The organism is Stappia taiwanensis (assembly GCF_014635285.1).
GTDB classification, from domain to species: domain Bacteria; phylum Pseudomonadota; class Alphaproteobacteria; order Rhizobiales; family Stappiaceae; genus Stappia; species Stappia taiwanensis.
On the sequence record NZ_BMCR01000003.1, the window covers coordinates 506,556 to 734,882 of the forward strand.

Sequence of the window (228,327 nt, forward strand, 5' to 3'; positions counted from 1 at the left end):
CCCCGGCCAGCTCCTCCGGCGGTGACCACCAGGAGCCGTCGGCAAGGGCAAGGTCGGCCGGCGCCGTGGCCCGCCAGACCGCCAGTTCCAGATGGAAATGGGTGAAGGTGTGGCGAACGTCCGCCGGCATCCGCTGCCAGTCGAGATCGAAAGGGGCCAATGTCAGATCGTCGGTGACCGCGTCTTCAGTGAAGGGCGTGGTCGGCGGCTCGCTCATGCCGCCAAGCAGCCCCTTTGGCGGGCGGCGGCGCAGCAGCACGGCGTCATCTCCTTCGCGCAGGAGCACGAAGGCCATGCCGCGCCGGGTCGGCTTGGCAACCTTCGGCGCCTTGCGCGGTAGGGTTTCCGCGATCCCGAGGCGCTGGCCCGCGCAGGCGCTGGTCCAGGGGCAGAGCGCACAGGCCGGCTTGCGCGGGCTGCACAGGCTGGCGCCCAGATCCATCATCGCCTGGGCGAAATCGCCGGGACGATCCTCCGGCACCAGATCCTCGGTGTGGGCGCGGATATCGGGCTTGGACGCGGGCAGGGGCGTTTCGATGGCATGAAGGCGGCTGATCACCCGCTCCACATTGCCGTCGACGACAGCCGCTGGCCGGTCGAAGGCGATGGCGGCAATCGCCGCGGCGGTGTAGGGGCCAATGCCCGGCAGGGCGCGCAAGTCTGCTTCATCGGCGGGAAACTGGCCCTGATGCTCGGCCGCGACCCTTTCCGCGCAGGCTTTCAGGTTGCGCGCCCGTGAATAATAGCCAAGCCCGGCCCAGGCCTTCATCACCTCCGCCTCATCGGCGGCGGCCAGCGCCTTCACTGTCGGCCAGCGGTCGAGGAAAGCTTCGAAATAGGGTTTGACCGCCTGCACCGTGGTCTGTTGCAGCATGATTTCCGACAGCCAGACGCGATAGGGATCGGGCCGAATGCCCGCCCGCTTGTCTGCGGGCGAGACCCGCCAGGGCAGGCTGCGGGCGTGGCGATCATACCAGGCAAGAAGATCGGTGGGGCTGGCTTGAACTGTCATGGCGACAGGATCGGTCAAGGCGGCGCGAATGCAAGAGCGCGCAGTGTTCGGCGGCAGCGTTTTCCCGCGCCTTTCCCGCAAGGGGCATACGCCAGCGGTGGCAAATGGGGACAAGGGCTTGCACAGGCGGGCTGCTGTCGCGAAAACACCGCAATTGCGGCCTCAAAAAAAGACATGAGTGATTCGCTGCGAACAGGACGGAAACAGGAGCGTTCGGGCATGGCTAATGTTGGTGGCCGTCAGCGCGGCCCACGGCGGGTGACCCGGGCCAGACCGCTGGGCGATCTGATCGGCGCCTCGCTGGAGCGGGCCTGCCTCAAGCGGGGGTTCGCCGCCGCCGATCTGGTGGCCGACTGGCCGGATATCGTCGGCGAGCGCTATGCGGGACGGGTGCAGCCGATCCGGCTCGACTGGCCGCGCGGCGCCGATACGCCGGACGCCGAGCCCAAACCGGCGACGCTGGTGGTGCAGACCGATGGGGCGACCGCCCTGCTTCTGACCCATGACATGCCGCAGGTGATCGAGCGCATCAACGGCTTCTTCGGTTGGGCCGCCATTGGCCGCATCCGGATCCTGCAACGGCCGGTGACGCCGCCGCGCTCGCATGCCCCGCCAAAGCTGCGGGCGCTGACCGAGGCGGAAGAGGGTCGGCTCGCTGATCGGCTCGAGCCGCTGAAGGGGTCCCGCCTCGGAGACGCTCTGGAAAAGCTCGGCCGGGCGGTGATTGCCCGCTCCAGTCAAGGATAACCGGGCGGGCAGGGGCCGCGTGGTCCGCCATCCCCCATTGCCGCCACATTTTCCCTGTCCGGTTGACGGGCTTGTCAAAGGCGATAAACACCACAAATGAAGATCAACGGCCACATTCTATGGGGAACCCGCACGTGACTTTGGATCGCAGACAATTCGTCACCCGCACCGGCATCGGCGCGCTTGCCATCGGGCTTGGCGCCTTCCCGCTGTCGGCGCTGGCTGAGACCGTGGATATGGCCGAGCTGATGAAGCCCGGCGCGCTGCCGGAAAATGCGCTGGGCGCCGAGGATGCACCGGTGACGGTGGTGGAATATGCCTCGATGACCTGCGGTCATTGCGCCAACTTCCACAAGGACGCCTTTCCGCATCTGAAGAAGGAATACATCGACACGGGCAAGGTGCGGTACGTCTTCCGCGAATTCCCGCTCGATCCGGTTGCGGCCGCTGCGTTCATGCTCGCCCGCTGCGCGCCGGAGGGGAAGTATTTCGATGTGGTCGATCTTCTGTTCGAGGATCAGCGCGCTTGGGCCTTCACCGACAATCCCTATAATTCGCTGCTGAACTTCGCCAAGCAGATCGGTTTCACGCAGGAAAGCTTCGACGCTTGCCTGAAGGACCAGACCCTGCTCGACGGGATCAACGGCATCAAGGATCGTGCTGCGCAGGAATTTGGCGTATCCTCCACGCCAACCTTCTTCTTCAACGGGAAGAAGGAGAGTGGGGCGCAGAGCATTGAGCAGTTGGACACGGCTATCGGCAAGCTTCTCTGAGATGACGAGGGCGCGCGGCATGACGGCTGTGCCGCGCGCTTTTCTGCGCCATGGGGCGGCGTGGCGGCGATGAAATTCACCAAGCTTCGCATTCTGGGCTTCAAGTCCTTCGTCGAGCCGATGGAGTTCATCATCGCCGATGGGCTGACCGGCGTGGTCGGCCCGAACGGCTGCGGCAAGTCGAACCTTGTCGAGGCGCTGCGCTGGGTGATGGGGGAAAACTCCTACAAGAACATGCGTGCGTCCGGCATGGACGACGTGATTTTTTCCGGCAGCCTCAACCGTCCGGCGCGCAACACCGCCGAGGTAACGCTGTTCCTCGACAACAGTGACCGCACGGCGCCGACCGGGTTCAACGATACCGACCTTCTGGAGGTGACCCGGCGGATCGAGCGCGAATCCGGCTCCAACTACAAGATCAATGCCCGCGATGTGCGCGCCCGCGACGTGCAGCTTCTGTTCGCCGACGCGTCCACTGGCGCCCGTTCGCCCGCGCTGGTGCGCCAGGGCCAGATCGGCGAGCTGATCGCCGCCAAGCCGACCTCTCGCCGGCAGATCCTGGAAGAGGCGGCGGGCATTTCCGGCCTGCATTCGCGCCGGCACGAGGCCGAACTGCGCCTGCGGGCGGCGGAACAGAATCTCGACCGTCTGGAAGACGTGCTGGTGCAGATCGAGGGCCAGCTCGATGGCTTGAAGCGTCAGGCCCGGCAGGCAAGCCGGTTCCGCAATCTGTCGGCGGAAATCCGCGCCGCCGAGGCGACCCTCTATTACCTGCGCTGGCTCGACTGCCGCGACCAGCTCGCCGCCGCCGAACAGGAGCATGCCGCCGCCGAGGCCGAGGTTGCCGAGGCAACGGCGGCCCAGGCCGAGACCGCGAAGGCCCAGGCGATTGCCGCCTACAAGGTGCCCGAGGCCCGCGATGGTGCGGCCAAGGCCGGGGCGGCGCTGCAGCGCCTGCTGATCGCCCGCAATGGGCTGGACGGCGAGGAGCGGCGCGCCCGCGAGCGGCTGTCGGAACTGTCCGCGCGGTTGCAGCAGCTTCAGCAGGACATTGGCCGCGAGGAAGCCCTGATCGCGGAAAACGGCGAGCAGCTTGCCGCGCTGGCGGAAGAGGAGGAAGAGCTGCGCGCCGAGGCGCTGGCCGATGAGGAACAGGCCGCACTGGCTGGCGAGAAGGTCGAGGCGGCGGAAGCGGTGCTTGCCACTGCCGAGGAGCGGCTTGAGGCTCTGACCGGGGAGCAGGCGGGCACCGCCGCACGGCGTCGCCAGTTCACCCAGGCGGTGCAGGATGCGCGCGCCCGCGCCGAGCGCATCGGCCAGCAGCATGACGCCGCCGCCGCGCAGATCGCCGCGCTGGGGGATCAGCTCTCCGCTGCCGGCGATCTGGAAACCCTGCAGGCCGGGCTGGAGGCGGCCGAGGAGGAGCTTGAAGTCGGCGAGGAGGCAGCCACGCTGGCCGAGGAGACGGTCGAGACCGCCCGTGCCCGGCTGGAGGCGGCGCGCGGACCGCTTGCCGAGGCCGAGGGGCTGGTCTCCCGGCTGGACACCGAAGCGCGCATGCTGACCGAGATCATCGAGGCGGGCGGCTCTGGTGACTGGACGGCGGTGGTCGACGAGATGAGCGTGGCGCCGGGGTACGAGACCGCGCTCGGCGCGGCGCTGGGCGAGGATCTGGATGCGCCGGTGGGCGGCGAGGCGCCGATGCGCTGGAGCGTCACGCCCGGCGACGGCGCGGCGGATCCTCCCTTGCCGGCTGGCGCCATCCCCCTTGCCGGGGAGGTGACGGCGCCGGCGGCCCTGTCGCGCCGGTTGGCGCAGATCGGCGTTGTCGATGCGGCGGATGGTGCGCGCCTGCAAGGCGAGCTGAAACCGGGTCAACGGCTTGTCAGCCGGGACGGGGCGATCTGGCGCTGGGATGGGTTCACCGTCTCCGCCGATGCGCCGAGCGCGGCGGCGCAGCGGCTGGAGCGCAAGAACCGGCTGGCGGTGGTCGAGGAGGAGCGGATCGCCGCCGCCGATGCGCTGGACGAGGTCCGGCGCATGTTCGCCGAGGCGGGTGAGGCTGTGCGGCGGGCCGGCGAGGACGAGCAGGCGGCGCGCCAAAGGCTGCGCGATCTGCGAATGCGGGTCGAGACCGGGCGGCAGGAGGTTGCTCGGGTCGAGCGGGCGATTTCCGAAACTCTTGCGCGCAAGTCCGGGCTGGAAGACACGCTGGCGCGGCTTGCCCAGGATCGGGAGGAGGCCGAAGAGGCGGTTGCCGAGGCGCAGGCCCTGCTGGAGGAACTGGCCGATGACGACGGGCTGGAGCGCCGCGTCGATCTCGCCCGGGCCGAAGCGGCGGAGGCACGCGCGGCGGTCTCGCGCGAGCGTGCGGCGGTCGATGGCTTTGCCCGCGAGCAGCAGATGCGCCAGCGCCGGCTCGATGCCATTGCCCGCGAACGGGCCAGTTGGGTGCAGCGGGCCTCCGGCGCCGAACAGCAGATCGCAGTGTTGCGCGAGCGCATGGAAACGGCGGCCGAGGAGCGGGAGGCCCTGCTGCTGGCGCCTGATGACATCGATGCACGCCGGCGCGACTTGCTGGACGGGATCGCCAAGGCGGAAGAGGCACGCAAGACCGCCGACGATGCTCTGCTTGCGGCGGAAGCGGCGCAGCGCGAGGCCGATGCGGCGGCCCATGCGGCCCTGTCCCGCTTTTCCCAGGTGCGCGAGCGCAAGATTCGCGCCGAGGAACGCGTTGAGGCGGCCCGTGGCCGCAAGAGCGAAACCGAAGAGCGAATCGATGAGGTGCTGGAGGTGGCGGTGTCCGCGCTGCCGGAACTCGCCGGCCTCAAGGAAGGAGCGCCCCTGCCGCAGGCCGAACCGGTGGAGCGCCGGGTGGAGCGGCTGAAGGCGGAGCGCGAGCGGCTGGGCGGCGTCAACCTCAGGGCGGAGGAGGAGCTGGCGGAAATCGACAGCCAGCGCAGTACGTTGACCAGCGAGCGCGACGATCTGATCGAGGCGATCCGCCGCCTGCGCACGGCGATTTCCAACATCAACCGGGAGGCGCGCGAACGCCTGCTCGCCGCCTTCGACACGGTCAACAGCCAGTTCCAGCGCCTGTTCACCCATTTGTTCGGCGGCGGCACCGCCGAGCTGCAACTGGTCGATGCGGAAGACCCGCTCGATGCCGGGCTGGAGATCATCGCCCGGCCGCCGGGCAAGAAGCCGCAGACCATGACGCTATTGTCCGGCGGCGAGCAGGCGCTGACCGCCATGGCACTGATCTTTGCCGTGTTCCTGACCAATCCGGCGCCGATTTGCGTGTTGGATGAGGTGGATGCGCCGCTCGACGATGCCAATGTGGAGCGCTATTGCGATCTCTTGGACGAGATGGCGCGCAGCACGGAAACCCGCTTCGTGGTGATCACCCATAACCCAATCACCATGGCCCGGATGAAGCGGCTGTTCGGTGTGACCATGGCCGAACGCGGCGTGTCGCAGCTCGTCTCCGTCGATCTGGATACCGCGGAACGCTTCCTGGAGGCGGGTTAGGCTTCCGTGCATTGCGGCAACAGCTCGCGCCCAAAACCGTCGGGCGGTTTGTCAGACTGTTGATGGCGATGGATAAATTAATAAAAACAGACACTTGCCTTGTTTCGCTGTGTCCTTGACAGGGCAGGGGGTGCCGACTATGGTGCGCCCGGCTTTCAGGGGTTTGCGTGAAGCGATCCAGCAAGCGTCGATCGCGCGGGGATAAGAACGATATGCCTCCTAGCGACGATGATTCGGGGCGCAAGAGCGACAAGCCGGTGGAAGCTGAACTGTCCGAGCGGATGGACCGGCTGGTGCGTGCGCTTGAAGAAAAGAATCCGAAGCCGGATGAGCCGGGGCCGGATGCCTCTTCGAGCGGTGCGCATGGCTATGTTCAGGCCATGAAGCTGTCGACGGAATTCGTCGCTGGCATTCTGGTCGGAGCGGCCATCGGTTGGGTGATCGACAGCGGCTTCGGAACGGGTCCCTGGGGCTTGATCGTGTTCCTGCTGTTGGGTTTCCTTGCGGGCGTGCTGAATGTCCTTCGGTCTGCCGGTCTTGTGGCGGAGCCGTTCGACAAGTCGCGCGACGGATAGTTTTGAACCATTTCACGGCGCTTTTCGCGCCTCCACGCGACCGCTAAAGAGGGGCTGACCCGGTGGCGAACGACCCGATCCATCAGTTCCAGATCACCAAGATCGTGCCGATCGAAATGGGTGGCCTCGATCTTTCCTTCACGAATTCGGCCCTGTTCATGGTCGCGACCACCGCCGTGGTGTCGCTTTTCCTGATCATGTCGACCAGCGGCCGTGGTCTCGTGCCGACGCGCTGGCAGTCGATGGCCGAGATGAGCTACGAATTCGTGGCCAGTACCTTGCGAAGTTCGGCGGGCAACGAGGGAATGCGGTTCTTCCCGCTTGTCTTCTCGCTGTTCATGTTCGTGCTGATCGCCAACCTGATCGGCATGTTCCCGTATTTCTTCACCGTGACCAGTCATCTGATCGTGACCTTCGCCCTGGCGATGCTGGTGATCGGCACGGTCGTGCTCTACGGCTTCGCCAAGCACGGCATGAGTTTTCTCAAGCTGTTCGTGCCCGACGGTGTTCCGGGTGCGCTGGTTCCGCTGGTGACGCTGATCGAGGTGATTTCCTTCCTCTCGCGTCCGGTGAGCCTCTCCGTCCGTCTGTTCGCCAACATGTTGGCCGGTCATATCACCCTGAAGGTGTTCGCTGGCTTCGTGGTGTCGCTCATCGCCGCCGACGGGCTCGGCGTGATGGGGCCGATCACGGCGATCCTGCCGCTGGTCATGGCGGTTGCCCTGACGGGTCTGGAGTTTCTGGTGGCCTTCCTTCAGGCCTATGTTTTCACGGTTTTGACCTGCATGTACCTCAACGATGCGCTGCATCCGAGCCACTAAGGGTCATTTGGGTTCGGCTTCGCAATAAAGCGAGGCTGACAACGTCGCTGCAATCTCTACTCAAGGAGCAAGTGTCATGGAAGCTGAAGCAGCAAAGTACATCGGTGCCGGTATCGCCTGTCTCGGCATGGGCGGCGCCGCCGTCGGTCTCGGCAGCATTTTCGGCAACTACCTCTCGGGCGCCCTGCGCAACCCGTCCGCTGCCGATGGCCAGTTCGGCCGCCTGATCTTCGGCTTCGCCGTGACCGAGGCGCTCGGCATTTTCTCGCTTCTCGTCGCTCTTCTCCTGCTCTTCGCCGTCTGATTTCGTAGACGGCGTCAGCGACGCGGATTCCGACCGGGCGGACCTCCTCCGCCCGGTCATCGCATCGCGACGACGGCGATGCCGAAACCGGAGCGTCATTGGAGACCATCATGGCCACGACAAGCGCTGAAACCCATACCGGAACGGAAGTTCCCGCCGACGCGCACAGCACTGGCACCTTTCCTCCGTTCGACGGTGGAACCTTTGCCTCGCAGATCCTGTGGTTGGCGATTACCTTCGGCCTTCTCTACTGGATCATGAGCAAGGTCGCCCTGCCGCGCATCAGCGGAATTCTCGAGGATCGCCGCGACCGGATCGCCGGCGATCTGGCGGAAGCCAACCGGCTGAAGCAGGAAAGCGATGCCGCCATTGCCGCTTACGAGCAGGCACTGGCCGAAGCACGCGGCAATGCACACAAGATTGCCCATGACACGCGGGCCAAGCTGAAGTCCGATGTCGAGGCGCGCCGTACCGCGGCCGAAGCCGGTCTGGCTGACAAGCTGTCGGATGCGGAAAAGCACATCGCGGAGCTCAAGACCACGGCGCTTGCCAATGTGGGTGAGATCGCGACCGACACGACGACTGCACTGGTCGAGACCCTGATCGGCAAGGCGCCGACCAAGGCGGAGCTGACCAAGGCCGTCGACTCGGCAATGAAGTGAGGATAGGCTGATGGATGCGACAGCATGGAGCCTGATCGGGCTCGTTCTCTTTCTCGGCCTTATCGCTTACATGAAGGTGCCGGCGATGATCACCGGGGCGCTGGACAAGCGCGCCGATGGCATTCGCCAGGAGCTCGATGACGCCCGCAAGCTGCGCGAGGAAGCCCAGTCGCTGCTCGCCGACTATCAGCGCAAGCGTCAGGAAGCCGAAGTCGAAGCCGAGGGCATCATCGCCGAAGCCAAGCTCGAAGCCGAGCGGCTGACGGTCGAGGCCAATGAGGCGCTCGAAGAGATGATCGCCCGCCGCACGGCCGCTGCCGAACGCAAGATCGAGCAGGCCGAAGGCCAGGCGGTCGCCGAGGTGCGTGCCCGGGCTGCGGAGATCGCGGTCACCGCGGCAACCGACATCCTTGGCAAGAAGGTGGCTGGAAAGGTCAGCGACGAGCTTCTCACCAAGAGCATCGGCGAGGTCAAGGATCGGCTAAACTGATCCGGAACTTGGTCCATTGCATGTGAAAGACGGCTCCGCTTAGGCGGGGCCGTTTTTTATGGCCGGTGGCGGAGGGTCGATATCGGATTTTGCGGGCCCGGGTTTCGCTGGCTATTCGGGGCCCATGATGACGATCCGAAAATCATGCCCGGCCGACGGGCCGCGCGTTGTCGAAATCTGGTGCCGCTCCGTCGATGCCACACACGGCTTTCTGTCCCCGCAGGATCGACGGGACATTGAACGCGAGGTGCGTGGCTTCCTGCCTGATGCGCCGCTGGACCTTGCCATTGATGGTGACGATAGGCCGGTGGGCTTCATGCTGCTCGACGGCGGCCACATGGAGGCCTTGTTCATTGACCCCGACCATCGCGGTAGGGGCGTCGGCCGTCAGCTCGTCGCGGAGGCGCTGAAGCGCGAACCGGACCTTTCGACCGATGTGAACGAGCAGAACCTTCAAGCGGTCGGCTTCTATCGGCGCATGGGATTCGAGCCCGTGGGGCGGTCGGCGCGGGATGGGCAGGGGCGGCCGTATCCGCTGATCCATCTTCGCCATACCGGTTCCTCCTGAAGCGGCTTCCAGGAAAGATCAGCTCAGGCGCAGAGGTTCCGCCGAAGGAGGCGGATGCAGGGCGCTACTCCGGATCGAGGCCGAGGACGGCGCGGATCGGCCGGAAGCTGCGCCGGTGCAACGGACAGGCGCCGAGTTTTTCAAGCGCGGCTGCATGGGCGGCGGTGCCATAGCCCTTGTGTCGGGCAAAACCATAGCCGGGCCAGAGCGCATCCATTCGGGTCATCAGGCGGTCCCGGGTCACCTTGGCGACGATGGAGGCAGCGGCGACGCAGAGCAGGCGGCCATCGCCTTTGATCGCTGGCTGACCGGGGAAGGAGAGGTTCGGCGGCACATCGCGGCCATCGATGAGACAGGCGTCGGGCGCGCGCGGCAGGGCTTTTGCCGCCCGGGTCATGGCGCCAAGGGTGGCGGCGCGGATGTTGAGCCGGTCGATGCTTTCCGGGCTGGCAAAGGCGATGGCGACCTCGGCGGTTTCCAGGATCGCCTCGAACGCCCGCACCCGTCCGGCCTCGTTCAGAGTTTTGGAGTCGCGAATGCCCTCGGGCAGGTTCTCATAATCGAGGATCACCGCGGCGACCGTTACCGGCCCCGCCCAGGGGCCGCGCCCGGCTTCGTCAATGCCGGCCAGTCTGCCATCGAAGGATCGAGCGATCCGCGCTTCGGCCACCGGGTCGATCGCGCCGGGAAGCTCAAGGGCCAGCGCCGGGCGGAGCTGAAAGTCATTTGCCATGGCCTATGGTTCGCCTTCGCCGGCTCGGCCTGCAAGGGGGGCGCATCGGCAATCCCCGCTTTTCCGGCGAGTGCCGGTTCTGTCAGATCATCCGCCGCGAACGCGGTGCCTCAGAACAGCGCCAATTGCACGCCGCCGCTGCGCGGCGGTGAGAACAGGTCGGTGCGCAGCGGCTGCCGCCGCCGATTGAGGCCGAGGCGCTTGCTGGCGAGCGAAAAGCGCTTGGCCAGTTGCTCCGCATAGGGGCCTTCGCCGCGCATCCGCTTGTTCCATTGGGCGTCGTAGTCCTTGCCGCCGCGCATGGAGCGGATCAGGTTCATCACATGGCGGTAGCTGTCCGGCCGGTGCCGCAACAGCCAGTCGCGAAACAGCGGGCTGACCTCGATCGGCAGCCGCAGCAGGATATAGCCGGCGGCGCTCGCGCCCGCTTCCTGACCCGCTTCCAGAATGCGTTCCATCTCCGCATCGGTCAGGGCCGGGATCACCGGCGCCACCATCACGGCGGTGGGGATGCCCGCGTCGCTGAGGCCCCGCAGCGCATCGAGGCGCCGGCCGGGGGTGGCGGCGCGCGGCTCCAGCGTGCGTGCCAGCTTGCGGTCGAGGGTGGTGACCGACAGGGCCACCTTGACCAACCCGCGTTCGGCCATGGGCGCGAGCAGGTCGAGGTCGCGCAGGATCAGCGCCGATTTGGTGACGATGCCGACCGGATGATTGCAGCGCGACAGCACCTCCAGGATGCCGCGCATCACCTGATGTTGCCGTTCGATCGGCTGATACGGATCGGTGTTGGTGCCGATGGCGATGGAGCGCGGTTGGTAGCCGGGCTTGCCGAGTTCCCGTTCCAGAAGCTCCGGCGCGTTCGGCTTGACCGTCAGCCGGGTTTCGAAATCGAGCCCCGGCGACAGGCCGACATAGGCATGGCTCGGGCGGGCAAAGCAATAGACGCAGCCATGTTCGCAGCCGCGATAGGGATTGACCGAGCGGTCGAAGGAAATATCCGGCGAGGCGTTGCGGGTGATGATGCTGCGCGCCCGCTCCTCCTGCACCTCGGTCTTCAGGTCGGGCAGGGTGTCGAGCGTGCCCCAGCCGTCATCGAAGGCGTCCTGGCTCTCGCGCTCGAAACGGCCGGCCATGTTGAGACCGGCGCCCCGTCCCTTGCCGCGCGGGCTGTCGCCGGGCGCGGGAGGGGGCGGCTGATTCGGGAGCTGGATATCGGCGATGGGCATGACCGGCCCTTGTGTCCTGTTGCGGTTCGAAAATGGAACATAACAGGAACATAGAGGCCGGGGAAGGGACTTCGACAGCGCGTGGTCGGCGCCGCGCGCAAGAGGCGGGAGAGGGGCGGTCTACCCGGCGCTGCGGCGCAAGGTGTCGCTCGGCCGCTCGCCATAGCGCTCGCGATAGGCGCTGGCGGCGCGTCCCAGATGGGTGAAGCCGGCGGCGTGGATCAGATCGGTGATGCTCTGGCCTTGGCCGCCAGCGGTCAGCCGCTCGCGCAACAGGGTGAGACGCCGTTCCTGAACGGCTTCGGTCAGGGTCTGGCTACGGTGGGTCTTGAAGGCGATCTGCAGCGCGCGCAGCGAGCAGCCACAGTGGCGGGCGAGGTCGGCGTAGTCGATGGTGCCGTCCAGATGCGCGTCGATGAAGGCGAGGGCCCGACTCACCCGGCTGGGCGTGGCGCTGCCGCCGGCCGGTAGATCGAACAGGGCGGCGCGGATGTTGCTTCCATGCCCCCAGATCAGGGCGCTGCAGATGCTGTCGGCCACCTGCTGCAACAAGGCCGGATGGTGGGCCGCCGGGCTTTCCGCCATCCGCGCCAGATGGCCGATCTGCGCGGCGATGATTCGCCCCGGATCCTGGTCGAGGCGCAGCAGCGGATCGAACACGATCTCCTCCACCGGCGTGTCGAGAAAGGTTGCCATCATGCGTTCCAGATGGCTCCGCTCCAGCATGAGGATCAACTGGCCGCAGGAGCGATGCCAGCGCATCACCGAGGGGCGGGTCGGGGAGAGCACGGAGGCGGCGCGCGCCGGCACGGTATCGCTGACGGCGGTGCCGCAACGGATCTCGGCGCCGCCGCGCATCGGCACCTGGATCAGGTAGAAGCGTTCAAGGCACCCCGGATCGATCTCCACATCGCCGCCATAGGCGACATAGTTGATGGAGCCGCCGGCGAAGCGCAGGCTGTTGTGGGTGGCGAAGAAGGCGGCGCCGCGATCCAGCGGGCTGAGCCGGTGGGCGCAGAAGATGCGCCCGACCTGTTCCGCAGCTCTGGAAACGTCCTGCGTCGCGACCTTCACATGGCTGGCAAGCGGTTGCCCTGCATCCATGATTGGCTGTGACCTGTTCAAGCGCTCTGGAAGCCGGTCCTTGGATGGCCGGTCTGTTGCGGCGACGCTACCACGATCGCCGGGGCGCGTCATGCTGCAGCGCAAGGAGGACTGTTTGCGCTGCGCAATGCCGGAAATCACGGGATTTTTGTAACCAATCTTCGTTTAGCGGCTACCGGCTTCGCCAGGTGGATAGACGCGGGCGCTGGGGAGGCGTTTGCTTGAAACATCAAATATCGCTCCGGAATGACCCGCGCCGACAAGGCGGACACCGGAGTGCCAGAGGAACAAGGGGGCGCCCAAAGCGTCCCCAGGAGGGAGACAGACACGATGAAGACATCCATCCCCAACATGGTTCAGGTCAACACCGATCCGGGCATCACCCGCGCCGGAACCGGCATTGACGAGGTCGAGTGGAGCATTCTCGGCCACACCTACTGGCTGAAGTCGGAAGGGGAGAGCTGCTTTGCCTTTGAGACGCTGGACCCGCCGGGCACCTTCGTGCCGCCGCATATCCATCCGACCCAGGATGAATTCATCTATGTGCTGGAAGGGCGGTTCGACCTTTATCTCGACGGCCAGCATCATCAGGCGCATGCGGGCGACATGGTGCGCATGCCGATGGGCATTCCGCATGGCTACTACAATCTGACCGACAAGCCCTGCCGCGCCATCTTCTGGGTCAGCCCGGCCCGGCGCCTGCGCGAGCTGTTCGACAATCTGCACAATCTCGGCGATCCGGAAGAGGTGGTGCGCCAGTCGGCCATGCGCGAGGTGCAGTTCCTGCGTCCGGAAGAGATGGCGTTCGACCCGCTCACGCTGAAGGGCTGACACCGAGCCAGCAAAGGGCGTGATCGCCAGGCGCCTGCCGCCGCCGGGATGCCGGCGGCGAAGGCCCCCGTGTGTCCATGCCCTGAAAGCCCCATCTGCCACGGGGGGCGTGTTGCAGCCGCGGCCAGAAAGCCGGCGCGGCGCTCCTCGTGAGAAACCGTGGAACAAACACATGGTCAAGCGCAAGAAGGTCTGCGTCATCGGCGCCGGCGTGAGCGGACTTGCGTCCGCGCATGCCTTCAACAGCCGGGGACATGAGGTCACCGTTCTGGAACGCAGCCACGATCTGGGCGGCGTCTGGGAACCCTCCCGCTCCTATCCCGGGATCAAGACACAGAGCCCGAAGGATCTCTATCGCTACGTCGGCAAGGCGATGCCGGCGGATTACCCCGAATGGCCCTCCGGCCGTCAGGTCTATGAGTATCTGCGGGACTATGCGGCGGAAAACGGGTTGATGCCGCTGATCCGCTTCTCCCATAAGGTGACGGGCATGGAGCGCCGGCCCGATGGCGGCTGGCGGCTGACGGTGGAAGCCGAAGATGGCGCGGCGCAGGTGATGGAGTTCGATTTCGTCGTTGTCGCCAGCGGCACCTTCAGCGACAAGAATGAGGTCACCCATCCGGGCCGGGACGCCTTCGAGCAAGCCGGCGGGAAGGTGATGCACTCCTGCGAATACACCGATCCGTCGGTGGTGCGCGGACGCAAGGTCGTGGTGCTCGGCTTTTCGAAATCCGCCACCGATGTTGCCGTCAACGCAGTGCGGGAAGGGGCCAGCGAGGTCTCCATCGTCTATCTGGAGCCGGTCTGGCGCATCCCCTACAAGTTCGGTGGTCTCGTCAACTTCAAGCGCATCCTCTATTGCCGTGCCTCCGAAAGCATGTTCCCGGGCTGGAGCATGACCGCGCTCGGCCGGCTCGGCCACGCGCTGGCCAAGCCCTTGATCTGGGCCAACTGGCGCGGACTTGAGGCACTGCTGACCGCGCAGTTCGGGCTGAAGAAACTGGGGATGCGGCCAAAGACGAAGATCGAGGACACGATCTCCTGCGGCCTGTCGATCGCCACCGAAGGGTTCTTCGACTTCCTCAAGCAGGGGCGGATCAAGGCCTATCAGGGCACTTTCGATCACTATGAGGGCAACTCGGTGGTGTTGACTGGCGGCCAGACGCTTGAGGCGGATGTGGTGGTGCAGGCGGTCGGCTGGAAGCTGGGGATTCCCTTCCTGCCCGAAGAGGTGAGCCAGCGGTTGATCGACGACGATGGCCAGTACCGTCTCTACCGTCTGATCGTCAATCCGGACCTGCCGGACCTTGGCTTCGTTGGCTTCAATTCAAGCTTCGCCACCGTGCTGACCAGCAACATGGCGGCGGAATGGTTGGTGCGCTATGTGGATGGCCAATTGGCCAATCAGCCGTCGCCGGAACGGATGCACCAGTGGATTGACGCCCATCTTGCGTGGCGCCGCACCCGGCGCCCGGCGGCCAAGGTCTATGGCGGGCTTTGTTCCGCGCCCTATCACTTCCGCCATCTCGATGAACTGGTCAGGGACATGGGCGCCAGCAAGACGTCGCAGGCCAATCCGCTGGCGGAGGTGTTCACCCCGCCCAATGCCGATGCCTTCGGCAAATACCTGCAAACGGTGCCGAGCTATCAGGTCGGTTGAGGCGATCCGTTGCCCCGCCCGGGAAAGCCTTCCGGGCGGGGCGATGCTTTGCCTAGAGGGCGAACTGATAGGTCGCCGGCATCCAGCGGTAGCCCTCGCCGGTCGGCTCCAGGAAGCCGAGGGCGGGGAAGGGCATGTGGTAGCCGGTGATCGGAAGTTTGTCGTTGGCGATCATGTCGAACAGCCGCTTGCGGGTCGCCGCCGCCTTGTCCTTGTCCATGTCATAGCGCACGTGCCAGTCCGGCCGCTGGATCGACACCACGAAATGATTGGCGACATCGCCCCAGATCAGCAGCCGCTTGCCGCCGCTCTCGATATGGAAGGACATGTGTCCGGGGGTGTGGCCGGCGGTGTCGAGGCCAAGAATGCCCGGCACCACCTCCGTCTCGTCGCCGATGAAGGTCATCTTCTCCGCCAGCGGCACAACATTGGAGCGCACCAGCCTGGCTACCCGCTCGGTCGGTCCGCTGAGCCGGTCCTCGGCGCTCCAGAACTCGTATTCCGCCTGTCCGGTCACGTAGCGCGCGTTCGGATAGGTCGGCGCACCGCCGGTCATCAGCCCGCCGATATGATCGGGATGCATGTGGGTGATGACCACCAGATCGACCTGTTCGGGACTGTAGCCGGCCGCGGCAAGCTGGGCCGGCAGGGTGCCGTTGTCGCCGCCAAGGCCGGTGTCGAACAACACCAGTTCGCGCCCCGTATTGACCAGTACCGGGGTGAAGCCATTGACCATGCGGCTCGCTGGCAGATGGTTGGCGGCCAGAAGCTCCGCCACCGTCTCCGGCTGCTGATCCGTGCCGAAGATCGGATGCGGCCCATCCATCGCCCGGGCTGCATCGAGCAGGGTGGTGACCTCGAAGTCGCCGAGCTTGAAGCGGTTGAACCGGGGGGCGGCGGCGCCGAGCATCGGCGCTTCGGCCTTCGCCTGTGGGGCCATCGACACCAGGGCCGGCGCGGCGAGGCCAAGACCGGCGGCGCCGGCCAAGAGGCGGCGGCGTGACAGGGATGCTGTGCTCATTGCGTGTTCCTCCCTTGCGAGCGTCGCGAACACTGACGCTTGGTCATTTAAGGCCCCACGGCAGGTGGGACAGCGCGGATCACATAGCCGTGATGGCCGCCATCGCGACGATGCTGTGCGGGCTCAGGCCTCGCGCAGCTTGCCGCGTTTCAGATGTTCATCGAGGCGCGGCAGGATCTCGACGAAATTGCAGGGCATGTGCCGGTAGTCGAGCTGCCACTTGAGGATGCCGTCCCAGGCATCCTTGCAGGCGCCCGGCGAGCCGGGCAGCACGAACAGATAGGTGGCATTGGCCACCCCGCCGGTGGCGCGTGACTGGATGGTCGAGGTGCCGATCTTGTCATAGGAGATCCGGTGGAAGACCTCTGAGAACCCGTCCATGCGTTTTTCGAACAGCGGCTCGATCGCTTCCGGCGTGACATCCCGGCCGGTGAAGCCAGTGCCGCCGGTGGTGATGATCACATCGACATCCGGCGCCGCGATCCAGCGCTGGACCACCTGACGGATCGCCTCCACATCGTCGGTGGCAATCGTCCGATCCGCCAGATGGTGTCCCGCTTCCTGCAACCGTTTGGCCAGCGTGTCGCCGGAGCGGTCATCTTCCAGCACTCTTGTATCGGAGACGGTGAGCACGGCGATGCGCAGCGGGATGAACGGGCGGCTGTCATCAAGGCGATGCATGGTGTGGTGTTTCCTCTTGGACGGGCGGGAGCCTCCGCCGGTAAGCTTGTCACAATCTAGGCGTCCGGCGATGGTTCCGCCAGTATCGGCGTATCGGACCAAACAGCGCGGCCTTGCGAGAGGGGATGATGGACTGGACGGCGGCAGTCGATGGCTATTGCGAGCGGGTTGCGCCGGGCTTCTGGCAGGAACCGGTGAATGCGGTGACCAATGCGGCGTTTCTGATCGCGGCAACTCTGGCGCTGCGGTCCTGGCGGCGCTCTGGCGGAGACGACCGCGCCGGCCTTGCCCTGATCCTGATCGTCTTTGCCGTCGGCATCGGCTCGTTTCTGTTCCACACCTTCGCCAATCGTTGGTCGGGGCTGGCGGATGTGTTGCCGATCATGCTGTTCATCCAGCTCGCCTTTTACCTGGCGCTGCGCCGGGTGCTGGGTTTGGGCGTTGCCGCTGCGCTGCTGCTTGCGCTGGCCTTTCTGGTGGTCTCATCGCTCGTGGGGCCGTGGCTGGCGCGCAGCGTCGGCTCGAGCGGTGCCTATCTGCCGGCGGGGCTCGCCATTGTCGGCATTGCCGCGCTGGCTCCGCCCGGCCGACACGGGCAGCGCCGGGCGCTGTTTGTCACCGGCTTGCTGTTTTTCGTTTCCCTTGCCTTCCGGGCCGGTGATATGCCTGTCTGTCCGGCTTTCCCTATCGGAACGCATTTCGTATGGCATTGCCTGAATGCCGTGGTCCTGTACCGTCTGATTCGCGTGTTGAGCGATGCGCGGGGCGGGATGCAGGGCGCGGCAGCGTGAGGGGGCCGGTGTTCGTTCACCGCGCAATGGCTCTCTTCGCGCATTCCTTGCCACCTGCCAATCCCAACGGACCGTCATGACCGATAAGCCGACCGCCCCCAAGACCATCAGCGAACTCGATGAGGCGGCGCTCTTCTATCACCGCTACCCCCATCCGGGAAAATTGACGATCCAGGCGACCAAGCCGCTGGGCAACCAGCGCGATCTGGCGCTTGCCTATTCGCCGGGGGTGGCGGCACCCTGCCTGGAGATCGCCCGCGATCCGGCACTGGCCGCTGACTACACCGCCCGGTCCAATCTGGTCGGCGTGATTTCCAACGGCACGGCGGTGCTGGGGCTCGGCGCGATCGGTTCGCTCGCCTCCAAGCCGGTGATGGAAGGCAAGGCGGTCCTGTTCAAGAAATTCGCCGGCATCGACGTGTTCGATATCGAGGTGGACGAACTCAAGGTCGAACCCTTCGTCGATGCGGTGGCGGCGCTGGAGCCGACCTTCGGCGGCATCAACCTTGAGGATATCAAGGCGCCGGAATGCTTCATGATCGAGCGCGCCCTGCGCGAGCGGATGAACATTCCGGTGTTCCATGACGACCAGCACGGCACGGCCATCATCGTCGCCGCCGCGGTCAAGAACGCGCTGGAATTCGCCGGCAAGGACATTGCCAAGGTCAAGATCGTCGCCTCCGGCGCCGGCGCGGCCGCGCTCGCCTGCCTCAACCTCTTGTGTTCGCTCGGCGCGCGCCGGGAAAACATCTGGGTGACCGACATCGAAGGGGTGGTCTATGCGGGCCGCGAGGCCCTGATGGACGAATGGAAGGCGGTGTTCGCCCAGGACACCGACAAGCGCACCCTGGGCGAGGTGATCCCGGACGCGGATGTGTTCCTCGGCGTGTCGGCCGGCGGCGTGCTGAAGCCGGAGATGGTGGCCAAGATGGCCGAGCGGCCGCTGATCCTGGCGCTCGCCAATCCCAATCCGGAAATCATGCCGGAAGATGCGCTTGCCGTGCGTGACGACGTGATGATGTGCACGGGCCGGTCCGACTATCCGAACCAGGTCAACAACGTCCTGTGCTTCCCCTATATCTTCCGCGGGGCGCTGGATGTCGGGGCGACGACCATCAACGAGGAGATGAAGCTCGCCGCCGTCGCCGCCATTGCCGAGCTGGCGCGGGAAGAGCCGTCCGAGGTGGTCGCCCGCGCCTATGGCGGGGTCAGCGAGACCTTCGGCGCAAAGTATCTCATTCCCTCGCCCTTCGACCAGCGGCTGATCCTGCGGATCGCACCGGCGGTGGCGCGCGCGGCGATGGAGACCGGCGTTGCCCAGCGGCCGATTGAGGATTTCGAGGCCTATCACGACCGGCTCAACCGGTTCGTCTTCCGCTCCGGTCTGGTCATGAAGCCGGTGATCGCCGCCGCGCGCGGCGCCTCCACCCGGATCATCTACTCCAATGGCGAGGATGAGCGGGTGCTGCGTGCCGCCCAGGTGCTGATCGAGGACAAGCTGGCGCACCCGATCCTGATCGGCCGCCCCTCGGTGATCGAAACGCGCAGCGCGCGCTTCGGCCTGAAGATCCGTCCGGGCGTCGATTTCGAATGCATCAACCCGGAAGACGATCCGCGCTACCGCGAATATGTGGAGACGTTGCTGGAGCTGGTCGGGCGGCGCGGCGTGACGCCGGAGGCGGCGCGCACCATGATCCGCACCAACACCACGGTGATCGGCGCGATTGCCCTGCATCGGGGCGAGGCGGATGCGCTGATCTGCGGTCTCGATGGCCGCTATTCCAAGCATCTGGCCGATGTGCGCTCGATCATCGGCACGGCCAAGGGCGTGCAGGACTTCTCAGCCCTGTCGCTCTTGATCAACACGGGCGGGGCCACCTTCTTCACCGATACCTATGTGACCGAAAACCCGAGTGCGCGGGAAATCGCCGAGACGACCATGCTGGCGGCGGAGGAGATCCGCCGCTTCGGCATCACTCCGCGTGCGGCGCTGCTGTCGGCCTCCAACTTCGGCTCGCGCGACATGGACTCGGCCTCCAAGATGCGCGAAGCGCTGGCGATCCTCGACGAGATCGCGCCGGATCTGGAAGTCGATGGCGAGATGCATGGCGACAGTGCCCTGTCGCTGGCCATGCGCAACCGGGTGATGCCGAACTCGCGGCTGACCGGCGAGGCCAACCTTCTGGTCTTCCCGTCGCTGGACGCGGCCAATATCGCGCTTAACCTGGTGAAGGTGATGACCGACAGCCTGCATGTGGGGCCGATCCTTCTGGGCACGGCCAAGCCGGTGCACGTGCTGACCCCGTCGGTGACCTCGCGCGGTGTTGTCAACATGTCGGCCTTCGCTTCGGTGGAGGCCAAGACCCGCAAGGCGGCGGAAGGCTGACGGGGCGCGGCACGCTTCGCCGCCCACCCGAATGAATGGAAAAAACGCCGGAGCGGTTCGCCGCTCCGGCGTTTTTACGTTTCCGAGCTCTTGAAATCGGTGCCAGATTACCGAAGATCAGGGCGCTCGCGGCGGTCTTATGCCGCATTGTCCTATATTCAGAATCTGTGAAGTTACCCGTTCCACCAGCAGAAAAGGTCCTGCGACATGTCACTCCATATTGGCGATATCGCACCGAACTTCACGATCGAGACCACCAAGGGAACGATCGACTTTCACGACTGGATCGGTGACTCTTGGGTGTTCTTCTTCAGCCATCCTGCGGATTTCACGCCGGTCTGCACGACCGAAATGGGCCGTACGTCGCAATTGGCTGGGCCGTTCGCCGCGCGCAACACCAAGCCGCTTGGCCTGTCTACCGACACGGTCGCGGAACATGTCAAATGGATCGCGGATGTCAACGACACCCAGAACACCGATCTGCAGTTCCCGATTGTCGCCGATGCCGACCTCAAGGTGTCGCGGCTCTATGACATGCTCCACCCGGATGAGAGCGAGACCCAGGCGGTCCGGTCGGTGTTCATCATCGACCCGAACAAGAAGATCCGTCTGACGATGACCTATCCGATGAACGTGGGTCGCAACTTCGATGAGATCCTGCGGGTGATCGATGCCTTGCAGCTTGCCGACAAGAACAGCGTGGCGACGCCGGCGGACTGGCGCCCGGGCGATCGGGTGATCATCCCGCCGTCCATCACCAACGAGGACGCGAAGACGAAATTCACGCAAGGCTGGGATGAAGTTCGCCCCTACCTGCGCTTTACCGACGTGGCGTGACCAACGCCGTCTGACCGCGTTTGATACCCGCCTTCCCGGGGCGACCGAGGGTCGATCCGGGGAGGCGTTGTCGCCGTGCCAGCGGGCAAGTCCTTCCGCTGGCAGGCGGTTCGCGCTTGCCGCCTGGGCGGAAATGCCCGCACGATGCGAGGGCGGGGGTGCTTTGCCGGCTTTTCGACAAGTGCCTTGAGATTTGTCATGAAATCTTCGCGAGCCTGATACACTCTGGGCGTGTGCGTGCGGTTTGCGCGCCGATGTTCGGGTGAGAAGTCATGTCCCATTTGCTTGTTGTCTATGCCACCACCGAGGGGCATACCCGCAAGATCGCCGCGCGGGTGGCGGAGTGCGTACGCGCGGCCGGACACAGCGTGACCCTGGTCGATGCGGGCGCGGCGGAGCGGCTTGAGCTGGGGCCGTTCGATGGGGCGATCCTGGCGGCCTCATTGCATGTGGGGCAGCACCAGCGCGAGATCCGGGATTTCATTCACAAGCAGCGCTGTCGCCTGGAGGCGGTGCCGACGGCCTTCATTTCCGTCAGCCTGTCCGGTGGCTCGTTGCTGGCCGAGGATCGGCGGAACGCACAAGGCGCGCTTGAGGCGATGTTCGAGGAACTGGACTGGCAGGCAACCGCGGCGCATCTGGCCGGCGGTGCGGTGCAGGACGGGCGAATGGGCTTCTTCAAGCGCTGGATCATTCACCGGATCCTGCGCCGCAAGGGCGTGGAGATGGACCCGTCCGGCTATATGGAATTCACCGATTGGCCGGCGCTTGACCGGTTCGTCGGGCGGTTTCTTCACGACAATCTGCATCAGGCGCGCGAAGGCGCCTGATGCGAAAGCCCATGGCGGGCGACGTCACCCCTTACATGTTCGGGTAGTTCGGCCCGCCCGCGCCTTCCGGCACCGTCCAGGTGATGTTTTCGTTCGGGTCCTTGATGTCGCAGGTCTTGCAGTGGACGCAGTTCTGCGCGTTGATCTGGAAGCGGGGCGCATCCTCGCCCTCTTCGATCCATTCGTAGACGCCAGCCGGGCAGTAGCGGTTCGACGGACCGGCATAGACGCCTTGCTCGGAGCTCTTCTGCAGGGCCATATCCGCCACCTTGAGGTGGATCGGCTGATCCTCCTCATGGTTGGTGTTCGACAGGAACACCGAGGACAGCTTGTCGAAGGAGACTTCGTTGTCGGGCTTGGGGTAGGCGATCGGCGTATGCTTCGCCGCCGGCTCCAGGCACTCCGAGTCCTTCTTGCCATGTTTCAGCGTGCCGAACAGCGAGAAGCCGAACAACTCGTTGGTCCACATGTCGAAACCGCCGATGCCGATTCCGAGCAGGGTGCCGAAACGGCTCCACAGCGGCTTGACGTTGCGCACCGGCTTCAGGTCGGCGCCGATGGCGCTTTCCCGCCAGGCGGTGTCGAATTCGGTCAGCTCCGCATTGTCGCGGCCGGCGGCAAGGGCATCCATCACCTGCTCGGCGGCCAGCTTGCCGGAGAGAATCGCGTTGTGCGAGCCCTTGATGCGCGGCAGGTTGACCAGGCCAGCCGAGCAGCCGATCAGCAGGCCGCCGGGGAAGGAGAGCTTGGGCACCGACTGGTAGCCGCCCTCGGTGATCGCCCGCGCGCCATAGGAGATGCGCTTGCCGCCCTCGAACGTATCGCGGATCGCCGGATGGGTCTTGAACCGCTGGAACTCGTCGAACGGCGACAGATACGGGTTCTTGTAGCCAAGGTGGACGACGAAGCCGACGGCGACCTGGTTGTCTTCAAGGTGGTAGAGGAACGAACCGCCGCCGGTGCGGTTGTCGAGCGGCCAGCCGAAGGAGTGCTGCACCAGGCCGGGCCGGTGCTTGGCCGGGTCGATTTGCCACAGCTCCTTGAGGCCGATGCCGAACTTCGGCACATCGCATTCGGCGTCCAGCTCGAAGCGCTTGATTAGCTCCTTGGCGAGCGAGCCGCGCACGCCTTCGCCGATCAGCACGTATTTACCGCGCAGCTCCATGCCGCGGGTGTAGTTGGCATTCGGCTTGCCGTCGCGGCCGACACCCATGTCGCCGGTGGCGACACCGACCACCTTGCCCGCGTCATCGTACAGCACCTCGGCGGCGGCGAAACCGGGGTAGATCTCGACGCCGAGCGCCTCGGCCTTTTCCGCGAGCCAGCGGCAGACATTGCCGAGGGAAACGATGTAATTGCCGTGGTTGTTCATCAGCCGGGGCATGATGAAATTGGGCAGGCGGATCGAGCCGGCCGGGCCGAGCAGCAGGAAATGGTCCGCCGTCACCTCGGTCTTGAAGGGCGTGTCCGCCTCCTCGCGCCAGTCCGGCAGCAGCGCATCGATGCCAACGGGATCGACCACCGCGCCAGAGAGAATATGCGCGCCGACTTCCGAGCCCTTCTCCAGGACCACGACGGAAAGCTCCTCGCCCTTTTCCTCGGCGATCTGCTTCAGCCGAATGGCCGCCGACAGGCCGGCAGGTCCCGCGCCGACGATCACGACGTCGAAGTCCATGCTCTCGCGCTCCGGAAGCGCGTCCGCCTCGCTCATAGTGTTTTCCCCCGCATCGCTTTCGTGCCCGAAAGATGTTCTGAAACCGGTCATTGGATATGCGCCGATCCGGCAGGGCCAGCGCATGGGATGCCGGACGCACGCTGCTTTCTGTTTAGTGCACTGCGAAAGCGGCTGCAATGGTGCTTCCGGATCCTGTTGTATATTACGTTTACGTAAACGTTATGCGCAAGAGCCGTCTGTGAGATCCCTGCCGACATGATTGCCACGGGCGGGCGGATGCGGCAAAACGGGGCATGGCGTCAGGCACCCCCAAAGATCCGATTGCAGAGGACGGGCACACGGCAGCCGCATCGGCCGATCGCCGTGCGCTGGCGGCGCTGCTCGATTTCTATCTCGCGGCCGGGGTCGATACCGGCATCGAGGAGCTGGCCTATGATGCCTTCACCGCCTCCGAGCCGGCGGCGGCCGCCGCTGCCGCGTCCGCGTCTTCCCTGCCGCAGATGGCGGAATCGCCCTCCGCCGCATCCATGCCGGCACCCGCTGCGGGGCGCGCGCCGCTGCCGGGGTACGAGTCGCAGCCCGCCCCCCGCCCACCGGTTGCCGGCACCCACCAGGCGGTGCTTCCGGACGATGAGGCCATCGTCGCGGCCCGGGATGCGGCGCGCTCTGCGGCAAGCCTTGAGGAGCTGAAGGCGGTCCTTGCCCGCTTCGAGGCCTGCAATCTGCGCCTGACGGCGAAGTCCCTGGTGTTTGCCGATGGCAATCCCGATGCCGATGTCATGTTCATCGGCGAGGCGCCGGGCCGGGAAGAGGATCGGCAGGGCGTGCCCTTTGTCGGCCGCTCCGGCCAGTTGCTCGACCGGATGCTGGCGGCCATCGGTCTTGACCGCTCCAGCGCCTACATCACCAACGTGGTGCCCTGGCGCCCGCCGGGCAACCGCACGCCGAGCCCGCAGGAAACCGAGATCTGCAAACCCTTCATCCTGCGCCAGATCGAGCTGGTCGCGCCGAAGGTGCTGGTGTTCCTGGGCGGCGCCTCGGCCAAGGCGCTGACCGGGGCGCCGGAGGGCATCTTGCGCTTGCGTGGCAAGTGGCTGGACATGCCGCTCGGCGCAGGCCGGATCCGGGCGATGGCGACCTTGCATCCGGCCTATCTGCTGCGCACGCCGGCGCAGAAGCGCTATGCTTGGCGGGACTTCCTGGAAATCCGTGCGGCGCTGGACGCGGCCGGGGCCGTGCCCACGGACGGGGCGTCCGAGTAGGCGCAGGCGGAGAAGCGGTCTTCTGGAACCGGCCTGCTCTTCAATGGGCGAGGGGAAGGCTTATATTTGCGCGAGGTGGGGGAGGGGGCTCCTTCCCTGAACGCCTGGTTGATGTGAGAGGATCCAACGTGCTTGACGGTGTTCGCAAATACCTGCCCGGAAAACTGGGGGAGGTCCCCACGGTCATTCCCGTGGTGCGTCTTCAGGGTGCCATTGGCGTTTCCTCCTCGCCGTTTTCCTCCACCTTGTCGCTGGCCAATGTGGCTCGGCCGCTGGACAAGGCGTTTTCCATGCCCGGCCCGGCGGTTGCGCTGATCGTCAATTCGCCCGGCGGCTCGCCGGTGCAATCGCGGCTGATCCACAACCGCATTCGCTCGCTGGCCAAGCAGCATGACAAGGAAGTCCTCGTCTTCGTCGAGGACGTGGCCGCGTCCGGCGGCTACATGATCGCGGTGGCCGGTGATGAGATCATCGCCGATGCCTCGTCGATTGTCGGGTCCATCGGCGTGGTCTATGCCGGGTTCGGTTTCACCGGCGCGCTGGACAAGCTGGGGATCGAACGACGGCTGCACACCGCCGGCGAGAACAAGGCGCTGCTCGATCCGTTCAGCCCGGAGCGGGACGAGGACGTGCGCCACCTCAAGGCGATCCAGCAGGAGGTGCATGACGACTTCATCGACCTGGTGAAGGCCCGTCGCGGCGATGTGCTCAGCGAGGCGCCGGATCTGTTCTCCGGCCTGTTCTGGACCGGAACCGCCGGCCGCGATCTCGGGCTTGTCGACAGTCTCGGCGATCTGCGCTCCGTGCTGCGCGCCCGGTTCGGCGAAGAGGTGAAGACCCGGCTGGTGACCGCGCCGCGTTCCCTGCTGGGCCGGCGCCAGGGGGTGGGGGTTGCCGCCGCGCTGGGCGAGCTTCTGACCGGGCGCGATCAGGGCGCGGGGCTTGCCGAGGAGGTGATTTCCGCACTGGAGAACCGGGCGCTCTGGGCCCGGTTCGGTCTGTAGGTCAGGCCACCGGTGATTTTGCGTCCCCGGTGAAGGGGGCAGGCAAGGCAGGGGAGACAAGAAGATGGTCAATGCCTTTGGCATCGCGGCGCTGGCGCTTGGCGGCTATGCGCTGGTGCGCGCTGTACGCCGCGAAATGACCCGGGTGGAACGCAAGGTCTCCGAGGCCGCGCGGAAAGACACCGATGGCGCCCCGCCCAAGGCGCTGGTGCGCGACCCGGAGACCGGCCGCTATCGGCCGGAGGAATAGCGGGCGCCTCGCGTCCGTTTCCGTTATTCCGCCGGGACGCCGGCCAGCCGGGCTACCGGTTCCTCGCGGATCGGCCAATGCACCAGCGCGGCGAAGATGCTGAGGGCGATGCCGATATACCAGATCGCGTCGTAGGAGCCGGTCTGGTCATAGAGCCGCCCGCCCAGCCAGACGCCGAGAAACGCGCCGATCTGGTGCGAGAAGAAGACGAAGCCGAACAGCGTCGCCATGTAGCGCGGGCCGAACATCACCGCCACCAGTCCGGACGTGGGCGGCACGGTGGACAGCCACAAAAAGCCCATGGCGCCGGCGAACATCAACACGCTCAGCGGCGTCGGCGGCACCAGCAGGAACAGGCCGATGGCCACCGCCCGCCCCAGATAGATCAGGGCGAGGAAGATCGGCTTGGAGAAACGTCCGCCGATATAGCCCGATGCCAGCGCGCCGAACACGTTGCAAAAGCCGATCAGCGCAATGGCGCTGGCGCCCCATACCGGGTCGAGGCCGAGATCGACGATATAGGGCGGCAGGTGCACGGTGATGAAGGCGACATGAAAGCCGCAGACGAAGAAGCCGAAGGTCAGGAGCACGAAGCCACGCGTGCCGAAGGCTTCCCGGAGCGCTTCGATCAGGCTCTGGTCGTGCGCGCCCGGTGTCGCCGGACCAGCGTCGGGCTTGCCGCGCAGCGCAATGGCAAGGAAGGGCACGAGCAGCATTAGCCCGGACATGATCAATAGCGCGTTCTGCCAGCCGAAGCCGTCCAGCAGCCCCTGGCCGAGCGGCGCGAACAGGAACTGGCCGAAGGAGCCTGAGGCCGTACCGACGCCGAAGGCAAGCGAGCGCTGCGCCGGGGTGACCGTGCGGCCAAAGGCAGCGAGCACCAGCGAGAACGAGGAAAAAGCAACGCCGGTGCCGATCATTACGCCTGCGGAGAGATGCAGCACCAGCGGCGTTTCCGCCTGCACCGTCAGCACCAGACCAGCCGCGTAGAGCACGCCGCCGAAGGCGAGGGTGCGCGCGGTGCCGTAGCGGTCGGCGACCATGCCGGCGATCGGCTGGGCCGCGCCCCAGAGAAGGTTCTGGATCGCCAGGGCCAGCGCGAAGGTCTCGCGCGACCAGCCCTGGTCGCTGGTGATGGGGCCGAGAAACAGCCCGAGCGCGGAACGCGGGCCGAAGGTCAGCATGGAGATCAGACAGCCGCAGATGATGATCAGCGGAATGTTGGGGCCGTCCCTGAAACGGGCGGGCAGGGGCGTGGGCATGTGGCGGGTCCGTCGTGCGGCGGCGCTGGGCCGAGAGGAAGTGTTATCGGGACTATGCCGCGCTTTGCGAGCTGAAAATAATGAAACATGTTTATTCCAGATATTCGCATCTAGCATGAAACGGGCGTCCGATGAACATGATCGCCGCCAGCGCCGAGGCCGACCGCCTGATGGTCATCGAGGTGCCGGATTTCCGTGCCAGACTGTCCGTCTGGCTGCTTTTTGGCGGCGCGCGGGGCTCGCTGGCCTATGCCTTTTCTGCCCTGGAAATGCCCGCCCGTACCGGTTTCGATGATGAAACGGACGTTTGATCAATGAGTTGCGGTGTTTGTGACGGTTTCAAAAAGAAACCGTTTGGCAAGATCACGCCGCGCACTTATATATACCCCGAATGAGCATAACCACCGGCGCGAGCCGCCTTTTTTAAACCTCTGGTTATGCTCAAATTGAGCACAATGCATCCGGCGGCGGAAGCATTGCGGATGCAGGGGGATCGGAGCGGGAGGCCCGTCCGGTCGCCATCAGTCAGGGAGGTCGCCATGACCACCACCATCCTGTCCACCAGCTTCCAGGCTGGATCCTCCGAGCGCGGCGCGACGGCGCTGGACCGCTATGGTCCGGTGACGCGGCCCGATCTTGCCTACACGCCGGAGGTCGCGGCCGAGACCGCCCCCATCTACGAGAAGGTCAAGGACTTCATCCCGGAGATCGAGTGGCCGCTCCTGGCGCCGTTGATCCATGCGATCAACAAGCTGAAGCGCGAGCGCAACGCGGTCGTCCTGGCGCATAACTACATGACGCCGGAGATCTTTCACGGGGTCGCCGACATCGTGGGCGACAGCCTGCAGCTGGCCAAGGAGGCCGCCCGCACCGACGCTGAAGTGATCGTCCAGTGCGGCGTTCACTTCATGGCCGAGACGGCGAAGATCCTCAGCCCGGAAAAGACCGTGCTCATTCCCGACAGCAAGGCGGGTTGTTCGCTGGCCGAATCGATCACCGCCGAGGATGTGCGCGGCCTGCGCGAGAAGCATCCGGGCGTGCCGATCGTCACCTATGTCAACACCTCGGCGGCGGTGAAGGCGGAATGCGACATCTGCTGCACCTCCTCCAACGCGGTGCAGGTGGTGGAGAGCCTCAACGCCCCGCGCGTGCTGCTGATCCCCGACCAGTATCTCGCCGCCAACGTGGCGCGTCAGACCGACGTGGAGGTTCTCACCTGGGCCGGCGCCTGCGAGGTGCATGAGCGCTTCACCGCCGAGGAGCTGCGCGAGTATCGCGAGATCGAACCGGCGGTGAAGATCATCGCCCATCCCGAATGCCCGCCGGAGGTGGTCGACGAGGCGGATTTCTCCGGCTCGACCGCCGGCATGATCGACTGGGTGAAGACCAACCTGCCGGAGAAGGTCATGCTCGTGACCGAATGCTCCATGGCCGACAACATCGCCTCGGAGACCCCCGGCGTCGATTATGTCCGGCCCTGCAATCTCTGCCCGCACATGAAGCGGATCACCCTGTCGAAGATCCTCGATGCGCTGGTGGAGATGAAGGAAGAGGTCACCGTCGATCCCGAGGTCGCCGACCGTGCGCGTCAGGCCGTCGAACGGATGATTCATCTGAAAAGCTGACGGACGCCGCCGGCGCCCGTATCATGACGCCCCTGCCTTGCCCGCCCGGGCCGCTTTCCCGCGGTCCGGGCTTTTCGACCGTTTCGCGGCCAACCTCCTCACGACCGCCGGTCCTTTTTCCGGAACCGCATTCATGTCCGCATCCGCAACCAGCCACATCGACGACGTTGTTATTCTCGGCGGAGGCCTGACCGGTCTCTTCTGCGCGCTCAAGCTGGCGCCGCGTCCCGTCACCATTCTCTCCGCCTCGCCGATCGGTGAGGGGGCGTCTTCCTCCTGGGCGCAAGGTGGCATCGCCGCCGCCGTGTCCGATGAGGACAGCGCCGCCGCCCATGCGGAAGATACGCTGGCCGTCGGCGGCGGTCTTTGCGAGGAAAAGATCGTCCGGCTGATGACCGAGGAAGCCGGCGAGCGGGTGCGCGATCTGCTTGGCTATGGCGTGCCGTTCGACATGGATCTGGAGGGGCGCCTGCAGCTCTCCCGCGAGGCGGCCCATTCGGCCAACCGGATTGTCCGGGTGCGCGGCGACATGGCCGGCCGGGCGATCATGAATGCGCTGGTGGCCGCCGTGCGCCAGACCCCCTCCATTCGCGTGGTGGAAGGCTATCTCGGCGAGGAACTGCTGCACGAGGGGCGGCTCGTGACCGGCGTGCTCGCCCGCCGGCGCGGCGATCACGAACGGCTTGCCTTTCCCGCCCATGCGGTGGTGCTGGCCTCCGGTGGCATCGGTCATCTGTTCGCGGTGACCACCAACCCGCCGGAAGCCAATGGCCAGGGCGTTGCCATGGCGGCGCGCGCCGGCGCGGTGATCGCCGATGCGGAGTTCGTTCAGTTCCACCCGACCGCGCTGAATGTCGGGCGTGATCCTGCGCCGCTCGCCTCCGAGGCGCTGCGCGGCGAGGGCGCGGTGCTGGTGAACGGCGCCGGCGAGCGCTTCATGGAAGCGGTCGATCCGCTGAAGGAACTGGCGCCGCGCGACGTGGTGGCCCGGGCAGTGTTCGCCGAGATCGAGGCGGGGCGGGGGGCGTTCCTCGACTGCCGCGAGGCGATTGGTGCGGCATTTGCCGAGAAGTTCCCGACGGTTCATGCCGCCTGCCTCAGCGCCGGCATCGACCCGGTGCGCGAACCGATCCCGGTGGCGCCGGCTGAGCACTATCACATGGGCGGCATCCTGACCGATGCCAATGGCCGCAGCTCGCTCGACAATCTCTGGGCCGCCGGCGAGGTCGCCTCCAGCGGTGCCCATGGCGCCAACCGGTTGGCGTCGAACTCGCTGCTGGAAACCGTGGTGTTCGCCGCGCGCATCGCCGAGGACATTCAGGGGCAGATGCCCAATCCGCGCACGGCCCACTGGCCGGCCCTCAACGAGGACATTCAGGAAGCCACCCGCCGCAACGAGGTGGAGCGCAGCGCCATCACCGTGCTGCGCGAGACCATGGCCGCGCATGTGGGCGTGCAGCGCGATGAGGAAGGGCTGACCCGCGCCCTGGCGATCGTCACCGCGCTGGAGGCCCAGTGTCGCCGCCGGTCGATCCTCAACATGATGACCACCGCCAAGATCGTGGCCGGGGCCGCGCTGCTCCGGCGTGAAAGCCGGGGTGGGCACTGGCGCCGGGATTACCGTGGGACCGATCCGGCTCAGGCGCGCCGCTCCTTTCTCCGGTTCTCCGATGTCGAGGCATTGGCGAGGGAAGCGACCGAAAGCGCCATCGGACAGGCGGCGATTGCCGAAAAGGTGAAGCTATGAGCGGACGCGAGACCCTGCCGGATCTTCCGGCGCTGATGATCGAGGAAACGGTCAAGGCCGCGCTGCTGGAAGACTGGGGCCGGACCGGCGATATCACCGCGCAGGCGACCTTGCCGCGCTCTGCCCGCGCCGATGCGGTCATCGCCGCCCGGGTGCCCGGGCGGATCGCCGGCATTGACTGTGCGCTCACCGCCTTCCGCCTCTCCGCCCCGGAGATTCGCGCCGAAGCCCTGTGCCGGGATGGCGATCTCGTCGCCCCGGGGGACAAGGTGATGCGGATCGAGGGGCCGGCGCGGGCCGTGCTTGCCGCCGAGCGGGTTGCGCTGAACTTCCTGGGGCATCTGTCCGGTGTGGCCAGCGCCACGCATCTGTTTGCCGAGAAGGTCGCGCATACCAAAGCGCGCATCGTCTGCACCCGCAAGACCACGCCGGGCCTGCGCGCCCTGGAGAAATACGCGGTGCGCTGCGGCGGCGGTGCCAACCACCGCTTCGGTCTCGATGATGCGATCCTGATCAAGGACAACCACATTGCCGTCGTCGGCAGTGTCGCCGAGGCGGTGGCCGCTGCCCGGCGCTTCGCCGGTCATCTGGTCAAGGTGGAGGTCGAGGTCGACACGCTGGAGCAGTTGCGCGAGGCGCTGGACGCCGGGCCGGATGTGGTGATGCTCGACAACATGCCGCCGGCGCGCCTGCGCGAAGCGGTGGCAATCGCGAACGGCCGGGTGCTGTTGGAAGCTTCCGGCGGGGTCAATCTGGAAACGGTGGCCGGCATCGCCGAAACCGGCGTCGATCTCATCTCCGTCGGCTGGATCACTCATTCGGCGCCGGTGATGGATCTGGGGCTCGATATCGCACTGCGCGGCTGAGCCGGCTTACCCGGTCGCGTCCGGCGCGGTGCCCTTGAAGAAACGGCGCGCCTCCTCCTCGAACACCCGGGTGACCCAGGTGCCGGGCAGCCGTGCCGGCCGGGCGAGCGCGACCCGGTGCGGCGGGATGGGGTCTTCCAGCCGCAGATGGGCGACCTTTCCGCCGTCATAGGTGGTGCGATAGGGCAGTTCCGTCGCCAGCAGGCCGACGCCGAGCCGGCTTGCCACCATCGAGCGCAGCATCTCGATGGAATTGGTCTCCATGCCGATGCGCGCACTCAGCCCGCGCGCCTGAATGATCGACAGGAAGAAGTTCCGGCTTTGCGGCAGGTTGACGAGGATCAGCGGATCCTCAAGCACCCGGGCGAGCGAAACGCTGGTCTCTCCGGAGAGCGGATGATCGCCGGCCACCAGCGCATAGGGCCGCGCCTCATGCAGCGGCGTCATCTCCACATCTCCGCCAAGACCGAAGTCGTAGACGATGGCAAGGTCGATGCGTCCGGTCTCCAGCCAGGCGTGCAGGGTTTCCAGATCCGCCTCGTGCAGGCGCAGCCGGGCATTGGGTACGCGCGCCCGGAACCGGTCGATCAGGGCCGGCACATAGCGCGGCCCCAGGGTGGAAAACACCCCCAGATCCAGCATCGGCGGCAGCGGCGCCTCCTTGCCGGCGGAGGCGAGGATTGCCCGCGTCTGCGCACGCAGGCTGCGGAACTCGGCCAGTTTCTGACGCCCGAAACCGGTGAGCGCCATGCCCTGACCGGTGGCGCGCAGGAACAGCGGCTGGCCGAGGGTCTCCTCCAGCCGGGCCACCGCGAGGGACACCGAGGGCTGGGAGACGTTGACAAGGCGGGCGGCGGCAGCGGTGCTGCCGGTTTCGGCGACGGCGATGAAGTAGTCGACCTGCCGAAAGCTCAAGGGGATAGTTTCCATCTATCTCTTATATGAAAAGATTGTATTTCTTTCTATATCCGCCGCCCGCCTAGGGTGCTGCCTCACTTTTGTGTCTGCACCCTGGGCTCGCCGCCACGTGAGCCAGGCAAGAGGATGGCGGAAATGGAAACGGAAAAGGTGGCGCGGCCGCTCGACGGCGTGCGGGTGCTCGATTTCACCCGGGTTCTGGCCGGACCCTATTGCACGGCGATGCTGGCCGATCTCGGCGCCGATGTGATCAAGATCGAAAGCCCCGGCGGTGACGATTACCGTCATGTCGGGCCGTTCCGCGAGGAGGAAAGCCTGCTGTTTCAAGCGGTTAATCGCGGCAAGCGGTCGATTGCGCTGGATCTGAAGGACCCGGCGGCGGTGCAAAAGGTGCGGGAGCTGGTCAAGTCCGCCGATCTTCTGGTGGAGAATTTCCGGCCCGGAGTGATGGCAAGGCTCGGCCTCGGCCCGGAGGCGCTTCAGGCGGAAAACCCTGGGCTGGTCTACCTCAGCGTGTCCGGTTTCGGGCAGAGCGGGCCGAATGTCGCCCGCCCCGCCTATGACATCATCGTTCAGGCGATGTCCGGCCTGATGCATCTCAGCGGCGAGCCGGACGGAGCGCCGACAATGGTCGGCGAGGCGGTGGCCGATGTGGCCGGCGGCGTGTTCGCCGCCTTCGGGGCGATGGTCGCCCTGTTCGAGCGTCAGCGCACCGGTCGGGGGCGCCATGTGGATGTGGCCCTGTTCGATTCCCTCCTGGCGATGATGCCGACGGCGGCGACCCGCGTCCTGATGGCCGGCGAGGATCCCATGCGCACCGGCAACCGCCATGCCCTGTCGGCCCCCTTTGGCACCTACCGGGCCTCGGACGGACATTTCGCCGTGGCGGTGCTGAACGACCGTCTGTTCCAGGCGTTCTGCCGGGCGATCGGCGAGGAGGCGCTGGCCGCCGATCCGCGCTTTGCCAGCGATGTGCTGCGCCGTCAGAACGAGCCGGCCCTGGCCACCCATATCGAGAGCTGGTCGGCGGGGCTGACCGCGGCGGAGGCGGTCGAGCGGCTTGCCGAGGCCGGCATTCCGGCCGCGCCCATTGAGACTGCCGCGGACGCCTGGCGCTCGCCGCAGGCCTCGGCGCGCGGCCTTGCCAGCATCGTCGATCATCCGCTGTTCGGGGCGCTGTCGGTCCCCGAGCAGCCGGTGCATTTCTCCGGCGCGCCCCGGGGCGGCCGGCGGCCCGCGCCGGCCCTCAATCAGCATGAAACCGAAATCCTTGCCGGACTGACCGAAGGAGCCAGCCAATGACCCCGACATTCCGTGATGACGAAGCGATGATCATCGACCAGATCGCCCGCTTCGCCGAAAAGACGCTGGCGCCGCAGGCCGCGCGGATCGACGAGGAGGGGCAGTTCGCCACCATCCATCTCGATGCGCTGGCGGAAATGGGCATTCTGGGCATGAACCTGCCGGAGGAATACGGTGGGGTGGGGCTTTCCGGCCCAGCGCTCTACCGGGCGGTGGAGCTGATCGCCGGTGCCTGCGGGTCCACCGCCTCCATGCTGACCGCGCATTTTCTGGCAACCGATTCCCTGCTTCTGGGCGGCGACGAAGCGCTGAAGAAGCGCTATCTGCCGGCGGCGGCCGAACGGCGGATGCTCGGTGCCTTCGCACTGACGGAACCGGAAGCGGGCTCGAACCCGGCGGACATGCGCAGCCACGCGGTGGCCGAGGACGGGGGCTATCGGCTGAAGGGCTCCAAGTGCTTCATCTCCAATGCCGGCGCGGCCGATTTTCTGGTGGTCTATGCCAAGACCGACCGGAGCGCCGGCGCGCGCGGGGTCAGCGCCTTCGTGGTCGAGCCGAAGACGACCGAGGGCATCGAGATCGGCCCCAATGAAAAGACCATGGGCTTGCGCGGCGGCCATGTTTTCAGCCTGTCTCTCGACTGCCATGTGCCGGCGGAAAATCTCCTGGGTGCGGAGGGCACCGGCTTCCGCACTGCGATGAAGGTGCTCGACAACGGCCGGATCGAGGTGGCGGCGCAGGCGACCGGCATCGCCGAGGCTGCCCTTGAGGCCGCCGTTGCCTATGCCAAGGAACGCAAGGTCGGCGGCCATGCCATCGCCGATTTCCAGGGGCTGCAGTGGATGCTCGCCGATATGGCGACCGATCTGGCGGCGGCGCGGGCACTCGCCTATCAGGCGGCGGAAAAGCGCGGCACCGGTCAGCGTTATTCGCGCGAATCCGCCTTCGCCAAACTCTACGCCAGCGAGGCCGCCTGGCGGATTGCCGACCGGGCGCTGCAGATCCACGGCGGCTACGGCTACACCTGCGACTTCCCGCTGGAGCGCTATCTGCGCGATCTGCGTATCTTCCGCATCTACGAGGGCTCCTCGGAGATCCAGCGCACCATCATCGCTCGTGATTTGCTGAGTTGATATCGTTGTCCGGGCCGAGGTGGCAGACGGAAACCCCGTCCTGTGTTGCCTTGGCCCGGCTCTTGAGCACCGCGATATGCGTGCTCAGGGTGTCGGGATCATTGACCCGCACCCGCCGGGGAAGGAACAGCACCGCGATCGAGCAGGACAGCAGCGGATAGCGCTGCGGCTGACCTTTCCGGTCTCTGGCCAGGATGAAGCCCTGGCGCCGGTGGCTTGCCTCATGCAGACTTTCCGCCTCATGCCGGAAGTCCCGGCGCAGCCCCCGCATGACTTCCTCCAACTCCTCAATGGGGATACCTGCGAGGCCGAGAAAGAAATCATCGCCGCCGACATGGCCGATGAAGGCTGAGAGGTTCTGAAGCTTGCGCCGGGAGATCTCCGCAAACAGCATCAGGGCGCGGTCGCCGAGGCGAAAGCCGTAGGTGTCGTTGAAGGGCTTGAAATTGTCGAAATCGACGTAACAGAAGGCCCGATCGACGTCAGATTGTCGCGCTGCCTTGCCGATATGGTCGAAGATTGCCGCATTGCCCGGCAGCTTGGTCAGCGGGTTCTGGTCCTGTGCGTTCCGCAACCTTGCTTCGTTGGAAAGCTTCAGGAGAGCATTGGTCGGCAGATAGCCCGCATAGCGACCGCTCCGCGTGATCACGATGCCCTCGGAGCGGGCCGAGCTGCTGATCTCCACGAGGGTTTCCAGCGGGGTGTGGATGTCCGCCACGGCGCAGTGGCGGATGAAGCGCCGCAGATGATTGTCGATGGTGGGATTGAGCAGCAGGTCGCGCCCGTAGGACGTATAAAGCAGGCTCTTGAGATCGGGTTCCAGTATGAGGCCGGCCGGGTGATCGAGAGGATCGAGCACCGGCAACACGGTCTGTCGGGCGTTCGTGCGGAAGATTTCCAAGGCTCTGGAGATGCTGGCCCCGGTGCGGATCGAGGGCAGAACCTCCATCTCCTGCATCAGGAAATCCGGATCCGCGCCAGGGGCTTCGCCATGGCGAAGAGCGGCGGCACCAATGGTGTCATAGCACCGGCGCAGGGTCTGAAGATCAAGCGTGGGCTCTGCAATCAGCGCCCCTTGCACCAGATCGCAGCCCATCTCGCGGCAGGCCCGCAGATCCGCTTCCGTTTCGACATTTTGCGCAAGCACCCGCCCGCCGAGCGCATGGGCCAGATCGACCAGACTGGCGGCGAACCGCATCCGGCGCGCATCCCCATGTAGACCCGCGAAGAAGCTGCGGCCCAGCTTGAGCAGGCGCGGTCCCTGTTCGTAGAGCGTCTGCAGTGGCGTGCCGATCGACTCCAAGCCGTCATGGGCATGGGAAAAGCCAAAGCCGCGCGCCGTCATCACGAAACGATCGATTCTGTCCTGCCGGATCAGCCCGTTCGCCGCTGGAGGTTCGAGACAGATCGCTTCTGGCGCCAGTTTGTGCTTGGCCGCCAGGTTCCGGGTTTCCTTCAAAAGAGCGCCGTCAAGATCGAGGATATGCCTGCTGACCGGCAACAGAAGCAGGAGGGAGCGTGCCTCCGCGATCCGGGCGAAACGGGCGATGGCCCTGGCCCGCAGCAGGGTCACGAACTCCGTGAGGCAACCGGTCTCGACGGCGAATTCGTGGGCGAGGTGGGGCGCCTCGAAGCCGAGTTTTTCCGCCCCGCGCAAATGCGCGCCCAGCCCCTGAACCTCGCCGGTGTGGCTGTCAACAAAGGGCTGCAAGGCAATGTCGAGATGCGCGCGCGCATTGGCCAGAAACAGATGGCTGTTCCGGTGCGAGCGCCAGGCTTGCGTCAGACTGTCGATGTCATGGTTCATCTGCGGGGCTCCGCGGCCGCTCGCCGGCCGGCGCGCGCGACCCACATGCCCGGGCTGGGCACGGTCGAACGTCGTGAGCCAATGCTTAGCTGGGGAATTTTACGGCAGTGTTACGCCTATACGCAAAAACGCGGAGGTCGCCGATGGCAATTGGGCAGGAGCTGATGAGCACAGGGCTCGTTGCCATCCACTGCCTCATGCGTAGCGGAAGCAATGGACGGAAAGTGATTGCCGGGCTCAAGCAGGAACTGAGGGCGGCAGGGCCGTGACCGCCTTCGACCGAGCACGCGGTAGGCGGACGGCAATGCCGTCAGCTCCAGCCGCCGCCCTTGGTCTTGTAGAAGATGTGCTGGCCGATCTTTTGCAGCCGGGTCATGTAGCGGGCCCAACGCGGCTTGACGTAGGTCGCATGGTAATGGGTTGAGGCGCCGACCTTCTTCAGATACCGCTGGCCGGAGACGGTCTCCCGCGCCACCTTCTGCGCCACCTTCCAGCGCTCGCGATCGTTGATGCGGTCGCGGATGCCATCGCAGGCGAAGGAGAACTGGCAGCGATTGCGCTTCGTGCGGTTCTGGTAGACGACCTTGCAAATGGTCGGCGGATAGGCGGGGTTCTTCACCCGGTTGAGGACCACCTGGGCGACGGCCACCTGACCGTTGAGCGGTTCGCCGCGCGCCTCGAAATAGACCGCCTCGGCAAGGCAGCGCTGTTCCTTCGCGGCGAGCACGCTGGCCGGCAGCGGGCGTTTGGCCCACCAGAACGGGTCGCTGTCGCTATTGGCTTCAAGCGCCGCCTCTTCCTCGGCTGAGAGCGGCAACGTGCTGCCGCCAAGCAGCGCCTCAAACGGCGCGCGGATGTTTTCCGTCCCCGCGGGCGCATAGGCGGACGCAAGCGAAACGCTGGTGGCGGCCACATTGCGGGCAATGGCCAGCCGGGTCAGGTCGAGCGGGCTTCTGTCCGTCTGCGTGGCGGCAAGGGCCGTGCCGGTGGTTGGCGCGGATTGAATGAAGGCGACGCGCGGGTTCTGGACAGCCCGGTTCTCGCCGATCAGGCTGGCCATCTGGTAGACGGCGCCGGCGGCAACCCCAACCATCTGTCGGTCCGGCGCCATCGACACATAGCGGTCGCCCTTGGCGGCGCGGTTGACCCTGGTCTTGTCCGGCAGTGTCCCGGGGGCCGCTTCCTTGACGTAGCTTTCCAGCCCGCGCACCACCGCCGGATCGGATCCGGGCATGGCGTTGGTGACGGCATAATCGGGCGCGTCATCCTGGCGCGGGCGGGAGGCATCGGCAAGCACAAGGGTCGGCGCCAAGCTGGAGGCATGCGGGGCGGCCTCGATCGCCGACATCCAGCGCGGGGCATTGGCGCGGTTCGCCTCCATCAGCGCGGCGATGTCCTGCTCGGCCACCGGCAGGGTTGCCAGGAGATAGAAGGCGGGCGCCGAGGCGGCGAGCACACCGATGGCGCGGCCGCGTTTGCGGCTTCGCGGGGAAGCTGATTGCACCGTGCCAAACATACGCGGCAACTCCGGTCCTGGGCGATACGCGGTGACGGCGGGCGGCAAAGGCCCGCCAGACGTGTCAGTGCCTATCCTCCGCTCTTAACCTTGAGAGAGGGTTAACCGGGCCGGAAGTCGGCGGAAACAGGGAGATGGACCCGCCCCGTTCCGGTGAAGGCGAGGCAAAGAGGGTTAATGACTGTGCTAAAAATTTGCACAACCGTTTGCGGCGTCGAATGTTTTCAGATGTTGCCAGCGGCGGGGTCAGAAGGCGCAGGAGGCTTCGAACCGGCATTCGCGCCCGCCGGTCGGGTGGCGCAGGGTGAGGCTTTCGGCATGCAACTGCAAACGCGGAGCAGCGTTCTGCGCCTCCGGCCCGGCATAGAGCCGGTCGCCGAGGATCGGATGGCCGAGGCTGAGCATATGCACCCGCAATTGATGCGAGCGGCCGGTGAGCGGGAACAGGCGCAGGCGCGTCGTGCCATTTTCGCGGGCGAGCACCTGCCAGCGGGTCAGCGCCGGCTTGCCCCGTTCCGGATCGACCATCTGGCGCGGCCGGTTCGGCCAGTCGCAGATGAGCGGCAGGTCGACCTCGCCTTCGTCCGCGGCCACCTCGCCCCAGACCCGGGCGATATAGGTTTTGGAGAGTTTGCGTCGTTCGAACTGCAATCCCAGATGCCGCTGCGCGGGCGGGTTCATCGCCATCACGACCACGCCGGAGGTGTCCATGTCGAGCCGATGCACCAGCCGCACGTCCGGAAGCCGTGCCCGCGCCCGGGTCTCAAGACAATCAGCCAGTTCCGGCGCTTTGCCGGGCACGGTCAGTAAGCCGCTCGGCTTGTCGAAAACGACCAGATCGGCATCCTGATGCAGGATCGTCAGGAAGGGTTCGGACGGCGGTGCGTAGACCAGGGGAGGGAGGGCGGCGGACGACATGCCGTCCCTTTACCGCGTCGGCCCGCCCGCGCGCAATGCACCAGGTGCTTCCACCCCGCGCGGAGAGGGTATTCTGCTTTCCCGCGCGATCAGCGGGTCTCGCCGGCGGGAAAGATCATGCAGGTTTCCACGCCATGGGCGATCAGTTTGCCGTTTTCATCGACGAGCCGGGCCTCGGAGGTGGCCATGCGCCGGCCCCGGTGCAGCACCGTGCCGTCGCAGATGACACGGCCGCTGGTTTCGAACAGCGGGCGCACGTTGTTCACCTTGAATTCTATGGTGGTGTAGCCCTCGCCGGGCTGCAAGGTGGTGTGAACCGCGCAGCCAAGCGCGGAATCCAGGATCGTGGCGATCCAGCCCCCATGCACCATGCCCATCGGATTGTAATGGGCAAAGCCCGGCTTGCCCTCGAAGCGGGCGCTGCCCTCATCGACCGTGGTCAGGATGAAATTCATGGTCTGGCAGATCGGCGGCGCGGGGAAGCGGCCATCGAGCATCGCCTGGAGCATGGCAAGGCCGGTCATGGTCGCGGTTTCGGCCCGGTCGGCCAGTCCGAAAGTCCGCTCCTGAAAGTCCATCTGTCCTGCTCCCGATTGATACGTGTATCAGCACATAATCACGAGCTGACGTATAAGGCAATGGCCTGGCGAAGCGGGCAATACTGTGAGGGTGTCCTCACAATAAGTGCTGATGCACGGAAATTGCGGCCGTGCTAGCATGCGTCATGAGCAACGATCTCCTGTGTTCCTGTCACCGGCTGCGCCGCGCCGGGCGCGCGGTAACCCGTCTATACGAACGCGCGCTGGATGGCAGCGGCGTGACCATCTCGCAATTCGCCGTGCTGGCGGCGCTGGGCGAGGGGCACGCGCGCAGCGTGTCGGAACTGGCGCGGCTTCTGGGCAGCGATCGCACCACCATGACCCGGACGCTGGAGCGCCTGCTCGCCGCCGGTCTCTTGCGGGAGGACCCCGGGGAGGATCAGCGCGAGCACCGGGTCATGCTGACCGATGCGGGACGGACGGCCTTTGCCGACGCGGTTGTCTGCTGGCGCCGGGCGGAAGGCACGCTCAACCGGGCGATGGGGCCGGAGCGGCTTGCCCTGTTGTGGCAATTGCTGGAGGAGGCGGAAACGGCGACGCGAAGTTTCGATCCGTCCCGCGCGGCGCGCAAGGCGCGAGAAGCGCGGTAGATGTGGGCTGTTGCCGGGTTACCGGCCGCCGACCCGCAGGCCGAGCGCCGGGCGCTCCTTCAGCACCTCCCGCCGGAAGCGGAACAGCGCCGCCGGGCGGCCACCGGTCTGGGTCGAGGTTTCTCCCGTCGGTTCGACCAGTTCGGCCTTGTCCACCAGACGGCGGAAGTTCTGCTTGTGCACATGGCGTCCGGAAATTGCCTCGACGCAGCGCTGCAGGTCGGTCAGCGTGAAGGTGCGCGGCATCAGCTCGAACACCACCGGGCGGTATTTCAGCTTGGCACGCAGGCGCGAGATGGCGGTGGCCAGGATCCGCCGGTGGTCGTAGAGCATCGCCTGGCCGAGCGGCGGCAGGCAGGCGCGTTCCAGCGCGGCCGGGCGGCCGTCGCGCCGCGCCTCAGCAAGAAGGCCGGCCTCGAACAGCAGTTCGAACCGGTCGAGCACCTTTTCCTCGTCCCAGATCCCGTCCTGAATGTCGAAGGCCTGATGCATCCGGTCTTCGCGGCTTTGCGCGCGCGGGGGGCTGCCCGCCGGCACCGGCGCGGCCACCCAGCGCTCCAGCGCCGGCAGGATGTGCTCGGTGACGATGCCCGGGCAGCCGGAGCGCCAGTCCTCCCAGGGGAAGAAATCGTACCAGGATCGCCAGGTGGCGTTCTCGCGCGCCAGCGCCTCTTCCGACTCGCTGGTTTGCCGCGCCAGCGCCAGATAGCCGACCGAGACCACATGGGGGCCTTCGTCGCTGTGGATGTGATGCCGGCCCCGGTCGCCGAAGGTGTAGAGCTGCTCCACATAGCCAAGGGTGAGTGCGGTCTGTTCCTCCACCCATTCGCGCAGGCCGATCTCGAAGGTGCGATGGCGCTCCGGGTCGAACGGGCCGAAGGGCAGGGAGGGTGCCTGCTGGGCAATCGGCGTCGCCACGGTCAGCACCAGCGGCTGGGGGTCATCGACCGCGACGATCACCGCGTTGAGGCCAATCTCGATCATCGGTCGGTCAGCGCTCCACCCCGGCCACGGGGGCAGGGTCCAGCGGCACGGTGAACGGGGTTCCCTGGAAGGCGTCCGCGCCCCGGCCAATCGCCCTTATGCCGTCGATCATCCGGCCGTCCCGGTCGAGCAGCCGGTCGGCGATCGCCACCAGCCGGGCATTCGGCGTCGCCGAGGCGGAGGCCAAACGCAGCGCCGTTGCCAGTCCGGCTTCGCAGGCGTCGGGCCGGAGGGCGCAGGCGGTGATGTAGGCGGCCGCCGTGGAGCGGCTGATGCCGGCAAAGCAATGGATCACCATCGGCGTGGCCCCGTCCCAGTCGCCGACGAAGTCGAGCAACCGGCGCACATGCTCTTCGCCTGGCGGGGTCATGCCCTCGGCCGGGGTGGTGATGTCATGAAAGGACAGAAACAGATGGTCGTCTTCAGCGATTTCCGGCGGTCGCGGCACCACCGTTCCGGCGCTGATCAGGGTCACCAGCCGGCGGGCGCCGGTAACCCGCACCGTTTCCGGCAGATGCGCGAGGGAGCAGACGGTGATCATGGCGTGGTCTCCGTATCGGCGATGCTGTCGCAAGGTAGCAGGTCTGCTGCTTGGCGTCTGGTGTCAGGCGTTCGGGATCCGCTGCGCTCGTTCGTTTTCTACCGTCGCGGTGTCTGGGTCGCGCGCGCCTGTTCGATCTCGGCGAAGCGGGCCAGAAAACGCGCCTGGGCCTCTGCCGCGGGCAGCGGGTTGAGGCCGAGCCTCGGCGCGCCTTGCGGCCCGGCGTCGAAGCCGCGCGGCCGGCCGAACAGGCGCCCAGCCTCCCGGTCATCGAACCCGGCCAGCTCGACCGCCTCGAAATAGGCGGAAATCATGTCGGCGCGCTTGGCCAGCGTCTTGACCGTCTTCGGCGTTTCCGCCGGCAGGCCGAAGCGCAGGTGAATGGCACCCTGAAGCCGCGCCTCGATCTCCTTGTAGCTGCCGCCCATCACCGTCTTGAAGGGCGAGATCATGTCGCCGATCACATATTCGGGGGCGTCATGCAAAAGCACCGCCTGGCACCAGTGCGGCGGCAGGTCCGGTTTCAGCCGCCGGGCCAGCTCCTCCACCAGCAGCGAATGCTCGGCCACCGAAAAGGCGTTGTCGCCGATGGTCTGTCCGTTCCAGCGCGCCACGCGGGCGAGCCCGTGGGCAATGTCCTCGACCTCGATGTCGAGCGGCGAGGGATCGAGCAGGTTGAGACGGCGGCCGGAGAGCATCCGTTGCCAGGCGCGGGGTTCGGTTGATTTCATGGAGCCCGTTCGTGTCATCGCGTCGGTGGGAAGCGTGGCCGGTCGCGGCCGCCTGTGTCAATCGTCGGCGGCCGCCGTCTCCGGCCAGGTGAACCGGGCAAACTCTGGCAGGGCGAACCGGAGCGCAATGCCGTCTGCGGCAACCGTCGTGCCCGCGCTCTTGGCAGCTGCCACCCGGTCGAGACGGACAAGGGCGAGCCCTTGCGCGCCATCGACGGAGCCAAGCGTGCCCACCGGCTTGCCCGCCGCCTCGATGGCGCTGCCGGTAGCGGGCAGCGCGCTGTCCGAGGTGACCTTGACGATACGCCGGCGGGCGGTGCCGCGATGCTGCATCCGGCTCACCACCTCCTGGCCGATGAAACAGCCCTTGTCGAAGGCAACGCCGCCCAGATCGTCCATGTCCACGTCATGCGGGAAGGCATCGCCATAGGCAAAGTCGAACGGCGCTTCGGGAACGCCAAGGGCGATCCGGTGCCGGTGGTAGGCGGCGGCATCCGCGGTTGTCTTGGCGGGGGGGGAGCCATCGCCGGACGCGGGCACCACGGCCCGCTGTCCGAGCGCGGCAAGCCGGGGGTCGATTGCATGGGCCAGGGCAGTCTCCAGCGCTGCGACCGCGCCGTCCCAAAGGGCCAAAACCGCCGTTTCCGCGCTGATATCGGTGATTTCCACCTTGCTCCGCAGCCGGTAGAAGGTCAGCCGCTTGACCAGATCGCCGGCGGCGGCGCGCGGCAGGTCGAGCAGATAGTCCTCGCCTTGGCGGAAAATGAGGAAGTCGAACAGGATCTTGCCCTGGGGCGTCAGCAGGGCGCCCGCTCCAGCGCCGTTCTCCTCGACCCGGTCGAGATCGCAGGTCAGGAGATTTTGCAGGAACCCACGCGCCTCTGGCCCGCCGATCCGCACCACGCCCCGGTCTTCCAGATGCGCGATCTTGCCCATGCCCATGCGTTCCCTCCGTCCGTGTCGGTCCGTCGTTTCAAGGCTGTAAGCGACATAGGCCGGATCGGCGGGAGCAACAAGGGGGCGAACAGGGTTATCCGCCGGTCCGGCGCGAGGGGCCGTTGTTTCAGGCGGGACCAAGAAAAGGCGATGCCGGGCGGTGACTGGGAGCAAGCTCGCTCATCCGCGCCCGAGGCGGGATCGGCTTGATGGTGAAAAGGCGGGGAACCCGCTGGGTGTCGGCGTCGCTGGCCAGTGCCATCAGCGCCTCGATCTGGTCGCCAACCCGGCGGTGGGTCTCGGTCTCGATGCGGATCCGCCGCCAGACATGCCTCTGGATGACAAGGTCCAGGCAGGCCTTCAACTCCACGATCAGGAACTCGAGATCGAGGGTCGGCAGGCTGAGATAGCTTCGCAGTTCATCGAAGATGGTCCTGAGCACCGCCGCATAGGCCATCTGTTCGGCGGCCGGGCGCAGCTCGTTGATGTCGAGGCACTGGATCTGCGCTTCTTCCCGGGCGGTTTCGATGAAGGCGGCGATTTCCGCCGCCGTGGCGGTGATGGTGCCATCCTCCATCGATAGCTGGCGCATCAAGAGGGCAGCTTCGAAAATATCCAGAATGCGCCGGGACAGCAGATGCACAAGCTCGCGCAGGGCCTGTTCCTGCGCCGGATGACACTCCACGAAGTTCATCTCGATGATGTCGAAAAGACCCGCTTCGAAGGCCTCGCCGACCTTGCGCAGGCAGGGCGTGTGCTCCAGCAGCGCGTTAACCGCCGGAAGGGCGTCGGCCTCGATCGGGCAGTCGCTCATGCGGATGTCGTCGATGTCGGTGAACAGATCCGGGACCGGCAGATCCCTGATGGCTTGGCTGGTGAGCACGGCGATCTCCATCGCGGAACGGGTGGTCGCGTTTTGCAAGGTCTGGTTGTTCGGGTTTCGGGCCGGGAGGGGCCGATGCAGAAAAGCATTCCGAATCGCGCCCTGAGTCGCAACGGGGAATTGCAATCCGAAAGGCAAGTTTTTTCTTCTCAGCCTGTTGAGCCTTTGTGGATGAGCGTTCGCGCGGGAGCTGTCGGCCCGCATTCGCACCGCCCGGCCTGTGATGGCGATCACTGCGATGTGAACGCCGGCGCGGCATCTAACGATGCGGGCTAACCAGAGATTCACCGGTCGCCGCTAGGGTTTCCCGGACCGTCGGCGCGTACCGAGTAGGATGGGTGTGAACATGATCGGATTGCTTTCGAACGGCGCGCATCTTCCGCGCGGCAAGGCTGCCCTCGGAGTGGCCGCCGCGATGACGATGTGGACCGTGCTGCTCGCCCACGCGCCGGCACAGGCCCGCGATGCCGGCCAGTTGACGCCGGTGGCCGGTCAGAGCGCGCCGGTGATCGCGCCCGACGATCCGTTGCAGGTGATCGTATCGCTGAAGGAGCAGCGTCTCGACGTCTACCGGGGTACGAGGCTGATGGAGAGCTCGCGCATTTCCTCCGGCAAACGCGGTCACGGCACCCCCACCGGCGTGTTCAGCATCCTGGAAAAGCGCCGCCGGCATTTCTCCAACATCTACGACAATGCCCCCATGCCCTACATGCAGCGCCTGACCTGGTCGGGCATCGCCCTGCATCAGGGGCGGGTGCCGAATTATCCGGCCTCCCATGGCTGTGTCCGCCTGCCCGGAAAATTCGCCAAGCGGCTGTTTTCGCTGACCGAACGCGGCGCGCATGTGGTGGTCACCCGTGAGTTGACACAGCCGGTGCCGATTTCCCATCCGATCCTGCCGCAACCGGCGGTGCGCGCGACCGAGGTTGCCAGCCTGGATGAGACGGTGGGGACGACCGGAGGGTTGCGCGGCGCGCTCGACGCGGGCAAGCCGGCCGCAGTCGCCGCGCTGGTGGTTGAGACGGAACGAGCCGCCGAGGAGCCGCGTGTTCCCTTGCGTATTCTGATCACCCGGACCGATGCCCGCGAGCGCCTGCGCGACATGCAGCGGCAGCTCCACCGGCTTGGCTATGCGCCGGGGCCGATCGACGGGGTGATGGGCCGCCGCACTCGCGAAGCTCTGCGCCTGTTCCAGGAAGGGGCCGACCTGCCGGTGACCGGCGAGCCGACCGATGTGGTGCTGCGCGCGCTCTATGCCGAGGCGGGCGAGCCCGGGCCGGCAACCGGCAAGCTCTACGTTCGGCGCAAGTTTCGCGAGCTTTACTCGGCCAATGTGGTTCTGAAGGACCCGGATGCGCCGACCGGCACCCATATCTTCACCGCGCTGGGGCCGGATGCATCGGCGAAGGAGGGGGCCGCGCCCATGCGCTGGATGCAGGTGACGGCGGCGGAAACGCCGGGCGTGAGCGTTGCAACCGTGCTCGACCGAATCGAACTCTCCGACGAGACCCGCGCCTTCCTGGGGGCCCGGCTGGTGCCCGGAACCTCGCTGATCGTTACCGACCGGCCGTTTCGCCTGCATTCCGGTCTCGGGACGGATTTCGTCGTCACCACGCGGCAGTAGCCGGGCTTTGCCCAGAATGTCGTTCCTGCTCATGGGCATGTCGGCAATTGACATGCGCCATGGCAAGAAAGCAGGTTGTCTTTCTAGGGGCCAGACTCACAAATGAGGTTGGCATGGCATGGGAAATGGCAAAGCCTTCGCGAGGAAGAGCGTGCGGAGCGGGTTGGTTGCCCGGTCAAACGCGCTGACGACGCGAGAGTGAAGCCATTTCCATGTCCTGAAGGATTTGACCGGATTGCACCTGCTCATGCGTCGCGAAAGTCTTGAAAATGAACCACATTTCCTGCGCTTCCGCTCCTTGATCAGAAGCAATCCGTCTCAAACCATTTCGAGCTCATTTATGAGCCTGGACCCTAGGGTGCCACGAGGCAACCGGTTCTGGTTGGTTCGATCATCCCCAAAGGAGGCAGCACAGTGTTCAAGACGATTCTGATTCCCGTCGACCTTGCCCATGTGGATGGAATGCAGCGGTCGATAAAGCTCGCGGCAGATTTTGCACGGCTTTATGACGCCTCGCTTACCCTTGTGGGCGTTACGGCGGGAACGCCGGGTCCAATGGCGCATTCCCCCGAGGAATACAGGGAGAAGCTCGAAGCTTTCGCTGGCGAGCAGTCCATCAACTTTGCCCTGCCGATCAAGGCAAAGGCGATGCTGGCTCATGATCCGGCAGTGGATCTCGATGACCGCATCCGCGCGGCGGCCGAGGAAATCGGCGCGGATCTGATCGTCATGGCCTCGCATGTTCCCGGGTTTGCCGAGCACCTCTTCGCCTCGCGCGCCGGCTATCTGGCCGCCCATAGCAGCCTGTCCGTCTTCGTGGTGCGATAACCGGCGGCGGTGCCGGCGTCAGTCGCCGGCGACGAAATAGTGCATGGTGCCATCCGGGCCGATGCCGACCCGGTAGAACAGCCAGGTGCCGGTCGCTTCCATCTCCGCCAAATCGCCGGCGGTGACGATCCGGTACATCTCTACGGTCTGCTCACGGCTCAGGCGGTCGAGCGGGAAGCGGGCGAAATACGGCCAGATGTACATTTCTTGCGCCGTGCCCTTGTCGACATGCACATAGCCGGCTTCCAGGATCTCGGTCAGGATCGCGAGCGTCTCAAGGCCCTCGCCATCGCCGGAGGCCGCCTTCAGCGTCTCGACCGGGTCTGCCATCTCGCCGAAGGTCAGGGTCGGCATCAACTCGTTGCCTTCCAGTACCATGCGCAGCCGCTCAAGATCGCCAGAATAGGCGGCCTCCAGCAGTTGCGCGCGCATCCGTGCCACCGGCTTGGGAAGACCCGCTTCGCCGTAGTGGACCTCAGGTATGGGCAGGGGTGCGGCGGCGGGGTCCTCCCCGGTGGCCGCGTCAGTGGGCGCGTCCTGCTCGGGCGCGAGGGGCTCCGCCCCCTGAAGCGCATCGGCGGGAATGGGGCCGCCGGTATCTTCCGGTGGCGAAAGCTGGATGCGCTCGGTGGTGACCGGGGTCGCAGCCTGGGCGATCATCGAGCCGGTGAGGGCGGTCGCGAGGACAAGGGAAGACGCCAGAAGGTGAGGAGACATTCAGCAGGTTCCCGAGTTGAGTGGGGAGCGCCAGAAGGCGATACGGTGGCCAGGGTGCGCGCGCAAAGGCCGGATCGCGGACGCAAGGCGACCGCACACTAGATCAATGAACGGTGCAGTGAAAGCGCTTGTCGCGCGCATTGATCGGGCGAGAGGGGTGGAAGCAGGCGGTGGATGGTTGAGCGGGACCGCGAATTTGGGCTATGGCAAGCGCGGCGTCTCGGCGGTGGTTCACCCATCGAGGAAACGCGGGGCAAAGGGTGAGGAACAGAGCGATATGACATCAGGAAGCGAGTGAGTTTGTTCGATCCGTTTTTCTTCCTGATCGGCGGGGCCATCGGCGTCGCCACCAGCGCGCCCGTCGGGCCGGTCAACATCGCGGCAATCCAGCGGGCGCTGCGCTACGGTTTCCTGCCCGGGGTGCTGGCGGGGCTCGGGGCGGTGCTGGCCGACGGCCTTTATGCCAGCTTCGCCGCCTTCGGCATTACCTCCGTTTCCGACTTCGTCGCCCGGCATAGTGCGCTCATCCAGACCGCAGGCGGCCTGTTGGTGATCCTGTTCGGTGTCCAGGTGCTGGTTGCGCGGCCGCATATGGAGGCGGAAAACGGTGGTGCGAGCGGGCTGTTGTCCGGGCTGGCCGCCGGCTTTGCCATCACCGTCACCAACCCTGGCGTGGTGCTCGGTTTTCTGGCGATCTTCGGCAGTCTGGGGAAATGGGCACCGGCCCCGGGGGACTATGCGGCGGCGGCCGCGATGGTCGTGGGGGTCGTTGTCGGTGCGTTGCTCTGGTGGGTGTTCCTGGCCGCCACCGTGTCCAGCCTGCGGGCGCGGTTGACCGACGAATGGCTCGCCTGGATCAACCGGACTTCCGGTGGGCTGCTGATCCTGTTCGGTCTTGGGCTGTTCATCCACCTCTTTCTGGAAACAGCCTGACGGGGCGGTGACGGACGCGGGCGGGCCGCCCGTGGGCGGCGCCCGGCGCCCGGCACGGGATCAGTGCAGCGGGCGGTGCAGGGTGTAGTCGCCGCGCCGGACCCGCTCGGGAAACTCCTCCGCAAGGGCGGCCACAGCCTCTTCGCCAAAGCTGGCGACCAGATCGGCAAAGGCGGTGAACAGCGCCGCATGGGAAACCGCTGCCGGGTCGATGCCATCGGCGATGGCTTCGGCGAAGGCCTCATCGATATAGCCGAGCGCCATTTGGCGGATGTCCTGGTCGGAGACCATCTGCTCGTCGTGGTCGATGTCGTTGAGTTCGGTATCTCGCATCGCGATGCCGCCTTCGGTCCGGTGTTGGGGCCGTTCTGGCCCGTGAGTCGTGTCTGACCTAGGCGTAGCACGGGCCGGCGAGTCGCCAAACGGATCGTAAACGAAACCTTAATTTCCCCCGGGAATTCTAACCAATATGGTTAACAGGCCACAGTCCGGAGGTGGGAAGGGGCACAAGGCTCAGCGATTGTAGCGGGTGGTGACCGTGCGCACGAGCGCGCTGCCTTCCTCGATATAGCGGGCGAGGGCCACTTCTGCGGCCGGTGTGCAGCGGCGATAGACGGAGGAAAAACCGCGATAGCCCTGGTTGAAGCGCTCGATGAACCGCCGCTCGCGGTTCGTGTCCCGGGTTTCCGCATCGAGTAGGGCGCGCATCTGGTCGCGCCACAGGGTGCCGTCGGTGGCGCCGCAGAGCGGACGCAGATAGTGCAGGGCGCCGAGGATTTCCGAAAGACGCATCAGGTCCGCTTCATAGGGCGGGTCTTCCGCCGCCGGTTGGGCGCTGACTGATGGGGCAAGAACGAGCGGCGCAAGCACGAGCGCGGCGGCCAGGGACGCGGTGAGAAGGCGCAAGGGCGCGAAGGGGCGAGAACTGCGCGGCATGGGGCGAAGATGCGTCGGTTGGCGCGGCAAGGCAAGGGGCGGGGCGGCTTGTGCCCGGATGATGTGGCGGTCGCCGGAACCGCTGTCGCCGATCAGCGGGGCATCAGCCACCGGATGCGTGCGGCGGTGCCCGGCGTCATCGGCAAACGTTCCAGGGCGTCGAGGCTGATCCAGCGGGCATCGGCGGCATCGTCGCCGGCCAGAAGCCGCCCCGTCGGCTGCCACGCGCGAAACACGGCAATCACGAAATGAAGGCCGGCAAGCGAGGACCCCGCCTCGTTCTGCACGGGCGGCGGCAAGAGTTCGACCAGATCGGCGGGCGCGGTTTCAAGGGTCGCGGACAGCCCGGTTTCCTCGCGCAGCTCGCGCAAGGCGGCATCGGCGAGCGATTCGCCGAAATCGACACTGCCGCCGGGCAGGCTCCAGTGGCCGTGATAGGGCGGCTTGCCGCGCTGGACGAGCACGACCCGGTTCTGGTCATGGCACAGCACGCTGACGCCAAGCTGAGGGCGAAGGATCATGGAACCCGACAAATCATGCCGTGCGCTTCGGGGCAAGCGATCAGGCGAACAGGGCGTCAATCGCGTCCTGCGCTTCCGTATCCTCGGTGCCATCGGGGATTGCCTCGCCGTGAATGATGGCGCTGGCGCTGGCGATCAGCGGCCGCACCTCTTCCACGGTCTCATGCGCCACCTGCTCGGCGATCAGGCGCACGTCCTCCGCCGATCGCAACCGACCCTGCTTCTCGCACACGGCGGTATCGAGGGTGGCGACCACATCGCGCAAGGCGCGGCGCACCGGCACCGGCGCGGCGCGAAACGCCTCGATGGCCAGATGCTTCTCGGCGAAGTTGGAGGCCTCGAAATGCGCTTCATAGCTGAGCGGCTGCCATTCCAGCACATCCTCGGCACATTCGGGCATGTCCGGCAGCATTTCCAGGAGCATCACCACTTCGTTGAAGTGGTTGAGGTAGTCGGTGGCAAGGCCGGTGCGAGGGTTGATATTGGCGGCGGTGAGACGCTCCGCCGTCAACATGCCTTCTCCCAATGTGGAACACGCCTGATCCATTGCCATGCCTCTTGGAATTTCCATCCCTGTCAGTTTAGCTGAGGTACGGTTTCGAATTGGCTAACCGGATGTCAAAACGGGGAAATCCGTTGCGGCAACCTGTGGTGTGGCTGCGGAGTGGGTGCAATGTGTGGACGCTATAGCCTGACGGCGACGCCGGAAGAGGTGCGGGCATTCTTCGAGTTTGTCGAGAAGCCGTGGTTTCCGCCGCGCTACAACATCGCGCCGACCCAGCCGATTGCCACCGTGCGCTTCGCCCATGGGGCGCGGCATTTCGCGCTGGTGCGCTGGGGGCTGGTTCCCGGCTGGGTCAAGGATCCGGCCAGTTTCTCGCTGCTCTTGAACGCCCGGGCGGAAACGGCGGCGGAAAAGCCCTCCTTTCGGGCGGCCATGCGCCATCGCCGCTGCCTGATACCGGCCAGCGGCTTTTACGAATGGCACCGGCCGGATGCAGGGCCGAAGCAGCCCTACTGGATTCGCCCGAAGGCGGGCGGGATGGTCGCCTTTGCCGGGCTTTACGAGGAGTGGTGCGACCCGGACGGCGGCGAGATCGAGACCGGCGCGATCCTGACGGTTTCCTCAAACGCATCCATTGCGCCGATCCATCACCGGATGCCGGCGGTGATCGCCAAAGAGGATTTCGCAAGCTGGCTCGATGTGGGCGGTGTCTCGGTACGCGAGGCGCAGGCGCTGTTGAAGCCGGCACCGGAGAGCCTGTTCGAGGCGGTGCCGGTCGCCACCCGGATCAACAGCGCCCGCGATGACGATCCGGGGCTGCAAGAGGCGGTTGACCCGGTGGTGGCGACGCCGGAGGAAAAGCCGCGCGAGACGGGCGGCAAAAAAGGAAAGGGCGCGGCCAGGTCTCCCGCCGCGCCCTCTTCGCAACTCGATTTGTTCTGATAGGCGGAACGCGCTCCCGCCCGGATCAGCCGGCGATCTTCGAGAAATCCGCCACCGTGCGGGTCGCCTCGCGGATTTCGGCAAGCAGCCGCAGCCGGTTAAGGCGCAGCTCCGGGTCATCGGCATTGACCAGAATATCGTCGAAGAACCGGTCGACCGGGCCGCGCAAACCGGCCAGCGCCGTCATCGCCCCGGCGAAATCCTCCTGGCCGAGCGCTTCGCGCATCGCCGCCCGGGCCGTGTCGATGGCCGCCGCCAGGGCGATTTCCGCCGGTTCGACCAGATGGTCGGCATGGGGCGCGCCCTCGATGGCCGCGCCGTCCTTCTTTTCTTCCGCGCGCAGGATGTTGGCCGCGCGCTTGGTGCCGGCCAGAAGGTTGGCGCCATCGTCGGTGGCGAGGAAGGCGCCCAGCGCCTCGACCCGGCGGACGATCATGAGAAGGTCGTCCTGACCGCCGAGCGCGAACACCGCGTCGATCAGGTCATGGCGCGCGCCCTCGTCCTTCAGATGCACCTTCAGCCGGTCGGCGAAGAAGGCGAGAAGATCGGCGTAGAGCGCATCGGCTTGCGGGGTGCCCGGTTCGCCGGCGGCCGAAAGGTGCGGGGTCGTGGCCGTCCGCAGCCAATCGGTGAGTTTGAGCCGCAGGGCGTTCTCAAGAACGATGCGGATCACGCCAAGAGCGGCGCGGCGCAGGGCGTAAGGGTCCTTGGAGCCGGTCGGCTTCTCGTCGATGGCCCAGAACCCGGTGAGGAGATCGAGCTTGTCGGCAAGCGCAACCGCGATGGCGACCGGATCGGTGGGCACAGCATCGGAGGGGCCCTGCGGCTTGTAATGGTCCTCGATGGCAATGGCGACGGAGGCATCCTCACCCTGCATCTGCGCATAGGTGCGGCCGATCTGGCCCTGTAGTTCGGGGAATTCATAGACCATCTGCGTCGGCAGATCCGCCTTGGCCAGATGCGCCGCGCGCACGGCCTTGTCCGGATCGGCGCCAACCAGCGGCGCCAGCTCCCGGGAAAGCGCCTCAAGCCGCTTCACCCGCGCGCCCTGCGTGCCGAGCTTTTCGTGGAAGACGACGCTGTCGAGCTTCGGCAGGCGGCTTTCCAGCGGTGCCTTCAGGTCCGTGTCCCAGAAGAAGCGGGCATCGGAAAGCCGCGCCCGGATCACCTTCTCGTTGCCGGCGATGACGGTCTTGCCGCCATCCGCAGCCTCGATGTTGGAGACGGCGACGAAGCGGTTGGAGAGCTTGCCGGTCGCCGGATCGCGCAAGACGAAGCATTTCTGGTTGGCGCGGATGGTCAGGCGGATCACTTCGTCCGGCAGCTCAAGGAACGCTTCCTCGAAGCTGCCGACCAGCACCACCGGCCATTCGACGAGACCGGCGACCTCTTCCAACAGCCCCTCGTCCTCGACCAGTTCCAGCCCCAGCGCCATGGCCCGGTTGCGGGCGTCATGGGCGATGATGTCCTTGCGCCGGTCGGCATCGAGCACGACCTTGGCCTTGTCCAGCTTGTCGGCGTAATCCTCCAGCCGGCGCACCTCGAAGGCGTCCGGGGCAAGGAAGCGGTGGCCGCGTGTCACGTTGCCGGAACGGATGCCGTCGACCTCGAAGGGCACGACCTCCGGCTCCTCGGTCTCCGGACCGAAGGTCGCGACGATGGAATGCAGCGGGCGCACATAGCGCATGGTGCCTGTGCCCCAGCGCATGGACTTCGGCCAGGGGAAGTTGCGGATGATCTCCGGCATCGCCTCGGCGATGATCTCCTCGCTCGGCCGTCCGGGGCGCTCGATCACGGCGACGTAGAAGTCGCCCTTCTTCGGGTCGGAGGCGACCTCCGCCTGATCGAGGCTCTCCAGTCCGGCACCGCGCAGGAAGCCGGCGACCGCCTTTTCCGGCGCGCCGACGCGCGGTCCCTTGCGCTCTTCCCGGGTCGGATTCGATCCGGCGGGAAGGCCTGCCACATGCAGCGCCAGCCGGCGCGGGGTGGAGAATGCCTTGGCGCCCTCATAGGTGAGGCCGGCCTCCACGAGGGCATCGGTGACATGCGACTTCAGGACTTCCGCCGCGCGGCGTTGCATCCGGGCGGGAATTTCCTCGCTGAACAGCTCCAGGAGAAGATCAGGCATCGGGGGCGTCTCGAACGGTTGGGTGAGGGACGCGCGGGCGGGCGCGGCGGATCACGGATGGCGCATCCGGCACGGCAACGGCAATCGCCGCTTCGGATGCTGTCCCGCGTCCGTTACCAAGGCGGGGGGGAAAAGTCACCCCCGCTTGGGGCCGCCCGGGCTCAAAGGGTGAGAAAAAGCCGCAGGATGATCGCGTTCGCCAGATCGGTGAAGAAGGCCGCGACCAGCGGCAGAATCAGGAAGGCGCGCGGGGCGGCGCCGAAATGCTTGGTGACCGCGGTCATGTTGGCAATCGCCGTTGGCGTTGCACCAAGGGCAAAGCCGGCATATCCGGCGCTGAGCACCGCCGCCTCATAGTCCCGCCCCATCAGCGGAAACACCACGAACAGGATAAAAAGGGCGGCAATCGCCACCTGCGCGGCGAGGGTCACCAGCATCGGCCCGGCGAGCCCGGCGATGGTCCAGAGCTGCAGGCTCATCAGCGACATGGACAGGAAGATGCCGAGCGCCAGATCCGAGACGACGGCAAGCGAGCGGCTGCGCGCTGGCCAGCTCAGGGTGGGGAAGATCTCTGGGACCGTGTTGGACAGCAGGATGCCGCTGAACAGGCAGACCACGAACAGCGGCAGGTCGAGCCCAGCCGCGGCCAGGGCCTCCTGAAGCACGGCACCCAGCGCAATGGCAAGGTTGAGCACCAGGATGGTGCCCATCAGCCCGGTGTGGGTCACGGCGGCGTAGGATTGTTCGTCCCGCTCAAGGCCGATGGTCGGCACCTGATGGACCTCGTCCCCTGGGACGGCACCTTTCCTGTCGATCAGGTAACTGGCGATCGGTCCGCCGAGCAGGCTGGCGGTGATCAGGCCGAGCGTGGCGGTCGCAGCGCCCAGCTCGATTGCGCCGGTCACACCGTAGCCGTCGGTCAGGGTGGGACCCCAGGCGATGGCGGTGCCATGACCGCCGATCAGCGAGACCGTCCCGCCAATCAGGCCAGAGGCAATCGGTTGCCCGAACGCTGCGGCGGCGGTCACCGCGACGATGTTTTGCAGCACCATGTAGCCAATGGTCAGCCCCAGCAGGATCACCAGCGGCAGGCCGCCTTTGACAAGGTCGCCGAGACGGGCGTTGAGGCCGATCGAGGTGAAGAAGTAGAGCAGCAGGAAATCCCGCGCGGCGAGCGAGAAGGTGATCTCGCCAAGCCCGGAAAGATGGGCAACAAGCACCGCGCTGGCGACCAGCATGCCCCCGGAGACCGGTTCGGGGATGTTGTAGCGGTTGAGGACCGGAATGGTTCGATTGAGGTGGATGCCGAGGAAATAGACGATGATGGCAAGGTTGAAGCTGGCAAAATCGCCGATGGTGATGGTGTCGCCGCTCATCCGTGCCCGTGCCTTTCCGGTTTCAGCCGTCGCTCACGCGATGTCGCGCCGCCGCTTCGACGTCGCGTGAGCACCGATGATCCTACACTACCAGCCGCCGCCGCCGCCGCCACCTCCGCCGCCGCCGGAAAAGCCGCCGCCGGAAGATCCCGAGCTGGAGGATTTCGGCGTGGGCAGTGAGGAGGAGAAGGAGCCGGACATGTCGCCGAGCGTGTTGCCCAGGGTTCCAGCAATGTCGCTGCTGTCGAAATTGCTCCCGCTATAGAAGCGGGGGCTGTAGTGCGCGACCTGTGCGGCGCCGGCTGCCGAGGCCAGCCAGGTCTGGAAGGCCGTCGCCCAGGGCTTTTCCACCCCGAGCGCCACCGCGTAAGGCAGCAGGGTTTCGAAATGCGACGGGCTCATGCTCGGCGCGCCGGTCATGTTGAGTCGGTCCTTTTCCGCCACGTTGAGATACATCTTCAGCCCCTCGATCTCATCGAGCACCTTGCGGCCGAGCGCCGTCGGCGCCCCGAGCAACCAGCCGAACATCAGATTGACGGCGATCAGCGCGACAGCGATCAGTGGCAGGATCGGGATCTCGCCGTCTTGCTGCAAGAGTATCCCCGCGCCGATCAGATTGCCGGCGCTGAAGAGGGTAAAGATGAGGAGCGCGAGGACAATGCGCGTCACGATCCCCCGCGCGCGCCTGGCTGCCCGACCGATGTTGATGGCAACCATCACAACCACGACACTGCTCATGATCGCCGGCACAAGCACCGAGATCTGGTCATAGCTGAGCCGACCAAAGGCGAGCAGGGCAAAGATGGTGCCGACACTGAGCGCGATGCCGGGGATCAGGTAGAGCCGGTTCTTCTTGAAATAGCGCTGCCGGGTCTCGCCCTCGATGGCGCTGCGGAAGGAGGTGCCGAGCTTCTGGACCGCCTTGCCGTTCGCCTTGTTGAGCGTCAGCGCGTCTTCGCGCGCATCCAGCCATTTGGCGATGGCCGCTTCGCCGTGTGGGAGGTCCTTGGTGGTACCCCAGGGCGCCGCAGGGCGTTGCAGGGTGAGGTCGCCGGCAAGGTTGTCCAGATGCAGCCGGCCCTTGACCGCAAGGCTGAGGCAGGCGGCGGACAGCGCGCCCCAGCCGCCATCGCCGAAGCCCTTGTTGGCGATGTAGTTGGTGAGGGCCGGCGACAGCCCCGCGGGAGGCTCGAAGCGGGGGAAGATCACGCCGGCGGGCGGATCCCGCCCGACGGTCCACCAGGCCCAGAGGTAGTAGCCCAGCACCAGCAGGATGCCGAAACCGCCGAGGATCTGTGCCCGGTAATCGAGGAAGAAATACCCCAGCTTCTGATCGGTGCCCGGCCGGGCGATGCTGCCGGCCGGCAGGGTGACCACGACACTGATCCCTTCGCCAGGGCCAAGGGGCTGGGTGGTGGTGAAGAGCACGCTGCGTCCGCCGTCTTCCTCTCGGGCGGAGAACGCCTTGCCGGTATCGCCATAGGCGCCGGTGTAGCCGTCCGTTTCCAGCGCCGAGGTTCCCTCGGGCAGGATGATCCGCGCCGCCGCCCGGTCGATGGGGAAGGCCCATTCGTTGCCGGTGGCGTTCCAGTAGATCTCGTCATGCGTGTCGAAGAACCGGACAAGCCGGGTCAGCTTGTAGACGATGCGGTAGGTATGTTCCCCCCGGGAAAGAAGCGTATTTTCATTGCCGATGTAGATCCGCACGCCGTCGCCGCCGTGGTTGACTGAGGAGCCATCGGGGACGCCGTCCCGCTCAACGGAAACCAGCTCGAACCCGGCCTTGTGCCGGCGCCCGTCGCCGCCTTCGAAGGTTAGGGGCAGGTCGCGGAAGATGCCACGCCGGATCTGATTGCCCTCGGCGCGAACCTTGATCGCCTCGGTGACGGTGAAGGTACCGTCGGCGGCAACGTCAACGGTGGAGCTGAAGGATAGAATGCGCTCGTCGGCCTGGGCCAGCAGCGTCGACAGTACCAGCAGAACGCCTGCGACCAGAAGCGTGGCGAGGGGAACGGTAGGGCGGAGAGAAGCAGAGATGAAAGGCATGATCGGTCAGAAGTCGACCTTGGGAACGGCGCGTTCGCGGGCGTCCTCGATCTCGAAATAGTCCTCGTGCGAGAAGCCGAACCGGCTGGCGACCAGATTGGAGGGGAAGCTCTCGACCATGACATTCAGGGCGCGCACGGCGCCATTGTAGTAGCGGCGGGCCATTTGCAGGGCCTCTTCCACCTTGTCGAGGGAGGCGTGCAGGTCGCGAAAGCCATCGTTGGCCTTCAGGTCCGGATAGGCCTCGGCGACAGCGAACAGGCGTCCGAGCGCCTGGGACAGCATCCCTTCCGCCTGCGCTCGTCCGGCAACGTCGTCGCGCGGCAGATCGGCGGCGCGCGCCCGCATCTCGGTCACCTCGTCCAGGGCGGCGCGCTCATGAGCGGCGTAGCCCTTCACCGTCTCGACCAGATTGGGAATGAGGTCGGCGCGGCGCTTCAACTGGACGTCGATGCCGCTCCAGCCCTCGCGCACCATCTGCCGTTTCCGGACCAGACCATTATACAGCGTAATGAGATAGAGGCCGATCAGGACGATCAGCCCGAGCACGATCCAGGTGGTCATGCGGATATTCCTCCGGAGGTGAAGCTGCCGCACCCTAGTGCGTGCGGCTGCCCTTGTCACCGGAGGGGGACGATCAGCCCACGGAATACCCGACGCCGCCGGCTTCGGTCTCCAGAAAGGCCGCGCCGCAGGCCTTGGCCAGCTCGCGCACCCGCAGGATGTAGCTCTGCCGCTCGGTGACCGAGATCACCCCGCGCGCGTCCAGCAGGTTGAACGCATGGCTGGCCTTGATGCACTGGTCATAGGCCGGCAGCACCATCTGGTGCACCTTGGCGCCGGCCGCGTCGCGGGCCTTGGCGCCGGCCTCCAGCAGCCGCTGGCATTCCTCTTCCGCATCCTTGAAGTGGCGGAACAGCATGTCCGTGTCGGCATGCTCGAAATTGTGCCGGGAATACTCCTGCTCGGCCTGAAGGAACACATCGCCATAGGAGATGCGCTCATCGCCCTCACGGCCGTTGTAGTTCAGGTCGTAGACGTTATCGACGCCCTGAATGTACATGGCCAGTCGCTCCAGGCCATAGGTCAGCTCGCCGGAGACCGGCGCGCATTCGAACCCGGCCACCTGCTGGAAATAGGTGAACTGCGACACTTCCATGCCATCGCACCAGCATTCCCAGCCAAGGCCCCAGGCGCCGAGCGTCGGGCTTTCCCAGTCGTCCTCGACGAAGCGCACGTCATGCAGCGCCGGATCGAGGCCGATGGCGTAAAGGCTCTGCAGGTAGAGGTCCTGCAGGTTCGCCGGCGACGGCTTCATGATCACCTGGAACTGGTAGTAGTGCTGCAGCCGGTTCGGGTTCTCGCCATAGCGACCGTCCGTCGGCCGGCGCGAGGGCTGCACATAGGCCGCCTTCCACGGGCGCGGGCCGAGCGAGCGCAGGGTGGTCGCGGGATGAAAGGTGCCGGCGCCGACTTCCATGTCATACGGCTGCAGCACGGCGCAGCCCTGATCCGCCCAGAAGCGCTGCAGGGTGAGGATCAGTCCCTGAAAGGAGTTTTCGGGGCGCATGTGCGGGGCGACCGCTTCGCTTGCCATGATGTGGTGTCCTTGCCGCTGCCGGAATCTGCCGGTCCCGGAAAGGGCCGGGCCGTCGCTGCCGTCTGGTGCCACTATCGCCCCGCCCCGTCAAGACGGGCAGGCGGGGAAACGCCCGTGCCGGGATAGCTCATCTGGCGAGGGCGGGACGGACCGCCCCCATGTAGGGAAAAGGCTCCGGCCTGTGCTGAGCATCACATCCTGAAATCTTCCCTAGGGGCAGTATGAAGTCACAGGGCGAGCCGACGCCAGAAACCGGCCCCTGATCACGGAGCGAGAAGATCTGAACGGGTGGTCCGTTCAGCAAGGATCCGGAGGGAAGCGACATGACCGACCTGCGCCGACTGACATTTTTGAGCCTCGTCACCGTTTCGATGGCGATTGCCGGAAGCCAGGCCATGGCCCAGAGCAGCACGAGCGGCGGAAACGGCGGCGGCGGAACGGCCTCGGCCGGGACGGATCAGGGAGCATCCGTCGATGGCAGCAGCGGCGGCGGACGTCGCGGCTGGGGACCGAAAAGCAGCGTTGCCGGTCCGATCCTCTGTGCCACGCCGAGCTGCATGGCCGCTGCCGCAGCGGTCACCCATGTCCCGGGCAAGCCGCGTCGGCCCGTGCGCCCCCGTCCGGTGCGGCTGAAGAAGGAGGAGGGATGCAGCAAGATCCGCTACGTCTATCCCAACGGCACGGTGATCATCCAGTCCGACTGCCCGCGCCCGGTGCTCGGCACCCATCAGTGACCGGGCCATTTATGAAACGTCCGAGAACGGGGGCGCCAGCTGCGCTCCCGTTTCCGTTTGCTGGTGGCGTCCGCGAGCTCGTGCGGATCAGGCCGCCGGCGTGTTCTGGCCCTGCGCCGCCTCGTGATCACGCACATGGGGGCTGAGCGACGCCTGCCGTTCCCGCACCGCCTGGACGATAATCTGGAAGGCGGAGGACAGGAACAGGCCGGCCATCAGCCCGGCCACGATCAGGTCCGGCCAACCGGTGCCCGTGCCCCAGACCCCGAGGGCCGCCGCCATCACGGCGATGTTGCCGATGGCGTCATTGCGCGAACACAGCCAGACCGAGCGCACATTGGCGTCCCCGTCCTTGTAGCGCATCAAAAGTCCGACACTGGCAAGGTTCGCCGCCAGCGCCATGACGCCGATCACCCCCATGACCTCGGCTTGCGGAACGCCCAGCACCAGCACCTGATAGAGCGTCGAGCCGAACACCCAGAGCCCCATCAGGAGCAGGCTGAGGCCCTTGGCGAGCGCCGCCGTGGTACGCACCCTGATTGAGGCGCCGATCACCGCCAGCGAAATACCGTAGGTCAGCGCATCGCCGAAGAAATCGAGCGCGTCGGCCTGCAGCGCCTGCGACTTGGCCATGTGACCGGCCACCATCTCCACCGCGAACATGCCGGCGTTGAGGGCGATGACGATCCACAGCCGGCGTTTGTAATCGGCCGATAGCCCTTCGAATGTCCCGTGATCGTGTCCGCAGCACGCACCCATTCCTGTCTCCTTGCAAATCCGTGTCTTGTTTGCTGTTGAGAGGAGCCTAAATGCTCTAGTAACTATAGGTTCAAGAGGAAAATTCGCGATGTTGACGATTGGCGAGCTGGCGCGGGCGACCGGGGTGAAGGTACCGACCATCCGCTATTATGAGAAGCTCGGGCTGATCGCCGAGCCAACCCGCAGCGAGGGCAATCAGCGGCGCTATGCCGGTCCGGCCCGCGAGCGCCTGTCCTTCATTCGCCATGCGCGCGATCTCGGGCTGTCGCTCGATGCGATTCGCGAGCTGCTGCATTTGAGCGAAAACCCGGACATGCCCTGCGCCGAGGCGCATGTGATCGCCGGGGCGCATCTTGCCGCCACAAGGGCGCGCATTGCCCAGTTGCAGCGGTTGGAGGCGGAGCTGGCGCGCATCACCTCGGGCTGCGACACCAGCACCATCGGCGATTGCCATGTCATTCACGCGCTTGCCGATCACGGCCTGTGCGGCGGCGACCACTGACCGGGCGCAGACGCCTTGCCGTGGGACCCGCGCCGGAACTGAGCCGATCCGGCGCGGGGCGTTTCTATGCGGAAGCCTTAAAGAACCCGGCCCGGGCTGAGGATGCCGTTCGGGTCGAAGGCCTGCTTGATCCGGCGCATCATCTCCAGTTCCACCGGCGATTTGACTTCGGCCAGAAGGTCCCGCTTCAGCCGGCCGATGCCGTGTTCTGCGGAAATCGAGCCGCCGTAACGCTGGACGATGTCATGCACCACCTTGTTCATGTCATCCCAGCCGGCAATGAAGGCGGCCTTGTCGGCGCCGACCGGCTGGCTGACGTTGAAGTGGATGTTGCCATCGCCCATGTGGCCGAAGGGCACCGGGCGGCAGCCGGGAACCTTGGCTTCCACCGCCGCGATCGCCTCGGCGAGGAACGCCGGGACGCTGGCCACCGGCACGGACACATCGTGCTTGATCGAGCCGCCTTCTTCCCTCTGCACTTCCGACAGCCCATGGCGCAGCCGCCAGAAGTCGGCGGCCTGGGCACCTGATTCGGCAAGTGCCGCGTCTTCCACCAGTCCCGCCTCGAAGGCTTCGCCGAGGATCGCTTCCATCAGGGCGCGGGTCGGCGCCTGTTCGTCGCCGCTTTCGGTGCCGGACGACAGTTCGACCAGGGCATACCAGGGGGAGGGGGCCTGCAGCGGATCGCGGGTGCCGTCCAGATGGCGCAGGGTGAACTCCAGTCCGACGCGCGGCATCAGTTCAAAGCCCGTCAGCATCGCTCCGGCGCGCCCGCGTGCGGTTGAGAACAGCTCCAGCGCCGCTTCGGGCGAACTGAGTCCCACGAACGCCACATCCCGCTCCCGGGGAAGGGGGAACAACTTGAGCACGGCGGCGGTGATCACCCCCAAAGTGCCCTCCGAACCGATAAATATTTGTTTCAGATCGTAACCGGTATTGTCCTTCCGAAGGCTGCGCAGACCCTCCATGATCGACCCGTCGGGGAGCACCACCTCAAGGCCGAGAACCAGCTCGCGGGTGTTGCCATAGGCAAGCACGGCGGTGCCGCCGGCATTGGTGGCGATGTTGCCGCCGATCTGGCAGGAGCCCTGGGAGCCGAGGGTGAGGGGGAACATCCGGTCCGCCGCTTCGGCGGCGTCATGGATCGCCTGCAGGGTGCAGCCGGCCTCCACCGTCATCGAAAAACCGGCGGCGTCGATCTCGCGCACCTTGTTCATCCGCGACAGGCTAATCACGATTTCCGTAGCGGAATCATCGGGAATTTGCCCGCCGACCAGCCCGGTGTTGCCGCCCTGGGGCACGATCTTGAGGCCATGAGCGTTGGCATGCGCCAGGATCTGCGACACCTCTTCCCGGCTGCCTGGACGCAGGACGACCGGTGTTTTGCCGACGTAAAGGTCGCGCCATTCGCGCAAGTACGGGGCCATGTCCGCCGGATCGCGCAGGGCATTGCGTTCGCCGACGATTTCGATGAGGCGGGAAAGAGAAGCGGGATCGGACATGATGAGCGTCGAGACCTGTTCGGTTGATAGCGGGAACGGCGAAGACGATTATCACATTTCTGCGCCCCGTCGACGCCCTCGCACCGCACGTCAACGGCTTGAAGGTGACTTGGGGCTGTGCCATAGGAACGCGGCTCGCTGTGCCGACGGGATGCGGCGGGCGCGGTCGCGGATGCAGCTTGCAACGAGCACGCGGCCGCCGGAGTTTGCGTGCAGGAGACAAGGCATGGCGATGACACAGGGACTGATGGCTGGAAAGCGCGGGCTGATCATGGGCGTCGCGAACAATCGGTCCATCGCTTGGGGGATTGCCAAGGCACTCGCCGACTCGGGGGCGGAGATCGCGCTGACCTATCAGGGCGATGCGCTGCGCAAGCGGGTCGAGCCTCTGGCCGCCGATCTCGGCGCCATTGTCGTCGGCCATTGCGATGTGACCGACCCGCAGTCGATCGACGCGGTGTTTAAGACCCTGGAGCAAACCTGGGGAAAAATCGACTTTCTGGTCCATGCGATCGCCTTCTCCGACAAGGACGAACTGACCGGGCGCTACGTCGATACGACGGCGGAAAACTTCAGCCAGACGATGCAGATCTCCTGCTACTCGTTCACGGCGGTCGCCCAGCGGGCGGAAAAGCTGATGACCGATGGCGGCTCGATGCTGACGCTGACCTACTACGGCGCCGAGAAGGTGATGCCCCATTACAACGTCATGGGCGTTGCCAAGGCCGCGCTTGAGGCAAGCGTGCGCTATCTCGCCGCCGACCTTGGCAAGAACAAGATCCGCGTCAATGCGGTGTCGGCCGGCCCGATCAAGACGCTGGCGGCGTCCGGCATTGGCGACTTCCGCTATATCCTGAAGTGGAACGAGCACAACACGCCGCTGCGGCGCACCGTCACCATCGAGGAAGTCGGCGATGCGGCGTTGTTCCTCCTGTCCGATCTCGGGCGCGGGGTGACTGGCGAGATCCAGCATGTGGACAGCGGCTACCATGTGGTCGGCATGAAGGCGGTGGATGCGCCGGATATTTCCGTCGTCAAGGACTGAGCCCCTTCGCCGGTTTCGTTGAAAGGCCCGCTTGCGCGGGCCTTAAGCTTCCGACAAAGGGCAAGGACGTCTCTCGTGCCATCCCGGGCAAGCCTTGGGCGACCCGGGAACGGAGAGCCAGAAGACGGGCATTTCCAATAGATGGAGCCGAAAGGCCGTGCCTCGCCGATCCCGGATCTTCGCTTGCGCTTGCGTCCGGGAGGACGCCCCTCAGGGGGCTTTGTCATCGCACTCAGGCCCGCTTGCGCGGGCCTTTCCGCGTGGCGCGCCAGCGCCCGTGAGCGGACTTGCCGCCGACCGTATCAAGGATACCTGAAAAGCTATGAGCGAACAGGCGAACGGCGCCACCCGGCTGAAGCCGCCCTTCATGGCGTTCATCCGGCATGGCCAGACCGACTGGAACGCCGAAGGGCGTATGCAGGGTCAGCAGGATATTCCCATCAACGACATCGGCCGCTCCCAGGCGCAGCGCAACGGCGAGGCGCTGCGCGCCTATCTGGAGGCGAGCGGACGGGACCATTCCGAACTGGAGTTCTTTGCGTCCCCCCTGTCGCGCACGGTGGAGACCATGCGTATCGTCTGCCGCGCCCTGGAGCGGGACGAGGATGCGTTCGGACGCGATGACCGCTTGCGGGAAATTACCTTCGGCGCCTGGGAAGGCTTCACCATCCCGGAACTGGCCGCGAAGGCACCGGAGCTGACCGCGGCGCGCAAGGCTGACAAATGGGGCTTCGTACCGCCGGAAGGGGAGAGCTACCGGATGCTCATGACCCGGGTCGAGGCCTGGCTCGTGACGCTTGACCGCCCGAGCGTGGTGGTCTCTCACGGTGGTGTGATGCGGGTGCTGCGCGGCTGCCTGCTCGGGGTGCCGAAGCCTGAGATTCCGTCTCTCGACACGCCGCAGGACAAGGTCCTGATCTGGGATGGGGCCGACCTGTCCTTTATCTGACGAAACGGTCGGCCGCCGTCCGGGCCGTGGTGTGCTACTGCTGGATCTGGACGTCCGACAAGGTCTTGCCGTTGTCGTCTTCCTCGAAGAACACAAGCACGGCCATGCCCGGCTTGAGATCGTCGATGTAGAAGTCGACCGGGATCGAATAGCTGTTGCCGTCGGACAGGGTCAGCTTGGCCTCGTCCGCATTGATGTCGACGATGGTTGCCTCGACCTCCCCGGCGATCGCTGCGCTCAGCGCGGCGCCCAGGATTGCCGTTGCGGCAGCGAGCAGTCTGATGGATCGTCTCATTCTCGTCTCCGTTGACGCCGCCCAGTGCAAGGCGGCGATGGATCGAACCGGAAGGCCGCGCGCGCGTCAAGCCGGTCTCGGCCCGTTTGCCTCGGCGCGCGATGCAATTAGATGAAACCGGTAGCCGCCAGGCCGCGTACAGACTTTACCGCCATCTGGGTGTTTTCATGGCATGGTGCTGAAAGGGGCGGGCAGAAAGGTCCCTCCAATGTCCTTAGTACAGCCTCGGAATGATCGATTCTACGAAGAGCTACCCGCATTCACCGATTTCGCCAAGGTGAGCGAAGAGCATGCGTTCGTCGAACTGCCGGGAGACTGGGTGCTGCTGGCTACCGATATCGTCCAGTCCAGCGATGCGGTCGCCGAAGGCCACTACAAGACCGTCAACATGATCGCTGCCGCCACATTGGCCGCCATCCTCAACACGGCGAAGGGTGCCGATCTGCCGTTCGTCTTTGGCGGCGATGGGGCGATGGCGGCGGTGCCGGCCAGGCTGGCCGCACCGGCCTCCGCAGCGCTGGCCGGCTTGCGAAACATGGCGCGGGAGGTGGCGGGGCTGGAGCTGCGTGTCGGTGCCTTTCCGGTGGCTGACCTGCGGGCCTCTGGCGCGGGCCTCAAGGTGCGCAAGTTTGAGCTCAGCGAAGGGAACCATTTGGCGATGTTCGCCGGTGGCGGTCTGGATCTGGCCGAGGCCATGCTGAAGGATCCGGAGCGGTCGGCAGCGTACATCGTGCCGGACACGGGCGGGGAGGCGCCGCCGCCGCTCGATGGGCTCTCCTGCCGCTGGGAGCCGGTTTTCTCCGAGCGGGGCTTCATGGTGACGGTGATGTTGCGTCCGGCTCGGGGGCAGGCGGAGGGCTTGCGGGCCATTCTCGCCGATCTCGATGCCCGGCTTGGCATCGCATTGACCGAAGCGGACCCGGAGGCCGCGCCGGTGCACCGGAGCAATCTGCGCTTCCGGTTCCCGCCGGGCGGGCTCTGGCGCGAGATGCGCATGGTTGGCTGGCGGCGCGGGCGGGGGCGGGTGCTTGCCCGGGCGCTGTTCGAATCGGTGGTGTTTCTGCTGGCGCAGCTTACCGGTCGGCGGATCGGTCCGCTGGTGCCGGACCGCTACATGGGCGAACTGCGCCGCAACATCGATTTCCGCAAATTCGACGATACGCTGCGTCTGGTGCTCGATCTCAGCGGAGATCAGACGGCGGCGCTGCAAGCGTATCTCGATGCGGAGCAGGAGGCCGGTCGGCTCCACTATGGCATGCATGTGGCGGATTCGGCGCTGATCACCTGTCTGGTGTTCAGCCTGGACAAGAGCCGGCACATCCATTTCATCGATGGCGCCAACGGTGGGTTCACCCAGGCGGCCCGTGCCTTCAAGCAGAACCGGGCGTAATCGGAATTTCGCGCAAAAGCGGTTTCCCCTTTGCCGCAGACCGCGCTAGAAGAGCCGTCGAATGCCGTCCTGTCACCTCTCTGCTGGTTCCTGTCGATGTCGCACAATTCCTTTGGTCACCTGTTTCGCGTCTCAACCTGGGGCGAAAGCCACGGCCCGGCGCTTGGCTGCGTGATCGACGGATGCCCGCCGCGCATTCCGCTGGCGGCGGAAGAGATTCAGGCCTTTCTCGACAAGCGGCGGCCGGGCCAGTCGAAATTCACCACCCAGCGACAGGAGCCGGACGCGGTCCGCATCCTCTCCGGCGTGATGGTCGATGAGGACGGGGTGCAGAAGACCACCGGTACGCCGATCTCCTTGATGATCGAGAACACCGACCAGCGCTCCAAGGATTACTCGGAGATCAAGGAACGCTACCGGCCGGGGCATGCGGATTTCACCTATGACGCCAAATACGGCATTCGCGACTATCGCGGTGGCGGGCGTTCCTCGGCGCGCGAGACCGCCGCGCGGGTGGCGGCCGGCGCGGTGGCGCGCAAGGTGCTGCCCGGGCTCGTGGTGCGCGGCGCGCTGGTGCAGGTCGGGCCGCACCGCATCGACCGGTCGCGTTGGGACTGGGAGGCGGTCGATCGCAATCCGTTCTTCTGCCCCGATCCGGTGGCGGCGGAAGAATGGGCAACGTATCTCGACGGTATCCGCAAGGACGGTTCGTCCATCGGCGCGGTGATCGAGGTGATCGCCGAAGGGGTGCCGGCGGGTCTTGGCGCGCCGATCTATGGCAAGCTCGATCAGGACATCGCCTCGGCGCTGATGTCGATCAATGCGGTCAAGGGCGTGGAAATCGGCAACGGCTTCGAGGCGGCAACCCTGACCGGTGAGGAAAACGCCGACGAGATGCGCATCGGCGCGGATGGGCGCCCGGAGTTCCTCAGCAACAATGCCGGCGGCGTGCTGGGCGGGATTTCCTCCGGCGAACCGGTGGTGGCCCGCTTCGCCGTCAAGCCGACCTCATCGATCCTGACGCCGCGCCGCTCGGTGACGCGCGGCGGCGAAGAGGTCGATGTGCGCACCAAGGGCCGTCATGACCCTTGCGTCGGAATTCGCGCCGTGCCGGTCGGTGAGGCGATGGTCGCCTGCATCATCGCCGATCACTATCTGCGCCATCGCGGTCAGAATGGCTGATTTCAGTCCTGCTGAAAATTTCTCTGTTTTTCATTGATACTGAAAGTCTGCTCGGCTAGCCTGTGGTCATGAGACTGGATGAATGGCTTGCTCAGCAAAGGGAATCGCGGTCGGGCTTTGCCCGGCGCGCCGGCTTGTCGCCGGCGGCGGTGACGGCCCTGTGCAACGACCCGGGCGTCTGGGTGTCGCGCGACAGCGCGGAGCGGATCGCTGCTGCCACCGGCGGCGCGGTGACGCCCAATGATTTTCTCGGCTTGAGAGTATCGAAGGAACAGAACATGACCCAATCGCGTGTGGCGGAAGCCATCCGCGCGTTCGAGCGCGGCGAAATGCTGGTCGTCACCGATGACGACGACCGGGAGAACGAGGGCGACCTGATCGTTGCCGCCTCGTTGGTGACCACCGAGCAGATGGCGTTCATGATCCGTCATACCTCGGGCATCGTCTGTGCGCCGATGACCCGCGAGGCGGCCCGCCGTCTGCGGCTTGATCCGATGGTTGCCGACAACGATGCGCCGCTGTCGACCGCCTTCACCATTTCCGTGGATTACCGTCATGGCCTGACCACCGGCATTTCCGCCGATGAGCGCTGCTCCACGGTGCGCGGCTTGGCCAACCCCAATGCCGGTGCCGCAGATTTCGTGCGTCCGGGGCACGTGTTCCCGCTGGTGGCGCGCGAGGGCGGGGTCCTGATGCGCTCCGGCCATACCGAAGCAGCGGTCGACTTGTGCCGGCTGGCCGGTCAGCCCGAGGTCGGGGTGATCTCCGAGTTGGTCAATGATGACGGATCGGTCAAGCGCGGGCCGGAAGTTGCTGCCTTTGCCGCCGAGCATGGGCTGCAGATGGTGTCGGTCGCCGATCTCATCGCCTGGCGCCAGCGGATGGAGCGTCTGGTCGAGCGGGTCAGCGAACAGCCGGTGGAGACCATCGCCGGTCCCGCCTACGCGGTGACCTATTCCACCCCTTACGACCCGATGCACCATGTGGCTGTCGTCTATGGCGACATTCTCGATGGCCGCAACGTGCCGGTGCGCCTGCAGCTTGAATCCGTGCTCGACGATGTCTTCGGCGGAGCCCGGGTGATGGACGATGTGATGCGCGATTTTGCCGCTCGCGGCCGCGGTGTCGTCGTCTATCTGCGCGAAGGCTCTGTGGGCGTTGCCCGCAATGTGGGGCGGCCGCGCTCCGATCTGTCCACCGCCGAGGTGGAAGAGCACCAGTCGGCGCAGGCTCGTGAGGAGCAGTGGCGGGAAATCGGCCTTGGCGCACAGATCCTCAAGGACCTGGGTGTCAACTCGATTGCCCTGTTGGCGTCGCGCGAGCGTCACTATGTCGGCCTGGAAGGCTTCGGTATCGTGATCGAGGGAACGGAAATTCGCGAAGGATAACATCGCGTTACGGGTGGGGCGCGCGCGGTCTGCCCAAAATCCGGACAAAAAAAGAGGTCGTGCGCGATTGCACGACCTCAAGTCGATCACTGTGCACGTGGCCCCATCGACCACAACTTCTATTTAGTAGATTTTGCGCTACAATGCATCACCCTTTTAGGTGAGGCATGTCGTGTTTTTCGGCACGGCGTCGCTCTGGTGGCGACGGTCGACCGCCTGGCTCCGTCTGTTTGTGACCGTTCCGGGCGTGCCTGCCTGCGGGGTTTGGTCTGTTCGGGGTTTGCACCCTATGTACAGATGGTGCTATCCAGCGCGCTGTCTTCAGCGTCGATGCGATCTGACGAAACCTTGGGATTCAGCCCGTGTACCAACGCCCCGATACGCCGCTTCTCGATACCGTTCCGACCCCGGACCGGCTCCGCACGCTCGATGAGAGCGATCTGCGCCAGGTGGCCGATGAACTGCGCGCGGAAATGATCGACGCGGTGTCCGTCACCGGCGGACATCTGGGCGCCGGTCTTGGCGTGGTCGAACTGACGCTGGCGATCCATTACGTCTTCAATACCCCTCAGGACCGGCTGATCTGGGACGTGGGACATCAGTGCTATCCACACAAGATCCTCACCGGTCGGCGGGACCGTATCCGCACCCTGCGCCAGGGCGATGGCCTGTCCGGCTTCACCAAGCGCAGCGAGAGCGAGTTCGATCCCTTCGGCGCGGCGCACTCCTCCACCTCGATTTCCGCTGGCCTCGGCATGGCGGTCGCTCGCGATCTCGACAGCCGCGACAACAATATCATTGCCGTGATTGGCGATGGCGCCATGTCCGCCGGCATGGCCTATGAGGCCATGAACAACGCCGGTGCCCAGCATTCGCGGCTGATCGTCATTCTTAACGACAACGACATGTCGATCGCCCCGCCGGTCGGGGCGATGAGCGCCTATCTGGCGCGCCTGGTTTCCGGACGTACTTATCTGTCGATCCGCGATGCGGCCAAGCAGCTGGCCAAGGTGCTGCCGCGCCAGCTTCAGCAGAAGGCGGCGCGGGCGGAAGAATATGCGCGCGGGTTCTGGACCGGCGGCACCATGTTCGAGGAGCTGGGCTTTTACTACGTCGGGCCGGTGGACGGGCACAATCTCGACCATCTGTTGCCGGTGCTGAAGAATGTTCGCGACACCCATCAGGGGCCGGTCCTGATCCATGCAGTAACCCGCAAGGGCAAGGGTTACGCGCCGGCCGAGGATTCGGCCGACAAGTACCACGGCGTCGCCAAGTTCGACGTGGTGACCGGCAAGCAGTCGAAGCCCAAGGCCAATGCGCCCTCCTACACCCGCGTTTTCGCCGAAAGCCTGGTGCAGGAAGCCGAGCGCGACGACAAGATCGTCGGCATCACCGCGGCCATGCCCGATGGCACCGGCCTTGATCTTTTCGGCCAAGCGTTCCCCACGCGCACGTTCGATGTCGGCATTGCCGAGCAGCATGCGGTGACCTTTGCCGCCGGCATGGCGACCGAGGGCTTCAAGCCGTTCTGCGCGATCTACTCCACCTTCCTGCAGCGCGCCTACGATCAGGTCGTGCATGATGTGGCGATCCAGGGTCTGCCCGTCCGCTTTCCGATCGACCGGGCCGGGCTTGTTGGCGCCGACGGTCCGACCCATGCGGGCGCGTTCGACACCGCCTACCTTTCCTGTCTGCCGGGCTTTGTGGTGATGGCCGCCGGCGATGAGGCGGAACTGCGCCATATGGTGGCCACCGCCGCCGCCTATGACGAAGGGCCGATTTCCTTCCGCTATCCGCGCGGCGAGGGCGTCGGGCTCGATCTGCCCGAACGCGGCGTGCCGCTGGAGATCGGCCGGGGGCGGGTCTTGCGCGAAGGCGGCAAGGTGGCGCTTCTGTCCTTCGGCGGACGGCTGGCCGAATGCCTCAAGGCGGCCGATGAACTCGATGCCGCCGGACTGCCGACCACGGTTGCCGACGCGCGCTTCGCCAAGCCGCTGGATGAGGATCTGGTAGCCCGGCTGGCCCGTGAGCATGAAGTGCTGGTGCTGGTGGAGGAAGGCTCCGTTGGCGGCTTCGCCAGCCAGGTGCTGCATCTTCTGGCGCAGCGCGGCCTTCTGGATTCCGGCCTCAAGGTGCGGCCCATGTGTCTGCCCGATGTCTATCTCGACCATGACAAGCCGGAGCGCATGTATCAGCGCGCCGGGCTCGACACCAAGGGCATCCTGACCACGGTGTTCGCGGCGCTGGGCCGCGAGGAGGGCGCTGCCACCATCCGCCGCGCCTGAGCGGAGCGGGCGCTGCGGCGCCCGTTTGTCCGGACCTGCGCCCCGACCTATGCGATGCGGGATGGCGCTATGCGAAAACGGTTCGTTGACAGCGGCGCCGTGTTTCTAAAAGGGTTAATGCTCATGCAATGAACGCCGTGCTGACCGCCGGCGTTCATTTTCGTTTGTCGCCGGTGGAGAGCATTATGGCGCAGGCATTGGCTCCGGTGACCGCACTCCTTGTGTCGATCGCCCTTCTGATTGCGGGACACGGCCTGCAAAGCACCCTGCTGCCGCTGGCCGGCGCGCAGGCCGACTTTTCCGATGTGGCCATCGGTCTGGTCTCCTCCAGCTATTTCTTCGGTCTGGTGATCGGCTGTCTCGGCGCACCTTACGTGATCATGCGGGCCGGTCACATCCGCGCCTTTGCCGCGCTGGTGTCGCTGATGTCGGCGGCGGCCATCGTGCATCCGCTTCTCGTCGATCCGGTGGCCTGGAGCCTGATCCGGGTGATCTCCGGTTTCTGCCTTGCCGGCTTTTACATGATCGTCGAGAGCTGGCTGAACGAGCAGGCCAGCAACGAGAACCGCGGCAAGATCATGTCGGTCTATATCGTGTTGCTTTATGCGGCGATGACCGTCGGTCAGATCTCCATCACCACCATGGACATCGCCACCTTCGTGCCTTTCGCGGTGGCCTCGGTTGCGGTCAGCCTCGCGGTCATTCCGGTGTCGCTGACCACCGCCAACCAGCCGGCGCCGATCACCGTGGTGCGATTGCGGCCGGTCAAGCTGTACCGCAACTCGCCGACCGCGCTGGTGGCGGTGTTGCTGATCGGCGTGACCCAGGGCGGTCTGTGGTTGATGGCACCGCTTTATGCGATCCAGATCGGCCTTTCCAACGACAATGCCGCCTATTTCGCGGCAGCGATCGTCGCCGGCGGGGCGCTGGCGCAATGGCCCATCGGTCGGGCTTCCGACCGGGTCGACCGGCGTCTTGTGCTGCTGTTTCTGGCGGCCTGCGCCGCTTCGGTCGGGCTGGCCTTCATGATGCTGACCGTGGAAGGGGCGGCGATGGCCTTCGGGCTCGCCTTCCTGGTCGGCGTGACGACCCAGCCCGCCTATGCGATTGCCGCTTCGCACGCCTTCGACCACGCCGATGCGGATGATTATGTCGAGACCTCCTCGGGTATGAATCTCGCCTTCGGCATCGGTTCGTCCTTCGGCCCCTTGACCGCCTCTCTCTTGATGGAAAACGTCGGTCCCTGGGGGTTGTTCCTGCAGGTCACGGTGATCCAGGGCGCGCTGGCGCTCTATATCCTCTCGCGCGTGTTCCAGCGGGCGGCCGTTTCGGAAGAGGAAAAGACCGACTTCGACTATGCCGCCTCGGCCCAGCTCGGCAACGTGCTCTCGCCCGAACCGCTCGATGTGGAAGACCCCTATGTCATTCCGCCGGAAGAGTTCCCGGCCTATGACCAGGATACGCCGCTGGAAGACGGTGCCGTTGTCGAGGAATACTGGCCGACCTCCGAAACCGATGAGGATGATCCGTCCGAGCCGGAGCCGCAGCCAGCGCGGTCGTAGAGTGGGAGAGCCGGCGGAAGGGAACTTGTGCGGCATGCCTGCCGCAACTGTTGAATGTGGTGCACACGATGGCCATGCGGCAATTGAGCGCTCGACGCCGGCAGGCTCTTGAGGCATTGTCCGGTCGATGATGAGGCAGCCGACCCTTTTCCGGACCTTGCGGCGTGAGCGTTTGCCATTTGCGCTCATCGCCATGCTTGTGCTCGTTCTGCAGCTCTTGGGAGCGGGCTCGGGCATGGCCATGCCGCAGACAGGCGATGGCGCGGTGCAGGGACAGATTCTCTGCCTGGGGTCGGTGGCATTCGGCCTTGAAGCCGAGGGTGGGGAAAGCCCTCGCGAGCACCATGGAGACGGGTTCTGCCCTTGCGGGCCGGTGTGTCCGCACGGTCCGGCCTTGACGGTGGTGCCCCCGGCGGCGGGCGCGGGCGTGCCCGTCGCCGCGCGTACTGCCGTTCGCCAGGCGTGGGCGCCGACCGCCGAAAGGGGCGGGGCCTGTGACGCTACCCGGTCGCCGGGAATTCGCGCGCCTCCACACTTGGTCTGACAGTGGAGTCGATCCGCTGCCGCCAATCTCCTGCGCCGCGACAGGCAAAGGGAGAGCGGCGCGGATCGAGCGTGTTTTCTGCCATGCCGGCCGGGCACCAGCTGCGTGCCGGCGACCAACATCATCTGAACTTTGCGAGATATCACATGAACATCATCAAGTCCGTGGCCCTTGCCGTCGCTCTCACCGCCACCTCCCTGCCGGCGCTGGCCGCCGACGTGACCCTTGGCGAACTGACCCTTTCCGACGCCTGGACCCGGGCCACTCCGCCCAACGCCAAGGCCGGTGGCGGCTTCGTCACCATCACCAACAAGGGCGGCGATGACCGGCTGGTTTCCGCCGCCGCGAATGTCTCCGAGAAGACTGAACTGCATGAGATGGCCGTTATCGACGGTGTCATGAAGATGCGGCCGATGGCCGATGGCATCGCCATTCCGGCCGGCGAGACCGTGGCACTGAAGCCCGGCGGTCTGCATGTCATGTTCATTGGCCTGAACGCGCCGCTGAAGCAGGGCGAGACCGTGCCGGTGACCCTGACCTTCGAGAAGGCCGGTCCGGTAGAAGTCACCTTCTCGGTGGAGAAGATCGGCGCCAAGGGCATGGGCAAAGGCATGGGCCACGGCGCCGGCGGTCACGGTGGCATGAAGAATGGTATGAAGAACGGCAATTCCGGCAATTGAGGACAGGATGTCTGGCTTGAAACTCGTACGATATGGAGCGTGGGCGGCGGTAGCCGCCCTGCTCGGGGTCGTTGCCTACGTTTCGCTCGATTATTATCGGGGCGGGAAGGATGGCAGTGTGATCGCGCCCCTGGCGTCGATTGGCGGCCCCTTCACCCTGACCGACGGATCCACCGGCAAGATCGTGACCGAGGCGGATTTCAAGGGCAAGCCGACCGCCTATTTCTTCGGCTTTACCTTCTGCCCGGATGTCTGCCCCACCACCCTTGCGGAGGTGCAGAGCTGGATCGAGACGCTTGGGCCGGATGCGGACAAGATGAACTTCGCTTTCGTCTCGGTGGATCCTGAGCGGGATACGCCCGAAGTCATGCGCGACTATGTGGCGGCTTTCGACAAGCGCATTCGCCCGTTGTCGGGCACCCGCGAGCAGACCGATGCGATCATCAAGGCCTACCGGGTCTATGCCCGCAGGGTTGAGTTGGACGGTGGCGATTACACCATGGACCATTCGGCGGCGATCTTCCTGATGGACAGCGATAACCGCTTCGTCGGCACCATCGCCTATGAGGAAGACCCGAAGAACGCCATGGCCAAGCTGCGCCGTCTGATCGACAATGCTGCGTCCTGACTTTCGGTCCATCATGTGTGGAGCGCCGGGCTGATGCGCAACGAATTGCTGTGGCCGGCGGGCCTTTTCGTCGTGCTGACCCTGGCGGCCACCGGGTTTCTCTGGCTGAAATACGGAGAGCGGGTGTTCGTCGATCGTCTGCTGTCCGGGCTCGCTGGGTGTTTCTGAAGGGCGTGCCGGGCAATGGCTGAGCGGGAACGGCTTGATCAGCTTCTGGTCCATCGTGGCCTGATGGACAGCCGTGCCCGGGCGCGGGACGCGATCCTCAGGGGCGCGGTGCGGGTCGATGGCCTGGCCGTGACCAAGCCGGGGCAGCGGGTCGCCCTGGACGTACCGCTTTCCTTGGACGATCCGGCGGCCGGCTATGTCTCCCGCGCGGCGCTGAAGCTGAAGGCGGGGCTGGCGCAATTCGCGCTTTCGCCGAAGGGGCGGATCGCGCTCGATCTTGGCGCCTCCACCGGCGGGTTTACCCAGGTGTTGCTGGAAGAGGGCGCCCGGCGGGTGCACGCCATCGACGTTGGCCATGACCAACTGCATCCGCGTATCGCCGCCGATCCGCTGGTGCGTCGGCAGGATGGCATCAACGCCCGTGCTCTGACCAGAGACGACCTCGACGGCGACGTCCCGGAGTTTCTTGTCTCCGACATGAGCTTCATTTCCCTGCGGTTGGCCCTGCCGCCGGCGCTGGCGCTGGCCGCGCCCGGGGCCGAGGCCGTGTTTCTGGTCAAGCCCCAGTTCGAGGCCGGGCGCGAGGCCATCGGCAAGAAGGGGCTGGTGGCCCCCGATGTCGCCGAGAGGGTGGCGGAAGAGCTGGCCAGATGGTTCGCGAGCCAGCGAGGCTGGCGGGTGCTTGGGCTGCATCCCTCGCCGATTTGCGGCGGGGACGGCAACCGGGAATGGCTGCTTGGCGGTGTAAAGGACGGGTGATCGGCGGCTTTTCCTTGTGCTGACGCGCTGTGCGCGGTAACGCGCATCCATGAGCACCGATCTGACGACCACCATCACCGCCCTTGCGCACAAGGGCGAGGGCCGTACCGACACCCCGGACGGCCCTGTCCATGTTCCCTACACCCTGCCGGGCGAAGAGGTCCGGATCTCCGTTCAGGGATCCCGCGCCCGCCTCACTGAGGTTCTGACGCCGGCGCCGGAGCGGGTCGAACCCGTCTGCCGCCATTTCGGCAGTTGCGGCGGCTGCGCCCTGCAGCACATGGCGCATCACCCCTATCTGGACTGGAAGCGGGAACTGGTGGTCTCGGCGCTGGCCGCGCGCGGGCTGACGCCGGAGGTGGAGCCGACCGTGGATGCGGCCGGGCGCGGGCGGCGCCGGGCGGTGCTGGCGGCCACCGGTGCCGGTGGCCGGGTTCTGCTTGGCTATCATCAGCGGGCAAGCCATCGGCTGGTCGCCATTCGCGAGTGTCCGGTCTTGGTGCCGGAAATCGTCGCGGCGCTGGCCGATCTCAGCGCGGTGGCAAAACCGGTGCTGCCACGCAAGGGGGAGGTCACCCTGTCGGTGCTGGCGACGAAGACCGGGCTCGACGTGGCCTTGGCCTCGCCGGTGCGGGTGACCCGGCAGATGGTGCCGGAACTGGTGGAAACCGCCATGGCCGCCGGCTTCGCCCGCCTGTCGCTCAACGGCGATGTGCTGGTGGAGGCCCGTGCGCCATTGCTCGACATCGGCGGCGCTCCGTTGGTGCCGCCGCCGGGCGGCTTCGTTCAGGCAACGGCGGAAGGCGAGGCGGCCCTGGCCGAGCGCGTCGTCGCCGGGGTCGGCAAGGCGCGCAAGGTCGCCGATCTCTTTGCAGGATCAGGCACCTTTGCCCTGCGCCTGGCGCGCAAGGCCACCGTGCATGCGGTCGAGGGAGAGGCGGCGGCGCTTGCCGCGCTCGATCGGGCGGCGCGGGGCGCCTCCGGCTTGCGGCCCGTGCGCATCGAACGGCGCGATCTCTTCCGCAATCCGCTGACGGCCCTTGAGATTGACGATTACGGCGAGGGCGTCGAGGCGGTGGTGTTCGATCCGCCCCGCGCAGGCGCCGAGGCGCAGGCACGGGAGATCGCCCGCTCGAAGGTGCCGACCGTGGTCGCGGTCTCCTGTAATCCCGCCACCTTGGCGCGGGATCTGCGTCATCTGGTCGATGGCGGCTACCGGATCGAGAGCGTGCTGCCGGTGGACCAGTTCCGCTATTCGCCCCATATTGAGGTGGTCGTGGTGCTGCACCGCGACGGCTAAGCCGCTGGCCGCCTCTCGCGCTCCGGCGGAGAGGGGAGAGCGCCATGGCGAGAACTCCGCTACAGACCTGGATGCGCCGTGCTGGCTATGCGGCGCGGCAGGGGGCTCGTGTCGGCTGGTTCACCGTTCAGGGCGAACTGGCGCAGGCCATCACCCGGCAGGTCACCGCTTCGGCGGGGGCGGGAAAGCCGCGCCCCTCGGCCGGCGACAGGCCGGCGGCGCGACGCCGCGCGAAAGCGCCGCTGCCGGATCGGGCGGAGTTGTTCGGCCAGATCGGTGCCCTGTTCCGCCGCGATCTCGCCAATGTGGAGGCCGGGCATTATCCGCTGCCGCGCGGCGAGTTCGGCAGCCCGCTGGCGTTCCTCGACCTAAGCCGCCGGTTCCTGGCCGACGTGCCGGCGGTCGCCCGCCGGCGTGTCTCCGGCCGCCATCAGGAGGTGTTCGAGGCGACACGGGAGACGCCTAAGGGCCTGCCGCGCTACTACCGGCAGAATTTCCATTTCCAGACCGATGGCTGGCTGTCGCGCGACAGCGCCCGGCTCTATGATTTTCAGGTGGAGGTGCTGTTCAAGGGAGCGACAGCGGCCATGCGCCGGCAGGCGCTGGTGCCCTTGTCAAAGCTCTTGCGCCGGGTCGATCAGCGTCAGGTCGCCTACGCGGATATCGCCTGCGGCACCGGCGGGTTGCTGGCGCCGGCGCTCACGGCTTTTCCGCGTCTTTCCGGCATCGGGGTGGATCTGTCCAAACCCTATTTGCAGCATGCCCGCGCCGCGCTTGACCGCCGGCGCGCGGCCCGCGCGCGGTTTGTGGCCGCCAATGCGGAGGCATTGCCCTTCGCGACAGAAAGCCTCGATGTGGTGAGCTGCGTCTATCTGTTCCACGAGCTGCCGCCGAAGGTGCGGGCGATTGTGGCGCGGGAACTGGCGCGGGTGTTGAAGCCGGGCGGAACGCTGATCTTCGCGGACAGCCTGCAGAGCGGCGACCGGCCGGAAAACGACGGGCTGCTCTCCCTGTTTCCGGCGCTGTTCCATGAGCCGTATTTCGGCAGCTACCTGGAAGAGGATCTGGATGGGCTGTTCGCGGTGGGTGGCCTCACGCGGGTGGAGCTGTCCACCGCCTTCCTGACCCGCATCGCGGTGTATGAAAAGCGTGGGCCGGCGTGACGCCAGGCTCAGTCGACGTCGAGCGGGGTGGTTCCGGTGGCGGCGCCCTCTTCGGAAAGCTGGATCTTCTCCACCTTCGCTTCGGCGGATTTCAGCAGCCGGTCGCAATGACGCCGCAGCGCCTCACCGCGCGAATAGAGCTTGATGCTTTCCTCCAGCGGGACGTCGCCCCGCTCCAGCCGTCCGACGATCTCTTCAAGTTCCTTCAGCGCGGTCTCGAAGGAGAGATCGCCGATGGCCGGTTCGCTGCTGTCATGGGTCAAGGCGTCGGATTCCCTGCGCGAGGATGAGAGATACGTGCCGCAAACCTATAAGCCTTGCCCGCCGGCAGCAAGCATCCCCAGCGACGGGTCGCCGCCTCTTGTGGACAGCGGCGGGTCTCCGGGGTGGATACCCGCCACCCGCGTCAGGACTTCATCAGGATCATGATATGGGCCGCCACGGAGCGGGCCAGCCCCTCAAGGTCGTAGCCGCCTTCAAGCAGGGAGACCACCCGGCCGCCGCAATGCCGGTCGGCGAGCTCCATCAGCTTTGACGTGGCCCAAGCGAAATCCGCCTCCACCAGACGCAAGCCGCCGAGCGGGTCGCGCACATGGGCATCGAAACCGGCGGAAATCAGCACCAGATCGGGAGAGAACGCTTCCAGTCGCGGCAGGATGGCGATGTCCATCGCTTCGCGGAATTCCTCGCCGCCATCGCCGGCGGCCAGCGGGGCGTTGACGATGGTGTCGGCCTCGCCGCGCTCGCTCGCCGCGCCGGAGCCGGGATAAAGCGGCATCTGGTGCGTGGAGCAGTACATCACCGTCGGGTCGTTCCAGAAGATATCCTGGGTGCCGTTGCCGTGGTGCACGTCGAAATCGATGATGGCGACCCGCTCCGCACCGTGTTTGGCCTGGGCGTAGCGGGCGGCAACGGCCGCGTTGTTGAACAGGCAGAAGCCCATCGCCCGGTCTTTTTCCGCATGATGGCCGGGGGGGCGACTGGCGCAGAAGGCATTGGACACCTTGCGCTCCATCACCTCGTCCACCGCGCGGCAGGCACTGCCGACCCCGCGCATGGCCGCTTCCCAGGTGCCGGGCGACATGGTGGTGTCGGCGTCGATCCGAATGAGCCCTTCGGTGGGCGCGCTGTTGTGCACCATGTCGATGTAGGACATGGGATGCGCCCGCACGATATCGGCAACCGTCCCCATCGGGGCGATGTCCCGCTCAAGCGACTGGAAGCGCTCGTGCTCCAGAATGCGGTCGATGGCACGGATGCGGTCGGGACGTTCGGGATGTCCAACAGGCGTCAGATGATCGAGATAGGAGGAATGATGCAGGTAGAGGGTTGCCAAGAGCGTTTCCTTGAAAATTGCGTTTTCTGATTATTTCTCCGCATCTGATCGCCGCCGCCGGTGGCTGTCAATGCGTCAGGTCAAAACCGAAGCGCAGCTTGGGTCCTGGCGAACGCAAGCCACACCCGCCCGCCGGTCTGCGCGCGGATAAGGGATGAGCGATCGGAAATCCGGCCTGTCAGCCAAAAAGGTTTATGCCGCCGGCGGCCCAAAGAAAGCCGGGGCGACATTTTCATGCCGACCCCGGGGGAAGGTGCGGGCAAAATGGCCCGTTGGGGAGGTTCGGTGCATCTCCTGAAATTTCAATGTTCATATTATTCGATTCTTGCGTCTTCGCGAAGTGCTACGAAGCATTTATTCAAAAATTTGCGAATATTGGTATTTTTATATCGTAAATTATGACAGGGGCGGGGCAAAATCTGTCGCGGAGGTTGCGGCTGCTTTGTCGGTTCCCGCGGCCGCGAGGATGGCCTTGGGCGCGCGGGGCGCGGCAACGGGTATCTCTACGGCAGGCGGGGCGCTGCCAGCCGTCCGGGCAGGTGTTCGGACCTTCGCCCGATCAGTCGCGCGGTGCGGCGGCGCGGCGCAGGCGGTCGTTGATCGCTTCGCCAAGTCCCGCCTCGGGGATCGGCATGGCGGCGATGCCGGAGGCGCCGGCACCGTCGAGCCTGCGCAGGGCGGAAAACAGCCGCGTCGCCGCCTCGACCATATCGCCGCGCGGGCTGAGGTTTTCGATCGCCACGGCCTGCTCCGCGCCTTCGGGAAGGGGCGCGCCGAAGGCAAGCAGCGCCTCGCCGGGCCGGACATCCGCCGCGTTGAGCCGCAAGGGCGCGTTCGGGGCGTAGTGCGAGGTCAGCATCCCGGGCGCCTGCGGTGCGGCGGTGGCGTTGCCTTCCGGGGCGAACAGCGGCGTGCCCAGCACCGCTTCAATCTTGTCCCGGGCAATCCCGCCGGGCCGCAGCAGCCGAGCCTTGTCGTCGACCAAGGCGATGATGGTGGATTCCACCCCGACCGGCGTTGCGCCGCCGTCGATCACCAGCGCCAGCGAGGCGCCGAGGTCCTCGGCGGCGGCCTCGGCGGTGGTCGCGCTGATCCTGCCGGAGCGATTGGCGCTCGGTGCGGCGAGCGGACGGCCGCTGGCGGCGGCCAGATCGCGCATGATTGCCGCGGACGGAACCCTCAGCGCGATGGTGTCGAGCCCGGCGGTGGCCAGGTCGCACACGGGGCTGTCTTCCCGCTTCGGCACCACCAGCGTCAGCGCGCCGGGCCAGAACGCTTCCGCCAGAGCGCGGGCGCGCTCGTCAAACCTGCCGTGTTTCTCGGCGGCGGCCAGCGATTCGACATGACTGATCAGCGGGTTGAAGCGCGGCCGCCCCTTGGCTGTAAAGATCGCTGCGCAGGCCTCGTTGCTGGTGGCATCGGCGGCGAGCCCGTAGACGGTTTCCGTCGGCACTGCGACAAGATGCCCGTCCGACAGGTCGCGCACCGCTGCGGTAAGCTCCGGCGAGGCCATCCAGTTGCGGGTATTCGGGTCGATCGTCCAGCGTCGCATGCTATCCATCCAGAACGGCGTATCCTGCGGAGCGCGCCAGCGCGCCGCATTCGCCGGATGCTGTCGCAACGTCAGTGATTGACGTTTACGTCAACAGGCTTCATCTTCACACCGCGCCCTGTCGTCGGTTCGCGCCGCGCCGGGGCGTTCTGCGGCGACTTTCCTGTTCCGTCAAGTCGGGACAACGCAATCAGTTCAAGGAGACCTGCCTTATGTACCGTGCCCCCGTTTCGGAGATCGCGTTCACGCTGAAGGAGGTCGCCGGTCTTGCCGATGTGCAGGCCCATGCCGACCACACCGAAGTGTCCGATGATCTTGTCCTGGCGATTCTGGAGGAGGCAGGCCGGTTCGCGGCGGAGGAAATCGCACCGCTGAACACCGTTGGCGACCGACAGGGGACGCGACTGGAAGACGGCGCCGTCACCACCGCACCGGGCTGGAAGGAAGCCTATCGCGCCTGGGCGGAAGGCGGGTGGAACTCGCTGACCGGCCCTGAGGAACATGGCGGCCAGGCGCTGCCGATGATGCTGCAGGCGGCGGCGCTGGAGATGTGGAATTCCGGATCCATGGCCTTTGCCATCGGGCCGACGTTGACGGCCGGTGCGGTCGAGGCGCTGGAAAAGCACGCAAGTCCCTATCTGCAGGAAACCTATCTGCCGAAACTGGTGTCCGGCGAGTGGATGGGCACCATGAACCTGACCGAGCCGCAGGCCGGTTCCGACCTCAATGCCTTGCGCGCGCGGGCCGAGCGGGCCGAGGACGGCACCTACCGGATCTTCGGCCAGAAGATCTTCATCACCTATGGTGAGCATGATCTGACCGACAACATCATTCATCTGGTGTTGGCACGGCTTCCCGATGCGCCCGCCGGCACCCGGGGCATTTCGCTGTTCCTGGTACCGAAGTTCTTCGTCAACCCGGACGGCTCGCTGGGCGAGTGCAACGATGTGCGCTGCGCCGGCGTGGAGCACAAGCTGGGCATTCACGGCTCGCCCACCTGCACCATGGCGTTCGGCGATGGCGACGGTGCGGTCGGTTGGCTGATCGGCGAGGAAAACCGTGGTCTCGCCTGCATGTTCACCATGATGAACAACGCCCGGCTGGCCGTCGGCATTCAGGGTCTCGGGGTTGCCGAACGCGCCACCCAGCAGGCGCTCGCCTATGCGCTGGACCGGCGTCAGGGCCGGGCGCCGGGCGCCGATGGGGCCGGCATGAGCCCCATTGCCGACCATCCGGATATCAAGCGCTCGCTGCTGTCGATGCAGGCCTGGACCCAGGTGGCCCGGGCGATCTGCTACGCCAACGCCCATGCCATCGACATGGCGCGGCTGGCGGGCGAGGCGGAGCGCCGGCACTGGAACGAGCGCGCGGCCATGCTGACGCCGATCGCCAAGGCGCTCTCCACCGATATCGGCGTCGAGGTCGCGTCCCTCGGCGTGCAGATCCATGGCGGCATGGGCTATGTGGAGGAGACCGGCGCGGCCCAGCATTTCCGCGACGCACGCATCGCGCCGATCTATGAGGGCACCAACGGTATCCAGTCGATCGATCTGGTGCTGCGCAAGCTGCCGCTGTCCGGCGGCGAGCACCTGCAGGGGTTGCTCGATGAGCTGGCAGCGGTTGCCGCTGCCGCAAGGGACGATGGTCGCGAAGGCTTCGAGCCGATGGGCGTGGCGCTGCAACGGGCGCTGGCCGATCTGCGCGGTGCTGCCGACTGGATGCTGAGAGCGCAGGCGGAGGGGCGCCAGGCGGAGGCCCTTGCCGGGGCGACGCCCTTCCTGCGCCTGATGGGGCTGACGCTGGGCGCCGCGCTGCTCGCCAAGGGGGCGCTTGCTTCGGATGCGGACGAGAGCGCCGGCGCGCACCGTATTGTGCTCGCCCGCTATTTCGCGGCCAGCCATCTCGGCGAGACTGGGGCCCTGGCGGCGCAGATCGCCACTGCGTCGGATGTGGTGCTGGCCTATCGGGCCGAGGCATGAGGGCCGGAAAGACCGGATTGCGGAGGAGCGCATGATCGAAATCGAAACCGCTGGTGGGGTGCAGGTTCTGCGCCTCAACCGGCCAGCCAAGAAGAACGCCCTCACCGGCGAGATGTACACCGCCTTGTCCGAGGCGCTGGAGCGTGGCAACGACGATCCGGATATCCGCGCGCATCTGCTCTGCGGCGTGCCGGGGGCCTTCACCGCCGGCAACGATATCGCCGATTTCCTGCAATACGCGATGGGCGATGGCGGCATGGCGGATGCGCCGGTGGTGCGGTTCCTGCGTGCGCTGGCGCGCTGCGAAACACCGCTGGTGGCGGCGGTCGATGGCCTGGCCATCGGCGTCGGCACCACGCTCCTGTTCCATTGCGACATGGTCTATGCGAGCCCGCGCGCCCTGTTCAAGACGCCGTTCCTCGATCTGGGGCTGGTACCGGAGGCCGGCGCCAGCCTTTTGGCGCCGCAGCGGATGGGGCACGGCCGTGCCTTTGAGCTGTTGTGCCTCGGGGAAGGGTTCGATCCGGTGCGGGCCAAGGCCGCCGGTCTCGTCAATCACATCGTTGCGGAGGAAGCCATCGAGCTGGAGGCGCTTCAGTGCGCCAAGGCGATCGCCGCCAAACCGGCGGAGGCGATGGCCCTGTCGCGTCGATTGCTGATCGGCGACCGGACTGTCCTGCATACGCGGATGAAGGAGGAAATCGAGCTGTTCGCACAGCGTCTGCGCTCGGAGGAGGCCAAGGCTGCCTTCACCGCGTTCATGGCCAGATCGCAAGCCAGGGACTGAGAGCGCAAGGCACTCTCAAAGTGATGGGGCCGGTCCGGTGACGGACCGGTCGGGGAAGGAAAAGGGAGGGCGGCATGTCGCTCAAGGGAAAGACGCTGTTCATCACCGGGGCCTCGAGGGGCATCGGCAAGGCGATTGCGCTGCGCGCCGCGCGCGATGGCGCCAATATCGCCATAGCCGCCAAGACGGCGGAGCCGCATCCGAAGCTGGAAGGAACGATCTACACCGCGGCCGAGGAGATCGAGGCCGCCGGCGGCAAGGCCCTGCCGCTGATCGTCGATGTGCGCGAGGAGACGCAGGTCAAGGAGGCCATCGACAAGGCGGCGGCGACCTTCGGCGGGCTCGACATTCTCGTCAACAACGCCAGCGCCATTCAGTTGACCCCGCTCGCGGCAACCGACATGAAGCGGTTCGATCTGATGCATCAGATCAACACCCGGGGCACCCTGGTCTGCTGCAAGCATGCGCTCGATCATCTCGCCCGCGCGGACAATCCGCATATCCTGATGCTGTCGCCGCCGCTCGACATGCAGGAAAAGTGGTTTGCGCCGTTCACCCCTTATGCCATCGCCAAATACGGTATGAGCTTGGCGGTGCTAGGGCTGGCCGGGGAGCTGCGGCCCAAGGGGATTGGTGTCAACGCCCTGTGGCCGCGCACCACCATCGCCACGGCGGCGGTGCGCAATCTGATCGGCGGTGACGATATGGTGAGCAAGAGCCGCACGCCGGAGATTCTCGCCGATGCGGCCTATGAGATCTTCACCAGCCCGGCGAAATCCTTCAGCGGCAATTTCCTGATCGACGACACGTTCCTTACCGCGCGGGGCGTGACCGATTTCGACCGCTACCGGGTCGATCCTGCGCAGCCGCTGATGCCGGACTTCTTCGTGCCGGATGACAGCGAGCCACCCGTCGGGCTTGGCCCGGCAAAGGAATAACGCTCGGACTTTGCCCGGCAAAGGGGTAACGCTCGGACTTTGCCCGGCAAAAGGGGGGAGCTATGGGCTTGCCCTCAAGTGGGCCCAAGGAAGCTGAGACGACGATTGTGGGCGCGAAGGGCGGAGCTACCAGCCCTTCGCGCGCCAGAACAGTGCCCCGACGACGGCGGCGAGGCAGATCGCGAATGCGATCGCCCGGGCGACCGGAAAACGCTCCTCGCGATGATGTCTCCGACGGCGCTGTCGCATTGGGAGATCGCCTTTCAGCTCAGTCGAACTCCGGTCCGCGTGCGCGATAGGGCCGCAGTTCCTGCCATGCGCGCATCAGGGTTTCCAGCTCCTCGTCCGGCTCTTCCGGCAGGGTGATGCGCAGGGTGATCAGGAGGTCGCCGCGTCCGCCCTGCTTGTTGGGAAGGCCCTTGCCCTTCAGGCGCATGGTCTTGCCGCTGTTGGCGTTCGGGGCGATGTTCAGGTTGATGGCGCCATCCAGCGTGGGAACGCGCACCTTTCCGCCAAGCACCGCTTCATAGAGCGTCAGCGGCAGGTCGAGCCTGAGATCGTCGTCGCTCGGTGTGAACAGGGCATGTCGGGCAAGCCGGATCTCGACGATGGCATCGCCGGCCGCCCCGCCGTAATCACCCGGGTGTCCCTGGCCGCGCAGGCGGATTTTCTCGCCATCGACCGTGCCGGCCGGCAAGCTGACATCCAGTGTCTTGCCGCTGGGCAGGGTGACCCGCGCCTTGCCGTCATGAACGAGCTGTTCGAGGGTGACGCGGGCGACGAGATGAGCATCGGCGCCCCGTTTCGGTGCGGGGCCTCGGGCGCCCGCGCCCCGGCCCCCGGCCGCGCGACCTCGTCCGCCGAACCCGCCAAGGATATCGTTCAGGATATCGTCGAAGGCTCCGCCACCAGCCGCGCCCTGGCGAAAGCCGCCGCGCGGCCCGCCGGCATTGCGGAACAGGTCGCTGTCGGCGAACCCGTCGAAACCATGTGCCTGGAAGCGCGGCTTGCCTTCGGCGTCGATCTCGCCGCGGTCGAACTGGCCCCGCTTTTCCTTGTCGCCAAGGATTTCATAGGCCTGGTTCGCCTCGGCAAAGCGCTCTTGTGCCTTCGGGTCTCCGGCATTCTGGTCCGGATGATAGGATTTGGCGAGCTTGCGAAAGGCTCGCTTGATGTCCGCCTCGCTCGCCGATTTATCGACGCCGAGAACGCTGTAGGGATCACGCATCGCTCCGACCGCGTTTGCTTAGGGGTCTTAAGGGTATACACCTGCCAGGTGCCTAAGAGCCATATGGGATTTGATAGGAATAAAATCCAGATCTCTCGCCTGGGGATTTTGCCGCAGATACGGCCTGCGCGAAGCTCAGGCGTCGCTGTCCGGCGCCGATGAGGTCTTCAACTCGATCACCGCCCAGTCCTGCATGGCATCACGGCAGGCAACGCCGCGATAGGCGCGCACGCCGCCAATGGTGTTGGCCGTTGTTTCGAAGCTGGAACAACCGGTGCCGCCGGCGACCTTGTCCTCGACAAGGGAGAGGATGGTGCCGGAATTTCCGGTGACCGGATTGTTCCAGGAAAGCGGCGGCGCGGTGCGCGCGCCATCGCTGGCCTCGGCGATCGTCCGGGCGATGATCACCCGGTCTTCCCTGCCAATGTCCACATCCGCGGCATCTTGCTGGGCGTCGATAGACCCTGTCAGGTCGAGCGGGACTTCGACATCGGCGCTGCCGACCGGCATGGAGACGCCGCTGCACGCGCTGGTAAGCAGGGCGCAGGAGATCAGCAGTGCAAGCTGTGGCTGGCGCAACCGGTCAAAAACGGTATATGTCGCTTGCTTGCACTGCATTGGGCAACCGTCCCATACCTGAACTTCGGTGACCTGCCGCCCGGCTCGATTCGCACCGCTTCTGTGAACGGAGACACCATGACGACGTCGAAACAGGATCAATCAGAAGCCTTAACAAAAGGTGACTTCGTTGAAGCAGCGGAACCGTTTCAGCTTGTGGCTGAATGGTTTGCCGATGCGCAAGCCTCTGAACCGAACGATCCGAACGCGGGCGCGCTGGCGACGGTCGATCCCGATGGCCTGCCGAATGTGCGCATGGTGCTGGTGCGCGGTCTCGATGCGGGCGAGTTCGTCTTCTACACGAATTACGAAAGCGCCAAGGGGCGGGAGCTCTTGTCCGCAGGCAAGGCCGCCCTGGTCTTTCATTGGAAGTCGCTGCGCCGGCAGATCCGGGTGCGCGGCCTGGTGGCGCCGGTCCCTGCGGAAGAGGCGGATGCCTATTACCAGTCGCGTCCGCGCGGCAGTCGTATCGGCGCCTGGGCCTCGCAGCAGTCCCGGCCGCTGGAAAGCCGCTTTGCTCTTGAGAAGGAAGTGGCCCGCTTCACCGCCAGGTTCGGCATCGGCGAGATTCCCCGTCCCGAGCATTGGTCGGGGTTCCGGCTGACGCCGCTTGAAATCGAGTGTTGGCATGACCGGCCCTTCCGCCTGCATGACCGGGTGGTTTTCCGCCGCGAGGATGCCACCGCCCCCTGGCGCAAGCAGCGGCTTTACCCGTGAGCGCGACAGGCGCGGGCGCGGGCGGGGAAGGCATGGCGGGCAGTGCCGCCATTCCGGAACTGACCACGGCGCGCCTGCGTCTGCGCGGCCATCGGATCGAGGATTTCGACGAGTGCGCGGCGCTCTGGGCCGATCCGGGCGTGGTCCGCCATATCACCGGGACGCCCTCAACGCGGGAGCAATCCTGGAGCCGGCTGTTGCGCTATGCCGGGCACTGGGTGCATCTGGGGTTCGGCTATTGGGCGATTGAGGAGCGGACCACCGGTCTTTACGTTGGCGAGGCAGGGTTCGCCGATTATCGGCGCGATATCGAGCCCTCGCTGGAGGGCTGCGCCGAGGCGGGCTGGCTGATTGCGCCGCGCTGGCAGGGGCGGGGCTTCGCCACCGAAGCGGTCTCGGCTCTCGTCGCTTGGGGCGACCGCAATCTGCCGCAGGATATGATGGCCTGCATGATCTCGCCGGAAAACATGGCCTCGGTCCGGGTGGCTGAGCGGGTCGGCTTCACCCCCTGGACCGCAGGCACCTATCTTGGCGATACGGTTCAGCTCTATCGGCGAGCCGCCAGGCGCGACTAAAGCAGCTTCTTCCAGCGGAAATAGAGGAAGGTCAGCAGCACCGATCCCAGCATGACGCCGAGCGAGAACGGGTAGCCATAGAGCCACGAAAGTTCCGGCATCTGGGTGAAGTTCATGCCATAGATCGAGGCGATCAGGGTGGGCGGCATGAACACCACGGCGAGAACGGAGAAGATCTTGATGATCTGGTTCTGTTCGAGATTCACCAGACCGACGGTGGCATCCAGCAGGAAATTCAGCTTGGCATCAAGGGCGCTTGCGTGCTCGCGGACCGAGCGGATGTCGCGGCCGAGCGCCTTGCAGATCGCCTTCTGCTGACCGGTAAGCTGCACGAGCCGCGCATGGGTGGCCAGGTAGATGAACAGCCGCTCCAGCGTCGCGCAGGCATCGTGCATGCGTGCCACGGTCAGGCCGATGCGGCCGATCTTCTGGATGGTGCCCTGATATTCGCTGCTCTTGCGGCTGTCGAGCCCGCCGCCGAACACCAGGTTCGAGACCTTGTCGAATTGCGCGGACGCCTCCTCGATCACGTCGGCGGCCCGGTCGGCGACCGCATCCAGCAGCACGAGAAGAGCATCGGCGCCGGTGCGCGCGTTGGCGTTTTCTCCCTGCAGTCGCCGGGCGGCAATGGCGATTGAAGATGGTTCGCCGTGACGGATGCTGACGAACCGCTCCTTGGTGACAACGAAGGTCATGGAGGAGGCGGTGGGGTCGGGGTCGCGTGAGACCATCGGCATCAGGGCGGTCATCACCAGCGCGTTGCCTTCCTGATAGAGCCGCTCGGAGGTTTCAATCGCCGCCATCTCGTCGCGGGTCGGCAGATCGACGCCGATCCAGCTGGAAACGGCGGCCCGCTCTTCGGCGGTCGGTGCCGCCAGATCGACCCAGATCGCGTCCGGCGGTAGCTGATCGTCGGTGCCGAGTGATGTCTGGACGAGCCGGGTCGGCCTGCGGCAATAAGCTGTGATCATATGCAAGAACCTCCTGATGCTCGCCCTACAATGCTTGTGCGACGAACATCTTACAGAACCGTCATTCCGGCATCCCGAAAGAAGCCGGCACGACAGGCGCGAAGGGGGAAAGGCATGGCCGGCATGTGGAGACCGCCACGGCCTGACCCGCGTATGGAGCGCGTGGGGGGCAGGCTCGGTTGCGCGCCCGCAGGGGGGCGGCGCTGAAAGGTGGTTTGTCGGGAAAATAGGAGAAACCGCGGCCCAAGGGAGATGCCCTCGCCGCAAGCGGCGCAGGCCGGCCCTGGGTGCGAAAATCGAGCCGTTCTGAAACAAGCGGAAAGCCGCGCCGGTGACGGTGCGGCTTCCGGGGCAGCTTACTTGGGCCGGCGCGTTGCCGGTTTGCCAACACCCTTCTTGCAAAGGGCTGCGGCGCTCACGGCGTTGATGCCCACTGGCTTGTAAAGCTTGCCGAGGTCGGGGCGTGGGGTGGCTTGGGTGGCTTTGTCTGACTTCGCGCTCATGATCACGGTCCATAAGCAAGGGGCGGTGAGCCGTGGACTCATTTCCTTCGGCTCGTGCACAGTTCGAGTGCAATTTCGTCGAAACTAAGGATGGCGCCAACAATTGTCAGATGGCCAGTCACATTCCTTATCGCCTTGTAACTTTTTGCGAGACTGCATTGCCAGCTAGGCTCTGGGAGGCAGGTAATTTTCGCCGCATGGGCGGCGGCGTGTGAGCCTGAAAAAGAGGTGGGGAAAGGCCGATGTGCCGGGAGCGCGGGGTCGTGCAAGAGAAACGGCCGGTCGCATGACAGAAAGCGACGGGCAGGGGCTTGGCCCGGTCCCCGTTCTCATGTCATTCGGTGCGCATGCGCTTGCCACCTGGCCGGCCCCTCGTCTCGGCGGAGCTGGGCCGGATTACGCACGCGATTGGAATACCTCTTTGAATTTCGAGCTGGTGATTGGATCGCCCACGTTTCCTGCAAGGGGAACGATCGCCGTCATCATCCCCAGGATGAGGGGGCATGGCGTCAGGTCGCTTTGAGCGGCCTCCGAAGCGGGCACATGAAGCAGGAACTTCGGTGATTGTCGCTTCGCTTTGGTATTCGCGGTGGGACGAATCCGCTGAAGAAACCCACCGGAAGGAATGCAAGGGCGGTGGGGTTCGCGTGCGTGCTCATGGAGCAGCCATGATAGCGCATACACGAATTTGCGATTGCGTGGTCGTGCCCGGTGCAGCTTCAGAAGGGCCGCCAAGCCGGGGCTGCACCTTGCAGAGCGGTTCAGTTCGCCGGTGGAGACGGCGGGACGGTCTCATCCCCCTGATAGATCTCGCTGAGATCGTCCGGCAAATCCTCGATTTGGGCTGGATCGGTTCCCGTGCCCGTTTCAGCATCCGTCTCAGGGCCGGGCTTGCTGGCCGGCATTGGCGGTGGTCCCTGCCTTTGCGGGGTCTCGCCCGGGGCGAGCAATGGCAGATCTTCCGGCTCGACGTCATCGTCCACCGGTTCAAGCACGCCATAGGCTTCCAGCAGCGTGGCGTCGAGCCCGTCGAGGAAGGCGCGAATGCGCCGCGCATTGGCGCCCAGGTCATGGCGCCCGTAGCGGGAGGCGGACCGGATATCGAGGCGGGCGCCGACCGGATCGGGCAAGATCCTCAGCGCGATGTCGTCGCGAAAGCCGAACAGCAGCGATTTCGCTTCGGCCTGGAACCGGGTCGGCTCGTCCGGCAGTCCCGGTGGCAGTTCCGCGGTGATGGTCCAGCCCATCCGCCCGGCGACGTTCAGCGCCGCCGCATGCAATTCGCCCGGCGCGATGCGGAACCGGCGCGAGACAAGGTCCGGATAGGCTTCGGCCTGCAGGGCGCCGGTTTCGAATCGGCGCGGTGGAGCTCCGGGGGAAAGCGGGGGCAGCGCGGGCGGTGCCTCCGTATCGGTGCTGACATCCGCCAGAAAGGGAGAGCGCAGCAGCTCCACGCTCGCCCCGGCGACAGGGGCAAGGGCCACCGTCCCGTAGAGCAGCGCGACGGCGGCATCGCGCCAGCCGCTGCCGCCATCGCGCCACAGGTTGCTCAGAGCGATGCCCGCGCCGATGCAGGCAAAGGCGCCCAGCGAGAAACCGAGCGCCAACAGGATGAACAGTTGCGGTGTGGTGATCAGCGCCGTGTGATGGGCAAGCGCTGCGATCACCAACACGGGCACGCCCAGGCGTCCAACCTTGCGGCTGAGGCGGGCGAGGCGCGAACTGCGGCGCGGGAGGACTTTATGCATGGCCGGGGTCAGCAATCCCGTTCGATAGACCGACCCCGGACTTAGCACGCTGGCGGCGCAATGCGAACACCCGCGCGGCGCGCACCAACGCTATTGCGGGAAGGAGAAGTCGGCGAATTGTTCGCGCAAGGTGGTCTTGCGGATCTTGCCGGTCGCCGTATGCGGGATCTCCTCCACGAAGATCACGGCATTCGGCACCCACCATTTCGCCACCCGGCCCTCGAAATAGGCGAGAATATCCGCCTCGTTTGGCGTGTGCCCTTCGCGTGGGACGACCACCAGAAGCGGCCGTTCATCCCATTTCGGATGAGCGACACCAATGACGGCGGCCTCCGCCACATCGGGGTGATCAAGCGCCAGATTTTCCAGGTCGATGGTGGAGATCCATTCGCCGCCGGATTTGATCACATCCTTGGCCCGGTCGGTGATCTGCATGTAGCCGTTTTCATCGATATGCGCGACATCGCCGGTATCGAAATAGCCTTCCGGATCAAGCAGGTCCGAACTGTCTTCCTTGTAGTAGGCGGCGGAGACGGCGGGGCCGCGCACCTTCAGCCGGCCGAAGGTGCGCCCGTCCCAGGGACGCTCGACGCCATCGTCGTCGGTGATTTTCATCTCCACCGTGAAGGGCGTGTGTCCCTGTTTCTCCTGAAGGTCGAGCAGGGCCTCGCCATCAAGACCGGCGACCTCCGGCTTGAGCGAGCAGGCCGTGCCGAGCGGGCTCATTTCCGTCATGCCCCAGGCATGGATCACCCGCACGTCATAGGTGGTTTCGAAGGCCTTGGTGATGGCCCGCGGACAGGCCGAACCGCCGATCACCACCCGCTCCAGATGGGGAAGCGTCTTGCCGGTCTTTTCCAGATATTGCAGCAAGGCCAGCCACACGGTCGGCACGGCGGCGGTCAGGGTGACCTTCTCACTGTCGAGCAGCTCCCAGATCGCCTCGCCATCCATGCGCGGTCCCGGCATCACCATCCCCGCACCGGAAAGGGGGCAGGAGAACGCCAGCGACCAGCCATTGGCGTGAAACAGCGGGACCACCGGCATCACCCTGTCGCGGGCGGCAAGGCCCAGCATGTCCGGCACGGCAGCGGCCATGGCATGCAGCACGTTGGAGCGATGCGAATAGACCACCCCCTTGGGGTTTCCGGTGGTGCCGGAGGTGTAGCACATGCCCGCCGCCGCGTTTTCGTCCAGCGCCTTCCAGGCGAAATCATCATCGGCTTCCGCCAGCCAGCTTTCATAGGCCACCGCGGGAAAGGTGGTCTCGGGCATATGCTCTGCGTCGGTCAGGACGATGACCTGCTCGATCGTCGAAAGTTGCGGCCAGATCTTTTCGACAATCGGCAGGAAGGTGAGATCGACGAACAGCAACCGGTCTCCGGCATGGTTGATGATCCAGGCGATCTGATCGGGAAACAGGCGTGGGTTGATCGTGTGATAGATGGCGCCGATGCCCAGCAGCCCGTACCAGGTCTCCATATGCCGCCAGGTGTTCCAGGCCAGAGTGGCCACCCGGTCGCCTTCCTTCACGCCATAGGCGTCGAGCCGCTTGGCCAGGCGCAACGCGCGCTGGCGCATCTGCGCATAGGTCGTGCGGTGGATCGGCCCCTCGACCGAACGGCTGACAATTTCTCGCGTCGGGTGATTGCGTGCGGCATGGTCAAGAAGTCGGTTACAGGTCAGCGACCAGTCCTGCATCAGACCGGGCATGGCTGGGTTGGGCATGGGCATCTCCTCCTTTGCTGCCTCTTTGAGTTGCAGCATCCTCCGGACCCAATTTTATGACGAGTGGTTCTGCCGCTGTCCAGCGGTTGCTCACTATCACAAAGGCCAAGATGGCATCTTCCGCAGATCCCGGAAAGCGCATTCCGCAAAGGAAGTTGCGGCGCATCGTGTGATCGCTTTCCCGGAAAGGCGAAAGGAGAGAAGGAGAAGAGAGGTCGTTGTTCAGGCGGCCGCGTTGGCGGTGATCCAGTCGAGTGCCTGCGTCAGCGAGGCAGCGACATGGTTGGCGTGCGGTGTAAGCACCTCATGGCCGACCGTGCCGGTGGTGACCCCAAGGGTGCGCACCCCGGCGGCCCGGCCCGCATGAAGGTCATGCAGGCTGTCGCCGACCATGACGACATCGCGCGGTTCAAGCTTGGCCTCCCGGCAGAAACCGAGGATCATGCCCGGATCCGGCTTGGCGCCATAGCCGCTGTCGAAGCCGAGAATCTGTGTGAAGCGGGCATCGATCCCCAGTGCGGAGAGCTGCGCGCGCGCCGAGGCTTCCGCGTCGTTGGTGGCGATGCCGAGGGCAAGGCCTAGGGCGGAAAGTGCATCGAGCACCGGCATCAGGTCATCGAACGGCGTGATATGCGGCAGGCTCATGTCGCCGATGCGGGCGTTGATATCGGCGGCCAGTTCCGCCGGGTCGGTGAGGCCGAGGATCTGCGCATAGGCATCGGCCACATCGTCGTTGGAGCCGGCGACCATGATCGAATCCGGGGCGAAACGCTGCTCATGAAGATAATAGCCGCTGACCTCGGCCAGCCGACCCATGATCCCGTCGTCGCCATCGGCAAGCTCGGCGATCAACGTGTAGAAGGTCGGTCCCCAGGTGCGCTGGAAGTCGATCAGCGTGCCGTCCTTGTCGAACAGAACTGCCTTGATCCGGGTTGTCATATCCGCTCCACCATATCGGTCAGTGCCAGAAGGTCCCGCATGTTGTCGAGCACCACATCTGCGTTTGCCTCCAGATCGGCGCGGCTGGCGGCGCCGGTGGTGACGGCGACGCGGATCATGCCGGCATCGCGGGCCGCGTGCATGTCGTGCAGGCTGTCGCCGACCATGGCGATCTCGCCGGGCGCAAGGTCGACATGCCGGGCAAAGGCGAGAAGCTGACCCGGCGCCGGCTTGCGGCCGAACCCGGAATCATACCCGGCGAGAAAGGCGAAACTGTCGCCGAGGCCGAGTGCGTCCATCTGGCGCCGGGCCGAGGCTTCCGTGCCGTTGGTGGCAACGCCGAGCGGAATATCGGCCCGGGCGAGCCGCTGCAGGGTGTCGACCACCCCATCGAACGGCGACACGTTGGTAACGCAGCGCTCCAGCAAGGTCGCCTCGATGCGCTCCAGCATGGCATCCGGATCGCTTTCGCCGAGGATTTCCGCCCAGCCGGCGGCGTAGTCGGCCGGGGCCTGAACCTTCAGCACCGAGGGGCCGGTGAAGCAGGCGCGTGTCGTGTCGAACATGGCGACCTCCTCAAGGGTCGCCAGAATGCCGGCATCGCCGGCGGCAAGGTCGCGCAGCACTTCGGCAATGGCCGGGCCCCAGGTCCGGTCGAAATCGGTCAGGGTGCCATCTCGGTCAAAAAGAACGGCTTGGATGCGCATCTAGGGTCCCGCGAGGTTTTATCAGGAAACAACAGAAAGGTCGTGACGGTCTCATGACATGCCCCGGCGTGCGGGTCAAAAGATCAACGCTTTTTGTGGGCACGCGCGCTCAGCGGCGGCGATACCGGGTGGAGGGGGCAAGCGGCCCGTCGCCGCTGACCTGATGCTGGTCGATCAGGAATTCAAGCTGGGCAAGGACGGAGAGCGCCGCGGCCGGGCGCAGGCGCGGATCGAGCCCCCGATAGATTCGCGCGACCAGATCGGTGACCGTTTGCGGGCCGTCGGAAAGCTCAGTGAGGATCGCCCGTTCCCGGGTCTGCCGGTGCGCCTTCAGTCCGGCAAGATAGGTGGCCGGATCGCGCACCGGCCCGCCGTGCCCGGGCAGGTAGCACCGGTCGGAGCGGGCCTGCAGCTTGTTGAGCGAGGCCATGTAGGCGCTCATCGAGCCGTCTGGCGGGGCGACGATGGTGGTCGACCAGGCCATGACATGATCGGCGGAAAACAGGGTGTCGTCGTAGTCGAGGGCAAAGCACAGGTGGTTGGCCGTGTGTCCCGGCGTTGTCACGGCGGTCAGCCGCAAACCGTCGACCTCGATGGCCTCGGCATCCTCCAGCACTTGGTCGGGATCGTAATCCTCATCGGAACTGGCATCGAGCGGGTTGATCTCGCCTTCGCCGAGCGGGCGTGCGGCACGGTGCGGACCGCAGCCGATGATCGGCGCGCCGGTCCGTTCCTTCAGGAGCCGCGCCCCGGGCGAGTGATCCTTGTGGGTGTGGCTGATCAGGATCGCCGTCACCGGTGCCGATCCGGCTTCGGCAAGCAGCAGATCGACATGCGCTTCGTCCAGGGGGCCGGGATCGAGCACGGCGACCGCGTCACGGCCGATCAGGTAGCTGTTGGTTCCGTGCCAGGTGAAGGGGCTGGCGTTGCGCGCGGTGACCCGCCGCACCGCATCGGAAATCCGCACCGCCGCGCCATGCTGCGGGTCGAAATCGCGGTCATGCTTCAGATCGGCCATTGAACGGGTCCTCGCGCCGGCAGGTGGGATGATCCGCTCTAGACGATGCACCCGGAGGGAAGCAAGCGGAAGGTGCGGAGGGGGCTGCGGCGGTCCCAACACCTTCATCGGCAAGGTGTTCGGTCATCTTGCCGGCTAACAAGAGGATTGCGACTTTGGGATTACATGTCTAGGTTTTCCGGTTGTGTGGCTACACGGAGCGCGATGCACCGTCGCTGGCAGGGGAGGTAGAGATGCCGGCTGATGGGAAGAAATTGCAAGGAATCGCGCGACGGTTGTCACATAGCCGTTGTCGAACTCAACTATTGGCCGAGCCAGCGACGCGGGAGGAGAGATTTGCCGGTCCGTCGTTGCCTCATGTCATGCATAAAAAGGGAAGGTCCGTCATGTCCATTTCACGCCGTTTGATGCTGAAGGGCTCCGCCGCAGCATCCACGCTTCTCGCCGCTCCGGCGATTCTCAAGGCGGGCGACGCGCTCGCGTCCTCCGGTCAGGTCAATGTGTTTGCCTGGGGTGATTACATCCAGGAGAACATGATCGACAAGTTCACCAAGGACACGGGTATCACCGTGAACCTGTCGACCTACGGGTCCAACGACGAGGCGGTGCAAAAGCTCAAGGCCGCCGGCGGCAAAGGCTTCGACGTGATCTTTCCGTCCGTGACCAACGGGCCGCAGTATTATCCGGACAATCTGCTGAAGCCGCTCGACGAGAGCAAGCTGACCCTCGACAACCTGATCCCGTCGATGCTGCGCGACAGTGTCCAGCTCGGTGGCACTTATCGCGGCAAGCGGATGCTGCTGCCGTTCAACTGGGGCACCGAGGCGGTGACCTTCGACAGCACCGTGTTCCCGATGGACGATGCGGATGTGTCGCTCGGCGCGTTCTGGACGCCGGAGGCGGTCGGCAAGGTGGCGTTCCGCCAGAAGTCGGCGCTGACCGGTGTGGGCCTTTATCTCGACGCCATCGGCCAGGTGAAGTCGAACCGGATGCTTGATGTCTACAAGACCGAGGATGAGGCGCGCCGGGTCTACAGCGCGGTTGCGGCCTTCATCATCGAGAATAAGAAGAACATCGCCGCCTTCTGGAACAACGCCACCGAGGCCACCAATGCCTTCAAGCAGGCCGGTGCGGCGATCGGCCAGACCTGGGACACCACCGGGCTGCTCCTCAACCGCGAGGACGCCAAGTGGAAGTACCGGATGCCCAAGGAAGGCGGCATCACCTGGATGGATTCCATGGGCATTCCGACCGGGGCCGAGAATGTCGATCAGGGCTATGCCTTCATCAACGCCATGCTCGACCCGAAGATGGCGGGCATGTTCGCCACCAACACCGGCTACAACTCGGCGGTGACCGGCGCGGCCGATCATGCCAGCGAGAGCTACAAGAAGCAGTTCTCCGAGGTCTACAATGCGGAGAATCTGGCGAACCTGTGGTGGTGGCAGGCCGACCAGCCCTGGACCTCGCCGGTGGTCGGCGAATACGTCGATGCGGTCACCAACGCCTGACCAGGCATTGTCGCCTGATCTCAGGCGCATCAACCGATGGATTGCGGCTCCGGCCGCAGTCCGCTTTTCCCGGAGGAGGGTCCGGGCGGGATTTTGGGGAGGAAGTGCGGGATGCACGGCAAGGACGTTGTGCTGGACGGCGTATCGATGCGGTTCGGGGATTTCACGGCGGTACAGCCGACCGATCTGACCATCGAGGCGGGGGAGTTCTTCTCCATTCTCGGGCCGTCGGGCTGCGGCAAGACCACGATCTTGCGCATCATTTCCGGGTTTCTCGACCCGACCGCCGGCGACGTGCGCATCGGCGGCGACACCATGACCGGCATTCGCCCCAATGCCCGGCCAACCGCGCTGATCTTTCAGAACCTGGCGCTGTTTCCGCTGATGAGCGTGTGGGAAAACGTCGCCTTCGGTCTGGAGGCGCGCGGCATCGCCAAGGCGACCCGGCGCGAGCGTGCCGAGGAATTGCTGGCGATGGTCGCCCTCGACGGTCAGGGGGAGAAGAAGCCGACCGAACTGTCCGGTGGTCAGCGTCAGCGCGTCGCCATCGCCCGGGCACTGGCGGTGGAGCCCTCGGTGCTGTTGCTGGACGAACCCTTGTCCGCGCTCGATCTGAAGCTGCGCCAGCACATGCGCGCGGAGCTGAAGGAGCTGCAGCGCAAGACCGGCGTCACCTTCATCTACATCACCCATGATCAGGGCGAGGCGCTGACCATGTCCGACAGGGTCGCGGTGATGAACCGGGGCGTGATCGAACAGGTTGCGTCCTCAGATGAAATCTACAGCCAGCCGGCGACCCCGTTCGTCGCCAGTTTCGTGGGCGAGCAGAATGTGTTCCGCGGGCGGCTGACGGCCGTCAACGGCGAGGTGGCGGAGGTTGAAACCGCCCATGGAACCTTGCGCGGTCAGCCGCGCAATGGCGTTGCCGCCGGCGATGACGTGATGATCTTCGTGCGGCCGGAACGGGTCGGCCTGTCCCGGGCAGGGGCAGCGGAGGCGCGCGACAACCGTCTGCCTGCGACCATCGAGCGGCGTGATCTCGAAGGCCCCTTCGTCAATCTCCATTGCCGCGCCGGCGAGACCTCGCTGATGATCCATCTGCCGAACTCCGGCGAGAGTGGACCGGACCTTGCCGGCGAGGCGGAGCTGGGCTTCCAGATCGCCGATGCGGTGGTCATGCCAGCCGGGGATCTTGCCCGTGACTAGCCTGATCCGAAGCTACGGCAAGGGGCTCACCGCGCTGTTTCTCGCCCTGACGGCGGCCTGGATCGTTCTCCTGATCGTCCTGCCGCAACTCAGGATGATCGAGCGCGCCTTCACCTTCACCGATCATGGTGGCGAGGCCGCCACCCTGGCGCAGACCATCGACCGCCACTACACGCGGTTGTTCGCAATCGATACGGATCTGCGCGACCTCACCGCGCGCAAGGAAGCGGCCGGCGCCCCGGCCCCGGCTCCGGCGGCACCAAGTCTTGTTCCCAGCCCATCGCTGGCGCCCAGCCCGTCGCTGACCCCGTCGCCGAGGCTGGTTCCGAGCCCCGCCGCGCCGAGCCCGTCCATGACGCCTTCACCAGGGTTGGTGCCAAGCCCCGGCATGGCGCCATCGGCCGCGAGCGGCCCGTCGCCGGAAGAGCTGGATCGACGGATCGCCGAACTGGAGGCGGAGAAGGCGGAACTGCAGCAAAAGCTTGCGGTCCTGGAGGAAGAGGAACGCAGCAACGACGCTGAAACCGGTTTCAATGAGAGCTACTCGCTGAAGAACTTCACGGATATGAGCGAGATCCACCTGAAGATCTTCATCTCCACGCTGTTCTATGCGCTCTGTGTCACCGTGCTGGCGTTTCTCGTGTGCTACCCGGTCGCCTATGCGGTGGCGAGCACGCGCAATGCCAACAAGCTCGCCTTCCTGATGCTCGGTCTGGTGATCCCCTATGCCATCAACGAGCTGCTGCGAATCTTCTCCTGGGTGATGATCCTGGAAAAGCAGGGCATCCTCAACGGACTGTTCGACGCGCTCGGGCTGATCGACATGGGCGCGGGCGAGGGGCTGCGTTTCGTCGCCTCCAACGGGGCGGTCTTCACGGTGATGGTCTATGCCTATGTGCTGTTCATGGTGTTTCCGATCTACAACACCATCGACACGCTCGACCGCAACCAGATCGAGGCGGCGCGGGATCTCGGCGCATCGATCTGGCGGATCCACTGGCGGGTGGTGCTGCCTCATGCCAAGCCGGGCATCGCCGTGGGTGCGATCATGACCTTCATGCTGTCGGCCGGCTCCATCGCCGTGCCGGAGATTGTCGGCCGGGGCCTGCATCCGGACTGGTTCAGCCAGGTGATCTACCGGCGCTTCTTCGAGGCCGATTCCTGGAACCAAGGCGCTGCCTACTCGCTGGCGCTGCTGGTCGCCTGTCTCGTCTTCATTCTGGTCAACATGGCCGTTTTCCGTGTCGGCATCAGGGATATCGCCAAATGAGCCTGTCCGAAGCAAACACGCGGGGCGGAGTGGCGGCAGGGGCCGCCCGCCGGTCACCGATCGACTGGTCGGGGGCGATCCTCAACGGCTATCTGGTGCTGTTCTTCGCCTATATGTTCCTGCCGCTCCTGTTCATGGTGGTGGCTGCCTTCAATGCCAATCCGACCCCTTCGGTGACGGACTGGCAGGGGTTTTCCTTCCGCTGGTTCGCCGAGCTGCCGCAGGACGAACGCTTCCTGCAAGGGCTCGTGCACTCGCTCGCCATCGCCATCGGGGTGATCGTCATCGCCATCCCGCTGGGGCTCGCCGGCGCGCTGGTGCTGACCCGGCTGCAATCGCGCGGCACCACCGTGCTTTACACGGTGCTGGTGTCGCCGATCCTGACCCCGGGCATCGTGCTGGGCGCGACGACCATGATCTTCTGGCGCGATGCCTTCGGCGTCCAGGCCGGGCTTCTGACTGCGACCATCGCCCAGGCGGGGTTCATCGCCTCCTATTGCATGTTGATGTTCATGGCGCGGCTGCAGCGTCAGGACCGGGTGCTGGAGGAGGCGGCGCTGGATCTGGGTGCGTCCTCGGTGTTCGTGTTCCGCCGGATCACCCTGCCGTTTCTGATGCCGACGATCCTCACCGCCTCGGTGATCTCCTTCCTGCAGTCGATCGAGAACTACAACACCACCTTCTTCGCCATCGGGTCGAGCTGGACGCTGGTGACGGAAATCGGCGCGCGGATGCGCTTCGGCCTTTCGCCGGTGGTCAATGTCATCGGCGTGATCTTCGTGGCGATCACCATCGTCGCGGCGACCGCCTGGGTGCTGAGCCGCAGGCGGGCCGGACCGGCCGCCGGTTGACGCTTCCTCCAGGGCGCGGGACCATGCGCCGGATTCGTCGGACCTGAGCTGAAGGAGGATGGGCGGGGTGGACACGCCATGTAGCTTCACGCGGCATCTGCCGCTGGAACGGGAGGCCGCCTTTGAACTGGTGGTCGACCGGTTCGCCGACTGGTGGCCGCGCGAATACACCTTTTCCGGCGAGGATCTGGAAGACATCGGCATCGAGCCGATGGCCGGGGGCGCCTGCTATGAGCAGGCGCGCGGCGGCGCGCGGATCGTCTGGGGAACGGTACTCTCGATCGAGCGCCCGCTCTTTCTGCGCCTTGCCTGGCAGATCGGTCCGGGGCGGGAGGTGGTCGCCGATCCGGCCGCCGCCAGCCGGGTGGTGATCGAGTTTCGCGCCGAGGGAGAGGGCACGCGGGTGGAACTGAGCCATGGCGATTTCCTCCGCCACGGCGAGGGCGGTGAACACTATCGCAGCGTGATGGCCTCCGAGGGCGGCTGGCCCTTCTGTCTCGATAAGCTGGTGGAGGCGGCCCGTGCCCGTGCGCATGTCCGCCCCCGCCGCTGATCCGCGCCGGCCTCAACCGGGGAGCGCGCGATGAAACTTGGCTTCCGCTGCCTGCCGGAGCTTTTCGGGCTTGTGCCGGAACCGGTGCCGGCCCGCAGCAGCCTACCCGACTGGCTGCGCGCCGCGCCGGCGATGATCCCAAGCGAAACCCTCGGCGGGGCCCAGGTGCGCGGCCTCAAGCAGTGCCCGCCGCTGATCGACGCGCTGTCGCTCGGTGTCATGTTCCGCCTTGCGGCCGATGTCACTGTGCAGGAGGGGGAGCTTTCCTGGGACTGGGAGCCGCCGGCCAGTCTTGCCGCGCGCCAGACCCGCGCGCCGATTGGCCTGCATGTGCCCGAACAGGCGGCCGGTGTGCCGTTCGGGCTGCCGCCGGATCAGTTCGTCATCAAGTTCACCAATTTCTGGACGGTGGCCGCGCCCGAAGGCGTGTCGCTGCTGTTCACCCATCCGCTCAACCGCGAAGACCTGCCGTTCAAGACCCTGGCCGGCATGGTCGATTGTGATCGCTTCCGTGATGGGTTCGTGCATTTCCCGGCGATCTGGCGCGATCCGGGGTTCGAAGGCGTGTTGCCTGCGGGAACGCCGGTGGCGCAGGGCTTCCCAATTCGCCGGGAAGCGCTGGAGCTCGACTGCGCGCCGATGAGCCCAGCAGAGCTGGCGGCTCATGGCAAGGTGCAGGACGGCTTGCAGGACGATCCCGGACTTTATCGCAAGACCTACCGCGCAACCCGGGCGTAACAGGCGGTCAGGTTGGCGTGGAGGGATCGCCGAGCAGGGCGCCGGCACGCAAGGGGATCCGGCCGCGCGGTCCCTGGCTCATGGATTTCAGGAGGCGCGGGCGCAGCGCCGGGTGATCCCGATAGAGCTCTTGCAGCATGGCCGCCCCCTCCGGCTGCCCGAGCCGAAGCTGCGCTTCGGCGATACCGATGCGGCTTTCCAGACCGCCGCTGGCCCTGTCGCCACCGGTTAGCGTATCGTGGCGGGCAAAGGCCTCCAGCGCCTGCTCCGCCTGATCGAGCCGCAACCGCAGCCGCGCCAGATTGAGCCAGCCATCGGCGTCCTTCGGGGCCTGCCGGGTATAGGCGTCGAAGGCTTCCGCCGCCTCGCCAAGCCGGCCCAGCTCCAGAAGCACGCTTGCCTGTTCGAACCGGGCATTGGCGTGGCCCGGGGAAAGGTCGAGGGCGCGGGACAGGGCGGCGAGCGCCAGGTCATTGGCGCCGAGCCGCCGATGCACCAGGCCGAGGTTGTAGCGCAGCGAGGCGTTGGCCGGATCATTGCGCACCAGCGCCAGAAGGCACTTGCGGGCCGTGGGCCAGTCTTCAGTGGCCAGGGCGGGGGAAAGCCGGCTGGCAGCCTGGCGCGGGGTCATCCTGCTTCCTTCCGAAATGCGGCGGGGAGGGGCTCTTCAAGGTGCCCCGACCGGGTGCGGCGCGTACACGCCACCTTGGTCGATGCTGAACCGGCGTGACCGTAACATACGATGTGCACTGGTCAATTCCGTCTCGGCCTGGTGTTTCCGGTGGCTGTCTTGGGAATGTCATCTGCACTATGCTATGCCAAATGACGTGCCCTCAAGCGGTGTGTCTTTAACCCTCCTGCGACCGTTACACGGTCGCCGGAGCCAGCGTGATTATTATGTCGATGAGCGAAGAAAACATGACCGGTGAGCGGTCGGCACGCCCTGCCGGCTTTCGCTCCGTGCTGCGGACCCGGCTGGCCGCGCAGCGCTGGGTGCTGGTCACCGCGCTGGTCATCGCGGCAAGCGCGCAATATGCGCGCGGCCTGACGCCCTCCTGGGAGATCTGGATTGCCTTCGCTGTTCTGGTCTCAGCGGCCCTTTTGGCGCCGGGCCGGCGCCCGCTGATGCCCCGGCGGCTGCGCGGGCAGCCGCAGGCGGCCATGTGGCCCGATGCGGGCATGAAGCATCTGGCCGACGCCCTGCCCGCGCCCTGTTTCATCGTCGATCAGCGCGGGATCGTGCGCTATGCCAATGCCGCCGCCCGCGAGCGGTTCGGCGCTGCGCATCCCGGCGATCCGATTTCCTTTCGGCTGCGCACGCCCGCCCTGCTGGAAGCGCTCGACCGGGTCATCGCCGGCGAGGAGGCCCAACGGATCGGCTGGAGCGAGAAGGTGCCGACCGAGCAATGGCTGGAAGCCTATGTGGCGCCGATCGCGCCGCTGGCCTCCGAGGGGCGTGCGCCGCGTCAGCCCGTGACGCAACGCTTCATTCTGGTGACGGTGCAGGACCTGTCCGACCAGCACCGGCTGGAGCGGATGCGGGCGGACTTCGTCGCCAATGCCAGTCACGAGCTGCGCACGCCGCTTGCCTCGCTCACCGGTTTCGTCGAGACGTTGATGGGCCCGGCCAAGGACGATCCGCAGGCGCGCGACCGGTTCCTGACGATCATGATGCAGCAGGGCGAGCGGATGCGTCGGCTGATCGACGATCTGTTGTCGCTGTCGCGGGTGGAGCTGAAGGCGCATGTGCAGCCGAATGAAATCGTCGATCTCGCGGCCTTGCTGCGCCACACCTGCGATACCCTGAAGCCGCTCGCCGATGAACTTGGTGTGACCATCAATCTGAGCTGCCCTGATGGCCCGTGCCAGGTGCGCGGCGACCGCGATGAGCTGATCGAGGTGATCGAGAACCTTGCCGAGAACAGCCTGAAATACGGTGCCAGCGGCAAGCGGGTCGAGATCGATCTGGCCCCGACCGGCGGCGAGGACGAGGGGCCGGCTGCTTGGGTGCTCGGATTTCGCGACCATGGGCCGGGGATTGCGCCGGAGCACGTGCCGCGCCTGACGGAGCGTTTCTACCGGGCGGATATCTCCGCCAGCCGGGAGATGAAGGGCACTGGCCTTGGTCTGGCCATCGTCAAGCACATCCTGACCCGTCACAAGGCGCGGCTGGAGATTGAGAGCGTGCCGGGCCAGGGTGCGTTGTTTTCTGTCAGAATTCCGGCGGCGATTCCGTCATGAAAAGGCTGGCGCTCCTGAAAAATCGTTATATAACAGGCGCATGCTCTGTCATATAACTGAAACAGGATCTTCATATAAGGATCACGAGGTCGGACTACGGTCTGCCTGACCTTGCAAGGGCAAGCCTGCAAGGGGAATTTCAAATCCTGAAGATCCAGGGAGACGTCAGGTGAAAATCAAGGCTCTTATGAGTGCGACTGCTCTTGCGGTTGCCACCACCGTGTTCGCCGGCGGCGCCATGGCGCGCGATCAGATCCAGATCGTCGGTTCGTCGACCGTGTTTCCGTTCTCCACGGCGGTTGCCGAGCAGTTTGGTCAGAAGACCTCGTTCAAGACCCCGGTGGTGGAATCGACCGGTTCGGGCGGCGGCATGAAGCTGTTCTGCGCCGGTGTCGGTGAGGGCACGCCGGACATGACCAACGCCTCGCGCCGCATCAAGAAGTCCGAGTTCGAGACCTGCACCGCCAATGGCGTGACGCCGGTGGAAGTGAAGATCGGCTTCGACGGCATCGTGCTGGCCAACTCCAAGGCGGGCGCCACGTTCAATCTGACCCTCGCCCAGGTGTTCCTGGCGCTGGCCAAGGAAGTTCCGGTCGACGGCAAGCTGGTCGCCAACCCGTATGTGAACTGGTCGGACATCGATCCGTCCCTGCCGACCTCGAAGATCGAAGTGCTCGGCCCGCCGCCGACCTCCGGCACGCGCGACGCCTTCGTCGAGATCGCCATGGAAGGCGGCTGCAAGGCCGTTCCGGGCGCCAAGGACCTTGGCCTGAAGAAGAAGAAGTGCCACGAAATCCGTGAGGATGGCGCGTTCATCGAAGCGGGCGAGAACGACAACCTGATCGTTCAGAAGCTCGAAGCCAACCCGAACGCGGTCGGCATCTTCGGCTTCTCCTTCCTCGACCAGAACGCCGACAAGATCCAGGGCTCGCAGATCGGTGGCGTCGAGCCGACCTTCGAGAACATCGCCGCTGGCGATTATCCGGTCTCCCGCTCGCTTTACTTCTACATCAAGAAGGAGCATGTCGGCGTGATCCCGGGCATCGAGGAATACGCGGCCGAGTTCACCGCCGACGGTACCTGGGGTGACGAAGGTTACCTGTCGGAAAAGGGCCTGATCCCGCTTCCGGCTGCCGATCGTGAAAAGATCGGCGCCGATGTGAAGGCGATGACCCCGCTTTCCATGTAAGACCAAACGGGGCGCGGCCGGCATCTTGCCGGTCGCGCTCTTTCAGCTGACCGGGTCAGCCCGGCCGGACGGTTTCACCGCACAGCGGATGCACCATGTTCACAACATCGCTCCTGCTTCTCGCGGTCGTCCTCGTGGCGGCCTATTTTGTCGGTCGCACCCGCGCGGTGCAGGTGGTCGGTGGGCAGGTCTCGGACCTGCACTCGCTGCCGTCCTTTCACGGTGCTTTCCTTGCCATTGTCGCGGTGGTGCCGGCCTTCGTTCTTCTCCTGCTCTGGTCGATCCTGGCGCCGCGCGTTCTCGACACGATGATCCTGTCGACCCATGCCGATGCGGTTGCCGGTCTCGGAACCCCGGAGACGGAAGCCTTTCTGCGTGACGCCCGGGCAATTGCCTTCGGCGGCATTGTCGGCTTCACCGACGCGGCCAAGGAAGCGGCGGCGCAGACCTATGCTTCACTGAACGCGACCGCCGATCTCATGCTCGGCGCGGCGATGACGCTGCTGGCGGTCGGCGGTCTGTTCGGCGGCTATCGGGCGATCGCTCCGCGCTTCCGGGCCCGGCATGTGGTTGAGCGTGTGGTGATGGTGCTCCTGGTGATGTGCTCGGCGGTGGCGGTCATCACCACCATCGGCATCGTCCTGTCGTTGATCTTTGAGAGCCTGCGCTTCTTCCAGAAGGTGCCGTTCTTCGACTTCGTTTTCGGCACGCACTGGAGCCCGCAGAGCGCCTTCGAGGGCGCCGGGGCCACGGGCGGCGACACCAACGCCGAGGTGTTCGGTGCCATTCCGCTGCTGGCCGGCACCATGCTGATCACCCTGATCGCCATCCTGGTGGCCGCGCCGATCGGCCTGTTCGCCGCCATCTACCTTTCCGACTATGCCTCCCGCCCGGTGCGGGCGATCGCCAAGCCGGTGCTTGAGGTGCTGGCGGGCATTCCCACCGTGGTCTACGGCTTCTTCGCCGCGCTGACCGTGGCGCCGGCCTTTCGCGGCGCCGGCGAGAGCATCGGTCTTTCGGTCTCCTCCGAATCCGCCCTGGCTGCCGGCGTGGTCATGGGCATCATGATCATTCCCTTCGTCTCTTCCCTGTCGGACGATGTCATCAACTCCGTGCCCCAGTCGCTGCGCGACGGATCAGCCGGTCTTGGCGCCACCAAGTCGGAGACGATCCGCAAGGTGGTGTTGCCGGCGGCGCTGCCGGGCATCGTCTCTGCGCTGATCCTCGCCATTTCCCGCGCCATCGGCGAAACCATGATCGTCGTCATGGCTGCCGGGCTGGCCGCGAACCTGACGGTCAATCCGCTGGAAGCGGTCACCACCGTCACCGTGCAGATTGTCACGCTGCTGGTCGGCGACCAGGAGTTCGACAGCGCCAAGACCCTGGCCGCTTTCGCGCTCGGGCTGCTGCTCTTCTGCGTCACCCTGGCCCTCAACATCTTCGCGCTGCGCGTTGTCCAGAAATACAGGGAACAGTATGACTGACATGGCCGAACGCACCCCGGTCGCCAACACGGCGGACAGTCTTCACACCTCCGAGGCCGCGCGTCGCCGTCTGGCGAAACGCTATGCCGCCGAGCGGCGCTACAAGCTCTACGGCCTGGCGGCGGTGCTGGCCGCCGGCGCCTTCCTGGTGATCCTTCTGAGCACCATCGTTTCGCAAGGCTGGCCGGCCTTCACCCACTCCTATCTCTCCCTGCCGCTCGATCTCGGCGCGGAGAAGGTCGATCCGCAGGATCCGGGCAAGGCGGACTACAACGCCATCATCCGCGACGGGCTGAAGAGCGAGATGCCCTTCGCCGGCAGCCGCCGCGACCGGCGGGTGCGCAACGCGCTGGTCTCCAGCGGTGCCAACATCATCCTGCGCAACGAGGTGCTGGCGGATCCGGAGATGCTCGGCGCGCAAGGCCTGGTGAAGGTGCCGCTGTCGGACTTCGCCGATCTGTATCTCAAGGGGCTGGTTACCGACAGCTCCACCCGCGCCGGGACGGGCGCGGCCGGGGTGGTGGGCACCACTGGCGCCGTGAAGATCCTGTCCTCCTCCAATGATTTCCGCGGCATCCTGACCGAGATCAAGCAGGATCTGCGCGCTCAGGCGGATGCCCGGCGCGCCGATGTGGAGGCCCGGCAACGTGGCCTGCGCAGCCTGGAGGCACGCATTCCCACCCTTGAGCAGCGGGTTGCCGATGCCGGCGCGGCAGATCGGTCCCGTCTTGAGATGGAGCTGGAAAGCGCCCGCAGCGCCCGGCAGTCGGTCAGCCGCGAGATCGAGACGATGGAGGCGGAAATCGCCGCCCTGACCGCTCGTGCCACGGCGGTGGATCAGCCCGAAGCCCTGACGACGGGTCTCGCCTCCTATCTGATCCGCATCAATGGCGGCATCGTCAAGGCGACGCAGGTCTCCTCCACGGTGATCGAGGGCCAGGCTTTCGTGCCGCTGCAAAGCGAGGCGGAGGCCGCTCCGGGAAGCTGGCAGATCGAGCGGATCGACACGCCGGAAAGCTCGCGCAAGTTCAGCGATCAGGAGATCGCCTACATCGAATACCTGCGCGACAAGGGGCTGGTCGAGCGTCAGATCAACACCATCTTCTTCACCGCCGGCGCCAGCCGCGAGCCGGAGATGGCCGGTGTGTGGGGCGCGGTGGTCGGCTCGTTCTACACCATGGTGGTGACCCTGCTCCTGTCCTTCCCGATCGGCGTTGCCGCCGCGATCTACCTGGAGGAGTTCGCGCCGAAGAACCGGCTGACCCATCTGATCGAGGTGAACATCAATAACCTCGCGGCGGTGCCGTCGATCGTCTTCGGCCTGCTCGGTCTTGCGGTGTTCCTCAATGTCTTCGGCATGCCGCGCTCCGCGCCGCTGGTCGGTGGTATGGTGTTGGCGCTGATGACCTTACCGACGATCATCATCGCCGCCCGCGCGGCGCTGAAGGCGGTGCCGCCGTCGATCCGCGAAGCGGCACTCGGCGTGGGGGCCTCGCGTCTTCAGGCGGTGTTCCACCATGTGCTGCCGCTGGCGATGCCCGGTATCTTCACCGGCACGATCATTGGCATGGCCCAGGCGCTCGGCGAAACCGCGCCGCTCTTGATGATCGGCATGGTCGCCTTCATCGTCGATATCCCGGGCGGTCCGCTCGATCCGGCCACCGTGATGCCGGTGCAGATCTACATGTGGGCGGACTTCCCCGAGCCTGCGTTCCAGCAGAAGACCTCGGCAGCGATCATGGTGCTGCTCGGGTTTCTGGTCGCGATGAACGCAATTGCAATTGTCTTGCGCAAGCGGTTTGAGCGGCGCTGGTGATCCGTTCTGGAAAGGACAGAGAAATGTCGATGGAAAAGGTCATGGACGCCAAGACCGATGGCGGGGCCGCAATGCCTGCCGGAGCCGCGATGGTGACCGCCGATGGCGTGCCGGTGAAGATGCGCGGCAGCAATGTCAATGTGTTCTACGGCGAGAAGCAGGCACTGTTCGACGTCGGGCTGGACGTGCGCGACCGTCATGTGACGGCGCTGATCGGCCCTTCGGGCTGCGGCAAGTCCACCTTCCTGCGCTGCCTCAACCGGATGAACGATACGATCGATGTCTGCCGCGTGACCGGCACGATCATGCTCGACCGGACCGACATCTACGATCCGTCGGTGGATGTGGTGGAGCTGCGGGCACGGGTGGGCATGGTGTTTCAGAAGCCCAACCCGTTCCCCAAGTCGATCTATGAGAACGTGGCCTATGGGCCCCGCATTCATGGCCTGACCCGCAACAAGAGCGAGCTGGACGACGTGGTCGCCACCAGCCTGCAGAAGGCCGGTCTGTACGAAGAGGTCAAGGATCGGCTCGACGAGCCGGGAACGGGCCTGTCCGGTGGGCAGCAGCAGCGCCTGTGCATTGCCCGCGCCATCGCCGTCAGCCCCGAGGTGATCCTCATGGACGAGCCCTGCTCGGCGCTCGATCCGATCGCCACGGCGAAGGTGGAGGAACTGATCGACGAGCTGCGTGAGAACTACACGATCGTCATCGTCACCCACTCCATGCAGCAGGCGGCGCGCGTGTCGCAGCGCACGGCCTTCTTCCATCTTGGCAACCTCGTCGAGGAAGGCGAGACCAAGGAGATTTTCACCAACCCCCGGGACAAGCGCACCCAGGATTACATCACCGGCCGGTTCGGCTGAGGCCGGGCGCCCCGCCGGGGCGCTTCCGGTTCCCGTGTAAGATGCCGTGCGGCCCCTGGGCGCGCCGGCGTATCCTGCCGGTGGTCCGGCGCGATGGAGAATGACGATGCCACATACCGTGACCCTGTTTGACCAAGAGCTGAAGGCGGTCGCCGGCCGCGTTTCGGAAATGGGCGGCCTGACCGAGGCCATGCTCAGCGATGCCGTCTCGGCCCTGACCCGGATGGACAAGGACCTTGCCCGGCGGGTGGTGGCCCAGGACAAGCGGGTCGATGCCCTGCAGTTCGAGGTCGAGGAACAGGCGATCCTGATCATCGCCCGGCGGCAGCCTGTGGCCCAGGACCTGCGCGACGTGATCGCCGCCATGCGCATTTCCAACGATCTGGAGCGGGTCGGCGATCTGGCCAAGAACATCGCCAAGCGGGTGATCGCCATCGACGGAACCTTCGATTCCAAGAAGTTTGCGCTTGGCGTCGAACACATGACCGAGCTGACCCAGGCCCAGCTCAAGGATGTGCTGGACGCCTATGCCAACCGGGACGAGGAAACCGCCGTCTCCGTGCGCGAGCGCGATGACGAGGTGGATGCGATCTACACCTCGATCTTCCGCGAGCTGCTCACCTACATGATGGAGGATCCGCGCCAGATCTCGATCTGCGCCCATCTGCTGTTCTGCGCCAAGAACATCGAACGGATCGGCGATCACGCCACCAACATCGCCGAGAACGTCATCTACATGGCGACCGGGGTGCAGCCGATGGACGATCGGCAGAAGCAGGACGAGACCGGCGTTGTCGCCGAGCCGTCCTCCTGATCCCCTGCAACGATATCTGAGACCAGACGAGGTTACCCGGAATGCCGAAGGTTCTGATTGTCGAGGACGAAGAACCTCTGATCATGTTGTTGAAGTACAACCTTGAAGCGGAGGGGTATTCGGTCGACACCTGCATGCGCGGCGACGAGGCGGACATCCGGTTGCGCGAGAGCCAGCCGGATCTTCTGCTGCTGGACTGGATGCTGCCGGGCTTGTCGGGGATCGAGCTTTGCCGGCGTCTGCGGTCGCGGCCGGAAACGGAGCGGCTGCCGGTCATCATGCTGACGGCACGGGGCGAGGAGTCGGAGCGGATCCGGGGGCTCGCCACCGGGGCCGACGACTATGTGGTCAAACCGTTCTCGGTGCCGGAGCTGATGGCCCGGGTGCGGGCAATGCTGCGCCGCGCCAAGCCCGAGGTGGTGTCCTCGATGCTGCGGGCAGGCGATCTGGAGCTGGATCGGGAAACCCATCGGGTGCGTCGGTCCGGTCGGGAGATCCATCTCGGACCGACCGAATTCCGCCTGCTGGAATTCCTGATGACCTCACCGGGCCGGGTGTTCTCCCGCGAGCAGTTGCTGGACGGTGTCTGGGGGCACGATGTCTACGTGGACGAGCGCACCGTCGACGTGCATGTCGGCCGGCTGCGCAAGGCGATCAATCGCGGCAAGGCGATGGATCCGATCCGCACCGTGCGCGGCGCCGGCTACGCCTTCAACGACCAGTTCGTGGCGGCGGCCTCCTGAAGGCCGCCCCATCGCGAAGGCCTGTGTGAGCAGGCCTTCCCACTTGCTGAAACGACAAAACCCCGCCGGGCTTCGGCGGGGTTTTGTCGTTTCAGATGGCAAGCCATCAGGCCGGATCGCTCCGGCCGGGCTGGATCAGCCGTTGGCGGCGCTCTTGTCGCGGCGACGGTCGCTGGCCGGCTGGTAGGCAACGCGGCAATGGTAGGCGCAATAGGGAACGCCCGGGTTCGACGGGTGGCCGCAGAAGTAGAAGTCTTCCTTGGTCGGATCGCCGATCGGCCACTTGCAGGTGCGCTCGGTCAGGGTGAGGATCGTCGCCCGCTTGGCGATCGGCACCAGTTCGGCGACCGGCTGTGCCTCCGGTTCCGGCGCGGCGACCGGAGCCGCCTCGGCCTTCAGCGCCGTGGCGCCGATGCTCTGCGGCGCGCTCGGCGTCGGCGCGCTGGGGGCCTCTTCCACCGCCGTGTTGTCCTGGGTCGGAGCGCTCTTGGCGACCTTCCGGCTCTTCTGCGCGCTGGACGGCGCCTTGGCGCGCCCGGACAGGCCAAGCCGGTGCACCTTGCCGATGACGGCGTTGCGCGTGACCCCCCCCAGCTCTGCCGCGATCTGGCTTGCGCTCAGCCCGTCGGACCAGAGTTTCTTCAGAAGGTCGACACGTTCGCTTGTCCAGGACATGCGGAAACTCCGTCTTGGTTCGGACCGGCTCGGGACACGGAGGTTTGGTTAATACTTCGTTTATGACGCACCATTAGCGCGCCGCCCTCTTGCCGGATTTTGAGGCTTGTGCGAGTCTTATCTACGAGATGTCGTATTTGACTGATCAGACGCTACAATATGACGGGTTTCCTTCGCAAGCGAACCGGGCGATTCACCTGGGGATTGCTCCAGTTTTCCCCAAAAAACCGCCTTTTTGGGCAGGGGGAGGGCAATTGGGCCGCAGCGCCAATATGATTGACACCTGCGCCATGCCAAGGTGTATAACGTCGAGGAAACATCCGTGCCGCCTCATTCGGGCGGCATAGTGTTTTTCGGGCCGGATTTTCACCTCCGGCCGGTGGGCCGAAAACGTCCCACCGGGGCGGTGAAAAAGATGGGCCGAGACGTGCCGCGAAAGGTGTCGGCATCCCCACGAACCGGGGGGCGACACCGCCAGAAACCGCTTGCGGCAGCGGTAAATTCACAAAGAGGCGAGCATCGGAACCGGAAAGAGCCGGGGCCGGGGTGTTGGCCGTGGCGGACCCGGACGGGCCGCCGGACGATTGGAGCGAGAAGGACATGGTGGGCTCATCCCTCTATCAAACCTATGCGCGCGCGGACCTGGCGTTCGAACGCGGCGACGGGGTCTGGTTGGAGACGGCCGACGGACGACGCTTTCTCGACTGTGCCGGCGGCATTGCCGTCAATTCGCTGGGCCATTCCCATCCGGCGCTGGTTGCCGCGCTGACGGAACAGGCCGGCAAGCTGTGGCACGTCTCCAACATCTACACCATTCCCGGTCAGCAGACCTTCGCCGACAAGCTGACGGCGGCGACCTTCGCCGACCAGGTGTTCGTCACCAACTCCGGTGCCGAGGCGCTGGAATGCGCGATCAAGACCGCGCGCCGCTATTTCTACGCCAAGGGCGAGTCGGAGCGGGTGGAGATCATCACCTTCGAAGGGGCGTTCCACGGGCGGACCCTTGCGACCATCGCCGCCGGCGGCCAGGAAAAGTATCTTGAGGGCTTCGGCCCCAAGGCGCCGGGCTTCGTCCAGGTGCCGTTCGACGACAATGCGGCGGTGAAGGCGGCGATCTCAGACCGCACCGCCGCCGTACTGGTGGAGCCAGTGCAGGGCGAGGGCGGCATTCGCCAGATCCCGACCGAGCATCTGCGTGAGCTGCGGCAGATCTGCGATGACAACGGCATCCTGTTGATCCTCGACGAGGTGCAGACGGGCGTGGGCCGGACCGGCAAGCTGTTTGCCCATGAATGGGCCGGCATCACTCCGGATATCATGGCGATCGCCAAGGGCATTGGCGGCGGCTTCCCGATTGGCGCCTGCCTGGCGACCGAAGAGGTCGGCTCGGCCATGGTCGCCGGCACCCATGGCACCACCTATGGCGGCAACCCGCTGGCCATGGCGGTGGGCAATGCGGTGCTCGATGTGGTGCTTGAGGAGGGTTTCCTTGAGGGCGTCCAGCGCAAGGCGCTCTTGTTCAAGCAGAAGCTGGCCGGTCTCGTCGACCGCCATCCGACGGTTTTCGAGGAACTGCGCGGCGCAGGGCTGATGCTCGGCCTGAAATGCCGGGTGACCAACACCGACCTTCTGGCGCATATGCGCGCGGTGGGCGTGCTGGCGGTTGGTGCTGGTGAAAACGTTTTGCGGATCATGCCGCCGCTGATCATCAGCGAAGATGAGATCGAAGAGGCGGTCAACCGGATCGAACAGGCGGCGACCGCGATGGAGACCGAGACCGCGAAAGGGGCGGCCGAATAATGAATGCTCAGCCACGTCATTTTCTTGACCTGACCGATGTCGACACCGAGGAACTGCGGTTCATCCTGGACGGCAGCCGCCGCCTCAAGGAGGCGCGCGGACCGGTGCGCATCAATGGCGCCGGGCCGCTGGCCGGCCGCGTTCTTGCCATGGTGTTCGAGCAGCCTTCGACCCGCACCCGCATCTCCTTCGATGTGGGAATGCGCGAGCTGGGCGGCGAGACCTTGATGCTGACCGGCGCGGAAATGCAGCTTGGCCGCGGCGAGACCATCGCCGACACTGCCCGGGTGCTGTCCCGCTTCGTCGATGCGATCATGATCCGGATTCTCGATCATGACGCCTTGCACGAGCTGGCGGAATACGCCACCGTACCGGTGATCAACGGCCTGACCAAGCGCACCCATCCGTGCCAGATCATGGCCGATGTGCTGACCTTCGAGGAAAAGCGCGGCACCATCGCCGGCCGCTCGGTGGCCTGGACCGGCGACAGCAACAACGTACTGGCCTCCTGGGTTCACGCCGCGGAAAAGCTGGACTTCGAGTTGCGGATCGCGACGCCGAAGGAACTGGCGCCGCCGCCGGAGCTGATTGCGCACGCCCGGGATGCGGGTGCCGAGATCCGCGTCACCGATGATCCCTTCGAGGCGGTCAAGGGCGTGGATTGCGTCATCACCGACTGCTGGCTGTCGATGGGCGATGAGGAAGGCGGCGACCGCCACAATCTTCTGAGCCCCTATCAGGTCAACAGCCGGCTGATGGCCGAGGCCGACCCGCAGGCCCTGTTCATGCATTGCCTTCCCGCCCATCGCGGCGAGGAGGTGACCTCCGAGGTGATGGACGGGCCGCAATCGGTGGTGTTTGACGAGGCGGAAAACCGGCTGCACGCGCAAAAGGGCATTCTCGCCTGGTGTTTTGGAGCCTTGCAGGGCGCATGACGGTACAGGACGAATTGCAGCGGCTCGGCGTGTCCCCCGCCGGGCGGGACGCGGTTCTGCCCTTCGCGGTGGAGCCGCTGGACGTGCGCGGCCGGGCGGTGTTCCTCGGGCCGATGCTCGACGCCATTCTCGACCGGCACCAGTATCCGGTGTCGGTCTCCCGCCTCGTTGCCGAGGCGGCGGCGCTGGTGTGCCTGCTCGGCACCTCGCTGAAATTCGACGGCCGCTTTACCTTGCAGACCACTTCCGACGGGCCGGTGTCCATGCTGGTGGTCGATTTCGACACGCCGGACGGTCTGCGCGCCTGTGCCGAGTTCGACGCCGAGGCGGTGGCCGCGGCCGAGGCGCGCGGCGAGGCCGATGCGGTGGCGCTGCTGGGGCGCGGCCATCTGGCGATGACCGTCGATCAGGGCGCGAACATGAACCGCTATCAGGGGATTGTCGCGCTCGACGGCCATTCGCTGGAAGAGGTCGCGCATCAGTACTTTGCCCAGTCGGAGCAGATCCCGACCATCGTCCGCCTGGCGGTGGGCGAGATGCTCGACCGCCGCGAGGGCGACAGCCCGCGCCATTCCTGGCTGGCGGGCGGTATTCTGGCGCAGTTCCTGCCCGAAGCGCCGGAACGGATGCGCCAGCCGGACCTGCACCCCGGGGACGCGCCGGAAGGCGTGAAGCCGCATGAGGTGGACGAGGATGAGGCCTGGCGGGAGGCGCGCGCGCTGGTCGGCACCGTGCGCGACGACGAGCTCGGCGATCCGGAAATGACCGCCGAACGGCTCCTGTTTCGGCTGTTCCATGAACGCGGTGTGCGCATCTTCACGCCGCAGCCTTTGACCGACCGCTGCCGCTGCTCCGATGCGCGCATCCGCAAGATGCTCGCCGGCTTCTCGGCGGACGATCTCGACCACATGACCGTGGATGGCCGGATCGAGGTCACCTGCCGGTTCTGCAATGCCCGCTACGATTACGACGCGGGCGAGATCGTGCCGGGCGGCTCCGGGACGGACTGAGACAAGCCACGAAGACGCAGGTTTCTTGAAAAGCCGCCCGGGTGCCTTGCAAGGTGCTCGGGCGGCTTTCGTTTGTCTCGTGCTGTGACAGGCGCTTCTCTTGCAACAAATTGATACAATATACCGGTTGCGTGCTGGTGGAGCCGCCCCAATAGTTCGCACGAACCAGACCCATGGCGGTGTCCTTGCGGACCGGCGCCCCCGCCGATCCGGTTGGCTGTCGCCTGCGTAGGCATATCGACAGTCCGGAACCGGACGGGCGCGCGACGGCGTGAGAGAAGGGCGGATGTTGAAAGCACTCGACGAAGTCACCAGGAAGACCGTTGGCGAGATTTCCTTTCGGCGAGATGCGCCACAGGGGCAGGGGGCAGCCCTGCTCCTGGGCCGGATCCTGCTGCAGGCGGCGCTCGCTGGCGCGATCCTGTTCGGCGCCTATCAGGGCATGACCTATCTGATCCTCAGCAAGGACGAGGTGCCGACCCGGGCCGCCCGCGAGACCGTCTATACGGTCGAGACCATGCCGGTGGAAATCCGCGATCATACGCCGGTTCTGCGCCTTTATGGCGAGGTGGTGGCTGCCCGCACGGTCGATTTGCGCGTGCTCGTCGCCGGCGAGATCATTCGCGTCAACCCGGATCTGAAGGCTGGCGGCACCGTCGATGCGGGCGCCGAACTCGTGGCGATCGACCCGTTCGCCTATGAAGGGGCGATCACCGAGGCCCGGGCCAACCTGGCCGAGGCCCGCGCGCGGCTGGCGGAAAGCCGGGGCGGTGTCGCGGCGGAGACCGCCAATGTGGAGCGGGCGCGCGAGCAGCTTGCCTTTGCCGAGCGCGATCTGGAACGCGCCTCGCAGCTTCTGTCCAGCGGCGCGGTGACCGAACGCACGCTCGATGAGCGTCGCCTGCTGGTTTCCCAGCGCGAGCAGGCGCTGGAGCAGCGGCGCAATGCGCTTCTGGTCGAGGAGGCGCGGGTGGCCCAGCAGGAAGCGGCCATCGACCGGCTCCAGTGGCGTCTGGCGGAAGCGGAGAAGAACCTGGCCGACACGGTGCTGAAGGCGCCGTTCGATGCGGTGGTGAGCGCGGAAACCGCCGCCGCCGGCCGTCTTGTCAACGTCAATGACGTGGTGGCGACGCTCTATGACCGCGATGCGCTGGAAGTCCGGCTGACCCTGTCCGACAATCAATATGGGCGGATCCTGTCCGATGGCGGCAAGGTGATCGGCCGCCCGGTCGAGGTGCTCTGGTATATTGGCGGCGAGCCGGTTCGCTACACCGGCGAGATCGTTCGCCTTGGCGCGGAAGTGGCGCTGGCGCGCGGCGGCGTCGATGTCTATGCCCGGGTCGCGGTCGCGCCGGAGCAGATCGCGCTGCGTCCCGGCGCCTTTGTCGAGGTCCGTCTGGCCGACCGGACCTATCCCGGCACGGCGCGCATTCCCGAAGGGGCGCTTTACGGCACCGATCACGTCTATGTGGTGAAGGAGGGACGCACGGTGCGCCGTGCGGTGCGTCCGCTGGCGTTTGATGGCACCGACCTGATTGTGGAAGGCGAGCTTGCCGATGGCGATACGCTGGTCGCCACGCGCCTTGATGAAGCCGGCGAGGGGGTCAAGGTGACCGACCCGGCCCGGCCCGAGGTGGCTTCCGGCAAGGCCGCAGGTGCGGCGCCGGCGGCGAAGGGACAATAGCCATGCGCACGCCGGAGTTCGTTCCTCGCAGCTGGATCGGCCATTTCCTGCGTCATCCCAACGCGGCCAATCTGGTGATGGTGCTGATGATCCTGTTCGGGGTGTTCGGGCTGGCCAAGCTCAACACCGAGTTCTTCCCGCAGATCGTCGTCAACAACATCAATATCTCCGTATCCTGGCCGGGGGCGAGCGCGGAGGATGTGGAGAAGAACATTCTTCAGGCGATCGAGCCGGAGCTGCGGTTCATCGACAATGTCGATGAGATGATCTCCTACGCCCGGGAGGGCACGGCGACGATCCGCCTTGAGTTCCTCGAAGGCGCCGACATGCAAAAGGCACTGTCGGATGTGGATCAGGCCATCGCCGGGGTGACCACCCTGCCGGAGGACAGCGAAACCCCGACGGTGTCCCTGTCGAACTGGTTCGACAGGGTGGCGCGGGTCGCCCTGCGCGGCCCGTTCTCCGAGGATGCGCTGAAGAGCTATGCGCGCGGCATCCGCGACGACCTGATCGAGCGCGGCATCGACAAGGTGACCTTTTCCGGCTTCCGGGATACCGAATACGTGGTGCGCCTGCCCGAGCGCGAGCTGCGCCGTCTCGACATGACCATCGCCGATGTGTCGCAAAAGGTCGCCGAGAACACCCGCGATCTTCCCTCCGGCGATCTGAGCGGCGGGGTCGAACGGCAGATCCGCGCGGTGGCCGACACCACCTCGCCGGCGGCCATCGGCCGGATCACCGTCAAGTCCTTCCCCACCGGCGAGAAGGTGCAGCTGCAGGATATTGCCCGCGTCACCAAGGAGTTCGATGACGATCAGGTGATCGGCTATTCCGACGGGGTGCGCGCGGTGGAGTTGACCGTGCAGCGCTCGGCCAAGGCCGACCAGCTTAAGGTCAACCGCATCCTTGACGAATACCTGACCGAGATCGCCCCGCAGCTGCCCCGGTCGCTGGAGCTGGTGAAATACGAGGTGCGGGCGGATTCGCTCAATCAGCGGATCATGATCCTGATCGAGAACGGCCTGTCCGGGCTGGTGATCGTCGTGATCGTGCTGTTCGCCTTCCTCAACGCCCGCATCGCCCTTTGGGTCGCCGCCGGCATTCCCGTGGCGATTCTGGCCACCATCGGCATCATGTGGGTGTCGGGTCAGACCATCAACATGATCTCGCTGTTCGCCCTGATCATGACCCTTGGCGTCATCGTCGATGATGCCATCGTCGTCGGCGAGCACACCGCCACCCGCTATTCCATGGGCGATGGCCCGTATCAGGCGGCCGAGGAGGGGGCCGGGCGGATGCTCTGGCCGATCATTGCCGCCAGCACCACCACCATTGCCGCCTTCCTGCCGATCATGTTGATCCAGGACACCATCGGCCAGATCATGGGGGCGCTGCCATTGGTGGTGGTCGCGGTGGTGATCGCCAGCATCGTCGAATGCTTCTGGGTGCTGCCGGGGCATCTGGCCCATTCCCTGTCGCGGGCGCCGTCCTGGAGCTGGTGGCGGGTGGTGCTTCTGGCCGGCATGCCGGCGCTGTTCGTCATTGCGCTGGCGGGACGGGCCGATATCAGCGTTCCGCCCTGGCTCGACTGGCTCGCGGTGCCGGCGCGCGACGGACGGGCGTTCTTCGGCGTGGTGCTGTTCGATGCGGTGGTGCTGGTGCTGGCCTTCCTCGTTGCGGCGGCACTGGAGTTCCTGTTTCTGGTGCTGCGGCGCATGCGCCAGCGCAGCCCCTTCGATGAGCGGCCGGGCTGGTTCCGGCGGTCCTTCGATGCCGGCTTCGGCTGGGTCCGCGATGTGCCCTTCCGCGCCATTCTCCGCGTCTCTTACGCCTGGCGCTACGTCACCATTTCGGTGGCGGTGGCCACCTTGATGCTCGCCGTCGGCATGGTGCAGGGCGACCGGGTCGGCTTCCGCTTCTTCCCCTCGCCCGAGGCGGAGAACATCCGCGCGACCATCGACTTCAGCGCCGGTATTTCGCTGGCCGATTCCGAGGCGGCCTTGTTGCGGATCGAGGAAGCGCTGCGCGCCACCGAACGTCAACTTGTCGGCGACAGCGGGCAGAAGCTGGTGGTCGCCTCCTATGCGACCCTTGGCCAGTCCGGGTACAACCGGGGGCGGAACGTCGCCAGTATCGATGTGCAGCTCACCCCCTCCGAGGACCGAGATATTCGCACCGCCGACATCGTCAAGGCCTGGCGCAAGGCCTTGCCGGAAATCCCCCGGACCAAGCGTGTGGCTGTCTATGAACGGCGCGGCGGACCTCCCGGTCGTGATCTCGACATTCGCCTGAAGGGCGAGGATCCGGTGGCGCTGAAGGCGGCGGCGCTGGAAATGCAGGAGCTTCTGACCGGCTATCCCGGCGTGGATGGGGTTGCCGATGATTTCCCCTATGGCAAGCCGGAGCTGGTTATTGCGCTCAGCCCGCGCGGTGAGGCGCTCGGCTTCACCGTGGACAATGCGGCAAGGCAGATCCGCAGCGTGTTCGAGGGCAGCATTCCGCGCCGCTTCGCACGCGGCGAGGAGGAAATCACCATCCGCGTGGCACAGGAGCTGATCGGCGATGGCGGGGGCGGGGCCTTGCGCGATCTGTCGCTGAAGGCTCCGGGCGGCGAATATGTGCCGCTGCTGGAGGTGGTGACCCTGTCGGAGCGTCAGGGCTTCTCGGTGATCCAGCGGCGGGACGGACGCATCACCGTCAGCGTGTCCGCCGAGGTCGATCCGGAGGTTTCCTCCAGCATCAAGATCATCGAGGATCTCAGCGACGGCAAGATCCAGGCAATCGCCGACCGTCATGGCGTCGATTTCCGCTTTTCCGGCCGTGAGGAGGAGCGCAAAGGCGCTTTTGGCGATCTGCAACTGGGCACGATCGCGGCACTGGCGATGATCTATCTGATCCTGGCGGCGATCTTCGCCAGCTACTTCAAGCCGCTGGCAGTCATGGCGATCATCCCCTTCGGCGCCGTCGGCACCATCGTCGGCCATTACCTGATGGGCTTCGACCTGACGATCCTGAGCTATATCGGTCTGCTTGGCCTGTCCGGCATCCTGGTCAACAACTCGATCATTCTCGTCGCCCGGTTCGATGAACGGCGCAAGGAAGGGGAGAGCGTGGCCGAGGCGGCGGTCGCTTCCGCGCAGGACCGCCTGCGCGCGGTGCTTCTGACCTCGCTGACCACCATCGGCGGATTGCTGCCGTTGCTGTTCGAGAAGAGCCTGCAGGCCCAGTTCCTGATGCCGATGACCATCACCATCGTCTTCGGCCTGTCGACCGCGACGGTGCTGGTTCTGGTGCTGGTGCCGGCGCTGATGGGCATTGGCGCCGATATCGCCAGCCTGTTCCGCATCACCCCGCCGGAAGATCGGGAGGCGCCCGAGCCGATCCGCAACGTGCCGGCGGAATAAATCCGCCGGCCTGCGCGCCCGGTCAGCCTGCGGAAAGAAGCTCGCGGGCGAAGCGGGCGGCGCCGGCGGCGGCAGCGGTCAGGTTGCCGCTCCAGGTGGCGGGCGAGGCACCGCGCGGAGCAAGGTCGTGGTTGCCGTCCGGCAGCCAGTCCAGGCGCACATGGTCGGGCAGGTCGATGCCGTCGAGCTCTGCGGCCGAGCCGTAAGGGTCGCGTTCGCCCTGGGCGATGAAGATCGGGCGGTGGCTCTCGCGCAGCGGCTCCAGCCGCCAGACCTGTTCCTTGTTCTGGCCCGAGCTCTTGGTATGAAACGGGTAGCCGAGGCAGACGACGCCGGCAATGCGCCGGGGCAGGGAGCCGCCGCCGGCCAGCATGGCCGCGACCCGTCCGCCCATCGACTTGCCGCCGATCAAAAGCGGGGTGTCGATGCTGTCGAGCACCTCCTGGGCGGCCTTCTGGTATTCACCGACCAGCTTGTCGGCGCGCGGGGGCGGACGCTTCGGCCCGCCGCTGCGCCTTGCGGCCATGTAGGCAAACTCGAACCGGACCACCGCCAGCCCCTCGGCGGCGGCGCAGTCGGCGAACCGCGTCATGAAGCCGCTGTCCATCGCCGCGCCGGCGCCATGGGCGAGCAGCAGCGTGGCAATGGCGGGCTCCTTGGGATGGGTCCAGAGCAGGTCGGTCATCTCTTGGCCTTTTCTCACGAAGGTTTGACGCAGTCTTCCGCTCGCCTATGTCACGTTCAACAACTATCTTTCAAGCGCTGAATGACGCGCGGCCGAACAAGGCGGGGAAACGACTTGGACGAAGCTACCATCCGACTGTTGATTTTTCTCGGTATCCTGCTGGGCATGGCCGCGTTCGAGGTGCTGGCCCCGCGCCGGGCCTTGCGCTTCGGGCGGCAGAAACGCTGGGTCACCAACCTGGCGATCGTCGCCACCGACACGCTTTTCCTGCGGGTGGTGTTCCCGGCGGCGGCGGTGGGTGTTGCCATGTGGGCGGCGGCCAGCGGCTATGGCCTGTTTGCCCTGCTGAACGCGCCGGTCTGGCTCGCTGCCGTGCTCGGTTTTGTCCTGCTCGACTTTGCCGTGTGGTTCGAGCATTGGGCCTCGCACAAGATCCCGCTGCTGTGGCGCATTCACAAGATGCATCATGCGGATCCGGATTTCGACGTGACGACGGCGCTACGCTTTCATCCGCTGGAGATCATCGTGTCGATGCTGTGGAAGGCGCTGATCGTCGTCGCCTTCGGCATTCCGGTGACCGCCGTCCTGGTGTTCGAGGTGGTGCTGAACGGCGCGGCCATGTTTAACCACGCCAATGTGCGCCTGCCGGCCTGGCTGGACCGGGCGTTGCGGCTTGTGATCGTCACCCCGGACATGCACCGGGTGCATCATTCGGTGGTGGTGCGGGAGACGGATTCCAACTACGGCTTCAACCTGTCGCTCTGGGACCGGCTGTTCCGCACCTATACGCCGCAGCCCGAGGCCGGCCATGACGGCATGACCATCGGTCTTGCGGAGTATCAGTCGGACGCGCCCACCGGCTTTGCCTGGTGTCTCGCCCTGCCGTTTCGCAAGGCTGTGCCCAGATCCGCCATCGCCATGGATGCGGGCGGGGGCGCGCCTGCGGACGCGGGATCAGTAAAAGCTGACAGGGAAATAGCGTAGATAGAGTTCCGAGTAGACCCCGCGCGCCTGCAGCCGGCTCAGCGCATGATTGACCGCCTGCTGGCGCAGGCTGTCGTCGCCGCGAAAGGCGATGGTCAGCGCATGGTCGAAGTACCCCGGCTCCAGCCACGGCCCCCCGGCGAAGGTGCAGCATTCGCTGGAGGTCTTGCCGTTCAGCCAGAAGGACAGGGACAGTCCGTCACCGAAATGGGCGATGGCCTCCTCCGTGCCGATGGCGGCGCGCGCCTCGGTCGGGTCGCCAAAGGCGATGATCTCGGAGTTGGGGAAATAGGCCTTCAGGAAGGCTTCGTGGGCACTGCCTTCCACAACGGATATCCGCTTGCCGGCAAGGGCCTCCGGGGTCACCTCCAACTCGACCCCGCGCAGCACCACGAAGCGGGCGGGCAGGCGCAGATAGGGATCGGAGAACCGCAATGTGCGTGCGTTCTCCGGCGTGGTCGCCAGCCCGGCGATGATGGCATCGCCTTCCTCGCGCACCAGCGCCGGGACCAGCGCATCAAACGGTTTGATGCGCAAGGAGCAGGCCGCCTTCATCTCCTCGCACAAGGCCCGTGCCAGATCGATGTTGAAGCCCGTGAGCCGGCCCGATCCGTCGCGGAAGGAAAAGGGCGGGAAGTCGTCGCTGGCGAGAAAGCGGATCGTCTCCGGGGTGGCCGTCGGTCGGTCGCCCGTGCTGCGTGGGTCCCAGAAATTCGGCGTCACCACCGCATCGGCGGCATCTTGCGGCGACGCGGTTTGGGCACGTGTGGGCGTCGCCGCCAACAGCGTCAGGGCGATCATCAGAAAACCGAGGGTTGCAATCAGGAGGTGTCTGCGATCAAACTGCATGGCGTTTCTTGATAGTGGTTTTTGACATGAGGATGCCCTGCCTGTCCTTCTCCCGCTCTGGCTGATTTGACACCCTGTAATTTTCCCCATGCATCCGATTTTTCGGTGAGCCCGGCTGTGGGGAGAGTGAAGAGGTGCGGGACAAAGGTGCGGTTTGCCTCTGGATTGGAGGGTCCGTGCGACATGATGTGATCGAGGCATCCGCCCGGGTCCGTAGTCTAGCACAAGAGCGCGCCCCGCCGTCCAGCCGTTCGCCGTCGGCGCGGCGGGTGGTGCGTCCCCGGTCGGCCATGACGCGGGACTGGCCCGAGGAGGTGGCCCTGTTGTGCGACAGGGGGCTGGCCGAGGCGGCGCTTGTGCCGCTTGCCCGGGAGGCGCGGCGCTGCGGATTGCCGCTTGGGCGAGTGCTGCTGCAGCGCGGCCTGGTGTCCAGCGACGCCTACTACTGCGCCTTTGCCGAGGTTTGCGGCGTTCCCTTCCTGTGCCGGGGCAGCTTTCGGGCGCGGCATGACCCCGCCTTCCCGCCGCCGCCCGGGTTCGCCGGGCCCCTGTCGATCGGTCGTACCGCGCGCGGTGAGACCATCGTCGCGGTGGTGCCTCCCGTCGGCGGCACGGCTGCCTTTCTCGATCTGCTGCGGCGCTTTCCGGGCTTGCGCGGTCGGGTGCGCATCACCACCCCGGAGGCGCTTGCCGAGGCGGTGGCCATCGCCGATCCGGGGGCACGGCTGTCGCTGCTGCGGTCCGAGGTCTCTGCCCGCCGTCTTTTGGCACCTGGGCAGATGGCAACCGGCATGGCGATGCTGCTCGCGCTGCTTCTGGGAATGTTGCTGCCGCTCTCGGTGCTGCTCATCCTGGTCTCGCTGATGGTGACCGTTGCCGGCATGGTGCTTGGCGGCATCCGGCTGATGGCCGGGATCGGCGCGCGCGAAAGCCCGCGCCCGGGGCATTCGCTGGCGAATGGGCAACTGCCGTTCTACACGGTTCTGGTACCGCTCTACCGCGAGGCGCGGGTGGTCGAGCAATTGGTGGCGAGCCTTGCCGCATTGGATTATCCCGCCTCTCGCTTGGAAGTCCTGTTCCTGCTGGAAGCGGAGGATCGGGAGACCCGCGCGGCGCTGATGCCGCTGCTTCATCCCCATATGCGTTGCATCGAGGTGCCGGAGGGGAGCCCGCGCACCAAGCCGCGCGCCCTTGCCCACGGACTGGAGCTGGCGCGCGGCGAGCTTGTCACGGTGTTCGACGGGGAGGATCGTCCGGAACCGGCGCAACTGCGCCTGGCCGCTTCGCGCTTTGCCGAATTGCCCGGCTCCGTGGCAGCGCTGCAGGCGCATCTTGCGGTCGATCATCTCAGCCGTAATCTCTTCGCCCGGCAGTTCCTGCTGGAATACGCCGGGTTGTTCGACTGTCTGCTGCCGTTCCTGTCGGCGCAGGGCTTTCCCTTTCCCCTCGGTGGAACCTCCAATCACTTTCGCCGCGAGGCGCTGGAGGAGGTCGGGGGCTGGGATCCGTACAATGTCACCGAGGATGCGGATCTGGCGGTGCGGCTTTGCCGGGCCGGCTACGACCTGAAGATGTTGGGCAGCACCACTTTCGAGGAAGCGCCGATCGGCTGGCGGGCCTGGCACGGCCAGCGCACCCGCTGGCTGAAGGGGTGGCTCCAGACCTTGCTGGTGGCGGTGCGCGAGCCGCACGCGCTGATCCGCGATCTGCGCGGCACGCTGCTGCCCATCCTCGGTCTTTACGTGCTGGCAATGGTGACGACCCTGGCTGCCCATCCGGTGTTCGTGGTGTTTCTGTTGCTCTATGGTCTCGATGCGGCGCCGATCCCGCTGGCCGGCACCCTGACGGGGGATTGCATCGCCGTGCTGGCCGGAGTCAGCGTGGTTCTGTGTTATGCCAGCATGGCCGTGGTGACCCTGCGCGGGGCGGCCATGCGCCGCTGGCCGGTGGGGCTTCTCGATCTGATGGTGATCCCGTTCTACTGGCTCGTCCAGAGCTTGGCCTTCTATGCGGCGGTGGTCGATTTGCTACGCCGCCCCCATGACTGGTGCAAGACCGAACACGGGGTTGCCAAGCGGCCCGTGCATGGGCGATCGCAGGCATGAGGCGCGGAACTGGCCGGAGATTGACGAGTGGTATGGACGGCTGGTTGACGCCCGGCAGGCGCAGGGAGTGGCAGAGGCACGTCACACTCGGTGTCAGTCTTTTCAGAAGCTTCCGCCAGATTATGTTACCCATACCGAATTGACGACACGCGGCCCCTCCGCCCGATGACAGGATTGCCCTTTGCCCTCTTCCTTCCGCTTCGTCCATGCCGCCGATCTGCATCTGGGCAGCCCGTTCAAGGGCCTGTCCGCCCGCGACCCGGAACTCGCCCATCGCTTTGCCGAGGCAACGCGCAAGGCCTTCACCGCGCTGGTGTCACGCACGCTGGAGCTGAAGGCTGATTTCATGGTGATCGCCGGCGATGTCTATGACGGGGAATGGCAGGACAACGCGGTCGGCCTGTTCTTTAATCGGGAGATCGCCCGGCTCGACCGCGCCGGCATTCCGGTCTTCGTCCTGCGCGGCAACCACGATGCCGCCAGTGTCGTCACCCGCAGCATTTCCATGCCGGAGAATGTGCGTGGCTTTGACACGCGGAAGCCGCAGACCCACCGGCTTGAGCCGCTGCGCGTCGCCTTGCACGGCCAGAGCTTCGCGGACCGGTCGCAAGGCGACAATCTGGCCCGCAGCTATCCGGCGCCGGAGCCGGGCTGGTTCAACATCGGCGTGTTGCACACCTCGCTGACCGGACGCCCGCCCCATGCCGATTACGCGCCCTGTTCGGTGGATGACCTGCGTGCGCGCGGCTACGACTACTGGGCGCTGGGGCATGTGCATGATCACGAGGTGATCGACACCGATCCGCATATCGTCTTTCCCGGCAATCTTCAGGGCCGCAGCATTCGCGAGACCGGTGCCAAGGGCGCGGTGCTGGTGACCGTCACCGATGGCCGGGTGACCGGCTGTGAGCGGATGATTGTCGATGAAGCGCGCTGGGCGCTGCTGGAACTGGATATCTCCGGCCTCGCCGATCTCGACGCCATTCTTTCCGCCCTTGAGGAAGCGCTGCGCCCACATGTTCAGGCAGCGGAGGGCCGCGCCCTTGCCCTGCGGCTGCGGCTTTCCGGCGAAAGCTCGCTGCGCGCCTGGCTGTTGGCCAACCGGGCGTTGCTGCGGGACGAGGCGCAGGCGGCGGCCGCCCGGGTGGATGCGGATGTCTCGCTGGAAAAGCTGGTGCTGGATGTGACCGGCGGCGAGGCGCGAGAAGCTGAGGCGGAAAACGGCGATCCGCTGATCGACCTTGGCGGCATGCTTGCCGGGTTGCGGCAGGACCCCGAGGTTCTGGCGGCGGTGGAGGAGGTGATCGGTCAGGTGACGGGCAAGATGCCCCATGGCCTGGGCGCGGATCTGGACACCGGACCCGAGGCCCTTGCCGCCTTGATCGAGGAGGCGGGCGAGGTCCTGCTGCAGAAGGTCGGAGGCAAGGACTGATCCCATGCGTTTCGACCGGCTCGATATCCTGCGCTTCGGCGCGCTCACAGATCGCCATTTCACGTTTCGGGAGGGCGCCCGGCTGCATCTGGTCTACGGCGCCAACGAGGCGGGCAAGACCTCGCTGCTGGCGGCGATCTCCGATCTGCTGTTCGGCTTTTCCGAGCAGCGCAAGGGCGTGCCCCGCTACGACTTCCTGCATGACGGGCCGAGCCTGAGGGTCGGCGCGACCATTCGCAACAGTGCTGGCGACAGCCTGTCGTTCCGGCGCCGGCGCGGGCGCAAGAACACGCTTCTGAGCCACGACGAGGCGGAAACGCCCTTGCGCGACGATGCGCTTCACCCCTTTCTCGGCGGGCTTGGGCGCGATGTGTTCCAGCGGGCCTTCGGTCTTGATTCCGCCCGGTTGCGCCTTGGCGCCGAGGCGATGCTGGCCGGTGAGGGCGATGTGGGCGGGGCGCTGTTCGCCGCCGCCTCCGGCCTGCACGGGCTGGCGGGGGTCAAGGCCGGGCTGGAGGCGGAGGCGGGCGCTCTGTTCGCCCCGCGCAAGTCGAAGGACCGGCGGTTTTATCAGGTGCTGGAACGCTACACCGAGGCCCGTGCCCGGGAGCGCGACCGGCAACTCAAACAGAACGATTGGAAGGCGCTGAATACCGCCATCGCCGAGGCCGAGGCGGCGCTGGAGGAGGCACGCGACGATTTGACGGCGACCCGGCGCCGGCGCGCCCGGTTGCAGCTCCTGAGCCGGATCAAGCCGCTGCTTGCCGATATCGATGCGGTGGATCACGCGCTCGCCGCCTTTGCGGATCTGGGCGAGGTGCCCGAGGGCGTGGCCGCAACCCTTCAGGCCGCGCATGAACGGGCCGAACGCAAGGACGCGGCGGCGCGCGAGGCGGCGGCGCGCGCGGCAGCGGCAGGGCAAGCCCATGCGCGCATTTCGGTCGATGCGGATGTGCTCGCCCGGGCCGAGGAGATCACCGCGCTGTTCGGCGAAACCGGGGCCTATCAGTCGCGGCGGCAGGATCTGCCGCGCATCGAGGCGGAGCGCGATGGCTATGCCGCCGAGCTGCGCCAGCACCTGCTCCGGCTCGGCCTGACGGGGGAGGATGGCACGGCGCTGGAAGCCGGTCTTGAAGCGCGCCAGCCGACCGATGCGGCGCTGGCCAGCTTGCGCGAACTGACCCGGGAGGGGCGCCGGCTGGGTGAGGCGCTCGCCGGTCTTGACCGGGCCTTGCAGGAAGAGCGCGATGGGCTGGAGCGGATGTCGGCGGAGGGGCGCGGCACCGGGGCGGTCGAGGATCCGGCGCCACTGCGGCTGCGCCTTGAGGCACTGGCGCCGGACCTGCAGGCGCTGGAGGCACTGGCGGATCTGGAAACCCGGCATCGGCGAGCCTTGCGCGAAGCGGAAGCCATGGCCGCCCGTCTCGTGCCGCCCCTGCCGAAGACGCAAAGGGCGGCGGATGTGCCGTTGCCGGCACGTGAGGTGATCGCCGAGCATGCTCGGCGGCGGCGCGACACCGCCGAGGCCCTTGCCGCCTGCCGCGATAAGCTGGCGGCGAACAGGGCTGAGCGGGAGCGGCTTCAGGCGGAGATAACCGACGCGGAACGGCGCGGGCCGGTGCCTTCCCGCGACGCGATTGCCGAGGCGCGCGGCGCCCGCGATGCCCGCTTCGCCCAGCTTGCCGAGGGGCTGACCGACGGCGGCGCCGAGGCGCTGGCGGCGCTTGGCGAGCGGGTGCTGGGCTACAGCACCCTTGTGGCCGAGGCGGACCGGCTGGCCGATGCGGCGCTGGCGGATGCGGATCGGGTGGCCCGGCACGCGGCGGCGGTGGCCCGGCTTGCCGCCGTCGATGCGCAAGGGGCTGCGCGCGAAAAGGAGCTGGGCGAGTTTGACGCCCGGCAGGCCGAAGAGGATACCGCCTGGCGCGCGCTGTTCGCCCCCATCGGCGTCCTGCCGGAAGCGCCGGAGCGGATGCTCGACTGGGGCCGCGAGGTGGAGCAGCTTGCCAGGGCCGAGGCCGAGGCGGCCCAGCTTCAGGATCAGATCGACCGGCTGCACCGGCTGGCCGATGGCTTGCGGCCGGAACTCTTGGGCATCGCTCGCGCAGGCAAGCTGGTGGATGTCGACGACCTGCCGACGGCCGGTCTGGCGCGGGCACTGTCCCAGCATCTGCGCCAGAGGTCCGAGGCCTGGACCGCCGGGCGCACCTTGGCCGGGCGCCGCGCGGATGCCGAAGACCGGTTGCAGCGCCGGCAAGAGGAGCGGGCGCGGGTGGCCGAAGAGCGGGCGCGCTGGCAAGACGCGTTTGCCCGCGCGGTGCCCGCAGTCGGGCTCGCCGCCGATGCCACGATTGCCGCTGCGGAGGCGGCGGTCTCCCTGTGGCAGGAGATCCCGCGCATTCGTCAGGATCGGGATCGCAGCGCCCGCCGGGTTGCCGGGATGCAGCGCGACAATGAGGCGTTCGCGGCGCGGGTCAGGACGCTGGCGGCGGCGGTCGCGCCGGATCTGGAGGTGGATGCACCGGAGCGGATGGCCGATGCGCTGCGCCGGCGGCTTGAGGCGGCGCGTGAGGCAAGCGCCCGCGAGCGCGACGCGCGCGGTGCGGTGGAGGCCGCCGAGACCCAGTTGAAGGCGGCACAAGAGGAAGCCCGGGCGGCCAGCGCGGCGCTGGCTGAGATCTGCGATGGCCTGCCTGACACCCTTGATCCGGCGATGCGCGATCCGGCGGCGCTGGCCCGCAGGCTGCATGACCGGGACGAGAAGCTGGGGGAACGGGCCCGGCTCACCAGCCTGTTCGACAAGCAGACGGCAGGGGAGGACCGCGACCGTCTGCGGCAGGAGCTTGCCAGGTTCGATCTTGAGGCGGCCTCGGTCGATCTGGAGCTTCTGGAGCAGGAGGAAATCCGCCGGCAGGATCACCTTGCCACTGTTGCGGCCGATCTGAAGGCGCGCGAGGCACGGCGCGAGGAATGGAAGACGAGCGAGGGCGCGGAGGGCGCCGCCTTCGACCGGATGGCGGCGGAAACGGATCTGGCGGAGGTGGCGCGGGAGTGGAGCGTCCTCAAGGTCGCGGCGCTGCTTCTCGGCGAGGCGATGGAACGTCATCGGCAGCAGGAGAGCGACCCGTTGCTGGAGCGGGCCGGGGACCTCTTCTCGGCGATCACCGGCGGTGCCTTCGCGGGGCTGTGTCAGGACTATGGCGATGATGACCATCCGCATCTGATGGCGCTGCGCCCTGAAGGGGAAATGGTCGCTATTGACGGTCTGAGCGAGGGCAGCCGGGACCAGCTTTACCTCGCCCTGCGGCTGGCGTTTCTCGCCGACTATGCCACTCGGTCCGAGGTCGCGCCGTTCATTTGCGACGACCTGTTCCAGACCTTCGATGACCAGCGCACCGCCAGCGGGCTGGAGGCACTTGCCAAGGTCTCCGGCACGGTGCAGCCGATCCTGTTTACCCACCATAAAAGCGTGGTGGCCGCCGCCGAGCGGGTGCTCGGCGATGGCCTGGACCTTTTGGAGTTGTGATTATGCTGCTTTCTGGCCTCAAGATATTTGCCTGCGCGCCTGCAACGCCGCGCCGACCGGGTGTGAGAATGGCGGCCACCGTGCTCTGCGCGGCCGTGCTCGCCGGACCAGTGGCGGCAAAGGCGGCAGACCCGACCGCGCCCACCGTGCGGCAGGAGCGGATTCAGGCAGCCATCGACGGGCTCGACGGGCTGGCGCAGCGCACCCTGGCGGAGTTCAAGCTTCCCGGCCTTGCCATCGCCGTTGTGCATGAGGGCAAGACCGTGTTTGCCCGGGGCTATGGCGTTCGCGAACTCGGCAAGACGGCCAAGGTCGATGCGGATACGGTGTTCCAGATCGCCTCCCTGTCCAAATCGCTGGCGGCGAGCGTTGTCGCGCAGCAGGTCGGGGAAGGAAAGGTCGCATGGGACACACCGGTCAGCCGGCATCTTCCCTGGTTCACCCTGTCCGACCCCTGGGTCGGTGCCCATGTGACCATTGGCGATCTGTTCGCCCATCGCTCGGGTCTGCCCGATCATGCGGGCGACGATCTGGAACTTCTCGGCTTCTCCCGGCGCGAGATCCTGGAACGGTTGGACCAATTGCCGCTGAATGCCTATCGCGACAGCTACGCCTACACGAACTTCGGCCTGACGACGGCGGCCGAGGCGGTGGCGGAGGCCGCCGGCACCGACTGGGCGAGCCTTTCGGAAAAGGTGCTCTACGCACCGCTGGGTATGGCCCGGACCAGCTCCCGCTTTGACGATTATCTGGCGCGTGACAACCGGGCGGTCGGCCATGCCTTCGCCGACGGTGCGTTTCGCGATCTGCAGCGGCGCAAGCCCGATGCTCAGTCGCCGGCGGGCGGCGTCAGCAGCACCGCGCGCGACATGGCCCGCTGGATGGCGATGGTGCTGGCCAATGGCCGGCATGGGGAGAAGGTCATCATCAAGGAGGCCGGACTGCTGCCCGCGCTCTCGCCGCAGGTTGTCTCAAGCCGCTCCGAGACGGCGGACCGCCTGCCGTCCTTCTATGGCTTCGGCGTGGGCGTCGGCATCTCTGGCGACGGCAGCGTCATGCTCAGCCATTCGGGGATGTTCGTGCTCGGCACCGGCACCAATTACATGATGTCGCCGGCTCTTGATCTGGGCATTGTCGTTCTGTCCAACGGCGCCGGCGTCGGCGCGGTGGAGGCGGTCAGCGCCGAATTCATGGATCTGGCGATCAATGGCAAGGTGACCCGCGACTGGGCCTCAGGCTATCGCGGGTTGTTCGAGGCGCAAAGACTGAACGCGCCCGCCGGAAGCACCGTCGGCAAGGCAGCGCCGGCGAAGCCCGAGCCGTCCGATGAGCTCGGCGATTTCGTCGGGACCTACGTCAGTGCTTATTTCGGCGCGGCGCGGGTCGATCTGGCGGAAGACAGGCTGGTTCTCACCCTCGGTCCGGACGAGCAGCGCTTCGAGTTGACCCACTGGTCGGGCAACAGCTTCGTCTTTCCGGTGTTCAACGAGGAGCAGCCCTATGGCTCGCGCTCGACCGTGACCTTCGACCTGTCCGCGCAAGACCCGTCCATGCGGGTCGAATTCCTCGACGAAAACGGCCTCGGCCTGTTCACCCGCACCGTGCGGTAGCGCGAAAACACCGCGTCCGCCCGGTATCGCTCGGGCGGGCGTGCGGAACGCACAGGAGCGACACGCGCGGGCGTTTTTGCCGGCGGCGCTGGGCATCTGGCGATTTCAGGGGATTTTGGAGCGGGTGAAGGGAATCGAACCCTCGTCGTAAGCTTGGGAAGCTTCTGCTCTACCATTGAGCTACACCCGCCTCGGCTGCCTATATCGTCTTGCCACCCGCACCCTGTCAAGGGCATAGGTGTCCGTCTCTCCCGCACCGGGCAGGAGTTGTCCCCGGGAAGTTGGCGGGGCGGCCTTCGGCTCGCCCGGTTTGTGGGGCAAGGCGCTTGAATTCAGGCGCCGGATCGCCACTTTTGGCAGCGCCGGGAGGTCCCCGGGCAAAAGTCATCGACCCCTCGCGTGGCAATGGAGAACAGGCAGAATGCGGGAACGGCTGAAGGAACTGGTGCAGTCCAGGCGCTGGGAAGCGACGATCATCTCCCTGATCGTCGTCAACGCCGTCACCCTCGGCTTTGAGACCAGCACCCAGGCGATGGCGGCCGCCGGGCCGGTGCTCGTTCTGCTCGACCGGCTGGTGCTGGCGATCTTCACCGCAGAAATCGCCCTTCGCATTTACGCCCATCGGCTGGCCTTTTTCCGCGATCCCTGGAGCCTGTTCGATTTCGCGGTGGTCGCCGTTGCGCTGATGCCCGCCAGCGGTGCCTTCTCGGTGCTGCGGGCCTTGCGGATCCTGCGGGTGTTGCGCCTGATTTCCGTGGTGCCGTCGCTGCGCCGGGTCGTCGGCGGGCTCGTGGCCGCACTGCCGGGCATGGGCTCGATCGTCTTGCTGCTGTCGCTGGTGTTCTATGTCTTTGCGGTGATGACCACCAAGCTTTACGGCGCCAGCTTCCCGGACTGGTTCGGCACCATCGGCCGCTCGCTCTACACCCTGTTCCAGATCATGACGCTGGAAAGCTGGTCGATGGGCATCGTCCGGCCGGTGATGGAGGTCTACCCGCTGTCCTGGCTTTTGTTCGTGCCGTTCATCCTGTGCACCGCCTTCACGGTCCTGAACCTCTTTATCGGCGTCATCGTCTCGGCGATGCAGCAGGAGCATGAACACACGGCGGAGGCGGACCGGCAGGCGATCCATGACGAGACCGGGCTGGTGCTCGGTGAGGTCAAGGCGCTGAGGGCCGAGGTCCGCGCCTTGCGCTCCGAGCTCGCGCGGCCCGTCGCCGGACAGGGGGACTGAAGCGCCGCCCGGCACCGGTCCGGGCGACTGAGGCGGCGGTCAGGCGCCCAGCCGGGCCAGATTCTCTTCCGGGCCTTCCAGCGTCAGCGTCACGCCGGCTTGCGTAAAATCGCGCGCCGCGACCGTCAGGCCGAGTTGTTCGACCTGGCGTTCCAGCTCCGAGCTCGATGCGAAATCGGCGCTGACCTGCTTCACGGCAACCCGCTGGAAGGGGATCGGCTCGGCGTTGGCGATCGCGTCCTGCGCGGCACCTGAATAGGCGCGTGCCAAGCCGCCACCGCCCAGCTTGACGCCGCCGAAATAGCGCACGATCAGCACGGCGCAATTGATCAGTTCCGCCCCCTGAAGCACGCGCAGGACCGGCATGCCGGAGGTGCCCGCCGGTTCGCCGTCGTCCTTGCCGCTTTCCTCGATGCGGTCGTCGTCGAGAAGCCGGCGATGCGCGGTGACGATGTGGTTGGCCTTGCGGTGTTGCTTGTGCAACTCCTCGAGTCGCTGCTCGAAAAGCGCCACCGGCACCAGATGCGCCAGAAACCGGGACTTGCGATCCTCCAGATACCCCTCATATTCGCGGGTGATTGTCATGAGGGGCATGGTGCTATCTCGCGTTTTTCGCCGAAGCGGGAAGGGCGGCTGTTCCCTTTGGGGTCAACGCATAGACACCGCGTTCAACCCGTTCAAACCAGCCATAGTGATCGTCAGCCAACAGCCTTGTTGCCTGGGCAACGCCGGTCGCCCTGGCCACCTCCGCTCCCCGGCTGGGGCCATTGGCGTTTAGATGTGTGGCGCAGCGCAGCGCGTCTTGCCGATAGGCTGTCACCAGCCTGACTCTTGTCGAGCCGCCGGTGTTCGGGTCGCCCACCCTGCGGGCGAATTCCCTGAGCAACCGGTCCTTGCGCGGCTTCGACTTGCGCGGGCTGAACGGGCCCGGATCCAGATGCACTTCAACCAGCTCATCTGACAGCCGAACCGTGATCAGTCCAAGGCCGAGACGGCGAGCGAGTTTGAGATTGTTCTTCAGGGCCTGTTGAAATCGGCGGCCCGCCATTCGGGGGACCGCTACATAGACAGCATCGGTGATCGCTTGCCGTGCAATCGCCTGATGGAAAAGACCCAGCGTGAAACCTGTTTTCAGTTCAACGATCACGGGATCTTCCCCGCCTCGGCAGGCGACGACATCGGCGGCACCGACCTCGGCCTTGACCTCGTAGCCTTGCGCCGTGAGAAAAGCCTTTATCGGCGGGTAGAGCTCTGTTTCCAGGATGCTGGCCATATGAACGGCTTTACCCTAGACGCTCGCCTTGAAGTGTTTCGACAGCTTCAGCGCCTGGCCCTGGTAGTTGGAGCCGATCCCCTCGCCATAAAGGCTTTCCGGCCGCTCCTGCATGTGCTCATAGACCAGCCGGCCGACGGTCTGACCGTGTTCGACGATGAACGGCACCTCATGCGAGCGCACCTCGAGCACGGCGCGCGAGCCGCCGCCGCCGATCTCCGCATGGCCGAAGCCCGGATCGAAGAAGCCGGCGTAATGGACGCGGAACTCGCCGACCAACGGATCGAACGGCACCATCTCGGCGGCGAACAGCGGCGGCACATGCACCGCTTCGCGCGAGACCAGAATGTAGAATTCATTGGGGTCGAGAATGAGATCGCCGGCGCCGCGATGGATGATCGGCTCCCAGAAGTCGAGCGGGTCCTGCGCCGCCTTGGCGTCCATGTCGATCACGCCGGTGTGCCGCTTGCCGCGATAGCCGATCAGGCTGCCCGGTCCGTCGCCGCACAGGTCGATGGTCAGTTGCACGCCGCCGCCGATCGCCTCCTGACCGCCGGTGACCAGCCGCTGATCGGCGTGGATGGTGGCAAGGGTGGTGTCATCGACGGTGGGGGCGCCGGAGCGGAAGCGGATCTGCGACAGGCGCGAGCCCTCGCGCACCAGCACCGGGAAGGTGCGCGGGCTGATTTCCGCATAAAGCGGGCCGCGATAGCCGGCGGGCACCGTGTCGAAGGCGCGCCCGTCGTCGGTGATCACCCGGGTGAAGACGTCGAGCCGGCCAGTGGAGCTCTTCGGGTTGGTGGTCGCCGAGACGTGTTCGGGCAAGTCGAGGCTTTCCAGCAGCGGCACGATGTAGACGCAGCCGGTCTCCAGCACGGCCCCGCGCGTCAGATCGAAGGCATGCAGCTTCAGCCGGTCGAGCTTTTCCACCACCCGGGCGCCGGGGCCGGGCAGGAAGCTGGCGCGAACCCGATAGGCGAGCGGCCCGAGCCGGAGGTCGAGGCTGGCCGGCTGGACCTGATCCGGATCGGGTTTGCGCGGCGCCAGGATGGTGCCGCTGTCGAGCATTGCCCTGATTGCCTGTGCCGGCAGGATTCCTTCAGCGTGTGCCGTCATTTTGCTCCCCGAATGCGGTGTTCCGCCGTGCTTAGCGCAGGTTGGAGCGCTTGGCCACGCCGATATCCCTTTTGCGCGCCGGAAGTCGGCTCATAAGGGCTTTTCCTCAAGTTGACGCTGCGCGATTGTTGCCTTATCACAAGCGCTCCCGTGGTGATTTGAGCCGGCCGGCTTGCAGCCACGTTAAACAAGTAGCTAAAAAGGCCGGGTTGCAAAAACCCTGGCCCGTCGGCCGGGGTTTTTGCATTTGGAGGCAGGAATGACGACGGAAAAGACAAACTGGCGCCCGGCGACCGCGCTGGTGCATGGGGGAACCACGCGCTCCGCTTTTGGCGAGACGTCGGAAGCGATGTTCCTGACGCAAGGGTTTGTCTATGACAGCGCGGAAGCCGCCGAGGCGCGCTTCAACGGCGACGATCCGGGCTTTGTCTATTCCCGCTATGCCAATCCGACCGTGGCGATGTTCGAGGCGCGGATCGCCGCGCTGGAAGGGGCGGAGGCCGCCCGGGCGACCGCCAGCGGCATGGCCGCCGTCAACCTGGCGATGCTGGCCTCCTGCAAGGCCGGCGATCATGTGGTCGCCGCAAGGGCACTGTTCGGATCCTGCCGCTATATCGTCGAGACCCTGCTGCCGCGCTTTGGCGTGTCCTCCACCCTGGTCGATGGCACGGATCTGGATGCCTGGAAGGCCGCGATCCGGCCGGAGACCGTCGCCTGTTTCCTGGAAAGCCCGACCAATCCGACGCTTGAGGTGATCGACATTGCCGCCGTCGCCGATATGGCCCATGCGGTCGGCGCCCGGCTGATCGTCGACAATGTCTTCGCCACGCCGATCTGGCAATCGCCGCTGAAGCTTGGCGCCGATGTGGTGGTTTATTCCGCGACCAAGCACATCGACGGGCAGGGGCGCTGCCTTGGCGGGGTGGTGCTGTCGGACGAGGAATGGATCGCCGATGAGGTGATGCCCCTGATGAAGCACACCGGACCGGCGCTCAGCCCGTTCAATGCCTGGGTCCTGCTGAAGGGGCTTGAGACCCTGCCGGTGCGGGTCGAGCGGCAGACGGCGAGCGCGGCGCGGCTGGCCGATCTTCTGGCCGATCATCCAGCGGTGAAGCGGCTGATCTATCCGGGCCGCGACGACCACCCGCAGGCGGACCTGGCGCGGCGGCAGATGGGGGCCGGGTCGACCATGATCGCCTTCGAACTGGCGGCCGGCAAGGAGGCGGCGTTCCACTTCGCCAATGCGCTGCGCATCGTGCAACTGTCGAACAACCTTGGCGATGCCAAGAGCCTTGTCACCCATCCGGCGACCACGACGCACCAGAGCCTGACCGACGAGGCGCGGGCGGAACTGGGCATCTCCGACGGGCTGCTCCGCTTCTCCGTCGGTCTGGAGGATGTGGAGGATCTGGCCGAGGATCTGACCGGGGCGCTCGCCCGGGTGTGACGGCCACCTGTTTCAGTCTTTTAGCATCTGCATGACCATGGCTACCCGGGCCAGCGCCGAGACGGTGCACAGCAGGGCAAAGCCATAGGCGAGGGGGGGGAACCAGCCGGGAAACAGGCACATGGCGGCGAACACCGCGATGGTTTCCCCGCCTTCGGCGAGGCCGCCGAGATAGTAGAGCGACTTGCGTCCTTGCGCCTCGGTGCTCAGCCGGCGTTTTTCCGCCATGACGGCAAAGGCGAGAAAGCTGGCGCCGTTCATGTAAAAGGCGAGCAGAAGCGCCGCTGCCGCAAGTCCATTCGCCTGCGGTGCGGCGAGGGCGAAGGCAAAGGGCACGGCGCCGTAGAAGAAGAAATCAAGAACGATATCCAGGTATCCGCCCCGGTCGGTCTGTCGCCCGGCCCGGGCGAGCGCGCCATCGAGGCCATCGGCAAGCCGGTTGAGGAGGATCAGCGCCAGCGCGATCCACCCGTGGCCGAAGACGATGGCGGCAGCACCGCCAAGCCCCAGGGCGAAGCCGGCAAGGGTGACCGTATCGGCATGAAGGCCGGAGGCGGCGAGCCTGCGCCCCGCCGCATTGAGCGGCGGATCGACAAGACGGCGCAGGATGGGATCGAACAACGGAACCTCCGCGAAGACAGCACTGTTTCTCATGACCGAGACGGCTAGGGCGCGCAAGCCACAAGGGTGTCACTTCCCTGTTAACGGCCCGTGCCGCCCTGGAGGCAACCTTTCGTCAAGGGCGACAGGGCAGGATAGCGGACGAGGAACATCAGCGCGTTTTGGCTGTCGGCGGGAAGGCCGGGTCCGGGCTTGGAGAGAAAAAGACGTGACACAGACACCCTATCAGGCCGTGACCCGCGGCATCCGCATCTCGGTCGAGCCGTTCTATCTGCGCGAGAAATCGGACCCGGAGCGGGGCTACCATTTCTGGGCCTATACCGTTGCCATCGAGAACCTTGGAACGGAAACGGTCTATCTGCGCTCGCGGTACTGGCGGATCATCGACGCCACCGGGCATGTGGAGGAGGTGCGCGGTGCAGGGGTGGTTGGCGAGCAGCCGGTGATCGCGCCGGGCGAGCGGTTCGACTATACGTCCGGCTGCCCCTTGCGCACCTCATCCGGAATGATGACCGGATCGTATCATCTGGAGGTTGCCGGCGGCGAAGCATTCGACGCGGTGGTTCCGGCGTTTTCCCTCGATGCGCCGGATGATGTTCGGAGCGTGAACTGAGTTGGCGTTTCCGGTCCGGAAGGGTTTTAGATACAAATACGGATAGGGGTTTCAACTAGTCATTGCAAATTGTGTCGATGCATTACTTTCACATTCTCTTGAGCTGAGAGGCCGCTATTCAAAATCCGGGTTTCTATTATGTTTTTTATAATACCTGAGGTTTAGTCTGGAAGGCGGTTTCTGGCGCTCAAGGGGGGCTGCAGCCTGAGTGGTGAGCCATTGATGGTGAGGACAGTGGAAGTTGCCCAACGCGACAGCGGCGCTCGGTCGGAACAACCCGATCTGGCGTTCGAGACGGCGTTCAACCGTTCGCCCGTCCGCATGTTGTGCTGCGACCGTGAGTACATCATTCGCCATATCAACGAGGCCTTTCTGCGCCATGAGTCCTTTCTGCGCGAGGAGACCCTAGGTCGCAGCGTTGCGCAGGTGTTTGGCGAGGCTTTCTTTCGCTCCCGCAAAGCGGCGCTCGATGTCACGCTCGCCGGCCAGCCCCAGTCTATGCTGGAATGGGGGACACGCCGGGCCAGCCGTGGCCGGCTGCTGCGGATCCGGCAGGAACCGGTGCTTGCCCCCGATGGCGATGTGACCGGCGTGGTGCTGATGATCGAGGACACCACCGCCCTGCACGATCTGGCCAGCCGGGTCTCGATGCATGACGAGGTGTTCCGGCAGAGCTCCGAGTGCATGGCGGTCATCGGCTGCAATTTTCGCTACCTTTGGTCCAATCCGGCCAATGCCGCCTCCTGGGGGCTGACCCATGAGGAGATTATCGGCCGGGATCTGGTGTCGGTGATCGGTGAGAAGCATTTTGCCGAGCTGGCACAGGAGAAGCTGTCCGCCTGTTTCGCCGGGGAAACGCTTCAGTACGAGTACGAGCACATCGCTCCGGACGGCAAGCGGATCTTCTATGAGGTCCGGTTGCAGCCGTTTCGCGAGGACGATGGCAAGATCAAGGGGGCGGTGGTCAGCAAACGGGACGTGACCCGCGCGACCATGATGGCCCGGCAGCTCCGGCGCCAGGCCAGCGAGGATTTTCTCACTGGTCTGGCCAACCGTTATGCCCTGGAGGAAGAGTTGCGCGCCCGGCTCAAGAAGTGTCTGGCAAAGGGCGAGGACGACTGGACCTGCATGCCGGCACTGATCCTTGTGGATCTGGATGACTTCAAGGCGGTCAACGATCTGGGCGGACACAGCGCGGGCGACGCGCTGCTGAAACAGGTGGCCGGATTGCTGCGCGCGGCGGCCGGCGAGCGGGCTTGCGTGGCGCGGGTTGGCGGGGATGAATTCGCGCTCGTGCTCAGCGTTTCCGGCAGGGCGGAGGCGATCGCCATCGGCAATCGCATCGTGTCGATGATCGATATGGCCGGGTTCAACTGGGAGGGAACCTATTACGCGGTTGGTGCCAGTGTCGGCATTGCCATGCTGGACAAGGACATGACCCGCCCGCTCACCCCCACGGTCTTCGATGTCATCAACTGGGCCGACAAGGCCTGTCTGGTGGCCAAGGAAAAGGGCGGCGCGCGGGTGTCGTTCTACCATCCCGACGACAGCGAGATGGTGGCGCGGCTGGAGGATGCGGGCAATCTCCGGGTCGTGCAGAAAGCCTTGCAGGAAGACAGCTTTCAGTTGTTCACCATGCCGGTGATGCCGATCGACGGGCGCAGCCTGCCCTCGCGGGAAGTGCTGTTGCGGATCGTCGGCGAGGATGGCGCGGTTCTGTCGCCCGCCTCCTTCATCGCCTCCGCCGAGCGGCACGGGATGATGAGCCGTGTCGACCGCTGGGTGGTGACGACGGTGCTCAGGCGGCTGCGCCGCTATCGCGAGCGGGTGCGCTTCAGTGTCAATCTGTCCGGCCAGTCGGTCGGCGATCCCCGCTTCAAGGCCTTCCTTCTCGATGCGCTGGATGCGGAGGGCGTCGGCATCGACCGGCTCTCCTTCGAAATCACCGAGACGGCAGCGGTCCGGTCCATGGAAACGGCCCAGTCCCTGATCAAGGCGCTGCGCGCGCGCGGCTGTGGCATCATTCTCGACGATTTCGGCTCAGGCCTGTCCTCCTTTGGTTATCTGCGCCAGTTTCAGGTCGACATGCTGAAGATCGACGGCGCGATCATCGGCGAGATCGTTGAGGATCAGGTGCAGCAGACCATCGTCGCGGGGATCGTCGCGGTCGCCGAGGCGATGAATGTCAGCGTCATTGCAGAGTATGTGGACAGCGAGGAGGCGATGATGATCCTGCAGCGCCTCGGCGTTCACTTCGTTCAGGGCTATCATATCGGCAAGCCGGAGATCTGGGAGGAGGCACCCGGGGGATGAGCAGGGGGAGGACAGCGGCAGGAACTCGGCGCAGGGCGGGGAAGGGCTGACCGTGGCGGAGCGTTTTTCGGCACCGGGTTCCACGTCGGAGGCTGCACAAGGTGTGGCCGGGACGACGTTTGGAAAGGAAGCCCGGGCGGAAGACGCGGCGTCGCCTTCTTGCGCGCAGGCGCAAGACACTCCCGTGCATGAGGTCGGCGGCGGGCCTCTGGTTCAGCCGTTTTCCGCCGATGTGGCCGCCGAGGGACCGGTTCCGGACTGGCCGCTGAGCATCGACCGGCAGACCTTGCGCAGCGCCATCATCGACCTGACCCGGGATGGCATTTTCGTCTGTGACCGGCAGTACCGCATCTGGGAAATCGATGACGCTTTCGTCGGCGTCGCCGGCCGGACGCGCGCCGAGATCCTCGGCCATACGGTCGCGGAAGTGCTCGGCCAGGAGGTGTTCGAGCTGCGCAAGCCGTCGATCGACGCGGCTTTCGCCGGGCGGGCCTCGCAGGTGCGCGGCAATGGCTTGCGGCCACCGACCAGGGGGCGGGTCTGGGAGGTCTACCATCAGCCGGTGTTCTCCCCCGGTGGGCGTATTGAATGCGTGCTGATCTCCGTCCGCGACGTCACCCAGTATCAGCAGCTCGACGACCGGCTGACCATGTATGAGGAGATCGTGCGCCAGACCTCCGATCGGGTTTCGGTGATCGGTCTCGACTACCGTTACAAGCTGACCAACAGGGCCAACGCCCGGTTCTACAAGCGCAAGGTCAGCGAAATCGTCGGCTGTCACGTGCGCGACCTGATCGGCGCGGAGCGGTTCGAGAGCCGGGCGAAGGCCAATCTCGATGCCTGTTTTTCCGGAAAGTCACTGGAATACGAGCACGCGCTCGAGCAGGCGGACGACAAGGTCATCTACCTGCATGTGCGCATGGAGCCATACCGGGAGCGGGACGGAAGCATCTCCGGTGCGGTGGTGGTGCTGCGCGATGTGACCGCCGCCAGCCTGCTGGCGCGCAAGTTGCGCCGACAGGCGCGTGAGGATGCGCTGACCGGGCTGGCCAATCGCTACGCCCTGCTGGAGACTCTGGAAGGCTGCCTGGAGCGGGTGCAGTCCAGCGGCGGCAGTGCGGCTTTGATCAGCATCGACCTGGATGGCTTCAAGATCATCAATGATCGTGCCGGGCACAGCGCCGGGGACGCGCTGCTTTGCCAGATCGCCGACATGCTGCGCACCTTCGCCGAGGAGGAGGGCATCAGCCCGGCCCGTCTGGGCGGCGACGAATTCGCGGTGGTGTTGAAGCGCGCCACCCGGGCGGCGGCGCTCGATCTGGGCAACCGGATCCTGGCCAATCTAGTCTCCATGCAGTTCATCTGGCAGGGGGAACGCTATTCCGTCAGTGCCAGCGCCGGCATCGCCATGATCGACCACCGGAAGACGCAGGAAGGCTCCATCTCGGTGTTCGATGTGCTCAACCAGGCCGATCAGGCGTGCCTGTTCGCCAAGGAGGTCGGCGGCGCCCGGGCAATCGTCTACCGGCCCGACGCCTCGGAGATGGTGGCCCAACGGGTCGATATCGGCAATCTGCAGGTGATCAAGCAGGCGCTCGAACAGGACGCGCTTCAGCTCTACACCATGCCGATCAGGCCGGTCGCGGAGGGCGGGCGCGCCTTGCTGGAAGTGCTCTTGCGCTTCGTCGATGAGAACGGGCGGGTGGTCGCGCCGGCGGCGCTGATCTCCTCGGCCGAGCGTCATGGCCTGATGCCGCGGATCGACCGCTGGGTGGTGACGACGGCGCTGCGCCATATCGATGAGGTCGAGGCCGGCGTGACGTTGACCCTCAATCTGTCGGGCCAGTCGATCGGCGATCCGGATTTCAAGGATTTCCTTGTCGCCACGCTGGACGAGCGGCCGGAGGTTGCCCGGCGGCTGGCGTTCGAGATCACCGAGACGGCGGCGGTGCGCAGCATGGCGACGGCCCAGAGCCTGATTGGCGCGCTACGGGCGCGCGGATGCGGCATCATCCTTGACGACTTCGGCTCGGGCTTGTCGTCCTTCGTCTATCTGCGCCAGTTCCAGATCGACAGCCTGAAGATCGACGGCGCGATCATCGGTTCGGTGGCCGAGGACGAAGTGCAGCAGACCATCGTCGCCGGTATTGTCGCGGTGGCCCGCAAGATTGGCGTCGAGGTGATCGCCGAATATGTCGAGAATGCGCGGATGCTGGAGACTCTGCGGCGCCTCGGCGTGACGGCGGTGCAAGGGTATCACATTGGCCGGCCCGAGCCCTGGGTGACGGGCGCGGGCTTTCAGCCGCCCGCACCTTGTGAGGAAGGCGGGCGCGCTGAGGGGGATGATGAGGACGAGAACAGCCTGACGCGCCGGCCTCAGGCGGCGCGGTAGCGCGCCTGTGCGCCGCGCTCGATGGCGGCGACGGTCAGCTTGTCGAGATCGAGCGCATCCCGCAGCATCTGCAACAGCCGCAGCTCTTCCTGCTTGACCATCAGGTCGGCGACCGCCACTTCGACCGCGACCGCATAGGCGGTGTCACGATGCTTCTGCGGGACGCTTCCGGCGATCAGGGCAAGGGTTTCCTGCAGGCCGTTGTCTTCCTGCAGCCGGGCACCGCAGGACTGCGCGACCTCCAGCAGGCGCTCCTGATCGAAATCCTTGAACACGGGCAGGGTGCGGATCACCTCGCCCATGGACTGCAACTCCTTGTCGGTCATGCTGCTGTCGGCGGCCGAAACCATCACCATCACGTAAATCAGGGCTTCCTGGAGGCTAATTCGCTCACTCATGTTGCGGTTCGAGCCTTTCTTGACTTCAAGCATGGGACGTTCTGACGTAAGCCGGGGGGCGGGAGAGTTCAAGCATGTTCTGCCCGTCGCGGGCGGCATATCGGGACGGGGTGCTTTTTTTGCCGTTTCCGGTTTCGTTTGACCGGCGGTTGAATTAGTGTCCGCGCGCCCCCGCATGCGACCCTTGTGCCCGTGCCGGGTATTCCAGAACACTTTCAAACCGGATGGTCCAAGACCCATGACCTCACCTCAGTTGCCCCCGCTCGATCTGTCACGATCTGTTGTCGAGGCGGCCCGGGACTCCAAAGCCTGGCCGTTCGAGGAGGCGCGGAAACTGCTGAAACGGGTCGAGGCCCGGGGGCTGGACCGCCCGGTGCTGTTCGAGACCGGCTATGGTCCCTCGGGCCTGCCGCATATCGGCACCTTTGGCGAGGTGGCGCGCACGACCATGGTGCGCACCGCCTTCCGTCTGCTGACCGAGGACAAGATCCCGACCCGGCTGATGTGCTTTTCCGACGATATGGACGGGATGCGCAAGATCCCGGACAATGTGCCGGACAAGGCGTTCCTCGAGCCGCATCTGCACAAGCCGCTGACCGCGGTTCCCAACCCCTTCGGCGGCGACTATGCCAGCTTCGGCGATCACAACAACGCCATGCTGCGCCGCTTCCTTGATACCTTCGGCTTCGATTACGAGTTCGCCAGCGCGACGGAGTATTACAAGTCCGGCCGCTTCGACGCGGTCCTCCTGAAGGCGGTGGAGAAGTACCAGGCCATCATGGATGTGATGCTGCCGACCCTCGGCGAGGAGCGGCAGGCGACCTACAGCCCGTTCCTGCCGATCTCGCCGCTGTCCGGCCGGGTGCTTTATGTGCCGATGAAGGACGTCAATGCCTCCGAGGGCACCATCACCTTTGCCGACGAGGATGGGCGCGACGTGACCCTTCCGGTCACCGGCGGCAATGTGAAGCTGCAGTGGAAGCCGGATTTCGGCGCCCGCTGGGCCGCGCTCGATGTCGACTTCGAGATGTTCGGCAAGGATCACCTGACCAACGCGAAGATCTACGACAGCATCTGCGAAATCCTGGGGGGCACCGCGCCGGAGCATTTCGTCTACGAGCTGTTCCTGGATGAAAACGGCCAGAAGATCTCCAAGTCCAAGGGCAATGGCGTCACCATCGACGAATGGCTGACCTATGCCTCGCCGGAGAGCCTTGCGCTGTACATGTACACCAAGCCGCGGACGGCGAAGAAGCTGCACTTCGACGTCATCCCGAAGGCGGTGGACGAGTATTTCACCTTCGCCCAGAAATACGCGGCGATGCCGGTGGAACAGCAACTCGTCAATCCGGTCTGGCACATTCACTCCGGGCAGCCGCCGCGCATCGACATGCCGGTGCCGTTTGCCATGCTGCTCAACCTGGTGTCCGCCTCCAATGCGGAGAACAAGGATGTGCTCTGGGCCTTCATCTCCCGCTATGCGCCGGGGGTGACAGCAGAGACCCATCCCAAGCTCGATGAGCTTGTCGGCTACGCGATCCGCTACTTCGAGGACTTCGTCCGGCCGAACAAGACCTTCCACACGCCGGATGAGGTCGAGCTGGCCGCGTTGCGGGCGCTGGACGAGAAGCTGGCGGCCCTGCCGGCGGATGCGGATGGGGCGGCGATCCAGGATGCGGTGCTCGATGTCGGCCGTGCCATCGAGCGCTATCAGGATCCGAAGAAGAAGAGCCCGGACGGCGGTCCGGGGGTGTCGGTGGCCTGGTTCTCCGCGCTCTACCGGCTGCTGCTGGGGCAGGAGCGCGGCCCGCGCTTCGGCTCCTTCGTCGCGCTCTACGGCATCGCCGAGACCCGGGCGCTGATCGGCAAGGCACTGTCCGGCGAGCTCGCATCCGAGAGCTGACGACCGGGAACCGGATGAAGCGGGGAGGGGGTGATGGTGGATGTCGCTGCGGGGCTAAGCTGGATCGCCTTTCCGCTTTATGCGGTGATTGGCCTGCGGGTGCGCGGGCGCACCCCGCGCCTGCCGCCGGCGGCGGGCAGCCCTCTCGGTCTGGCCGGGGAGGCCGGAAAGCCGCCCACCAGGCTGTTGGTGATCGGCGATTCCTCCGCCGCCTCGGTCGGCATCGCCCGCCAGTCCGATGGCATGGCCAGCCGGCTGGCGGAGACGCTGGCGCCCCGCTTGGGCGGCCCGGTTGAATGGCGGGCCGCCGGGTTCAACTCGGCGACCGCCGGTTCGCTGCGCGACCATGTGGTGCACAATCTGGAGCCGGTGGTCTATAGCCACATCCTGATCACCGTCGGCTTCAATGACATGAAGAACTTCCACTCCGGACGCCGCTGGGCGAAGGAATTCGGCGGCCTGATCTATGCGCTGAAGGCGCGCTTCCCCGAGGCCCGGCTTTACTGGTCGCAGATGCTGGATCCGGCGGAAATGCCCGCCCTGCCGCCGGTGCTGGCGGCGATCCTGCGCCAGCGGATGCGCCTGTTCAACCGGCTCGGGGCGTGCCTGTGCGGCGAGCGCGGCGCGGTGGCGATCCCGCCGGCCGTGGGGCTTCCCCCGATCGGCTTCTGCCCGGATGGCATCCACCCCTCCGAAGCGGGCTATCTCGGCTGGGCGGAACATGTGGCGCCCTATATGACCGAGGACGGGCTGGAGACGCCGCAGGCGTAGCATCCCTTGCGCCGGTCGCGCTCAGTTCCCGTTGATCGGAGCCAGAGGGCCGCTATCCCATCCGGTGCCTTCTTCGGCGTCCACGGTGTCTTCCCCGTCGTCCTCACTGGTTTCCATGCCCGGGAACCAGGGCGTGTCGATGATCTCCACCGCATCGCCCGGCATCTCCAGTTGCGGCAGACCGGCGCCGTCTCCCGCCGGATCGGGTGAGGGCAGACGTGTCGCCGGCGCGACCGGACCATCCAGTTGCCAGATCCCTTTTTTCGCCGCCCGCGCCGCTGTGGCGGCCTCGGTGATTTCGGCCGGGGCGTCCGTGGCGGCCCGGGCCCAGCCATGCTGCGCCAGCCACAGGGACAGATCGATGTCGCCCCGGCGGCAGCGGGCGGTGATCGTGTCGCTGTCGCTGCCCGCGTCGCCGGCGGTGTTTGCGTCAGCCTCGGGCTCTTCCTCTGCCTCTGTCTCGCACGTGACGGTTTGTCGGCGGACGAAGCCGCGCAGCGCTGTACGGGCGCGCATGCCGCAAGGCCAGTCACCGCCGAGCCGCGAGGGGCAGGTTTCCTCCAGCCCCGGTGCGTCGATATCGGCAAGGCGCAATGTCAGCCGCTTGTGGCGCAGGGTACCCGCGTCGACGATCAGGGGGCGGCGGAAGGCAAGCTCGCTGGGAACGTCCGGTGGCGGCGGGCGGGTTTCCGTTCCCGCCACCCGCTTCAGCGGTCCGGAGACGGTCGGCGGCGGCAGGATCCCCGTTGGCGTGACATTGCGAATGCTGCTGGGGTGAGGCGCCTCGGGCAGGGATGGGCTTTCGGGTGCCGATGGGGTGTCTGGCCGGATCCCCGCCAGTTGATCGGCTGTGGGCGTGTCTGTCGGGGGCGTTGCCGCGGCAGACGTTTCGCCGGACGTCTCGGGGGACGGCGGCGCGCCGGTCAGCCAGGTGGCAAGCCCGGCAAGGCTTGCGGCCAGGGCGATGCCGGTGACGGTCAGCAGAAGGAGCGAGGCACTGCGGCGCATGAAACCACCTGTGTCGGGGCGTTACTGACTGGCCCAGATGATGCGGGCGATCCAGTCGATCTCGCTGAGACGGATCGTCGTTTTCGCGGCATCGCCTTTCGCGCCGCCGTCCAGCGACCGGGTTTCCAGGAGCGTTGTCGTCTTGCGCTGAAAGATCCGGACCGTCAGCTCGCCGCTGTGCGGTTTGATGATGATCCGGTCGCCGCGCCGCACCTTCGTACGGGGGGAGACCACAACGATATCGCCGTCGCGGTAGAGCGGCAGCATGCCATCTCCGGTCACCTTGAGGGCGTAGTCGCCGGTGCCGCGCAGACTGGGCAGCGGCACCTCGTTCCAGCCGGAGCCGAGCGGATAACCGCCATCGTCGAAGAAGCCGCCGGCCCCGGCCTCGGCGCTGGCCAGCAGCGGCACGGTCTGCGGCAAGGGCAGCGGCAGATCCTCCACGCCATCGGCGGTCAGGTCATCGGCCGCGACCTCATCGCCAGCTTCCGCGCCGCTTCCGGTGAGCGCGACGAACTCCGACAGGTCCGCCTGGGTGGCGCTGAGGATCTTGGCGATGGATTCCATTGATGGCCAGCGCGGCCGTCCGTCTCCGGCGGTGCGCTTGGAGGGGTTGAAGGTGGTCGGATCGAGACCGGCGCGGCGGGCGAGGCCGGAGGGGGTCAGCCCGTTCTTGCGGGCCAGAAGGTCGATGGCGCACCATACGCTCTCATGCGACAGCATTGTTCGGCTCCGGTTCGAAACTCCCGCGAAGGCGGCGCATCCGCTCTCAGGATATCCCCGTTTCGGTATATATTCCTAGATTGGCCAAACTGCCAGTCCGCGCCCGGCGTGCCTTTCGCCTTGTCTGGCGGGCCCAGCCCCTGTACTCCCACAACAATGCAAACCACGAATGTCGGGATGCTGCCAGCATGTCACTGATTTACAAGATTTCTCCAGCTCCGGCCTGGCGCGAGGCCGAAAGTCTGGGGCGTTTTACCGGTGCGCCGGTGGATGTTGCCGACGGCTTTATTCACTTTTCCACGGCTGCACAGGTTCGGGAGACGGCAAAAAAACATTTCCACGGTCAGGCGGATCTCCTGCTTGCCGCCATCGACGCGGACCGGCTCGGGCCGGCGCTCAAGTGGGAGCCCTCGCGCGGCGGCCAGCTCTTTCCCCATCTCTATGGCGCGCTTGAAATGAGCGCGGTGGTGTGGGTGCGCGAGTTGCCGCTCGATGCGGGCGGAGAGCACGTCTTTCCGGAGGAGCTGGAATGCTGACCCATCTGGCCGGACGTCTCGCCCGCAAGGCGCTGTTGTCGATGGATCCGGAGACGGCGCATGGTCTGACGATCAAGGGGCTGGCCAGCGGGCTGGCGCTGTCCTGCCCGGCGCCGCAGGATGAGCGCCTGGCAATGACCCTTGCCGATCTCACCTTCCCCAATCCGCTCGGCATGGCCGCCGGGTTCGACAAGAACGGCGAGGTGCCGGATGCCCTGCTGGCGCTGGGCTTCGGCTTCACCGAAATCGGTACCGTGACGCCCCGGCCGCAGGAGGGGAACCCAAAGCCCCGGATCTTCCGTCTTGCCGATGACCGCGCGGTGATCAACCGCCTCGGTTTCAACAACGCCGGCCATGCGGCGCTGCGCGCGCGGCTGATCGCGCGCCGGCATCGCGGCGGCGTCGTCGGCATCAACATCGGCGCCAACAAGGACGCGGCCGACCGGGTGGCCGACTATGTGACCGGGATCGAGACCTTCGCCGATCTGGCCTCCTATTTCACCGTCAACATCTCCTCGCCGAACACGCCGGGCCTGCGCGATCTGCAAGGGCGCGCGGCGCTGCGCGAGCTGCTTGCCCGGGTGCTGGATGCCCGCGACGGTGCGGCGGAAAAGCATGGGCGCTCCGTGCCGGTGCTGCTGAAGATCGCCCCCGATGTGGACGAGGCCGGGCTTGACGACATCGCCGCCGAGGTGCTCGCCGCACGGGTGGACGGGATGATCGTCTCCAACACCACGGTGGCGCGCCAGGGCCTGCGGGACAAGGCCACGGCGTCCGAGGCGGGCGGCCTGTCCGGCCGGCCGCTGTTCCGCCGCGCCACCGTTACTTTGGCGCGCACCCGCCAGCGGGTCGGCCCCAGCCTGCCGATCATCGGCGTTGGCGGCATCGACAGCGGCGAGAGCGCCTGGACCAAGATCACCGCCGGCGCAACGCTGATCCAGCTCTACACCGGGCTGATCTATCAGGGGCCGGAGCTGGTCGGCGACATAGTGGGCCACCTGTCCCATTGTCTCGACCGGCATGGGCTGGCCCGCATTGACATGGCGGTCGGCCGCAATGTCGATGCCTGGTCGCGGGCCGATCCCGAAGGAGAAGGAGATCCGGAATGAGCGTGTCGATCTGGCACAACCCGCGCTGTTCCAAGTCGCGCCAGACCCTTGAGCTGCTACGCGAGAAAGGCGTGGAACCCGAGGTGCGGCTCTACCTCAAGGACGCGCCGGACGCGGCGGAGATCCGCGCCGCGCTGACCGCGCTCGGGCTCACCGATCCGCGCGCGCTGATGCGCACCAAGGAGGCGCTCTACCGCGAGCTCGACCTGGCCTCCGAGACCGATCCTGACCGGCTCATCGCCGCCATGGCCGCGAACCCGGTGCTGATCGAGCGTCCGGTGGTCTTCAACGGGACCCGCGCCGCCATCGGCCGCCCGCCGGAGGATGTGCTCGCGCTTCTCTAGAATGCCGCGAGCGGGCGTCAGCTCATGGAGCGGGCTTTGCGCGCGGCTGCCTCCAGCCCTTCCGAGATCGCCTCGGCAATCGGCGAGGCGCGCATCTTCTCAAGTCCGGCGGCGGTGGTGCCCGCATAGTCGATCATTGCCTCGACATGCTCGCAGGGCGTTGGCGCCTCCTGTGACAGGATGGTGCCCGCGGACAGGAACAACTGACGGATGGCCCGGTCGGCGACCTCCGGGGCAATGCCCGCCTTCACGGCATGGTCGATCATGCATTCGGCATAAAACGCCACGAAGCCCGGAACCGGGCCCGTCATCGCCGTGAACTGATCGAGATGGGCCTCATTCGTCAGCTCATCGGTGAGACCGCAGGCGGAGAAGATGTCCTTCACCCGCGACCGGTCGTCCTGGTTCACCTCAGTGGAGGCCACCCACGGGCTGTAGGCGGTGCGAAGCCGGGCGGCGGGGCTGCTCATGGCCCGCACGACACGTGTCGCGCCAGTGAGGTCCCGCAAGCGCGCCAGCGTCACACCGGCCATCACCGAGATGACGAGCCGATCCTCGGCGGCGATTCGCAGATCGGCCACGCTGGCCGGCGGAACGGACAGGATGACCGTGCCGCAAGCGCGCGTCAGGGCGTCGGTGTCGCTGGTGATGGTGACTTCGGGATGGGCTTCGAAGCCCTTGCGCGATCCGCTCCGGTTGGAGATCCACAAGGCCTGCGGGGGCACGGCCCCGCTTTCCAGGAGCGCCATAGCGATGGCGCTGCCAAGCGCACCGCTTCCGCCAACGATCCCGATTTGCGTTGTGTCGCCCGTCATGCTCTCTCCGGTTCGCCTGTCTTGCCTTTGACCGGTCTGGACCCTAGCGAACCGGATCGGGTTTGGGCAGCGCCTCAATAGGCGCTTTCCACATCGCCCATCTCCACATAGACCGACTTGATCTGGCTGTAATGCTCGATCGCCGCGTGGCCGTTCTCCCGGCCGATGCCGGACTTCTTGTAGCCGCCAAACGGCATTTCGATGGGCGTCAGATTGTAGGTGTTGATCCAGCAGGTGCCGGCGTGCAGGGCACCGATCACCCGGTGGGCGCGGCTGATGTCGCGGGTGAAGACACCGGCGGCCAGGCCGAACTCGGTGGCATTGGCCCGGGCAATCACCTCCTCCTCGCTGTCGAAGTCGAGAACGCACATCACCGGGCCGAAGATCTCCTCCCGGGCGATGGTCATGTGATCGGCCACATCGGCGAAGACGGTCGGCGCCACGAACAACCCGTCGGGCAGGCCCGGCACGTCGAGCCGGCCACCGCCGCAGACAAGCCGCGCGCCTTCGTTGCGGCCGGCCTCCAGATAGCCCATCACCTTGTCGAACTGACCGGTGGAGACCAGCGGGCCGGTGTCGACCGTCTCGTCCAGCGGGTCGCCCGCCCGCGCCTTGGCGGTGCGCTCGGCCAGACGCTGCAGGAAACGCTCCTTCAGGCCGCTTTGCACGAACACCCGGGTGCCGTTGGAGCAGACCTGGCCACTGGAATAGAAATTGGCGTTGATCGCCGCCGAGACCGCGTTTTCCAGATCCGCATCGTCGAAGATGATCAGCGGCGACTTGCCGCCCAGCTCCAGGGTCACGTGCTTCAGGGTGTGGGCGGCGGTCTCCGCGACCCGCGTTCCGGTCGGCACCGATCCGGTGAGCGACACCTTGGCGACATCGGGATGGGAGACAAGCCGGGCGCCGGTCTCACCGAAGCCCTGCACCACATTGAAGACCCCGTCCGGCAGGCCGGCTTCCTTGAAGATTTCCGCCAGCTTCAGCGCGGAGAGTGGGGTCAGCTCGGAGGGCTTGAACACCATGGCGTTGCCGCAGGCCAGCGCCGGCGCCGCCTTCCAGCAGGCGATCTGGATCGGATAGTTCCAGGCGCCGATGGCGGCGACGACGCCGAGCGGCTCGCGCTTGGTGTAGGCAAAGGAGCCGCCAAGGTCGATGTGCTCGCTGGTGAGCGTGGCGGCGAGGCCGCCGAAATACTCAAGGCAATCGGCGCCCGAGGCCGCATCGGCGACGAGGGTTTCCTGCAAGGGCTTGCCGGTGTCCAGCGTCTCCAGAACGGAAAGGTCGCGGTTGCGCTCGCGCAAAAGGTCGGCGGCCCGGCGCAGCACCCGGCCACGTTCCGCCGCCGGGGTGGCCGACCAGACCTTGAAGCCTGTACGGGCGGCGGCGACGGCGGCATTGACCGTGGCGTCGCTGGCCCCGTTCAGGGCGGCGATGACCTCGCCGGTCGCCGGATAGCGGCTTTCCAGGTGGGGGCCGTCGTTATCGTCGAAATATGCGCCGCCGATGAAATGCGACGCGCTGGGTTGAGCACGCATGTCCGTCCCTTTCGGTTGTCGAGGCCTCGGTGGTCAGCGCTGCGAGGCGCGCCAGTCCGGATGGATCCAGGGCTGCCGGGTGGAGGGGGGCAGCGGATCGCGTCCGAGAATATGGTCGGCGATCTTCTCGCCCACCATGATCGACGGCGCATTGAGGTTGCCATTGGTAATTTGCGGAAAGATCGAGCTGTCGGCAACGCGCAATCCCTGGACGCCGATCACTCTTCCCTCAGGATCAACCACCGCGTGCCGGTCGTTTGGATCGCCCATTCGGCAGGTTCCGCACGGGTGGTAGGCGCTCTCCACATGCGCGCGGATGAAGTCGTCGAGTTCCGCGTCGGAGCACACGTCGGCGCCGGGCTGGATCTCGTGGCCGCGATAGGGGGCGAAGGCCTCTTGCGCGAAAATCTCCCGCGTCAGCCGGATCGCCGTGCGGAAGTCTTCCCAGTCCTCCGGTTCGGACATGTAGTTGAACAGGATCGACGGTGCGGCCTGCGGATCCGGTGAGGTCAGTGCCACCCGGCCGCGCGACTTGGAGCGCATCGGCCCCACATGGGCCTGGAAGCCATGGCCTTCGGCCGCCGCCTTGCCGTCGTAGCGCACGGCGAAGGGCAGGAAATGGTACTGGATGTCCGGATATTCGACGCCGGCGCGCGAGCGGATGAAGGCGCAGCTCTCGAAGTGGTTGGAACCACCAAGCCCGGTGCCAGTGAACAGCCAGCGGGCACCGATCAGCGCCTTGGAGAAAAGGTTCCAGTACTTGTAGAGGGTGATCGGCTGGATGCAGGTCTGCTGGATGTAGAGCTCCAGATGGTCCTGCAGATTGGCGCCGACGCCGGGCCGGTCGGCCAGCACCTCAATGCCGAGCGATTGCAGCGCCTCGCCTGCGCCGATGCCGGAGAGCATCAGAAGGCGCGGCGAATTGATCGAGGAGGCAGCGAGGATCACCTCGCGCGCCGCATGGGCGGTCTCGTTTCGTCCGCCGCGCTCGTACTCGACCCCGGTGGCGCGGCGCCCGTCAAACAGGATGCGGCGGGCATTGGCGCCGGTGATCAGCGAGACGTTGGGCCGCTTCAGAGCCGGCTTCAGATAGGCGTTGGCGGCGGACCAGCGGCGGCCGCGCCACACGGTCATTTCCATGTCGCCGAAGCCTTCCTGCTTCAGCCCGTTGTAATCCTCGGTGGTCTCGTAGCCGGCCTGCCGTCCCGCCTCGATGAAGGCCTGATAGAGCGGGTTCCACTTGGTGCCGCGCGTCACATGCAAGGGGCCGGAGGTGCCGCGCACGCCCGCTTCGCCGCCATGGCTGGTTTCCATGCGCTCGTAGTAGGGCGCGACATCCGCATAGGACCAGCCGCGCGCCCCCATCTCGGCCCAGGTGTCGAAGTCGCGGGCATGGCCGCGCACATAGACCATGCCGTTGATCGAGGAGGAGCCGCCGATCACCCGGCCGCGCGGGGTCGCCAGCCGGCGTCCGCCCAGATGCGGTTCCGGATCGCTCTGAAAGCCCCAGTCGTAGCGGGCCATGTTCATCGGATAGCTGAGAGCCGCCGGCATCTGGATGAAGGGGCCGACGTCGCTGCCGCCGGCCTCCAGCACCAGAATCCTGTTTTGCGGTTCTTCCGAAAGGCGCAGGGCCAGGGCGCAGCCGGCGGATCCGGCGCCGATGATGATGTGGGTGATCTCAGACATGGGTGCTCTCTCCGAGCTGACGTTCGACATAATCCTCGACCTGGCGCATGGCGCTCTTCGGCTGGGCCGCGCCGTCGGCGAACACCCGCTGCAGCCACAGCCCGTCGATCAGCGCGGCGGTGCCCTCCGCCGCCCGGCGGGCGTGCTCGGCCGGCAGATAGGCGGCAAAGCCATGGGCGAGATTCGAGACGAGCCGGCGGTGATAGATTCGCAGCAGTCGCCGCGTGTCGCTGTCGGTCCGGGCTTGCAGATAGAAGGCAAGCCAGGCGGAAATCAGCGCCGGCTGAAACTGGTTGGGCGCGAAGCTTGCCCCGATCAGGGCGGAGATGCGCTCGCGAGCGGTGCCGGCCGTGGCCATGCGCGCCTGGGTCTCGCGTGACAGGTCGGTCAGCAGCGCCCGCATGGTGGCGTTGAGCAGCCCGGCCTTGGAGCCGAAATAGTGATGGGCGAGCCCGCCGGAGACGCCGGCGCGGCGGGCGATCTCCGCCATGGTCGCGTCATTGAAGCCGCGTACGTGGATTGTTTCCACAGTTGCGTCGATCAGCGCCTTGCGACGCGTGGTTTCCATTCCGATCCGAGGCATGTCCCGTACGGCCTTCACATGAGAGTGCTGCGTGTGGTTGGCAGGATAGCAGGGATAATTTTGATTGGTTGTTCAATCAACCAAAAACAGAAAAAACGGCGGGAATTGCGTGGGGAACGTAAAAGTGTTTTGATGTGACCCGCCAAGGGGAGGGGCTGGCGCGCTTGGCGCAGCCTGCAAGGAGGGCGCCTGCACAGGCGCAGCCTGAAGCAGGATTGCTGCCGCGCATCCATTGCGGTGCCGCGGCGTGCCCGCCCGGATGGGGCGCCGATCCGGCGTTGCCGTCCCCCTGCCGAAACAGCCGCCGCGCCTTGCGGCGGAGGATGCAAGATCCGCCGGTGCGTGTTTCATCGCGCAGCCGGTGGCCCAACGGAGGATGCGAATTCATGAAGACCCTTGCCAAGCGCCTTGGCCTTGCCGCGCTGGCCCTCGGCCTGAGCGCCGCGAGCGTTCAGGCCGCCGAGCCCGCCGCCTGCCAGACCGTCCGCCTGTCCGATGTGGGCTGGACCGACATCACCGCGACCACGGCGACCACCGCCGTGCTGCTCGATGCCATGGGCTACAAGAGCGACGTCAAGATCCTGTCGGTTCCGGTGACCTATGCGTCGCTGAAGAACAAGGACATCGACGTCTTCCTCGGCAACTGGATGCCGACCATGGAAGGCGACATCAAGGCCTATCGCGAGGATGGGTCGGTCGAGACCGTGCGCGAGAACCTGGAAGGGGCGAAGTACACCCTCGCCGTGCCGAAATACACCTATGACAAGGGGCTGAAGTCCTTCGCCGACATCGCCAAGTTCAAGGACGAGCTCGACGGCAAGATCTACGGCATCGAGGCGGGCAATGACGGCAACCGGCTGATCATCGACATGATCGAGGCCGATACCTTCGGGCTCAAGGGTTTCGAGGTGGTGGAAAGCTCCGAATCCGGCATGCTGGCGCAGGTGGCCCGCGCGGCCAAGCGTAAGAAGGACGTGGTGTTCCTGGGCTGGGAGCCACATCCGATGAACGCCAATTTCGAGATGGCGTATCTGGACGGCGGCGATGACGTGTTCGGCCCCAACTATGGCGGCGCGACGGTCTACACCAATGTGCGCGCCGGCTATCTGGACGAATGCCCGAACGTCGGTCTGTTGCTGAAGAACCTCAAGTTCTCGCTGGCCATGGAAAACGAGATCATGGGGTCGATCCTCAACGACGGCGAAGAGCCGGAGAAGGCCGCGACCGCCTGGCTGAAGGCCAACCCGGAGGCGTTCGAGGCGTGGCTTGAAGGTGTGACCACCTTCGACGGCGGCGATGCCAAGGCGGCGGTGAAGTCGGCGCTCGGCCTCTGACCCTTTCAGATGACAGGGGCGGCGCGCCGGGCTTTCCCCACGCGCGCCGCCCCTTCCTGAGACAAGAACCCGATAAGACAGAAAACGAAGGACGGGCCCGAACGTGGAGTGGCTGACCGAGAACAAACTGCCGATTGGCGCGGGGGCGAAGGCCCTGGTCGACTGGCTCACCGACAATGCCTATTGGCTGTTCGACGGCATTTCGCTGACGCTTCAGGCGATGATCGACGGCATCTTGTGGCTGTTGCAGACCCCGCCGGCGCTGGTGATCGTGCTGCTTGCCACCGGCCTTGCCTATCTGGTCCAGCGCAAGCTCTCCTTCGCCCTGTTCGTGCTGGCAAGCCTCCTCTTGATCATCAATCAGGGCTACTGGGAGGAGACCACCGAAACCCTTTCGCTGGTGATCGGCGCCTCGCTGGTGTGCATGATCGTCGGCGTGCCGCTCGGGGTTGCCGCCGCGCATCGGCCCAAGCTGTTCGCCGCCATGCGTCCGGTGCTCGACCTAATGCAGACCATCCCCACCTTCGTCTATCTGATCCCGGCGCTGATCCTGTTCGGCCTCGGTATGGTGCCGGGCCTGATCGCCACGGTGATCTTCGCCATTCCCGCGCCGATCCGCCTGACCCAGCTTGGCGTGTCTTCCACGCCGACCCAGCTTCTGGAGGCGGGCGAGGCGTTTGGCGCCACCCGGCGGCAGCTTCTGTGGAAGGTGGAGCTGCCCTACGCGCTGCCGCAGATCATGGCCGGGCTGACCCAGACCATCATGCTCTCCCTGTCGATGGTGGTGATCGCCGCGCTTGTCGGCGCCGACGGGCTCGGCGTTCCCACCTTGCGCGCGCTTAACACGGTCAACATCGCCAAGGGCTTCGAGGTCGGCATCGCCATCGTGCTGATCGCCATCATCCTCGACCGCTTCTTCCGCACCAACACCGCAGGAGGGCAGAACTGATGGGCGCGCCAATCGTTTCCTTCCGCGACGTGGATATCGTCTTCGGCGATGATCCGCAAAGCGCGCTGCCGTTGGTGGATGCCGGCGCCAGCCGGTCGGACATTCAGGAAAAAACCGGCCAGATCCTTGGGGTCGCCGGCGCCAGCTTCGACATTCACGAGGGCGAGCTGATTGTGCTGATGGGCCTGTCCGGCTCGGGAAAATCGACCCTGTTGCGCGCGGTCAACGGTCTCAACAGGATCACCCGCGGCGAGGTCGCCGTTCACGATGGCGATCAGGTGGTCAATCCCAGCAGTTGCTCCCCGGCCGAGTTGCGGCATCTGCGCCGCGGCCGCATCGCCATGGTGTTCCAGCAATTCGCCCTTCTGCCCTGGCGCACCGTGGCGGAAAATGTCGGTTTCGGGCTGGAGCTCGCCGGCATGCCGTCCCGCCAGCGCACGGCCAAGGTGGCCGAACAGCTTGAGCTGGTCGGCCTTGCCGAATGGGGCGGCAAATACGTGCATGAACTGTCCGGCGGCATGCAGCAGCGGGTGGGGCTTGCCCGAGCCTTTGCCACCGATGCCCCGATCCTTCTGATGGATGAGCCGTTTTCCGCGCTCGATCCGCTCATTCGCGACCATCTTCAGGATGAGCTGCTGGCGCTTCAGGAAAAGCTCAACAAGACGATCATCTTCGTCAGTCACGATCTCGACGAGGCGGCGAAGATCGGCTCGCGCATCGCCATCATGGAAGGGGGGCGGGTGATCCAGCTTGGCACCCCGCAGGAGATCGTCCGCAAACCGGCGACCGACTATGTCGCCGAATTCGTGGCGCATATGAACCCGCTCGGGGTCCTGCGCGCCCGCGACATCATGCGCTCCCCGCTGTCGGACGACACGATCAATGGCGAACGCTGCCCGCCGCGCACCCCGGTGCGGGAGGTGATCGAGTTGAAACGCCGCTCAACTGACCCGGTGGTGGTCGAGGATGGCGGCCAGGTCGTCGGGATGATCGGCGAGGCGGAAATCCTCGATTGCCTGCGCTGAGCAGGCAACGCGGCGCTACCTGCCGGTGCCGGTAGAGAGCAGGGCGGGGCCGAAAGTGGCATCCGCCCGCCGCCGGCAGATCAGCGCCATGGTCACTCCGCGCGCGGCCAGGAACAGGTCGAACGCCAGCCACAGGCCGTGGTTGCCGAGAACGGGCGCCAGCGCGGCATAGGCGGCGAGATAGATGGCGATCGAGGCGAGCATCATGTTGCGCATGTCCCGCGACCAGGTCGCGCCGATGAACACCCCGTCCATCTGATAGGCGAGGGCACCCAGCAGCGGCGCGGCGGCGGCCCAGGGCAGGTAGTCCATTGCCGCCGTGCGCACCTCCGGCGCGGTGGTCATCAGGTGGAGCAGCCAGCCGCCGCCGGCGTAGAACACCAGCGCGGCAAGTAGCGCAAGGGCAAAGCCCCAGATCAGGCAGAGCCGCACCGACCGGTCGAAGGCGGGACGGTAGCGGGCGCCAACCGCTTTGCCCGCCAGTTGCTCCGCCGCCGTGGCGATGCCGTCGAGAAAATAACCGCCGATCAGCAGGAACTTTTCCAATAGCGCATTGGCCGCCAGGATCGTGTCGCCCTGCACCGCCGAGCGGGAGATGAAGAAGCCGACGGCGAACAGCAGGGCGAAGGAGCGGATCATGATGTCGCGGTTCAGCGCGACCATCCGCAGGAACCGGCGTTTGTTGAAGATCCGCACCCGGCTGGGCAGCGGTCCGCGGCGAAGGGCGCGGGCGGCCAGCGCCGCACCGGCAAGTGCCGCCACCAGCTCGCTGACCACCGTCGCGGCGGCGACACCGGCAACGCCCCATTCAAGCTGCAGCACGAACAACAGTGACAGGGCGATGTTGAGCCCGTTCAGCCCGCTTTGCAGGACCAGCGCCGTGCCTGCCTGTCCCCGCCCAATGAACCAACCGAGAAAGGCGTAGTTGAGAAGCGCGAAGGGAGCGGACAGCACCCGAACGAGGAAATAGGCGGTGGTCGCCTCTTTCACCGCCTCGCTGCCGCCCATCACCCAGAGCCCGGAGCCAAGCACCGGATCGCGTAAAAGCACGACCAGCACGCCGATGCCAAGGGCAACGAGACAGGCGCGGAACAGCACTGCCCGCTCTTCCTTGACGTCGCCGGCGCCCACCGCCTGGGCGGTCAGCCCGGTGGTGCCGGAGCGCAGGAAGTTGAAGGTGGTGAACACCAGATCGAACAGGATGCCGCCAAGGGCGATGCCCCCCAAAAGCGCCGCATCGCCGAGCTGGCCGATCACCACCGTGTCGACCAGCCCAAGCAGCGGCGTCGACAGATAGGCAAGGGTCATCGGCACGGCGATGGCCAGCACCGTGCGGCTGTTGACATCGAACGGGCGCACCACGTGGCGGTCTCTGACGGGCGTGAGGGTGTCCAAGTGGCGGCGCTTTCGGCGAATGGGGGCGGGCGGCGTCTGTGACAGACGGGGCGAGAGTCGATGGGGCGTGACGCTAGCGAGCAAACGGGACACGGTCAAACCGGGCATGGTGCTTGCCGGCGCGATCGGTGGTCCTGTTGCCCCACCCTTGCGTATGCCGCACATAGTCAGAGCATCGAACCGTCACCGGGGGAGGGGATCCGCCCATGCCGCTTGCCATTGTCCATCATCCGGCCTTTTGCGCGGACATGCCCGAGGGGCACCGGTTTCCCATGAACAAGTTTCGCCGCGTTGCGGAGTTGCTGGAAGCCGATGGGTTGGTGGCGCCGGGCGGCTTTCATGTGCCCCGTCCCGCGCCGGCGGCCTGGGCGGCACTGGCCCATGACCGGGCCTATGTGGATCAGGTGTTTTCCGCCGATGTGCCGCGCGTGGTGGCGCGCGAGATCGGTCTGCCGATGACCGAGGCAGTGGGGTTCCGCGCCCGCTGTGCCACCGCCGGCACCGTGCTGACGGCAACGCTGGCGATGGAGCGGGGCATTGCCTGCAACACCGCCGGCGGCAGCCATCATGCCCGGCGTGCTCATGGCGCAGGCTTCTGCGTCTTCAACGATGTGGCGGTGGCGATCCGTCTCGGGCTCTCGGTCGGGGCGATCCGCCGGGCGCTGGTGATCGACCTCGACGTACATCAGGGCGATGGCACGGCGGAGATCCTGGCCGGCGATCCGGCGGTGTTCACCCTGTCGGTGCATGCAAGGCGCAACTATCCGGTGCGCAAGCGCGCTTCGACCCTCGATATCGCCCTTGAGGATGCGACCGGCGATGCCGCCTATCTGGCGATGCTGGCTGAGACCCTGCCGGGCATCCTTTCCCGCTTTCGCCCCGATATCGTCTTCTACAATGCCGGCGTCGATCCGCATGAGGAGGACCGGCTCGGCCGGCTGTCCTTAAGCGATGCCGGGCTGGAGGCGCGCGACCGCTATGTCATCGGCGCGGTGCGGCGGCTGGGCATTCCCCTCGCCGGGGTGATCGGCGGCGGCTACCTCGACAACATCGACCGGCTGGCCCGCCGCCACACGATCCTGCACCGGGTAGCGGCGGAATTTGCGTGAACTGGAGGCGTCAGTCGTCGCGACCCATGCTCAACAGCCGCAGCACCAGCCACACGGGAAGAACCACCACCGCGCCGAGCACGAAATAACCGCCGAGCCGTCCAAGCGCCTCAAACCCCATGGTCCACAGATGGCGGATGAAGGAGATCACACCGTCGAACAGGTCGAGCGGGTGCAGATCGAGCGCGGAAAGCAGCACGCCGACGACGAAGGACAGGAACAAAAGGCGCAAGAGCACGCGCAGGGGCGAGCCGCCAAGAAAACGTTCAAGCGAGGTGTTGGACATCAAGGTTCCTGTCATTGGTCAGCGTGGCCTGTATCGGCGGCCGGATGAGGCTGCCAGGGCCGCTCTCCGAGATGTAGGCGCAAGCCCGGTCGCAATCAACGCCGGAGACGCGCGCGCGGCGGGGGAATGGTCGATGCCATCCGGTGAGATGTGATCTCCGGCACAGGCGGCGGGCCTCCAAGCTGCCACATTGCCGGTTGAAGACGGGCCTTGCGATCCATCGCGTCATGCGGTGTCATCGCAGGCGACGCCTTGACCGTGATTCGGCCCCTCATCGAGGCGGGTACGAAGACGTCCGTTCCGATCAGATCCCCCGTAGTGCGCGAGATGGCGCGGGCGGCGGATCGCTTCATTTGCCAGGGATTATCCGAGCGTATGAAAGCCATTTCTCTCGTTTCCGCAGTCCTTCTTGCCCTGGCGCCGGTCGCGGCCCCGGCCGCCGCCGGGGGCGACAAGCCACAGATTGCCGGGACCTGGCGCATCGCCGCCCTTGCCACCTCCGGCGGTGCGCTGGTCGATCTCGACCTCGCCCTTGCCGCCCGCACCGAGGTGGTGGTCGACCGTCATGGCCTGTGGAGCGCTTCGGCCGGCTGCAATCGGCTGCGCGGCACGCTGGAGCAGGATGGTCTCGATCTCAAGGTGTCGGACAAGGTGATGGCGACACGGATGGCCTGTGAGGGCGTTGCCGGCGATCTGGAGCGGCGGTTCATGAAGTTCTTCCCCGCAGCGGTCAAGGTCGACGGCATGCCGCAGCGGTTGCTTCTGCGCGATGGCGCGGGCGCTGCCGTGGTGCTGCTGGTCGGCAAGTAACCGTTCCGCCTCCCACGCCGCGTCCTCCCGGACGTAAGCGCAGCGGAGATCCGGGATCGGAGAGCCCCCGCTTGTCGGTTTCCAGTCTTCTGAAAACGTTGGCCCTCCAGCTCCTGGCTCGGGGGGCGGCCTCAAAAAATTCTGGCCCAAACGCTGACGGGCGGCCACTGGCCGCCCGTTTGCGTGTGTCGAATGCTGCCGGTTCCAGCGTGGATCAGGCGGCCTTCTGCTCCTCGGCGTTTTTTTCCGGCGCAAACCGCGTGTAGAAGCGCTCGTCGGTCTTGGCCATGTCGCGCAGCAGCTTGTTCGGCTTGAAACGCGGTCCCCATTTCTTGGTGAACTTGCGGCACAGCTCGGTGAAGGCGGCGGTGCCCATGCCGTCGATGTAGGAGATGGTGCCGCCGGTGAAGGGTGCGAAGCCGAAGCCGAGGATCGACCCCACATCCGCCTCGCGCACGTCCGTCAGGCATTTCTCCTCGAAGATCCGCGCGGTCTCCAGCGCCTGCATCACCAGGAAGCGCTGCTTCAGCTCCTCCACCGAGAAGGCGGAAGCGGGCTTGGGCTTGCCGGTCACCTCCGGGATGCCCGGCCACAGCGACTTGTCGCGGCCGTCGTAGTCGTAGAACCCCTTGCCGTTCTTGCGGCCGAAGCGCTCGCGCTTCACCACCATCTCTTCCAGGATGTTGTCGAGCGGCCCTTCCACGTATTTCACGCCGAGATCCTTGCGGGTGGCGGAGACGATCTTCCAGGCCAGATCGAGCGCCACCTCGTCGCCGAGCGACAGCGGACCGACCGGCATTCCGGCCATCCGGCCGCAGTTTTCGATCATCGCCGCCGGCACCCCGTCGGCCAGCATCATCAGGCCTTCGCGAATGTAGGTCATCACCACCCGCGAGGTGTAGAAGCCGCGCGAGTCGTTGACCACGATCGGCGTCTTCTTGATCGCCTTGATGTAGTCCAGCGCCATGGCCAGCGCCTTGTCGCCGGTCTTCTTGCCCATGATCACTTCCACCAGCATCATCTTGTCGACGGGCGAGAAGAAGTGGATGCCGATGAAGTTCTTCGGTCGCTTCGAAGCTTCCGCCAGCGAGGAAATCGGCAGGGTGGAGGTGTTGGAGGCGTAGATGGCGCGCGGCTTCAGCACCGCCTCGGCCTTCTCCGTCACCACCCGCTTGATCTCCCGATCCTCGAACACCGCCTCGATCACCAGATCGCAATCGGCGAGAAGATCGTAATCCGCCGTTGGCGTGATCCGCGCCAGCAGTTGCTCCTTGTCCTCGGCGGTGGCGCGGCCGCGCTGCACCGCCTTGCTGACGAGCTGGTCCGAATGGGCCTTGCCCTTGTCGGCCGCTTCCTGATCCCGGTCGATCAGCACCACGTCGATGCCGGCCTTGGCGGTGACATAGGCAATGCCCGCGCCCATGAAGCCTGCACCGAGAATGCCGATCTTGCGGATCTTGTTGGGCTTGATGTCCTCCGGCCGCCGCGCGCCCTTGTTCAGCTCCTGCATGGAGACGAACAGCGAGCGGATCATGGCCGCTGCCTCCGGCGATTGCAGCACATGGGCGAAGTAGCGGCTTTCGACGGTCAGCGCCTGATCCATCGGCAGTTGCAGCCCTTCGTAGACCGACTGCAGGATGCCGCGCGCACCCGGGTAGTTGTCATGGGTCTCGCGCCGGTAGATGGCGTTCGCCGCCGGCCAGAACTGGAAGCCGGCGGGGGAGTAGATCGGGCCGTTCGGCAGCTTGAAGCCCTTCTTGTCCCAGGGCTTCACCGGGTCGACGCCATCCTTCAGCATCCGCACGGCGGTCGCCACCAGCTTCTTCGCCGGCGCGATCTCGTCGACCAGCTTCATCGCCTTCGCCTTGTCGGCGGACAGGGTCCTGCCCTGCAGCAGGAACTGCAGGCCCGGCTGAGCCTCGGCCATGCGCATCACCCGCTGGGTGCCGCCGGCGCCGGGGAACAGGCCCACCTTGATTTCCGGCAGGGCCATCTTGACCGCATCGCCCTCGGCGGCGACCCGGGCATGACAGGCCAGTGCCAGCTCCGTCGCCCCGCCCATGCAGGTGCCGTTGATCGCCGCGACGAACGGCTTGCCGCAGGTCTCCAGCTTGCGGAAGATCAGCGTCAGGCGCCGGGAGCCGTCGAACAGGAGCTTGGCCGCACCTTCCGGGTCCTTGCTGCGCTGGCCGTGAAACTCGCGCAGCAGCCCCTCCAGCATGGTCAGGTCGGCGCCGCCGGAAAAGGTCGGCTTGCCGGAGGCGATCACCGCGCCGGTGATGGCCTCGTCCTCGGCGACCCGGTCGACGATCGCGTCCAGGTCGTCCATCACGGTGATGTCGATCACATTCATCGACTTGCCGGCCATGTCCCAGACAATGTGGGCAATGCCATCGGCGTCGACGTCAAGGGTGAAGTTCTTGTAAGTCATAGGGTAATCCTCCGCGTCCGCCGTCACACTCGCTCGATGATCGTCGCCGTGCCCATGCCGGCGCCGATGCACAGGGTGACCAGCGCGGTGTTGAGATCGCGCCGCTCCAACTCGTCCAGAACCGTGCCGAGGATCATCGCCCCGGTCGCCCCGAGCGGGTGGCCAAGGGCAATGGCGCCGCCGTTCACATTGACGATATCCGCGTCGAGATCGAAGGCCTGACGGTAGCGCAGCACCACCGAGGCGAAGGCCTCGTTGATTTCGAACAGGTCGATGTCCGACAGCGACATCTTCGCCGAGGCGAGCAGCTTCTCGGTGACATCCACCGGCCCGGTCAGCATCAGGGCCGGTTCGGAGCCGATGTTGGCAAAGGCCTTGATCCGCGCCCGCGGCGTCAGCCCGGCCTTGCGCCCGGCCCGGCGGTTGCCGATCAGGATGGCCGAAGCGCCGTCGACGATGCCGGAGGAATTGCCCGCGTGGTGCACGTGGCGCAGCTTTTCCAGTTCCGGATGGGCCTGGATGGCGACCGCGTCGAAGCCGCCCATGGCGCCCATCATCTCGAAGGAGGCATTGAGCGAGGCCAGCGACTGCATGTCCGTTTCCGGACGCATGTGCTCGTCGCGGTCAAGGATCGTCAGACCGTTGATGTCCTTCACCGGGGTCACCGAGCGGGAGAAATAGCCCTGGTCCCAGGCATGGGCGGCGCGGCGCTGGCTCTCCGCCGCGTAGGCGTCGACGTCGTCGCGGGTAAAGCCGTATTTGGTGGCGATCAGGTCGGCGGAAACGCCCTGCGGCATGAAATAGGAGGGCAGGGCCACCTGCGGATCGACCGGCCAGGCACCGCCGCTGGCGCCGATGCCGATGCGGCTCATGGATTCCACCCCGCCGGCGACCACAAGGTCATGCTGGCCGGACATCACCTGGGCCGCGCCGAAATTCACCGCGTCGAGGCCGGAGGCGCAGAAGCGGTTGATCTGGATACCGGGGACGGACTGGTCGTAGCCGGCGGCGAACACCGCTGCGCGGGCCACATCGCCGCCGGCCTCGCCGATCGGATCGACGCAGCCGAGCACCACGTCGTCCACCTGTGCGGTGTCCAGCGTGTTGCGGTCGCGGATTTCCTCCAGCACGCCGGCGGCGAGCCGCACCGCCGGCACTTCATGCAGGGAGCCGTCCTTCTTGCCGCGTCCGCGCGGCGTGCGAACATGATCGAATATCAGTGCATCGGCCATGAAAGTCTCCTTGTTGAACAAATGGGTGCGAGGGGCCGGCGGCTACAGGCTGCGGGCGATCAGCACCTTCATGATTTCATTGGTGCCGGCGTAGATGCGCTGTACGCGGGCATCGGCGAACAGGCGGGAAATCGGATATTCGTTCATGTATCCGTAGCCGCCGAAGAACTGCAGGCATTCGTCCATCACCTTCATCTGAAGGTCGGTGGTCCAGTATTTGGCCATCGAGGCGGTGACGCTGTCGAGCTGGCCGGCGACATGGCGGGCGATGCAATCGTTGACGAACACCTGGCCGATGGTGGCTTCGGTCTTGAGCTCCGCCAGCTTGAACTGGGTGTTCTGGAAATCAAGCACCCGCTTGCCAAACGCCTTGCGCTCTTTGACGTAGTCGAGGGTGAGGGCAAGGGCGCGCTCGATCGCCGCCATCGCCTGCACGGCGACCAGAAGCCGCTCCTGCGGCAGTTGCTCCATCAACTGATAGAAGCCCTGTCCCTCTTCCGGGCCGATCAGCGCATCGGCGGGCACGCGCATGTCGTCGAAAAAAAGCTCCGAGGTGTCGTTGCCCTTGAAGCCGAGCTTGTCGAGATTGCGGCCACGGCGGAAGCCTTCCACCGTGTCGGTCTCCACCGCGAACAGCGATACCCCCTTGGCGCCGGCGGACGGGTCGGTCTTGGCGACGACGATCACCAGATTGGCGAGCTGGCCGTTGGTGATGAAGGTCTTGGAGCCGTTGAGGAGATACTGATTGCCATCGCGCACGGCAGAGGTACGCACCGCCTGGAGATCCGAGCCCGCGCCCGGTTCGGTCATGGCGATGGCGCCGATCAGCTTGCCGGAGGCGAGCCCGGGGAGCCAGCGCTTCTTCTGCTCCGGCGAGCCGTAGTGCTGGATGTAGGGGGCGACAATCGCCGAATGCAGGGCGATGCCGAAATGGTCGAACCCGGCGAGGCCGAGCCGGCGGATGATCACCGCGTCATGGGCGAAGCTGCCACCGGACCCGCCAAGCTCTTCCGGTGCGGCGGGGCAGAGAAAGCCGCCCGCGCCGGTCTTTTCCCAGGCGGCGCGGGTGACGCTTCCGGCCTCGACCCAGCTTTCATAGTCGGGCGCGATGTCCCGCTCCAGAAACCGGGCGAAGGCGTCATCGAGCAGCGTCAGGTCTTCGCTCATCCAGGTAGGCGGCGGCACAATCGGAGCTGTCACGTCATTTTCCTCCCGAAAAGGACGGCGGCGGCGCCCGGTTGCCGGACATACGGTCCGGGCGCTCATGTGATGTGGGGTGACCCCGGCGGGCGGGAAAGGCCTAGAAGGCCTCCGCCGCCAGGCTCATCATCGTGTCCGCGCCGGCCTCGATCCGGGCGCGGCGCACGCCGGTCTCGGGCATGTGCCGCTCCATGAAGTGGCGGGCCAGCGTCAGCTTGGTCTCGTGGAAGGCCGGATCGCTCGCCCCGCCATCGGCCAGCGCCTTGGCCGAGCATTTGGCCATCCGCGCCCACATGAAGCCGAGCGCCACCGTGCCGAACAGATGCATGTAGTCGGTCGATCCGGCTCCGGCGTTGTCCGGCTTGGCCATGGCGTTGTTCATGAACCACATGGTGGCCTTTTGCAGATCGTCGAGCCCGGTCTTGAGCGGGGCAAGCAGCGGCGCCAGCTCTTCGTTGCCGCTGTTTTCCTCAAGGAACGTGCCGACCTCGCCGAAGAAGGCCATCACCGCGCGGCCGCCGTTGCGCGGCAGCTTGCGGCCGACCAGATCCAGCGCCTGGATGCCGTTGGCGCCCTCGTAGATCATGGTGATGCGGGCATCGCGCACGAACTGCGACATGCCCCATTCCTCGATATAGCCGTGTCCGCCGAGCATCTGCTGCGCGGCGACCGCATTGTCGAAGCCGGTGTCGGTGAGCACGCCCTTGATGATCGGCGTCATCAGGCCCATGTGGTCGTCGGCCGCCTGCCGCTCCGCCTCGTCGTCCGAGCGGTGGGAGACGTCCGATTTCAGCGCGGTCCACAGGACCAGCGCCCGGGCCGCCTCGTTGAAGGCGCGGATCGACATCAGCGTCCGGCGCACGTCCGGATGGACGATGATCGGATCGGCCGGGCCGTCCGGGTTGCGGGGGCCGTCGAGCGCGCGGCCCTGCAGCCGGTCGCGGGCATAGGCGACGGCGTTCTGATAGGCGACCACCGACTGGGACAGCCCCTGGATGCCGACCGCCAGCCGCGCCTCGTTCATCATCACGAACATGGCGTTCAGCCCGCGATGTTCCTCGCCGACCAGCCAGCCGGTCGCCCCGTCGTAGTTCATCACGCAGGTGGCATTGCCGTGAATGCCCATCTTCTCTTCCAGCGCGCCGCAGGAGACCGGGTTGCGCTCGCCCGGGTTGCCATCGGCATCGGGCAGGAATTTCGGCACCACGAACAGGGAAATGCCCTTGGTGCCCTCCGGCGCGCCTTCGATCCGCGCCAGCACCAGGTGGACGATGTTCGAGGTCAGGTCGTGCTCGCCGGCAGAAATGAAGATCTTCTGGCCGGAAATCTTGTAGCTGCCATCGCCCTGGGGCACGGCCTTGGACTTGATCAGCCCCAGATCGGTGCCGCAATGGGGCTCGGTCAGGTTCATGGTGCCGGACCATTCGCCGGCGGCCAGCTTGGGCAGGTAGAGCGCCTTCTGCTCCTCGGTGCCATGCACCAGCAGCGCGGCAGCAGCGCCCTGCGACAGGCCCGGATACATGCCCCAGGCCAGGTTGGCGCTGGAGATGAACTCCTGAATGATGCTGTTGAGCGTGGTCGGCAGCCCCTGGCCGCCATAGGCCTCGGGCATCGACAGGGCGATCCAGCCATTGTCGCGGTAGGTGCGGTAGGCCTCGTCAAAGCCCTTCGGCGTCGTCACCGAGCCATCGTCCTGGCGGGTGCAGCCTTGCTTGTCGCCCACGGCGTTGAGCGGCGTCAGCACTTCCTCGCAAAAGCGCGCACCCTCTCCCAGGATCGCCTCGATCAGATCGGGCGTCGCCTCGCCAAAGCCTGGCAGGTTGCTGTGACGCTCGAACCCCAGAACGTCGTTCAGCAGAAACAGGACATCCTGAACTGGTGCTGTGTAACTCGGCATTCGCGTCGCCCTCCCGGCATGTTCCGTGGCCCGTCCCATGGGCCGCTTGTCCTTGAAGTTGACGTTTCCGTAAACGTCACCTTGTGGGGTTATACGGCGTGGAGCGGAGCGGGGCAAGATGCAACCTTGCCGATTTTCCGCTCATTTTGCATCGAAGCCGCCGATCCGGGCCGGAAAAAGGCGGAAATCCTGCAAAAACCGGCCGGATTGCGCGCGCGCAGCAAGAGAGTTTGCCGCAAATTGCGTATGCAACCAAAGAGGGGAAGAAATGTGGGGAGCGGGCGTGGGTGCCCGGTGTGCCCGGCGGCAGGGCGAAACGGCGAGCGCCGCGCGGAGCCGCGCATCGCACCTGGCGCGCGGAAAAGTGGGCGCGCGGAAAAGCGGGCGCCGGGGCGGGTCGTTCGGGGCAGGCTATTGAAAACGCGTGCCTTTCGGCTCTCCGATCCCGGGTCGCGTAAAGGCTTGCCCGGGATCGCGCCGGGGCGGGGCTGTTCGAAAGCCGGTCAGGGAGGGCGCCGCCCGGCTGGACGGTTGCCCGAAAGACGCTTGCGAGCGGTTACTCGCCCGTCTCGTTTTCCTTTTCCTTGAGCATGCCGGAGACGATCTCGACGGTACGCCCCAGTTCCTCAATGGCCTGGTCGATGTCGCGGCGCTGCTGCACCAGAACGTCGATCTGCTCCTGGAAGCGCGAGAGGGCGACGCGAAGCTGGGTCACCTGGCCATCCCGCAGATCGTAGAGATCGAGCATGTCGAGGATTTCCGCCAGCGAGAAGCCGACCCGCTTGCCCATTAGCACCAGCTTCAGCCGCGCCCGGTCACGGCGGGTATAGATCCGGTTGAGGCCGTCCCGCTTCGGGTTGATCAGCCCCTTGTCCTCGTAAAAGCGCAAGGTGCGCAAGGTGACGCCGAATTCCTTCGCCAGATCCCCGATGGTGAAATGGGTCTTCTTGGTGGAATCGTCCTTGGCTGCGACGGCTTCGACGATGTCGTTGTTGACCGACAGCGCTTCACTCATGGGGCGGATCCTTGTTGATCGTCTTGTTGCGATGCAATGTGCATCGGTGTCCGGCGGGTGGCGGGTGCCTGCCGCGTCTACCTGCCATAACGTCACCTTCACAGCCAATATATTCCGCAAACGTAAGCGTCAAGATTGAACTGGAGGCAGGAGGTGCCGTTCGCGCGTGCGAAGCCGTGTTCCGAGGGTGATGTGGCACTACAAGTTTACGCTGCGTTTACCATAAGTTTCGCCCGCTTAACGGCCTGTTTACCATAAGCGGCGACAGTTTCATGAAAGGTCCCTCGGATCGTGCGTCGTCGCGGTGTCGTTGGGTCGCAAATCATTCTTGCGTCGCAAGGCGCGCCCAACTCAGGGTAACGAGGACCGAACATGTCCTGGACTGCGCGAAACAGCGATCACCGAGGCGGCGAGATGGCAGCCGGTTCCGAGCGGGAGCCGGGACGGGCCGGCGGCGGATGGTCGGGCGATGCGTGGTACGAACCGCAAAGCCGGGCACCTCTGTGGCAGGGCGGGGCCAGCGCCTCGGCGCAGGCCAGCGACGACGGCGCCCGGAGTGACCGGGCGCGGGCGCGCGATCAGCTGTCCGATGTTGCCGATGCGCTTCAGCGTTTGATGGATGTGCCTGCGACGACGACCGAGGCCGCCGCTCCCAATCGTCAGGCACGCCGCGCGGCGGCGGCCCGGGCGCGCGGTGAGCGCGGTACCTCCGAGCGGCAGCCGGCACCGTCTGCGGCGCCCGTCCCGGCGGATGCCCGCACCAGCCGCATTGAGGCGGTCTTGAAGGCGCTCGACCGGCTCGACCGGCGGGTGGAAGATCTTTCGCATGCCGCCCCGGCGCAGGACCACGCACCGCAGTCCCCCCGCGAGACGGATAGCCGCGAACGCTTCGGCCGGTATCAGCCTGCGGCGTCCTCCGACGCCGGCTATGCGGACGGGTATGCCGAGGGCTCCGCTCTTGGTGGCTACGAGGACGATCGCCGGTCGGCGGATCGGTACTATGCGGAGGGGCGTTATTCGGACGTCCGCTCTGGGTATGCGGACACCCGCCCTGGGGATGATGGGCGGTATGCGCCGTCTCGCGACGCCGCCGGTCAGGGCCGTGCCCATGAAATGAGCCCTCGTGAGAGGGCGGACCGTGACGGCGACGACCGGTATGGCGGCGGCTACGGCTATGGCCGGGCCGATGCGGCCTTCGCTCCGTCCCGCCCCCGTGAGGCAGGCGATCTGGCGTCGGATCTTGGCGCCGGGCTGCGGCCGCTGTTTCAGGACCTGTCGCGCCAGATCGATGCGGCGCGCGCGCCTCAGGAAGAAGCGCTGGGCGTCATGCGCGAGGATATCGGTGCCCTGCGCGCCGTTCTGATGGACAGCCTGGCCAATGATCGGAACCGCGCCGCCCCGCGTGACACGGGCGAATTGCGCCGCCTGTCCGATGCGGTGGAGCGCATGCGGGCGGATCGCTCCGACCTGCGTCTTGCCCGGGAGCTGCGCGCCGAGATCGGCGATCTGCGCGCCCTGATCGGCCAGTCGAATGTGGATGGCATGCTGAAGTCGCTGGAAAGCGGCTATGCCCATCTGGTGCAGCGGCTCGATGAGCTGGCGCGCGGTCAGGCCGATCCCCAGCTTGTGGACACGCTCTCCTTGCGGCTTGGCGATATCGAGGGCGCCTTGCGTATCGTGCCCCGGGCCGATCAGCTGATGGCGCTGGATGATCGGGTCGCCGATATCGGCCACCGGGTCGAGGAACTGGTGCGTCGCTCGGGCGGTGAGGGGCTCGGCTCCCTCAAGGCGGAAATTCGCGCCGTGCGCGAGGTGGTCGAACAGATCGACGTGCGCGATCTGATCGGCGGTATCGATGAACGGCTGCATGCCCTGTCCGACCGGTTCGACGCGCTCGACCGGCTGGCGGAGGACCAGCGCAACATCTTCCACCGGCTCGATGCCATGGAAGACCGGGTGCCGAGCGCCGGCACCTTCGACCGTTTGCAGGATCGGCTGGAGCAGATCTCCGGCATGTTGTTCGAGGACCGGGCGGCGCGCGAGGCCGGACCGGATCCGCGTCTTGACGAGCGTCTGGGCGAGATCGCCGGCCGCTTGCAGCGGATCGAGAGCGCGCGGCAGATGCCGCCGAGCTACGATGCCGCCTTCACCTTGCTGGAAAAGCGCCTGATGGCGATTGACGGCAAGATCGATGCGATGGAGCGTCCGCAGCAGGTGACGCTGGCGGCGGAAGGCCAGCAGGCGGCGATCGAGGCGGATCTGATCGCCCGGCTGGAAGCGGGCATTACTCGGCTCAACGACCGTTTTGAACGCAGCAGCGACACCGGTCCCGGCGCGCCGGAGCTTGAGGCACTGCATCGGGAAATCGCGGATTTGCGCGATAGCGTGTCCCGTCCGGCGCTCAGTGCCGATCTGGAGGCCCAGTTGCGCGACCTTGCCCAGGCGGTCGGGCGCGGCGCGGTCTCCGACGATGCCAGCGTTCTGGCGCAGGTGGAAGACAAGATCGCCGCGCTTGCCGGCAAGCTCGATGCGGCCGAAAGCGGATTTGCCCGGCTCGATCAGGTCCAGTCGCAACTGGCCGGTCTCGGCGTGTCCGGCGCGGGCGGCGATCAGAATGCCGCCATTGCCGATGCCTTGCGGGCCGATCTGCACCGGCTGATGGATGCGGCGACCAGTTCCGAACAGCGCACCCGCGACACGATGGACAGCGTTCAGGACATCCTGGCCTCCATCAACGCCCGGCTGTCGGCGCTTGAAGATCCGATGGGTGAGGCCGGTTCGGTCCGCGCCGGCGTTCTGCAGGACGACGACCGTCCGCTGGAGCCCGGTTCGGGCAAGCCTGCACCGCGCGGGAAGCCGCAGGCCCGGGCACGGATGGAGATGCCGCTGGCGGCGTCGGTCCGGGGCTCGACACGCGGTGACGAGGCACGCCGTGCCGCGCAGCAGGCGGCGGGCGACGGTTCAGGTAAGGATGCGCGCGACCGCAAGGCCGATTTCATCGCTGCGGCTCGCCGGGCAGCTCAGGCCGCATCGGCCCAGGCCGTGGAACCGAAGACCGCATCGCGTGCGGAAGGGGATGAGAGCGGCGGGACGGTCAAGGCAACCGCCGCCGGCTGGTTGCGCTCGCGCTTGGCAGGGCGGCGCAAAGCCGCCGCTGGAGAGGAGCCGGGCGCGGCGACCCCCGAGCCCCGCGTTGACGGCGACACGGGCGGAGAGCGCCGCAGTGGATCGCGCAAGGCCTCCACGGCTGCGCCGCTGCGGGTCGATCCAGCCATGGAGGATCTGCGGGCCGAGCCACGGATCAAGGATGCCGAGGCGTCGGCCGACACCGCCGATGACACGGCCAAGAGCGGTCGCAGCCTGTTTTCGCCCGGTGGCCGGCGGGCGGTGATGCTCGCCGCCGCCGCCGTGGTGATCGCCATTGGCGCCTTGCAGATTTTCAAGCAGACAGGCCCGGGCGCATCCGATCCTGTGGCGGGCGATGCCCCTGCGGTTGCCGAACGCACCATCGAGGGCGAGGCGGTGGAGACCGCGCGCGCCGGTTCGGTCGCGGAGACCGGGGGCCAGGACGCAGGTACCGCGCCTCCGTCGCGTCAGGCCAAGGCCGCCGACAAGACGCCAGCGGCGAACGGTCCCGTGCGCGCCGGTGCCACGACGGCACCGGCCAGCGCAGCTGTCGGGCCGGAGGCTGCGGCACCGCAAACCAGGCAGGCGAGCGCTGCGAGCGACCCCGCACAAGGAACGCCGGAGTCCCTGGCAAATCTCGGTACGCCCGGGGTGGCCTTTGCGCCGCCGGGCGCCGCCGGTGGCGCCTTCGCGCCGGAGCTCGACAGCATTCCTGTCAACCGTTTCCAGGCGCGCGCGCCCGCTGTCGACATCAGCAACCTGCCGACCGAGGTCGGGTCCGTGGCGCTGCGTCAGGCGGCGGCGGCCGGCGATCCGGCGGCCAATTTCGCCATCGCCGTGCATTACACCGAAGGCAATTCGGTCAAGCCGGATCTTGCCAAGGCGGCGGAGTATTATGAAAAGGCGGCGCGTGCCGGACTGGCGCCGGCGCAATACCGGCTTGGCAGCCTTTATGAGAAGGGGCGCGGCGTGGCCCGCGATCTTGCCAAGGCGCGCGAATGGTACGGGCGCGCGGCGGAAGCGGGCAACGCCAAGGCGGCGCATAATCTGGCGGTGCTTTATGCCGAAGGCCTGTCGGGCGAGCCGGAGTTCCGCGATGCCGCCTACTGGTTCAAGAAGGCCGCCAATTTCGGCCTCGCCGACAGCCAGTACAATCTCGGCATCCTCTATGCGCGTGGCCTCGGTCTGGAGAAGAATCTGGTCGAAAGCTACAAGTGGTTTGCACTGGCCGCCCAGCAGGGCGACCGGGACGCGGGCAACAAGCGTGACGAACTGGCGAACATGCTGTCGAAGGAAGAGTTGGCCGAGGCACGGCTGGCGGTCGAGACCTGGAAGCCGGCGGCGCGCACTCCGGCGGCGAATGAAGTTGAGATGAAGCCGGCTTGGGATACGCCGGCGGAAACCGTCTCTCGGGCTAACCTGACGATGGATCCGGCAGCGCTGGTGAGGCAGGCACAGGAGCTTCTGATCAAGCGTGGCTTTGATCCGGGCACGGCGGACGGGCGCGTGGGGCCGCGCACCCGCGAGGCGGTCCGCGCCTTCCAGATGACCGCCGGCCTGCCGGTCACCGGAGAGATCGACGCGGCCCTTTTGAAGGCGCTCGCCGCACAGGCAATCTGACGAACGGGGGCGTGCCGGACAAGGGGTCGGCACGCCGGCCGGGAGGAAAGCTGCGATACGCGGCATTCGACGTTGACAGCCGTTCCGCGACAGCGCTTTATCTTTAAAGAGTGCTGTCTTTTTAGGGGGTTGCGGTCACGATTTCGTGTTCGCGCTCCGGCGGGGAGGAGCCGGCGCCGTCTTTTGGCACGCCAACGGAAACCGGTTGACGTTCCAAAAGACGTCCGTTTCAGGCAAACTGAAGGATGCCTTCGTGCCCGGCCGGGTGCGACGGATGTCACGCCGGGGCTTTGGCGTTGCGCCTTGCGCTCTTCGTCAGGGCTCACCGTTTCAACGACCAACATGCCGCCCGTGACAAGGAGCGGCGAAGCCGCCGGTGTCTCGTGCAAATCTATCTGCCCATCGCCGAATTGCCCGTCAACATGTTCATGTTGTTCGGGATGGGGGGCGCCGTCGGGTTCCTGTCCGGCTTGTTTGGCATTGGCGGCGGCTTTCTGCTGACCCCCTTGCTGATCTTTTCCGGCATTCCGCCGGCGGTCTCGGTGGCGACGGTGACGACCCAGGTGGTCGCGTCCTCCGCCTCCGGCGTCGTTGCCTACTGGCGGCGCAAGATGATCGATTTCAAGCTGGCCATAATGCTTCTGGTCGGTGGTGTGATCGGCTCGGCGCTGGGGGTGTGGCTGTTCGACATGCTGCGCAGCCTCGGGCAGCTCGATCTGGTGATTTCCCTGTCCTATGTCACCTTTCTCAGCACCATCGGCGGGCTGATGCTGGTGGAATCCCTGCGCTCCATGGCGCGGCGACGCTCCGGTGCCGTGATGCCGGCACGCAAGCCCGGGCAGCACAACTGGGTGCATGGGCTGCCGTTCAAGATGCGCTTTCGCCAGTCGCGTCTTTACGTCAGCGTGATCCCCATTGTCGTGCTCGGGGCGATCATCGGTTTTCTCGGCGCGGTGCTCGGCATCGGCGGCGGCTTCATGATGGTGCCGGCGTTGATCTACCTGCTCCGGGTTCCGACCAACATCGTCATCGGCACCTCGCTGTTGCAGATTCTGGTGACCATGGCGGCGGCGACCTTCCTGCATTCGGTCTCCACCCATTCGGTTGATATCGTGCTGGCGCTCACCTTGATGGTGGGTGGGGTGATCGGCGCCCAGTTCGGCGCGCGGATGGGACAGAAGCTGCGCGGCGACCAGCTTCGCCTCTTGCTCGCGCTGCTGGTTCTGGCGGTGGGCATGCGCTTCGCGGTCAATCTGCTGATCGAGCCGGAGGAGCTTTATTCCATCTCCGTCGTGGAGGAGGTGGCATGATGCGGTGCGTGCGCTCCTTGTTGCGACGTCCAGCCGGCGAAGCGCTGGCGGGCGCGCTTGCCCTTGCCCTTGCCCTGACCCTCCTCCCGGCTTCCGGCAAGGCGGAGGACCTCGTGGTCGATCTGTCCGACGACACGATCAACATCGAATCTAATTTCACCGGCGCCAACATTGTCGTCTTCGGCCAAATCGTCCGCGACGCGGCCACCGTGGGGCGGCCCGAGCCCTATGACCTTGCAGTGATCGTCTCCGGGCCGGAAACCCGGGTGACCACCCGGCGCAAGGGGCGTTTTGCCGGAATCTGGGTCAATCGGGATGCGGAGACCTTTCTGGAGGTGCCCAGTTTCCTGGTGACCCACACCAGTCGGCGCGCGAACGAGATCGCCCCGCGTCCGGTGCTGGAGCAGCACCGCATCGGCCTGTTCAATCTCAATCTGCCGATCACCGGGGACTCCGGCGTGCCGATGAGCGATCGCGACAACTTTCGCCGGGCCTTCCTGCGGCTGCGTGTGGAAAGCGGCCTCTATGCGGAACGGTCGGGGGTGATCGAGTTTCTCAGCGATACCCTGTTTCGCACCACCGTGCCGCTGCCGGCCAATGTGCCGGTCGGAGAGTATACCGTGACCACCTATCTGCTGCGCGGCGGGGCGTTGCTGGCCTCCAATGAGCAGTCGCTGGTGGTCGCCAAGACGGGGTTCGAACAACTTACCTACCGGCTCGCCTATAATTACGCGGCCGTTTATGGCCTTCTGGCCATTGCCCTTGCGGTGTTCACCGGCTGGCTCGCCGGGGTGATCTTCCGCCGCGACTGAGGGGCGCTGCCGCTCAGTCCTTCACAAGGCGCGAGGCGGTGAAGGGGTAGAGCCGTGCCTCGCCCAGCAGGAACACGGAAAAGGCCTGGGTCGGGAAAATCTCCGCCCAGGCTTCGTCGAGCACGTTGAGCCCGCCGGTGAAGATGCCGAAGGCCGGCAACACCAGCCGATGGCCATTGGTGGCAAAGCAGGGACGGCGTACGGCCCGGCCGTAGCGGCGCACCCGGGCTGCCGGGTGCAGGTGGCCGGAAATCTCGCCCGGTTCGGCGTCGGCCCGTGGCTCATGGCGGAACATCAGCCCACCGAGCGCCACCTCATCGACCGTTTCACCGCAAAGGCCCACCGGGGCAATCGGATCGTGATTGCCCGTGACCCAGATCCATTCCCGCCCAAGCTGGAGGGTGGTCAACATGGCGCGGTAGCTGGCGGGCAGCCGGTCGGAGCCGTTCGCATCGTGAAAGCTGTCGCCAAGGGCGACCACCCGGCGTGGCTGGAACGCCTCGATCACCTCGGCGAGTTTTTCCAGCGTCGCGGCGGTGTCGTAGGGCGGCAGCATCACGCCCTTGCGGGCAAAGCTTGAGGCTTTTTCGAAGTGCAGGTCGGCGACGACGAGCGTATCGCCGTCTGGCCACCACAGGGCGCCGCTGTCATGCAGCCCGACCAGTTCGCCAGCGATCGAGATATCGTGACAAACGGGCGCAAACCGGCGCGTCTGTAGTTGGGCAGAAAACGGCCTCACCGAATAGCCTCCCTGACAAGATCATCCGCTGCATCGGCCAGAAGGGCTTCCTGAGCGTCCCCGAAAATCGGTTCCTTGCCGATGTCCAGCAGCACCGGAACCGCCAGCGGAGAGACGCGGGAAAGCGCAGCGTGTGCGATTTGATGACGGATTCGCCGCAAGAGTTGCCCCAGGCGGGAAATGTCCAGCAGCCCCGTCGCCGCATCCTGCCAGGTCGCCTGGAGCAGGATATGATTCGGTTCGTGCTGGCGCAGCACATCGTAGATCAAATCTGTCGAAACGGTTACCTGCCGCCCGGTTTTTTCCAGTCCTGGATGACGTCGTTCGATCAAGCCGGCGATCACCGCGCAGCTTCGGAACGTGCGCTTCATCAGGCTGGAGCCGGCCAGCCAGGCATCCAGGTCGTCGCCCAGCATGTCCTCATCGAACAGCCCGTCGAGCGACAGCCGCCCATCGCCGATCATGGCGCCAAGGTCGCCAAGGCCCCAGACGCCCAGCGCATAGTCGCTGGCGACGAAACCGAGCGGGTGCGCGCCGAGCCGCTCCAGCCGGCGGGTGAGCAGCATGCCGAGGGTCTGGTGCGCCAGCCGCCCCTCGAACGGGTAGCACACCAGATAATGCTTGTTGGCGCGCGGGAAGGTCTCCACCAGGAGCCCCTCGCGCAGCGGCAGCCGGGAGTGCTGCCGCTGCAGCTCCAGCCACGCGCGCACCTGATCCGGCAGCGGCGCCCAATTCTCCGGATCGGCCAGCATCTCGCGCACGCTGGCGGCCAGATAGGTCGAGAGCGGAAACTTGCCGCCCTGGTAGGAGGGGATCATCGGCGCGTCGGATCGGGCGCGCGAGACATAGGCCTCGTTCTCGCGGATCGTCTCGAAGCGCAGGATTTCGCCGGCGAAGAGGAACGTGTCGCCCGGGGCGAGCTGGTCGACGAACCATTCCTCGATTTCGCCGAGCATCCGGCCGCCGCGCCCCACCGGTGTGCGCCGGCCTTCGGCGCGCGAGCGCACCAGCCGCACCTTCAGCATCGGCGCCTCGACGATGGTGCCCACATTCAGCCGGTATTGCTGGGCAAGGCGCGGATGGGCCAGCCGCAAGCGGCCATCCGGCTGTGGTTTCAGCTTGGCATAGCGCTCATAGGTCCTGAGCGCATAGCCGCCGGTGGCGACGAACGCGACCACCTGGTCGAACGCCTCGCGCGGCAGTGTCCGGTAGGGTTCGGCGGAGGTGACTTCCGAAAACAGCTCGTCGGGCAGGAAGGGGCCGGCACAAGCGCAGCCGAGCACATGTTGGGCCAGCACATCGAGCGCGCCGCTGCGCAGCGGCGGGGTATCCTGTTCGCCCCGATGCGCGGCGGCCAGCGCCGCCTGGCATTCCAGCACCTCGAAGCGGTTGGCCGGCACCAGCAGCGCCTTGGAGGGTTCGTCCATGCGGTGATTGGCCCGGCCGATGCGCTGCGCCAGCCGGCTGGCGCCCTTCGGCGCGCCCACATTGATGACCAGATCCACATCGCCCCAGTCGATGCCCAGATCGAGCGAGGAGGTGCAGACGATGGCCCGAAGGCTGCCATCGGCCATCGCCGCTTCCACCTTGCGTCGCTGGCCCACATCCAGCGATCCGTGGTGCAGGGCAATCGGCAGCGTGTCCTCGTTGATCCGCCACAGGTTCTGGAACAGCGCCTCGGCCTGGCTGCGGGTGTTGACGAAGACCAGACTGGTGCGATGCGCCTTGATGGTGCGGTAGATGTCCTCAAGGGCATAGCGGGCCGAATGGCCGGACCAGGGCAAGCGTTCGCCGGACGAAAGAATGCCGATATCGGGCCGTACCCCGCCGTCCGCCACCACCCAATCGGCAAGGGCCCGGGGCGTGTCCGGCTGCTGGCCGACCAGATAGGCGCGCAGATCCTCCGGTTCGGCGACGGTGGCCGACAGGCCGATGGTTCGCAAGCCGGGGGAAAGCCGGCGCAGGGCGGCAAGGCCGAGGGCAAGCAGGTCGCCGCGCTTGGAGGTGACCAGCGCGTGCAATTCGTCGAGGATCACCGTGTCCACATCGGCGAGCATCGCCCGGCCCTCGGGATCGGACAGAAGCAGGGCGATCTGTTCCGGCGTGGTCAGGAGGATGTCGGGCGGTTGCCGTTTCTGCCGCTGACGCTTGTGGGTCGGCGTGTCGCCGGTGCGGGTCTCCACCGTGATATCCAGCCCCATGCCGGAAATCGGCGCCTCCAGATTGCGGGCGATATCGACGGCAAGTGCCTTCAGCGGCGAGATATAGAGCGTGTGCGTGCCTGCCCGGGACCGGGCCGCGACCGCGATCTTCTTCCTGCGCCGCGACAGGGCGACAAGGCTGGGCAGGAACCCGGCAAGGGTCTTGCCCGCGCCGGTCGGGGCGATCAGGAGAACCGACCGGCCTTCTGCCGCCTTTTCCAGAAGGGCGAGCTGATGCGCACGGGGATGCCAGCCACGTCCGGCGAACCAGTCGGAAAAGCGCTTCGGCAGCAAGGGATCGGCGCGGGCGTCCATGCGCCCAGAGATAAGCGCTGGCGGGCGGCGCGTCGAGAGGGTCGCGGCATGGCCACGTGCCCATGAGAGGAAAGCTGCGGCAGGAGTTGCGCCCGCCCGCCGCCGGCGTAAACTCGCCGCCATGAGCGAGAGCCATCTCCAGCTTGCCAGGGCGGGGCTTTATTGTCCGTCTGGCGGGTTTTACATCGATCCGCTGCGCCCGGTGGAACGGGCGATCATCACCCATGGCCATGCCGATCACGCCCGCGCCGGCCATGGCGCGGTGCTGGCGAGCGCGGAAACCCTGGCGATCATGGCCGCGCGCTACGGGCCGGCGTTCGCCGGCCGCACTGAGGTGCTCGCGCCCGGAGAGCGGCTGTCCATCGGCGGCGTCGGCGTGTCGCTGCATCCGGCCGGCCATGTGCTTGGCTCCATGCAGGTCCGCCTTGACGTTGCCGGAAGGGTGACGGTCGTTTCCGGCGACTACAAGCGTCAGCCCGACCCAACCTGCGCGCCGTTCGAATGCGTGCCGTGCGATGTCTTCATCACCGAGGCAACCTTCGGGCTGCCGGTGTTCCGCCATCCGCCGGCGCGAGCGGAGATCGACCGGCTGCTGGCCTCGCTGGCGCTTTTTCCCGACCGGACGCATCTCGTTGGCGCTTATGCGCTGGGCAAGGCGCAGCGGGTCATCGCCGAGTTGCGCGGTGCCGGATACGACCGGCCGATCTACCTGCACGGTGCGCTGGAGCCGCTTTGCGCGCTCTACGCGGCGCATGGGGTGGCGCTGGGGCCGCTGGAGAGCGTCGGCGACAAGGGGCGGGAGTTGGCCGGCGAGATCGTCTTGTGTCCGCCAGGGCAATTGGCGGACCGCTGGGCGCGGCGTTTTGGTGACCCGGTGTGCGCGGCGGCGAGCGGCTGGATGCGGGTGCGGGCCTGGGCGCGTCAGCGCGGGGCGGAGCTGCCGCTGGTGATTTCCGACCATGCGGACTGGGACGGCCTGTGCGCCACCATCACCGAGACCGGGGCGCGGACCGTCTGGGTCACCCATGGCGCGGAGGACGCACTTGTGCATTGGTGCGGGAAACAGGGATTGAATGCCCGGCCGCTCAACAGGATCGGCTATGGTGACGAGAATGGAATCGAGCGGCCGGATACCCTGTCCGGGCCGCGATGAGGGATGAGGGGGGCGGGCGATGGCCGACGACACCATGCCAAGGGACGACAACGAGATCGCCAGCGAGGCGGAGGCGGCGATTGCCGAGCTGTTCGAGGCCTATAGCGCCGGCTTCGACGATTATGACGGCGAGGCGGTCGCCGACTGTTTCGCCTTTCCCGCTGTCATCTGGCAGTTCGGTAAGGGAAATGTCTTTGTCGATGAGGAGGACCTTCAGGAGAACATCGAGAAGCTGTTCGCCGCGCTCGAAAAGGAGGGCGTCGTGCGCTCCGAATATTCGGTGCTGTCGGCCCATGTCAGCGGCGAGGTGGCGCTGGTGTCGCTCGCCTGGGTCCAGTCCGATGGCAACGACGAGCCGGTGTTCGAGTTCACCTGCCATTACCAGCTCCTGTTCGACGACGATGAATGGCGGATCGCCATGATCGTCAACGAGCACTGATCCCGGCGGGCGGGGTGGGAGATGCTGCGCTTTTCCGCCCTGCTCGACCGCCTGTCCAGCGAGCCGGGACGAAACGGCAAGCTGGCGCTTCTGACCGAGTATTTCCGTACCACACCCGATCCGGCGCGCGGCTATGCGCTGGCTATACTCACCGGCGCCTTGCGCTTTCGCCGAGTTCGCCCGGCGGTGCTGCGCGCGCTGGTGGCCGGGCGGGTCGATCCGGTGCTGTTCGAGCTCTCCTATGATTTCATCGGCGACCTGTCCGAGACCGTCGCCCTGATCTGGCCGGCACCGGAGGCGGCGGAACGGGAGCCCCCGCCGCTGCCGGAGGTGATCCGCCAGCTTGCCGATGCCCCGCGCGGCGCGGCGGCGGCCGAGCTTCTGGCTGGCTGGCTCGACGGGCTCGATGAGACCGGGCGCTGGGCCTTGCTGAAGCTGGTCACCGGGGGCCTGCGCGTCGGGGTGTCCGCCCGCCTCGCCAAGACGGCGGTGGCACGGCTGGGCACGCTGTCCGCCGATGAGATCGATGAGATCTGGCATGGGCTATCGCTCCCGTACGAGAGCCTGTTTGCCTGGGCGCAAGGACGCGCCGAGCGGCCCGTCACCGACGATCCGGTGCCGTTTCGCCCGCCGATGCTGGCCCATCCGCTTGGTGAGGGCGATCTATCCGGGCTCGATCCGGCCGATTTCGCCGCCGAGTGGAAATGGGACGGTATCCGCGTTCAGGCAGCCGCCGCGCCCGCTGCCGACGGCGGCACGCGGCAGCGGCTCTACAGCCGCGGCGGCGAGGATATTTCCGCCGCCTTTCCCGATCTGGTCGGCAGCTTCGACTTCGAGGCAGTGCTCGATGGCGAGTTGCTGGTGGTGATCGAGGGGGAGGCGCGCAGCTTTTCCATGTTGCAGCAGCGGCTCAACCGCAAGACGGTTTCGGCCCGGCTCCTGAAAAGCCACCCGGCGGCGATCCGTGCTTATGATCTTCTGTCGCTGGAGGGGGAGGATCTGCGGCCTCTGCCGTTCGGCCGCCGCCGGGCGCTGCTGGAGCGGTTCGTTCGCCAGATCGCTCATCCGCGCATCGACCTGTCGCCGCTGCTGCCGTTTGGCGATTTCGCCGCGCTTGAGGCCGCGCGCAGCGACCCTGGCCTGTTGCATGGCGGCCGGGACGCGGCAGCCATCGAAGGGGTGATGTTGAAACGTCGCGCCGCCCCCTATCTGCCCGGCCGTCCCAAGGGCGAATGGTACAAGTGGAAGCGCGATCCCTACCGGGTGGATGCGGTGCTGATGTATGCGCAGCGCGGGCGGGGCCAGCACTCCTCGTTCTCCTCCGACTACAGCTTCGGCGTCTGGCGGGAGGGGCCGGAGGGCGCGGAACTGGTGCCGGTCGGCAAGGCCTGTCTTGGCTTGACCGATGACGCGCTTGCCGAGATCGACCAGTTCGTGCGGGCGCATACGGTCAACCGCTTTGGCCCGGTGCGCGAGGTGGCGCACGACACGGAGACCGGGCTGGTGCTGGAGATCGCCTTTGAGGGGCTGAACCGCTCCAGCCGGCACAAATCGGGGATCGCCATGCGTTTCCCGCGCCTTGTCTGCCTGCGCCGGGACAAGCGGCCGCAGGAGGCGGATCGGCTGGAAACCCTGTTAGCGCTGCTGCCGGCCAGTGACCGCAGCGCATGACGAGGCTTGATTGCCGCGCCGCCCCGTCGCAGGGTGGCCGCTGATTTGCCCGCCGACGAAAACGGATCTCTCATGCAACGCGTGATCGACTATTTCTACACCCATGCCTCGCCCTGGGCCTATCTCGGCCATCAGACCTTTCTGGCGCTCGCGGATTCCCATGACTACGCGGTGCGGTTTCGCCCGGTGTTGCTCGGCCCGGTGTTCTCCGAGACCGGCGGCTTGCCGCTGGCCAAGCGGCATCCGGTGCGCCAGGCCTATCGCCAGGTGGAGCTGCAGCGCTGGCGCGCCAAGCGCGAGCTGCCGTTGACCCTGCGGCCGGCTCACTTTCCGACCAACCCGGCTCTGGCCGACCGGATCGCCCTGGGGCTGGCGATGGATGGCGGGCCGACCGGCGCGTTTTCGCAAGCTGTGTTCGAGGCGCTCTGGGCCGAGGACCGCGATATCTCCCGCGAGGAGGTGTTGCGGGTGATCCTTGAGCGGCTCGGTGTCGATGCCGACAAGGCGATCGGTCATGCCAATGAAAAGGACTGCATCGCCAGATATGAGCAGAATCAGGAAGACGCGGTCATGCTTGGCGTGTTCGGCTCGCCAAGCTATGTGCTGCATGGCGAGGTGTTCTGGGGGCAGGACCGGCTGGACCTGCTGGACGATGCGCTGACCAGCGGCCGCGGCCCCTATCTGCCGGACTAGCGTTGCCGCCGCACTGGCTGTGACGCTCCCGTTTGCGCGGCGAAATTGCATGGTCGCGCTTTTGCCATGAGATGCTGGCATGCTCTGTCTTCAGATGCCGACCCGGTCTCTTCCGGGCCGGCAACAGGCGAACGGAACGAGGAACAAGGACGATGCGTACGAAAGCCCTCGGATGGATGACCGTCGCCGTGATCGGCAGCGGGCTGGTCGTCGGACCCGCCATGGCCGACAGCAAGGACCGGCCTACGGTGGATCCGGATCGCTATGTGCTGAGCCCGGTGGGGGAAGACGGGTTTCTGCGGCTTGACCGGCAAAGCGGCCGGGTCGCCGAATGCCGCAAGGCGAATGCCCATTGGCGCTGTCTTGCTGTGCCCGACGCGCAACTGGCGATGGAGCTGGAAATCGAGCGGCTGACCCTGCAGGTGGCTGAACTCCGCGAGAAGAATGCCGCCTTGCGCGCCCGTCTCAAGGACGGGCCGGAAAAGGATCGCGAGGGACGCGGCGGCCTGTCGCCGGAAGACGAAGAGGAACTCAACAAGGCGCTCGACTTCACCGAGACGGCGATGCGCCGCTTCTTCGGCCTGATGAAGACCCTGCGCGAGGAGTACGAGGGGCTGCAATAGCCGCGCCGGGCATTTGCCCGGAAGCCCCTCCGGCGGCGTATGTCCCGCCGCCGCCGGGAGGCATCCGTGTTAGGCCTTCATGACGCTCTGGGCGATCGCGCTGCGCACGCTGTCCTCCAGCGGCACTGATTTGCGGTGTTCCAGGTCCATGGCGATCACCACCGCGTCGCAGACCGCCGCCAGTCGCTGGGTCCGCGTTTCGAACAGGTGATGGCGGAAGGAGAAGGTGGAGCGGGCGGCGCCGGTCAAGCCGCTGACGCACAGCACCGGCTCGCCGGGCTTGAGCGGGCTGACCCAGACCAGTTTCATTTCCACCGCGACCCGGCCAAGCCCGTGTGTCTCCAGCCAGTCATCGGTCATCGGCGTCATGTTCCAGACATGGGCCGCCGCCTCGGTGAAGCGGGCCAGGGCGAAGGTATCGTCGGCCCGCCCGTCCGGTCCCGCGTGCCGGGGCAGAACGGTTGCCCGGTTGACGATCCGTCCGCCGGCGGCCTGCAATTGGGTCGGAGACAGGGAGGTCACCTGCTGGGCGGCGGATAGCCCGCGCGGCAGGGCTGCCTCGGGCATCGGCGCGCTGTGGTCCTCGAACCGTCGGCGCAGCTCCCGCGCCATGCTTTCGGCGGGGGCGTAGCCGTCTGTCGCGGTGGCGGCCAGCGCGCCGTCACGGCACCGCCGCAACTCATGCACCACCGTCAGCATGTAGGGGCCGTCGAAGGCCACATGTGAGCTGGCGATCAGCGCATCGCCCAGATGCAGCTCGCGATGGTAGCGCACATGGCGCGCGCGCCGGGCGCCGGCAAGCGCGTCGGTCAGCCCGGTGATCAGGCGGAACTGGCGGTCGGCTTCATCAAACCGCTCGAAATAGAACTGCACATTGAGGTGGTTGTTTTCGTCGCATTCCCAGCGGTTCACAAAGGAATACAACGTCTCGACAGCGGACATTCACGGCTCCTCGGGAGCAAAGAGGGAAGGGGAAGGGGGACGAATTGGGGAGGGGAAGCCGGCCCGGCTAGGGCTCCCCGAGCGCTTCATGCAGAAAGCCTTCGATCCGCCGGTTGCTGTCCGCGGCGATGGCAAGGGGAAACTGCTGGAAGACGTGGCAGCCATCCGGGTAGACGGCAAGCTCGGCGCGGTTGCCGGCCATGCGCCAGCGCTCGGCCATGAACAGCGTGTCGTCGAGCAGCGGATCGGCGGTGCCGACCACGAAATGGGCCGGCGGCAGGTCGGAAAGGTCGGCCATCAGCGGCGAGATATCCGGCAGGGCGGGGTCATGTCCATGTGCCAGATAGTGCCGGACGAACATGGTCAGATCGCGGGTGTTCAGCACCAGCTTTTCGGCTCCCCAGCGCCGGGCGCTGGGGGTCAGGCGCAGGTCGAAGCAGCCACAGCCGAAGACCACGGCCTGAAACTCACCGGCCAGACCGTGGCCGTCGCGCAGGCGGATCAAGGTGGCGGCGGCAAGGTTCGCCCCGGCGGAATCCCCGCCCATGGTCAGCTTGTCGATGCCAAGTTCCAGCCGGCCCGTCTCCACCAGCCATCTGGCGGCGGTCTCGCAATCGTCGAGCCCTTGCGGATAGGGGTGTTCCGGCGCCAGCCGATAGCCGCAGGCCACACCGATCAGGCCGGTCGCCTCGGCAATTTCCTCCAGCCGCATGTCATGCTCGTCGGCGCCGCCCAGGGTCCAGCCACCGCCATGCAGATAAAGATAGGCGCCGGTCGCCGGCCGGGTGCGCGGGGCGAGAATGCGCAAGGGGATCTCGCCATGGGGCCCGGCGATCATCCGCGTGCGCGCATGGGGGGAACGCTCGGCGGGCGGGAAGGGGCCGTTCCCTTCGGCCCGCCGCTCGCGGATCACCACCGGCGGGAAGGACCATTGGTCCGGCAACAGGGCGAGGCGTCTTGCAAGTTCGCGGTTGAAGGTCCGCGCCTCGTCATTCCCGTCGTCGGAGGGAAGGGGGTGAAAACCGGTGACAGTCATTCGGCCCGGGCCTCGGTCTGCTATTGGCCACAAGGCGGCCATCACCTTGCGGACTTCAAGAAACGGACCCTAGTCTGTGCGCCAAGCCCTGCCAAGCCCTGCCAAGCCTTTGAGGGTGCGAAAGGTTCTTTCCTCGCAAATGCAATTGCCCCACGCACCGTTCTCCGACGGGCGGTCGCGTCTACCGCTTGCATGGCACGAACGACCTTCGCATACTTTGCGTCCGTCAACGGGCAATGGTGTGTGAATGATGCAGCAGCGCAGAGGCGAACCGGTTGAAACATGGACCTTCGAGGATGATGGTCTGACGTTGCGTCAGCGCATGGGCCGTCTGGTGGCAAGGACACAAGGACGCGGATTTTATCCGGTCGGCCATTGGCTTGACGACTGGCTCGCGGAGCAGGGCGCACGGGATGGCGAACTGACCGTCTTTCTGCGGCACACCTCCGCCTCGCTGACGGTGCAGGAAAACGCCGACCCGGATGTGCAGGACGATCTGCTCGACGCGCTTGACCGGCTGGCGCCGGAAGATGCCGGCTGGCGTCACTCGATGGAAGGGCCGGATGACATGCCGGCGCATGTGAAGACGGTCCTGACCGGCGTCAGCCTGCAAATCCCGGTGGTTGCCGGTCGGCTCGATCTGGGCACCTGGCAGGATGTCTATGTGATCGAGCACCGCACCGAGCCACATCAGCGCAGCATGACCTTGCGCTATCTGGGCACCTGACGGCAGCATCGCCGCGCCCTGTGGACGGCGCGGCGAGACCGGAACCTCGCGAAGCCTCAGAGCGTTCCGGTAAAGCGCCGGCCGGCCTCGACCAGGGCGGCGGCGATGCCCGGTTCGCTGGCGGCGTGGCCGGCGTCCTCGACGATGCGCAGCTCCGCTTCCGGCCAGGCGGCGGCAAGGTCGATGGCGTTTTTCATCGGCGTCACCACGTCATGGCGGCCATGGATGATCACGCCGGGGATCTTGCGGATCCGGTCGACATTGCGCAGCAACTGGTCGTCATGGTCGAAAAAGCCGCCATTGACGAAGTAATGCGCCTCGATCCGGGCAAAGGCGAGGGCGTAATGCGGATCGTCGAAGGCGTTGACCCGGTCCGGATCCGGCAGCACCGACAGGGTGCTTCCCTCCCAGGTGGCCCAGCGGCGCGCGGCGGCAACGCGCACGGCGGTGTCCTCGCCGGTCAGGCGCTTGTGATAGGCGGTCAGGAGGTCGCCGCGTTCCGCGGCCGGGATGAAGTCGCGATAGGCGGCGAAAAGATCCGGATACAGCCAGCTTGCCCCTTCCTGGTAGAACCACTGCAATTCGGCCCGGCGCAGCATGAAGATGCCGCGTAGCACCAGCGCGCTGACCCGCTCCGGGTGGGTCTGGGCATAGGCCAGCGCCAGCGTCGAGCCCCAGGAGCCGCCGAACACCTGCCAGCGGTCGATCCCCAGATGGGTGCGCAGTCGCTCGATGTCGGCGACCAGATCCCAGGTGGTGTTTTCGCGCAGCTCCGCATGAGGCGTGGAACGGCCGCAGCCGCGCTGGTCGAACAGCACGATCCGGTAGATCTTCGGATCGTGAAAACGGCGCATGATCGGACCGGCGCCGCCCCCCGGGCCGCCATGCAGCATGACCACCGGCTGGCCGTCCGGATTGCCGCATTCCTCGAAGTAGATCTCATGCAGATCGCTCACCTTGAGCTGTCCGCTGTTGAAGGGCTCCGGCAACGGGTAGAGCGAGGCGGTCATCGGGAGATCCTTTGTTGAGAAAAGAGAGGGCGGCGTCGCCACGTCAGCGCAGCAGCAGCGCGGCGGCGAAGGCGGCGGCGGGCAGGGAAAGAATGGCGGTGGCGCAGAGCCAGACCAGATACGATCCATAGGTGGTGTGGTCGTGCCCCGCAAGCCGTTCGAACAGCGCGGCCGGAAGCCCGGCCAGCACCACGGTGACGCCGGCGCCGAGCAGATAGGCGAGAAAGGCGATGAGCGGCGCGCTCCGCAGCAGTAGCCCGGGGGCGAGCAGGATGATGGCGGCGCTGGTCTGCGGCAGCAGCAGCGGGTTGAACAGCCCGTTGATGAGTGCCAGCCCGGCAATGGCAAGGATGATCGAGGAGCGGCCGGGCATGGTCAGCCGGCCGTCACGGTGAGGAGCCCGGCGGAGGCGAAGCCGGCGACAAGCGCCACCCGGACGATGATCAGCCAGATCAGCGTGAACGCCAGCAACAGGCCGGTGGGCACGCTGGCCGGGGTGACCAGGCGCACGGCGGCGATCGCCGGATCGGTCAGGCGGACAAACGCCCGCTGAATAAAATTGGCGCTGCCGCCGCCAAGCCAGGCGGTGAGCACGATCCGGCCGAGCAGGCTGTACATCAAGGCCGCCAGGGCGAAGTTCAGAAGATGAAAGATCCAGTCGGCCACGGTTCGGTCCGTTGTCGGGAAAAGGCCACGGGCGGCGGCGCCGCCCGTGGGTTGTATCGGGTCAGGCGGTGCGGTCGCGCATCACCGGATCGCCCGAGGGGCGCCGGATATCGTCGATCAGCGCCTGTACCTCGCTGGAGGGCGCCGGCGTCAGCAGGCTGACGAGGATGGTGACGGCGAAGCCGACCGGCAGGCCGAAGACGGCGGCGGAGATGTTCTTCACCCCGTACCACTCGGGCATGCCGCCATATTGGGTCATGACCAGATAGTAGAAGGTCACGCCAAAGCCGGCGATGATGCCGGCGATTGCCCCGGCGGAGGTGCAGCGCCGCCACCAGATGCCGAGCACCAGCACCGGGAAATTGCCCGCGGCCGCCAGCGAGAAGGCCCAGGCCACCATCGACAGGATGTCCGCCGGACGGGTCGAGGCCACATAGGCGGCCAGCACCGCCGCGCCCAAGAGCAGCAGCCGGGCGATCAAGAGGCGCCGGCTGGCCGGTGCGCGCCGGTCGATCATGCGGTAGTAGACATCGTGGCTGAGGGCGTTGGCCAGTGCCAGCAGCAGCCCGTCCGCCGTCGAGATAGAGGCGGCGAGGCCGCCGGCGGCGACGAGCCCGGCGATCACGTAGGGCAGGCCGGCGATTTCCGGGGTGGCGATGACGATCACGTCCCGGTCGATTGCCAGATCCGGCAGCCGCAGGACGCCCTGGTTGCCGGTGACCTCGGCGCAGGCGGCCTGCACCGCCTCGACCGAGGCGGCATGGGCACCGCAGATATCGACCAGCCCGAGCCGACCGTAGGTGTAGATCCATTCCGGCAGCGCATCCAGCCCGGCGCCGATGACGTTCTGGTAGACCTCCAGCTTGGCGAAGGCGGCGTAGGCCGGTGCGGTGACATACAGCAGGAAGATGAACAGCAGCGACCAGCCGACCGAGCGGCGTGCATCGCGCACCGAGGCGGTGGTGAAATAGCGCATCAAGAGATGCGGCAGCGAGGCGGTGCCGATCATCAGACAGGCGATCAGCGCGAAGAAGTTGAACGGATCCAGCGAGGTGAAGGGCGCAAGATGTGGCTTCAGCGTTTCCGCCGTGGCCAGTCCGCCCGCCAGCAATTGCTGTTCCAGAACGGTGATTTCCTGCAGCACCGCGCCATAGGTGATCTGGGCGATGGGCAGACCGAATTTCTGCGCCGACAGGATCGCCACCGGCAGCATGTAGGCGATGATCAGAACGAGATACTGAGCAACCTGGGTCCAGGTGACCGCGCGCATACCGCCGAGCATGGAACACAACAGGATGCCGGCAAGGCCCACATAGATGGCGATCTCGAAGGAAATGCCGAGAAACCGCGAGGCGATGATGCCGGTGGAGTAGATCTGCGCCACCACATAGGTGAAGGAGCAGGCGAACAAGACGACGATGCCGAGCAGCCGGGCGAAATTGCCGCCGAACCGGGCGGCGAGGAAGTCGGGCACGGTATAGGCGCCGAACTTGCGCAGGTATGGCGCGACCAGCACCGCCACCAGCACGAAGCCGCCGGTCCAGCCAAGCACATAGGCAAGGCCATCGTAGCCGAGCGCATAGAGCGTTCCGGCCAGGCCGACGAAGGAGGCACCGCTCATCCAGTCGGCGGCGGTCGCCATGCCGTTGTAGACCGCCGGGACCTGGCGGCCGGCGACGTAATATTCGCTCACCTTCACCGTGCGGGTAACGATGCCGATGCCGGCATAGACCGCAAGAGTGAAGAACACGAACAGATAACCGATGATCCGGTCGGGAACGCCGAGCTGTTCCAGAACGGCAAGCAGGATGACAAAGGCGACGAAGCCGCCGACATAGGTGCCGTAGATCCGGCCCAGATTGTTGAGGAAGGTGTCTTCCGGAGAAGGCAGTCTCATAGTGGCATCTCTCCCCGCACGGGTTCGGGCTCGGCAACGCCGGCGTTCCGGTCAATCGCTTCCTGACGTCCGCAGAACCAGAAGATCAGGGCGACGAAAACCACCAGAGAGCCTTGGGCCGCCATGTAAAAGCCGAGGGGGAAGTCGGCGATGGTGATGTCGTTCAGTTGAAAGACGAAGCCATGTACCAGAAAGCCGAAGACGAACCAGACCGCCAGGGCGCTGATCGCAAGCCGCACTGTCCGTCCCCACCAGAGCGTCTCTCCCGGCGTGCGCTGCCGCGGGCGCTTTGCCATATGTGTTTCCTCCCTCTGCATTCCATCCTCTGCGCTTCGGTGCCCGGGCCGGTGCCCGAACCGCGCGGGGGCTCCTCCCGTGAGTCCCCGCGCGAACGCTAGCATCCGAAGCGCAATGATGTTTATACGACTTTCAGAAAGCCGAAATCTATGAGAATACGGAGGAAAGATGGACTGTTCGCCGAGGGGCGCACCGGCATCCGCCTTGAAGGTCCGGTGACCCGCCGGCGGATGCGGTGAGTGGTCGGTGAGATGGTGGCGATGCCGGTTGGCCTTGATGCGCTGCGCGCGAGCGACAATAATGCGGCAGCTTGTGTCGTTTCGTTCGCGCAATTTAGGGGTGTGGAATCAGTGTTTTCGCGGTTCCGCTCGCAGTCCGCACGATACTTGCGCAACAAGCCGGACGAAGATGCCGGCGATGAGGGGAGGAAACACGGGTGACGGAAAGCGCGGCCTATCATTTTGTCATCGCAGACGATCATCCGCTGTTTCGCGGCGCCTTGCGTCAGACCATCGAGTTGCTCTACGCCGGCGCGACCATTTCCGAGGTCGGAACGCTGGAGGACGCGGCGTCCGTTCTCGACAGCCACGATGAAATCGACCTGGTGCTGCTGGATCTGTCGATGCCGGGCATGCGCGGTTTTTCCGGGTTGATGTATCTGCGGGCGCAGTATCAGGGGGTGCCGGTGGTGATCGTCTCGGCGACCGAGGATCCGCCGACCATTCGCCGCTGCATGGAACTGGGCGCCTCCGGCTTCATTCCCAAGTCGCTCGGCATCGAGGTGATTCGCGATGCGGTGGCCGAGGTCATGGAAGGCGGCGCCTGGACCCCGCCGGACGTGGACCTCAGCGAGGAGGACGGCGAGATCGCCGACATGCTGCGCCGGCTGGCAAGCCTGACGCCGCAGCAGGTGCGGGTGCTGATGATGCTGTCCACCGGCCTGCTCAACAAGCAGATCGCCTATGAGCTGGGCGTCTCCGAGGCGACCGTCAAGGCGCATGTCTCGGCGATCCTGCAGAAGCTCGGCGTCGACAGCCGCACCCAGGCGGTGATCGCCGCCGCCAAGATCGAGCAGGGGCAGTGGCCGGCGGTGCCCGCGCGCTAGCTGGCCCCGCCTGTCGGCCTCGCCGTTTTGCGCTAGTTCGTCACCCGGGCTTCGGGCACCGGATAGCCAAGGCCGCCGCTCGACCCGAAATTCCCCTGGTGGCACTCGCTGCAGGCGGTGATCACATTCACCGCCATCGGCGCCCCGTTCGGCATGACCGCCATGTAGAACCAGTCGTCGGTTTCCGGAGAGCGGCCCGCCTCGACCTTCTGCATGATGAACAGCGGTCCTTTTTGCGCCTTGCCGTCGTCGTTGACGGCGAAGCTTTCCTTGGCGATCACCGTGCCCGCCGGGATGGTGACGTTCTCTTCCTTGAACTTCAGATATTCCGACGCGCCGATTTCATTGACATAGGTGAGCAGAAAACGGCCGCCATGGAAGCCGGGGGCGGCGGGAAAGGTGCTGGCGGGCGTCCAGGAGCGGTAGTCATTGACGAATTCGGCCGGGATCCAGCGCTTGTCGCCGGTCTTGTAGCCGGCGAGCAGATCGTCCTTGAGGCAGTCGTAGACCGCGGCCGCCTCGGCGCCGGTGAGCTCCGTGCCGGCCTTGCCCGGATCGCAGGCGGCATTGGCCGTCCCGGTCATTCCGGCGGCTCCGGTAAGAGCACCGATCAAGCTGGCCAGCGCCAGCGGTCTCATACGGGATTTCATCGTGTCACGTCCTTCAGCTCGTGTGGCCCCGACAACGGTCACCGAACCCTGGGATGAAGGCAGCTGCGTGGCAATACAAGGCTTTACACGGTCGCTTGATCGCTCGTGAGATCTGCGGCCGTGGCCGGCATCTGGGCAGGCTTGCCGCGCAGCCGTGACAGCAGCGCCCGCAGCGCGGCCGGCTTGACCGGCTTGTTCAAGAGCTCGATGCCCTTGGCCTCCGCTTCGGCGCGCACCGCCTGGGTGCGGTCGGCGGTGATCAGGATCGCCGGCAGGTGGGTATCGAACTTCCACCTGAGCTGGACCACCGCCTCGACCCCCGTTCCCTCATCGAGGTGATAGTCGACGATCAGCACATCGGGGGTGTCGCCGCTTTCGCAGGCCTTGCGCTCCGCCTCGCGCGGATCGTGGGCGGTGGTGACGCGACATTGCCAACCGCTGAGCAGCACCCGCATGCCGTCGAGGATCTGCGGTTCGTTGTCGATCGCCATCACATGCAGGCCCTGCAGGGAGCTCGCCGGCGCACGGGGCGCCGGTGCGGCGGCGCGGGCGGGCAGGGCGGCGGCGGCCGGCAGGTCGACGTGGAACCGGGTGCCGGTTCCCGCGATGGAGCGCAACGAAACCGGATGGTCGAGCACCCGGGCGATCCGCTGGACGATCGCCAGCCCGAGGCCGAGGCCGCGCGCCTCCCGGGCGCCGTCGTCAAGGCGCTGAAATTCCTGGAAGACTGCCTGGAGCTTTTCCTCCGGAATGCCGATGCCGGTGTCGATCACTTCCACGCAGATCCGCCCGGCGCGGCGCCGCACTCCCACCAGCACCCGGCCGGTGCGGGTGTATTTGATGGCGTTGGAGACAAGGTTCTGCAGCAGGCGGCGCAGCAGGCGCCGGTCGGAGCGCACGGAGACCGAGCTGGGCAAGATGCGCAGGTCGAGCGCTTTCTCGCGCGCGATCGGCTCAAACTCCATGCGCAGCGGATTGAGGATCTCGTCAAGCCGGAAGACGCTGACCTCGGGCTTGAGCACGCCCGCATCCAGACGGGAAATATCGAGAATCGCGCCAATGATCTCCTCGACCGATTCCAGCGACGAACTGACGTTCTCTGCCAGATCGCGGCTTTCGCCATCGCTGAAGCGCTCGGTCAGGCTGGAGGCGTAGAGCCGCGCGGCGTTGAGCGGCTGCAGGATGTCATGTCCGGCGGCGGCGATGAACCGGGTCTTGCCGAGATTGGCCTCCTCGGCTTCGCCCTTGGCAAGGCTGAGCTCCTCGTTGACCCGGGTGAGTTCCTGGGTGCGTTCGCGCACCCGCTTCTCCAGCGTTTCGTTGGCGCGGGCCAGCGCCTCTTCCGCCAGCACCCGTTCGGTGATGTCCGTATAGGTGGTGACGATGCCGCCGCCGGGCATCGGATTGGTACGCACCTCCAGCACGGTGGCGCTGGAGCCCATCTGTTCCTGAAACGTGCGCTGGCGCACCGCCAGCTTGTCGATCCGGTCGGCGACGATGGTCTCCACCGGTGCGTTGCCGTACTCGCCGCGCTTGGCGTTGTAGCGGATGATCGCATCCAGCGGCGTGCCGACCTGGCCATATTCCGCCGGCAGGCCCAGAAGCTCGCGGAACTGCCGGTTCCAGCAGATCAGCCGCAGGTCGCGGTCATAAACGGCAATCCCCTGGCGCACTTGGTCGAGCGCGGTCTGCAACAGGTCGCGGTTGTACTGGATCGCGACCGTGGCATCGTCCAAGAGCTTCATCGCCCCCTTGCCGGTGGGATCGCGCCGCTTGATCAGCAGCGACAGCACCAGGCGGGAGGAGGCGGCGCCAATGGCGCTGGCGAGGATCTGCTCGGAAAACCGCAGGATTTGCGCATCCGCCGGGGCGGTCATGTCGGTCTGCAGGCCGCGCTCCCGGGCAAAGCGCTGGAACGACCGGTCGGTGCGTTCCTCGCCCAGATAGCGGGCGATGGTGGAGCGCAGGTCGCCCACCGTCACCGAGGTGCGCCACAGCCGCAGAACCGGTGTCGGCGACAGCTCGGAAGGCACGAAGATATTGGCCTGGAGCCGTTCGAGCGGTTCGGGCGCGCGCGCCAGCGAGACCAGGACGAAGACGACCAGATTGACCGAGAGGCTCCAGAACACGCCATGGGTCAGCGGGTCGAAGGAGAGTGAGAACAGCGCTTCGGGCCGCAGCAGCCAGATGCCGAACGGGCCGTCGTTGAGGATCGCGTCCGGGATCAGCCCGGACTGGGCGAAGGTGGGCAAAAGCAGGGTGTAGAGCCACAGGGCGAAACCGGACAGCATGCCGGCGATGGCCCCGCGCGCGGTCGCCCCGCGCCAGATCAGGCCGCCGAAGAAGGCCGGGGCGAATTGGGCGATGGCGGCGAAGGACAGGAGACCGATCGAGGTCAGCGCGGCGGTGTCGCCGGCGGCGCGGAAATAGGCATAGGAGAGCAGCATCGTCACGAAGATCGCCGCCCGGCGGGTCAGCAGCAGGATCTGGCTCATGTCCTCGCCGGAGGAGGAGATGATGGCGTCCTCGCTGCTGCGGCGCAGAACCAGCGGCATGACCAGGTCGTTGGAGATCATGATCGCCAGCGCCACGGCGGCGACGATCACCATGGCGGTGGCCGCCGACAGGCCGCCGAGAAAGGCGAACAGGGCCAGCCAGGGGTGATCTGCGGCAATCGGCAGGGCCAGCACATAGCTGTCCGGGTTGGCGCTGGGGTCGAGCAGGATCATGCCGGCGGCGGCGATCGGCATGACGAACAGGTTGATCGCCACCAGATAGAGCGGGAACAGCCAGGTGGCCCGGCGCAGTTCCGAGCTGGAGTTGTTCTCCGTTACCGTCACGTGGAACTGCCGGGGCAGCATCAGGATGGCGCAGGCCGACAGCAGTGTCATCACCAGCCAGTTTCCGCCCGACAACTCGCTGGACATGGCCGCCGTGACCTCCGGGTGGGCCGCGACTGCCTCGCTCAGCGCGCCGGGACCGTCGTAGAGCCAGAAGGTGACCCAGATGCCCACCGTCAGGAAGGCCACCAGCTTGACCACCGCTTCCGCCGCAATGGCCAGCATCAAGCCTTCCTGATGTTCGGTCGCGTCGATGTGGCGGGTGCCGAACAGCCAGGCAAACACCGCCATGCCGATGGCGATGATCAGGGTGATGTCGTTGAAGTAGGGCAGGTCCGGCCCGCCATGCTCCAGGTCGATCTGGGCGATCATGGTGGTGATCGACAGGGAGACCGCCTTGAGCTGCAGGGCGATATAGGGAATGACCCCGACCACGGCGATGATCGCCACCACCGCGGCGACAGACTGGCTCTTGCCGTAGCGCGCGCCGATGAAGTCGGCGATGGAGGTGATCCGCTCGCTCTTGGCAAGACGGATGATTCGCCGCAGCAACGGGTAGCCGAGGGCGAACACCAGCATCGGGCCGACGTAAATCGTCAAAAATTCCAGACCGCTGTAGGTGGCGGTGCCGACGGAGCCGAAGAATGTCCAGGAGGTGCAGTAGACCGACAGGGAGAGGGCATAGATCAGCGGCCGGCCCTTGCCGGGGATCATCGGCCGGGCGCGCCTGTCGCCATAGCTGGCGATGGCAAACAAGAGCAGTATGTATCCGAGCGCCGCGAAGACGACGACCCATCCCTGGAGCATTGCTGTCGGTTCTCCTCGCGGCCCTTGCCTCCGGACCGTGGATCGGACCACAGTTGCCCCGCACTGTCCATCGAGACGAAAGCGGGAAGGCGGAAAGCGGAAATGTTGCGCGCTGCACTGGAACGACTGCGCTGGCCCGGCCGCAGGGGGCGAGAGGCCGGACGGATCGGCGACCCGGGGGCGCTGCGCCGGGCACTGGCCGAACAGGCCGTCTATCTCGCCGCCCGCTCGGTGACCGAATACACCCGCATGCGCGTTGGCCGTCACTGGCCGCGCCTGTTCGCCGAGGACAGTTTCCAGCAGGCACTGGAGACGGCCTGCCGGGACACCCGGCCGCTGGCGCTGTTGTGGCTGGCGCGCACCGCCGATCTGGCGCTCTCGGGCCGCGCCGCAGCGGTTGTCGCCGACGCGGGCCGGGCGGCGCTCGGTGATCTCGACTGCCCGGCGGTGGCCGGAGCTGCTCCTTTAATGGCGCATGTGCGTGCCGAGTTGGCGGCACTGGGGAGGGCGCCGCCGCTGCCGCTGGCCGATATCGTCCGCCCGCGCGAGGCCGCGCTCTTCATCGATGCGCTGCCGCTCGATGCGATGTTCACCGAGGATGACGGGGACACCATTCGCAACAGCTTGCGGCTTCTGCTCGCCGGCGCTTATGAGACCTTCGCCCGGCACCTCGACGGGCCGGCCCTGACGCATGTCACCGCCAAACTGGCGCCGGCATCGGTCTCGGAATGACCCATCCCGCCACCTGCCAAATCGCCAAACTCCGGAGCGCTGCGTGTCCCCTGGTTCTTCAACGCCGCTGATCGCCCTTGAGGCGGTTGTCTTCGACACCGAAACCACCGGTCTCGACACCGCCAGTGCGCGGCTGGTGCAGATCGGCGCGCTGGCCGTTGCTGCCGGGGAACTTGTCGCCGGTGAGGAGCATGTGCAACTGGTCGATCCGGGCGGGCCGATCCCGGAGGCCTCCACCGGCATTCACGGCATCACCGACGAGATGGTGCGCGGGAGCCCCTCCGCCGCCGAGGCGATCGAGGGCATGCGCGCCTTTGTCGGCGAGCGGGTGACGATCGGCCATACCACCGGTTTCGACCTGGCGATCTTCCAGGCCGAGGCGCGCCGTGCGGGGACGCCGGTCTATCAGCCGCGCGGGCTCGACACCCGGCTTCTGGCCGAGGTCGCCAATCCGGCTCTGCCCGGCTACAGCCTCGACATGGTCGCCGCTTGGCTCGAGGTGCCGACCGAGGGGCGGCATTCGGCGCTGGGCGATGCCCGGATCACCGCGCGGGTGTTCCTGGGATTGCTGCCGCATCTGGCCGCGCGCGGAGTCAGGACCCTGGCCCAGGCCGATGCCGCCTGCCGCCGTCTGACGCGGGTGCTCGACGATCAGGTCAGCGCCGGCTGGGTCGAGCCGCCGGCGGTGGCCGCCGGACTTGCGGCGGAAGGCGCCTTTGCCCGGATCGACACCTATCCCTATCGCCACCGGGTGGGGGAGATCATGACGCCCGATCCGGTGCTTGCCGGCATGGGCGATACGCTGGGCACCTGCGCCGCGCGCATGGGTGCCCGGCGGATGTCCTCGCTGTTTCTGCAAGAAGGGGTGGGCACGGAGGATGCGCCCGCCTCTCCGCCGCAGGTTTCCGCCCTTGGCATCATCACCGAGCGCGACGTGTTGCGGGCGCTCAGCGCCTATGGCGCCGCCGCGCTGGAAATGCCGGCCGGCCGGTTCATGTCGCGGCCGCTGGTGTCGGTGCCGGCGGAGGCCTTTCTCTATCGCGCGCTGGGCCGCATGGCCGATCATGGCTTGCGTCATCTGGCGGTCGCCGATGAAGGGGGCGCGCTGGTCGGGGTGGTGGCGGCCCGCGATCTGCTGCGGCTGCGCGCCGGCGAGGCGCTGTCGCTGGGCGATGAGATCGATCAGGCGGAAACGGTGGCGCAGCTTGCCCTTGCCTGGGCGCGCCTGCCGGAGGTCGCCGCCAGCCTTCTGGGCGAGGAGGTTGGCGTCAACGATATCGTCGGCGTCATTTCCCGCGAGGTCGGGGCGCTGGTGCGCAGCGCCGGGCGGCTGGCAGAGGCGGAGATGATCGCCTCGGGCGCGGGGGGCGCGCCGGTTCCCTACGCCCTGCTTCTGCTGGGATCGGCGGGGCGCGGCGAATGTCTCCTCAACACCGATCAGGACACCGCGCTGGTCTATGCCGAGGCGATGGACCGGGAGGGGGCGGAGCAGTGGTTCGCCGCCTTCGGCGCCCGGGTCACCGAGATCCTCGATGCCGCCGGCCTGCCGCGCTGCCCCGGCGGGGTGATGATGGCGCGCGCTGAGTGGCGCGGCAGCATCAATCAATGGTGCGAGCGGATCGACCTGTGGTTGTCGCGCTCCCAGCCGCAGGATGTTCTCAATGTCGGAGTGTTCTTCGATCTGCGCCCCGTCGGCGGCACCGCCGCGCTGGCGGAGGATCTGATGCGCACCGCCTATGCCCGCGCCCGGGGGCGCACCGGTTTCGCGCGGATGCTCGCCGGTGAGCTCGACAGCTACCGCCCGCCGCTGACCTTGTTCCGGCGGCTGAAGACGGAGGAGGGGCGGCTCGATCTGAAACGGGCGGTGCTGTTTCCCGTTGCCGTGGCGGCGCGCACCCTGGCGATCCACGAAGGCACCGTGCTGCGCGAAACCCCGGCCCGCCTTGCCGCCATCGGCGAGCGCCATCCGGCGGCTGTCCGCGATCTCGCCGCGCTTGCCCGGGCGCGCGATCTGGCACTGCGCCTGTTGCTGCGGGCGCAACTCGACGCAATTGCGGCGGGCGCCTCGCCCGGGGAACAGGTGAGCGCGCGGGAGCTGTCGCGCAGCGACGCCGCCGCATTGCGCGGCGCGGTGCAGGCCCTGGCGCCCTTGCCGGAAATCCTCAGGGGCGTTCTGGCCAATCCTTGAAGGGGCCGATTCACGCCGCCGCCACACCGTGATAGACAGCAGATGCAGGAGGAACGGCCAGACATGCCGGAACTTGTGACACAATGGGATCGGACGGGATTGAGAATGCTTCAGGAATTCAAGAAATTTGCCGTCAAGGGCAATATGATCGACATGGCCGTTGGCATCATCATCGGCGCGGCCTTCAGCACCATCGTGTCGTCGCTGGTGGATGATATCCTGATGCCGCCGCTTGGCCTGGTGCTCGGCGGCGTCGACTTCTCCGATCTGTTTGTCGTGCTGAAAGCCGGAACCACCCCCGGTCCCTATCCCACCGTCGAGGCGGCAGGCGAAGTGGGCGCGGTGACCTGGAACATCGGCCTGTTCGTCAATGCGGTGATCAAGTTTCTGATCGTTGCCTTCGCCTTGTTCATGGTGGTCAAGAGCATCAACAAGCTGCGCCACAAGGAAGCGGCGGCACCGGCGAAGCCGGCGGCCCCGCCGCGCAACGAGGTGCTGCTGGCGGAAATCCGCGACCTTCTGAAGGAGCGGAGCTGAGGTCTGATTGGCGCCTTCCGCCGCCTCTTGCGGCGGGGGCGCGCGTTTTCTTTCGTGTGTTTCCAACCGGCGGGACCGGCGTTCAAGGTGTAGTGGATCATGACAGACTGTGTCGCGGCATTGCGTCCGCAAGCCCGCATGGCGCCCGAAAGCGGGATCGTCGAGGTGGTGAATTTCGCGCGCGAGCGCGATGACCTGATCCCCCTGTGGGTGGGCGAGGGCGACCTGCCGACGCCGGAGTTCATTCGCGAGGCCGCGGCTGCCTCGCTGGCCCGGGGCGAGACCTTCTACACCTATCAGCGGGGCATCCCGGCCCTGCGTTCGGCGCTCGCCCGCTATCACCTGACCCATTATGGCTGCGACTGGGGCGCGGAGCGCTACTTCATCACCGGTTCGGGCATGCAGGCCATTCAGCTTGCGGTGCAGGCGGTCGCCGGGGAGGGGGACGAGGTCGTCTATCCCTCGCCGGCCTGGCCGAATTTCCCGGCCGCCGTGGAGGTGATGGGCGCGCGTGCCGTGCCGGTGCGGCTGGAGTTTTCGCAAAACGGCTGGTCGCTGGACCCGGAGCGCCTGTTCGCCGCCGTGACCGACCGGACCCGGGCGCTCTATCTCAACTCGCCCGGCAATCCCAACGGCTGGGTTGCCGATCGCCAGACCCTTCAGACCATTCTCGACGAAGCGCGTCGGCGCGGCCTTTGGATCATCACCGATGAGGTCTACAACCGGATCATGCTCGACGGGTCGGCCCGGGCGCCATCGTTTTATGACGTGGCCGAGCCGGACGATCTGATTCTCTACGTCAACACCTTCTCCAAGAACTGGGCGATGACCGGATGGCGGGTTGGCTGGCTGTCGGCACCGCCGGCGATGGGACAGGTGGTGGAAAACCTGATCCAGTATTCCACCTCCGGCGTGGCCGAGTTCATGCAGCATGGCGCGCTCGCGGCCGTCGAGCAGGGCGAGGCGTTCCTGCAGTCCCAGCTCGAACGCTCACGGCAGGGGCTTGAGATCGTCACCGAAGCGCTGTCGGCCTCCGATCGGGTGCGTTTCGCACAGCCGGCGGGTGGTTTCTACCTGTTCTTCGGCGTCGACGGGGAGCCGGACTGCCGGGATCTGGCGCTGCGACTGGTGTCGGAAACCGGCGTCGGCCTGGCGCCGGGCCGGGCCTTCGGAACCGGGGGTGAGGGTTTCCTGCGGCTGTGTTTCGCGCGCTCGGCCGACGATCTGCGCCGGGCTGGCGAGCGATTGGGGGACTGGCTGTCGCGTTGACGCCGCCCGCCGGGATGCGTTACGGCTTTCTGCGTAGGCAATTCAACGTAACCTTGCGCGGGCGAACGGAGAGCGGTGGTCGTGGTCTCGGCCCAAGGATCTGCGCTCACGACGATGCAAACGGGCCGATAAGCGATGGATGAAGACCAGTCCGGGGGCGGCCCGGTGACACCGAGTGTGTCCGAGGCACGCCTGTCGAGCGTGCTCGGAACGGCGGTGGATGGCATCGTCGTGATGGACCATCAGGCTCGGATCCTGTTGTTCAACACCGCCTGCGAGAAGCTGTTCGGCTACACGGCGGACGAGGTGCGCGGCCAGAACGTCAAGATTCTGATGCCGGAGGATTTCGCTCTCGCCCACGACCGGTTCGTCTCCAACTACCTCACCACCGGGGAAAAGCGCATCATCGGCATCGGTCGGGAGGTGCGGGGCAAGCATCGCGACGGCCGGGAGTTCCCCATTGAGTTGTCCGTCGGCGAGGCGGTGACCCCGGAGGGGCGGCAGTTCATCGGCATCATGCGGGATATCAGCGCCCGCAAGGCGGTGGAGCAGCGCCTGGCGCAGGCGCAGGCGCAGCTGGTGAGCATGACCCGCATCAGCGCCCTCGATGAGATGGGGGCGGCCATCGCCCATGAGCTGAATCAGCCGCTGACCGCGATCATGCTCTACCTGCAGGCCGCCAAACGGCAGGCCAGCTCCGGCAGCGGCGCCGATTCCAAATTGGTGGAGATCGTCGACAAGGGCGTCAACGAGGCGGAGCGGGCGAGCAAGATCATCCAGCGTATGCGCCGGTTCGTGGAAAAACGCGAGCCGGAACGGCGTGCGGTGGCGGTCGCACCGCTGATCCGCGAGTGCCTGGAACTTGTCACCCTCGGCAATGCCTGTGACGGGGTGGCTTTCGCCATTGACGTCGAGGACGATCTGCCGCAGATCAGCGCCGATCCGGTGCAGGTACAACAGGTTCTGGTCAATCTCATCCGCAATGCCCTGGAGGCGGTGCGGGCGGTCGAGGACAAACGGGTCTCGGTCTCCGCCGGCGTGCGGGAACGGGATATGATCATTCGTGTGTCCGATTCGGGCGGCGGTGTTCCCGCCGAACTGGTGCCCAATCTCTTCAAGGCTTTTTCCGGCTCGAAGAAGAAGGGGCTGGGGCTTGGCCTCGCGATTTCCCGGTCGATTGCGCAGAACCATGGCGGGGATCTCGCCGTGGAACAGGCGGGAAGTGGAGGCGGGGCAGCCTTCGTGCTTCGGCTGCCGCTTTCTGTGGGGCGCGCCTCCGCGGAGGCGCAAGACGCCGGAGAAGGAATGAAAGGATCGTCTGAATGACATCGCAGCCGCATTTGATTCACATCGTCGATGACGATCCGGCGATTCGCGACGCCCTGTCCCTCGTGTTCGACCTGGGTGGGTTTCGGGCGGAATCCTTCCAAAGCGGTGATGCCTTCCTGTCCTCCATCGGCAGCGCCGAGCCGCACTGCGTGATTCTCGACGTGCACATGCCAGGGCTATCGGGGATCGACATCCTCAAGCGCTTGCAGGAACGGGATTTCTCGGTGCCGGTGTTCATCATCTCCGGGCAGGGCGACATTCCGATGGCCGTGGAGGCGATCAAGCAGGGCGCTCATGACTTCATCGAAAAGCCCTTCGATGCGGACACGGTGCTGACCCGGGTGCGCGAGGCCATCGAGGCCAGCCAGAAGAACGCGGCCAAGGCCGAGCCGGCGTCCCCCGCCTTTCCCGGCGCCGACAGCCTGACCCCGCGCGAGCGCGAGGTGCTCGACGAGATCACCGCCGGAGCCTCCAACAAGGAAGCCGGCCGGACCCTCGGCATCAGCCCGCGTACCATCGAGGTGCACCGGGCGCGCATCATGGAAAAACTCGGCGCGCGCAATGCCGCCGATCTGGTGCGGATCGTCATGACCCATACCAGAGCGCCGGACTGAAAAGAGACCTGCACGGGCGGGAGGAAGCCGGCATCCGGCTCTTCCCTTCCGGCCGCTCTGCGATGCGCGGCCTTCCGTGTTCCTGCGTAGTTTTCGACGGCGCCGATCCCTCTATACTTCCCCGAAAGATGAGACCTGCCCCGGTTCGCCCGCGTCGAGAGGACGCCACGAAGGGGAGCCGGTTCATGGTCGTGCAGTTCAGCGACTGTGCGGTCCCGGCCCGATGTTCGCCGGGACGACGGGGAGAGGCGCAGGTGACCGTTCATATCGTTGAAGACGATCCCGGGGTTGGCGATGCCCTGGCGCTGTTGTTGCGGCAGATCGGCCATGAGGTGGCGATCCATCCGGACGCCGAATCCCTGTTCGAGGATCCGCCGCCCGCGACGCAGGACACGGTCATCGTCGACCTTGGCCTGCCCGGGGTCAGCGGCGTTCAGGTGATCCGCTGGCTCTCCCGGCTGAAGACGCCGCCGAAGATCATTGCCATTTCCGGTCAGCCGCGACAGGTGATCGAGAAGATGCTGGGCGACGACCAGCCGGCGATCCTCCTGCGCAAGCCGCTCACCGAGGAAGCGATCGTCCGCCATCTGTGACAGGGCCTGCCGGTCTTCGGCCGGTGGTGCCGGCTGGGGTGAGGCCGGGACCAGCGCGTTTTACGGCCCGGTTGCGAATGCGTTTGCTTTCCATTCCTCGCAACTAGGTAAAACGGCGTACGAAAACGCCCGAATTTCAGGACATCCCCTTGCTCACTAGGGTGGGCGCAGTGGTCAGGGGGAATTGGTGTCGGACGGGGCATCGGTTCCGGGGCAGGCTCGATGTTCGAAGTCCTGCCTTGAAGATCCTCTTCTCCTGGCCCGGACTGCATCAGGAGGCTTCAATGGCTTATGCAGAGCGTATGCTCGACACCGCCGGTGGACAGCAAGCGGCGGATCTTCCCGACGCGCTGGTTTTCGGGCTGAAGGATGGAATGTCGACCACGGCCCATTCCCATGCCCCGCATTCGGTGGTGTTCTACGAAGGGGACAACGCCACCCGCTTTTACGAAGTCGATGAAGGCATTGTCATGCTCTTCAAGCTGCTGCCCGACGGGCGCCGGCAGGTTGTGGAGATCCTGAACCCGGGTACGATCTTCGGCGTGTCGGCGGGCGATCTCTATGACTGTTCTGCGGAAACGCTGACCCGCACCTCCTTGCGCGCCTTCGACCGCCGCGAGGTGGAGCGCTCGCTTCCCCTGCAGCGGCATTTGACCCGCTGCTTGCTGACGCAGATGGAAACGCTGCATGACCATGCGGTTCTGCTCGGCCGCAAGTCGGCCATCGAGCGGGTGTCGAGCTTCCTGATGCGGCTGGTGCCGCAGCGGGGCGGGATCGGCTGCATGGGGCCGGACAAGGAAAGCGCTTCCGACAGTCTCGATGTCGTCCTGACCATGACCCGGCAGGAAATCGCCGATTATCTCGGCCTGACCATCGAGACGGTGAGCCGGGTGATTTCCGACCTGAAGCGGCGCGGTCTGGTGACCGTTGAGCGGCAGGACCGGATCCGCATCAACCGCATCTGCGGCATCTGCCAGCTTTCCGGCATTCACTGACACCGCCACCGGCGGACATGAAACATTGGACGGGGGCGGCCGGCGCTTTGGCGCGCGGCCGCTTTTTTGATGTCCGCCCCTCAAGCCTGCGGGCGTTCGGCTTCGCTGCTCCGCCAGCCCGGCGGTCTTTGCCGCCCTTGCTGGCTCACACCGCGATGGAATGGCGCGCCGCGCCGGCGGCCAGATACGCATCGAAGGCGGCCGCCGCCACCCGCGCATAGCGCTGGCCGGGTTCGGTAATCCGCACCACGCCCCCCTCGAAGGTCGCCAGCCCATCGGCGATCATTTCCGCAAGCGCCGCGATGCTGGCGTCGAAATGGCTCGGCGGGAAGCCGAAGCGCTTGGCGATGGCCAGCACATCGGCTTCGTGGTCGGTCATCAGCCGTTCGATGATGTCGGCGCGGGCCCGGTCGTCGTCATCAAGGGCAATGCCCTTGGCGACCGGCAGCTCGCCGGCTTCGATGGACCGGCGCCAACCGCCGATGTCCGGCTGGTTCTGGCAATAGCCCTGGGGCAGGCGGCCGATGGAGGAGCAGCCCAGGCCGATCAGCGTGTCCGCCGTGTCGGTGGTGTAGCCCTGGAAGTTGCGGCGCAGGGTGCCGGCGGCCAGGGCGATCGCCATGCTGTCGTCGGGCAGGGCAAAATGGTCGAGGCCAATCGCCGTGTAGCCGGCCTCCCGCAGGGCGGCGCGGGCGCTGTCGGCCAGGGCGATCCGCTCCTCGACGCCGGGCAGGTCGGCCTCCTTGATCAGTCGTTGGTGTTTCTTGAACCAGGGCACATGGGCATAGCCGAACAGCGCGATCCGTCCGGGGGCCAGTTGCCGCGTCAGCCGCACGGTTTCGTCGATGGTGGCAAGGGACTGGTGCGGCAGACCGTACATCAGGTCGAAATTGAGGGCGGTGATGCCGACACCGCGCAGAAGGGCCACCGACCGTTCCACCTGTTCGAAAGGCTGGATGCGGCCGATGGCCTTCTGCACGACCGGGTCGAAATCCTGTACCCCGAGGCTGGCGCGGGTGATGCCGATGGTGGCAAGGGTATCGGCAAGCTCAGGTGTCACCGTGCGTGGATCAAGCTCGATGGCATGTTCGATCTCGGCCGTGAAGTCGAAACGGGTGCGCAGCCGCTCCGCCAGGGCCAGCAGGTTGTCGCGGGGCAAAAGGCTTGGCGTGCCGCCGCCCCAGTGGATATGCACCACCGGCCGGCGCAGGCCGGCAGGACCCGCCAGCCGGTCGGCGACCAGGTCGATTTCCCGCAAGAGGGTGTCGGCATAGGCGATCACCGGCTCGTCCTTGCGCGCGCCCTTGGTGTGGCAGCCGCAATAGGTGCAGATCGTCCGGCAATACGGCACATGCAGGTAGAGCGACAGCGGGGTGCCCGCATCGATCCCGTCGAGCCAGCCGCCATAGACGGCGGCGTTGATCCCGGCGTGGAAATGCGGTGCCGTCGGATAGCTGGTGTAGCGGGGCACGGTGCGCGTGGCGTAGCGTTGGTCGAGCTGGGTCATGAGCCGCATATGACAGGGGGCGGGGCGGGCTTGCCTTGATTTTTCTCAAGTGCGCTTTTCGGCGCGGCGCCTGCGGCATTTCGCGCGGGGGCTGGGCGAGGGGCGCCGTGGATGCGGTGAATGGGTTGATTGGTTGATTCAATCATGTATTGCGCCGTCGCTACGGCTAGACTGGCGCCGTTCCCACACTTGACGATTCTCCGGTTCCGCCATTTCCTCGCTTCGCTCTTCCTTCAGCCTGTCCCTTGCGGCGCTGACCGTCCTTACCTTCGCTGCTGGCGGTGTCGGCGGTTGGGGCTTCACCGTGCTCGGCCTGCCGGCGGGCTGGCTGGCCGGGGCGATGGTCGCGGTCGCCGCGCTTGCCATTGCCGGGGTGCCCTGTGTCGTGCCGGATGCGCTGCGCTCGGTGGTCTTCGTCGTTCTCGGCCTGTCGATGGGGTCGGGCGTCAAACCGGAGACGCTGGCCCGGGTCGGCGAATGGCCGGTGACGATGGGGCTTTTGGTGGGGTCGGTGGTGGCGATCCTGCTGGCGACCTATGTCTATCAGCGCCGTATTGCCGGCTGGGACCGGCAGACCGCCTATTTCGCGGCGATTCCGGGGGCGCTCTCCTATGTGATGGTGCTGACGCTCGGCTATCCGAAGGCCGACATGGCGCGGGTGGCGCTGGCCCAGAGCCTGCGGGTGTTCATCCTCGTTGCCATCCTGCCGATGGCGCTCACCGGTGGCAGCATTGGGTCGATGGTGCCGGACGCGGCGGCTGAGCCCTTCGTCGGCGGCGGCCCGTTGCTGCTCCTGGTGCTGGCCGGGGCGGGCACCGGCTGGGCGGCGCAGCGTCTCGGCCTGCCGGCGGGGGCGCTGACCGGGCCGTTTTTTCTCAGTGCCATTCTCAATGCCAGCGGGCTGTTCGTCTTTACCCTGCCGGACTGGATGACGGTGCCCTGTTTCGCCGCGCTCGGCTGCGTCATCGGCTGCCGCTTTGCCAGCGTCTCGCCTTCCGCCCTTGGCCGGCTCCTTGTGGTCAGCCTCGGCGCCTTCGCCGTCGGCATGTCGATTTCGCTGCTGATTTCGGCGGCCGTCTGGGCGTTTCTCGGCATTCCCTTCGGCCAGGTGCTGCTGGCCTTCGCGCCCGGCGGGCTGGAGGCGATGATGCTTCTGGCCTTCCTGCTCGATCTGGATCCGGCCTTTGTTGCAGCGCATCAATTGGTGCGCTACATCGGCATGGTGCTGATTCTGCCGTTCGTGACGTCGCGTGTTCTGGGGCCACCGGAAACAGGGGGCGCCGGACGGAATCGGATGGATATGCGGGATTCTGCGTAATATTCCGGATTTTTCGGGAATTTGATGTGCAAATCGTCGCATTCTCCGTTTGGCGGATGCAATGCATTGCAACATACCCTAAGCCATGTTGACCTGGATCAAGGCGGTTTTCGGGCAATGCGCCATACCGTCTTGCGGGACCCTGGCAAGGGGGTTTGGATCAATAACGGACTCGGGGCGCGGACATGGCTCAAGCAAAAGCCAAATACCTCACGCTTGAGGAAGGCTTCTTTGCGGCTTTCCTTATCGTGATTGCCTTCGCCTGCCTGATCATCGCTGGCAAGACCTATGATCAGGTGATGGCGTTTCACACGTCGCTCGGTGCGCTTTTTGCCGCCGTTGGCGCGTTCATCATCTTCAAGAACTATTTCGACGACGGCGGCATCGAGATCCCGCAGGAGATCGACGGCAAGCCGAATTACAATCTCGGGCCGATCAAGTTCGCCGCCTGGGCAGCCATGCTCTGGGGCGTCGCCGGCTTCACCGTCGGCCTGATCGTCGCGCTGCAGCTCGCCTATCCGGTGTTGAACCTCGACCTGCCCTGGACCAGCTTCGGCCGTTTGCGGCCGCTGCACACCTCGGCGGTGATCTTTGCGTTCGGCGGCAACGTGCTGCTCGGCACCTCCTTCTACGTGGTGCAGCGCACCTCGCGGGCGCGGATGCCGGGGCGGATCGCTCCCTGGTTCGTGATCCTGGGCTACAATGCCTTCATCGTGATCGCCGGAACGGGCTATCTGCTGGGCGCGACCCAGTCGAAGGAATACGCCGAGCCGGAATGGTATGCCGACCTGTGGCTGACCATTGTCTGGGTGGCGTATCTCTTGCTGTTCCTGGGTACGATCTGGAAGCGCAAGGAGTCACATATCTATGTGGCGAACTGGTTCTACCTTGCCTTCATCATCACCATCGCCATGCTGCATATCGTCAACAACCTGACGATCCCGGTGACGATCTACGGCACCAAATCCTACATCCTGTGGTCGGGTGTGCAGGACGCCATGGTGCAGTGGTGGTACGGCCATAACGCGGTCGGGTTCTTCCTCACCGCCGGCTTCCTGGCCATCATGTACTACTTCGTGCCCAAGCGGGCCGAGCGGCCGGTCTATTCCTACCGGCTGTCGATCGTGCACTTCTGGGCGCTGATCTTTCTGTACATCTGGGCCGGTCCGCACCATCTGCACTACACGGCGCTGCCGCAGTGGGCCTCGACCCTGGGCGCGACCTTCTCGATCATCCTGTGGATGCCCTCCTGGGGCGGCATGATCAACGGTCTGATGACCCTGTCCGGTGCCTGGGACAAGCTGCGCACCGATCCGGTTCTGCGGATGATGGTCGTCTCCATCGCCTTCTACGGCATGTCGACCTTCGAAGGTCCCTTGATGAGCCTGCGTTCGGTCAACTCGCTGTCGCACTACACGGACTGGACCATCGGTCACGTGCATTCCGGCGCGCTTGGCTGGGTTGGCTACATCTCCTTCGGTGCGCTCTACTGCCTGATCCCGTGGCTGTGGAACAAGAAGCAGGTCTACTCGCTGCGGCTGGTGAACTGGCACTTCTGGATCTCCACCATCGGCATCGTTCTGTACATCTGCGCGATGTGGGTGTCGGGTATCATGCAGGGCCTGATGTGGCGCGCTTACGACAAGCTCGGTTTCCTGGAGTACTCCTTCATCGAGACCGTCGAGGCGATGCATCCCTTCTACGTGATCCGTGCCATGGGCGGCGCCCTGTTCGTCGCTGGTGCCCTGATCATGGTCTACAACCTGTGGATGACGGTTCGTCATGGCGAGGCTGAGGAAGCCAAGGCCATCGAGACCGGCGCCATGGCCCCTGCGCAGTAAGGGGAGAGGCACCCATGTCACTCTGGAAAAAGCACGAAATCTTTGAAAAGCACTCCATCGTGCTCGTCATCGGCATCCTCTTCGTGGTGTCGATTGGCGGCCTGGTGGAAATTGCGCCGCTCTTCTATCTGAAGAGCACCATCGAGAAGGTGGAGGGGATGCGCCCCTACACCCCGCTGGAGCTGGCGGGACGTAACGTCTACGTCCGCGAAGGCTGCTATCTCTGCCATTCGCAGATGATCCGTCCGATGCGCGACGAGCTGGAGCGCTACGGCCGTTTCTCCCTGGCGGCGGAATCCATGTATGATCACCCCTTCCAGTGGGGGTCGAAGCGGACCGGTCCGGACCTTGCGCGCGTTGGCGGCAAGTACTCCGACGAGTGGCACCGCGACCATCTGGTCAACCCGCGTTCGGTGGTGCCGGAATCGATCATGCCGGGCTATCCGTTCCTGCTTGAGACCAGGCTGGACAGTCGGAGCATCGCTGATCACCTGACCGCCAACGCGGTGGCCGGGGTGCCCTATTCGGAGGAGCAGATCGCCGAGGCCCGCAAGGACATGATGGCGCAGGCCAATCCCGATGGCGACGATGTCGACGCCTTCCTGGAGCGCTATCCCAACGCGATCGTCCGTGATTTCGACGGCAACCCGAAGGAAGTGACTGAGATGGATGCCCTTGTGGCCTATCTCCAGATGCTCGGGACGCTGGTCGATTTCTCGATCTATGACGACAAGGCCAACCTGCGCTAGGGGAAGGGGATTGCGATGAACGAAGCTTACACCTCCGTCGCCAGCTTCGCCCAGACCTGGGGCTTGGCCTACTTCGTGCTCTTGTTTGCCGGTGTCCTTGTCTATGCACTGTGGCCGAAGAACCGCAGCCGGTTCGAGGATGCCGCGCAGATCCCCTTGCGGGAGGATTGATCAATGGCTGATACGCACACCAAGGAAATCGACGAAATCTCTGGCGTCGAGACCACCGGCCACGAGTGGGACGGCTTGAAGGAACTGAACAATCCGCTGCCCCGGTGGTGGTTGTACATGACCTACGCCTGTATCGTCTGGGCCATCGGCTACTGGATCGTCTATCCCTCCTGGCCCCTGGTCTCCAGCTATGCCACGGGTGTTCTGGGCGACAGCCAGCGCGCCAACGCGCTGGCCGCCTATGATGCGGGCATGGCCGAGCGCGCGCAGATCGGCGAGAAGCTGATCAATGCCTCGCTCGAGGAGATCCAGTCGACCCAGTCCCTGCTTGAGTTCGCCATGGCGAACGGCAAGGCGGCCTTCGGTGACAACTGCGCCGCCTGTCACGGCTCGGGTGCCACCGGCGCCATCGGTTATCCCAACCTGCAGGACGACCAGTGGATCTGGGGCGGGACGCTGGACGACATCCACACCACCTTGCAGTACGGCATCCGCTCGGGTCATGACGAGGCGCGGATCGGCGACATGCCGGCCTTCGGCGCCGACGAGCTGCTCAGCAAGGAAGAAATCCGTCAGGTCGCCAACTACGTGGGCGAAAAGGCGGGGCTCGAGCCGGAAGAGGGGATCGACCTTGCCGCTGGCGAGACGGTCTACGTCGACAACTGCGCCGCCTGCCATGGCGAGGACCTGAAGGGCATGCGCGAGGTTGGTGCTCCCAACCTGCTGGCTCGGAACTACCTCTATGGCAAGTCGATCGACTCGATCGTCGCGCAGGTGACCGACTCCCGCAATGGCGTGATGCCGGCCTGGTCGACCCGCCTGGAGCCGGCGACGGTCAAGTCGCTCGCGGTCTACGTCCACGCACTGGGCGGCGGCGAATAAGCGGCCAATTGCCAAACGGCCACAAGATGGAAGAGGCGCCCCTCGGTGGGCGCCTTTTTTCGTGAGGACGGAGCTTCCGGCGAAAAGAACGGCGCAAAATTGCGTCTTTTTGCAGCCGAGTTGTGCGGAAAACAGGTCAACTTGCGTTAATATGAAACTGGATGCGCGCTGTCGGAGGGGCCGGCGGGACTGGTCAAGGCCAGTGGGAGGACGCGGCGGGTGACGGATTGTCGCGGTGTTGACGTGTCGCAACCCCAGGGACATCCGCACGGCATATGATGCGACCAAGCGAGAAGGGAGTGGGCCAGGTTATGCCCGGCTCCCAGGCCTTGCGTGGTCCCATAGGGGCGGGACGACGAGAGACAGGAAACATGGACGGAACAATGCGCGCAGAAACGGATCCCGCCGGAGCCGGGGCTCATCCGGAGGAGTGGTTTGCCTCCGCCAAGAAGATCTATCCGATGGCGGTGCACGGCACCTTCCGCAAGATCAAATGGGCGGTGCTGTTTGTAACCCTCGGAATCTACTACTTCTTGCCGTTCGTCCGTTGGGATCGCGGGCCGGACGCTCCCGATCAGGCGGTGCTGATCGATATCGCCGGGCGGCGCGCCTACTTCTTCTTCATCGAGATCTGGCCGCAGGAGGTCTACTACCTCACCGGGCTGTTGATTCTCGCGGCCATGGGCCTGTTCCTGATGAACGCGGTCGCCGGCCGGGTCTGGTGCGGCTATCTTTGCCCGCAGACCGTCTGGACCGATCTGTTCCTGTGGATCGAGCGCCACACCGAGGGCGACCGGCGCGACCGGATGCGGCTTGCCAAGGAACCTTGGGGTCTGCGCAAGGTCACCCAGAAGATCTCCAAACATACCCTCTGGCTGCTGATCGCCTGGTGGACCGGCGGTGCCTGGGTTCTGTATTTCTCCGACGCGCCGACCCTGGTGAAGGATCTGGCGACCGGGCAGGGGCCCTTCGCCGCCTATCTGTGGATTGGCATCCTGACCTTCACCACCTACGCGCTGGCCGGACACATGCGCGAACAGGTGTGTATCTTCCTCTGCCCCTGGCCGCGCATCCAGGCGGCGCTGACGGACGAAGAAGCGCTCAACGTCACCTATCGCTATGATCGCGGTGAGCCGCGCGGGTCGTTGAAGCAGAATCGCAAGCTGGAGGCCGAAGGGCTGCCCGCCGGGGATTGCGTCGACTGCGCCCAGTGCTTCCATGCCTGCCCGACCGGCGTGGATATCCGCAATGGCACCCAGCTTGGCTGCATCCAGTGTGGCCTGTGCATCGACGCCTGCGACGCAGTGATGGACAAGGTGGGCAAGCCGCGCGGTCTGATTGCCTATGACACGGACGAGAACGTCAAGCGGCGCATGGAAGGCAAGGAAACCTTCGTCCGCATCGTGCGCCCGCGCACGCTGATCTATGTGGCGATGATCGCGCTGGTCGCCGGCATCATGGCCTATGCGCTGGCAACCCGCGCCTATGAGGGCGTGAATGTCCTGCACGATCGCAATCCGATCTATGTGGAACTGTCCGACGGTGCGGTGCGCAACGGCTACACGATCCGCCTGCTGAACAAGCGTCCGCTCGCCCGCGACTTCATCCTGGCGGTCGAGGGCATGCCGGAAGGCACCCGGATCGAGGCGGTCGGCATTGAGGAGAACGTCCTCGGCAAGCCGGTCATCCCGGTGGGGCCGGATACCACCCGCGAGGTGCGTGTTCTGGTGTTCTCGCCGGCTGACGTGAAGATGGACAAGACCACGCCGGTGACCTTCCGGATCACGGAAACGGTGATGGGCGATGTCGCCCGGGCGCGGGACTTCTTCAAGGCGCCATGATGACGGGGGCCCCGGCGGCGCGCCGGGGCCTCACCTTTTTGCGGTAAATGTCCCGATGGGGCCATTGCCGACTGTCGTGCCATGCCGCAACGCGGTATGCTGCCGCGCAAGGATGGTCCATCCATGACCCTGTCTTTCATGGATACAACGTCAAAGCGATCGCACTCATGACCTCAATGACCGAGCCGGCCCGGACGCCGGGGGGCGGAAAACCGATTTCCGGCAAGACCGTTCTTGCCTGGATCCTGGGGTTCTTCGCCGTCATCTTCGCGGCCAATGCCGTGTTCATCTACCTCGCCGTCGGCTCCTTTCCGGGCGTCGTCACGGAAACGGCCTACGAAGAGGGGCTGGCGTATAACGAAGAAATCGCCGCCTCGCGTGAACAGGCGCTGCTGAACTGGACCGTCAACGGTTCCGTCTCCCGGATCGAGGGCACGAATGCCGCGATCCTGGTGGATGCGAAGGACGCCGAGGGCGCCCCGCTGGTGGGGCTGACCGTGACGGTGGTTCTGCTGCGCCCGGCGAGCGCGGAGCCGGAGCGGACCGTCGTTCTCCAGGAAGGAGAATTGGGGCGGTACCGGGCGGAGCTGGCCGACATGGCGGCGGGGCGCTGGATCGTCAAGCTCCTGGCCGAGGGCCGCGATGGAGAGAGCTTCCGTTCGTTCAACCGGGTTTATCTCGACGAATAGAGCGGGCGTCCAACGGGGCCTTGCGGCGATTGGCCAAGGGGCGGCTGCTTTCGCGGCGCAGCCTTTGCCGAAAGGCGCCAAGCGGTTTCGGCGCGGGCCGCCGGGCGTCGGCGGTCCGGGTATGAACTCAGTCTGATGTCCGCGCGCGTCCATCGGCCGGCGCGGCGTCATGGGAAGATCGCGGGCGAGGCGGATGGTAGCCCTTCGCCCCGGCAGGGATAGCAGCGGCAATCATGACGGCGCATGAGCGGGATTGGGACGCGTTTGTCACCCTTTCGCCGGAGGGCGAGGCGCATATGGATCTGGCGGTGGAGGGGATTACCTGCGCCGCCTGCATGGTTGAGATCGAGCGCGGCCTCGCCGCCCAGCCGGGTATTCGCAAGGCGCGGCTCAACCTGACCAGCCACCGTCTGGCGGTCGACTGGACCCCGGGGGAAAGCACGCCGGACCACGTGGTCGAAACCCTGTCGCGGCTGGGGTATCGGGCCCATCCCTTCGATCCGGCACAGATGCGCGAGCGCGCCGACAGCGCCGGACGGGAGTTGCTGCGCTGTCTTGCCGTCGCCGGATTCGCGGCGATGAACATCATGCTCCTGTCCGTCTCGGTCTGGTCGGGCAATGCCACCGGGATCGAGACCGAGACCCGCGATTTCTTCCACTGGCTGTCGGCGCTGATCGCGCTGCCTGCGGCGGTCTACGCCGGGCGGCCGTTCCTGCGCTCCGCCTTCGCCGCGATCTGGGCCAGGCGCCTGAACATGGATGTGCCGATCGTCATCGGCGTGACCCTGGCCCTGTTCCTGTCGGTCACCCAGACGATCCAGTCAGCCCATCACGCCTATTTTGAATCGGCGGTGATGCTGCTGTTCTTCCTGCTGATCGGCCGCTACCTCGATCACACCATGCGCCGGCGCACCCGCGCCTTCGCCGAGAATATCGCCGCGCTCAAGGCGGAAACGGCGGTAACGATCCAGCCCGATGGTCGCCTGCGCGAGGTGCCGCTGTCCAAGGTCGCTCCCGGTGAGCACATTCTGGTGCGGGCCGGCGAGCGGGTTTCGCTGGATGGAACGGTGGTCAGCGGGCGTTCCGACATCGACCAGAGCCTTGTCACCGGCGAAACCGCACTGGCCTCGGTCGGCGTCGGCGACCCGGTCTATGCGGGCACCATGAATGCCTCGGCCAATCTGACGGTGGCGGTCACGACCGCGTCCGGCGCGACCCTGCTCGATGAGGTGACGCGCCTTCTGGAAGCGGCCGCGCAGGCGAAATCGAAGTATGTGCAACTCGCGGACCGGGCCGCGGCGCTCTACTCGCCGCTTGTGCATCTGGCTGCGGCCTTGACCTTTCTCGGCTGGTGGCTCTCCGGCGCGGGTTGGCAACCGTCCCTGGTGGTGGCGATCTCGGTCTTGATCATCACCTGCCCCTGCGCGCTTGGGCTGGCGATCCCGGCGGTTCAGGTGGTCACCTCCGGGTTGATGTTCCGCGCCGGCGTCTTGTTGCACTCCGGCGATGCGGTGGAGCGGCTGGCGGAGGTGGATACCATTGTCTTCGACAAGACCGGAACCCTGACCCTGGCGGTGCCCGAAGTGGTCGAGACGGCAGCGCTGAATGACACGGCGCGCGCGGTGGCCGGGCGTCTGGCGTTGTCGAGCCGGCATCCGCTGGCTGCGGCGCTGGCGCGGGCCACAGGGGCCGAGGTGCCGCTGCCGGACGCGCGGGAAATGCCCGGTGAGGGCGTGTGTGCGACGGTGGAGGGCCGGGAATTGCGGCTGGGCAGCGCCACCTTCTGCGGACTGCCGGAAGAGGCGGCACAGGCGGCCCTCGCGGCGCGGCCGGGCGCCTCGCTGCTGGTCTTTCGCGATGGAGAGGGGACGCCGGTGCCGCTGCTGGTGGAGCAGCGCTTGCGCGAGGATGCGGCGGAAACGGCCGCCGCGTTGCGCCAGGCCGGCTACCGGCTGGCAATCCTCTCTGGCGACCGGGAGGCGCCGGTGGCCGCCGTGGCGCGGCAACTGGGGATCGAGGACTGGCAGGCGGAGCTTCGCCCGGCCGACAAGATCGCCCGGCTGGAGCAACGGGCGGCGAGCGGTGCCCGGGTGCTGATGGTCGGCGATGGGCTGAACGACGCGCCGGCGCTGGCCGCCGCCCATGTGTCCATGTCGCCGGTGACGGCGGTGCACGTGGCCCAGGCCGCCGCCGATGCAGTGTTTCTGGGCGATCGTCTGGCGCCGGTTTCCGATGCCATGCGGCTTTCCCGGCGCGCCCGTGCGGCGATGTCGCAGAACCTCTGGTTCTCGACCCTTTACAATGTGGTTGCGGTGCCCTTCGCCGTGGCCGGTTTCGTGACGCCGCTGATCGCCGCCCTGGCAATGTCCGGGTCCTCGGTCGTCGTGACGCTCAATGCGTTGCGATTGCGCCTGACGGCGGGGTCCAGCTCGGAGCGGGTGTGACATGGATGTGCTGATTTTTCTGATACCGGTGGCCCTGCTGCTGGGCCTGATCGGGCTCGCCGGTTTCCTCTGGTCGCTGAAGTCGGGCCAGTATGAAGACCTCGAAGGGGCGAAATACCGGATTCTTCAGGATGACGACCTGCCCGACGAGCCCGACGACCCCGCCAGATAGCGAGCGCGCAAGCGCTGGGGGCGGTGGACGCTCAGAGGGGCGGATCGGGCTTGCAACGCTTTGGCGTATCGGGGCTAACCGTTATTTCAGATTTCCCGTGCGACAAGGGGGAACACTGGAGGCTGTCGCGTGTCGTTGGATCTGTCATCCCTGACGTTTTTGCTCGTCGAGGACAGTGCGTATATGCGCACGATCCTGCGCACCATGCTGCAGGGGTTCGGCGCGCGGCGGATCGTTGAGGCGGAGGATGGCGCCTCCGGCCTGGAGGCGATGGAACGGGCCAACCCGGACATTCTGATTCTCGACTGGGTGATGCCGATTCTCGATGGCGCGGACATGGTGCGGATGATCCGCAATCCGCATAATCCCTTCGCCTACATTCCGATCATCATGGTCACCGGTCACACCGAGCGCAGCCGCATCATCGAGGCGCGGCGCCTTGGCGTACATGAGCTCCTGTCCAAGCCGATTTCCGCCAAGGCGCTGTATCAGCGGGTCAGCAGCGTGATCATGCAGCCGCGCGATTTCGTCAAGACGCCGAGTTATTTCGGCCCCGCGCCGCGTGAAATCCGCAATCGCCAGAAGATCTGGCAGGCGGTGGAAGGCGAAGGCGAGGGGCAGCCGGCGGTCTCGACGCTCGGCGGATAGGCCATCGCGGGTTGCGCGCCCGCCCACCCATCTCTCCCATTCGATCATTCTCTGAAGAGAGCGGGCCGGCCCAGCCGGACGCCCCGTGATCGCTCTCCGTCCGCATCCGGCATGGGGCCGATGGCCAGTGACAACGCGGGGCCCCGCGCGCCTGCGAAGGCGTGGGGCGGACAGGTGGTATTCACGATGTGAAGGGGGGACTGGGAAGCTGGGGACGGCAAGGCGCCCGGCGATCTCAGGTGCCTGCGGCTCCAACCAGCGAGCTGTGCGCTGCCGGGAGGCGGCTTTGGGCGATGGCGTGCCGCAACTCGTCCCGGTTCGACACGATATCGGCAAGCGTCACGGTGTCCAGATGCTTGAAGAAGCAGGAAAGCGCTTCGTGCAGCACCATCTTCAGGCGACAGGATTCGTAGATTGCACAGCGGGAGCGGCGGGCCTTTTCATCGCATTCTGCAAGGAAAAAGTCCGGCTCGATCAGCCGCACTATCGAAGAAATGACGATCTGATCAGGTTTTTTGGCCAGAGAGATGCCGCCGCTGCGCCCGACGGTGGAATTGATGTAGCCGTTCTTTCGCAGGGTCTGAACGCAGGATACCACTTGTGATCGATGACTTAGGCTTTTCTCTACAATTTCATCAATTGTAATGATTCTATCTTCGTCAATAGCTAAGTACATCAATGTTCGGATCGCGATATCCGTTCGGTTTGTAAGCCGCATTACCCTCTCCAATTAGCAAAAGTCGCATTAATTGCAGAGAGATTACTTTAGGTTTGAATGGCATTCAATTTTTAATAAACGATACATTTTAGATAGAGATTTTATCATTATTGTAAATCTATAATAAAATTTTAAATACTTCAAATGAGTCCTGCGGGAGGTGTATGTGAGGATGTGTCGTATGGGTGGGATTCGGGGTCTGTCGGTAGATGGATATTGGCGAAATATGAGTTCAGAAGCCTGGATGGAAGTTCGCGACTGGATCGACTTCATGGAGCTGTCGCCTGGGGATCTGCAGAGCCTTGCCGATGCGTGGGCGTTGGTGTCGCCCCGAATGCCTCAGATCCTCGATGGGTTTTACAAATGCAGGATCGTGTCCGGCCAGAAATGGCGGATGAAGGGGCTCTCTTTGGAACGGCTCAAGGCAAGCCAGTTCTCCTATTGGGAGGTGTTGTTTTCGGGCGTGCTGGATGAGCGATATCGCGGGCGCGTTCGGCTGGTGGCCTCCCGGCATTTTCAGGCCGGCGTGACGATGGCCGACTACATTGCCTCCTACGGGTGGTTCCTCAACGCGTTCGAGCGGGAAATCGCGGCGTTGGAGCCTTGCGGTAAGCGGCGCGCGGCGCTGATGGCATCCGTGCGGCGGGCGGTCTTCCTCGATATGACCTTCGCCGTCTCCGCATGCCATGTGGCGTATGTCGACTAGGGTCTGGGCCCGAGGGGCTGGACCCTGGGCGGCTGATGCCCTGCTCCGCCCGGTAGGGCGGTGCGTCAATCGTCGGCCGTCTGGTTCTTGCTTGCACCGGGTTTCTGGGCGCTCTTGCGCCGGCGCAGGTTCGCGCGCAGGGCCTCGGCCAGCCGCCGGGCGCGCGCGTCCTCCTTGCTGGCCGACGCTTGCCGGCCGTCGGGGGGAGATGGGCTGTCGCTGGGGGGCTTGCTCATGGGTCGTGCCTGGCTGACGTCGTTGGGTGGCGTGGAGTGAGGGGATTTGGCCGAAAACCGGTCGCAATTGCAAGGGGCAAGTCCCCTCGCGCATCGCTTCGCCGGCTATCTCATCAGGCCGTCAGTATGAGTGCGCAACCGCTGATCCCGTCAGTATCTCCCGAGCGGAAAGAAACGCCTCACGGAAAGTCCCGGGCTCGTTCTTCGTTTCAAGCCCCATGGTGGTCATGGTGATCTCGTAGAGCTTTGTCGTTGCCGCTCTTCTTGTCGGCGCTTCTCGATATCCGGCGACAGCATGGGGATTGGAGGGTTGTCCGAGCCGCCCATGGTGGTGCGGTGCCACGCTTTCGGAGGTGGTAAGCGCCTTGCGGTGAAATTTTCCACAGCGGCGATTGTCGGGCCGCTTGACGGCTGCGGTTTTTGCCCTTAAACCCGCGCTCATCGCTGCCGTAGCTCAGGGGTAGAGCACTCCCTTGGTAAGGGAGAGGTCGAGAGTTCAAATCTCTCCGGCAGCACCATCCATCCCCTTGAAATCGTTATTCCCTCTTGCTTTTCAGCCGCTTGCATACATGCTGCGCCTACAAAGACGCATACAAAATGAGCATGTCATGGCAGGCAGGATCCGGTACCTTCACGAGGACACCCGCGGTCGATTCTACGCAAGGATGAGCGTTCCGGCCGAGTTGCGCGATGTTCTTGGCAAGCGTGAGCTGTTGAAAGCGCTGGGAGGCGATCGCCAGGTCGCACTTCGCGCGTTGCCGGAGGTGATCGTTGGTTTTCAGCGTCAGATCGAGAATGCTCAAGCGGCTCACCAGAGCGATCAGGCTGTGGCGATAGCTGTCGAACAGGCTACACCGCTGACGGTCGAGGAGATCGGCGCGCTGCACTACGCAAGCCGCTTGGAGCTCGATGAGCAACTTCGGGATCTTGCTCCGGCCTATGCTCGTATAGGCATAGACGATGGGCACGTGGCCGATGTGAGGGCGATTGGCGCTGGTGCCGCGAGCAATGATCTTATTGAAGGCATTTTCGGTCGCGAAATAGAGAATATGCGACGAAATGGGACCTATTCCTGCTCGGTAGGCGGCGCTGACTGGCGGCGCCTGGCGCGTCACCTCGCGTATGCTGAACTCGAAGTTTTGAAACGAATGTTCGAGCGTGACGGCGCGGAACTGGTCACCACCCATCCTCAATGGGTCTTGGATCATTTGCCGAGACCAAAAGTACAGACCCAGGAAACCGCTGCCGCGGACATCGAGCCGAGGGAAACATCGCTGCGTGAGCTGTTTCGGCTTTATCGCAGAGCGATGACGGGTGGTGCTGGCAATGATCGAACCACCAGATCATACACGCCCAAGATCGAGAACCTGATCGAATTCCTTGGCGCGGACGACGCGACCCTCGTTACCAACAGAAAGCTCAGCGACTGGGTTACGCATCTGCGAGACGAAAAGGGACTCGAGCCCAAGACAATAAATGGCGGATATCTGAACGCCGTAAAGGCGACATTGAACTGGGCCAGCCGTCACGGCCACATCGAGCCGATCAACATCACCGCATCGGTACCGATGCGTCGCAAGAGGCTTAACCGGGAAAAAGGATACACGGCTGAAGAGGCTACGCGGGCTCTTCAGTTCGCTTACAGCTACGCGCGGCCCGCAGACACGCGCGAGAGCGAGCAACTGTCAGCTGCCAAGCGATGGGCTCCGTGGCTGGCGCATTTCACCGGAGCCCGGATCGGGGAGATCACGCAGCTTCGCAAGCAGGACATCAGCGAGCGAGACGGCATCGCCGTCATGCGGATCACGCCAGATGCAGGAACGACGAAAACCGGTCTCTATCGCGACGTTCCCTTGCATCGCCAGCTGATCGAGCAGGGCTTCCTCAAATTCGTGGAAGGCGCTGCGGACGGTCCGTTGTTCTATCCGACGCGTGCGGAGAAGCAGGACCCGGTCAAATCCGCCGAGACGATCTCTAACCGCGTCGCCAAATGGCTCAAGGGCGCCGATCTGGTTCCCGCAGGCGTCGCTCCCCTTCACGGCTTCCGTCACGCATTCAAGACGAATGCCAGGATCCATGGCCTTTCCGATCGCGTCGCTGATGCCATTCAAGGGCATGCCGGTCGTACGGCGGGCGACGACTATGGGGATGTGACGATCGAAGTGAAGAAGCGTGAGATCGAGAAGTTGCCTGACGTCGAGTTTGTTGATCGGAACTGAAAGTGGCTCCGGTCAAATGCTCAGAAACCAGTATTCGCGCATGAGAGACGGACCGTTAAGGTGCGCCACTCGCGTCCGCTACGCGGGTTGAGGCGTTCGCGCGGCCAGGAAGATCAGACCATGGCACGTTCCAGCCTCTGCTTTCGACGTTCCCAGTCGGGCATCACCTTGTCGAGGAGCCTGAAGAACGCGGGGCCGTGATGGGGTTCGTTCACGTGGCAGAGTTCGTGGGTAATTACGTAATCGATGGCGTCGACCGGAGCTTGGATAAGGCGACGATTGAGCATCAGGCGACCGGCCGGCGACATGGATCCCCACCTTTGCCGTATCTGTCGCACGATAAGGCCTTTCGGCCGGAATGCCTCGGGATCTGGAAACAGGTCCAGACAGAGTTTTATTCGTTCTGGAAACTTAAGGTGGGCTCGGCTCCGGTACCATCCTTCGACCAGCTCGCGCGTCACCTCGGACCTGTTCGGGCGGTGCGTCTGTACGACGATGAAGCCACGGGTCAGCTTTACACCTTCCTGTATGTGGGGGAGGACCTTCAGTCGGTACTGGCGCCCCAGATAAAGATGGGTCTCCCCGGCGACGAATCTGCGCTCCGGAGTTCGCGGAAGGAACTGCGCGAAATACCGCTGCTGCCTCGTCACCCAAGCTGCCCGCTTCCGCAGCTTGGCTTCTATGGCATCCAGCGTCACGTCCTCGGGGGCCGCGATCACAACGGACGCATCCGGCTCGACGGCGATCTCCAGTGTCTTCCTCGGGCGGCGAACGATCTCATACTGGATCTCCTGCTCTCCGTACTGCAGGCAGTGTAACTTCCGCGTCATGTCGCGAACCGGGCTCGAGCAAGATCCATGATCTTGAGTTCGAGATCGTCGAGCATCTGCACAGGCAGGTCGATACCCTTCTTGTCGCGCAGAACATCGAAGAAATAGTCGTCGATGGCGTTGCGTAGGTTGTTCTGGGCTACCTCGTTCAGCCAGATGTCGACGATCAGGTGAGACTTGATGATGTCGATGATCTCAAGGGCGATGGATGCGGCTTCGTCGCCCACGACTGCATCGGCTTCCTTGGTTTTGAGCTGACCGTCGAGGATGCCGAAAAACGCTTGCGCATCCTCATTGGCACGGATGCATTCCGGAACATCCCTGCCGCGATCCTTACGCGCCACCTTGCTCGCCAAGTCCACGACACTGTTCAAGTACTCGCGCTCGGACAGCCGCTTCTCGCGATAGGCGCGGATGGTCTCTTCGAGCAACTCAGAGAACTGTTTGTAGAAGCTCGGGTCCTCATCCATCTTTTCGGTGATGGCCCGCCGGGTCGCGCTGGCGATGCGGTCCGCCCTCGACGCTTCGGAGACGCCCGTCTCCTCGATGACAGCCTTCAGCGCGTCGGGATCGTTGATGTTCACCACCTCGATGATGGTTTCGGCCGGCATCGCCACGACATGGTTATCCAGCAGTTTCTGGATCTTCGGCTCGAACTCGTGGACGTCGACCGTCTCCTGGTAGCGAAGCTGGACCGAGCGTTTGAGTTGGGAGAACTGCTTCCAGTCCCGTTTCAGGGCATCGACCTTGGCCTCGTCGAAGACATCAAACAGCTTGCCCGATGAGAGCGAGATGTGCAGGCACCGGCTGAAGGCCTTCAGGCGCGCGTAAAACTCATGCCGGAGCGCTTCGTCTGCCAGGTGCTGCTCAAACTGTTCCATGTCCTTCTTGTTGCGGACCGGCTTGAACAGGTCCCAGAGCTGGTCGTGAAGCTGAGGCAGCTTGCGGATCTCCTCCCTGACGTCATGTACCGTTCCCGCAAGATCGGCCGCCTCGTACCCCTCGAACGCACTGTATGTCGTCAGGGCGCTGTCGAGTTCGCCGAGCAGCCCTTCATAGTCGAGGATGAAACCGAATTGCTTCTCTGTGTTGCCGTCCTCATAGAGCCGGTTCACGCGCGCAATGGCCTGCAGGAGGTTGTGTTCCTTCAGCGACTTGCAGACATAGAGGACGGTGTTCCGAGGCGCGTCAAAGCCGGTGAGGAGCTTGGAGACGACGATCAGGATCTCCGGATCGCCAGAGCCCTTGAAGGCGTCGATGATCTGGCGGTTGTACTCTTCCTCGGTCTTGTACCGCGCCATCATCTTCAACCAGAAGCCGCGCACGAGACCCTTCGACTCCTGGTCGACCTCCTCGTTGCCCTCGTTCTCGTCCGGCGGCGAAATGATGATGGCGCTCGAGATGTGGCCAATCTCGTCGAGAACCTCCATGAAGCGGACGGCCGCTGCCTTCGACGGGGCGACAAGCTGCGCCTTGAACCCGGTCCCCTGCCAGTGCTGACGATAGTGCTCGGAGATGTCGAACGCCTTGGCGCGAATGGCCTGGTCGGTCTTGGCCAGCGCATCCATGCGGGAGAACTTGCGTTTGAGGTCGGCCTTCTGGCTGTCGGTCAGGCCCTCGCTGATCTTCTCGAACCAGCGATCAATCACGTTGCCCGAAACCTGCTGCTCGACAAGCCGTCCTTCGTAGAGGAGCGGTACGACGGCACCGTCGGCGACCGCCTCATCGATGGCGTAGCGGTGGATCAGCCGACCGAAGGTCGACAGCGTGTTCTTTTCCTTCTTCAGCAAGGGCGTGCCGGTGAAGCCGAGGTAGCAGGCCTGGGGCAGGAGCCGGCGCATCTTGGCGGCGAACTGGCTGTGGCCGCCATAGCGGCCCGTCTGGGTCCGGTGGCTCTCGTCGACCAGAACGAAGATGTTCGGGTCGTCGTCCGCCATCTGGCTGTTTTTCAGAGCCGTGTCGAACTTGTTGATGATCGTGGTGACCAGCGGCGCCTTGTCGCGGACGAGTTCCAGAAGGTGCGCCCCGCTCGTCGCGCGGACCGGCTCGAGGTCGCAGGACTTGAAGGTGTCCCTGATCTGCTTGTCGAGATCGTCGCGGTCCGTGACGATGATGATCCTCGGGTTCTCGACACTGCGCTCCAGGGCAAGCGCGCGTCCCAGCATTACCATCGTCAGCGATTTTCCGGACCCTTGCGTGTGCCAGATCACGCCGCCCTTGCGGGCGCCGCTGACATCGTGCTGCTTGACCGTTTCCACGGCGCGGCGAATGCCGAAGAACTGCTGATGGCGTGCGACTTTGCGGACGCCACCGTCAAACACGGTGAAGCGGCGGACGAGATCGAGCAGCCGCTCCGGGCGGCAAAGGGAATAGAGTGTCCGGTCCTGCTCGGTAGCGACGCGCTCGCCTTCCGCGCGCAGCGCGGCGAAGTGGTCTCGCGCCGTCGCCATCGGCCCTGAGAAGACAGCGTCTTCTTCGGCAAGACCGAGAGGCCTGTTCACCGCCGCAACCAAGTCCGTCGGATCTTGTACGGCGACCAGTCTCTCGAAGGCGATGGCATCGGGGACCAAGCCGACTGCGGCATCTCGCGCCAGCGCAGCCAGGGCGTCTTCTGCATCATCCTCTTCGCGCCATGCCTGCCAGAACTTGGCTGGCGTGCCGACCGTCGCATAGCGCGCTTCGTTCCTGTTCATCGTCATCAGCAGCTGAGCGAAATGAAACAGCTGAGGGATCACGTCCTCGCTCTGGTAGCCGATCAACTGGCTCTCCGCGCGTCGAAGGCTTTCGGTCGGACGCTTGTTCTCGATCACCAGGAACGGAATGCCGTTCACGAAGGCAACGATGTCGCAGCGCTTTGTCTGGCTGGACCCGGCCCTCTCGACCGAGAACTCGGCGGTGACGTGGAAGGCGTTGTTCTCAGGCCGCTCCCAGTCGATGTAGCGGAAGGAGTAGCTCTTCGAGTCTCCATCGATGGACTTCGTGATCGTTGTGCCGAGGACGAGCGTGTCGTAGATGTCCTGGTTCGTCCCGCGAAGCCCCTTCAGACGGTCGGGTGTGGGCTTGAGCCGCCGCATCGCCTCATGCGCGTCCTCAAGGTCGAAGGCATACTCACGGCCCCGATGCGTGAAGCGGTTGATGCGCATCAGCTGCTCGGCAAGCACATCGTCCAGCACGACGTTCCGCAGACGCCCGCCACGCAGGCGAAGCGCCTCCTCCTGCGAGAGCGGCTTAAACCCGAGCGCCACCAGCAACTGCAGCGCCGGGATCTGGGATTGGTGCTTTTCGGCGGCGTCGAAGGTCATGCTGTCGGCCTGTATCCGTGCTTTCGCGCGATCCGACCGAGAATTCCCTTTACGATAATGTCGATTTGGGAGTTTTCATCGTAGTCGGCCGGCGCGACGAACTCGACGCGACCATCCGAGATCAGCTTATGGATCTTCTTGAGATCGCGATCCGTTCTGTTCGGGTCGTAGACCGCGACCGAATGCCCACCCTTGTGGGTCAGCATCTTCATCGTAGGAATGTCCGTATCGCCATCACCAAGGAAGATCATCCGGTCGAACGGGATCGGGCGTTCGTCTTCGGGCATGTAGCTGTTGATGGAGACATTGTCCCAGTGGTTGTCGATGCCCTTGTTGATCCGGAACAGGTACTGGGTCTTGGTCGTGTAATTGATGCCCACCCCCGGCCACGCCGCGTAGCCGTCAACGTAGATGAACTTCGAGGCGAAGACCTGACGGAAAGCATCGCGGATTGCACAGCCCTCAATCATCTCTTGGATGCCCGAAGAAACAATGTAATGCTCGAGAATGAGCCCGCGTTCCGCGGCGTGAGCGTTGATGCGGTCAAACCATGACTTATCCGTGAGCCCGGGGAACAGCGGGGCTTCCTCGCCATGGCGTCGTAGGTCTTCGACCGTAACCTGTACGTCTCGCTCGCGCGCCTTGTCGAGCATCAGATGCATGTAGACGAGGATTTCATCGGCATCGTGATCCCGCGTTCGCGCCTTCACCTCAGCCCAGAAGTCTTCCTTGGTCATTCCGATGTTCGGGATGAAGCTCGTCTCCTGCAGATTGCCGCGGGCGAGCGTTCCGTCGAAATCGTAGATCAGCGCCGTTCGTTTCGGCTCATTCATCGTCAATGTCCTCTTGCGGCAATCTGGTGATTCAAATCCTTGGCGACTGCTCTCAGTCCTTCGGGGGATAGGGGGCTTTTCCATTGGTGTTCCGCTCGCGGATCGTGCCGTCGTGGCCCTTCCGGAAGGCCTCCCCCCCTTGGTTTCGGCGGCCTTTTCGCGGGAATGGGCTCAGGCATCGGACGGGTGTCTGTGACCTTGCTTGCCCGTGTCGCGCCTTCGCGCTTCGACTCCCACTTCTCGTCCGGCCGCTGCTGGGTTCAGTAGTTCTTCTTATCCGGCATGTTCGGTCTCCTCGGTGGTTGAAGAGGTTTCGGCAGGATTGAGCGGGACGCGCCACTCGCCCGTCAGCAGCTTCTGCATGAGACCGCGCTTTTGCAGCGTGACGGCTTCGATCTCGTTATCAATCAACGCCAATTCCTGCTTTGCGGCCGTTAAGGCCCGCGCGATTTTCCGTTGCTCGTCAATCGGCGGTATCGGCACACGGCAGCTGTAGAAGTCGTCTGAATAGAGGTTGAGCAGTCCGTCATTGCGGACGCCCGAGTTGATCAGGCGTGAGAGCTGGTAGTTCAGCGCGCCGGCGGCGAAGAGATGCTCGTAGAACTCGGGATCTAGACCCGGCTTCAACGCGAAGCAGTAGTAAACGAAGGGCACAAGCGCCGTGGGGCGTTCGAGCCGGAAGACGCAGCCGTAGGGTGCGGTCTTGGAGTTGCCCTTGTTATAGGCGAACTCTCCCTCATGCAGGAGCGTGTATCGCTCGACGCTTCGACCCGCCATGTCGCGCGCGAACTTGTCGGACTGCATCAGGAAGCCCGACTTCGCCGAGATCGTCATAACGGGATGATCGCCTACCGAACTCTTCCGCTTGACTGGGGTCGAGACCGCAGAAAGCGGCTTGAGCTGCCAACCCTGCGGGAAGGCTCCTGCGTGCCCAAGCATCTGCTGCGTTAGCCCTTTGACCCAGTCTTTCTTGGCCGCGCGGAGGGCGGCGAGCTTTTCGAGCGCCTCGTCCCAAGTCCGCAGGATCCCGGCGATCTTGCGCTGTTCGGGGAGGGGGGGAAGGTCAACGACCTGGTTGGTAATGTCATCCTTCTGGACATGGACGAGCGACGCTTTGAAGCCGTGTGCGTTCGCTTCGATACGGCGAGTGGCGACCTGCAAGGCGAGATAGAGCCAGTACTTATCGACGCCTTTCTTGGGCACGACACGGAAAATGTGCTGGTTGAGGACGCCGCGAGGCCCTGGCCAAATCGTAGGGCCAAATGAAACGCCTTTGACCCCTGCCCATGCAAAGAGCAGGTCCCCGGCCTCGATGATCCACTTAGGCTTCGGCGTCCCATCGAAGTAGTTGAAGTTCTGCGAGCCGTTCAGGTTCTGGATCCGAATGATCGGCAGCCCCGAAGCACTCCAGTCAGGCGGACGAAAGCCATTGCCGTTATGGAAGTCGCACAGGTCGCCAATTGACCGGCGGGTGTGCAATTCACGCATCACCGCCCCCCTTCTTCCGCCCCTTGGCGGCCTTCTCCATCTCCTCCAACTGGGCGATGTCGGCTTCATCCGCCGCAAGCGCCTCGGCGGCACGGCGGTTGGCATCGAACGTCTCGAACCGCTCGGCGGCGAGCTTCTGGGCCACGTCCATGCGTAGTCGCCCGGCATGGGTCAGCACGTCACGGTCGTTGAACGAGAGGAAGGCATCCAGCTTGTCGGCCCATTCGGCCATGGTGACCGGACGCCGCCGGCGCGCCTGATCCTCGGCATAGTCGAGATACATCACGACGATGCGGTTGAGTTCCTCGACCTCCTCGGCCACGAGGTAGTTTTTGGCGGTGCCGACATCGCCCTTGCGCACGACCGAGCCTTTCCAACTGGTCAGGCCCATGTTGGGAGCAATCGGGTCACTGCGGCTCTCGATCAGTTCGGCGGCCGTCTTGCCCGTCACCGCCCAGAGCATCTTGTTCTGCACCTTCTTGAAGAAGGCCTGCGCCTGTTCGGAGGTCTTGTCGTAGTCGATTGCGGTCGTATAGAGATCGCGCACCTTCTGATAGAAGCGCTTTTCAGAGGCGCGGATGTCCCGGATACGGGCAAGCCACTCGTCGAAATAGTCCCATTGCTCGGCCTGTTTCAGCCGGGCATCGTCCATGGCGAAGCCCTTGACCAGGTATTCGCGCAGGACGGACGTGGCCCAGCGGCGGAACTGGCTACCGCGCGGGGACCGGACGCGGTAGCCCACCGCCAGGATCACATCGAGGTTGTAGGCGTCGATGTCGCGTTCGACCTGCCTGGAGCCCTCGGTCCGAACTATCCGGAATTTCCGGATAGTTGCCTCCGGATCGCATTCACCCTCGGCAAAGACGTTATGGATGTGTTCGTTGATGGTGCGGACATCCTTGTCGAACAGCTCCGCGATCTCCTTCTGACTTAGCCAAGCCGTCCCGTCCACGGCCCGCAGGCCGATGGTCGCGGCACCATCGTCCGTGGTGTAGAGGATGATTTCGCCCTCAGACATCGACGCCGAGCTCCTTCAGGTACCCGGCCATCTTCGCCCGCACCTCGGCAAGCTCGGCCTCGATCCGCACGATGTCCTTCTGCACGGCGGCGACGTCGATCTCCTCCTCCGGCTCGAAGGTGTCGACATAGCGGGGGATGTTGAGGTTATGGCCGTTTTCGGCGATCTCCTCGGGGCTTGCCCGATGCGAATACCGCTCGACCTCGGCGCGGGTGCTGTAGGTCTCCAACACCCTGGCGACATGCGCCTCGTCCATCACGTTCTGGGTCTTGCCAGGCTTGAATTCCTTGCTCGCATCGATGAACAGCACGTCGTGTCGGTCCCCGTTCACGCCGCCTTCCTCGCGGGAGCGGTCGAAGATCAGGATGGCGACCGGAATTCCCGTGGTGGTGAACAGGTTGGCCGGCAGGCCGACGACGGCGTCAAGTAGGTTCTCCTCGATCAGCTGCCGCCGGATGCGCCCCTCGGCCCCGCTCCGGAAGAGCACGCCATGCGGCACGATCACCGCGACCCGGCCGGATTGGCGCTTGGCGATCTCGATCATGTGGGTGATGAAGGCATAGTCGCCCTTGGACTTGGGCGGCACGCCGCGCCAGAAGCGCTTGTACGGATCGCTGCCCGCATCCTCTGCGCCCCACTTGTCGAGCGAAAACGGCGGATTGGCGAGGACCACGTCGAAACGCATCAGGTGGTCACTCTCGACCAGCGCTGGGCTGTTGAGCGTGTCGCACCACTCGATGCGGGCGGCGTCCTTGGCATGCAGGAACATGTTCATCCGGGCCAGCGCCCAGGTCGCCCCGTTCACCTCCTGCCCGTAGAGGGCGAAGTTCTCGGACCCAACTTCCTGCGAGGCCTGGATTAGCAGCGAGCCGGAGCCGCAGGCGGGGTCGCAGATCGTGTTTCCGGGCTGCGGCGCCGCCAGCTTGGCCAGCAGACGGGACACGGCCGTGGGCGTGTAGAACTCGCCTGCCTTCTTGCCCGCATCCGAGGCGAAGCGCGAGATCAGGTAGATGTAGCACTCGCCGATGATATCCTCGGTCACCCGGGATGGGCGCAGGTCGAGCGCGGGTTTGGCGAAGTCCTCAAGGAGGTTCTTCAGGCGACGGTTGCGATCCTTCGGGCGGCCGAGATTGGCCTCGGAGTTGAAGTCGATGTTGCGGAAGACGCCCTCGAGCTTGGCGCGGTTCGCATCCTCGATGTTTTCGAGCGCGATGTTGATCAGCTCGCCGATATTGGGTTCACCCCGCTGGGCATGGAGGTCGTAGAAGCTGGCGCCTTCGGGGAGGATGAAGCGCTCACGCTCCAGCCGCCGGCGAATGCGAGCCTCGTCATCGCCATACTGCTTGCGGTAGGTCTCGACATGATCGTTCCACAGGTCCGAGATGTACTTCAGGAACAACATCACCAGGATGTAGTCCTTGTAGCCTCCGGCATCGATGGCGCCCCGAAAGGTGTCGCACGCCGCCCAGGCGGTCTGATTGATTTGCTGTTGCGTGATCTTATCGGTCATCAGCTATTTCCTTCGGGTCGGCCGCTTTTGCGGCCTTGCCGAGAATGGAGGTTACGAGGTCTTCCCGGCGCGCGGCGAGTTGGTGGAGCAGGCGCCCCTCCTGTCGAGCCAGGGCACTGAGTTTGATGATGTGTTCTTGCGTCCGCAGGTCGGGAACTGGGATATCGAGGTTTTCGATGACGGTCATCGGGACCATCCTGAGGCTCGTGCCTTGCGCTTCCGCACCGAGCCTACGCTGCGCATCAGGGTGGTTGATCGCCCACGCGAGGTATTCGGGCAGGAGCTTCTCCCTGTCAGGGCGAATGATCACCAAAGGGACGATGACGACGACGGGCTCGGGCAGTGGGTCGCAAATGGCGGCCGCAGTGTTCGGCGTCCCGCGAGAGCGAAAGACCACTTCCCCTCCGCGGACGAAGTAGTGGTCAGCCAGCTTGCCCAGTTCGTACCTCTGGAACGGAGCGGCTGGCGACTCGCCATCTGTTCCCACGTCACGCAACTGAAGTGCCGGCATGCCGCCCTCCGGCTGCGGTTCGAGCCTGCCTCGTGCCGTGAAACCGGAGTGGATGTCGCAAAGCGCAGCGAGTCGCATTTAAAATCCTCTGTAGGTCGCCTTACAGAGATATTTCAATTTGGTCGTGCAAGTCAATCCATTCTATTTGCTGTATGGAGACTACAGAGAATTTCTCTTGGCTGCATCCTTGGTCGAGAGCAG

General features: G+C 65.7%; 201 protein-coding genes, 2 tRNA genes, 2 pseudogenes and 1 riboswitch (1 of these 206 cut by a window edge). Of the genes and pseudogenes, 119 read left to right on the forward strand and 86 right to left on the reverse strand.

The features are described 5' to 3' along the window. Positions 1-1,012 carry the 5' portion of an A/G-specific adenine glycosylase gene (mutY, locus tag IEV83_RS09725; RefSeq protein ID WP_181760187.1) on the reverse strand. 53 nt of this gene lie to the left of the window's left edge, so the window shows 1,012 of its 1,065 coding nt (coding positions 1-1,012); it begins with the start codon at positions 1,010-1,012; its stop codon lies beyond the left edge, outside the window. A gap of 219 nt (positions 1,013-1,231) precedes the next feature. On the opposite strand from mutY, the gene IEV83_RS09730 reads away from it, so the two are divergent. From IEV83_RS09730 to IEV83_RS09770, 9 genes are all read left to right on the forward strand, one after another. Beyond that, positions 1,232-1,759 (forward strand): DUF721 domain-containing protein, encoded by a 528-nt coding sequence (locus IEV83_RS09730; protein WP_181760186.1) that lies wholly within the window; start codon positions 1,232-1,234, stop codon positions 1,757-1,759. 119 nt (positions 1,760-1,878) lie between these two features. Beyond that, positions 1,879-2,532 carry a DsbA family protein gene (locus tag IEV83_RS09735; RefSeq protein WP_181760185.1) on the forward strand — a complete coding sequence of 218 codons (654 nt, stop codon included), beginning with the start codon at positions 1,879-1,881 and terminating at the stop codon, positions 2,530-2,532. Between the two features lie 69 nt (positions 2,533-2,601). Beyond that, positions 2,602-6,063, forward strand: a complete 3,462-nt coding sequence (locus IEV83_RS09740) for a chromosome segregation SMC family protein (RefSeq protein ID WP_181760184.1) — start codon at positions 2,602-2,604, stop codon at positions 6,061-6,063. Positions 6,064-6,275: 212 nt separating this feature from the next. Then, positions 6,276-6,638: an AtpZ/AtpI family protein gene (locus tag IEV83_RS09745; protein ID WP_181760183.1), complete on the forward strand. Its 363-nt coding sequence runs from the start codon at positions 6,276-6,278 to the stop codon at positions 6,636-6,638. A gap of 62 nt (positions 6,639-6,700) precedes the next feature. Beyond that, positions 6,701-7,459, forward strand: a complete 759-nt coding sequence (locus IEV83_RS09750) for a F0F1 ATP synthase subunit A (RefSeq protein WP_181760182.1) — start codon at positions 6,701-6,703, stop codon at positions 7,457-7,459. Positions 7,460-7,535: 76 nt separating this feature from the next. After that, positions 7,536-7,763, forward strand: a complete 228-nt coding sequence (locus IEV83_RS09755; RefSeq protein ID WP_181760181.1) for a F0F1 ATP synthase subunit C — start codon at positions 7,536-7,538, stop codon at positions 7,761-7,763. Between the two features lie 110 nt (positions 7,764-7,873). Then, the gene (locus IEV83_RS09760; protein WP_181760180.1) at positions 7,874-8,425 is read left to right on the forward strand and encodes a F0F1 ATP synthase subunit B; all 552 of its coding nucleotides are present in this window, start codon (positions 7,874-7,876) and stop codon (positions 8,423-8,425) included. Between the two features lie 10 nt (positions 8,426-8,435). After that, on the forward strand, positions 8,436-8,915 hold the full coding sequence (locus IEV83_RS09765; RefSeq protein ID WP_181760179.1) for a F0F1 ATP synthase subunit B family protein: 480 nt from the start codon (positions 8,436-8,438) through the stop codon (positions 8,913-8,915). Positions 8,916-9,039: 124 nt separating this feature from the next. Next, the gene (locus IEV83_RS09770) at positions 9,040-9,483 is read left to right on the forward strand and encodes an acetyltransferase (protein WP_181760178.1); all 444 of its coding nucleotides are present in this window, start codon (positions 9,040-9,042) and stop codon (positions 9,481-9,483) included. Between the two features lie 64 nt (positions 9,484-9,547). Here IEV83_RS09770 and rnhB read toward each other — a convergent pair whose 3' ends face one another. From rnhB to IEV83_RS09785, 3 genes are all read right to left on the reverse strand, one after another. Continuing rightward, entirely contained in the window at positions 9,548-10,216 is a 669-nt protein-coding gene (rnhB, locus tag IEV83_RS09775; RefSeq protein ID WP_181760177.1) for a ribonuclease HII, read from the reverse strand. A 110-nt stretch (positions 10,217-10,326) separates the two neighbouring features. Further along, on the reverse strand, positions 10,327-11,442 hold the full coding sequence (locus IEV83_RS09780) for a PA0069 family radical SAM protein (RefSeq protein ID WP_181760176.1): 1,116 nt from the start codon (positions 11,440-11,442) through the stop codon (positions 10,327-10,329). A 120-nt stretch (positions 11,443-11,562) separates the two neighbouring features. Continuing rightward, on the reverse strand, positions 11,563-12,546 hold the full coding sequence (locus IEV83_RS09785; protein WP_181760175.1) for an AraC family transcriptional regulator: 984 nt from the start codon (positions 12,544-12,546) through the stop codon (positions 11,563-11,565). A gap of 330 nt (positions 12,547-12,876) precedes the next feature. Between IEV83_RS09785 and IEV83_RS09790 the strand changes: the two genes are divergently transcribed. Then, complete coding sequence (locus IEV83_RS09790) at positions 12,877-13,377, forward strand: cupin domain-containing protein (RefSeq protein WP_181760174.1); 501 nt, start codon at positions 12,877-12,879, stop codon at positions 13,375-13,377. A gap of 172 nt (positions 13,378-13,549) precedes the next feature. Further along, positions 13,550-15,037 (forward strand): flavin-containing monooxygenase, encoded by a 1,488-nt coding sequence (locus IEV83_RS09795; protein ID WP_181760173.1) that lies wholly within the window; start codon positions 13,550-13,552, stop codon positions 15,035-15,037. A gap of 52 nt (positions 15,038-15,089) precedes the next feature. On the opposite strand, the gene IEV83_RS09800 is transcribed toward IEV83_RS09795, so the two are convergent. Beyond that, positions 15,090-16,058, reverse strand: a complete 969-nt coding sequence (locus IEV83_RS09800) for an MBL fold metallo-hydrolase (protein WP_181760172.1) — start codon at positions 16,056-16,058, stop codon at positions 15,090-15,092. A 123-nt stretch (positions 16,059-16,181) separates the two neighbouring features. Continuing rightward, a complete protein-coding gene (gene moaB, locus IEV83_RS09805) occupies positions 16,182-16,739 on the reverse strand; it encodes a molybdenum cofactor biosynthesis protein B (RefSeq protein WP_181760171.1) in 558 nt (185 codons plus the stop codon). 125 nt (positions 16,740-16,864) lie between these two features. Here moaB and IEV83_RS09810 point away from each other — a divergent pair, with 125 nt between their 5' ends. The 4 genes from IEV83_RS09810 to IEV83_RS09825 all read left to right on the forward strand — a co-directional run bounded on the left by IEV83_RS09810 (position 16,865) and on the right by IEV83_RS09825 (position 21,583). After that, positions 16,865-17,530: a ceramidase domain-containing protein gene (locus tag IEV83_RS09810; RefSeq protein WP_308683731.1), complete on the forward strand. Its 666-nt coding sequence runs from the start codon at positions 16,865-16,867 to the stop codon at positions 17,528-17,530. A gap of 76 nt (positions 17,531-17,606) precedes the next feature. Continuing rightward, positions 17,607-19,916, forward strand: coding sequence for an NADP-dependent malic enzyme (locus tag IEV83_RS09815; protein WP_181760170.1), 2,310 nt, complete (start codon positions 17,607-17,609; stop codon positions 19,914-19,916). Between the two features lie 207 nt (positions 19,917-20,123). Next, a complete protein-coding gene (locus IEV83_RS09820; RefSeq protein ID WP_181760169.1) occupies positions 20,124-20,753 on the forward strand; it encodes a peroxiredoxin in 630 nt (209 codons plus the stop codon). Positions 20,754-21,025: 272 nt separating this feature from the next. Next, positions 21,026-21,583 (forward strand): flavodoxin domain-containing protein, encoded by a 558-nt coding sequence (locus tag IEV83_RS09825; RefSeq protein ID WP_181760168.1) that lies wholly within the window; start codon positions 21,026-21,028, stop codon positions 21,581-21,583. A gap of 31 nt (positions 21,584-21,614) precedes the next feature. On the opposite strand, the gene IEV83_RS09830 is transcribed toward IEV83_RS09825, so the two are convergent. Continuing rightward, the gene (locus IEV83_RS09830; protein WP_181760167.1) at positions 21,615-23,294 is read right to left on the reverse strand and encodes an electron transfer flavoprotein-ubiquinone oxidoreductase; all 1,680 of its coding nucleotides are present in this window, start codon (positions 23,292-23,294) and stop codon (positions 21,615-21,617) included. A gap of 257 nt (positions 23,295-23,551) precedes the next feature. Here IEV83_RS09830 and IEV83_RS09835 point away from each other — a divergent pair, with 257 nt between their 5' ends. From IEV83_RS09835 to IEV83_RS09845, 3 genes are all read left to right on the forward strand, one after another. Further along, positions 23,552-24,520, forward strand: a complete 969-nt coding sequence (locus IEV83_RS09835; RefSeq protein WP_188478592.1) for a uracil-DNA glycosylase — start codon at positions 23,552-23,554, stop codon at positions 24,518-24,520. 128 nt (positions 24,521-24,648) lie between these two features. Next, entirely contained in the window at positions 24,649-25,524 is an 876-nt protein-coding gene (locus IEV83_RS09840) for a S49 family peptidase (protein WP_181760460.1), read from the forward strand. A gap of 64 nt (positions 25,525-25,588) precedes the next feature. Beyond that, positions 25,589-25,774, forward strand: a complete 186-nt coding sequence (locus IEV83_RS09845; protein WP_181760459.1) for a hypothetical protein — start codon at positions 25,589-25,591, stop codon at positions 25,772-25,774. A 23-nt stretch (positions 25,775-25,797) separates the two neighbouring features. Here IEV83_RS09845 and IEV83_RS09850 read toward each other — a convergent pair whose 3' ends face one another. Then, entirely contained in the window at positions 25,798-27,036 is a 1,239-nt protein-coding gene (locus IEV83_RS09850; RefSeq protein WP_181760458.1) for an MFS transporter, read from the reverse strand. 131 nt (positions 27,037-27,167) lie between these two features. On the opposite strand from IEV83_RS09850, the gene IEV83_RS09855 reads away from it, so the two are divergent. The 4 genes from IEV83_RS09855 (at position 27,168) to nadC (ending at position 31,274) form a co-directional block, all read left to right on the forward strand. Next, positions 27,168-27,347: a hypothetical protein gene (locus tag IEV83_RS09855; RefSeq protein ID WP_181760457.1), complete on the forward strand. Its 180-nt coding sequence runs from the start codon at positions 27,168-27,170 to the stop codon at positions 27,345-27,347. 228 nt (positions 27,348-27,575) lie between these two features. Next, complete coding sequence (nadA, locus tag IEV83_RS09860) at positions 27,576-28,661, forward strand: quinolinate synthase NadA (protein WP_181760456.1); 1,086 nt, start codon at positions 27,576-27,578, stop codon at positions 28,659-28,661. A 133-nt stretch (positions 28,662-28,794) separates the two neighbouring features. Beyond that, entirely contained in the window at positions 28,795-30,408 is a 1,614-nt protein-coding gene (locus tag IEV83_RS09865) for an L-aspartate oxidase (RefSeq protein WP_181760455.1), read from the forward strand. Then, positions 30,405-31,274, forward strand: coding sequence for a carboxylating nicotinate-nucleotide diphosphorylase (gene nadC, locus IEV83_RS09870; protein ID WP_181760454.1), 870 nt, complete (start codon positions 30,405-30,407; stop codon positions 31,272-31,274). The genes IEV83_RS09865 and nadC overlap by 4 nt, the downstream gene beginning before the upstream one ends. A 6-nt stretch (positions 31,275-31,280) precedes the next feature. Here the strand turns inward: nadC and IEV83_RS09875 are convergent, their stop codons facing one another. Further along, positions 31,281-32,189, reverse strand: coding sequence for a LysR family transcriptional regulator (locus tag IEV83_RS09875; RefSeq protein WP_181760453.1), 909 nt, complete (start codon positions 32,187-32,189; stop codon positions 31,281-31,283). Between the two features lie 138 nt (positions 32,190-32,327). On the opposite strand from IEV83_RS09875, the gene IEV83_RS09880 reads away from it, so the two are divergent. Next, positions 32,328-33,494, forward strand: coding sequence for a CaiB/BaiF CoA transferase family protein (locus tag IEV83_RS09880; RefSeq protein ID WP_181760452.1), 1,167 nt, complete (start codon positions 32,328-32,330; stop codon positions 33,492-33,494). Beyond that, positions 33,491-34,627: an acyl-CoA dehydrogenase family protein gene (locus IEV83_RS09885; protein ID WP_181760451.1), complete on the forward strand. Its 1,137-nt coding sequence runs from the start codon at positions 33,491-33,493 to the stop codon at positions 34,625-34,627. Before IEV83_RS09880 ends, IEV83_RS09885 begins: the two co-directional genes overlap by 4 nt. Here the strand turns inward: IEV83_RS09885 and IEV83_RS09890 are convergent. The 4 genes from IEV83_RS09890 to IEV83_RS09905 all read right to left on the reverse strand — a co-directional run bounded on the left by IEV83_RS09890 (position 34,602) and on the right by IEV83_RS09905 (position 39,446). Beyond that, a complete protein-coding gene (locus IEV83_RS09890; protein WP_181760450.1) occupies positions 34,602-36,434 on the reverse strand; it encodes a bifunctional diguanylate cyclase/phosphodiesterase in 1,833 nt (610 codons plus the stop codon). The two genes, IEV83_RS09885 and IEV83_RS09890, sit on opposite strands and share 26 nt — an antisense overlap. A 310-nt stretch (positions 36,435-36,744) precedes the next feature. Further along, complete coding sequence (locus tag IEV83_RS09895) at positions 36,745-37,950, reverse strand: cell wall hydrolase (protein ID WP_181760449.1); 1,206 nt, start codon at positions 37,948-37,950, stop codon at positions 36,745-36,747. A gap of 246 nt (positions 37,951-38,196) precedes the next feature. Continuing rightward, positions 38,197-38,868 (reverse strand): pseudouridine synthase, encoded by a 672-nt coding sequence (locus IEV83_RS09900; RefSeq protein WP_181760448.1) that lies wholly within the window; start codon positions 38,866-38,868, stop codon positions 38,197-38,199. 89 nt (positions 38,869-38,957) lie between these two features. Further along, positions 38,958-39,446 (reverse strand): PaaI family thioesterase, encoded by a 489-nt coding sequence (locus IEV83_RS09905; RefSeq protein WP_181760447.1) that lies wholly within the window; start codon positions 39,444-39,446, stop codon positions 38,958-38,960. Between the two features lie 146 nt (positions 39,447-39,592). Between IEV83_RS09905 and IEV83_RS09910 the strand changes: the two genes are divergently transcribed. Then, complete coding sequence (locus tag IEV83_RS09910; protein ID WP_181760446.1) at positions 39,593-40,057, forward strand: MarR family winged helix-turn-helix transcriptional regulator; 465 nt, start codon at positions 39,593-39,595, stop codon at positions 40,055-40,057. Between the two features lie 18 nt (positions 40,058-40,075). Here the strand turns inward: IEV83_RS09910 and IEV83_RS09915 are convergent, their stop codons facing one another. From IEV83_RS09915 to IEV83_RS09935, 5 genes are all read right to left on the reverse strand, one after another. Further along, a complete protein-coding gene (locus tag IEV83_RS09915; RefSeq protein WP_181760445.1) occupies positions 40,076-41,041 on the reverse strand; it encodes an NUDIX hydrolase in 966 nt (321 codons plus the stop codon). Between the two features lie 7 nt (positions 41,042-41,048). Next, positions 41,049-41,582: a tyrosine phosphatase family protein gene (locus IEV83_RS09920; protein ID WP_181760444.1), complete on the reverse strand. Its 534-nt coding sequence runs from the start codon at positions 41,580-41,582 to the stop codon at positions 41,049-41,051. Positions 41,583-41,680: 98 nt separating this feature from the next. Then, complete coding sequence (locus IEV83_RS09925) at positions 41,681-42,313, reverse strand: HD domain-containing protein (RefSeq protein ID WP_181760443.1); 633 nt, start codon at positions 42,311-42,313, stop codon at positions 41,681-41,683. Between the two features lie 57 nt (positions 42,314-42,370). Then, entirely contained in the window at positions 42,371-43,255 is an 885-nt protein-coding gene (gene ygfZ, locus IEV83_RS09930) for a CAF17-like 4Fe-4S cluster assembly/insertion protein YgfZ (RefSeq protein WP_181760442.1), read from the reverse strand. Positions 43,256-43,376: 121 nt separating this feature from the next. Next, positions 43,377-44,336, reverse strand: a complete 960-nt coding sequence (locus tag IEV83_RS09935) for a hypothetical protein (protein ID WP_188478594.1) — start codon at positions 44,334-44,336, stop codon at positions 43,377-43,379. Positions 44,337-44,478: 142 nt separating this feature from the next. Here IEV83_RS09935 and IEV83_RS09940 point away from each other — a divergent pair, with 142 nt between their 5' ends. Both IEV83_RS09940 and IEV83_RS09945 read left to right on the forward strand, forming a co-directional pair. Continuing rightward, complete coding sequence (locus tag IEV83_RS09940) at positions 44,479-45,756, forward strand: L,D-transpeptidase family protein (RefSeq protein ID WP_209003071.1); 1,278 nt, start codon at positions 44,479-44,481, stop codon at positions 45,754-45,756. A 414-nt stretch (positions 45,757-46,170) separates the two neighbouring features. Then, positions 46,171-46,584 carry a universal stress protein gene (locus IEV83_RS09945; RefSeq protein WP_181760440.1) on the forward strand — a complete coding sequence of 138 codons (414 nt, stop codon included), beginning with the start codon at positions 46,171-46,173 and terminating at the stop codon, positions 46,582-46,584. 18 nt (positions 46,585-46,602) lie between these two features. On the opposite strand, the gene IEV83_RS09950 is transcribed toward IEV83_RS09945, so the two are convergent. After that, positions 46,603-47,301, reverse strand: a complete 699-nt coding sequence (locus IEV83_RS09950; protein ID WP_209003072.1) for a hypothetical protein — start codon at positions 47,299-47,301, stop codon at positions 46,603-46,605. Positions 47,302-47,595: 294 nt separating this feature from the next. Between IEV83_RS09950 and IEV83_RS09955 the strand changes: the two genes are divergently transcribed. Further along, positions 47,596-48,234, forward strand: coding sequence for a LysE family translocator (locus IEV83_RS09955; protein WP_209003073.1), 639 nt, complete (start codon positions 47,596-47,598; stop codon positions 48,232-48,234). 60 nt (positions 48,235-48,294) lie between these two features. On the opposite strand, the gene IEV83_RS09960 is transcribed toward IEV83_RS09955, so the two are convergent. The 4 genes from IEV83_RS09960 to IEV83_RS09975 all read right to left on the reverse strand — a co-directional run bounded on the left by IEV83_RS09960 (position 48,295) and on the right by IEV83_RS09975 (position 50,205). Continuing rightward, positions 48,295-48,567, reverse strand: coding sequence for a hypothetical protein (locus IEV83_RS09960; protein WP_181760439.1), 273 nt, complete (start codon positions 48,565-48,567; stop codon positions 48,295-48,297). Positions 48,568-48,747: 180 nt separating this feature from the next. Next, positions 48,748-49,170, reverse strand: coding sequence for a TIGR02301 family protein (locus IEV83_RS09965; protein WP_181760438.1), 423 nt, complete (start codon positions 49,168-49,170; stop codon positions 48,748-48,750). Between the two features lie 92 nt (positions 49,171-49,262). Then, the gene (locus IEV83_RS09970; RefSeq protein WP_181760437.1) at positions 49,263-49,691 is read right to left on the reverse strand and encodes an NUDIX hydrolase; all 429 of its coding nucleotides are present in this window, start codon (positions 49,689-49,691) and stop codon (positions 49,263-49,265) included. 40 nt (positions 49,692-49,731) lie between these two features. Beyond that, positions 49,732-50,205: a hypothetical protein gene (locus IEV83_RS09975; protein ID WP_209003074.1), complete on the reverse strand. Its 474-nt coding sequence runs from the start codon at positions 50,203-50,205 to the stop codon at positions 49,732-49,734. Positions 50,206-50,364: 159 nt separating this feature from the next. Between IEV83_RS09975 and IEV83_RS09980 the strand changes: the two genes are divergently transcribed. Next, positions 50,365-51,138, forward strand: coding sequence for an SOS response-associated peptidase (locus IEV83_RS09980; RefSeq protein ID WP_181760436.1), 774 nt, complete (start codon positions 50,365-50,367; stop codon positions 51,136-51,138). Positions 51,139-51,163: 25 nt separating this feature from the next. Here IEV83_RS09980 and glyS read toward each other — a convergent pair whose 3' ends face one another. From glyS to IEV83_RS10005, 5 genes are all read right to left on the reverse strand, one after another. Beyond that, positions 51,164-53,266 carry a glycine--tRNA ligase subunit beta gene (gene glyS / locus IEV83_RS09985; RefSeq protein WP_181760435.1) on the reverse strand — a complete coding sequence of 701 codons (2,103 nt, stop codon included), beginning with the start codon at positions 53,264-53,266 and terminating at the stop codon, positions 51,164-51,166. A gap of 161 nt (positions 53,267-53,427) precedes the next feature. Next, positions 53,428-54,642, reverse strand: a complete 1,215-nt coding sequence (gltS, locus tag IEV83_RS09990) for a sodium/glutamate symporter (RefSeq protein ID WP_181760434.1) — start codon at positions 54,640-54,642, stop codon at positions 53,428-53,430. An 87-nt stretch (positions 54,643-54,729) separates the two neighbouring features. Continuing rightward, positions 54,730-56,688 (reverse strand): DUF2207 domain-containing protein, encoded by a 1,959-nt coding sequence (locus IEV83_RS09995; protein WP_181760433.1) that lies wholly within the window; start codon positions 56,686-56,688, stop codon positions 54,730-54,732. Positions 56,689-56,694: 6 nt separating this feature from the next. Next, positions 56,695-57,252, reverse strand: coding sequence for a LemA family protein (locus IEV83_RS10000; RefSeq protein WP_181760432.1), 558 nt, complete (start codon positions 57,250-57,252; stop codon positions 56,695-56,697). A 73-nt stretch (positions 57,253-57,325) separates the two neighbouring features. Continuing rightward, positions 57,326-58,258, reverse strand: a complete 933-nt coding sequence (locus tag IEV83_RS10005) for a glycine--tRNA ligase subunit alpha (RefSeq protein WP_181760472.1) — start codon at positions 58,256-58,258, stop codon at positions 57,326-57,328. Between the two features lie 353 nt (positions 58,259-58,611). Here IEV83_RS10005 and IEV83_RS10010 point away from each other — a divergent pair, with 353 nt between their 5' ends. Continuing rightward, positions 58,612-59,022 (forward strand): hypothetical protein, encoded by a 411-nt coding sequence (locus IEV83_RS10010; RefSeq protein ID WP_181760431.1) that lies wholly within the window; start codon positions 58,612-58,614, stop codon positions 59,020-59,022. A gap of 87 nt (positions 59,023-59,109) precedes the next feature. On the opposite strand, the gene IEV83_RS10015 is transcribed toward IEV83_RS10010, so the two are convergent. Then, entirely contained in the window at positions 59,110-59,781 is a 672-nt protein-coding gene (locus IEV83_RS10015; RefSeq protein WP_181760430.1) for a cation efflux transmembrane domain-containing protein, read from the reverse strand. Positions 59,782-59,869: 88 nt separating this feature from the next. Between IEV83_RS10015 and IEV83_RS10020 the strand changes: the two genes are divergently transcribed. Continuing rightward, complete coding sequence (locus tag IEV83_RS10020) at positions 59,870-60,283, forward strand: MerR family transcriptional regulator (RefSeq protein ID WP_181760429.1); 414 nt, start codon at positions 59,870-59,872, stop codon at positions 60,281-60,283. Positions 60,284-60,360: 77 nt separating this feature from the next. On the opposite strand, the gene IEV83_RS10025 is transcribed toward IEV83_RS10020, so the two are convergent. Further along, a complete protein-coding gene (locus IEV83_RS10025) occupies positions 60,361-61,785 on the reverse strand; it encodes an FAD-binding oxidoreductase (RefSeq protein WP_181760428.1) in 1,425 nt (474 codons plus the stop codon). Positions 61,786-62,011: 226 nt separating this feature from the next. On the opposite strand from IEV83_RS10025, the gene fabI reads away from it, so the two are divergent. After that, positions 62,012-62,830 (forward strand): enoyl-ACP reductase FabI, encoded by an 819-nt coding sequence (gene fabI / locus IEV83_RS10030; protein WP_181760427.1) that lies wholly within the window; start codon positions 62,012-62,014, stop codon positions 62,828-62,830. 322 nt (positions 62,831-63,152) lie between these two features. Further along, the gene (locus IEV83_RS10035) at positions 63,153-63,779 is read left to right on the forward strand and encodes a histidine phosphatase family protein (protein ID WP_181760426.1); all 627 of its coding nucleotides are present in this window, start codon (positions 63,153-63,155) and stop codon (positions 63,777-63,779) included. Positions 63,780-63,813: 34 nt separating this feature from the next. Here the strand turns inward: IEV83_RS10035 and IEV83_RS10040 are convergent, their stop codons facing one another. Further along, positions 63,814-64,074 carry a DUF1344 domain-containing protein gene (locus IEV83_RS10040; RefSeq protein ID WP_181760425.1) on the reverse strand — a complete coding sequence of 87 codons (261 nt, stop codon included), beginning with the start codon at positions 64,072-64,074 and terminating at the stop codon, positions 63,814-63,816. Positions 64,075-64,282: 208 nt separating this feature from the next. Here IEV83_RS10040 and IEV83_RS10045 point away from each other — a divergent pair, with 208 nt between their 5' ends. The 11 genes from IEV83_RS10045 (at position 64,283) to IEV83_RS10090 (ending at position 77,123) form a co-directional block, all read left to right on the forward strand. Then, on the forward strand, positions 64,283-65,464 hold the full coding sequence (locus IEV83_RS10045) for a DUF3095 family protein (RefSeq protein WP_181760424.1): 1,182 nt from the start codon (positions 64,283-64,285) through the stop codon (positions 65,462-65,464). A 96-nt stretch (positions 65,465-65,560) separates the two neighbouring features. Beyond that, on the forward strand, positions 65,561-66,646 hold the full coding sequence (gene aroC / locus IEV83_RS10050) for a chorismate synthase (protein WP_181760423.1): 1,086 nt from the start codon (positions 65,561-65,563) through the stop codon (positions 66,644-66,646). 68 nt (positions 66,647-66,714) lie between these two features. After that, on the forward strand, positions 66,715-68,034 hold the full coding sequence (gene ribB / locus IEV83_RS10055; protein WP_181760422.1) for a 3,4-dihydroxy-2-butanone-4-phosphate synthase: 1,320 nt from the start codon (positions 66,715-66,717) through the stop codon (positions 68,032-68,034). 362 nt (positions 68,035-68,396) lie between these two features. Further along, a complete protein-coding gene (gene dxs / locus IEV83_RS10060) occupies positions 68,397-70,319 on the forward strand; it encodes a 1-deoxy-D-xylulose-5-phosphate synthase (RefSeq protein WP_181760421.1) in 1,923 nt (640 codons plus the stop codon). A 185-nt stretch (positions 70,320-70,504) separates the two neighbouring features. Beyond that, positions 70,505-71,881 carry an MFS transporter gene (locus IEV83_RS10065; RefSeq protein ID WP_181760420.1) on the forward strand — a complete coding sequence of 459 codons (1,377 nt, stop codon included), beginning with the start codon at positions 70,505-70,507 and terminating at the stop codon, positions 71,879-71,881. A 690-nt stretch (positions 71,882-72,571) separates the two neighbouring features. Continuing rightward, complete coding sequence (locus IEV83_RS10070) at positions 72,572-73,105, forward strand: copper chaperone PCu(A)C (protein WP_181760419.1); 534 nt, start codon at positions 72,572-72,574, stop codon at positions 73,103-73,105. Positions 73,106-73,112: 7 nt separating this feature from the next. After that, entirely contained in the window at positions 73,113-73,733 is a 621-nt protein-coding gene (locus IEV83_RS10075; protein ID WP_181760418.1) for an SCO family protein, read from the forward strand. A 33-nt stretch (positions 73,734-73,766) separates the two neighbouring features. After that, positions 73,767-73,901 carry a hypothetical protein gene (locus IEV83_RS20355; RefSeq protein ID WP_280513993.1) on the forward strand — a complete coding sequence of 45 codons (135 nt, stop codon included), beginning with the start codon at positions 73,767-73,769 and terminating at the stop codon, positions 73,899-73,901. Positions 73,902-73,916: 15 nt separating this feature from the next. After that, positions 73,917-74,660, forward strand: coding sequence for a TlyA family RNA methyltransferase (locus tag IEV83_RS10080; protein ID WP_181760417.1), 744 nt, complete (start codon positions 73,917-73,919; stop codon positions 74,658-74,660). 49 nt (positions 74,661-74,709) lie between these two features. Then, positions 74,710-75,960, forward strand: coding sequence for a class I SAM-dependent RNA methyltransferase (locus IEV83_RS10085; RefSeq protein WP_181760416.1), 1,251 nt, complete (start codon positions 74,710-74,712; stop codon positions 75,958-75,960). Between the two features lie 44 nt (positions 75,961-76,004). Then, positions 76,005-77,123: a class I SAM-dependent methyltransferase gene (locus IEV83_RS10090; RefSeq protein WP_209003076.1), complete on the forward strand. Its 1,119-nt coding sequence runs from the start codon at positions 76,005-76,007 to the stop codon at positions 77,121-77,123. An 8-nt stretch (positions 77,124-77,131) separates the two neighbouring features. Here IEV83_RS10090 and IEV83_RS10095 read toward each other — a convergent pair whose 3' ends face one another. The 3 genes from IEV83_RS10095 to IEV83_RS10105 form a co-directional block, all read right to left on the reverse strand. Continuing rightward, positions 77,132-77,386: an exodeoxyribonuclease VII small subunit gene (locus IEV83_RS10095; RefSeq protein WP_181760415.1), complete on the reverse strand. Its 255-nt coding sequence runs from the start codon at positions 77,384-77,386 to the stop codon at positions 77,132-77,134. A 143-nt stretch (positions 77,387-77,529) separates the two neighbouring features. After that, a complete protein-coding gene (locus IEV83_RS10100) occupies positions 77,530-78,459 on the reverse strand; it encodes a histone deacetylase family protein (RefSeq protein ID WP_181760414.1) in 930 nt (309 codons plus the stop codon). Between the two features lie 559 nt (positions 78,460-79,018). Beyond that, positions 79,019-80,011: an L-threonylcarbamoyladenylate synthase gene (locus tag IEV83_RS10105; RefSeq protein WP_181760413.1), complete on the reverse strand. Its 993-nt coding sequence runs from the start codon at positions 80,009-80,011 to the stop codon at positions 79,019-79,021. A 212-nt stretch (positions 80,012-80,223) separates the two neighbouring features. On the opposite strand from IEV83_RS10105, the gene IEV83_RS10110 reads away from it, so the two are divergent. The 3 genes from IEV83_RS10110 to IEV83_RS10120 all read left to right on the forward strand — a co-directional run bounded on the left by IEV83_RS10110 (position 80,224) and on the right by IEV83_RS10120 (position 83,715). Then, complete coding sequence (locus IEV83_RS10110; RefSeq protein WP_181760412.1) at positions 80,224-81,990, forward strand: acyl-CoA dehydrogenase; 1,767 nt, start codon at positions 80,224-80,226, stop codon at positions 81,988-81,990. 31 nt (positions 81,991-82,021) lie between these two features. Further along, positions 82,022-82,777: a crotonase/enoyl-CoA hydratase family protein gene (locus tag IEV83_RS10115; RefSeq protein WP_181760411.1), complete on the forward strand. Its 756-nt coding sequence runs from the start codon at positions 82,022-82,024 to the stop codon at positions 82,775-82,777. Positions 82,778-82,851: 74 nt separating this feature from the next. Further along, entirely contained in the window at positions 82,852-83,715 is an 864-nt protein-coding gene (locus IEV83_RS10120) for an SDR family oxidoreductase (RefSeq protein WP_181760410.1), read from the forward strand. 268 nt (positions 83,716-83,983) lie between these two features. Here the strand turns inward: IEV83_RS10120 and IEV83_RS10125 are convergent, their stop codons facing one another. Both IEV83_RS10125 and IEV83_RS10130 read right to left on the reverse strand, forming a co-directional pair. After that, the gene (locus IEV83_RS10125; RefSeq protein ID WP_181760409.1) at positions 83,984-84,943 is read right to left on the reverse strand and encodes a DnaJ C-terminal domain-containing protein; all 960 of its coding nucleotides are present in this window, start codon (positions 84,941-84,943) and stop codon (positions 83,984-83,986) included. A 135-nt stretch (positions 84,944-85,078) separates the two neighbouring features. Continuing rightward, a complete protein-coding gene (locus IEV83_RS10130) occupies positions 85,079-85,561 on the reverse strand; it encodes an RT0821/Lpp0805 family surface protein (protein ID WP_209003077.1) in 483 nt (160 codons plus the stop codon). 78 nt (positions 85,562-85,639) lie between these two features. Here IEV83_RS10130 and pdxH point away from each other — a divergent pair, with 78 nt between their 5' ends. Further along, positions 85,640-86,278 (forward strand): pyridoxamine 5'-phosphate oxidase, encoded by a 639-nt coding sequence (gene pdxH, locus IEV83_RS10135; protein WP_181760408.1) that lies wholly within the window; start codon positions 85,640-85,642, stop codon positions 86,276-86,278. A 32-nt stretch (positions 86,279-86,310) separates the two neighbouring features. Then, positions 86,311-86,853 carry a GNAT family N-acetyltransferase gene (locus IEV83_RS10140; protein WP_181760407.1) on the forward strand — a complete coding sequence of 181 codons (543 nt, stop codon included), beginning with the start codon at positions 86,311-86,313 and terminating at the stop codon, positions 86,851-86,853. Here the strand turns inward: IEV83_RS10140 and IEV83_RS10145 are convergent. From IEV83_RS10145 to IEV83_RS10170, 6 genes are all read right to left on the reverse strand, one after another. Next, positions 86,850-87,824, reverse strand: a complete 975-nt coding sequence (locus IEV83_RS10145) for a magnesium transporter CorA family protein (protein WP_181760406.1) — start codon at positions 87,822-87,824, stop codon at positions 86,850-86,852. The two genes, IEV83_RS10140 and IEV83_RS10145, sit on opposite strands and share 4 nt — an antisense overlap. Positions 87,825-89,088: 1,264 nt before the next feature. Beyond that, a complete protein-coding gene (locus tag IEV83_RS10150; RefSeq protein ID WP_181760405.1) occupies positions 89,089-90,075 on the reverse strand; it encodes a DUF1499 domain-containing protein in 987 nt (328 codons plus the stop codon). Between the two features lie 90 nt (positions 90,076-90,165). After that, positions 90,166-91,788 carry a long-chain-fatty-acid--CoA ligase gene (locus tag IEV83_RS10155; protein WP_181760469.1) on the reverse strand — a complete coding sequence of 541 codons (1,623 nt, stop codon included), beginning with the start codon at positions 91,786-91,788 and terminating at the stop codon, positions 90,166-90,168. Between the two features lie 237 nt (positions 91,789-92,025). After that, positions 92,026-92,742, reverse strand: a complete 717-nt coding sequence (locus IEV83_RS10160) for an HAD family hydrolase (protein ID WP_181760404.1) — start codon at positions 92,740-92,742, stop codon at positions 92,026-92,028. Beyond that, entirely contained in the window at positions 92,739-93,449 is a 711-nt protein-coding gene (locus IEV83_RS10165; RefSeq protein WP_181760403.1) for an HAD family hydrolase, read from the reverse strand. Before IEV83_RS10165 ends, IEV83_RS10160 begins: the two co-directional genes overlap by 4 nt. Positions 93,450-93,558: 109 nt before the next feature. Continuing rightward, on the reverse strand, positions 93,559-94,467 hold the full coding sequence (locus IEV83_RS10170) for an MBL fold metallo-hydrolase (protein WP_181760402.1): 909 nt from the start codon (positions 94,465-94,467) through the stop codon (positions 93,559-93,561). Between the two features lie 386 nt (positions 94,468-94,853). Here IEV83_RS10170 and IEV83_RS10175 point away from each other — a divergent pair, with 386 nt between their 5' ends. From IEV83_RS10175 to IEV83_RS10200, 6 genes are all read left to right on the forward strand, one after another. Next, entirely contained in the window at positions 94,854-95,978 is a 1,125-nt protein-coding gene (locus IEV83_RS10175; protein WP_181760401.1) for an extracellular solute-binding protein, read from the forward strand. A 111-nt stretch (positions 95,979-96,089) separates the two neighbouring features. After that, positions 96,090-97,184: an ABC transporter ATP-binding protein gene (locus IEV83_RS10180; protein WP_181760400.1), complete on the forward strand. Its 1,095-nt coding sequence runs from the start codon at positions 96,090-96,092 to the stop codon at positions 97,182-97,184. Then, positions 97,177-98,454, forward strand: a complete 1,278-nt coding sequence (locus IEV83_RS10185; RefSeq protein WP_181760399.1) for an ABC transporter permease subunit — start codon at positions 97,177-97,179, stop codon at positions 98,452-98,454. The genes IEV83_RS10180 and IEV83_RS10185 overlap by 8 nt, the downstream gene beginning before the upstream one ends. After that, positions 98,451-99,305: an ABC transporter permease gene (locus IEV83_RS10190; RefSeq protein ID WP_181760398.1), complete on the forward strand. Its 855-nt coding sequence runs from the start codon at positions 98,451-98,453 to the stop codon at positions 99,303-99,305. The genes IEV83_RS10185 and IEV83_RS10190 overlap by 4 nt, the downstream gene beginning before the upstream one ends. Positions 99,306-99,372: 67 nt before the next feature. Next, complete coding sequence (locus IEV83_RS10195) at positions 99,373-99,858, forward strand: SRPBCC family protein (protein ID WP_209003078.1); 486 nt, start codon at positions 99,373-99,375, stop codon at positions 99,856-99,858. A gap of 30 nt (positions 99,859-99,888) precedes the next feature. Beyond that, positions 99,889-100,596, forward strand: coding sequence for a hypothetical protein (locus IEV83_RS10200; RefSeq protein ID WP_181760396.1), 708 nt, complete (start codon positions 99,889-99,891; stop codon positions 100,594-100,596). 7 nt (positions 100,597-100,603) lie between these two features. Here the strand turns inward: IEV83_RS10200 and IEV83_RS10205 are convergent, their stop codons facing one another. Beyond that, positions 100,604-101,227 carry a tetratricopeptide repeat protein gene (locus IEV83_RS10205; protein WP_181760395.1) on the reverse strand — a complete coding sequence of 208 codons (624 nt, stop codon included), beginning with the start codon at positions 101,225-101,227 and terminating at the stop codon, positions 100,604-100,606. A gap of 272 nt (positions 101,228-101,499) precedes the next feature. Between IEV83_RS10205 and IEV83_RS10210 the strand changes: the two genes are divergently transcribed. From IEV83_RS10210 to phoB, 8 genes and pseudogenes are all read left to right on the forward strand, one after another. Further along, a complete protein-coding gene (locus tag IEV83_RS10210; RefSeq protein ID WP_209003079.1) occupies positions 101,500-102,837 on the forward strand; it encodes an ATP-binding protein in 1,338 nt (445 codons plus the stop codon). A 169-nt stretch (positions 102,838-103,006) separates the two neighbouring features. After that, on the forward strand, positions 103,007-104,026 hold the full coding sequence (locus tag IEV83_RS10215; RefSeq protein WP_244628128.1) for a PstS family phosphate ABC transporter substrate-binding protein: 1,020 nt from the start codon (positions 103,007-103,009) through the stop codon (positions 104,024-104,026). Positions 104,027-104,121: 95 nt separating this feature from the next. Continuing rightward, entirely contained in the window at positions 104,122-105,510 is a 1,389-nt protein-coding gene (gene pstC, locus IEV83_RS10220) for a phosphate ABC transporter permease subunit PstC (protein WP_181760393.1), read from the forward strand. A 1-nt stretch (position 105,511) separates the two neighbouring features. After that, positions 105,512-105,988 (forward strand): annotated as a pseudogene (locus tag IEV83_RS20405) (DUF3333 domain-containing protein); the annotation flags it as partial. A gap of 534 nt (positions 105,989-106,522) precedes the next feature. Next, a pseudogene (gene pstA / locus IEV83_RS20410) lies at positions 106,523-107,326 on the forward strand (phosphate ABC transporter permease PstA); the annotation flags it as partial. Positions 107,327-107,397: 71 nt separating this feature from the next. After that, complete coding sequence (pstB, locus tag IEV83_RS10230; protein ID WP_244628144.1) at positions 107,398-108,192, forward strand: phosphate ABC transporter ATP-binding protein PstB; 795 nt, start codon at positions 107,398-107,400, stop codon at positions 108,190-108,192. 100 nt (positions 108,193-108,292) lie between these two features. Next, positions 108,293-109,006, forward strand: a complete 714-nt coding sequence (phoU, locus tag IEV83_RS10235) for a phosphate signaling complex protein PhoU (protein ID WP_181760391.1) — start codon at positions 108,293-108,295, stop codon at positions 109,004-109,006. Between the two features lie 41 nt (positions 109,007-109,047). Further along, complete coding sequence (gene phoB / locus IEV83_RS10240; RefSeq protein WP_181760390.1) at positions 109,048-109,749, forward strand: phosphate regulon transcriptional regulator PhoB; 702 nt, start codon at positions 109,048-109,050, stop codon at positions 109,747-109,749. Between the two features lie 135 nt (positions 109,750-109,884). Here phoB and IEV83_RS10245 read toward each other — a convergent pair whose 3' ends face one another. After that, complete coding sequence (locus tag IEV83_RS10245) at positions 109,885-110,424, reverse strand: GcrA family cell cycle regulator (protein ID WP_181760389.1); 540 nt, start codon at positions 110,422-110,424, stop codon at positions 109,885-109,887. A gap of 600 nt (positions 110,425-111,024) precedes the next feature. Between IEV83_RS10245 and IEV83_RS10250 the strand changes: the two genes are divergently transcribed. From IEV83_RS10250 to IEV83_RS10270, 5 genes are all read left to right on the forward strand, one after another. After that, a complete protein-coding gene (locus IEV83_RS10250; protein ID WP_181760388.1) occupies positions 111,025-112,224 on the forward strand; it encodes an aspartate aminotransferase family protein in 1,200 nt (399 codons plus the stop codon). Further along, positions 112,224-113,159: an ornithine carbamoyltransferase gene (argF, locus tag IEV83_RS10255; protein WP_181760387.1), complete on the forward strand. Its 936-nt coding sequence runs from the start codon at positions 112,224-112,226 to the stop codon at positions 113,157-113,159. Before IEV83_RS10250 ends, argF begins: the two co-directional genes overlap by 1 nt. Next, positions 113,156-114,169, forward strand: coding sequence for an Hsp33 family molecular chaperone (locus IEV83_RS10260; RefSeq protein ID WP_181760386.1), 1,014 nt, complete (start codon positions 113,156-113,158; stop codon positions 114,167-114,169). Before argF ends, IEV83_RS10260 begins: the two co-directional genes overlap by 4 nt. 286 nt (positions 114,170-114,455) lie before the next feature. Continuing rightward, the gene (locus tag IEV83_RS10265) at positions 114,456-115,853 is read left to right on the forward strand and encodes an efflux RND transporter periplasmic adaptor subunit (RefSeq protein WP_181760385.1); all 1,398 of its coding nucleotides are present in this window, start codon (positions 114,456-114,458) and stop codon (positions 115,851-115,853) included. A 2-nt stretch (positions 115,854-115,855) separates the two neighbouring features. Beyond that, entirely contained in the window at positions 115,856-119,257 is a 3,402-nt protein-coding gene (locus IEV83_RS10270; protein ID WP_181760384.1) for an efflux RND transporter permease subunit, read from the forward strand. A gap of 22 nt (positions 119,258-119,279) precedes the next feature. On the opposite strand, the gene IEV83_RS10275 is transcribed toward IEV83_RS10270, so the two are convergent. After that, positions 119,280-119,942: an alpha/beta family hydrolase gene (locus tag IEV83_RS10275; RefSeq protein ID WP_181760383.1), complete on the reverse strand. Its 663-nt coding sequence runs from the start codon at positions 119,940-119,942 to the stop codon at positions 119,280-119,282. 81 nt (positions 119,943-120,023) lie between these two features. On the opposite strand from IEV83_RS10275, the gene IEV83_RS10280 reads away from it, so the two are divergent. Then, a complete protein-coding gene (locus IEV83_RS10280) occupies positions 120,024-120,926 on the forward strand; it encodes a sterol desaturase family protein (protein ID WP_371873429.1) in 903 nt (300 codons plus the stop codon). Here the strand turns inward: IEV83_RS10280 and IEV83_RS10285 are convergent. Beyond that, positions 120,897-121,775: a transporter substrate-binding domain-containing protein gene (locus IEV83_RS10285; RefSeq protein WP_209003080.1), complete on the reverse strand. Its 879-nt coding sequence runs from the start codon at positions 121,773-121,775 to the stop codon at positions 120,897-120,899. The two genes, IEV83_RS10280 and IEV83_RS10285, sit on opposite strands and share 30 nt — an antisense overlap. Positions 121,776-121,951: 176 nt before the next feature. On the opposite strand from IEV83_RS10285, the gene IEV83_RS10290 reads away from it, so the two are divergent. The 4 genes from IEV83_RS10290 (at position 121,952) to IEV83_RS10305 (ending at position 130,448) form a co-directional block, all read left to right on the forward strand. Further along, positions 121,952-123,880: a glycosyltransferase family 2 protein gene (locus tag IEV83_RS10290; protein WP_181760382.1), complete on the forward strand. Its 1,929-nt coding sequence runs from the start codon at positions 121,952-121,954 to the stop codon at positions 123,878-123,880. Between the two features lie 181 nt (positions 123,881-124,061). After that, positions 124,062-125,312, forward strand: a complete 1,251-nt coding sequence (locus IEV83_RS10295; RefSeq protein ID WP_181760381.1) for a metallophosphoesterase family protein — start codon at positions 124,062-124,064, stop codon at positions 125,310-125,312. A 4-nt stretch (positions 125,313-125,316) separates the two neighbouring features. Beyond that, positions 125,317-128,838 carry a YhaN family protein gene (locus IEV83_RS10300; protein WP_181760380.1) on the forward strand — a complete coding sequence of 1,174 codons (3,522 nt, stop codon included), beginning with the start codon at positions 125,317-125,319 and terminating at the stop codon, positions 128,836-128,838. Between the two features lie 68 nt (positions 128,839-128,906). Then, positions 128,907-130,448, forward strand: coding sequence for a serine hydrolase (locus tag IEV83_RS10305; protein WP_244628129.1), 1,542 nt, complete (start codon positions 128,907-128,909; stop codon positions 130,446-130,448). A gap of 116 nt (positions 130,449-130,564) precedes the next feature. On the opposite strand, the gene IEV83_RS10310 is transcribed toward IEV83_RS10305, so the two are convergent. After that, positions 130,565-130,638 (reverse strand) — tRNA-Gly (locus IEV83_RS10310). Between the two features lie 231 nt (positions 130,639-130,869). Here IEV83_RS10310 and IEV83_RS10315 point away from each other — a divergent pair. Continuing rightward, entirely contained in the window at positions 130,870-131,682 is an 813-nt protein-coding gene (locus IEV83_RS10315) for an ion transporter (protein WP_181760378.1), read from the forward strand. Between the two features lie 39 nt (positions 131,683-131,721). Here the strand turns inward: IEV83_RS10315 and IEV83_RS10320 are convergent, their stop codons facing one another. Genes IEV83_RS10320 through IEV83_RS10330 form a run of 3 tightly spaced genes read right to left on the reverse strand, consistent with a single transcriptional unit; the run spans position 131,722 to position 134,071 of the window. Beyond that, a complete protein-coding gene (locus IEV83_RS10320) occupies positions 131,722-132,276 on the reverse strand; it encodes an IMPACT family protein (RefSeq protein ID WP_181760377.1) in 555 nt (184 codons plus the stop codon). A 4-nt stretch (positions 132,277-132,280) separates the two neighbouring features. After that, on the reverse strand, positions 132,281-132,955 hold the full coding sequence (locus IEV83_RS10325) for a DUF2161 domain-containing phosphodiesterase (RefSeq protein ID WP_181760376.1): 675 nt from the start codon (positions 132,953-132,955) through the stop codon (positions 132,281-132,283). Between the two features lie 15 nt (positions 132,956-132,970). After that, entirely contained in the window at positions 132,971-134,071 is a 1,101-nt protein-coding gene (locus tag IEV83_RS10330) for a 2'-deoxycytidine 5'-triphosphate deaminase (protein ID WP_181760375.1), read from the reverse strand. A 140-nt stretch (positions 134,072-134,211) separates the two neighbouring features. Further along, positions 134,212-134,291, forward strand: a riboswitch (SAM riboswitch). Positions 134,292-134,330: 39 nt separating this feature from the next. Here IEV83_RS10330 and IEV83_RS10335 point away from each other — a divergent pair. After that, positions 134,331-135,518: an O-succinylhomoserine sulfhydrylase gene (locus IEV83_RS10335; RefSeq protein WP_181760374.1), complete on the forward strand. Its 1,188-nt coding sequence runs from the start codon at positions 134,331-134,333 to the stop codon at positions 135,516-135,518. A 12-nt stretch (positions 135,519-135,530) separates the two neighbouring features. Here the strand turns inward: IEV83_RS10335 and IEV83_RS10340 are convergent, their stop codons facing one another. Continuing rightward, positions 135,531-136,139, reverse strand: coding sequence for a CDP-alcohol phosphatidyltransferase family protein (locus IEV83_RS10340; protein WP_181760373.1), 609 nt, complete (start codon positions 136,137-136,139; stop codon positions 135,531-135,533). Between the two features lie 208 nt (positions 136,140-136,347). Here IEV83_RS10340 and apaG point away from each other — a divergent pair, with 208 nt between their 5' ends. The 3 genes from apaG (at position 136,348) to IEV83_RS10355 (ending at position 141,457) form a co-directional block, all read left to right on the forward strand. Beyond that, complete coding sequence (gene apaG, locus IEV83_RS10345) at positions 136,348-136,752, forward strand: Co2+/Mg2+ efflux facilitator ApaG/CorD (protein ID WP_244628130.1); 405 nt, start codon at positions 136,348-136,350, stop codon at positions 136,750-136,752. Between the two features lie 234 nt (positions 136,753-136,986). Further along, complete coding sequence (locus IEV83_RS10350; protein ID WP_181760371.1) at positions 136,987-139,065, forward strand: putative bifunctional diguanylate cyclase/phosphodiesterase; 2,079 nt, start codon at positions 136,987-136,989, stop codon at positions 139,063-139,065. Positions 139,066-139,249: 184 nt separating this feature from the next. Further along, positions 139,250-141,457: a bifunctional diguanylate cyclase/phosphodiesterase gene (locus IEV83_RS10355; protein WP_181760370.1), complete on the forward strand. Its 2,208-nt coding sequence runs from the start codon at positions 139,250-139,252 to the stop codon at positions 141,455-141,457. On the opposite strand, the gene IEV83_RS10360 is transcribed toward IEV83_RS10355, so the two are convergent. Further along, a complete protein-coding gene (locus IEV83_RS10360) occupies positions 141,442-141,855 on the reverse strand; it encodes a tellurite resistance TerB family protein (protein WP_181760369.1) in 414 nt (137 codons plus the stop codon). The two genes, IEV83_RS10355 and IEV83_RS10360, sit on opposite strands and share 16 nt — an antisense overlap. A 238-nt stretch (positions 141,856-142,093) precedes the next feature. On the opposite strand from IEV83_RS10360, the gene IEV83_RS10365 reads away from it, so the two are divergent. Next, entirely contained in the window at positions 142,094-143,758 is a 1,665-nt protein-coding gene (locus tag IEV83_RS10365; RefSeq protein WP_181760368.1) for a lysine--tRNA ligase, read from the forward strand. Between the two features lie 33 nt (positions 143,759-143,791). Further along, positions 143,792-144,529 (forward strand): SGNH/GDSL hydrolase family protein, encoded by a 738-nt coding sequence (locus IEV83_RS10370; RefSeq protein WP_181760367.1) that lies wholly within the window; start codon positions 143,792-143,794, stop codon positions 144,527-144,529. A 21-nt stretch (positions 144,530-144,550) separates the two neighbouring features. On the opposite strand, the gene IEV83_RS10375 is transcribed toward IEV83_RS10370, so the two are convergent. Next, complete coding sequence (locus IEV83_RS10375) at positions 144,551-145,537, reverse strand: thermonuclease family protein (protein ID WP_181760366.1); 987 nt, start codon at positions 145,535-145,537, stop codon at positions 144,551-144,553. 21 nt (positions 145,538-145,558) lie between these two features. Then, positions 145,559-146,260 carry a S24 family peptidase gene (locus IEV83_RS10380; protein ID WP_181760365.1) on the reverse strand — a complete coding sequence of 234 codons (702 nt, stop codon included), beginning with the start codon at positions 146,258-146,260 and terminating at the stop codon, positions 145,559-145,561. A gap of 188 nt (positions 146,261-146,448) precedes the next feature. On the opposite strand from IEV83_RS10380, the gene IEV83_RS10385 reads away from it, so the two are divergent. From IEV83_RS10385 to arsC, 3 genes are read left to right on the forward strand one after another with little or no spacing between them, the layout of a single operon-like run. Continuing rightward, a complete protein-coding gene (locus IEV83_RS10385; protein WP_181760364.1) occupies positions 146,449-146,796 on the forward strand; it encodes a DUF952 domain-containing protein in 348 nt (115 codons plus the stop codon). Next, entirely contained in the window at positions 146,790-147,905 is a 1,116-nt protein-coding gene (locus tag IEV83_RS10390) for a quinone-dependent dihydroorotate dehydrogenase (RefSeq protein WP_181760363.1), read from the forward strand. Before IEV83_RS10385 ends, IEV83_RS10390 begins: the two co-directional genes overlap by 7 nt. Continuing rightward, entirely contained in the window at positions 147,902-148,249 is a 348-nt protein-coding gene (arsC, locus tag IEV83_RS10395) for an arsenate reductase (glutaredoxin) (RefSeq protein ID WP_181760362.1), read from the forward strand. The genes IEV83_RS10390 and arsC overlap by 4 nt, the downstream gene beginning before the upstream one ends. Before the next feature lie 17 nt (positions 148,250-148,266). Here the strand turns inward: arsC and IEV83_RS10400 are convergent, their stop codons facing one another. The 4 genes from IEV83_RS10400 to betI all read right to left on the reverse strand — a co-directional run bounded on the left by IEV83_RS10400 (position 148,267) and on the right by betI (position 152,874). Continuing rightward, positions 148,267-149,064, reverse strand: a complete 798-nt coding sequence (locus tag IEV83_RS10400; protein ID WP_181760361.1) for a pyrroline-5-carboxylate reductase family protein — start codon at positions 149,062-149,064, stop codon at positions 148,267-148,269. A 74-nt stretch (positions 149,065-149,138) separates the two neighbouring features. Beyond that, positions 149,139-150,602, reverse strand: coding sequence for a betaine-aldehyde dehydrogenase (gene betB / locus IEV83_RS10405; RefSeq protein WP_181760360.1), 1,464 nt, complete (start codon positions 150,600-150,602; stop codon positions 149,139-149,141). 33 nt (positions 150,603-150,635) lie between these two features. After that, positions 150,636-152,291: a choline dehydrogenase gene (gene betA, locus IEV83_RS10410; RefSeq protein ID WP_209003081.1), complete on the reverse strand. Its 1,656-nt coding sequence runs from the start codon at positions 152,289-152,291 to the stop codon at positions 150,636-150,638. After that, positions 152,284-152,874, reverse strand: a complete 591-nt coding sequence (gene betI / locus IEV83_RS10415) for a transcriptional regulator BetI (protein ID WP_181760359.1) — start codon at positions 152,872-152,874, stop codon at positions 152,284-152,286. Before betI ends, betA begins: the two co-directional genes overlap by 8 nt. 386 nt (positions 152,875-153,260) lie before the next feature. Here betI and IEV83_RS10420 point away from each other — a divergent pair, with 386 nt between their 5' ends. The 3 genes from IEV83_RS10420 to choV all read left to right on the forward strand — a co-directional run bounded on the left by IEV83_RS10420 (position 153,261) and on the right by choV (position 156,182). Beyond that, entirely contained in the window at positions 153,261-154,208 is a 948-nt protein-coding gene (locus IEV83_RS10420) for a choline ABC transporter substrate-binding protein (RefSeq protein ID WP_181760358.1), read from the forward strand. A 103-nt stretch (positions 154,209-154,311) separates the two neighbouring features. Then, complete coding sequence (choW, locus tag IEV83_RS10425; RefSeq protein ID WP_181760357.1) at positions 154,312-155,157, forward strand: choline ABC transporter permease subunit; 846 nt, start codon at positions 154,312-154,314, stop codon at positions 155,155-155,157. Continuing rightward, a complete protein-coding gene (choV, locus tag IEV83_RS10430; RefSeq protein WP_181760356.1) occupies positions 155,157-156,182 on the forward strand; it encodes a choline ABC transporter ATP-binding protein in 1,026 nt (341 codons plus the stop codon). The genes choW and choV overlap by 1 nt, the downstream gene beginning before the upstream one ends. Positions 156,183-156,197: 15 nt before the next feature. On the opposite strand, the gene IEV83_RS10435 is transcribed toward choV, so the two are convergent. Next, a complete protein-coding gene (locus tag IEV83_RS10435) occupies positions 156,198-157,544 on the reverse strand; it encodes an MATE family efflux transporter (RefSeq protein ID WP_308683733.1) in 1,347 nt (448 codons plus the stop codon). Between the two features lie 239 nt (positions 157,545-157,783). Between IEV83_RS10435 and IEV83_RS10440 the strand changes: the two genes are divergently transcribed. After that, entirely contained in the window at positions 157,784-158,686 is a 903-nt protein-coding gene (locus tag IEV83_RS10440; RefSeq protein WP_181760354.1) for a histone deacetylase family protein, read from the forward strand. Between the two features lie 10 nt (positions 158,687-158,696). On the opposite strand, the gene IEV83_RS10445 is transcribed toward IEV83_RS10440, so the two are convergent. Continuing rightward, positions 158,697-158,972, reverse strand: coding sequence for a DUF6460 domain-containing protein (locus IEV83_RS10445; RefSeq protein WP_181760353.1), 276 nt, complete (start codon positions 158,970-158,972; stop codon positions 158,697-158,699). Positions 158,973-159,347: 375 nt separating this feature from the next. Here IEV83_RS10445 and IEV83_RS10450 point away from each other — a divergent pair, with 375 nt between their 5' ends. Then, entirely contained in the window at positions 159,348-159,782 is a 435-nt protein-coding gene (locus tag IEV83_RS10450) for an META domain-containing protein (protein WP_181760352.1), read from the forward strand. A gap of 214 nt (positions 159,783-159,996) precedes the next feature. On the opposite strand, the gene IEV83_RS10455 is transcribed toward IEV83_RS10450, so the two are convergent. The 5 genes from IEV83_RS10455 to IEV83_RS10475 form a co-directional block, all read right to left on the reverse strand. Continuing rightward, positions 159,997-162,213, reverse strand: coding sequence for a 3-hydroxyacyl-CoA dehydrogenase NAD-binding domain-containing protein (locus IEV83_RS10455; RefSeq protein WP_181760351.1), 2,217 nt, complete (start codon positions 162,211-162,213; stop codon positions 159,997-159,999). Between the two features lie 23 nt (positions 162,214-162,236). Next, positions 162,237-163,445 carry an acetyl-CoA C-acetyltransferase gene (locus IEV83_RS10460; RefSeq protein WP_181760350.1) on the reverse strand — a complete coding sequence of 403 codons (1,209 nt, stop codon included), beginning with the start codon at positions 163,443-163,445 and terminating at the stop codon, positions 162,237-162,239. A gap of 42 nt (positions 163,446-163,487) precedes the next feature. Further along, the gene (locus IEV83_RS10465) at positions 163,488-164,612 is read right to left on the reverse strand and encodes an acyl-CoA dehydrogenase family protein (protein WP_244628146.1); all 1,125 of its coding nucleotides are present in this window, start codon (positions 164,610-164,612) and stop codon (positions 163,488-163,490) included. Positions 164,613-164,745: 133 nt separating this feature from the next. Beyond that, positions 164,746-166,542, reverse strand: a complete 1,797-nt coding sequence (locus IEV83_RS10470; protein WP_181760348.1) for an acyl-CoA dehydrogenase C-terminal domain-containing protein — start codon at positions 166,540-166,542, stop codon at positions 164,746-164,748. Positions 166,543-167,098: 556 nt separating this feature from the next. After that, the gene (locus tag IEV83_RS10475) at positions 167,099-167,557 is read right to left on the reverse strand and encodes a MerR family transcriptional regulator (protein ID WP_181760347.1); all 459 of its coding nucleotides are present in this window, start codon (positions 167,555-167,557) and stop codon (positions 167,099-167,101) included. Positions 167,558-167,971: 414 nt separating this feature from the next. Here IEV83_RS10475 and IEV83_RS10480 point away from each other — a divergent pair, with 414 nt between their 5' ends. The 3 genes from IEV83_RS10480 (at position 167,972) to IEV83_RS10490 (ending at position 174,425) form a co-directional block, all read left to right on the forward strand. Continuing rightward, positions 167,972-172,303, forward strand: a complete 4,332-nt coding sequence (locus IEV83_RS10480) for a peptidoglycan-binding protein (RefSeq protein WP_181760346.1) — start codon at positions 167,972-167,974, stop codon at positions 172,301-172,303. 383 nt (positions 172,304-172,686) lie between these two features. Beyond that, positions 172,687-173,613 carry a sulfite exporter TauE/SafE family protein gene (locus tag IEV83_RS10485; protein WP_181760345.1) on the forward strand — a complete coding sequence of 309 codons (927 nt, stop codon included), beginning with the start codon at positions 172,687-172,689 and terminating at the stop codon, positions 173,611-173,613. Next, complete coding sequence (locus tag IEV83_RS10490) at positions 173,610-174,425, forward strand: TIGR02186 family protein (protein WP_209003082.1); 816 nt, start codon at positions 173,610-173,612, stop codon at positions 174,423-174,425. Before IEV83_RS10485 ends, IEV83_RS10490 begins: the two co-directional genes overlap by 4 nt. Before the next feature lie 13 nt (positions 174,426-174,438). Here the strand turns inward: IEV83_RS10490 and pdeM are convergent, their stop codons facing one another. After that, complete coding sequence (gene pdeM / locus IEV83_RS10495) at positions 174,439-175,164, reverse strand: ligase-associated DNA damage response endonuclease PdeM (RefSeq protein ID WP_209003083.1); 726 nt, start codon at positions 175,162-175,164, stop codon at positions 174,439-174,441. Continuing rightward, positions 175,161-177,680 carry a ligase-associated DNA damage response DEXH box helicase gene (locus tag IEV83_RS10500; RefSeq protein ID WP_181760344.1) on the reverse strand — a complete coding sequence of 840 codons (2,520 nt, stop codon included), beginning with the start codon at positions 177,678-177,680 and terminating at the stop codon, positions 175,161-175,163. The genes pdeM and IEV83_RS10500 overlap by 4 nt, the downstream gene beginning before the upstream one ends. 121 nt (positions 177,681-177,801) lie before the next feature. Here IEV83_RS10500 and IEV83_RS10505 point away from each other — a divergent pair, with 121 nt between their 5' ends. From IEV83_RS10505 to IEV83_RS10525, 5 genes are all read left to right on the forward strand, one after another. Further along, positions 177,802-178,833 (forward strand): ligase-associated DNA damage response exonuclease, encoded by a 1,032-nt coding sequence (locus tag IEV83_RS10505; RefSeq protein WP_181760343.1) that lies wholly within the window; start codon positions 177,802-177,804, stop codon positions 178,831-178,833. Positions 178,834-178,852: 19 nt separating this feature from the next. Next, on the forward strand, positions 178,853-179,272 hold the full coding sequence (locus IEV83_RS10510; RefSeq protein WP_181760342.1) for a DUF6841 family protein: 420 nt from the start codon (positions 178,853-178,855) through the stop codon (positions 179,270-179,272). 21 nt (positions 179,273-179,293) lie between these two features. Then, positions 179,294-180,943, forward strand: a complete 1,650-nt coding sequence (locus IEV83_RS10515; protein WP_181760341.1) for a cisplatin damage response ATP-dependent DNA ligase — start codon at positions 179,294-179,296, stop codon at positions 180,941-180,943. 72 nt (positions 180,944-181,015) lie between these two features. Beyond that, entirely contained in the window at positions 181,016-181,636 is a 621-nt protein-coding gene (locus IEV83_RS10520; RefSeq protein ID WP_181760340.1) for a 2-hydroxychromene-2-carboxylate isomerase, read from the forward strand. A 152-nt stretch (positions 181,637-181,788) separates the two neighbouring features. After that, the gene (locus IEV83_RS10525) at positions 181,789-182,259 is read left to right on the forward strand and encodes a hypothetical protein (RefSeq protein WP_181760339.1); all 471 of its coding nucleotides are present in this window, start codon (positions 181,789-181,791) and stop codon (positions 182,257-182,259) included. Between the two features lie 69 nt (positions 182,260-182,328). On the opposite strand, the gene IEV83_RS10530 is transcribed toward IEV83_RS10525, so the two are convergent. Together IEV83_RS10530 and IEV83_RS10535 are read right to left on the reverse strand one after the other, a co-directional pair. Beyond that, positions 182,329-183,201 carry a thioesterase family protein gene (locus IEV83_RS10530; protein WP_181760338.1) on the reverse strand — a complete coding sequence of 291 codons (873 nt, stop codon included), beginning with the start codon at positions 183,199-183,201 and terminating at the stop codon, positions 182,329-182,331. Positions 183,202-183,268: 67 nt separating this feature from the next. Then, on the reverse strand, positions 183,269-184,237 hold the full coding sequence (locus IEV83_RS10535; RefSeq protein ID WP_181760337.1) for an alpha/beta hydrolase: 969 nt from the start codon (positions 184,235-184,237) through the stop codon (positions 183,269-183,271). A 247-nt stretch (positions 184,238-184,484) separates the two neighbouring features. On the opposite strand from IEV83_RS10535, the gene IEV83_RS10540 reads away from it, so the two are divergent. Further along, positions 184,485-184,964, forward strand: a complete 480-nt coding sequence (locus IEV83_RS10540) for a secondary thiamine-phosphate synthase enzyme YjbQ (protein WP_209003084.1) — start codon at positions 184,485-184,487, stop codon at positions 184,962-184,964. Positions 184,965-185,020: 56 nt separating this feature from the next. Here IEV83_RS10540 and pip read toward each other — a convergent pair whose 3' ends face one another. The 5 genes from pip to IEV83_RS10565 all read right to left on the reverse strand — a co-directional run bounded on the left by pip (position 185,021) and on the right by IEV83_RS10565 (position 188,833). Continuing rightward, positions 185,021-185,974 carry a prolyl aminopeptidase gene (gene pip, locus IEV83_RS10545; protein ID WP_181760336.1) on the reverse strand — a complete coding sequence of 318 codons (954 nt, stop codon included), beginning with the start codon at positions 185,972-185,974 and terminating at the stop codon, positions 185,021-185,023. A 43-nt stretch (positions 185,975-186,017) separates the two neighbouring features. Then, complete coding sequence (locus tag IEV83_RS10550) at positions 186,018-186,347, reverse strand: hypothetical protein (RefSeq protein ID WP_181760335.1); 330 nt, start codon at positions 186,345-186,347, stop codon at positions 186,018-186,020. A 2-nt stretch (positions 186,348-186,349) separates the two neighbouring features. Further along, the gene (locus IEV83_RS10555; RefSeq protein ID WP_181760334.1) at positions 186,350-186,640 is read right to left on the reverse strand and encodes a YggT family protein; all 291 of its coding nucleotides are present in this window, start codon (positions 186,638-186,640) and stop codon (positions 186,350-186,352) included. A 61-nt stretch (positions 186,641-186,701) separates the two neighbouring features. Beyond that, the gene (locus IEV83_RS10560) at positions 186,702-188,537 is read right to left on the reverse strand and encodes a sodium:solute symporter family protein (RefSeq protein ID WP_181760333.1); all 1,836 of its coding nucleotides are present in this window, start codon (positions 188,535-188,537) and stop codon (positions 186,702-186,704) included. Further along, complete coding sequence (locus tag IEV83_RS10565) at positions 188,534-188,833, reverse strand: DUF4212 domain-containing protein (protein WP_181760332.1); 300 nt, start codon at positions 188,831-188,833, stop codon at positions 188,534-188,536. The genes IEV83_RS10560 and IEV83_RS10565 overlap by 4 nt, the downstream gene beginning before the upstream one ends. Before the next feature lie 437 nt (positions 188,834-189,270). Here IEV83_RS10565 and IEV83_RS10570 point away from each other — a divergent pair, with 437 nt between their 5' ends. Continuing rightward, positions 189,271-189,939 carry a response regulator transcription factor gene (locus IEV83_RS10570; RefSeq protein ID WP_181760331.1) on the forward strand — a complete coding sequence of 223 codons (669 nt, stop codon included), beginning with the start codon at positions 189,271-189,273 and terminating at the stop codon, positions 189,937-189,939. A 32-nt stretch (positions 189,940-189,971) separates the two neighbouring features. On the opposite strand, the gene IEV83_RS10575 is transcribed toward IEV83_RS10570, so the two are convergent. After that, the gene (locus IEV83_RS10575) at positions 189,972-190,589 is read right to left on the reverse strand and encodes a cytochrome P460 family protein (protein ID WP_181760330.1); all 618 of its coding nucleotides are present in this window, start codon (positions 190,587-190,589) and stop codon (positions 189,972-189,974) included. Positions 190,590-190,672: 83 nt separating this feature from the next. Beyond that, on the reverse strand, positions 190,673-194,236 hold the full coding sequence (locus IEV83_RS10580; protein ID WP_181760329.1) for a PAS domain-containing hybrid sensor histidine kinase/response regulator: 3,564 nt from the start codon (positions 194,234-194,236) through the stop codon (positions 190,673-190,675). A 102-nt stretch (positions 194,237-194,338) separates the two neighbouring features. On the opposite strand from IEV83_RS10580, the gene IEV83_RS10585 reads away from it, so the two are divergent. From IEV83_RS10585 to IEV83_RS10620, 8 genes are all read left to right on the forward strand, one after another. Further along, positions 194,339-194,968, forward strand: a complete 630-nt coding sequence (locus IEV83_RS10585; protein ID WP_181760328.1) for a hypothetical protein — start codon at positions 194,339-194,341, stop codon at positions 194,966-194,968. A 43-nt stretch (positions 194,969-195,011) separates the two neighbouring features. Then, the gene (locus tag IEV83_RS10590; RefSeq protein WP_181760327.1) at positions 195,012-197,156 is read left to right on the forward strand and encodes a DUF294 nucleotidyltransferase-like domain-containing protein; all 2,145 of its coding nucleotides are present in this window, start codon (positions 195,012-195,014) and stop codon (positions 197,154-197,156) included. 105 nt (positions 197,157-197,261) lie between these two features. Further along, positions 197,262-197,693 (forward strand): large-conductance mechanosensitive channel protein MscL, encoded by a 432-nt coding sequence (gene mscL, locus IEV83_RS10595; protein ID WP_188478596.1) that lies wholly within the window; start codon positions 197,262-197,264, stop codon positions 197,691-197,693. 99 nt (positions 197,694-197,792) lie between these two features. After that, positions 197,793-198,962, forward strand: a complete 1,170-nt coding sequence (locus tag IEV83_RS10600; protein WP_181761972.1) for a pyridoxal phosphate-dependent aminotransferase — start codon at positions 197,793-197,795, stop codon at positions 198,960-198,962. Between the two features lie 135 nt (positions 198,963-199,097). Then, complete coding sequence (locus IEV83_RS10605) at positions 199,098-200,288, forward strand: two-component system sensor histidine kinase NtrB (protein WP_181761971.1); 1,191 nt, start codon at positions 199,098-199,100, stop codon at positions 200,286-200,288. Continuing rightward, a complete protein-coding gene (locus IEV83_RS10610; protein WP_181761970.1) occupies positions 200,285-200,905 on the forward strand; it encodes a response regulator transcription factor in 621 nt (206 codons plus the stop codon). Before IEV83_RS10605 ends, IEV83_RS10610 begins: the two co-directional genes overlap by 4 nt. 254 nt (positions 200,906-201,159) lie before the next feature. Further along, a complete protein-coding gene (locus IEV83_RS10615; RefSeq protein WP_244628132.1) occupies positions 201,160-201,498 on the forward strand; it encodes a response regulator in 339 nt (112 codons plus the stop codon). Positions 201,499-201,782: 284 nt separating this feature from the next. Further along, complete coding sequence (locus IEV83_RS10620; RefSeq protein ID WP_181761968.1) at positions 201,783-202,493, forward strand: Crp/Fnr family transcriptional regulator; 711 nt, start codon at positions 201,783-201,785, stop codon at positions 202,491-202,493. Positions 202,494-202,638: 145 nt separating this feature from the next. Here IEV83_RS10620 and hemN read toward each other — a convergent pair whose 3' ends face one another. Then, positions 202,639-204,000, reverse strand: coding sequence for an oxygen-independent coproporphyrinogen III oxidase (hemN, locus tag IEV83_RS10625; protein WP_181761967.1), 1,362 nt, complete (start codon positions 203,998-204,000; stop codon positions 202,639-202,641). Between the two features lie 253 nt (positions 204,001-204,253). On the opposite strand from hemN, the gene IEV83_RS10630 reads away from it, so the two are divergent. From IEV83_RS10630 to IEV83_RS10675, 10 genes are all read left to right on the forward strand, one after another. After that, positions 204,254-205,318: an AbrB family transcriptional regulator gene (locus IEV83_RS10630; RefSeq protein ID WP_280513994.1), complete on the forward strand. Its 1,065-nt coding sequence runs from the start codon at positions 204,254-204,256 to the stop codon at positions 205,316-205,318. Between the two features lie 185 nt (positions 205,319-205,503). Continuing rightward, on the forward strand, positions 205,504-207,159 hold the full coding sequence (ccoN, locus tag IEV83_RS10635; protein ID WP_181761966.1) for a cytochrome-c oxidase, cbb3-type subunit I: 1,656 nt from the start codon (positions 205,504-205,506) through the stop codon (positions 207,157-207,159). Between the two features lie 14 nt (positions 207,160-207,173). Next, positions 207,174-207,908: a cytochrome-c oxidase, cbb3-type subunit II gene (ccoO, locus tag IEV83_RS10640; protein WP_181761965.1), complete on the forward strand. Its 735-nt coding sequence runs from the start codon at positions 207,174-207,176 to the stop codon at positions 207,906-207,908. A gap of 15 nt (positions 207,909-207,923) precedes the next feature. Continuing rightward, entirely contained in the window at positions 207,924-208,079 is a 156-nt protein-coding gene (locus IEV83_RS10645) for a cbb3-type cytochrome c oxidase subunit 3 (RefSeq protein ID WP_181761964.1), read from the forward strand. Between the two features lie 3 nt (positions 208,080-208,082). Continuing rightward, positions 208,083-208,961 carry a cytochrome-c oxidase, cbb3-type subunit III gene (gene ccoP / locus IEV83_RS10650; protein ID WP_181761963.1) on the forward strand — a complete coding sequence of 293 codons (879 nt, stop codon included), beginning with the start codon at positions 208,083-208,085 and terminating at the stop codon, positions 208,959-208,961. Between the two features lie 383 nt (positions 208,962-209,344). Then, positions 209,345-210,802, forward strand: coding sequence for a cytochrome c oxidase accessory protein CcoG (ccoG, locus tag IEV83_RS10655; RefSeq protein ID WP_209003087.1), 1,458 nt, complete (start codon positions 209,345-209,347; stop codon positions 210,800-210,802). 167 nt (positions 210,803-210,969) lie between these two features. Next, a complete protein-coding gene (locus IEV83_RS10660; protein ID WP_181761962.1) occupies positions 210,970-211,491 on the forward strand; it encodes a FixH family protein in 522 nt (173 codons plus the stop codon). A gap of 233 nt (positions 211,492-211,724) precedes the next feature. Continuing rightward, positions 211,725-213,935, forward strand: coding sequence for a heavy metal translocating P-type ATPase (locus IEV83_RS10665; RefSeq protein ID WP_181761961.1), 2,211 nt, complete (start codon positions 211,725-211,727; stop codon positions 213,933-213,935). Position 213,936: 1 nt separating this feature from the next. Continuing rightward, positions 213,937-214,107, forward strand: a complete 171-nt coding sequence (gene ccoS / locus IEV83_RS10670; RefSeq protein ID WP_181761960.1) for a cbb3-type cytochrome oxidase assembly protein CcoS — start codon at positions 213,937-213,939, stop codon at positions 214,105-214,107. 129 nt (positions 214,108-214,236) lie between these two features. After that, positions 214,237-214,755, forward strand: coding sequence for a response regulator (locus IEV83_RS10675; RefSeq protein WP_181761959.1), 519 nt, complete (start codon positions 214,237-214,239; stop codon positions 214,753-214,755). A 235-nt stretch (positions 214,756-214,990) separates the two neighbouring features. On the opposite strand, the gene IEV83_RS10680 is transcribed toward IEV83_RS10675, so the two are convergent. Beyond that, a complete protein-coding gene (locus IEV83_RS10680; RefSeq protein ID WP_181761958.1) occupies positions 214,991-215,473 on the reverse strand; it encodes an RrF2 family transcriptional regulator in 483 nt (160 codons plus the stop codon). A gap of 181 nt (positions 215,474-215,654) precedes the next feature. Here IEV83_RS10680 and IEV83_RS10685 point away from each other — a divergent pair, with 181 nt between their 5' ends. After that, positions 215,655-216,179: a protoglobin domain-containing protein gene (locus IEV83_RS10685; RefSeq protein ID WP_181761957.1), complete on the forward strand. Its 525-nt coding sequence runs from the start codon at positions 215,655-215,657 to the stop codon at positions 216,177-216,179. A 65-nt stretch (positions 216,180-216,244) separates the two neighbouring features. Here IEV83_RS10685 and IEV83_RS10690 read toward each other — a convergent pair whose 3' ends face one another. Beyond that, positions 216,245-216,415 (reverse strand): hypothetical protein, encoded by a 171-nt coding sequence (locus IEV83_RS10690; protein ID WP_181761956.1) that lies wholly within the window; start codon positions 216,413-216,415, stop codon positions 216,245-216,247. 443 nt (positions 216,416-216,858) lie between these two features. On the opposite strand from IEV83_RS10690, the gene IEV83_RS10695 reads away from it, so the two are divergent. Both IEV83_RS10695 and IEV83_RS10700 read left to right on the forward strand, forming a co-directional pair. Next, a tRNA-Thr gene (locus tag IEV83_RS10695) sits at positions 216,859-216,933 on the forward strand. 90 nt (positions 216,934-217,023) lie between these two features. Further along, the gene (locus IEV83_RS10700) at positions 217,024-218,634 is read left to right on the forward strand and encodes a tyrosine-type recombinase/integrase (RefSeq protein ID WP_181761955.1); all 1,611 of its coding nucleotides are present in this window, start codon (positions 217,024-217,026) and stop codon (positions 218,632-218,634) included. 113 nt (positions 218,635-218,747) lie between these two features. Here the strand turns inward: IEV83_RS10700 and IEV83_RS10705 are convergent, their stop codons facing one another. The 7 genes from IEV83_RS10705 to IEV83_RS10735 form a co-directional block, all read right to left on the reverse strand. Next, positions 218,748-219,464 (reverse strand): M48 family metallopeptidase, encoded by a 717-nt coding sequence (locus IEV83_RS10705; RefSeq protein ID WP_181761954.1) that lies wholly within the window; start codon positions 219,462-219,464, stop codon positions 218,748-218,750. Next, complete coding sequence (locus IEV83_RS10710; RefSeq protein WP_181761953.1) at positions 219,461-222,766, reverse strand: type I restriction endonuclease subunit R; 3,306 nt, start codon at positions 222,764-222,766, stop codon at positions 219,461-219,463. Before IEV83_RS10710 ends, IEV83_RS10705 begins: the two co-directional genes overlap by 4 nt. After that, positions 222,763-223,599 carry an HAD family hydrolase gene (locus IEV83_RS10715; protein ID WP_181761952.1) on the reverse strand — a complete coding sequence of 279 codons (837 nt, stop codon included), beginning with the start codon at positions 223,597-223,599 and terminating at the stop codon, positions 222,763-222,765. Before IEV83_RS10715 ends, IEV83_RS10710 begins: the two co-directional genes overlap by 4 nt. Before the next feature lie 273 nt (positions 223,600-223,872). Further along, on the reverse strand, positions 223,873-225,087 hold the full coding sequence (locus IEV83_RS10720; protein WP_181761951.1) for a restriction endonuclease subunit S: 1,215 nt from the start codon (positions 225,085-225,087) through the stop codon (positions 223,873-223,875). Further along, positions 225,080-226,105 carry a virulence RhuM family protein gene (locus IEV83_RS10725; RefSeq protein ID WP_181761950.1) on the reverse strand — a complete coding sequence of 342 codons (1,026 nt, stop codon included), beginning with the start codon at positions 226,103-226,105 and terminating at the stop codon, positions 225,080-225,082. Before IEV83_RS10725 ends, IEV83_RS10720 begins: the two co-directional genes overlap by 8 nt. Further along, entirely contained in the window at positions 226,098-227,615 is a 1,518-nt protein-coding gene (locus IEV83_RS10730) for a type I restriction-modification system subunit M (RefSeq protein WP_181761949.1), read from the reverse strand. The genes IEV83_RS10725 and IEV83_RS10730 overlap by 8 nt, the downstream gene beginning before the upstream one ends. Continuing rightward, positions 227,605-228,126, reverse strand: coding sequence for a restriction endonuclease subunit S domain-containing protein (locus IEV83_RS10735; RefSeq protein WP_244628133.1), 522 nt, complete (start codon positions 228,124-228,126; stop codon positions 227,605-227,607). The genes IEV83_RS10730 and IEV83_RS10735 overlap by 11 nt, the downstream gene beginning before the upstream one ends. Between the last annotated feature and the right edge of the window lie 201 nt (positions 228,127-228,327).

Coding starts and splice junctions, on each gene's coding strand:
- IEV83_RS09730 (WP_181760186.1), top strand. CDS start 1,232: ATGGCTAATGTTGGTGGCCGTCAGCGCGGCCCACGGCGGGTGACCCGG.
- IEV83_RS09735 (WP_181760185.1), top strand. CDS start 1,879: ATGGGGAACCCGCACGTGACTTTGGATCGCAGACAATTCGTCACCCGC.
- IEV83_RS09740 (WP_181760184.1), top strand. CDS start 2,602: ATGAAATTCACCAAGCTTCGCATTCTGGGCTTCAAGTCCTTCGTCGAG.
- IEV83_RS09745 (WP_181760183.1), top strand. CDS start 6,276: ATGCCTCCTAGCGACGATGATTCGGGGCGCAAGAGCGACAAGCCGGTG.
- IEV83_RS09755 (WP_181760181.1), top strand. CDS start 7,536: ATGGAAGCTGAAGCAGCAAAGTACATCGGTGCCGGTATCGCCTGTCTC.
- IEV83_RS09760 (WP_181760180.1), top strand. CDS start 7,874: ATGGCCACGACAAGCGCTGAAACCCATACCGGAACGGAAGTTCCCGCC.
- IEV83_RS09765 (WP_181760179.1), top strand. CDS start 8,436: ATGGATGCGACAGCATGGAGCCTGATCGGGCTCGTTCTCTTTCTCGGC.
- IEV83_RS09770 (WP_181760178.1), top strand. CDS start 9,040: ATGATGACGATCCGAAAATCATGCCCGGCCGACGGGCCGCGCGTTGTC.
- rnhB (WP_181760177.1), bottom strand. CDS start 10,216: ATGGCAAATGACTTTCAGCTCCGCCCGGCGCTGGCCCTTGAGCTTCCC.
- IEV83_RS09780 (WP_181760176.1), bottom strand. CDS start 11,442: ATGCCCATCGCCGATATCCAGCTCCCGAATCAGCCGCCCCCTCCCGCG.
- IEV83_RS09785 (WP_181760175.1), bottom strand. CDS start 12,546: ATGGATGCAGGGCAACCGCTTGCCAGCCATGTGAAGGTCGCGACGCAG.
- IEV83_RS09790 (WP_181760174.1), top strand. CDS start 12,877: ATGAAGACATCCATCCCCAACATGGTTCAGGTCAACACCGATCCGGGC.
- IEV83_RS09795 (WP_181760173.1), top strand. CDS start 13,550: ATGGTCAAGCGCAAGAAGGTCTGCGTCATCGGCGCCGGCGTGAGCGGA.
- IEV83_RS09800 (WP_181760172.1), bottom strand. CDS start 16,058: ATGAGCACAGCATCCCTGTCACGCCGCCGCCTCTTGGCCGGCGCCGCC.
- moaB (WP_181760171.1), bottom strand. CDS start 16,739: ATGCATCGCCTTGATGACAGCCGCCCGTTCATCCCGCTGCGCATCGCC.
- IEV83_RS09810 (WP_308683731.1), top strand. CDS start 16,865: ATGATGGACTGGACGGCGGCAGTCGATGGCTATTGCGAGCGGGTTGCG.
- IEV83_RS09815 (WP_181760170.1), top strand. CDS start 17,607: ATGACCGATAAGCCGACCGCCCCCAAGACCATCAGCGAACTCGATGAG.
- IEV83_RS09820 (WP_181760169.1), top strand. CDS start 20,124: ATGTCACTCCATATTGGCGATATCGCACCGAACTTCACGATCGAGACC.
- IEV83_RS09825 (WP_181760168.1), top strand. CDS start 21,026: ATGTCCCATTTGCTTGTTGTCTATGCCACCACCGAGGGGCATACCCGC.
- IEV83_RS09830 (WP_181760167.1), bottom strand. CDS start 23,294: ATGAGCGAGGCGGACGCGCTTCCGGAGCGCGAGAGCATGGACTTCGAC.
- IEV83_RS09835 (WP_188478592.1), top strand. CDS start 23,552: ATGGCGTCAGGCACCCCCAAAGATCCGATTGCAGAGGACGGGCACACG.
- IEV83_RS09845 (WP_181760459.1), top strand. CDS start 25,589: ATGGTCAATGCCTTTGGCATCGCGGCGCTGGCGCTTGGCGGCTATGCG.
- IEV83_RS09850 (WP_181760458.1), bottom strand. CDS start 27,036: ATGCCCACGCCCCTGCCCGCCCGTTTCAGGGACGGCCCCAACATTCCG.
- IEV83_RS09855 (WP_181760457.1), top strand. CDS start 27,168: ATGAACATGATCGCCGCCAGCGCCGAGGCCGACCGCCTGATGGTCATC.
- nadA (WP_181760456.1), top strand. CDS start 27,576: ATGACCACCACCATCCTGTCCACCAGCTTCCAGGCTGGATCCTCCGAG.
- IEV83_RS09865 (WP_181760455.1), top strand. CDS start 28,795: ATGTCCGCATCCGCAACCAGCCACATCGACGACGTTGTTATTCTCGGC.
- nadC (WP_181760454.1), top strand. CDS start 30,405: ATGAGCGGACGCGAGACCCTGCCGGATCTTCCGGCGCTGATGATCGAG.
- IEV83_RS09880 (WP_181760452.1), top strand. CDS start 32,328: ATGGAAACGGAAAAGGTGGCGCGGCCGCTCGACGGCGTGCGGGTGCTC.
- IEV83_RS09885 (WP_181760451.1), top strand. CDS start 33,491: ATGACCCCGACATTCCGTGATGACGAAGCGATGATCATCGACCAGATC.
- IEV83_RS09890 (WP_181760450.1), bottom strand. CDS start 36,434: ATGAACCATGACATCGACAGTCTGACGCAAGCCTGGCGCTCGCACCGG.
- IEV83_RS09895 (WP_181760449.1), bottom strand. CDS start 37,950: ATGTTTGGCACGGTGCAATCAGCTTCCCCGCGAAGCCGCAAACGCGGC.
- IEV83_RS09900 (WP_181760448.1), bottom strand. CDS start 38,868: ATGTCGTCCGCCGCCCTCCCTCCCCTGGTCTACGCACCGCCGTCCGAA.
- IEV83_RS09905 (WP_181760447.1), bottom strand. CDS start 39,446: ATGGACTTTCAGGAGCGGACTTTCGGACTGGCCGACCGGGCCGAAACC.
- IEV83_RS09910 (WP_181760446.1), top strand. CDS start 39,593: ATGAGCAACGATCTCCTGTGTTCCTGTCACCGGCTGCGCCGCGCCGGG.
- IEV83_RS09915 (WP_181760445.1), bottom strand. CDS start 41,041: ATGATCGAGATTGGCCTCAACGCGGTGATCGTCGCGGTCGATGACCCC.
- IEV83_RS09920 (WP_181760444.1), bottom strand. CDS start 41,582: ATGATCACCGTCTGCTCCCTCGCGCATCTGCCGGAAACGGTGCGGGTT.
- IEV83_RS09925 (WP_181760443.1), bottom strand. CDS start 42,313: ATGAAATCAACCGAACCCCGCGCCTGGCAACGGATGCTCTCCGGCCGC.
- ygfZ (WP_181760442.1), bottom strand. CDS start 43,255: ATGGGCATGGGCAAGATCGCGCATCTGGAAGACCGGGGCGTGGTGCGG.
- IEV83_RS09935 (WP_188478594.1), bottom strand. CDS start 44,336: ATGCGGGCCGACAGCTCCCGCGCGAACGCTCATCCACAAAGGCTCAAC.
- IEV83_RS09940 (WP_209003071.1), top strand. CDS start 44,479: ATGATCGGATTGCTTTCGAACGGCGCGCATCTTCCGCGCGGCAAGGCT.
- IEV83_RS09950 (WP_209003072.1), bottom strand. CDS start 47,301: ATGTCTCCTCACCTTCTGGCGTCTTCCCTTGTCCTCGCGACCGCCCTC.
- IEV83_RS09960 (WP_181760439.1), bottom strand. CDS start 48,567: ATGCGAGATACCGAACTCAACGACATCGACCACGACGAGCAGATGGTC.
- IEV83_RS09965 (WP_181760438.1), bottom strand. CDS start 49,170: ATGCCGCGCAGTTCTCGCCCCTTCGCGCCCTTGCGCCTTCTCACCGCG.
- IEV83_RS09970 (WP_181760437.1), bottom strand. CDS start 49,691: ATGATCCTTCGCCCTCAGCTTGGCGTCAGCGTGCTGTGCCATGACCAG.
- IEV83_RS09975 (WP_209003074.1), bottom strand. CDS start 50,205: ATGTTGACGGCGGAGCGTCTCACCGCCGCCAATATCAACCCTCGCACC.
- IEV83_RS09980 (WP_181760436.1), top strand. CDS start 50,365: ATGTGTGGACGCTATAGCCTGACGGCGACGCCGGAAGAGGTGCGGGCA.
- glyS (WP_181760435.1), bottom strand. CDS start 53,266: ATGCCTGATCTTCTCCTGGAGCTGTTCAGCGAGGAAATTCCCGCCCGG.
- gltS (WP_181760434.1), bottom strand. CDS start 54,642: ATGAGCGGCGACACCATCACCATCGGCGATTTTGCCAGCTTCAACCTT.
- IEV83_RS09995 (WP_181760433.1), bottom strand. CDS start 56,688: ATGCCTTTCATCTCTGCTTCTCTCCGCCCTACCGTTCCCCTCGCCACG.
- IEV83_RS10000 (WP_181760432.1), bottom strand. CDS start 57,252: ATGACCACCTGGATCGTGCTCGGGCTGATCGTCCTGATCGGCCTCTAT.
- IEV83_RS10005 (WP_181760472.1), bottom strand. CDS start 58,258: ATGCGCCCCGAAAACTCCTTTCAGGGACTGATCCTCACCCTGCAGCGC.
- IEV83_RS10010 (WP_181760431.1), top strand. CDS start 58,612: ATGACCGACCTGCGCCGACTGACATTTTTGAGCCTCGTCACCGTTTCG.
- IEV83_RS10015 (WP_181760430.1), bottom strand. CDS start 59,781: ATGGGTGCGTGCTGCGGACACGATCACGGGACATTCGAAGGGCTATCG.
- IEV83_RS10020 (WP_181760429.1), top strand. CDS start 59,870: ATGTTGACGATTGGCGAGCTGGCGCGGGCGACCGGGGTGAAGGTACCG.
- IEV83_RS10025 (WP_181760428.1), bottom strand. CDS start 61,785: ATGTCCGATCCCGCTTCTCTTTCCCGCCTCATCGAAATCGTCGGCGAA.
- fabI (WP_181760427.1), top strand. CDS start 62,012: ATGGCGATGACACAGGGACTGATGGCTGGAAAGCGCGGGCTGATCATG.
- IEV83_RS10035 (WP_181760426.1), top strand. CDS start 63,153: ATGAGCGAACAGGCGAACGGCGCCACCCGGCTGAAGCCGCCCTTCATG.
- IEV83_RS10040 (WP_181760425.1), bottom strand. CDS start 64,074: ATGAGACGATCCATCAGACTGCTCGCTGCCGCAACGGCAATCCTGGGC.
- IEV83_RS10045 (WP_181760424.1), top strand. CDS start 64,283: ATGTCCTTAGTACAGCCTCGGAATGATCGATTCTACGAAGAGCTACCC.
- aroC (WP_181760423.1), top strand. CDS start 65,561: ATGTCGCACAATTCCTTTGGTCACCTGTTTCGCGTCTCAACCTGGGGC.
- ribB (WP_181760422.1), top strand. CDS start 66,715: ATGAGACTGGATGAATGGCTTGCTCAGCAAAGGGAATCGCGGTCGGGC.
- IEV83_RS10065 (WP_181760420.1), top strand. CDS start 70,505: ATGGCGCAGGCATTGGCTCCGGTGACCGCACTCCTTGTGTCGATCGCC.
- IEV83_RS10070 (WP_181760419.1), top strand. CDS start 72,572: ATGAACATCATCAAGTCCGTGGCCCTTGCCGTCGCTCTCACCGCCACC.
- IEV83_RS10075 (WP_181760418.1), top strand. CDS start 73,113: ATGTCTGGCTTGAAACTCGTACGATATGGAGCGTGGGCGGCGGTAGCC.
- IEV83_RS20355 (WP_280513993.1), top strand. CDS start 73,767: ATGCGCAACGAATTGCTGTGGCCGGCGGGCCTTTTCGTCGTGCTGACC.
- IEV83_RS10080 (WP_181760417.1), top strand. CDS start 73,917: ATGGCTGAGCGGGAACGGCTTGATCAGCTTCTGGTCCATCGTGGCCTG.
- IEV83_RS10085 (WP_181760416.1), top strand. CDS start 74,710: ATGAGCACCGATCTGACGACCACCATCACCGCCCTTGCGCACAAGGGC.
- IEV83_RS10090 (WP_209003076.1), top strand. CDS start 76,005: ATGGCGAGAACTCCGCTACAGACCTGGATGCGCCGTGCTGGCTATGCG.
- IEV83_RS10105 (WP_181760413.1), bottom strand. CDS start 80,011: ATGCGACGCTGGACGATCGACCCGAATACCCGCAACTGGATGGCCTCG.
- IEV83_RS10110 (WP_181760412.1), top strand. CDS start 80,224: ATGTACCGTGCCCCCGTTTCGGAGATCGCGTTCACGCTGAAGGAGGTC.
- IEV83_RS10115 (WP_181760411.1), top strand. CDS start 82,022: ATGATCGAAATCGAAACCGCTGGTGGGGTGCAGGTTCTGCGCCTCAAC.
- IEV83_RS10120 (WP_181760410.1), top strand. CDS start 82,852: ATGTCGCTCAAGGGAAAGACGCTGTTCATCACCGGGGCCTCGAGGGGC.
- IEV83_RS10125 (WP_181760409.1), bottom strand. CDS start 84,943: ATGCGTGATCCCTACAGCGTTCTCGGCGTCGATAAATCGGCGAGCGAG.
- IEV83_RS10130 (WP_209003077.1), bottom strand. CDS start 85,561: ATGCAGTGCAAGCAAGCGACATATACCGTTTTTGACCGGTTGCGCCAG.
- pdxH (WP_181760408.1), top strand. CDS start 85,640: ATGACGACGTCGAAACAGGATCAATCAGAAGCCTTAACAAAAGGTGAC.
- IEV83_RS10140 (WP_181760407.1), top strand. CDS start 86,311: ATGGCGGGCAGTGCCGCCATTCCGGAACTGACCACGGCGCGCCTGCGT.
- IEV83_RS10145 (WP_181760406.1), bottom strand. CDS start 87,824: ATGATCACAGCTTATTGCCGCAGGCCGACCCGGCTCGTCCAGACATCA.
- IEV83_RS10150 (WP_181760405.1), bottom strand. CDS start 90,075: ATGCATAAAGTCCTCCCGCGCCGCAGTTCGCGCCTCGCCCGCCTCAGC.
- IEV83_RS10155 (WP_181760469.1), bottom strand. CDS start 91,788: ATGCCCGGTCTGATGCAGGACTGGTCGCTGACCTGTAACCGACTTCTT.
- IEV83_RS10160 (WP_181760404.1), bottom strand. CDS start 92,742: ATGACAACCCGGATCAAGGCAGTTCTGTTCGACAAGGACGGCACGCTG.
- IEV83_RS10165 (WP_181760403.1), bottom strand. CDS start 93,449: ATGCGCATCCAAGCCGTTCTTTTTGACCGAGATGGCACCCTGACCGAT.
- IEV83_RS10170 (WP_181760402.1), bottom strand. CDS start 94,467: ATGGCCGATCTGAAGCATGACCGCGATTTCGACCCGCAGCATGGCGCG.
- IEV83_RS10175 (WP_181760401.1), top strand. CDS start 94,854: ATGTCCATTTCACGCCGTTTGATGCTGAAGGGCTCCGCCGCAGCATCC.
- IEV83_RS10180 (WP_181760400.1), top strand. CDS start 96,090: ATGCACGGCAAGGACGTTGTGCTGGACGGCGTATCGATGCGGTTCGGG.
- IEV83_RS10190 (WP_181760398.1), top strand. CDS start 98,451: ATGAGCCTGTCCGAAGCAAACACGCGGGGCGGAGTGGCGGCAGGGGCC.
- IEV83_RS10200 (WP_181760396.1), top strand. CDS start 99,889: ATGAAACTTGGCTTCCGCTGCCTGCCGGAGCTTTTCGGGCTTGTGCCG.
- IEV83_RS10205 (WP_181760395.1), bottom strand. CDS start 101,227: ATGACCCCGCGCCAGGCTGCCAGCCGGCTTTCCCCCGCCCTGGCCACT.
- IEV83_RS10210 (WP_209003079.1), top strand. CDS start 101,500: ATGAGCGAAGAAAACATGACCGGTGAGCGGTCGGCACGCCCTGCCGGC.
- pstC (WP_181760393.1), top strand. CDS start 104,122: ATGTTCACAACATCGCTCCTGCTTCTCGCGGTCGTCCTCGTGGCGGCC.
- pstB (WP_244628144.1), top strand. CDS start 107,398: ATGCCTGCCGGAGCCGCGATGGTGACCGCCGATGGCGTGCCGGTGAAG.
- phoU (WP_181760391.1), top strand. CDS start 108,293: ATGACGATGCCACATACCGTGACCCTGTTTGACCAAGAGCTGAAGGCG.
- phoB (WP_181760390.1), top strand. CDS start 109,048: ATGCCGAAGGTTCTGATTGTCGAGGACGAAGAACCTCTGATCATGTTG.
- IEV83_RS10245 (WP_181760389.1), bottom strand. CDS start 110,424: ATGTCCTGGACAAGCGAACGTGTCGACCTTCTGAAGAAACTCTGGTCC.
- IEV83_RS10250 (WP_181760388.1), top strand. CDS start 111,025: ATGGTGGGCTCATCCCTCTATCAAACCTATGCGCGCGCGGACCTGGCG.
- argF (WP_181760387.1), top strand. CDS start 112,224: ATGAATGCTCAGCCACGTCATTTTCTTGACCTGACCGATGTCGACACC.
- IEV83_RS10260 (WP_181760386.1), top strand. CDS start 113,156: ATGACGGTACAGGACGAATTGCAGCGGCTCGGCGTGTCCCCCGCCGGG.
- IEV83_RS10265 (WP_181760385.1), top strand. CDS start 114,456: ATGTTGAAAGCACTCGACGAAGTCACCAGGAAGACCGTTGGCGAGATT.
- IEV83_RS10270 (WP_181760384.1), top strand. CDS start 115,856: ATGCGCACGCCGGAGTTCGTTCCTCGCAGCTGGATCGGCCATTTCCTG.
- IEV83_RS10275 (WP_181760383.1), bottom strand. CDS start 119,942: ATGACCGACCTGCTCTGGACCCATCCCAAGGAGCCCGCCATTGCCACG.
- IEV83_RS10280 (WP_371873429.1), top strand. CDS start 120,024: ATGACGCGCGGCCGAACAAGGCGGGGAAACGACTTGGACGAAGCTACC.
- IEV83_RS10285 (WP_209003080.1), bottom strand. CDS start 121,775: ATGCAGTTTGATCGCAGACACCTCCTGATTGCAACCCTCGGTTTTCTG.
- IEV83_RS10300 (WP_181760380.1), top strand. CDS start 125,317: ATGCGTTTCGACCGGCTCGATATCCTGCGCTTCGGCGCGCTCACAGAT.
- IEV83_RS10305 (WP_244628129.1), top strand. CDS start 128,907: ATGGCGGCCACCGTGCTCTGCGCGGCCGTGCTCGCCGGACCAGTGGCG.
- IEV83_RS10315 (WP_181760378.1), top strand. CDS start 130,870: ATGCGGGAACGGCTGAAGGAACTGGTGCAGTCCAGGCGCTGGGAAGCG.
- IEV83_RS10320 (WP_181760377.1), bottom strand. CDS start 132,276: ATGCCCCTCATGACAATCACCCGCGAATATGAGGGGTATCTGGAGGAT.
- IEV83_RS10325 (WP_181760376.1), bottom strand. CDS start 132,955: ATGGCCAGCATCCTGGAAACAGAGCTCTACCCGCCGATAAAGGCTTTT.
- IEV83_RS10330 (WP_181760375.1), bottom strand. CDS start 134,071: ATGACGGCACACGCTGAAGGAATCCTGCCGGCACAGGCAATCAGGGCA.
- IEV83_RS10335 (WP_181760374.1), top strand. CDS start 134,331: ATGACGACGGAAAAGACAAACTGGCGCCCGGCGACCGCGCTGGTGCAT.
- IEV83_RS10360 (WP_181760369.1), bottom strand. CDS start 141,855: ATGAGTGAGCGAATTAGCCTCCAGGAAGCCCTGATTTACGTGATGGTG.
- IEV83_RS10365 (WP_181760368.1), top strand. CDS start 142,094: ATGACCTCACCTCAGTTGCCCCCGCTCGATCTGTCACGATCTGTTGTC.
- IEV83_RS10370 (WP_181760367.1), top strand. CDS start 143,792: ATGGTGGATGTCGCTGCGGGGCTAAGCTGGATCGCCTTTCCGCTTTAT.
- IEV83_RS10375 (WP_181760366.1), bottom strand. CDS start 145,537: ATGCGCCGCAGTGCCTCGCTCCTTCTGCTGACCGTCACCGGCATCGCC.
- IEV83_RS10380 (WP_181760365.1), bottom strand. CDS start 146,260: ATGCTGTCGCATGAGAGCGTATGGTGCGCCATCGACCTTCTGGCCCGC.
- IEV83_RS10385 (WP_181760364.1), top strand. CDS start 146,449: ATGTCACTGATTTACAAGATTTCTCCAGCTCCGGCCTGGCGCGAGGCC.
- IEV83_RS10390 (WP_181760363.1), top strand. CDS start 146,790: ATGCTGACCCATCTGGCCGGACGTCTCGCCCGCAAGGCGCTGTTGTCG.
- arsC (WP_181760362.1), top strand. CDS start 147,902: ATGAGCGTGTCGATCTGGCACAACCCGCGCTGTTCCAAGTCGCGCCAG.
- IEV83_RS10400 (WP_181760361.1), bottom strand. CDS start 149,064: ATGACGGGCGACACAACGCAAATCGGGATCGTTGGCGGAAGCGGTGCG.
- betB (WP_181760360.1), bottom strand. CDS start 150,602: ATGCGTGCTCAACCCAGCGCGTCGCATTTCATCGGCGGCGCATATTTC.
- betA (WP_209003081.1), bottom strand. CDS start 152,291: ATGTCTGAGATCACCCACATCATCATCGGCGCCGGATCCGCCGGCTGC.
- betI (WP_181760359.1), bottom strand. CDS start 152,874: ATGCCTCGGATCGGAATGGAAACCACGCGTCGCAAGGCGCTGATCGAC.
- IEV83_RS10420 (WP_181760358.1), top strand. CDS start 153,261: ATGAAGACCCTTGCCAAGCGCCTTGGCCTTGCCGCGCTGGCCCTCGGC.
- choV (WP_181760356.1), top strand. CDS start 155,157: ATGGGCGCGCCAATCGTTTCCTTCCGCGACGTGGATATCGTCTTCGGC.
- IEV83_RS10440 (WP_181760354.1), top strand. CDS start 157,784: ATGCCGCTTGCCATTGTCCATCATCCGGCCTTTTGCGCGGACATGCCC.
- IEV83_RS10445 (WP_181760353.1), bottom strand. CDS start 158,972: ATGTCCAACACCTCGCTTGAACGTTTTCTTGGCGGCTCGCCCCTGCGC.
- IEV83_RS10450 (WP_181760352.1), top strand. CDS start 159,348: ATGAAAGCCATTTCTCTCGTTTCCGCAGTCCTTCTTGCCCTGGCGCCG.
- IEV83_RS10455 (WP_181760351.1), bottom strand. CDS start 162,213: ATGACTTACAAGAACTTCACCCTTGACGTCGACGCCGATGGCATTGCC.
- IEV83_RS10460 (WP_181760350.1), bottom strand. CDS start 163,445: ATGGCCGATGCACTGATATTCGATCATGTTCGCACGCCGCGCGGACGC.
- IEV83_RS10465 (WP_244628146.1), bottom strand. CDS start 164,612: ATGAGCGAAGACCTGACGCTGCTCGATGACGCCTTCGCCCGGTTTCTG.
- IEV83_RS10470 (WP_181760348.1), bottom strand. CDS start 166,542: ATGCCGAGTTACACAGCACCAGTTCAGGATGTCCTGTTTCTGCTGAAC.
- IEV83_RS10475 (WP_181760347.1), bottom strand. CDS start 167,557: ATGAGTGAAGCGCTGTCGGTCAACAACGACATCGTCGAAGCCGTCGCA.
- IEV83_RS10480 (WP_181760346.1), top strand. CDS start 167,972: ATGGCAGCCGGTTCCGAGCGGGAGCCGGGACGGGCCGGCGGCGGATGG.
- IEV83_RS10490 (WP_209003082.1), top strand. CDS start 173,610: ATGATGCGGTGCGTGCGCTCCTTGTTGCGACGTCCAGCCGGCGAAGCG.
- IEV83_RS10500 (WP_181760344.1), bottom strand. CDS start 177,680: ATGGACGCCCGCGCCGATCCCTTGCTGCCGAAGCGCTTTTCCGACTGG.
- IEV83_RS10505 (WP_181760343.1), top strand. CDS start 177,802: ATGAGCGAGAGCCATCTCCAGCTTGCCAGGGCGGGGCTTTATTGTCCG.
- IEV83_RS10510 (WP_181760342.1), top strand. CDS start 178,853: ATGGCCGACGACACCATGCCAAGGGACGACAACGAGATCGCCAGCGAG.
- IEV83_RS10515 (WP_181760341.1), top strand. CDS start 179,294: ATGCTGCGCTTTTCCGCCCTGCTCGACCGCCTGTCCAGCGAGCCGGGA.
- IEV83_RS10520 (WP_181760340.1), top strand. CDS start 181,016: ATGCAACGCGTGATCGACTATTTCTACACCCATGCCTCGCCCTGGGCC.
- IEV83_RS10525 (WP_181760339.1), top strand. CDS start 181,789: ATGCGTACGAAAGCCCTCGGATGGATGACCGTCGCCGTGATCGGCAGC.
- IEV83_RS10530 (WP_181760338.1), bottom strand. CDS start 183,201: ATGTCCGCTGTCGAGACGTTGTATTCCTTTGTGAACCGCTGGGAATGC.
- IEV83_RS10535 (WP_181760337.1), bottom strand. CDS start 184,237: ATGACTGTCACCGGTTTTCACCCCCTTCCCTCCGACGACGGGAATGAC.
- IEV83_RS10540 (WP_209003084.1), top strand. CDS start 184,485: ATGATGCAGCAGCGCAGAGGCGAACCGGTTGAAACATGGACCTTCGAG.
- pip (WP_181760336.1), bottom strand. CDS start 185,974: ATGACCGCCTCGCTCTACCCGTTGCCGGAGCCCTTCAACAGCGGACAG.
- IEV83_RS10550 (WP_181760335.1), bottom strand. CDS start 186,347: ATGCCCGGCCGCTCCTCGATCATCCTTGCCATTGCCGGGCTGGCACTC.
- IEV83_RS10560 (WP_181760333.1), bottom strand. CDS start 188,537: ATGAGACTGCCTTCTCCGGAAGACACCTTCCTCAACAATCTGGGCCGG.
- IEV83_RS10565 (WP_181760332.1), bottom strand. CDS start 188,833: ATGGCAAAGCGCCCGCGGCAGCGCACGCCGGGAGAGACGCTCTGGTGG.
- IEV83_RS10575 (WP_181760330.1), bottom strand. CDS start 190,589: ATGAAATCCCGTATGAGACCGCTGGCGCTGGCCAGCTTGATCGGTGCT.
- IEV83_RS10580 (WP_181760329.1), bottom strand. CDS start 194,236: ATGCTCCAGGGATGGGTCGTCGTCTTCGCGGCGCTCGGATACATACTG.
- IEV83_RS10585 (WP_181760328.1), top strand. CDS start 194,339: ATGTTGCGCGCTGCACTGGAACGACTGCGCTGGCCCGGCCGCAGGGGG.
- mscL (WP_188478596.1), top strand. CDS start 197,262: ATGCTTCAGGAATTCAAGAAATTTGCCGTCAAGGGCAATATGATCGAC.
- IEV83_RS10600 (WP_181761972.1), top strand. CDS start 197,793: ATGACAGACTGTGTCGCGGCATTGCGTCCGCAAGCCCGCATGGCGCCC.
- IEV83_RS10605 (WP_181761971.1), top strand. CDS start 199,098: ATGGATGAAGACCAGTCCGGGGGCGGCCCGGTGACACCGAGTGTGTCC.
- IEV83_RS10610 (WP_181761970.1), top strand. CDS start 200,285: ATGACATCGCAGCCGCATTTGATTCACATCGTCGATGACGATCCGGCG.
- IEV83_RS10620 (WP_181761968.1), top strand. CDS start 201,783: ATGGCTTATGCAGAGCGTATGCTCGACACCGCCGGTGGACAGCAAGCG.
- hemN (WP_181761967.1), bottom strand. CDS start 204,000: ATGACCCAGCTCGACCAACGCTACGCCACGCGCACCGTGCCCCGCTAC.
- ccoN (WP_181761966.1), top strand. CDS start 205,504: ATGGCTCAAGCAAAAGCCAAATACCTCACGCTTGAGGAAGGCTTCTTT.
- ccoO (WP_181761965.1), top strand. CDS start 207,174: ATGTCACTCTGGAAAAAGCACGAAATCTTTGAAAAGCACTCCATCGTG.
- IEV83_RS10645 (WP_181761964.1), top strand. CDS start 207,924: ATGAACGAAGCTTACACCTCCGTCGCCAGCTTCGCCCAGACCTGGGGC.
- ccoP (WP_181761963.1), top strand. CDS start 208,083: ATGGCTGATACGCACACCAAGGAAATCGACGAAATCTCTGGCGTCGAG.
- ccoG (WP_209003087.1), top strand. CDS start 209,345: ATGCGCGCAGAAACGGATCCCGCCGGAGCCGGGGCTCATCCGGAGGAG.
- IEV83_RS10660 (WP_181761962.1), top strand. CDS start 210,970: ATGACCTCAATGACCGAGCCGGCCCGGACGCCGGGGGGCGGAAAACCG.
- IEV83_RS10665 (WP_181761961.1), top strand. CDS start 211,725: ATGACGGCGCATGAGCGGGATTGGGACGCGTTTGTCACCCTTTCGCCG.
- ccoS (WP_181761960.1), top strand. CDS start 213,937: ATGGATGTGCTGATTTTTCTGATACCGGTGGCCCTGCTGCTGGGCCTG.
- IEV83_RS10680 (WP_181761958.1), bottom strand. CDS start 215,473: ATGCGGCTTACAAACCGAACGGATATCGCGATCCGAACATTGATGTAC.
- IEV83_RS10685 (WP_181761957.1), top strand. CDS start 215,655: ATGGGTGGGATTCGGGGTCTGTCGGTAGATGGATATTGGCGAAATATG.
- IEV83_RS10690 (WP_181761956.1), bottom strand. CDS start 216,415: ATGAGCAAGCCCCCCAGCGACAGCCCATCTCCCCCCGACGGCCGGCAA.
- IEV83_RS10700 (WP_181761955.1), top strand. CDS start 217,024: ATGGCAGGCAGGATCCGGTACCTTCACGAGGACACCCGCGGTCGATTC.
- IEV83_RS10705 (WP_181761954.1), bottom strand. CDS start 219,464: ATGACGCGGAAGTTACACTGCCTGCAGTACGGAGAGCAGGAGATCCAG.
- IEV83_RS10710 (WP_181761953.1), bottom strand. CDS start 222,766: ATGACCTTCGACGCCGCCGAAAAGCACCAATCCCAGATCCCGGCGCTG.
- IEV83_RS10715 (WP_181761952.1), bottom strand. CDS start 223,599: ATGAATGAGCCGAAACGAACGGCGCTGATCTACGATTTCGACGGAACG.
- IEV83_RS10720 (WP_181761951.1), bottom strand. CDS start 225,087: ATGCGTGAATTGCACACCCGCCGGTCAATTGGCGACCTGTGCGACTTC.
- IEV83_RS10725 (WP_181761950.1), bottom strand. CDS start 226,105: ATGTCTGAGGGCGAAATCATCCTCTACACCACGGACGATGGTGCCGCG.
- IEV83_RS10730 (WP_181761949.1), bottom strand. CDS start 227,615: ATGACCGATAAGATCACGCAACAGCAAATCAATCAGACCGCCTGGGCG.
- IEV83_RS10735 (WP_244628133.1), bottom strand. CDS start 228,126: ATGCCGGCACTTCAGTTGCGTGACGTGGGAACAGATGGCGAGTCGCCA.